This window comes from Pseudarthrobacter sp. NPDC059871 (genome assembly GCF_042731175.1).
Lineage (GTDB): Bacteria > Actinomycetota > Actinomycetes > Actinomycetales > Micrococcaceae > Arthrobacter.
In genome coordinates this window covers 56441-248421 of record NZ_JBHWJV010000007.1, presented here as the reverse complement: position 1 = coordinate 248421, position 191981 = coordinate 56441, and the positions used below count along the sequence as shown (strand labels likewise).

Annotated in this window: 182 protein-coding genes, 1 pseudogene and 1 riboswitch (1 of these 184 cut by a window edge); of the genes and pseudogenes, 118 read left to right on the top strand and 65 right to left on the bottom strand. The window is 65.9% G+C overall.

Going from position 1 to position 191981, the window contains the following annotated elements:
- From ACFV4R_RS11865 to ACFV4R_RS11840, 6 genes are all read left to right on the top strand, one after another.
- Positions 1 to 685, top strand: a 685-nt coding sequence (locus ACFV4R_RS11865) for a DUF4209 domain-containing protein (RefSeq protein WP_377204160.1), incomplete at its 5' end; no start/stop codon positions are given.
- Positions 686 to 1224: 539 nt separating this feature from the next.
- Positions 1225 to 1620: a HEPN/Toprim-associated domain-containing protein gene (locus ACFV4R_RS11860; protein ID WP_377204161.1), complete on the top strand. Its 396-nt coding sequence runs from the start codon at positions 1225 to 1227 to the stop codon at positions 1618 to 1620.
- Between the two features lie 48 nt (positions 1621 to 1668).
- On the top strand, positions 1669 to 2100 hold the full coding sequence (locus tag ACFV4R_RS11855) for a hypothetical protein (RefSeq protein WP_377204162.1): 432 nt from the start codon (positions 1669 to 1671) through the stop codon (positions 2098 to 2100).
- A gap of 41 nt (positions 2101 to 2141) precedes the next feature.
- Positions 2142 to 2927, top strand: a complete 786-nt coding sequence (locus ACFV4R_RS11850; RefSeq protein WP_377204163.1) for a hypothetical protein — start codon at positions 2142 to 2144, stop codon at positions 2925 to 2927.
- 367 nt (positions 2928 to 3294) lie between these two features.
- The gene (locus ACFV4R_RS11845) at positions 3295 to 4356 is read left to right on the top strand and encodes an MsnO8 family LLM class oxidoreductase (RefSeq protein WP_377204164.1); all 1062 of its coding nucleotides are present in this window, start codon (positions 3295 to 3297) and stop codon (positions 4354 to 4356) included.
- Positions 4357 to 4583: 227 nt separating this feature from the next.
- On the top strand, positions 4584 to 5417 hold the full coding sequence (locus tag ACFV4R_RS11840) for an aldo/keto reductase (RefSeq protein WP_377204165.1): 834 nt from the start codon (positions 4584 to 4586) through the stop codon (positions 5415 to 5417).
- Between the two features lie 79 nt (positions 5418 to 5496).
- On the opposite strand, the gene ACFV4R_RS11835 is transcribed toward ACFV4R_RS11840, so the two are convergent.
- The 6 genes from ACFV4R_RS11835 to ACFV4R_RS11810 form a co-directional block, all read right to left on the bottom strand.
- Complete coding sequence (locus ACFV4R_RS11835) at positions 5497 to 6033, bottom strand: SDR family NAD(P)-dependent oxidoreductase (protein ID WP_377204166.1); 537 nt, start codon at positions 6031 to 6033, stop codon at positions 5497 to 5499.
- A gap of 96 nt (positions 6034 to 6129) precedes the next feature.
- Positions 6130 to 6894 carry an SCO1664 family protein gene (locus ACFV4R_RS11830; RefSeq protein WP_377204167.1) on the bottom strand — a complete coding sequence of 255 codons (765 nt, stop codon included), beginning with the start codon at positions 6892 to 6894 and terminating at the stop codon, positions 6130 to 6132.
- Complete coding sequence (locus ACFV4R_RS11825) at positions 6894 to 7445, bottom strand: DUF3090 domain-containing protein (protein ID WP_377204168.1); 552 nt, start codon at positions 7443 to 7445, stop codon at positions 6894 to 6896. Before ACFV4R_RS11825 ends, ACFV4R_RS11830 begins: the two co-directional genes overlap by 1 nt.
- 23 nt (positions 7446 to 7468) lie before the next feature.
- The gene (locus ACFV4R_RS11820) at positions 7469 to 8161 is read right to left on the bottom strand and encodes a histidine phosphatase family protein (protein ID WP_377204169.1); all 693 of its coding nucleotides are present in this window, start codon (positions 8159 to 8161) and stop codon (positions 7469 to 7471) included.
- A 47-nt stretch (positions 8162 to 8208) separates the two neighbouring features.
- Positions 8209 to 9978 (bottom strand): peptidoglycan D,D-transpeptidase FtsI family protein, encoded by a 1770-nt coding sequence (locus ACFV4R_RS11815; RefSeq protein ID WP_377204170.1) that lies wholly within the window; start codon positions 9976 to 9978, stop codon positions 8209 to 8211.
- 101 nt (positions 9979 to 10079) lie between these two features.
- Complete coding sequence (locus tag ACFV4R_RS11810; RefSeq protein ID WP_377204171.1) at positions 10080 to 11111, bottom strand: NADPH:quinone reductase; 1032 nt, start codon at positions 11109 to 11111, stop codon at positions 10080 to 10082.
- 263 nt (positions 11112 to 11374) lie between these two features.
- Here ACFV4R_RS11810 and ACFV4R_RS11805 point away from each other — a divergent pair, with 263 nt between their 5' ends.
- Entirely contained in the window at positions 11375 to 12934 is a 1560-nt protein-coding gene (locus tag ACFV4R_RS11805; RefSeq protein WP_377204172.1) for a flotillin family protein, read from the top strand.
- A gap of 73 nt (positions 12935 to 13007) precedes the next feature.
- Here the strand turns inward: ACFV4R_RS11805 and ACFV4R_RS11800 are convergent, their stop codons facing one another.
- Positions 13008 to 14063 (bottom strand): zinc-dependent alcohol dehydrogenase family protein, encoded by a 1056-nt coding sequence (locus ACFV4R_RS11800; RefSeq protein WP_377204173.1) that lies wholly within the window; start codon positions 14061 to 14063, stop codon positions 13008 to 13010.
- Between the two features lie 372 nt (positions 14064 to 14435).
- Between ACFV4R_RS11800 and ACFV4R_RS11795 the strand changes: the two genes are divergently transcribed.
- Both ACFV4R_RS11795 and ACFV4R_RS11790 read left to right on the top strand, forming a co-directional pair.
- The gene (locus ACFV4R_RS11795; RefSeq protein ID WP_377204213.1) at positions 14436 to 15887 is read left to right on the top strand and encodes a DUF5129 domain-containing protein; all 1452 of its coding nucleotides are present in this window, start codon (positions 14436 to 14438) and stop codon (positions 15885 to 15887) included.
- Positions 15888 to 15984: 97 nt separating this feature from the next.
- Positions 15985 to 16422, top strand: coding sequence for a DUF1003 domain-containing protein (locus ACFV4R_RS11790; protein WP_377204174.1), 438 nt, complete (start codon positions 15985 to 15987; stop codon positions 16420 to 16422).
- Here the strand turns inward: ACFV4R_RS11790 and ACFV4R_RS11785 are convergent.
- From ACFV4R_RS11785 to ACFV4R_RS11775, 3 genes are all read right to left on the bottom strand, one after another.
- Positions 16419 to 17174 carry a DUF4386 family protein gene (locus ACFV4R_RS11785; RefSeq protein ID WP_377204175.1) on the bottom strand — a complete coding sequence of 252 codons (756 nt, stop codon included), beginning with the start codon at positions 17172 to 17174 and terminating at the stop codon, positions 16419 to 16421. The two genes, ACFV4R_RS11790 and ACFV4R_RS11785, sit on opposite strands and share 4 nt — an antisense overlap.
- Before the next feature lie 5 nt (positions 17175 to 17179).
- Positions 17180 to 17680, bottom strand: coding sequence for a GyrI-like domain-containing protein (locus ACFV4R_RS11780; protein WP_377204176.1), 501 nt, complete (start codon positions 17678 to 17680; stop codon positions 17180 to 17182).
- Between the two features lie 89 nt (positions 17681 to 17769).
- Positions 17770 to 18240: a pyridoxamine 5'-phosphate oxidase family protein gene (locus ACFV4R_RS11775; RefSeq protein WP_377204177.1), complete on the bottom strand. Its 471-nt coding sequence runs from the start codon at positions 18238 to 18240 to the stop codon at positions 17770 to 17772.
- A gap of 135 nt (positions 18241 to 18375) precedes the next feature.
- Here ACFV4R_RS11775 and ACFV4R_RS11770 point away from each other — a divergent pair, with 135 nt between their 5' ends.
- The 7 genes and pseudogenes from ACFV4R_RS11770 to ACFV4R_RS11740 all read left to right on the top strand — a co-directional run bounded on the left by ACFV4R_RS11770 (position 18376) and on the right by ACFV4R_RS11740 (position 26250).
- Entirely contained in the window at positions 18376 to 18846 is a 471-nt protein-coding gene (locus tag ACFV4R_RS11770; RefSeq protein ID WP_377204178.1) for a pyridoxamine 5'-phosphate oxidase family protein, read from the top strand.
- 85 nt (positions 18847 to 18931) lie between these two features.
- Positions 18932 to 20794 carry a heavy metal translocating P-type ATPase gene (locus ACFV4R_RS11765; RefSeq protein ID WP_377204214.1) on the top strand — a complete coding sequence of 621 codons (1863 nt, stop codon included), beginning with the start codon at positions 18932 to 18934 and terminating at the stop codon, positions 20792 to 20794.
- 47 nt (positions 20795 to 20841) lie between these two features.
- Positions 20842 to 21303: a universal stress protein gene (locus ACFV4R_RS11760; protein WP_377204179.1), complete on the top strand. Its 462-nt coding sequence runs from the start codon at positions 20842 to 20844 to the stop codon at positions 21301 to 21303.
- Complete coding sequence (locus ACFV4R_RS11755; protein ID WP_377204215.1) at positions 21303 to 21524, top strand: cation-transporting P-type ATPase; 222 nt, start codon at positions 21303 to 21305, stop codon at positions 21522 to 21524. The genes ACFV4R_RS11760 and ACFV4R_RS11755 overlap by 1 nt, the downstream gene beginning before the upstream one ends.
- Positions 21488 to 21991 (top strand): annotated as a pseudogene (locus tag ACFV4R_RS11750) (putative PEP-binding protein); the annotation flags it as partial. The gene ACFV4R_RS11755 and the pseudogene ACFV4R_RS11750, both read left to right, overlap by 37 nt.
- A gap of 42 nt (positions 21992 to 22033) precedes the next feature.
- Positions 22034 to 25228, top strand: coding sequence for a beta-phosphoglucomutase family hydrolase (locus tag ACFV4R_RS11745; RefSeq protein WP_377204180.1), 3195 nt, complete (start codon positions 22034 to 22036; stop codon positions 25226 to 25228).
- Positions 25225 to 26250: an ATP-dependent 6-phosphofructokinase gene (locus tag ACFV4R_RS11740; protein WP_377204181.1), complete on the top strand. Its 1026-nt coding sequence runs from the start codon at positions 25225 to 25227 to the stop codon at positions 26248 to 26250. Before ACFV4R_RS11745 ends, ACFV4R_RS11740 begins: the two co-directional genes overlap by 4 nt.
- 113 nt (positions 26251 to 26363) lie before the next feature.
- Here ACFV4R_RS11740 and ACFV4R_RS11735 read toward each other — a convergent pair whose 3' ends face one another.
- The 4 genes from ACFV4R_RS11735 to ACFV4R_RS11720 form a co-directional block, all read right to left on the bottom strand.
- A complete protein-coding gene (locus ACFV4R_RS11735) occupies positions 26364 to 27368 on the bottom strand; it encodes a zinc-dependent alcohol dehydrogenase family protein (RefSeq protein ID WP_377204182.1) in 1005 nt (334 codons plus the stop codon).
- Between the two features lie 66 nt (positions 27369 to 27434).
- On the bottom strand, positions 27435 to 29864 hold the full coding sequence (locus tag ACFV4R_RS11730) for an HAD-IC family P-type ATPase (RefSeq protein WP_377204183.1): 2430 nt from the start codon (positions 29862 to 29864) through the stop codon (positions 27435 to 27437).
- The gene (locus tag ACFV4R_RS11725) at positions 29825 to 30691 is read right to left on the bottom strand and encodes a universal stress protein (protein WP_377204184.1); all 867 of its coding nucleotides are present in this window, start codon (positions 30689 to 30691) and stop codon (positions 29825 to 29827) included. Before ACFV4R_RS11725 ends, ACFV4R_RS11730 begins: the two co-directional genes overlap by 40 nt.
- Before the next feature lie 72 nt (positions 30692 to 30763).
- A complete protein-coding gene (locus ACFV4R_RS11720) occupies positions 30764 to 31222 on the bottom strand; it encodes a pyridoxamine 5'-phosphate oxidase family protein (RefSeq protein WP_377204185.1) in 459 nt (152 codons plus the stop codon).
- Between the two features lie 255 nt (positions 31223 to 31477).
- Here ACFV4R_RS11720 and ACFV4R_RS11715 point away from each other — a divergent pair, with 255 nt between their 5' ends.
- Complete coding sequence (locus ACFV4R_RS11715; RefSeq protein ID WP_377204216.1) at positions 31478 to 33130, top strand: GAF domain-containing sensor histidine kinase; 1653 nt, start codon at positions 31478 to 31480, stop codon at positions 33128 to 33130.
- 16 nt (positions 33131 to 33146) lie between these two features.
- Here ACFV4R_RS11715 and ACFV4R_RS11710 read toward each other — a convergent pair whose 3' ends face one another.
- Positions 33147 to 33827: a response regulator gene (locus ACFV4R_RS11710; RefSeq protein ID WP_377204186.1), complete on the bottom strand. Its 681-nt coding sequence runs from the start codon at positions 33825 to 33827 to the stop codon at positions 33147 to 33149.
- Between the two features lie 231 nt (positions 33828 to 34058).
- Here ACFV4R_RS11710 and ACFV4R_RS11705 point away from each other — a divergent pair, with 231 nt between their 5' ends.
- Positions 34059 to 34508 (top strand): universal stress protein, encoded by a 450-nt coding sequence (locus tag ACFV4R_RS11705; RefSeq protein ID WP_377204187.1) that lies wholly within the window; start codon positions 34059 to 34061, stop codon positions 34506 to 34508.
- Between the two features lie 60 nt (positions 34509 to 34568).
- On the opposite strand, the gene ACFV4R_RS11700 is transcribed toward ACFV4R_RS11705, so the two are convergent.
- The 3 genes from ACFV4R_RS11700 to ACFV4R_RS11690 all read right to left on the bottom strand — a co-directional run bounded on the left by ACFV4R_RS11700 (position 34569) and on the right by ACFV4R_RS11690 (position 37510).
- Positions 34569 to 35021: a universal stress protein gene (locus ACFV4R_RS11700; RefSeq protein ID WP_377204188.1), complete on the bottom strand. Its 453-nt coding sequence runs from the start codon at positions 35019 to 35021 to the stop codon at positions 34569 to 34571.
- Positions 35022 to 35075: 54 nt separating this feature from the next.
- Complete coding sequence (locus ACFV4R_RS11695; protein WP_377204189.1) at positions 35076 to 36563, bottom strand: DUF4389 domain-containing protein; 1488 nt, start codon at positions 36561 to 36563, stop codon at positions 35076 to 35078.
- A gap of 80 nt (positions 36564 to 36643) precedes the next feature.
- The gene (locus tag ACFV4R_RS11690) at positions 36644 to 37510 is read right to left on the bottom strand and encodes a universal stress protein (protein ID WP_377204190.1); all 867 of its coding nucleotides are present in this window, start codon (positions 37508 to 37510) and stop codon (positions 36644 to 36646) included.
- A gap of 255 nt (positions 37511 to 37765) precedes the next feature.
- Between ACFV4R_RS11690 and ACFV4R_RS11685 the strand changes: the two genes are divergently transcribed.
- From ACFV4R_RS11685 to ACFV4R_RS11675, 3 genes are all read left to right on the top strand, one after another.
- Positions 37766 to 37966: a hypothetical protein gene (locus ACFV4R_RS11685; RefSeq protein WP_377204191.1), complete on the top strand. Its 201-nt coding sequence runs from the start codon at positions 37766 to 37768 to the stop codon at positions 37964 to 37966.
- 191 nt (positions 37967 to 38157) lie between these two features.
- Positions 38158 to 39069 carry a ribonuclease Z gene (locus ACFV4R_RS11680; RefSeq protein WP_377204192.1) on the top strand — a complete coding sequence of 304 codons (912 nt, stop codon included), beginning with the start codon at positions 38158 to 38160 and terminating at the stop codon, positions 39067 to 39069.
- A 10-nt stretch (positions 39070 to 39079) separates the two neighbouring features.
- Positions 39080 to 40555, top strand: coding sequence for a YdiU family protein (locus ACFV4R_RS11675; RefSeq protein ID WP_377204193.1), 1476 nt, complete (start codon positions 39080 to 39082; stop codon positions 40553 to 40555).
- A gap of 93 nt (positions 40556 to 40648) precedes the next feature.
- Here ACFV4R_RS11675 and ACFV4R_RS11670 read toward each other — a convergent pair whose 3' ends face one another.
- Together ACFV4R_RS11670 and ACFV4R_RS11665 are read right to left on the bottom strand one after the other, a co-directional pair.
- Positions 40649 to 41494, bottom strand: a complete 846-nt coding sequence (locus tag ACFV4R_RS11670; RefSeq protein WP_377204194.1) for a LysM peptidoglycan-binding domain-containing protein — start codon at positions 41492 to 41494, stop codon at positions 40649 to 40651.
- A 3-nt stretch (positions 41495 to 41497) separates the two neighbouring features.
- Positions 41498 to 41670, bottom strand: a riboswitch (cyclic di-AMP (ydaO/yuaA leader).
- Between the two features lie 185 nt (positions 41671 to 41855).
- A complete protein-coding gene (locus ACFV4R_RS11665) occupies positions 41856 to 42824 on the bottom strand; it encodes a hypothetical protein (protein ID WP_377204195.1) in 969 nt (322 codons plus the stop codon).
- Positions 42825 to 42924: 100 nt separating this feature from the next.
- Between ACFV4R_RS11665 and ACFV4R_RS11660 the strand changes: the two genes are divergently transcribed.
- From ACFV4R_RS11660 to ACFV4R_RS11645, 4 genes are read left to right on the top strand one after another with little or no spacing between them, the layout of a single operon-like run.
- The gene (locus ACFV4R_RS11660; RefSeq protein ID WP_377204196.1) at positions 42925 to 44259 is read left to right on the top strand and encodes a lytic transglycosylase domain-containing protein; all 1335 of its coding nucleotides are present in this window, start codon (positions 42925 to 42927) and stop codon (positions 44257 to 44259) included.
- 20 nt (positions 44260 to 44279) lie between these two features.
- Complete coding sequence (locus ACFV4R_RS11655; RefSeq protein ID WP_377204197.1) at positions 44280 to 44636, top strand: TraR/DksA family transcriptional regulator; 357 nt, start codon at positions 44280 to 44282, stop codon at positions 44634 to 44636.
- Positions 44633 to 45163, top strand: a complete 531-nt coding sequence (locus ACFV4R_RS11650) for a DNA alkylation repair protein (protein ID WP_377204198.1) — start codon at positions 44633 to 44635, stop codon at positions 45161 to 45163. The genes ACFV4R_RS11655 and ACFV4R_RS11650 overlap by 4 nt, the downstream gene beginning before the upstream one ends.
- 2 nt (positions 45164 to 45165) lie before the next feature.
- A complete protein-coding gene (locus tag ACFV4R_RS11645; protein WP_377204199.1) occupies positions 45166 to 45606 on the top strand; it encodes a DUF1810 domain-containing protein in 441 nt (146 codons plus the stop codon).
- 3 nt (positions 45607 to 45609) lie between these two features.
- On the opposite strand, the gene ACFV4R_RS11640 is transcribed toward ACFV4R_RS11645, so the two are convergent.
- Together ACFV4R_RS11640 and ACFV4R_RS11635 are read right to left on the bottom strand one after the other, a co-directional pair.
- Positions 45610 to 46503: a glucose 1-dehydrogenase gene (locus ACFV4R_RS11640; RefSeq protein WP_377204200.1), complete on the bottom strand. Its 894-nt coding sequence runs from the start codon at positions 46501 to 46503 to the stop codon at positions 45610 to 45612.
- A 90-nt stretch (positions 46504 to 46593) separates the two neighbouring features.
- Positions 46594 to 47100 carry a metallophosphoesterase family protein gene (locus ACFV4R_RS11635; protein ID WP_377204217.1) on the bottom strand — a complete coding sequence of 169 codons (507 nt, stop codon included), beginning with the start codon at positions 47098 to 47100 and terminating at the stop codon, positions 46594 to 46596.
- A 73-nt stretch (positions 47101 to 47173) separates the two neighbouring features.
- Here ACFV4R_RS11635 and ACFV4R_RS11630 point away from each other — a divergent pair, with 73 nt between their 5' ends.
- Both ACFV4R_RS11630 and ACFV4R_RS11625 read left to right on the top strand, forming a co-directional pair.
- A complete protein-coding gene (locus ACFV4R_RS11630; protein ID WP_015937249.1) occupies positions 47174 to 47365 on the top strand; it encodes a DUF1918 domain-containing protein in 192 nt (63 codons plus the stop codon).
- Positions 47366 to 47409: 44 nt separating this feature from the next.
- Positions 47410 to 47907, top strand: a complete 498-nt coding sequence (locus ACFV4R_RS11625) for an NUDIX domain-containing protein (protein ID WP_091720563.1) — start codon at positions 47410 to 47412, stop codon at positions 47905 to 47907.
- Here ACFV4R_RS11625 and ACFV4R_RS11620 read toward each other — a convergent pair.
- Complete coding sequence (locus ACFV4R_RS11620; protein ID WP_091720561.1) at positions 47904 to 48581, bottom strand: endonuclease/exonuclease/phosphatase family protein; 678 nt, start codon at positions 48579 to 48581, stop codon at positions 47904 to 47906. The genes ACFV4R_RS11625 and ACFV4R_RS11620 overlap by 4 nt on opposite strands.
- A gap of 159 nt (positions 48582 to 48740) precedes the next feature.
- Between ACFV4R_RS11620 and ACFV4R_RS11615 the strand changes: the two genes are divergently transcribed.
- From ACFV4R_RS11615 to ACFV4R_RS11600, 4 genes are all read left to right on the top strand, one after another.
- Complete coding sequence (locus ACFV4R_RS11615) at positions 48741 to 49544, top strand: thioesterase family protein (RefSeq protein ID WP_377204201.1); 804 nt, start codon at positions 48741 to 48743, stop codon at positions 49542 to 49544.
- 87 nt (positions 49545 to 49631) lie between these two features.
- Positions 49632 to 50174 carry a PadR family transcriptional regulator gene (locus ACFV4R_RS11610; protein ID WP_377204202.1) on the top strand — a complete coding sequence of 181 codons (543 nt, stop codon included), beginning with the start codon at positions 49632 to 49634 and terminating at the stop codon, positions 50172 to 50174.
- A 5-nt stretch (positions 50175 to 50179) separates the two neighbouring features.
- Positions 50180 to 51892 (top strand): ABC1 kinase family protein, encoded by a 1713-nt coding sequence (locus ACFV4R_RS11605; protein ID WP_377204203.1) that lies wholly within the window; start codon positions 50180 to 50182, stop codon positions 51890 to 51892.
- Between the two features lie 128 nt (positions 51893 to 52020).
- A complete protein-coding gene (locus ACFV4R_RS11600; protein ID WP_377204204.1) occupies positions 52021 to 52764 on the top strand; it encodes a biotin/lipoate A/B protein ligase family protein in 744 nt (247 codons plus the stop codon).
- 76 nt (positions 52765 to 52840) lie between these two features.
- Here ACFV4R_RS11600 and ACFV4R_RS11595 read toward each other — a convergent pair whose 3' ends face one another.
- Positions 52841 to 53098: a mycoredoxin gene (locus ACFV4R_RS11595; RefSeq protein ID WP_015937242.1), complete on the bottom strand. Its 258-nt coding sequence runs from the start codon at positions 53096 to 53098 to the stop codon at positions 52841 to 52843.
- 131 nt (positions 53099 to 53229) lie between these two features.
- Between ACFV4R_RS11595 and ACFV4R_RS11590 the strand changes: the two genes are divergently transcribed.
- Entirely contained in the window at positions 53230 to 53991 is a 762-nt protein-coding gene (locus tag ACFV4R_RS11590; protein WP_377204205.1) for an SOS response-associated peptidase, read from the top strand.
- Positions 53992 to 54016: 25 nt separating this feature from the next.
- Here ACFV4R_RS11590 and ACFV4R_RS11585 read toward each other — a convergent pair whose 3' ends face one another.
- Positions 54017 to 54439, bottom strand: a complete 423-nt coding sequence (locus ACFV4R_RS11585) for a VOC family protein (protein ID WP_377204206.1) — start codon at positions 54437 to 54439, stop codon at positions 54017 to 54019.
- A gap of 19 nt (positions 54440 to 54458) precedes the next feature.
- Between ACFV4R_RS11585 and ACFV4R_RS11580 the strand changes: the two genes are divergently transcribed.
- A complete protein-coding gene (locus tag ACFV4R_RS11580; RefSeq protein WP_015937239.1) occupies positions 54459 to 54782 on the top strand; it encodes a chorismate mutase in 324 nt (107 codons plus the stop codon).
- A 51-nt stretch (positions 54783 to 54833) separates the two neighbouring features.
- Here the strand turns inward: ACFV4R_RS11580 and ACFV4R_RS11575 are convergent, their stop codons facing one another.
- The gene (locus ACFV4R_RS11575) at positions 54834 to 55223 is read right to left on the bottom strand and encodes a hypothetical protein (RefSeq protein ID WP_377204207.1); all 390 of its coding nucleotides are present in this window, start codon (positions 55221 to 55223) and stop codon (positions 54834 to 54836) included.
- Between the two features lie 149 nt (positions 55224 to 55372).
- Between ACFV4R_RS11575 and ACFV4R_RS11570 the strand changes: the two genes are divergently transcribed.
- The 6 genes from ACFV4R_RS11570 (at position 55373) to pdxS (ending at position 63629) form a co-directional block, all read left to right on the top strand.
- On the top strand, positions 55373 to 55720 hold the full coding sequence (locus ACFV4R_RS11570) for a DUF6504 family protein (protein WP_377204208.1): 348 nt from the start codon (positions 55373 to 55375) through the stop codon (positions 55718 to 55720).
- Positions 55717 to 59202 (top strand): DNA polymerase III subunit alpha, encoded by a 3486-nt coding sequence (locus tag ACFV4R_RS11565; protein WP_377204209.1) that lies wholly within the window; start codon positions 55717 to 55719, stop codon positions 59200 to 59202. The genes ACFV4R_RS11570 and ACFV4R_RS11565 overlap by 4 nt, the downstream gene beginning before the upstream one ends.
- A 128-nt stretch (positions 59203 to 59330) precedes the next feature.
- A complete protein-coding gene (gene thrS / locus ACFV4R_RS11560) occupies positions 59331 to 61340 on the top strand; it encodes a threonine--tRNA ligase (RefSeq protein ID WP_377204210.1) in 2010 nt (669 codons plus the stop codon).
- Positions 61341 to 61356: 16 nt separating this feature from the next.
- Positions 61357 to 61944, top strand: coding sequence for an HIT family protein (locus ACFV4R_RS11555; RefSeq protein WP_377204211.1), 588 nt, complete (start codon positions 61357 to 61359; stop codon positions 61942 to 61944).
- The gene (gene pgsA / locus ACFV4R_RS11550; RefSeq protein ID WP_377204212.1) at positions 61934 to 62563 is read left to right on the top strand and encodes a phosphatidylinositol phosphate synthase; all 630 of its coding nucleotides are present in this window, start codon (positions 61934 to 61936) and stop codon (positions 62561 to 62563) included. The genes ACFV4R_RS11555 and pgsA overlap by 11 nt, the downstream gene beginning before the upstream one ends.
- Positions 62564 to 62702: 139 nt before the next feature.
- Positions 62703 to 63629, top strand: a complete 927-nt coding sequence (gene pdxS, locus ACFV4R_RS11545) for a pyridoxal 5'-phosphate synthase lyase subunit PdxS (RefSeq protein ID WP_091720513.1) — start codon at positions 62703 to 62705, stop codon at positions 63627 to 63629.
- 77 nt (positions 63630 to 63706) lie between these two features.
- On the opposite strand, the gene ACFV4R_RS11540 is transcribed toward pdxS, so the two are convergent.
- Positions 63707 to 65719 (bottom strand): M3 family metallopeptidase, encoded by a 2013-nt coding sequence (locus ACFV4R_RS11540; RefSeq protein WP_377203515.1) that lies wholly within the window; start codon positions 65717 to 65719, stop codon positions 63707 to 63709.
- Positions 65720 to 65803: 84 nt separating this feature from the next.
- On the opposite strand from ACFV4R_RS11540, the gene ACFV4R_RS11535 reads away from it, so the two are divergent.
- Positions 65804 to 67117, top strand: coding sequence for a CapA family protein (locus ACFV4R_RS11535; protein ID WP_377203516.1), 1314 nt, complete (start codon positions 65804 to 65806; stop codon positions 67115 to 67117).
- 59 nt (positions 67118 to 67176) lie between these two features.
- Here the strand turns inward: ACFV4R_RS11535 and ACFV4R_RS11530 are convergent, their stop codons facing one another.
- Positions 67177 to 67941, bottom strand: coding sequence for a type 1 glutamine amidotransferase (locus ACFV4R_RS11530; RefSeq protein ID WP_377203517.1), 765 nt, complete (start codon positions 67939 to 67941; stop codon positions 67177 to 67179).
- Positions 67938 to 69230 (bottom strand): MurT ligase domain-containing protein, encoded by a 1293-nt coding sequence (locus ACFV4R_RS11525; RefSeq protein ID WP_377203518.1) that lies wholly within the window; start codon positions 69228 to 69230, stop codon positions 67938 to 67940. Before ACFV4R_RS11525 ends, ACFV4R_RS11530 begins: the two co-directional genes overlap by 4 nt.
- A gap of 90 nt (positions 69231 to 69320) precedes the next feature.
- Here ACFV4R_RS11525 and pdxT point away from each other — a divergent pair, with 90 nt between their 5' ends.
- From pdxT to ACFV4R_RS11480, 9 genes are all read left to right on the top strand, one after another.
- Entirely contained in the window at positions 69321 to 70031 is a 711-nt protein-coding gene (gene pdxT, locus ACFV4R_RS11520) for a pyridoxal 5'-phosphate synthase glutaminase subunit PdxT (protein ID WP_377203519.1), read from the top strand.
- A gap of 3 nt (positions 70032 to 70034) precedes the next feature.
- Entirely contained in the window at positions 70035 to 70790 is a 756-nt protein-coding gene (locus tag ACFV4R_RS11515; protein WP_091720500.1) for a YebC/PmpR family DNA-binding transcriptional regulator, read from the top strand.
- A gap of 65 nt (positions 70791 to 70855) precedes the next feature.
- On the top strand, positions 70856 to 71434 hold the full coding sequence (ruvC, locus tag ACFV4R_RS11510) for a crossover junction endodeoxyribonuclease RuvC (RefSeq protein ID WP_091720497.1): 579 nt from the start codon (positions 70856 to 70858) through the stop codon (positions 71432 to 71434).
- Between the two features lie 100 nt (positions 71435 to 71534).
- A complete protein-coding gene (gene ruvA, locus ACFV4R_RS11505) occupies positions 71535 to 72176 on the top strand; it encodes a Holliday junction branch migration protein RuvA (protein ID WP_377203520.1) in 642 nt (213 codons plus the stop codon).
- Positions 72169 to 73254: a Holliday junction branch migration DNA helicase RuvB gene (gene ruvB, locus ACFV4R_RS11500; RefSeq protein ID WP_045732529.1), complete on the top strand. Its 1086-nt coding sequence runs from the start codon at positions 72169 to 72171 to the stop codon at positions 73252 to 73254. The genes ruvA and ruvB overlap by 8 nt, the downstream gene beginning before the upstream one ends.
- Before the next feature lie 208 nt (positions 73255 to 73462).
- On the top strand, positions 73463 to 73903 hold the full coding sequence (gene yajC / locus ACFV4R_RS11495) for a preprotein translocase subunit YajC (RefSeq protein ID WP_377203521.1): 441 nt from the start codon (positions 73463 to 73465) through the stop codon (positions 73901 to 73903).
- Positions 73904 to 73996: 93 nt separating this feature from the next.
- Positions 73997 to 75754 carry a protein translocase subunit SecD gene (gene secD, locus ACFV4R_RS11490; protein WP_377203522.1) on the top strand — a complete coding sequence of 586 codons (1758 nt, stop codon included), beginning with the start codon at positions 73997 to 73999 and terminating at the stop codon, positions 75752 to 75754.
- Entirely contained in the window at positions 75754 to 76770 is a 1017-nt protein-coding gene (secF, locus tag ACFV4R_RS11485; RefSeq protein WP_377203523.1) for a protein translocase subunit SecF, read from the top strand. Before secD ends, secF begins: the two co-directional genes overlap by 1 nt.
- A 160-nt stretch (positions 76771 to 76930) precedes the next feature.
- On the top strand, positions 76931 to 79321 hold the full coding sequence (locus tag ACFV4R_RS11480) for a bifunctional (p)ppGpp synthetase/guanosine-3',5'-bis(diphosphate) 3'-pyrophosphohydrolase (protein WP_091720481.1): 2391 nt from the start codon (positions 76931 to 76933) through the stop codon (positions 79319 to 79321).
- Here ACFV4R_RS11480 and ACFV4R_RS11475 read toward each other — a convergent pair.
- The 3 genes from ACFV4R_RS11475 to ACFV4R_RS11465 all read right to left on the bottom strand — a co-directional run bounded on the left by ACFV4R_RS11475 (position 79202) and on the right by ACFV4R_RS11465 (position 82484).
- The gene (locus tag ACFV4R_RS11475; protein WP_377203524.1) at positions 79202 to 79942 is read right to left on the bottom strand and encodes a hypothetical protein; all 741 of its coding nucleotides are present in this window, start codon (positions 79940 to 79942) and stop codon (positions 79202 to 79204) included. The two genes, ACFV4R_RS11480 and ACFV4R_RS11475, sit on opposite strands and share 120 nt — an antisense overlap.
- A 102-nt stretch (positions 79943 to 80044) precedes the next feature.
- Positions 80045 to 81610: a DUF349 domain-containing protein gene (locus tag ACFV4R_RS11470; protein ID WP_377203525.1), complete on the bottom strand. Its 1566-nt coding sequence runs from the start codon at positions 81608 to 81610 to the stop codon at positions 80045 to 80047.
- Between the two features lie 67 nt (positions 81611 to 81677).
- Positions 81678 to 82484: a peptidylprolyl isomerase gene (locus ACFV4R_RS11465; RefSeq protein WP_377203526.1), complete on the bottom strand. Its 807-nt coding sequence runs from the start codon at positions 82482 to 82484 to the stop codon at positions 81678 to 81680.
- Between the two features lie 247 nt (positions 82485 to 82731).
- On the opposite strand from ACFV4R_RS11465, the gene hisS reads away from it, so the two are divergent.
- The 3 genes from hisS (at position 82732) to ACFV4R_RS11450 (ending at position 86956) form a co-directional block, all read left to right on the top strand.
- Positions 82732 to 84105, top strand: a complete 1374-nt coding sequence (gene hisS / locus ACFV4R_RS11460) for a histidine--tRNA ligase (protein ID WP_377203527.1) — start codon at positions 82732 to 82734, stop codon at positions 84103 to 84105.
- A 149-nt stretch (positions 84106 to 84254) separates the two neighbouring features.
- Positions 84255 to 86054, top strand: a complete 1800-nt coding sequence (gene aspS, locus ACFV4R_RS11455; RefSeq protein ID WP_377203528.1) for an aspartate--tRNA ligase — start codon at positions 84255 to 84257, stop codon at positions 86052 to 86054.
- An 83-nt stretch (positions 86055 to 86137) separates the two neighbouring features.
- Positions 86138 to 86956: a GNAT family N-acetyltransferase gene (locus ACFV4R_RS11450; protein WP_377203529.1), complete on the top strand. Its 819-nt coding sequence runs from the start codon at positions 86138 to 86140 to the stop codon at positions 86954 to 86956.
- Positions 86957 to 87000: 44 nt separating this feature from the next.
- Here ACFV4R_RS11450 and ACFV4R_RS11445 read toward each other — a convergent pair whose 3' ends face one another.
- Entirely contained in the window at positions 87001 to 87675 is a 675-nt protein-coding gene (locus ACFV4R_RS11445; protein ID WP_377203530.1) for an acVLRF1 family peptidyl-tRNA hydrolase, read from the bottom strand.
- A 68-nt stretch (positions 87676 to 87743) separates the two neighbouring features.
- Between ACFV4R_RS11445 and ACFV4R_RS11440 the strand changes: the two genes are divergently transcribed.
- From ACFV4R_RS11440 to nusB, 14 genes are all read left to right on the top strand, one after another.
- Entirely contained in the window at positions 87744 to 89144 is a 1401-nt protein-coding gene (locus tag ACFV4R_RS11440; RefSeq protein WP_377203531.1) for a replication-associated recombination protein A, read from the top strand.
- Between the two features lie 171 nt (positions 89145 to 89315).
- Complete coding sequence (gene rpsD / locus ACFV4R_RS11435) at positions 89316 to 89942, top strand: 30S ribosomal protein S4 (RefSeq protein ID WP_142037130.1); 627 nt, start codon at positions 89316 to 89318, stop codon at positions 89940 to 89942.
- Positions 89943 to 90086: 144 nt separating this feature from the next.
- Positions 90087 to 90461 carry a DUF948 domain-containing protein gene (locus ACFV4R_RS11430; protein WP_091720462.1) on the top strand — a complete coding sequence of 125 codons (375 nt, stop codon included), beginning with the start codon at positions 90087 to 90089 and terminating at the stop codon, positions 90459 to 90461.
- Between the two features lie 16 nt (positions 90462 to 90477).
- A complete protein-coding gene (locus tag ACFV4R_RS11425; protein WP_015937208.1) occupies positions 90478 to 90708 on the top strand; it encodes a DUF6167 family protein in 231 nt (76 codons plus the stop codon).
- A gap of 113 nt (positions 90709 to 90821) precedes the next feature.
- Positions 90822 to 93506, top strand: coding sequence for an alanine--tRNA ligase (gene alaS / locus ACFV4R_RS11420; protein ID WP_377203640.1), 2685 nt, complete (start codon positions 90822 to 90824; stop codon positions 93504 to 93506).
- A 1-nt stretch (position 93507) separates the two neighbouring features.
- On the top strand, positions 93508 to 94104 hold the full coding sequence (ruvX, locus tag ACFV4R_RS11415) for a Holliday junction resolvase RuvX (protein ID WP_377203532.1): 597 nt from the start codon (positions 93508 to 93510) through the stop codon (positions 94102 to 94104).
- On the top strand, positions 94101 to 95912 hold the full coding sequence (gene mltG, locus ACFV4R_RS11410) for an endolytic transglycosylase MltG (RefSeq protein ID WP_377203533.1): 1812 nt from the start codon (positions 94101 to 94103) through the stop codon (positions 95910 to 95912). Before ruvX ends, mltG begins: the two co-directional genes overlap by 4 nt.
- Complete coding sequence (locus ACFV4R_RS11405) at positions 95909 to 96769, top strand: shikimate dehydrogenase (protein WP_377203534.1); 861 nt, start codon at positions 95909 to 95911, stop codon at positions 96767 to 96769. The genes mltG and ACFV4R_RS11405 overlap by 4 nt, the downstream gene beginning before the upstream one ends.
- Positions 96770 to 96795: 26 nt before the next feature.
- Positions 96796 to 97995, top strand: a complete 1200-nt coding sequence (gene aroC, locus ACFV4R_RS11400; RefSeq protein WP_377203535.1) for a chorismate synthase — start codon at positions 96796 to 96798, stop codon at positions 97993 to 97995.
- Between the two features lie 59 nt (positions 97996 to 98054).
- Positions 98055 to 98564, top strand: a complete 510-nt coding sequence (locus ACFV4R_RS11395) for a shikimate kinase (RefSeq protein ID WP_377203641.1) — start codon at positions 98055 to 98057, stop codon at positions 98562 to 98564.
- Positions 98561 to 99652, top strand: a complete 1092-nt coding sequence (aroB, locus tag ACFV4R_RS11390; RefSeq protein ID WP_377203536.1) for a 3-dehydroquinate synthase — start codon at positions 98561 to 98563, stop codon at positions 99650 to 99652. Before ACFV4R_RS11395 ends, aroB begins: the two co-directional genes overlap by 4 nt.
- Positions 99652 to 100170 carry a tetratricopeptide repeat protein gene (locus tag ACFV4R_RS11385; protein WP_043793951.1) on the top strand — a complete coding sequence of 173 codons (519 nt, stop codon included), beginning with the start codon at positions 99652 to 99654 and terminating at the stop codon, positions 100168 to 100170. Before aroB ends, ACFV4R_RS11385 begins: the two co-directional genes overlap by 1 nt.
- Before the next feature lie 173 nt (positions 100171 to 100343).
- Positions 100344 to 100907: an elongation factor P gene (gene efp / locus ACFV4R_RS11380; RefSeq protein ID WP_377203537.1), complete on the top strand. Its 564-nt coding sequence runs from the start codon at positions 100344 to 100346 to the stop codon at positions 100905 to 100907.
- On the top strand, positions 100907 to 101317 hold the full coding sequence (gene nusB, locus ACFV4R_RS11375) for a transcription antitermination factor NusB (RefSeq protein WP_045732544.1): 411 nt from the start codon (positions 100907 to 100909) through the stop codon (positions 101315 to 101317). The genes efp and nusB overlap by 1 nt, the downstream gene beginning before the upstream one ends.
- A 169-nt stretch (positions 101318 to 101486) precedes the next feature.
- Here the strand turns inward: nusB and ACFV4R_RS11370 are convergent, their stop codons facing one another.
- Positions 101487 to 102764: a PrsW family glutamic-type intramembrane protease gene (locus ACFV4R_RS11370; protein WP_377203538.1), complete on the bottom strand. Its 1278-nt coding sequence runs from the start codon at positions 102762 to 102764 to the stop codon at positions 101487 to 101489.
- A 177-nt stretch (positions 102765 to 102941) separates the two neighbouring features.
- Here ACFV4R_RS11370 and pyrR point away from each other — a divergent pair, with 177 nt between their 5' ends.
- The 13 genes from pyrR (at position 102942) to ACFV4R_RS11305 (ending at position 118132) form a co-directional block, all read left to right on the top strand.
- Positions 102942 to 103529, top strand: coding sequence for a bifunctional pyr operon transcriptional regulator/uracil phosphoribosyltransferase PyrR (gene pyrR / locus ACFV4R_RS11365; RefSeq protein WP_377203539.1), 588 nt, complete (start codon positions 102942 to 102944; stop codon positions 103527 to 103529).
- Positions 103526 to 104554, top strand: coding sequence for an aspartate carbamoyltransferase catalytic subunit (locus tag ACFV4R_RS11360; protein WP_377203540.1), 1029 nt, complete (start codon positions 103526 to 103528; stop codon positions 104552 to 104554). The genes pyrR and ACFV4R_RS11360 overlap by 4 nt, the downstream gene beginning before the upstream one ends.
- Positions 104554 to 105903, top strand: a complete 1350-nt coding sequence (locus tag ACFV4R_RS11355) for a dihydroorotase (protein ID WP_377203541.1) — start codon at positions 104554 to 104556, stop codon at positions 105901 to 105903. Before ACFV4R_RS11360 ends, ACFV4R_RS11355 begins: the two co-directional genes overlap by 1 nt.
- Complete coding sequence (locus tag ACFV4R_RS11350) at positions 105903 to 106421, top strand: hypothetical protein (protein ID WP_377203542.1); 519 nt, start codon at positions 105903 to 105905, stop codon at positions 106419 to 106421. Before ACFV4R_RS11355 ends, ACFV4R_RS11350 begins: the two co-directional genes overlap by 1 nt.
- Before the next feature lie 19 nt (positions 106422 to 106440).
- Positions 106441 to 107736, top strand: a complete 1296-nt coding sequence (gene carA, locus ACFV4R_RS11345; protein WP_377203543.1) for a glutamine-hydrolyzing carbamoyl-phosphate synthase small subunit — start codon at positions 106441 to 106443, stop codon at positions 107734 to 107736.
- Positions 107736 to 111065 (top strand): carbamoyl-phosphate synthase large subunit, encoded by a 3330-nt coding sequence (carB, locus tag ACFV4R_RS11340; protein ID WP_377203544.1) that lies wholly within the window; start codon positions 107736 to 107738, stop codon positions 111063 to 111065. Before carA ends, carB begins: the two co-directional genes overlap by 1 nt.
- Positions 111058 to 111930, top strand: coding sequence for an orotidine-5'-phosphate decarboxylase (gene pyrF, locus ACFV4R_RS11335; RefSeq protein ID WP_377203545.1), 873 nt, complete (start codon positions 111058 to 111060; stop codon positions 111928 to 111930). Before carB ends, pyrF begins: the two co-directional genes overlap by 8 nt.
- Positions 111931 to 112052: 122 nt before the next feature.
- Positions 112053 to 112370 (top strand): integration host factor, actinobacterial type, encoded by a 318-nt coding sequence (gene mihF, locus ACFV4R_RS11330; RefSeq protein WP_015937189.1) that lies wholly within the window; start codon positions 112053 to 112055, stop codon positions 112368 to 112370.
- Between the two features lie 52 nt (positions 112371 to 112422).
- A complete protein-coding gene (gmk, locus tag ACFV4R_RS11325) occupies positions 112423 to 113016 on the top strand; it encodes a guanylate kinase (RefSeq protein ID WP_377203546.1) in 594 nt (197 codons plus the stop codon).
- A 15-nt stretch (positions 113017 to 113031) separates the two neighbouring features.
- On the top strand, positions 113032 to 113292 hold the full coding sequence (rpoZ, locus tag ACFV4R_RS11320; protein WP_003800778.1) for a DNA-directed RNA polymerase subunit omega: 261 nt from the start codon (positions 113032 to 113034) through the stop codon (positions 113290 to 113292).
- 36 nt (positions 113293 to 113328) lie between these two features.
- Complete coding sequence (gene coaBC, locus ACFV4R_RS11315) at positions 113329 to 114576, top strand: bifunctional phosphopantothenoylcysteine decarboxylase/phosphopantothenate--cysteine ligase CoaBC (protein ID WP_377203547.1); 1248 nt, start codon at positions 113329 to 113331, stop codon at positions 114574 to 114576.
- Between the two features lie 87 nt (positions 114577 to 114663).
- On the top strand, positions 114664 to 115899 hold the full coding sequence (gene metK, locus ACFV4R_RS11310) for a methionine adenosyltransferase (protein WP_377203548.1): 1236 nt from the start codon (positions 114664 to 114666) through the stop codon (positions 115897 to 115899).
- A gap of 106 nt (positions 115900 to 116005) precedes the next feature.
- Positions 116006 to 118132, top strand: coding sequence for a primosomal protein N' (locus ACFV4R_RS11305; protein ID WP_377203549.1), 2127 nt, complete (start codon positions 116006 to 116008; stop codon positions 118130 to 118132).
- Between the two features lie 28 nt (positions 118133 to 118160).
- On the opposite strand, the gene ACFV4R_RS11300 is transcribed toward ACFV4R_RS11305, so the two are convergent.
- Genes ACFV4R_RS11300 through ACFV4R_RS11285 form a run of 4 tightly spaced genes read right to left on the bottom strand, consistent with a single transcriptional unit; the run spans position 118161 to position 122032 of the window.
- A complete protein-coding gene (locus tag ACFV4R_RS11300) occupies positions 118161 to 119237 on the bottom strand; it encodes a glycosyltransferase family 4 protein (protein ID WP_377203550.1) in 1077 nt (358 codons plus the stop codon).
- Positions 119234 to 120163 (bottom strand): alpha/beta fold hydrolase, encoded by a 930-nt coding sequence (locus tag ACFV4R_RS11295; RefSeq protein ID WP_377203551.1) that lies wholly within the window; start codon positions 120161 to 120163, stop codon positions 119234 to 119236. The genes ACFV4R_RS11300 and ACFV4R_RS11295 overlap by 4 nt, the downstream gene beginning before the upstream one ends.
- 8 nt (positions 120164 to 120171) lie before the next feature.
- Entirely contained in the window at positions 120172 to 121047 is an 876-nt protein-coding gene (locus ACFV4R_RS11290) for an aldo/keto reductase (protein ID WP_377203552.1), read from the bottom strand.
- Positions 121048 to 121057: 10 nt separating this feature from the next.
- On the bottom strand, positions 121058 to 122032 hold the full coding sequence (locus tag ACFV4R_RS11285) for a sugar-binding transcriptional regulator (RefSeq protein ID WP_056079935.1): 975 nt from the start codon (positions 122030 to 122032) through the stop codon (positions 121058 to 121060).
- A gap of 100 nt (positions 122033 to 122132) precedes the next feature.
- On the opposite strand from ACFV4R_RS11285, the gene ACFV4R_RS11280 reads away from it, so the two are divergent.
- The 8 genes from ACFV4R_RS11280 to holA all read left to right on the top strand — a co-directional run bounded on the left by ACFV4R_RS11280 (position 122133) and on the right by holA (position 134335).
- Entirely contained in the window at positions 122133 to 123983 is a 1851-nt protein-coding gene (locus ACFV4R_RS11280) for a glycerol-3-phosphate dehydrogenase/oxidase (RefSeq protein WP_377203553.1), read from the top strand.
- A 90-nt stretch (positions 123984 to 124073) separates the two neighbouring features.
- Positions 124074 to 124823, top strand: a complete 750-nt coding sequence (locus ACFV4R_RS11275; protein WP_377203554.1) for an MIP/aquaporin family protein — start codon at positions 124074 to 124076, stop codon at positions 124821 to 124823.
- Between the two features lie 43 nt (positions 124824 to 124866).
- Complete coding sequence (gene glpK / locus ACFV4R_RS11270) at positions 124867 to 126381, top strand: glycerol kinase GlpK (RefSeq protein ID WP_377203555.1); 1515 nt, start codon at positions 124867 to 124869, stop codon at positions 126379 to 126381.
- A 288-nt stretch (positions 126382 to 126669) separates the two neighbouring features.
- Positions 126670 to 129195, top strand: a complete 2526-nt coding sequence (gene leuS / locus ACFV4R_RS11265) for a leucine--tRNA ligase (protein WP_377203556.1) — start codon at positions 126670 to 126672, stop codon at positions 129193 to 129195.
- A gap of 94 nt (positions 129196 to 129289) precedes the next feature.
- A complete protein-coding gene (locus ACFV4R_RS11260) occupies positions 129290 to 130285 on the top strand; it encodes a DegV family protein (RefSeq protein WP_377203557.1) in 996 nt (331 codons plus the stop codon).
- A 48-nt stretch (positions 130286 to 130333) separates the two neighbouring features.
- Positions 130334 to 131248: a ComEA family DNA-binding protein gene (locus ACFV4R_RS11255; RefSeq protein WP_377203558.1), complete on the top strand. Its 915-nt coding sequence runs from the start codon at positions 130334 to 130336 to the stop codon at positions 131246 to 131248.
- Between the two features lie 400 nt (positions 131249 to 131648).
- On the top strand, positions 131649 to 133385 hold the full coding sequence (locus ACFV4R_RS11250; RefSeq protein WP_377203559.1) for a ComEC/Rec2 family competence protein: 1737 nt from the start codon (positions 131649 to 131651) through the stop codon (positions 133383 to 133385).
- On the top strand, positions 133319 to 134335 hold the full coding sequence (gene holA / locus ACFV4R_RS11245) for a DNA polymerase III subunit delta (RefSeq protein ID WP_377203560.1): 1017 nt from the start codon (positions 133319 to 133321) through the stop codon (positions 134333 to 134335). Before ACFV4R_RS11250 ends, holA begins: the two co-directional genes overlap by 67 nt.
- Before the next feature lie 157 nt (positions 134336 to 134492).
- Here holA and rpsT read toward each other — a convergent pair whose 3' ends face one another.
- Positions 134493 to 134753, bottom strand: coding sequence for a 30S ribosomal protein S20 (gene rpsT, locus ACFV4R_RS11240; RefSeq protein WP_056079344.1), 261 nt, complete (start codon positions 134751 to 134753; stop codon positions 134493 to 134495).
- Between the two features lie 169 nt (positions 134754 to 134922).
- A complete protein-coding gene (locus ACFV4R_RS11235) occupies positions 134923 to 135471 on the bottom strand; it encodes a type II toxin-antitoxin system PemK/MazF family toxin (RefSeq protein WP_377203561.1) in 549 nt (182 codons plus the stop codon).
- Positions 135472 to 135641: 170 nt separating this feature from the next.
- On the opposite strand from ACFV4R_RS11235, the gene lepA reads away from it, so the two are divergent.
- Both lepA and hemW read left to right on the top strand, forming a co-directional pair.
- Positions 135642 to 137498, top strand: coding sequence for a translation elongation factor 4 (gene lepA / locus ACFV4R_RS11230; RefSeq protein WP_172829963.1), 1857 nt, complete (start codon positions 135642 to 135644; stop codon positions 137496 to 137498).
- 25 nt (positions 137499 to 137523) lie between these two features.
- Positions 137524 to 138753 carry a radical SAM family heme chaperone HemW gene (hemW, locus tag ACFV4R_RS11225; RefSeq protein WP_377203562.1) on the top strand — a complete coding sequence of 410 codons (1230 nt, stop codon included), beginning with the start codon at positions 137524 to 137526 and terminating at the stop codon, positions 138751 to 138753.
- Between the two features lie 12 nt (positions 138754 to 138765).
- On the opposite strand, the gene ACFV4R_RS11220 is transcribed toward hemW, so the two are convergent.
- Positions 138766 to 139185: a DUF4870 domain-containing protein gene (locus ACFV4R_RS11220; protein ID WP_045731418.1), complete on the bottom strand. Its 420-nt coding sequence runs from the start codon at positions 139183 to 139185 to the stop codon at positions 138766 to 138768.
- A gap of 119 nt (positions 139186 to 139304) precedes the next feature.
- Complete coding sequence (locus tag ACFV4R_RS11215) at positions 139305 to 140156, bottom strand: DUF3097 domain-containing protein (RefSeq protein ID WP_377203563.1); 852 nt, start codon at positions 140154 to 140156, stop codon at positions 139305 to 139307.
- Positions 140157 to 140354: 198 nt separating this feature from the next.
- On the opposite strand from ACFV4R_RS11215, the gene hrcA reads away from it, so the two are divergent.
- The 3 genes from hrcA to ACFV4R_RS11200 all read left to right on the top strand — a co-directional run bounded on the left by hrcA (position 140355) and on the right by ACFV4R_RS11200 (position 143353).
- On the top strand, positions 140355 to 141368 hold the full coding sequence (hrcA, locus tag ACFV4R_RS11210; RefSeq protein WP_377203564.1) for a heat-inducible transcriptional repressor HrcA: 1014 nt from the start codon (positions 140355 to 140357) through the stop codon (positions 141366 to 141368).
- An 81-nt stretch (positions 141369 to 141449) separates the two neighbouring features.
- Positions 141450 to 142577 carry a molecular chaperone DnaJ gene (dnaJ, locus tag ACFV4R_RS11205; protein WP_091720371.1) on the top strand — a complete coding sequence of 376 codons (1128 nt, stop codon included), beginning with the start codon at positions 141450 to 141452 and terminating at the stop codon, positions 142575 to 142577.
- A 2-nt stretch (positions 142578 to 142579) separates the two neighbouring features.
- Positions 142580 to 143353, top strand: coding sequence for a 16S rRNA (uracil(1498)-N(3))-methyltransferase (locus tag ACFV4R_RS11200; protein ID WP_377203565.1), 774 nt, complete (start codon positions 142580 to 142582; stop codon positions 143351 to 143353).
- On the opposite strand, the gene ACFV4R_RS11195 is transcribed toward ACFV4R_RS11200, so the two are convergent.
- Positions 143346 to 144299 carry a GerMN domain-containing protein gene (locus ACFV4R_RS11195; protein ID WP_377203566.1) on the bottom strand — a complete coding sequence of 318 codons (954 nt, stop codon included), beginning with the start codon at positions 144297 to 144299 and terminating at the stop codon, positions 143346 to 143348. The two genes, ACFV4R_RS11200 and ACFV4R_RS11195, sit on opposite strands and share 8 nt — an antisense overlap.
- A 376-nt stretch (positions 144300 to 144675) precedes the next feature.
- Between ACFV4R_RS11195 and ACFV4R_RS11190 the strand changes: the two genes are divergently transcribed.
- From ACFV4R_RS11190 to ACFV4R_RS11170, 5 genes are all read left to right on the top strand, one after another.
- Positions 144676 to 145764 carry a PhoH family protein gene (locus ACFV4R_RS11190; RefSeq protein ID WP_015937162.1) on the top strand — a complete coding sequence of 363 codons (1089 nt, stop codon included), beginning with the start codon at positions 144676 to 144678 and terminating at the stop codon, positions 145762 to 145764.
- Positions 145761 to 146234, top strand: a complete 474-nt coding sequence (gene ybeY, locus ACFV4R_RS11185; protein WP_045731413.1) for an rRNA maturation RNase YbeY — start codon at positions 145761 to 145763, stop codon at positions 146232 to 146234. Before ACFV4R_RS11190 ends, ybeY begins: the two co-directional genes overlap by 4 nt.
- Complete coding sequence (locus ACFV4R_RS11180; RefSeq protein WP_377203567.1) at positions 146231 to 147562, top strand: hemolysin family protein; 1332 nt, start codon at positions 146231 to 146233, stop codon at positions 147560 to 147562. Before ybeY ends, ACFV4R_RS11180 begins: the two co-directional genes overlap by 4 nt.
- Positions 147546 to 148505, top strand: a complete 960-nt coding sequence (gene era, locus ACFV4R_RS11175) for a GTPase Era (protein ID WP_314214555.1) — start codon at positions 147546 to 147548, stop codon at positions 148503 to 148505. Before ACFV4R_RS11180 ends, era begins: the two co-directional genes overlap by 17 nt.
- A 219-nt stretch (positions 148506 to 148724) precedes the next feature.
- Positions 148725 to 150188, top strand: a complete 1464-nt coding sequence (locus tag ACFV4R_RS11170; RefSeq protein ID WP_377203642.1) for an LCP family protein — start codon at positions 148725 to 148727, stop codon at positions 150186 to 150188.
- 96 nt (positions 150189 to 150284) lie between these two features.
- Here the strand turns inward: ACFV4R_RS11170 and ACFV4R_RS11165 are convergent, their stop codons facing one another.
- Positions 150285 to 152237: a M13 family metallopeptidase gene (locus ACFV4R_RS11165; protein WP_377203568.1), complete on the bottom strand. Its 1953-nt coding sequence runs from the start codon at positions 152235 to 152237 to the stop codon at positions 150285 to 150287.
- A 251-nt stretch (positions 152238 to 152488) separates the two neighbouring features.
- Between ACFV4R_RS11165 and leuA the strand changes: the two genes are divergently transcribed.
- From leuA to ACFV4R_RS11150, 3 genes are all read left to right on the top strand, one after another.
- Entirely contained in the window at positions 152489 to 154228 is a 1740-nt protein-coding gene (leuA, locus tag ACFV4R_RS11160) for a 2-isopropylmalate synthase (protein ID WP_377203569.1), read from the top strand.
- Between the two features lie 85 nt (positions 154229 to 154313).
- Entirely contained in the window at positions 154314 to 155066 is a 753-nt protein-coding gene (recO, locus tag ACFV4R_RS11155; RefSeq protein WP_377203570.1) for a DNA repair protein RecO, read from the top strand.
- 2 nt (positions 155067 to 155068) lie between these two features.
- Positions 155069 to 155908 (top strand): isoprenyl transferase, encoded by an 840-nt coding sequence (locus tag ACFV4R_RS11150; RefSeq protein ID WP_377203571.1) that lies wholly within the window; start codon positions 155069 to 155071, stop codon positions 155906 to 155908.
- Here ACFV4R_RS11150 and ACFV4R_RS11145 read toward each other — a convergent pair.
- Positions 155854 to 156861 (bottom strand): alpha/beta hydrolase, encoded by a 1008-nt coding sequence (locus ACFV4R_RS11145; protein ID WP_377203572.1) that lies wholly within the window; start codon positions 156859 to 156861, stop codon positions 155854 to 155856. The genes ACFV4R_RS11150 and ACFV4R_RS11145 overlap by 55 nt on opposite strands.
- Positions 156862 to 156968: 107 nt before the next feature.
- Here ACFV4R_RS11145 and ACFV4R_RS11140 point away from each other — a divergent pair, with 107 nt between their 5' ends.
- Positions 156969 to 158039 (top strand): quinone-dependent dihydroorotate dehydrogenase, encoded by a 1071-nt coding sequence (locus tag ACFV4R_RS11140; protein WP_377203573.1) that lies wholly within the window; start codon positions 156969 to 156971, stop codon positions 158037 to 158039.
- A gap of 81 nt (positions 158040 to 158120) precedes the next feature.
- On the opposite strand, the gene ACFV4R_RS11135 is transcribed toward ACFV4R_RS11140, so the two are convergent.
- Complete coding sequence (locus ACFV4R_RS11135) at positions 158121 to 158723, bottom strand: DUF3043 domain-containing protein (protein WP_377203574.1); 603 nt, start codon at positions 158721 to 158723, stop codon at positions 158121 to 158123.
- A gap of 88 nt (positions 158724 to 158811) precedes the next feature.
- On the opposite strand from ACFV4R_RS11135, the gene ACFV4R_RS11130 reads away from it, so the two are divergent.
- The 5 genes from ACFV4R_RS11130 to ACFV4R_RS11110 all read left to right on the top strand — a co-directional run bounded on the left by ACFV4R_RS11130 (position 158812) and on the right by ACFV4R_RS11110 (position 164041).
- Positions 158812 to 160266 (top strand): dipeptidase, encoded by a 1455-nt coding sequence (locus tag ACFV4R_RS11130; protein WP_377203575.1) that lies wholly within the window; start codon positions 158812 to 158814, stop codon positions 160264 to 160266.
- Between the two features lie 193 nt (positions 160267 to 160459).
- Entirely contained in the window at positions 160460 to 160846 is a 387-nt protein-coding gene (locus tag ACFV4R_RS11125; RefSeq protein WP_015937148.1) for an iron-sulfur cluster assembly accessory protein, read from the top strand.
- 186 nt (positions 160847 to 161032) lie between these two features.
- The gene (coxB, locus tag ACFV4R_RS11120; RefSeq protein WP_056079281.1) at positions 161033 to 161905 is read left to right on the top strand and encodes a cytochrome c oxidase subunit II; all 873 of its coding nucleotides are present in this window, start codon (positions 161033 to 161035) and stop codon (positions 161903 to 161905) included.
- Positions 161906 to 161915: 10 nt separating this feature from the next.
- Positions 161916 to 163643 (top strand): cytochrome c oxidase subunit I, encoded by a 1728-nt coding sequence (ctaD, locus tag ACFV4R_RS11115; protein ID WP_377203576.1) that lies wholly within the window; start codon positions 161916 to 161918, stop codon positions 163641 to 163643.
- Positions 163640 to 164041, top strand: coding sequence for a cytochrome c oxidase subunit 4 (locus ACFV4R_RS11110; protein ID WP_056079276.1), 402 nt, complete (start codon positions 163640 to 163642; stop codon positions 164039 to 164041). Before ctaD ends, ACFV4R_RS11110 begins: the two co-directional genes overlap by 4 nt.
- Before the next feature lie 112 nt (positions 164042 to 164153).
- Here the strand turns inward: ACFV4R_RS11110 and ACFV4R_RS11105 are convergent, their stop codons facing one another.
- Positions 164154 to 164465, bottom strand: coding sequence for an HPr family phosphocarrier protein (locus ACFV4R_RS11105; RefSeq protein ID WP_377203577.1), 312 nt, complete (start codon positions 164463 to 164465; stop codon positions 164154 to 164156).
- A 168-nt stretch (positions 164466 to 164633) separates the two neighbouring features.
- Between ACFV4R_RS11105 and ACFV4R_RS11100 the strand changes: the two genes are divergently transcribed.
- A complete protein-coding gene (locus ACFV4R_RS11100; RefSeq protein WP_377203578.1) occupies positions 164634 to 165404 on the top strand; it encodes a GntR family transcriptional regulator in 771 nt (256 codons plus the stop codon).
- A gap of 125 nt (positions 165405 to 165529) precedes the next feature.
- Here ACFV4R_RS11100 and ACFV4R_RS11095 read toward each other — a convergent pair whose 3' ends face one another.
- The 4 genes from ACFV4R_RS11095 to ACFV4R_RS11080 all read right to left on the bottom strand — a co-directional run bounded on the left by ACFV4R_RS11095 (position 165530) and on the right by ACFV4R_RS11080 (position 169897).
- On the bottom strand, positions 165530 to 167200 hold the full coding sequence (locus ACFV4R_RS11095) for a cytochrome bc complex cytochrome b subunit (RefSeq protein ID WP_377203579.1): 1671 nt from the start codon (positions 167198 to 167200) through the stop codon (positions 165530 to 165532).
- A complete protein-coding gene (locus tag ACFV4R_RS11090) occupies positions 167178 to 168248 on the bottom strand; it encodes a ubiquinol-cytochrome c reductase iron-sulfur subunit (protein ID WP_056079264.1) in 1071 nt (356 codons plus the stop codon). Before ACFV4R_RS11090 ends, ACFV4R_RS11095 begins: the two co-directional genes overlap by 23 nt.
- 99 nt (positions 168249 to 168347) lie before the next feature.
- On the bottom strand, positions 168348 to 169136 hold the full coding sequence (locus ACFV4R_RS11085) for a cytochrome c (protein WP_091720317.1): 789 nt from the start codon (positions 169134 to 169136) through the stop codon (positions 168348 to 168350).
- A gap of 86 nt (positions 169137 to 169222) precedes the next feature.
- Positions 169223 to 169897, bottom strand: coding sequence for a heme-copper oxidase subunit III (locus ACFV4R_RS11080; RefSeq protein WP_377203580.1), 675 nt, complete (start codon positions 169895 to 169897; stop codon positions 169223 to 169225).
- Positions 169898 to 170009: 112 nt separating this feature from the next.
- On the opposite strand from ACFV4R_RS11080, the gene trpD reads away from it, so the two are divergent.
- Positions 170010 to 171065, top strand: a complete 1056-nt coding sequence (gene trpD, locus ACFV4R_RS11075) for an anthranilate phosphoribosyltransferase (RefSeq protein WP_377203581.1) — start codon at positions 170010 to 170012, stop codon at positions 171063 to 171065.
- Positions 171066 to 171080: 15 nt separating this feature from the next.
- Here trpD and ACFV4R_RS11070 read toward each other — a convergent pair whose 3' ends face one another.
- The 3 genes from ACFV4R_RS11070 to ACFV4R_RS11060 all read right to left on the bottom strand — a co-directional run bounded on the left by ACFV4R_RS11070 (position 171081) and on the right by ACFV4R_RS11060 (position 172088).
- Positions 171081 to 171362, bottom strand: coding sequence for an Lrp/AsnC family transcriptional regulator (locus ACFV4R_RS11070; protein ID WP_045731394.1), 282 nt, complete (start codon positions 171360 to 171362; stop codon positions 171081 to 171083).
- A 124-nt stretch (positions 171363 to 171486) separates the two neighbouring features.
- Entirely contained in the window at positions 171487 to 171882 is a 396-nt protein-coding gene (locus ACFV4R_RS11065) for a DUF3054 domain-containing protein (protein ID WP_377203582.1), read from the bottom strand.
- 62 nt (positions 171883 to 171944) lie between these two features.
- Positions 171945 to 172088 carry a hypothetical protein gene (locus ACFV4R_RS11060; protein WP_377203583.1) on the bottom strand — a complete coding sequence of 48 codons (144 nt, stop codon included), beginning with the start codon at positions 172086 to 172088 and terminating at the stop codon, positions 171945 to 171947.
- Positions 172089 to 172495: 407 nt separating this feature from the next.
- Here ACFV4R_RS11060 and ACFV4R_RS11055 point away from each other — a divergent pair, with 407 nt between their 5' ends.
- The 5 genes from ACFV4R_RS11055 to ACFV4R_RS11035 all read left to right on the top strand — a co-directional run bounded on the left by ACFV4R_RS11055 (position 172496) and on the right by ACFV4R_RS11035 (position 176773).
- Complete coding sequence (locus ACFV4R_RS11055) at positions 172496 to 172645, top strand: hypothetical protein (protein WP_200937761.1); 150 nt, start codon at positions 172496 to 172498, stop codon at positions 172643 to 172645.
- 12 nt (positions 172646 to 172657) lie between these two features.
- Positions 172658 to 173479 carry a hypothetical protein gene (locus ACFV4R_RS11050; protein ID WP_377203584.1) on the top strand — a complete coding sequence of 274 codons (822 nt, stop codon included), beginning with the start codon at positions 172658 to 172660 and terminating at the stop codon, positions 173477 to 173479.
- A gap of 199 nt (positions 173480 to 173678) precedes the next feature.
- Positions 173679 to 174878 (top strand): type III polyketide synthase, encoded by a 1200-nt coding sequence (locus ACFV4R_RS11045; protein ID WP_377203585.1) that lies wholly within the window; start codon positions 173679 to 173681, stop codon positions 174876 to 174878.
- Between the two features lie 4 nt (positions 174879 to 174882).
- Entirely contained in the window at positions 174883 to 175581 is a 699-nt protein-coding gene (locus ACFV4R_RS11040; protein WP_377203586.1) for a class I SAM-dependent methyltransferase, read from the top strand.
- Positions 175571 to 176773 (top strand): FAD-dependent oxidoreductase, encoded by a 1203-nt coding sequence (locus ACFV4R_RS11035; RefSeq protein ID WP_377203587.1) that lies wholly within the window; start codon positions 175571 to 175573, stop codon positions 176771 to 176773. Before ACFV4R_RS11040 ends, ACFV4R_RS11035 begins: the two co-directional genes overlap by 11 nt.
- Here the strand turns inward: ACFV4R_RS11035 and ACFV4R_RS11030 are convergent.
- A complete protein-coding gene (locus tag ACFV4R_RS11030; protein ID WP_377203588.1) occupies positions 176739 to 177206 on the bottom strand; it encodes a nuclear transport factor 2 family protein in 468 nt (155 codons plus the stop codon). The two genes, ACFV4R_RS11035 and ACFV4R_RS11030, sit on opposite strands and share 35 nt — an antisense overlap.
- Positions 177207 to 177262: 56 nt before the next feature.
- Here ACFV4R_RS11030 and ACFV4R_RS11025 point away from each other — a divergent pair, with 56 nt between their 5' ends.
- The 5 genes from ACFV4R_RS11025 (at position 177263) to ACFV4R_RS11005 (ending at position 181012) form a co-directional block, all read left to right on the top strand.
- Positions 177263 to 177943 carry a peptide deformylase gene (locus tag ACFV4R_RS11025; RefSeq protein WP_377203589.1) on the top strand — a complete coding sequence of 227 codons (681 nt, stop codon included), beginning with the start codon at positions 177263 to 177265 and terminating at the stop codon, positions 177941 to 177943.
- Positions 177944 to 177961: 18 nt separating this feature from the next.
- Positions 177962 to 178840 (top strand): methyltransferase domain-containing protein, encoded by an 879-nt coding sequence (locus ACFV4R_RS11020; protein WP_377203590.1) that lies wholly within the window; start codon positions 177962 to 177964, stop codon positions 178838 to 178840.
- 124 nt (positions 178841 to 178964) lie between these two features.
- Positions 178965 to 179429, top strand: coding sequence for an NfeD family protein (locus tag ACFV4R_RS11015; protein WP_091720288.1), 465 nt, complete (start codon positions 178965 to 178967; stop codon positions 179427 to 179429).
- A gap of 33 nt (positions 179430 to 179462) precedes the next feature.
- Entirely contained in the window at positions 179463 to 180410 is a 948-nt protein-coding gene (locus ACFV4R_RS11010) for an SPFH domain-containing protein (protein ID WP_377203591.1), read from the top strand.
- A gap of 254 nt (positions 180411 to 180664) precedes the next feature.
- Entirely contained in the window at positions 180665 to 181012 is a 348-nt protein-coding gene (locus ACFV4R_RS11005) for an RNA polymerase-binding protein RbpA (protein ID WP_013600997.1), read from the top strand.
- A gap of 81 nt (positions 181013 to 181093) precedes the next feature.
- Here ACFV4R_RS11005 and ACFV4R_RS11000 read toward each other — a convergent pair whose 3' ends face one another.
- From ACFV4R_RS11000 to pafA, 10 genes are all read right to left on the bottom strand, one after another.
- Positions 181094 to 181834: a polyprenol monophosphomannose synthase gene (locus ACFV4R_RS11000; protein WP_377203592.1), complete on the bottom strand. Its 741-nt coding sequence runs from the start codon at positions 181832 to 181834 to the stop codon at positions 181094 to 181096.
- Positions 181835 to 181926: 92 nt separating this feature from the next.
- The gene (locus ACFV4R_RS10995; RefSeq protein WP_377203593.1) at positions 181927 to 183582 is read right to left on the bottom strand and encodes an amidohydrolase; all 1656 of its coding nucleotides are present in this window, start codon (positions 183580 to 183582) and stop codon (positions 181927 to 181929) included.
- A 66-nt stretch (positions 183583 to 183648) separates the two neighbouring features.
- On the bottom strand, positions 183649 to 186603 hold the full coding sequence (locus ACFV4R_RS10990; protein ID WP_377203594.1) for a DEAD/DEAH box helicase: 2955 nt from the start codon (positions 186601 to 186603) through the stop codon (positions 183649 to 183651).
- Between the two features lie 20 nt (positions 186604 to 186623).
- Entirely contained in the window at positions 186624 to 187418 is a 795-nt protein-coding gene (tatC, locus tag ACFV4R_RS10985) for a twin-arginine translocase subunit TatC (protein ID WP_091720279.1), read from the bottom strand.
- A 48-nt stretch (positions 187419 to 187466) separates the two neighbouring features.
- Positions 187467 to 187739, bottom strand: coding sequence for a Sec-independent protein translocase subunit TatA (gene tatA / locus ACFV4R_RS10980; RefSeq protein WP_045731378.1), 273 nt, complete (start codon positions 187737 to 187739; stop codon positions 187467 to 187469).
- A gap of 32 nt (positions 187740 to 187771) precedes the next feature.
- On the bottom strand, positions 187772 to 188128 hold the full coding sequence (locus tag ACFV4R_RS10975; protein ID WP_377203595.1) for a hypothetical protein: 357 nt from the start codon (positions 188126 to 188128) through the stop codon (positions 187772 to 187774).
- A gap of 10 nt (positions 188129 to 188138) precedes the next feature.
- Positions 188139 to 190130 carry a helix-turn-helix transcriptional regulator gene (locus ACFV4R_RS10970; RefSeq protein WP_377203596.1) on the bottom strand — a complete coding sequence of 664 codons (1992 nt, stop codon included), beginning with the start codon at positions 190128 to 190130 and terminating at the stop codon, positions 188139 to 188141.
- 120 nt (positions 190131 to 190250) lie between these two features.
- Complete coding sequence (locus ACFV4R_RS10965) at positions 190251 to 190646, bottom strand: FKBP-type peptidyl-prolyl cis-trans isomerase (protein ID WP_056079214.1); 396 nt, start codon at positions 190644 to 190646, stop codon at positions 190251 to 190253.
- A gap of 77 nt (positions 190647 to 190723) precedes the next feature.
- Positions 190724 to 191692, bottom strand: a complete 969-nt coding sequence (locus ACFV4R_RS10960) for an FKBP-type peptidyl-prolyl cis-trans isomerase (protein ID WP_377203597.1) — start codon at positions 191690 to 191692, stop codon at positions 190724 to 190726.
- Between the two features lie 112 nt (positions 191693 to 191804).
- A protein-coding gene (pafA, locus tag ACFV4R_RS10955; protein WP_056079210.1) for a Pup--protein ligase crosses the window boundary here: on the bottom strand, positions 191805 to 191981 show its 3' end. It continues 1188 nt past the right edge of the window; only the last 177 of its 1365 coding nucleotides appear in the window; the start codon falls outside the window, past its right edge; the stop codon is at positions 191805 to 191807.

The window sequence follows — 191981 nt, the reverse complement described above, 5'->3', positions numbered from 1 at the left end:
CTGCGCCCAAACATCCAATGTGATCACCTTCCATAATGGTCAGTGGCCTCATTTTCAGTTGGCGTTTTTGGCCCTATTTTCGGTTGGCGTCAACAACGTAGTCACCAGCCACCAAATGTTCATTGGAAGCCTCGTCCAGGGAGCCATAGCCCCGGCTCTCAGGTCTATTTCCGAGGAACACTGGATCCGCAAAGAGCTGTTGGATGAGCTTGCTAGGCGATCACCTGCTGTTCCCCCGGGGCGCGAAGCGATCTTTGCCCTGGGGCTTGCCGCGGGGTTTGACTGGGATTTCGTTACGAGTAGCCACCTGCTGATTCCCCAAATTGAAAACCTCATCCGCTTCCACCTCAAGTCTCGTGAAGTAGTCACGACATCGATAGACCCGGATGGGACCGAAGCGGAGAAGACTTTCGGCCCATTGCTGGACTTGGCGAGGGAGCATGGCGTGTTTGATGAGGACATTGAATTTGCGTTCCGAGCAACGCTCGTAGACCCCAGGGGCTCAAACCTGCGCAACGACCTACTGCATGGCCTCTGTGATCCCGGTACCGCCAACGGTGCCGCTGGAGTCTACATTTGGTGGTTGACCCTTTACCTCGTGCTGGTTCCGTTTTGGACGCGTTCAAGAAGACCGTCAGATGATGCCGGCGCAACGGGTAGTGAGGCTGCAGCGAAGGCTTCCTGAACGGCTCACGCTGAAGGCAAACCGTGTCGGCCCGCAATGGGAATGCCTGCGGGCTTTGGCCGCATCCTTAGGCCTTTTCTTGAGCCGATTGTTCAATCAACAGTTGATGCAGTCCTATGCTCGTCGTTGGGCACATCAGAATGCGAGGGAGGGAGCATCACATCGTTCGTGCGGGTCAACAGGGTCCCGCACATAGGCGCGGCCTAGGTCTAGCGGGGGTCAGTTGAACTCCGGCTACACGGGCGCCCACTGCCGCACGCCGGTCGAGACCGGACTTCCCATTCCGGCGCTGAGCCGAGTGCTCGCTCGAAGGGCCATACGGGGAGTTGGAAGGACAACAGGATCCGTCTGGACATCAAGGTCGGTTCGAGGCTGATCAACGCCCACAGCGAGTCGATCCTAGACAAGCCGTAGCCAAGACCTCACTGGATCGGAGTGCTCGGAGAAAAAAGCTCCGTCCCGGCGCTTAACCGGACCGGCGAGAGCAACGAGCGAACTGGGGCCATGCCGGAATCTAGAGCCAATGTCAGAATTTAGCCATGGGCACCGGAATCACGCTGGCACTGAACGGCATCGAAATCGACTGGGGAAAAAACCGGTACTGGAATCGTCACCACTGGCTCTTCCCGCCAGGGAGCCTCAGTGACGTCGAGTATCAGTACGCAGACGGTGCCGTCGAGACGAAGCCCGGGTTCCAGACAACCTTGAACGAAGCCTACTTCCGACTTTGTCATCTCGGATTCTCGCGGCAGGAGACGAAGATGAAGTTCGAAACCTCTGTGATGCGCTGGAACCGGACCGCTGAATTGAGCCTCTCCTTTGCGGACTTCCGCAGTGTTCTTACCAACGTCGACTTCGCCTCGCTCACGCCGGCGAACTTGGAACCATACGACTGTGACTTCAGAGCATTCGTAGTGAACCTGCTCGCTGCATAGGACACGGAGGGGGCACTACTTGAAGACTTTATTGCAGGCCTTGACTTCGTGCTTATCCTCCGGGTTCTTGCCGATCGCGTCGAGAGCCGTTCACTGCCTCTCCGGTGGCACCATCAAGACCTGATTGACAGCGGTTGGGCATCGCTTGACGACCTGACCGACATCGACCGGGAGACCTTCATCATCAACCACACCATCCTGATGGGACGACTGCAGGACTTCGCGGGCGCGGCCAGAGTGGGCGCGTTTGACAACTGGCTTGTAAACCAAGGACTGGCGCGGGCGACGCCTTACTCGGAATTGCACCCGGACGGTAAGGTGACCCTCAAGAGGACAACCTTGCCCACCGCCGTTCGCAACATGATCCATCATCCGGAAAACCCCCACAACGTTCTGTCCGACGACAGCCTTCGTGAGAGCATTGAGCTTCTTCTGGGCATCGCCAAGCGTCTTAGAAACCCTCTGCCCGGCCTCTCTTAGCTTTGGAACCATTCAAGGCAAGTCCGCGTAAACTTCAACGGGTGAATGATGCAATGCCTCCTCCGCCCCCTCTCCGTAAAGGCTTCTTGTCATACGTCTCGACGGGTCTGATAGCTCTACTGAGCCTGGTGGTGACGCCCTTTGTCGCTTTGATGCTTGAGTACTTCGTATTCAATCCCGGATCCCAGGAGTCCCAAGAAGCGCTCTGGGGTCGGCTTCAGCCGTTCTTCCCCTTGGGCTGGGCAGTAGCGGGCATAATCCTGCTTTTGAGCCTCCTAAGTCGCGAACAAAGCCGAACGGTGATAGTTCGTTTCGGGCGCTGGGTTACGGGGCTGAAATTTCGATTGCCCCTGACTACGGAAAAGCAGCGAACCGACAACTTGGAAGCCCGACGGAATTCGGAGTCTAGGAAGTTTGATCTGGGATATGAAAAACGGAGCGCCGAGGTAACTGCTGAACGTGATGACGCAAGACTGAAGCCACCTTCGTTTTCAGTCGAGCGGCGGGACGATTGGCATGTGGGCGAGTTCAGGCTCTACAACCGGGGGTGGATGGTAGGCAATGTCTGGTTGACGGCACCGGAGGATGAGTTCACTTTCGAGGGAGATCCTCCTGTTTGGGCGGGAGACTTTGGAGACGACTTGCCGGGCGGTTCAGTGGGCAAGGCTTTCTACGGCCTTCCCACAGAGAAGGGCCTGGCCAACGGCGTTAACTTCACGGTTGGATGGAGTTGGCGAAATCTGGACCGAGACAGTAAGTCGCTGCGGACTGAGCCGAGTCGTCTCGTGCCACCTCGCGACAGTGCCACGCGGGGTGGCGTCGACTAGTTTTCACGACCCGGGAGGCCGGTTGCTGGCTAAGCCGTTCTCAAACTTGTGACTGGTTCCTCTTAGGATGCTGTATCCGGAATTGCTCGGTTAGCTCGTCCTACCCCAGCGAGGCGCAAGGCCAGACGTCCCTGAGATTCTGCGGGTATGGTCATGAGCAATTGCTCAGTTAGATGGGAACCTCACATCACTTGTGAGACTCCGACTAAGCGGGCCCTGCGCGGTAAAGTGCGGGGCCCGCTTTGTTGGCGTTCCGGGATGCAACGGCCTCTCGTGCTCGACGTGGCAGGCTTGCGGGCCCCAGGACCCGGATCCCGAACCTTCGTTCGGAGCGGAATTCTTCCCCGCCCCGAGTGGTTCCAGCAGTATGGCCTTTCCCCCTCCACGGATTTCCATTCTCGACCGTGCCAACGCCCGGAACGGGTTTCCTGCTGCCGACGCCCTGAATCTGGTGATGGAACGGGCCCGGCGGGCCGAGGAATGGGGTTACCACCGCTTCTGGGTCGCAGAGCACCACGCGGTGCCAGGCATCGCGGGTTCCGTTCCGGCCGTGCTGATGGCAGCCGTTGCGGCCCGGACGCACTCCATCCGGGTCGGTTCAGGAGGCATCATGCTTCCCAACCATCAACCACTCGTGGTGGCCGAACAGGCGGCCACGCTGGAGGCCCTGCATCCGGGGCGGATCGATTTGGGCGTGGGCCGGTCTGTCGGTTTCACCCCGGCAATCCGAAATGCGCTGCGCGCCGGGAAACAGGACGCGGAGCAGTTCGAAGACCAGGTGGCCCAACTGCTTGCTTACCTGTCCGGAACCGCGTCGATCACTGCCCGGCCGGGGAACGATTCGGCTACCCCGGTATTCGTGCTGGCCACCCGCTCGGGAGCCGATATTGCAGCCCGTGCCGGCCTCGCTTTGGTAATGGGCGGGCCGGCTGTTTTCCGGCCTGATCAGAACGGCACACTCCCGGCGCTGGAAAGGTATCGCTCACAGTTCCGTCCATCACGCTGGTTCGACCGGCCCTATATCCTGGTTTCCGCCAACGTAGCAGTCGCCGGCACCCGCCAGGCGGCGAGGGAATTGCTTCTGCCTGAAGCCGTCGCGCTGGCCCGCTCCAGGACCACCGGCGAATTCGCTGCCCTCGCGCCCGTGGGTCCAACCGAGTGGGCGGGGCTGACTCCCCGCGAAAAGGAAGCGGTCGAAAGCAGCCTGTCCACATCGCTGTACGGGACGGCCTCCGAGGTTCGGACTCAAGTCCAGCACCTGCTCGCGACCTCCGGAGCTGACGAGTTGCTGGTCACCGGCGGAGCCTTTGACGTCGCTGCACAGGAGGACTCTGACCGGATTCTTGCGCGACTCTTCCCCCAGGACGAGCGCCGCAGCATGGATGGCGGCCCGGGATTCGCGGCACCCATGGACGCCCACCTGACTTGAGGCCATCTGCGCCCTTCCGCGCGGCAGGCAGGACGCCGGCATGTTCCAGTTCCCCGGACTCCGTGGAACTGGAAAGGTTTCGAGCCGCGCAGCCCGGACATGCGTGCAGACGCTGCGGTGAGCGGGGGCGCGCACCTGTAGACCTATCCTGTCCTGCTCCGAGGGAGTAAATTGAACGAACGCGGCGAATCCCAGGCCGGGAACGGGCACTTCTGACGGGAGCTACGATGCGCGAGATACTTCTTCCGTCCGGTGAAGCGGTCCCGGTGCTCGGAATCGGAACCTGGGGAATGGGTGAGCACAGCGGCAACGCCGCGCGCGAGACCGCCGCGATACAGATGGCCCTGGACCATGGGATGTCCGTGGTCGATACCGCTGAGATGTATGGCGACGGCGCCGCCGAGGAACTGGTTGGCAGGGCGCTGGCAACACGTCGCGACGAAGCGTTCCTGGTCACCAAGGTCCTGCCGCATCATGCCACGCTGCACGGAACCGTCGCCGCTTGCGAGGACAGTCTGCGTCGCCTCGGAACGGACAGGATCGACCTGTATCTACTGCATTGGCAGGGCGCAGTTCCGGTGGCAGAAACGATCGAAGCCTTCGAAAACCTGCAGCGCGCCGGAAAAATCCGTCATTGGGGAGTCAGCAACCTCGACGTCACGGATCTGGAGGACCTCATGCGTTTGCCCGGCGGACAGAAGCTCACAACTGACCAGGTGGTGTACAATCTCACCCGCCGGGGTATCGAGTTCGATCTGTTGCCCTGGTGCAGTCAGCGGGGCATCCCTGTGATGGCCTACTCGCCGCTGGAGCAGGGCGGAGTGTTGGACGATCCCGTGGTGGCCCGCATCGCAACCGAACACGGTGCCAGCCCCGCACAGATCGCCCTCGCATGGGTGCTCAGGCAGCCGCACGTCCTGGCAATTCCAAAAGCCTCAATCCGGCAACATGTCCAGGAATGCCGGGACGCACTCGACATCCGGCTCACGCCCGGCGACCTGGCCGACTTGGATCGTGCCCATCCACCGCCCACCCGCAAACGCGTGCTCGAAGTGATCTAGCGACGCCTTGAGGAACACTGTTCCGGCGCAGGCGCCGACTTCCATCAATACGACGTCAGTCAGGGCACCTGTGACTCCGTTAGTGCGGAGCCTGGTTGGCCCAGCCAGCGTGTTCGATGGCGGCTGCGGCCGCCCGTTCCGGCGTAAGTGTCTCGTCCCACCGCGTTGCATCCAGGCGGGTGCACGTGATCTCCGCGGAGTCCTCCGAGGCCAGCCAAAGCAGCGGCTCGACCATCACTTCGGGCCGCAGCAGTTGGCGGCGCACAGCCGCGGAGACGCCGTCGGGGATCATGCCTGTGTCCGTCGCGCCGCCGAGCAGCAGGCCGTTGACTGTGACGCCCGAACCGGCCAGGTCCCGTGCCCAGATCACAGTTTCGGATCCGAGGGCGGCCTTGGTTGGGCCGTATGGCGAAAAGCCGGCACGGCGCATTGTGTTGTGGTTCATCGTAATATTGATGATGCGGCCCCAGCGCTGGCGCAACATGTGCGGCACTGCGGCCTTGGCCATGAGGAACGGACCGTTGACGTTGGTGTCGACGATAGTCCGCCACGTGTCACTGTCGACTTCCCAGAAGCGCGTAGGTTCAGTCAGGAAAGTCGGGCTCACGTATTTCATGCCGCGGCGACCTTGCCCTCCAACGATGCCGACTTCATTTCTGCCTCCGTGGTCTTACTGTCGCGCGTTGCAAGTTGGGCCTACATCCCAACTGCCTCAGAACAGCGGCCACGGGACGGCAGGCATCCCGCCGGCCGGAGCCGGGAACCGGGCCGCCGAGCGCAGCCGTGCACAGCGCACGGCAAGCGATGCGATCTCATCGACGCTGAGCAGGTCAGCGAGGTCCCGGCCCAGCTGCCCGTCAAGGCCCTCGCTCACACGCTCAACGCCCTGCAGCTCCTCGCTGCCCAGGTCTTCGCCCAGCCACCCCCACAGCACCGTGCGCAATTTGTGGTCAGTGTGGAAGGTCAGCCCGTGGTCCACGCCGTGCCGGTGCCCGCCGGCCATGGCAAGGATGTGGCCGCCCTTGCGGTCGGCGTTATTCACCACGACGTCGAACACGGCCATGCGCCTCAGCGCCACAGAGTCCTCGTGAAGGAGGGCAACAGTCCGCCCGGTCTCGTCCTCGCCTTCGAGGACGTGGCGCCAACCGGACTCGGGCGCGTCTTCCGGCGAGAAAATTTCCACTGCCTTCTGGCCGGGATCCGGCTCCTGCCACAGCTGCACCATGCCTTCGCCCAGTGGACCGTCCCGCAGCCAGGTCCGTGGCACGATGTTCCAGCCGAGTGCCTCCGAGACCAGGTAGGCGGCCACCTCCCGGTGGGCGAGGAAACCGTCGGGAAAATCCCACAACGGTTTCTCCCCGGCGATCGGCTTGTAGACAACGGTCGTCTCGCCGACGCTCCCCACGAAGGTGGCGTTTGACGCCGTCGTGATCCGCCCGGTGAGGGTCAGGCCGCCGGCCGGCAGGTCCGCGGGCATCAGGCCTCGGGCAGGGTGCAGACGTGCCCTTCGGGGTCTACGGGATAGCCGCACAGCGGGCAAGCGGGACGCCCGGCGCCAACAATCTCGCGCGTGCGCTTGGCGAAGGCGCGCGCGGTACCCACGGGCATCTTGACCAGCAGCATTTCGGGGACTTCGGCGTCGTCGACATCGGGTATCTCGCCGGCATCAGCATCGATTTCGATGATGGGGTAGGCCTCAATGACGAGCTGCGCCGTTGCCGGGTCCCAGCCCAGGCTCATGGCCCCCGTCCGGAACTGCTCCTCGACTGTCTCAAGCTGGTCATTGTCCACCAGTTCGACGGGCGTACCTGCGGGAACGCTGAACGGATTTCCCTCGATGGTGCCGAGCTGATCGAGGATGTCGTCGATCTTTTCAGCCAGCTCGGCTGACTGCTGCTTCTCCAACGCGATACTGACAATCTGCTTGCCCGTGCGGACCTGCAGGTAGAACGTGCGTGCCCCCGGAACGCCGATGGTGCCGATGACGACCCGGTCAGGCCAGGCAAATTCGTGAACAAGTGTGGGCATACCAGTATTTTAGGCACATGGGCCTAGGTGGCAGGCTGTCCCGCGCCGCCGCCCACCGGCGCATCGCCGGATGAGATGCCGTGTGCGAGCCACGCAAGATCCCCTGCATCTGTGTTGGTGGCGTAGACGCTTGGCCTCGCCGGACCATAATGCACTATCGAGATGGAGGCTGGACCCACGTTGATGCGCTGGAAGAGGTCCAGATGCATGCCGAGCGCGTCGGCCAGGATCGATTTGATGACGTCGCCGTGGCTTACTGCCACCCATACGGCTCCCGGCCCGTGACCGGCTTCGAAGGCAGCGTCATGGCGCCGGATTGCCGCCACTGACCGCGCCTGCATTCCGGCCATTGATTCACCGCCCGGGAAGACGACGGTGGACGGCTGTGACTGCACCGCACCCCACAGGTCTTCGGTGGCGAGGTCACTGAGCTTGCGGCCTTGCCACTGCCCGTAATCACATTCCGTGAGGTCGGCTTCCACGGGCACGGCAGGACTTCCTGCCTGCCGGTCGAGGATGAGCCGGGCGGTTTCCCGGCAACGCTCCAGGGGACTGGACACCACGCCCGCCAGGGGCAGCACGGCAAGGCGGTCTCCGGCGAAAGCCGCCTGCTCAAGTCCGGTCTGGTCCAGGCCCACGCCGGCGGCCCGGCCAGCCAGGATTCCGGACGCATTGGCGGTGGTGCGGCCGTGCCGCACGAGGATTACTGTTGCCATTCACCCAGCCTAACCAGAGAGGCGCGCCCAACCCGGCGGCGCGTGCCTCAGAACTTCTGGGGCAGGCTGACTGACGGCGTCCGGGATGGGGCGACGTCGAACTTGCTGAGGACCCTGGTCATGATGTTGTTGAAGACCGGCGCGGTGGAAATACCGTAGATGTTCCCGGCCGGCCGCTGGACGTTGACCATAACGACGTACTGCGGGTCATCCATCGGTGCCATGCCCACGAACGAAGCAGTGTAGCCGTCCAGGCCCTTGCCTGAATCGGCCACCGCTTCGGCGGTGCCGGTCTTGCCGCCAACCCGGTAGCCGGGAACCTTAATGTCTTTGGCACCGCCGGCGGTGACGACACTCTCGAGGATGTCGCGTGTTTGCCTAGCCGTGGATTCGCTGACCGCCCTGCTGCCGGGTTCCGCTTCCACCGGGTGTTCGGTGCCGTCCGGGTCGAGGTAGGACTCGATCAGCTGCGGTTTGAGCAGGACGCCGTCGTTGGCGATGGCCTGGAACGCCATAGTGGTCTGCAGCGGAGTCTGCGATACGCCCTGGCCGAAGAGTACGGCGAATTCCTGCCGGCCGTCCCACTGGTCCGGCTGGGCCAGGAGACCCGCGGATTCGCCGGGGAGGGGAATTCCGGTGCTGGAGCCGACGCCGAACTTTCGGAGGTAGTCATAACGCTGTTCCCGGCTCAGGTCCTGGCCGACCATGACGGTGCCCGTATTCATGGAGGAACCGATGACGCCCGCGAAGGTCCGCTGCTCGGTGCCGTGCTCGAACGAGTCCTTGAAGAACTGCCCGTTCACCGTGTAACCGGACGGAATGACGAGGCGCGAGCCGGGACTGACGAGCCCTTCCTCGATGGCGGCCGCTGCGGTGATGGCCTTCTCCGTTGACCCCGGCTCAATGGCAGCCTGCACGGACCGCGCCCCGCGGTCCTCCGGTGCCGTGGCGCCGGGGTCGTTCGGGTCCACGGAATTGGTTTCCGCCATGGCCCGGATCTTGCCGGTCTTGGCTTCGACGACGATCAGGTTTGCCCAGTCGGCGCTGAGTTTGCCGGCCTGGGCTTCCAGTGCTTCCTGCGCCGCGTACTGCAGATCGGTGTCGATGGTGAGCTTGACCGACTGGCCGTTGGTGGCCGGGACCACCTCCAGCGGAGCGGTGGGGATGATGATCCCGTCCGCGCCGGTCTGGTAGGTCCGTTCCCCGTCACGGCCGGTCAGTTGTTCGTCCAGGGTCAGTTCGAGGCCCGCGGCACCGCCCTGGTCGTTGGTGAATCCAACAATGCTGCCGGCCACCGCACCTTGTGGATACGCGCGCTTCTTTACCGGCCTTGACTCCACTCCCGGAACGCCCAGGTCCATGACTGCACGTTCGACGCCGGGGTCCACGGCTTTGGCCAGATAGGTGAACAGGGCATCGCCGGCCATGAGCTCACGGACTTCGGGCTCGGGCATCTCCAGGAGGTTGGCGAGTTCCTTGAGGCCCTGGTCGCGGCTCACCGTCCGGACGGTGCCGGAATCGTCTACCTGGCGGAAAGTCTCAGTAGTGCTGTTCACCTTCGGTGTGCCCACGATGTCGTAGCGGACGGTGCTCTGGGCCAGGACGCTTCCGTTCATGTCCAGGATGGCTCCGCGTTCGGAGGCGAGCGCGGATACCTGGGTCCGCCGGTCTGCGGCCTTGGACGCATAACTCTCTGGATCGAATCCCTGGACCACGAACACCCGGCCGGCAACCACCAGGAGCAGCGCCACCATGAAGCAGAATCCCAGGCGGACCCGGGCGGTGGATCGCGGGCTGGACACGTCATGGATTCGCACCCGTCCACGTTAGCCGCGGCCCCTGCACGGGGGTGCCCGGCGGCCCGGCGTGGCCGTGAATGTGACATTTGGCACGCCCGGGCCTGCGCGGAACCGTCCCTTTAGGGGAGCGGAGCGACGTCGATGAGCACCTTTCCGATGGTCCCTTGTTCGACGGCGTCGTGCGCCGCTGCGGTTTCCGCAAGCGGGAAACGGGTCAGCGGCAGCCCATGGTCCTCACCGACGCGAAGCGCACCAGCCGCGAGGGCCTCGGCCACCGACTCCACCGCGTGCTCCTTCTGCCCGTCAGTGACGGTGTAGGTCAGGATGAACTGGTACCGGATGTTTTTGCCCATGCTTTCCCGGACGGGAACGGTTACCGATTCCCCGGGGTTCGCCGCATAGATGGCGATGGTTCCGCCGGGCTTGAGGATCTGGACGTCGGACTCCAGGTTGGCGGGTGCGTTGACGTCCACGATGGTGTCCACGCCCTCCGGGACTGCGGCGTTGACGGCGGCAACAACATCTTCGGTGCGGTAGTTGAGGACGTGATGCGCCCCTGCCAGGCGGGCGAGGCCGGCCTTCCGGTCGTCGCTGACGGTGGTGATGACGGTAGCTCCCGCCCAACGGGCCAGCTGGATCGCGGCGTGGCTTACGGCTCCTGCGCCGCCGGTGACGAGAACGGTCTGCCCGGTCAACGATCCGGGGGAGAGCCGGTCAGGCCCGTGTTCACTGGAAGTCAAGGCCCTGTGTGCGGTCAGGGCCGGTATGCCCAGGGAGGCCCCGGTATCAAAGGACTCATCATCGGGAAGGGCAACTACCTTCACCGACGGGACAATGGCATACTCCTGGGCTGTACCCTCGTCGCCGCCCCAGGCCACGTCCCAGAGCCAGACGCGGTCACCGGCGCTGAAACCCGACACCCCAGGGCCCACGGCATCGACAATGCCCGCGCCGTCCTGGTTCGGAACCTTTGGCGCCGTCAGCTTCGTGCCGCCCTGCCCGCTGCCGGCACGGGACTTCCAGTCCGTGGGATTGACCCCGGAAACAGCCAGCCGGACGCGGACCTCGCCGGAACCCGGATCGCTCTTTGCTTTGTCCCGCAGTTGCAGAACCGACGACGCACCGGTCTCTTCGTACACGATCGCTTTCACTTGTTCTCCCATGCCTCGACGAAAACTGGCCCTGACGTACGGCACCAACCTACCGAACGAGGACCCACGCTGGTCCCTTGTTCATCCGCAGGCTTCCCCTCCCGAGGCCCACTTCGTTGCTCACCCAGCCAGACGCCGTCGTACGTCCTGGCCGGCAGCTCTGAAGCGTCGGTCCTGGACAGCCGCCACTCCGGCAGGATTCACTCCGCAGGTTTTGGCACGTAAAGTGACTGGAGAAATTCAACATGTGAATAAGGGGAGAAATGATTATTGGGGGAACCATGGTGATCGTTTTGATCGCCGGAGCAGCAGTGGTGCTGCTGCTCATCGCGGGATTCATTTTCTACACCAAGAGCATCCGGTTCGCGAAGCCCAACGAGGCGATGCTGATTACCGGCAAGAGCGATCCGAACACGACGAACGAAACCTCCGATGACCAGTCGCGGGTCATCATCAATAACAGGGCGTTCGTTAATCCCATCACCGAGCGCGTCAGCCACATCTCGCTGTCCTCACGCCAGGTTGAGGTGACCATCGAGGCGATTTCCAACAACGGCATCCAGCTCAAGCTGACAGGTGTTGCCCAGGTCAAGGTAGGGGGCGACAAGGTCTCCGTCCGCAAAGCCGCCCAGCGGTTCCTGGACCAGCAGGACGCCATCGACCACTACACGCAGGAGACACTGTCCGGCTCACTGCGCTCGATCGTTGGCATGCTGAGCGTTGACGCGATCATCAAGGACCGCGCGCAGTTCGCGGCCTCGGTCAAGGAGGAAGCTGAACACTCCATGACCAACCAGGGCCTGGTGATCGACACGTTCCAGATCAAGTCCGTGGATGATACCGGCGGCTACCTCAAGAACCTGGGGCGTCCCGAAGCCGCGCTGGTGGCCCGTAACGCGAGCATCGCCGAGGCCAATTCGCAGCGCGAGGCCGCTGAGGCGAAAGCCCTTGCGGACCAGAAGACGGCTGAGGCTGAGCAGAAGCTGGCGCTCCGCCGCGCTGAACTCAAGCAGGAAACCGATGCCCGCCAGGCTGAGGCCGACGCTGCCGGCCCGCTGGCCCAGGCTGACCAGCAGGAAGCCATCATCCTGAAGAACCAGCAGGTGGTGGCACGCCAGGCGGAACTCCGCGAGAAGGAACTCGACATCGAGGTCCGCAAGCCCGCCGACGCCGCCAAGTACAAGGTGGAAACGGAAGCGGCAGCGGATCTTTCCCGCCGTACCCGCATCTCCGAGGCAACCAAGGTGGAAGCAGCCGCCGAGCTGGAGACCCGGAAACTGCGGGCCGCCGGCAACGAGGTGGAAGCCCAGGCGCTGGCTGCCGCCAACACCGCCAAGGGCAACGCCGAAACCGAGATCAACAAGATCCGCGGCCTGGCCGAGGCGGAAGTCACCAAGTCGCAGGGTATCGCCGAAGCAGACGTCATCGGGCTGCGGGGCAAGGCCGAGGCAGAGGCCATCGAAGCCCAGGCCAAGGCGTACAGCGAGTTCAACGAGGCAGCCATCCTGAACAAGCTGCTGGAAGTACTGCCGTCCATCGCCAAGGAAATCGCGGCCCCGATGGGTGCCATCAGCAACATGACCATCATTTCGAACGACGGCGCCGGGCAGGTGAGCAGGAACGTTTCCGCTGGTGTCCACGAAACCGCCCAGCTGCTCAAGGACACCACTGGATTTGACGTTATCCAGATGCTGAAGGGCTTCGGCCAGCCGGCGGCAGCGCCAACCGCCGGTGCGCCAGCGGCGGCCACAACGTCCGTTCGTTCAGCCGGCAACGGAAAGTCCCCGGACCCGGCCACACCGCAGGGACCCGGGCAGGACTAGTCACCGCCATCCCTGAAACGCCGCGGTCCGTTCCCACGGGCCGCGGCGTTTTTTCGTATCCTGCCCGGCGGGCTTAACGCGTAATGACCACCTTCAGGGCCTGGGTCTCGGCCGCCCGGCCGAACGTGTCGTACGCGTCCATGAACTGCTCGAAGCTGAAGTGATGGGTGGCGAACTTCTCCGCGGGCAGCTTCTTTTGGGCCACCAGGCGCAGCAGCATGGGGGTGGTGTTGGCATTGACGAGGCCCATGCTGACATTGATGTTCTGGATCCACAGCCGTTCCAGGTGCAGCTCCACCGGCTTGCCGTGCACGCCCACGTTGGCCACATTGCCTCCCGGGCGAACAATCTCGGTGCACATATCGAACGTTGCGGGAATGCCCACTGCTTCGATGGCCACGTCAACGCCCAACCCGTCCGTGTGTGAGAGCACCTGACTCTTCCAGTCGGCGTCTGAAGACACCACCACCTGGGTCGCGCCAAAGCTGCGGGATTGCTCCAGCCGGTTCCGGTCCAGGTCCACAGCGATGATGCCGGCGGCCCCGTAGAGCCCGGCGGTGGCAATCGCCGCCAGACCCACCGGCCCTGCCCCCACCACTGCCACGGTATCGCCAGGCTTCACCCGGCCATACTGGACGCCAATCTCGAAACCCGTGGGAAAAATATCCGAGAGCATGACGGCCTGCTCATCGCTGACGCCGCCAGGTAGCAGGTGCAGCGAATTCTCCGCATACGGCACCCGGACATACTCCGCCTGCGTCCCGTCAATCAGGTGGCCGAAGATCCAGCCAATGCCCGGGGCGCCCTCGTCACCGAGGCAGTGCGAATACAGGCCGGTCCTGCAGTTGGCGCAGTGGCCGCAGGATTTGATGCAGGAGATGATCACCCGGTCCCCGGGCTTGAGGCTGGTGACCGAGGAGCCTACCTCCATGATGGTGCCGACGCCTTCGTGCCCGAGGATCCGGCCCTCCTGCACAGCGGGCACATCACCCTTGAGGATGTGGAGGTCCGTCCCGCAGATGGTGGTGGTGTCCACCCTGACAATTGCGTCGCCGGGGTTCCGGATGGCCGGATCCGGTACATCTGTCCAGGACTTCTTCCCGGGCCCGCCGTAGACAAGCGCTTTCATCTCTGGTCCTTGCTGTTGGGGATGTGTCACCGAATCGCGTGCTGGTGGGCCGATGCACGGCCTGCCTGCGCCGCGCCCCTCCCTGCCCGCGGAACAGGACGCGTCACGGGCCTTAAGCATGGAAGACCGGTTCTTCCGCGGAAAGGGTCTTAGGACCCGGGCTCTGGGTCCCTGTCCTGCGCCCCGGCCGATGCTGCGGGACCAAGGACCCTGGCATTGAGGGATGATCCGGGCGACGCTTGAACCTGCGCCCGGAAGTTCTGTTCCCGCTGGCCAGGAGTGTTGCCCGCTGATACGAATGGACCAGGACAACTTCGATGGGGGTCACGGATGCCGCTGACAATAAACGACACTTCCCGGCGCCGGGAAACCATGCCAAGGATGGCGGGCTTGTGGCTGCTCCTGGCCGCGCTGATGCTTGGCACCGCAGCCCCGGCGCTCGCGGTTCCGCCGTCATCCGTGGTGGTTGAGGACACCGCCGGAGTGCTTGACCGGAACACCCTGGTCCCGGCTGTGGAAGCGTTGGACTTCCACGAGCCCACCACCGTGGCGGTGTATACGTACAACGGGCGGGCCGAAGACAACCTCAACGAGGAAGTGCTGCGCTTCGCCCGTGCCGAGCATCCTGAATGGATCAGCGCAGACGGGCAGAAGTGGGCGGACGGGCTGTTCATCTTTGCCCTTGACCCCGTGGGCCGCCACGTGGGTACCTACATGGGTGAAGACCGCAAGGTTTCCCTTGAGCAGCGCAGCAACATTCAGGATGCCACCAAGGAACTGTTCCGGGACGCCCAGTGGACGGACGGCACCGTCGCGGGGGTCCGGCGCGCCGCGCAGCTGATCAACCAGCCGTGGTACCAGTCGGCTGCCTTTCTGGTCACGGCCTGGGTCAGCGGCGGGATCGCCGCCCTCGGCGCCGGCGCCTGGCTGATCGTCCGCACCGTCACCAGGTCCGCCAGCCGGAAGGAAATTGAACGCGGCGACCGAAGCTACGCCAGCGTCAGCATGGACCTGGACGTCACGGAGCTCAACGCCGGCACCATTCCGGAGTCCTCCCGCTACGGCAGCCAGGTCCTGGAGAAGCACCGCACGTTCCTGAACCGGTACACCGCCGCCACCGATCTTTCCAACAGGGTGCACGCGCTCAGCCAACGCTCGCTGGGCCGACGCGGGAACCTCAAAATCACCCGCGAATACGCCGATGCCGCCACCGAACTTGATGCCCTCGATGACGTCATCGCGGACACAAACGCCTTCCTCAACCGGGCCGCCACCTGGCCCGCCGCCTGGGACCGGCAACTCGCGCCCTTCCGCAGCGACCTCTCCGGGCTGGAGCAGCTGCTGACCAAACACCACGGCCAGGGGGACTCGGCCACCGCGGCGGCACTGCGGTCCTTCCGGGACCACAGCCTGCGGGACATCGAGGGTTGGACGGCGGAACTGGCCGAGGAACGGATCACCCCCGAAACGGCGCTGGACCGCCTCAACGAGGCACGCAGCAGGCTGGCCGGGCTCCTGGAGAACCACGCCGCAACGGTGATAGCCGGGTTCGCGAAGAACGAACGCGAAGCGAAACTGATGCGCCAGCAGATGGAGGCCGCCCAGGACGGCCTGGGGCGGAGCCAGCGCCGGACCTATGAGCCCAGCATCCTGGGAACCGTCTACCCGTCCTACCACTTCTTCAACGTCGCGGCCTTCAGCTCGGGGCTCAACACCGGCCTCAACAGTGTCAGCTCCGCGCGGGGCGGCGGTGGAAGCACCACCACCGGTTACGGAAGCAGCGGCGGCAGTTTCTCGGGTTCCGGAAGTTCGTCCAGTTTCTGAGGCCGGGGAGGCGCCGCCAGCGGGGTGGCCTTCCGCACGCGATCTGTCGCCGCCAGCCGCAGGCTATGTGTTGCCCGTGGCCGCATACCCTTGGCTCATGAGCGAGCGCAGAACAACGTGGCACGCCCGGCACAAGGAAGGCCTTAGCCGGGGCGAGCGGGCGGCAGACGTCCTCCGGAACGGGATGGGCAGCTGGACATTTGTGGGTCTCTTCATGGCCTTCATGGCGGCATGGGCTGCCGTGAATACCTACCTGCTGACGGCCACTGCCTGGGATCCGTACCCCTATATCCTCCTGAACCTCTTCCTCTCCATGCTGGCGGGCCTGCAGGGCGCCATCCTCCTCATTGCCGCCAAACGGCAGGATGCGATTGCAGCTGCCATGGCACGGCACGACCTGGAGACGGACATGCAGTCCAAAGGGGAAATCGACCGGCTGATGGCCATCAACAGCCAGCAGCTTGAGTTGCTGGAGGAGATGCGGACGCTCCTGAAGCAGCGGAGTACGACGCCGGAGGGCGGGGGCCGCTCCTAAGCCTCCGCGGGTGCGCGGTGCTGTGCGGCAGGGACCGGAATCCGGATCAGCGCAATGCCGGTGGCAACGAACCACGCCCACAGCAGGACGCCGTAACCCCAATAGAATTCCGGCACGGCGTAGCGCAGGATTTCACTGGCGATGCCCAGCGCCCCGGTGGCCATACCCAGCCACGCAACCCAGCGGGGGAACTGCCCGGACGGCGTGCGGACCATCGCGATGGCCATGAGGAGGATGCCCGCGGCCGACAGTGCACCGACGAGTGCGGGGGTGTTGTTTTCGGCAATGATGGCTTCAGCGGCGGTGGCGAAGATCCTCCGGCCCTCAGCTGTGGACGCGGCCATGTAGCGGTCACTGAGGTAGACCAGGTTGAGTGAGCCGCGGCTGCTGACCGGAACGGCCAGGAACAGCGCCCACGGAAGGGCGCCGGCCACCAGTGCCACCACGCTGAGGCTCTTCTGAGTGGGAAGTACGGCCACGAAGAGCGCGGCGAAGACCAATACGGCGAGGATGTTCGGCAGGATCCACAGGATCTGCTCGGCAACATAGGCCGCCTTGTGCCCGGCAATGAACTCCAGCGTTTGAGCGCCGCCATCCACAGGGGGCGGCGCGGCGAAATCCAGGGCCAGGGCTGTGATAAGCAGGACCACGAAGAGGATTGCCGCCGCCCCAGCGCAGACGAACAGGGGCCTCCACTCCCGGCCGGTGCGTGCGGCGCGCTGGTTCACGGCAGCTGACGGGATGCGGGCCATGGCAGCTAGCCGGACCGCTCGGCAACAGGCCAAATAACCCTGGTCTGCCACGTGGCGGGGTCCGGTTCCTTCTCCGGGTCGCTGAGGTAGTACTCCCACATGCTGTCGGCCGGCGTGAGCCCGTCTGCCTGCATCTGCTGCTGGATGGCTCCGTAGGTTTGCTGGAGGGCGTCGTAGGGGCCGGTGTGGATCGCTTCCAGGGCATCGGTCTCCGGCAATGTTCCAGCCAGGACGCCATCGGCGGTGGTGAACGTGCCGGTGATGGGGAAACCGGCCTCCACGTCCACGGTTTCGCCGGGCATGCCGTAGTAGCGCGCGAAGGGCGGCCCGGCAGGGGTGGCACCCTGGCGCTGCGCTGCCGCCATGACGCTGCCGAAGGCCCGGCCGAAGAAGGCCGGGAGCTCTTCCATGCGGACCCGTTCACGGACGACGGCGACCGGCTGCTCTGCGAGGTGCACTTGCCGGGGCGGGAGGCCGGCGTCGCCGTTGGTGCTGGAGCTGTTCATGGCACCATGGTGCCGCTTACGCTGCCGGGCCCGTCAGGGCCTTAGGCCCCTAAAGCAGTGCGCACGCAAGGCCTCGCAGGCTGATGCGGTTATTCGAGCCCTGCCCGGGTGGCGTCGTCAAGGGTGGTCCGCCAGGTCCCTGTTGCGGACAGGGTGAACTTCCTGCCGGTCACCGACTGGGGAACGATCCGGATCAGGTGCTCCTGGCCCACACCCTGCCAGGGAAACAGCCCGCGGCGGGTGTCGTTGAGCGAAGTCTCCGAGGCATCGTCCTGGACTGCGTTGCCCTTGACCACAACACTCCATGCAAGCCCGAACTCGCCGCTCACGCTGTCGGCTTCGAGGGCAACCAGCGAGTTCGCTTCCATGGCATCGAGCTTGGTTCCACTGCCGGTGCGGAACAGCAGGCCGCCGCCGTCGGGCTTGAAGCTCACCGGGAAGACGTCCGGCTGGCCATCAACCACCACGGCGAGGCGTCCAACACTCGTGTTTGCCAGCAACCGCCAGCACTCGTCGGTATCGAGGACTTCAGCTTCGGGCACCATGTTCTTATCGGTCATGTGCAGATCCTAGAAGCCCTGCCGGGGTACCAACAGGGCCCAAAGACCGTAAGGCGCCGGTGCACCCCGGCAGCACACCGCGCCCGGGCCGTAATGCCCTAGTGCAGCTGCGCCGCGGCCACTACGTTCGGCTGTATGCACAACATTTCAGCGGCTCCGGAGATGGAGGTGCTCAGCGCCGATACCTGCTGGGACCTCCTGCGCGAAGTGTCAGTGGGACACCTGGCGGTCCTGGTGGACGGGCATCCGGAAATCTTCCCGGTCAACTACAAAGTGGACAACGGGTCCCTGGTGTTCCGCACCGGCGAGGGAACAAAACTGGCCGCCCTGGCCGGGGACGCCGCCGTCGCCCTCGAAGCCGACGGCACCGGAGGCGAACCGCGGCGGGCGTGGAGCGTGGAGGTCAAGGGCCGCGCCGTGGTCCTGGAACCGTCCCCGGACCTGATGAAGGGCGTGGGGCTTGTCCTTTTTCCGTGGCAGGCGGGACCCAAAGACCACTTTGTGCGGATCGTTCCCAGGTCCGTGACCGGCAGGCGGTTCGTGGTGGCCTCCCCGCTGACGTGGTGGAACCACCTGGATGATGCCCCGCGGGCGGACCTTGCCTAAGGGACAGCCGTCCCCGTCGGGCATGATCGCAGGGCCCGGGACGGCCGGCACCAGCCCGGCACCGGGCCATCCGCTGCTGTCCAGGATGCGGGCCCAGGTCCGCCTTTACCCCCTGGTGTTCCTGACCTGCCTGGTGCTCGCCGCCACCCTGGGGCTGCTGCTCTCCGGGCGGGAAGAGCCGGCGCGGCTGGGTGCATCCGCCTACGCAGCCCTCGTGGCCGTGTTCCGCGCGGTGGCGATGGTCCGGTCCCTCCGGGAGGGGCGCTGGGGGATCGACGTGCTGGCGCTCATGGCCATCGCGAGCACGGTGGCCGTGGGCGAGTACCTGGCAGCGCTGGTGGTCATCCTCATGCTTGCCGGCGGCGAGGCGCTGGAGACCTTCGCCCAGGGCCGCGCCGTCCGCGAACTGAGGTCCCTGCTGGACAGGGCTCCCCGCTACGCCCACCGGGAGACCGACGGGTCGGTACTGGAGGACACCCCCATCGGTGACGTACTTCCGGGCGACATCCTGGTGGTGCGGCCCTCCGAACTGGTCCCGGTGGACGGCGAGCTCCTGTCCGGGGCGGCCAGCATGGACGAATCGTCCCTGACCGGCGAGAGCCTGCCCGTGGAGAGGGTGCGCGGCGATCTCCTGCTCAGTGGCTCCGTCAACGGCGAGGCGGCCATCAGGGTTCGGGCGGCGGCCACTGCCGCCGATTCGCAGTACAGCCGCATCATTGCCCTGGTGGAGGAGGCTTCCTCCAGCCGGGCACCGGTGGTGCGGCTCGCGGACCGGTACGCCGTTCCTTTCACCGCGCTCGCGGTGGCCATGGCCGCCGCCGCCTGGTTCCTCTCGGCAGACCCCGTCCGGTTTGCCCAGGTCCTGGTGGTGGCCACACCGTGCCCGCTCCTGATCGCCGCACCCGTGGCATTCCTCGCCGGCACCAGCCAGGCGGCCCACAAAGGCATCATCATCAAGAACACCGGCACACTGGAACAGCTGGCCCGCGCCCGGACGGCGGTCTTCGACAAGACCGGAACCCTGACCTCGGGACGTCCCGTCCTGGATACGGTACAGGCGGCACCGGCCGCGGGGTCCGGCGCCAGGCCGGCCTTCGATCCCGCGCGCATCCTGCAGCTGGCTGCCTCCGCCGAACAGTATTCCTCCCACGTCCTGGCGGCCTCCGTCATCGAGGCGGCCTCCCAGCGCAACCTGGAGCTCCTGCCGGTGACGGAAGCCACCGAGCAGGCCACCCACGGAGTGCAGGCCGTCTGCGGGGACGACACCGTGGTGGTGGGCAAAGCCGGCCTGGTGAAATCAGCGGCCGGGTTCCGCGAAGCGTCGCTCCGAAGCGGCCAGTTGGCGGTGTATGTGGCCATCAATGGGACGTACGCCGGAGCGCTGATCATGAAAGACCCGCTGCGGGCCAATGCGGTGGGAACCCTTGACCAGCTGCAGCGGCTGGGGGTCCAGCACACCGTACTGCTGACCGGCGACGCCGGCGCCACCGCCGCACACATCGCCAGGGAAGCCGGCATCACCAGGGTGCAGGCGGACTGTTTACCGGAGGACAAGGTCCAGGCCGTGGCGGCCGTCCGCGAGCGGCCCGTGCTGATGGTGGGCGACGGCGTCAACGACGCGCCGGTGCTCGCGGCAGCGGACGTGGGCATCGCCATGGGCGCCAAGGGCGCTACGGCTGCCAGCGAATCCGCGGACGTGGTGGTGATGCTGGATGACCTGTCCCGGGTTGCCCTGGCGGTGGCAATCGGGCAACGCACCATGTCAGTGGCCCTCGTCAGCATCTGGACAGGCATCGGACTAAGCGTCGGGCTGATGGCCGTGGCCATGACCGGCTACATTCCCGCCGTCACAGGCGCCCTCCTCCAGGAGCTCGTGGACCTGGCCACCATCCTGAACGGGCTGCGGGCCCTGCACGGAGCCACCGTCCGGCCGGCCACACCGGTATGACCTTTGGCACTTCCCGGCCGCCCGCCGTCGTGTCGAAGGTAGTGGATATGAATGAAGAATCAGCTTCCCGGCCTGTCATCGTGGGTGTTGACGGGTCCGAATTTTCCTCGGCTGCCCTCCGGTACGCCGGAACCCTTGCCGCCCGGTTGGGCGCCAGGCTGGAGGTCATCACCTGCATCGGGATGCCCGATTACCTGGTGGTATCCAGCCTTGAGAGCAGCGAGCACCCGTTGACGGCCGGGCTGGAGGACACCGCCAGGCGCCTGGTGGAGGATGCCCTGGGCCGGGCTTTCACGAGCGGCCGGCCTACGGCCACCGACGTGACGGTCAGGTTCGGAGCGCCGGGCAAAGTCCTGGTGGAAGAGAGCAAGCGGGCCCAGCTGCTGGTGGTGGGCAGGCATGGTGAAGGAGGCTTCACCGGCACGTCCATGGGCTCAGTCAGCAAGGCCTGCGCCGCGCGGTCCGCGTGCCCGGTGGTCCTGGTGGGGCAGGAGCCGGACAGCGTGTGATGGCCGCTGCAGGCCTCACCACCGAGCGGGCAGCGGAACTGCTCAAACGTGCCGGGCCCAACGTCCTGCCGGGTGAGAAGACCGTCCCGCAGTGGCGCAAGCTCTGGGCGGAGCTGACCCACTTCTTCGCCCTCATGCTGTGGGTGGCCGCCGCCCTGGCCTTCGTTGCCGAAATGCCGCAGCTGGGCGGGAACAGATCGGCTTCGCCAACGTCGTCGTAATGGTCCCCTTCTGCCGCACCGTCCACGAAGCCGACCAGGTGATCGAGGCCATGGCCAGCCACGGCCTGGTCCGCGGGGAAGCGGGCCTGCAGCTGTACATGATGTGCGAAATCCCCTCGAACGTCATCCTGGCAGACCAGTTCGCCCAGCGGTTCGACGGTTTTTCCATTGGCTCCAACGACCTCACCCAGCTGGTCCTGGGGGTGGGCCGGGATTCCGAACAGCTGGCTGGACTCTTTGACGAACGGGATCCTGCCGTCAGCGCCATGATCGCCGAGGCCATCGCCAAAGCCCACGCGGCCGGCATCAGGATCGGCATCTGCGGCCAGGGCCCAAGCAACCACCCTGAGCTCGCTGAATTCCTGGTGGGCCAACGCATCGATTCGTTGTCCCTTAACCCGGACACCTATCTCCGGACCCTGCCCGTCATTGCCGCGGCCGAGCACCGGCTGGGCCGGCGGGCCTAAAGGCACTGTCTGCCCCGGACCCACTGCTGATAGCACAGTCCTATGACCGGCTCTCCCACCGCAGCTGCCGCCAGGCCGCCGTTTGACGCGGTCATCTTCGACCTTGACGGAGTCATCACCAACACCGCACTGCTCCACCAGGCCGCCTGGAAAGAAGCGTTTGACCGCATCTTCCAGGACCCGCGGATCCCGGCAACGGCAGACCGCGCGCCGATGTCCAAAGCCGATTACCGGACGTACATCGACGGACTGCCCCGGGAAGAGGGCGTCATGAAGTTCCTCGCCGCCAGGGGAGTAGCGGTGGACCGGGGAACGGACCACGACCAGTCCGGTGCCTGGACGGCCTACGGACTGGGGGCCCTGAAGAACCGGCTGTTCCTCGAACACCTGCGCAGGGACGGTGTCCAAAGCTACCCGGGCACCATGCAGCTGCTGCGCCGGCTGGCCGACGCCGGGGTGCCCACAGGCGTGGTGACGTCCAGCCGCAACGCGTCCTTCGTGCTGGATGCAGCCGGCATCACGGACCTCTTCAGCGTCATCCTCGACGGAACAGCAGCGGCGAAGCTTGGGCTGCGGGGCAAACCCGCGCCCGACGTCTTCCTGGCCGCCGCATTCCGGCTGGGCGTTCCACCGTCCCACGCCGTGGTCATCGAGGACTCGGTGGCCGGCGTCCAGGCCGCGCGGCGGGGCGGATTCGGCCTGGTGGTGGGCATTGACCGCAGCGGCACTCGGCGGGGCCTTGAAGCGGCCGGTGCCGGTGAGGTCCTGAACGACGTAGGGGAACTGGATCTGGGACTGGTGCTCGGCGATCCCTGGCACCTGGTCTTCGAAGGATTCGACGCCGACCACGAAGGGCACCGGGAAGCGCTCACCACCCTGGGCAACGGCTACTTGGCAGTCCGGGGTGCCGCCGCGGAAGGCGGCCCGGCCAGCTACGCCGGCATGTACCTTGCCGGCGTGTACAACAGGGCCGAAGCCGAAGCAGGCGGAGAGTCAGTAGTTGAGGAGCACCTGGTAAACGCCCCGGACTGCCTTCCCCTCGACCTGAGGCTGGAAGGCGGCCGGTGGTGGTCCGCCGGGGGAATGACCCTCCTGCATGAGCGGCGCTCGCTGGATCTGCGCAGGGCGGTGCTGGAGCGGCGCCTGCTGCTCGAAACTGCCGACGGTAAGCGGTTGGAGGTGGTCCAGACCCGCTTCGCGTCAATGGCCGAGCCGCATCTGCTGGTGCTGGACATGCAGGTGACGCCGTTGGGCTGGAGCGGTGCGGTGGAGGTACGCAGCGGAGTGAACGCCGGGGTCCGGAATGCCAACGTTCCCGGCCCGGCGGCCGGTCCCGGGGTCCACCTTGCAGATCGCACCGGCGAGCGCACCGCCCCCGAGGACGTACCCGGTGACATCCCGGACGACGGCATCTCCGTCGTCGAGGCCGAAACGACCCAAAGCCTGGTGCGGATTGCCGTGGCCTTCCGCACCCGGGGAACGGGCATCACGGATGTGGCAGCCGAAGGCAGGGACGGGGCGTTCCACTACCGGTCCTTCCGGATGGCGCTCGCGGACGGGAATCCGTCAACAGTCACCAAGGTTGTGGCCGTGGTGACCTCCAGGGACCGCGCCATATCGTCCCCGGCATCCGCAGCGCGGTGGGTGCTGCGCCGCGCTGGCGATGACCCCGGTGCGCTGCTGGCTGCCCACCTCGACGCCTGGCGCCGGGAGTTGGCGCCCTACCTTGTGGAGATGGACGCGCCGGGGCAGGTGCGGCTGGTCCTGAACCTCCATATCTTCCATGTCCTGCAAACCCTGACCCGCCACACGGCTGAACTGGATGCCGGCGTCACTGCCCGCGGGCTCCACGGCGAGGGGTACCGCGGCCACGTTTTCTGGGATGAGCTGTTCGTGCTGCCACTGGTAACGCTGCGCACGCCGGACGTGGCACGCGCCCTGATCGACTACCGGTGGCGCCGGCTGCCGGCCGCACGGCACGCCGCCGCACTGGCGGGTTGCTCCGGGGCGATGTTCCCCTGGCAGAGCGGAAGCGACGGGACCGAGGAGACACCTACCTGGCTCTACAACGACCGCTCGGGCCGGTGGGTCCGGGACTACTCGCACCTGCAGCTGCACGCCGGCCTGGCGGTGGCCTTCAACGCCTGGCAGTACTACCAGGCCACCAACGACAAGCCGTGGCTGCTCAGGCGGGGCGCCGAACTGGTCATCGACATTGCCCGGTTCTTCGCCTCCCGGGCCGAGTTCAGCCAGGACACCTCCCGCTACCACCTCAGGGGCGTGGTAGGGCCCGACGAGTACCACACCCGGTACCCCGGAAACCCTGAGCCGGGCCTGGACGACAACGCGTATACCAACCTGATGGCTGCCTGGGCCTGCCTGCGGGCGGCAGACATCGTTGCCATCTTCCAGGGTGACGAGCGGGCTGAGCTGGCGGCGCGGCTGGGCATCAGCGCCGACGAGGCCGCCGGCTGGGAACAGGTAGGCCGGGCGTTCTTCGTGCCGTTCCATCCCGACGGCGTCATCAGCCAGTTCGCCGGCTACGGGCAGCTCAGCGAACTGGACTGGGACCGCTACCGGGAAACCTATGACAGCATCGAGCGGCTGGACCTCATCCTGGAAGCCGAGGGCGATGACACCAACCGGTACAAGCTCGCCAAGCAGGCCGATGTCCTGATGCTTCCCTACCTCCTGGGCCAGGAGGGCCTCACCCAACTCCTGGCCGAGCTGGGCTACACGTTCACCGCGGAGCAGCTGAACCTGACCATCGAGTACTACCTTGGCCGCACCGCCCACGGCTCCACCCTAAGCCGCGTTGCCCACGCCTCCGTCCTCGCAGCACTCGACGCGGACCGGGCGTGGGACAGCTTCCGCGAAGCGCTCGACGCCGACCTGGACGACACCCAGCACGGCACCACCCGGGCTGGAATCCACCTGGGCGCCATGGCCGGGACAGTGGACGTCATCCAGCGCAGCTTCGCCGGGCTGAGGCTGAGCGGGGAGACCATTATTTTCGCACCCTGCATGCCCACGGGACTGCGGAGCGTCGCCTTCCACATCCGGTACCGGGGCCACCACCTGAACATCAGGCTCAAGGGCGGGCACCTTCATGTCGTGTCGGCACCTGGGGATGCCGCGCCCATCAGCGTGCGGGTCAACGGCAGGGATACAACCCTGATGCCGGGGCAGTCCGGCAACTTCCGGCTGGCGGCCGCCGCGGATCCGGCCCTGCCATGAGGCGCCTCGGCATCCTGACCAGTGGAGGCGACTGTCCCGGCGTGAATGCCGTGATCCGCGGGGCCGTCCTCGCCGGAGACATCGTCCACGGTTGCGGGTTCGTCGGGTTCAGGGACGGGTGGCGGGGACTCCTGGAACAGGACGTGGTTCCCCTGCCCCGGCACAGCGTCCGCGGCATCTCACGACTGGGTGGCACAATCCTCGGGACGTCCCGGACCAACCCGCTGCGCGACGGCGGCGTGCAGGCTGTCCGGGCAGGGCTCCTGCGCAACGAACTGGACGGGCTCATTGCCATCGGCGGCGAGGGAACCCTGGCCGCTGCCAGGGAACTGTGCAGCCAGGGACTGCAAATCATTGGCGTCCCCAAAACCATCGACAACGATCTCGGTGCGACCGATTACACCTTCGGCTTCGACTCGGCGGTCCAAACGGCAACGGAAGCCATCGACAGGCTGCGGACCACCGGGGAATCGCACCACCGGTGCATGGTGGCGGAGGTCATGGGACGGAATGCGGGATGGATTGCGTTGCACGCGGGCATGGCCTCCGGCGCCCATGCCATCCTCATCCCCGAGCACCCGGTGACCTTTGACCAGGTGGCAGTCTGGGTGGTGTCAGCCCGGGACCGGGGACGGGCACCGCTGGTGGTGGTGGCTGAGGCTTTCGCCGCCGTGGGCCAGGAGGCACCCTATTCTCCCCGGGGACTCGATACTTTCGGCCGGCCGCGGCTGGGCGGCATCGGCCTGCTGCTGGAAGCGAAGCTCCAGGCCATGACAGGCATCGAGACGCGCGCAACGATCCTCGGGCACATCCAGCGCGGAGGAGAGCCGACGGCATACGACCGGGTGCTGGCCACCCGGCTGGGCATAGCCGCCGTCGGCGCTGCCGCGGAGGGCAACTGGGGCACCATGGTGGCCCTCAGGGGAACGGACATCGTCCCTGTGGCCCTGGAGGAGGCCCTGGGCACCCTGAAAGTGGTCCCGGAGCAAAGGTACCGGGAAGCGGCGGCCCTTTTCGGATAAAGCCGAATATGACGCCCGGCAGTTCGCCGGCGTCAACTCCATCCGCTTCCCGCGGCACCGGCTCCAGAGTCCAAGGTCCCAGCCCGGCGTGGAAAGTCCCTCAGGCGCGGAGGTCAGCGGCGGACGCGGAGCACTGCAGATCCGGTGATCCTGTCCGCGGCAAGGTCTGCAAGTGCCCTGTCCGCAGCGTCGAACGGATAGACGGTGACGGTGGGGGACAGGGGAATCCTTTCAGCGAGGGAGAAGAACTCTTCGCCATCAGTGCGGGTGTTCGCAGTGACGCTGCGCAGCTGCCGTTCGTGGAACAGGTGGCTCTGGTAGTTCAGGGCGGGAATGTCGCTGAGGTGAATGCCCGCAATGGCCAGCGTCCCGCCGCGGTCCAGAGCCGCCAGGGCAACGGGAACCAGGCTGCCGGCAGGGGCGAACAGGATGGCCGAATCGAGGGGCTCGGGCGGCGCATCGCCTTCCCCGCCCACAAACGCGGCCCCCATGCTGCGGGCCAGGTCCCGGGCTTCCGCAGAGCGGGTCATCACGTACACGGAGGCACCCAGGTGCATTGCCATCCGGGCCGTCAGGTGGGCGGAACTGCCGAACCCGTAGATCCCCAGCCGGCCACCCTCGGGCAGGGCCGCCCGCTTCAGGGCGCGGTAGCCGATGATGCCGGAGCACAGGAGCGGTGCCGCCTGCTCGTCCGTAAACACATCCGGGATTGCATAGGCAAAGTCTTCCAGGACGGTCAGCTTCCCGGCGTAGCCGCCATCCTTGTCCCAGCCGGTGAAGACGGGCGCCGTGCAAAGGTTCTCGTCGCCGCGCAGGCAGTAGGGGCAGGTCCCGCACGTGCCGCCGAGCCACGCCACCCCCACCCGGTCACCCGGCGCGAACCGCCTGGCCTCGGTGCCGCAGGCCGCCACCACGCCCACGGCTTCGTGTCCGGGCACGACGGCGGGACGCCGGGGTGCGAGGTCGCCTTCGGCCAGATGCAGGTCGGTACGGCATATGCCGCACACACTGACGTCCACCAGGACCTCGTGCGGACCGGGCCGGGGATCGTCCCTGCTGCCCAGGACCAGGGGGCCGCCCGCGGCCGGACCCGGTTGACCAACCCACCATGCGCGCACCACAGCCTCCTTCGCCGGATGGATCAACACTTGCACCGGCCTCCGCAGCGCAGCCAGAGCCAAAGGTCACCGGCGCCCGGGGCTTCCTGACCGGTCTTTTTCCGGCTGGCGGGTCCGCTGCAGTGCGGCAAATGCCTGGACCGCCGCGCTGCCTGCCATGCCAGTGGCGGCCGATACTGCCAGGAGGTCCGGCGGCGGCCATTCAAGCCGGAGGAATTCGGTGGCCGGAGGTACGGTGAACAGCAGGAAAAGGCCGGCGTACATACCCGCAAGGATCAATCCTTTCGTCCAGGTGAGCGGGCGCGACGCCGTGACCAGGATCCACGATGCCAGCAGGGCAAGCGTGATGATGGCGGCAGACTGGCCGGCAGCTGTTCCCGCAAGGCCCATGGTGCCCGCGTACCCGCTGACTCCGGCCACGCACAGGGCTGCGCACAGTCCGGCAGGCAGCGAAAAGGACAGGGACCGTCTCAGGAAGCCAGGCGTGTACCGCTCTCCGCCGGGCTGCAACGCGAGGAAGAATCCGGGGAGCCCGATGGTCAGGCCGTCGAGGATGGACAGCTGCCGCGGCAGGAACGGGAACGGCCACAGGAGCAGCGCGAAGACGAGGGAGATTGCGGTGATGTAGACCGCCTTGCTGAGGAAGACCACGGAGACTCGCCCCACGTTGCTGATGGCCCGCCGTCCCTCCGCAACAACCGCCGGCAATCTGTCGAAGCGGCCGTCCAGGAGCACCAGCCGGGCTACTGCCTTCGTCGCCGAAGATGCCGTGTCCATGGCGATCCCCAGATCGGCCTCCTTCAGCGCAAGGACGTCGTTGACGCCGTCCCCGGTCATCGCCACAGTGTGGCCACGCCGCTGCAGTGCCTGCACCATGTCGCGTTTCTGCGCCGGGGTAACGCTGCCAAAGACGTCGTTGTCCTCCATGGCCTGCTCCAGGAGGGCGGGGTCTGTGGGAAGGGTGCGGGCATCGAAGGCACCGGGACCACCCATTCCCACGGTGCGGGCCAGGGCGCCCACAGTACGTGGGTCGTCGCCGGAGATGATCTTGAGGGTGACTCCCTGGCCCCGGAAGTAGTCGAGGGTATCCGCCGCATCCTTCCGGATGTCTTCGCGGAAAGTCAGCAGCAATGCCGGTTCAAGGTTGTCAGGGAGGCCGCCACCCACTGCCGCGCCCGGCGGCAGGGAACCGGGCACGTGCGCCAGTGCGAGCGTCCGCAGCCCCGTGGCGGCCAGGGCAGCAGCCTTCCGGTGCGCCTCACCCAGCCGGGTTGATGCTCCGAGGACGGCACTGGGAGCCCCCAGCACCCAACTGCCTCCGGCACCGCCCGCCGAGGGAAAGGAGACCGAACTCCATTTCCTGGTTGAGTCGAATGGCACGGACGAGGTTTCGGCCAGCAGTCCGTCCCCGTGGAAGGCGGCCCCGATGGCCGCTGCCGTGGTGCTGGCTTCAGGCCTGGCTCCAAACCACGCCAGGGCATCCTTCCATCCTTCGGCAGGCGGCATCCCGGCATCGTGCAGCGCGTCAAAAGTGATGGCACCTGTGGACAAAGTTCCGGTCTTGTCCAGGCACAGGACATCAACCCTGGCCAGTACCTCCACGGCTGCCAGTTCCTGGACCAGGACCATCTGCCGGGAGAGCCGCAATCCGCCCACTGCGAAGGCGACGCTGGTCAGCAGGACCAGGCCGAGGGGAATCATGGCAATCAGGCTCGCCACCACGCCCACCGCAGCCGTTACCCAGCGGCCGGAACTGAAGGCCCCGGCCCAGCCGCCCGCATCCTGGACCTGCGCGTTCGCGACGAGTACCGCCGTCGGGAGCAGCAGCCAGGTGATGACCTTGAGGACCCTGTCCAGGCCGGCGCGGATCTCCGAAGTGACGAGGGAGAAGCGTTTCGCTTCGGCGGCGAGCCGCGCGGCGAACGTTCCTGCCCCGACCCTGGTTACCACTGCCCGCGCGCTGCCGGCGAGGATCAGCGACCCGGACAGCAGGTCCGCTCCGGCGGATTTGGGTACTGGCTCCGATTCGCCGGTCAGGAGCGACTCGTCTGCCTCGATGAAACCGTTGTCGAGGAGCCGCAGGTCCGCCGAAACCTGGTCTCCGGCGCTGAGCAGGACGACGTCGTCGGGGACCAGGTCCTCTGCCGGGATCCACTGCGGGACCCCATCCCGGATGACCCTGCTGCGGGCGGCCTGGAGGATGGCCAGGCGGTCAAGGGATTTCTTGGCCCGGTACTCCTGGACGATGCCGATGAGGGCGTTGCCCAGGGCGGAGAAGCCAAAGAGCGCGTCCCGCCACTGGCCAAGCACGAACAGCAGAATGAAGCTGCCTGCCACGATGCCGTTGAACAGGGTGAGCACATTGGCCCGGACAATCTCCCACAGGCTGCGGCTGGTGGCGGCAGGTACGTTATTCGTTTCGCCCCTGGCAGTCCGTTCCGCGACCCCGGCCGAGCTCAGGCCAGCTTCTTCAGCCTTGTGATGACGGTGGGGCATGGCGGCTGGGCCAGGACGGCGTGGGCGGTGGACCCCAACAGGAGCCTGCTGAAGCTGCCGCGGCCACGGCTGCCCAGTACCAGCAGCCTTGCCGTGGCAGCGGCACGGACCAGCGCGTCGGCGGGTTCCATGACGGTCTCGAGGACATCGTGCACGGCCAGGCCGGGATAGTCCTGGCGCAGCCCGGCAACGGTCTCGGAGAGGACCACCTGTTCCTGCTCTATTACGTGCCGGGCAAAACTGCCGGAAGGAAGCCCCGCCCTGATCCACCGGTTGGGCCCCGTGAAGGCGTACAGGACCGTCAGCTCCTCGCCCAGCGCATCGGCCTCGGAGGCTGCGAAAGCCACGGCCTGCGTGGCCTGTTCGGACCCGTCGACTCCAACCACGATGCCCCGGCCATCAGCTTTCCCCGGGCCGATGACGGCCACAGGGCAGTCGGCGACAGCTGCCGCCTGCAGCGCGCGGTCCGTCATGGCACCGCGGGATTGCCCGCTGCTGCCCAAAACCAGCATGGCCGCTTTCCCCGAATAGCGGCCCAGGGAGGCGCCTATGCTGCCCTCCAGCATTTCGTGCGAGACCTCCAGGCCTGGTTCCTGGCTGCGGATCCGGTCGGCGGAGTTCTTCAGAAGGTCCTCCCCGGAGGTGCGCAGCACATCGATGTAGGGGAGCGCCTCGAGCGCTTCGCCCGCCATCCAGTGGTCATCCAGGACGGAAAGAAGCACCAGCGGCAGCCGGAGCCGGGCGGCGCGGGCAGCAGCCCATGCCAGGGCTGCCCGGGATGCTTCGGACTCGGAGACGCCGACGGCGATGGGCTTGGTGGTATCCATGGCTGACCTTCCTTGGGGGTGCCTGGGTGGGTATGCCGGGGTGGGTATGCCTGCGTATGGTGGCCGGAAAAGTCAGCGTTCGCCGTCGGGTTCCTGCGGAGCCCAGCGGGACGGGGGAGCGATGACGAATCGCCTCCCGGTGACTTCGGCGGGGGTGACGCGGACCAGCCGGTCCTTGGTCCCGGCCTGCCAGGGAGACAGCCGGCCGTCGCTGGCCTCCCGCTGCGATGCGGCGTCGTCCGCCGCCCCGGTGCGGCCCTTGACCACCACGCTCCAGGCGATGGTGCCGTACTGGTTGAATCCGTCGGCCTCCAGGGATACGGGCTGGCCGTCCGCCAGCGAATCCAGCGTGGTTCCCTCTCCGGTGCGGATGAGCACCGTGCCGTTGCTCGGAACAAAGTTGACCGGAAGGATTTCGACCGTGTTCCCGTGCGGGAAGGCGATCCTGCACACCGGCGTCGACTGCAGGTATTTCCAGCAGTCATGAACGCCCAGAATTTCCGCTTCCGCTTCCACAGCACCTGTATCCATGGCCGTAGCTTAGGTCCGGGAATTCGGCGGGGGTAGGGAAGAAGGTCCCGGTGTGTGAATTGTGCGGGCTCCGGGCATTCCCCGGCCCTTGATCCTCTCCTAGGATGGGGCTAAGCCCTCTGTTGCGTGCCCAGGCGCAGCCGGGTCCTCCGGGGATGCATCACCCTGGACGCTGCACAGCTGCTGGAAGCCCGCAATGGCGCGGGCCGCTTCAACAGGAGGTGGAACGTGAGTACTGAACCGTGGCGTTCTCCAATGCGGGAGCGCGCCGAAGACCTCCTTCGCGACTTTGTCTCCCGCGCCGACGAGCTGCTGCAGACCCAGGACAGGATGAACGGCCTGCTGTCCGCCGTCGTGGGCCTGGCCGAAGACCTCAGCCTCGAAACCGTGCTCGACAGGCTGGTGCGCTCGGCCTGCGAACTGGTGGGTGCGCGCTACGGCGCCCTGGGCGTCATTGGTGAGGACCGCAGCCTCAGCCACTTCATCACCGTGGGGATCGACGAGCAGGGCATCCGGTCCATCGGGGACCTGCCCACCGGCCACGGCGTGCTGGGACTGCTGATCCGGGAGCCGCGGCCGCTGCGCCTCCACGACCTCGGCCAGCACCCCATCGCTTCCGGCTTTCCCCAGAACCATCCCCCCATGAAGACTTTCCTCGGCGTCCCCGTGCGGGTTCGCGACGTCGTATTCGGCAACCTCTACCTCACGGAGAAGACCGGCGGGCTGGATTTCACTCCCGAGGATGAGGACCTGGCCGTGGCCTTGGCTGCCGCCGCCGGCGTGGCCATCCAGAATGCCCGCCATTTCGATGACAGCAAGCGCCGGCAGAAGTGGCTGGAAGCCGGGATGGAGCTGAGCAGCCGGCTGATTGTCACACCCAGGCCCGGGGACGCGGAGAACCTGGACCTGGTGTCGGAGACCGCAATGCGGGTTTCGGATTCAGCCCTCGCCGTGATTGCCGCCCCCGCCGGGGATGGCGCCCTGCGCTGCCGTTCGTCGCTGGGTGTCCAGAGCCTGCAGGCGGGCCGGGAGATCAAGGCTTCCGGCGTCGTCGACGACGTCATCAGCACGGGGAAGTCCATGATGGTGCGGGATCCCCAACAGGTCTTCGACGACGGGGTAGTGGAAAAGCTCGGCCCGGTACTGGTCTGCGCGCTGGGCCACAGCGGAAGTGACAACGGCGTGCTGATCCTTGCCCGGCCATCGGGTTCGGGCCCGTTCACCCAGGCAGAGGTGGAGTCCAGCGCGTTGTTCGGCAGCCGGATCGGGTTGGCGCTCGACCTCGCCCGGGTCCACGCCCTCCGTGAACAGAACCTGCTGTTTACGGACAGGGAACGGATTGCCCGCGACCTGCACGACCTGGTGATCCAGCGCCTGTTCGCCGCAGGCCTGAGCATCCAGAGCCTCCGCCGCTACACACCGGACCCGGTGGCCCACGAACGGATCGCCGCCGTCACCGCCGAACTGGATGACACCATTCGGAAACTCCGCGACACCATCTATTCGTTGCGGACCGGCGGCAACCACGAACCGCTGACCGGCCGCATCCTCAAGGTGGCCGAAGAAACATCCCGGGGGTACGCCGTCGTGCCCAACGTCGCCTTCAGCGGACCTGTGGACGACGCCGTCCACGAGGACGTGGCCGGCCACCTGCTCTCCGTCCTGTCCGAAGGGCTGAGCAACGCCGCGCGCCACTCCGGGGCTGCGGACATCCGTGTGGCGGTGACTGCCTCGCCGGATGACGTGGAGCTGGTCATTTCGGACAACGGCCGCGGCTTCGAGGAGCCGGCGCTGACCAGCGGCCTTGCCAACATGCGGCACCGGGCGGAGATGCTGGGCGGCAGCTGCAGCATTGACAGCGAACCGGGCAAGGGGACCCGGGTCCGGTGGTGCGTCGGACTTGCATGACGGGGCCCCGGCCGCGTCAGTGCGCTTCCTGGCTGTTCCTGGTGACGAACACGGCCGCCTGTGTCCGGCGTTCGAAGCCGAGTTTGGCCAGGATGGATGACACGTAGTTCTTGACGGTCTTCTCGGCCAGGAACAGCTCTTCACCGATCTGGCGGTTCGTCAGGCCCTGCCCCACCAGCGACAGCACCTTCTTCTCCTGCGCGCTGAGACCTTCCATCCTCGGGTCCGTCGGGGTCCGGGCCAGTCCGGAGACAATCCGTTCCCGCACCCCGGGTTCGAACAGGGAGGCGCCGGTGGACGCCTTGCGGATACCGGCCAGGAGGTCATCGCTCCTGATCTGTTTGAGGATGTAGCCCGCCGCTCCGGCCAGGACGGCACCCCGGATGGCCTGTTCGTCGTCGTAGCTGGTCAGGATCAGGCAGTTCAGCCGCGGATCGAGGGAGCGGACGTCGCGGCAGACCTCGATGCCGGTGCCGTCAGGCAGGCGCCCGTCCAGGATGGAGATGTCCGGCCGAAGCGCCGGGATCCGGCGGGTGGCCTCGGCGGCCGATCCGCTTTCGCCCACCACCACGAATCCTTCACCTTCCAGCAGGTCTTTCAATCCCTGCCGGACAAGTTCGTGGTCGTCGAGGATGAAGACGCGAAGCGGTTCCTGCGGATTTGCAGCTTCCCCCGAGCCAGTCTCAAGCCTTTGCACGTTACGCTCCCATTTTCATAAGGACCACACCTGCACCCGCTGCGCTGTGCGGGCAGCCCCCGGGAGGGGCAAGTACCATTCTTGCGCCCGCGGTGCGTGGATGTAAGGGACCAAAGTCGGAAACTGCCTGATCTTGCTGCCGCGGCCCGGTGACCAAAGGCCCTACAAAGCCGGCTGCTCCTTCAGCAGGGTTGGAGCAGACGTGCATCGGCGAAGGGAACGGAGCCCACCATGGAAGCCGGCGGAGGGCAGCCCAGGATCATCGTGGGCGTGGACGGATCGGGTGCCTCGCTCCAGGCCCTGCGGACTGCGCGCGCCCTTGCCGGGCCGCTGGGTGCAGCAGTGGAGGCGTGGGCGTGCTGGGATGTTCCCGCCGGTTTTGGGATTTACCTGGCCGTTGGCATCGAGGGATTCGAGTTCGCGGCGAAGCAGGCACTCCAGCAAGCGCTCACTGATGCCTTCGGGGCAACGGTGCCGCCGGAAATCCGTGGGCGGCTCCTGCGGGGCAGCGCAGCGCACCTCCTGATTGAGGGCAGCAGGGAAGCTGCGCTGCTGATTGTTGGCCGGCACGGGCATGCCGGCTTCGTCCCGGGCCCGGTGAGTTCCGCCTGCGTAAGCCATGCCCACTGCCCGGTCTTGGTGGTTCCGGCCCGGGCAGCAGCGTCCGACGGCGGGCGCTGACCTGCGTCACGTTCCGCACCGTCCTGTTCCGCATCGTCCTGTTCCGAACCGCCGTCGCGCCTATTTCGCGGGCTGCTCCGGCGTGTGCACCACCAGCACCGGGCAGTGGGCGTGGGCCACCAGCGCCGAACTGACCGAGCCCAGCAGCAGCCCGCCAAAGCCGCCGTGCCCACGGCGGCCCACCACCAGCAGGTCAGCGTCGCGGCTGGCTTCGATCAGTGAATCGCGGGGGTGTCCGCGGACAAGGCTGGCCACGACGTTCGACGGCGTTTCGTCACCATAGGCGGTACTGACCGCCTCATCGAGGATCTGGCCGGCCCGCTCCTCGAATCCTTCGATGCCCATCAGCATGTAGCCGGAGTAGGCCTGCGGGTAATCCCAATAGGCGTGCGCCTCGACTTTGGCGCCGAGCGGCACCGCCAGGCGCTGCGCCTGCCGCAGCGCCTCGATGGAGGCCTCCGAGCCGTCGACTCCCACGACGATCCGGCCGAACGGTGCTCCGGCAGAACCCATCTCAACTCCTTCTGGTGCGGTCATGTCCATCTGCTGCACTGGCCGGGCCGGCGGCTAGGCCTGGGGCGTTGTACCCGTTCCGGGTACAGGGATTTCCTGCCTCACCGGTTGGACTGCCGGCGGCGGCGCTTCCCCGGGTCCCTGGTCGAGCCGGAAGGGCGGATATTCGTCCCGCATCAGTGCCGTGTAGGCCATGACGCGGTAAATCCAGCGGTTGATGCCCAGGATCAGGTCGAACAGCGGACGCAGGTAGCGGCCTGTGAAGAGGAGCGCCACTACGGCCACCAGGACCAGGATCCCCAGCAAGGAAATCCCGGTGCTGCGCTCATACGTGGTTCCCAGATCCGTGGTTTCCGCCCGCCACGTCCAGGCGGTGCCGGCCAGGGCGGCCACGATCAGCAGGTGCGGAATGGCCAGCAGCCACCACTTGACCAGCACCAGGCCCCGGGAAAGCCGCTCCGGATAGTCCACATCGAAGTCCGCCGGGTAGTCGGTGTGCGCCAGGGTGAACGGCGGATAAAGGTCCGTCCCGGCGGCGGCATAGGCGTAGAAGGCCACCCTCCAGTTCCAGCGCATCACCCCGACATTGAAGTTGAAGAGTGCCCTCGGGTAGCGGCCGGTGAAGAGGATCGCGAACCCTGCCACTATGGTGGTCACTGCGAAGGCAAACCATAGGAAGACCAGCACAACGAAGTGGGGAATGGCCAGGAACCACTTGACCAGCCACAAGCCCCTCGACAGCCCTGGGTCCAGCTCACCGAAGAGCCGCGCCGGGTAGGGGGCCCGGTCCGCCAGTTCTGCCAGGTGCTGCGTGGACTGCTGCGGCTGCGCCGGAAGCCCCGGCGCACCCGGCCCCCGGGCCGGCGGGCCGGTATGGCGGCCCAGGCCCATGGCCCCGAAGACCAGCAGCGGAACACCGATCACCAAGGCAATGGCGCCGCCCACCAGCAGGCCCGTGGCGGCCGGCCTGATCAGGTCAGACCGGGCCCCGGCCTGCAGCGTTGCAGCCACGCCCTGGCTGGCATCGGCATTCATCAGGACAATCGACCAGTTGCCGGCGGCAAGGTCCCACGTTAACTCCTGTTCGCCGGGGCCGGTTGCGGACGCGGCCCAGAACGTCTGCTGGGCGGGTACGGCAGGAACGGCGGTTCCCGGTATGTCACGGTACTCGGCCCGGAACGGCTGCATCTCGACGTCGAGCAGTTCCGAATGGTAGACGCCGGACAGATACTTCTCGACGTCGGACTGGGACGCGATCCCGATGAAGACGTCCTTGGCCGGGTCCACGGGGGCAGCCCGCAGCCGCAGGGTCCCCAGGTCGAAGGGGAGGCGGGGCGGAACGCCCTCGCCGATGGCATCGAGCCGGGGCGAGGTCAGCGCGTGGGATGCGACTGACAGCCGGGCCGTGCCGGAGGTAAGGAAACCGTCACCCTGCGCGGACCCCACCGCCATGGCTACGGCGCCGCCGGCGAGCGCTGTGAGGCCCACCAGCGAAAGGAGGATCCCCAGGATGAGCATGATGATTGCTGCGGTTTTTCTCATGGTGTCGCCCCCGGAACTGATGGTGCGGACAATGTGGTTGGCGGAATCCGGCCCCCTGCCTGGCCGGTTTCCGTTGCCGGTCAGGCCTTGTTCTTGCCGGCCTGGATCCGGGTGATGACAGTGGGGCAGGGAAGGTGCTTGAGCACCCCGTGGGCAGTGGAACCCAGCAGCAGCCGCTTGATGCCGCCGCGGCCGCGGCTTCCCACCACCAGCATCCTTGCTCCACTTGCCGCGTGGACCAGCGCGTCAACGGGGTCCCGTTCGGTGTCCAGCACCCGGTGTACCTTCAGGTCGGGGTAGTCCTCCTCGAGGCCCGCCACGGTTTCAGAGAGGACCACGCGTTCTTCTTCGGAAACCATCTCGGCAAGGCTCGCCGGGGCCAGCCCCGCATCCGTCACGGGGTCGGGCATCCTGACAGCATAGACAACGGTGAGCTCATCGCCCTCCCGGTCGGCCTCTGCAGCCGCGAAAGCGACAGCCTGCGTAGCCTCCCGGGAGCCGTCGATTCCCACCACCACGCCGGACCGTCCGGCAAGGTCCTGCGTTCCGACGACGGCCACCGGCACCTTGGCGGAGGCCGCAACCTGCAGGGCCCGGTCTGCCAGTGTCCCGCCCAGGTGCCCGGAGCCGGAACCGATCACCAGCATTGACGCCTTGCCCGAGTACTTGGCCAGCGAACCGCCCACGCTCCCGGTCAGGAGCCGTGTGGTGACAGTGGCCGGTGTTGCTCCCCGGACGCGCCCTGCCGCAGTTTTCAGCAGTTGGTCGCCCGCCTCCTCCAGTACGCCGAACCAGGGATAGGGCTCGGCCACCCAGCGGTCGTCCACCACGTGGAGGACCGCCAGCGGTACCCCGGCCTTTTCGGCCCGGTGCGCGGCCCACAGCACCGCCGCCTGGCTCTGCGCAGAGTCGTTGGTGGCAACGGCAATCGGTTTACGTGATGTCATGGCCGGTTTCCTGGTCTTTCGTGCGGAGTTGTGGGCTGACTCAGGAGGCGGTGGCAGCCCCCAGCGTTGCGCGGCGACAGCACGTCTCCTTCCGTATAAGAGTGGCCGCCGGACTCCCGCCATCTGTAGGGCCGAAAGTCACGGCTATCGGGGGACGGTTCCCACCCGCAGGGGTGCTCAGTATGCTTACTATTGTCTGGCGGTACCGTTCTGCGCTGCATCAGACCGGGTGCAGCCCCAAGGAAAGGCGTGACCATGAGTGAACAGAACCTTCCGGAGGATGGCCTGGAAGTCGTTGACGAAAATGACGTGCTGCTTGATGAAACCCCGGGAAGCGCGGCGTCACAGGAGCTTGACCCCGTACACGGCGAACCGGACAGCTATCCGGGTGCGGCCGAGAACAATCCGGACCGCTGGCAGGAGGACCCGCTGCTCCAGGGAGAAGCCGGCCAGTGAAATCCACTGAACTCCTGCAGGACGCCTGCGTGCGTATCAGCGATGCAGTGGTTGAGACGCTCAAGAGCCCGGATGGGACCCTCCGGTGACCCTCGGCGTCCGGCTTGTCAGTACCCTCGCCGACTGCCTGCAGCACGTGGGCCAGGCAACCTACGCAAAAGGCCTGGCGGCCGCAGGTCACGGCAGCGGCCGTGCGTGAACTGGTGGTCCTGGGCACCGCATCGCAGGTGCCCACCCGTACCCGGAACCACAACGGGTACCTGCTGCGCTGGGACGGGGAGGGGCTGCTCTTCGATCCCGGCGAAGGAACACAGCGCCAGATGATCCACGCCGGAGTTTCGGCAACGCAAGTCACCAGGATCTGCCTCACCCACGTCCACGGCGACCACTGCTTCGGACTCCCGGGCGTGCTGTCCCGGATGGTGCTGGACGGCGTCAACCACCCGGTCCACCTGCACTACCCGGCCTCCGGGGATGCTGTGGTGCAGGCGCTGGTCTCCGTCAGCACGCCCGGCCTGGACCTGAGGCTCCATCCCCACGGCGCCGCCGGCGAGGTGGCGGACGGCCTCCATATCCGGCCGCTCAAGCACCGGATCGAAACATACGGCTACCGCCTCACCGAGCCGGAGGGTCACACGTTCCTGCCCCACCGCCTCGCGGCAGCGGGCATCGCCGGGCCGGACGTCGGCCGCCTTTGGCGCGAAGGTACCCTTGACGGCGTCGGACTCGCCGATGTCAGCGTTCCGCGCCCCGGGCAGCGCTTCGCGTTCGTCATGGACACCGCCCCCTGCGACGGTGCCGAAGACCTTGCCGACGGCGCCGACCTCCTGGTCGCCGAGTCCACGTTCAGCGACCACGACGGCGGTCTGGCGGAGGAATACCGCCACCTCACCGCCGGGCAAGCAGGCGATTTGGCGCGGCACGGGAGCGCACGGACGCTGGTGCTCACGCACTTCTCGTCCCGGTACGGCAACGACGTCACCCTCCTGGCCCGGCAGGCGTCCGCCCGCGCCGGGGGCGCCACCGTGATCGCCGCCGATGACCTCCAGCGCATCCGCCTTCCGAACCGCCGCGAGGGCCTGCAACGGCCGCCGCGGGGATAGGGTTTAAACCATGACCGCTGCTGCAGAATCGATTGTCGCCCTGGGCGGCCGCTTCGCCCGCGAACTCAACGAGCTGGCGGTGCCCTGGGAGGCGGAGGAAGCCCCGGACCCCAGACTCCTGGTACTCAACGAACCGCTCGCCGCGGAACTGGGGCTCGACCCCGCTTATCTGGGTTCGGAGGAGGGGGTGCGGTTCCTGCTGGGCAACCACGTCCCGGAGGGTGCCACGCCCGTGGCCCAGGCCTACGCCGGGCACCAGTTCGGTGGCTACTCGCCCCTCCTCGGTGACGGCCGCGCGCTGCTGCTGGGTGAGCTGGAGGATGCCCGCGGACGGCTGAAGGACCTGCACCTGAAAGGCTCCGGCCGCACGCCGTTCGCCCGCGCCGGGGACGGCCGTGCCGTCGTCGGGCCCATGCTCCGCGAATACGTGGTCAGCGAGGCCATGCACGCCCTCGGCATCCCCACCACCCGTTCCCTCGCCGTCGTGGCGACAGGACGGCAGGTGCGCCGGGATGACATGCTGCCCGGCGCCGTGCTTGCCCGGGTGGCCGGCAGCCACCTGCGGGTGGGCAGTTTCCAGTATGCGCGGGCCACGGAAAACACGGAACTCCTGCGCCGGCTGGCGGACCATGCCATCAGCCGCCACTATCCGGATGCCGCCGCGGAGGAGAACCCCTACCTCGCCCTGTACCGGGCCGTGGTGGCGGCGCAGGCCTCGCTCGTGGCGCAGTGGATGCTGGTGGGGTTCGTCCACGGTGTGATGAATACAGACAACATGACCATCTCCGGTGAAACGATAGATTACGGCCCCTGTGCCTTCATCGACGGATTCAACCCGGCCGCCGTGTACAGCTCCATCGACGTCGGTGGCCGGTATGCGTACGCCAACCAGCCGGTCATGGCCGAATGGAACCTGGCCCGCCTCGCCGAAGCCATGCTGCCGCTCATCGACGAAGACCAGGAGGCGGCGGTTCCGGTGGCCGTGGAGGCGCTGGGCGGGTTCCGGCGGCACTACAGTGCGGAGTGGTTTGGCGGCATGGCCACCAAGCTGGGCCTTGTTGCGGGGAAACCGGAAACGGCGGCAGCCCAGGAGGTCTCTGACCTGGTGGACGGCGTCACCGGCATCCTCAAGGACGACCCGGTGGACTACACGCTCTTCTTCAGGAACCTGGCCAAGGCTGCCCGGGGTGACAGCCGTCCTGTCCGTGGGATGGTCATGGACCTGGCTGTGTACGATGCCTGGGCCGAACGCTGGCAGAAGCTGGGGCCGGATGCCGGGCTGATGGACAGCACCAATCCCGCGTACATTCCGCGGAACCACCTGGTCGAAGAGGCGCTGGCAGCGGCTACCGGCGGGGACCTGGATCCACTGCACGGCCTGCTGGAAGCGGTGACTGCGCCGTACAGCGAACGCCCCGGCCTGGAGCGGTACGCCGAGGGCGCCCCGGAGGACTTCGGGACGTACATGACCTTCTGCGGCACCTGAACCTGGCAACCAAGCAAAAGGGCGGTAACCGGGATATCCCGGCTACCGCCCTTTTTGCAGCTCTATGAGCTGGACGCTACCTGCTCAGCAGGGCTAGGCGACCCGTACGTAGGAGGCTGCACCAACCCAGCTGACGGAGTGCACCTGGGTCTGGCTGCCGTTGACGCCGCCGCTGACCATCTGGCCGTCACCGGCGTACACGCCGACGTGGCCGGCAGAGATGACCAGGTCACCCGGGGCGGGAGCGCCCACCACGGTGCCGTACTGGAAGAACTGGCCGGGAGCCAGGTCGCCTACTGACTTGCCGACGGCTCGCAGGGCCTTCTCCACCATGGCGGTGCAATCCTGGGTGACGCCAACCTGGCCGTAAGCGTTGGCGAGGATGGCGGCGCCGGTGCCCGAGCCGGTAGCCGCAGGCGTTGCGGAGGCGTAGCCGAGGTTCATGCCGGTGTTGGCGGGAGCCGCGCTTGCGGTCTGCACCGGTGCTGCTGCCGGAGCGACAGCCGGAGCGGCCGGGGCTGCGTATCCGGCGCCGGGGATGGCAATCTGGTCGCCCGGGTAGATGATCGAGGAAACGTCGAGGCCGTTGGCTGCCAGGACATCGTTCAGGCCAACCCCGTTGGCGGACGCAATGGCGCCCAGGGTGTCGCCGGAAACAACCGTGTGGACGTTGCCGGCAGCGGCGGCGGGTGCAGCGGCTACGGGCGCGGCAGGAGCCGAGTATGCCTGGACGTTAGTGGTTTCGGTGCTGTCCGGGCCGGTCACGCCTGCATGTGCCGGAGCTCCGACGCCGAACGCAATGCCGGATGCTGCGGCTACCGCCAGTGCCGGGCGTCCGAAGGTCCGGGCCTGGGCCTTGGCCGTCACGGCCAGGCCCTGCAGTGCGATGGAGCCGGCCGGAGTAGCACGGTGACGGGCGGTGGTGAAATTTTTGGACACGGTTGATCGCCTCTCCCATGCCTGCGGGGTGAGCTGTCGGGTTCGGGCTGGAGATGCCCGGCCGGTAGCGCACTTCGTCAGGGACGGAAGGCGATATCGACTTAACCCCAAGGCTTCAATGAAGCCGCGGAAACTTGGTTCCCCCGTCCCTGCCAGCTGGAAAGCGATTGAATCCCGGTTCAGCGGCAGGGCTCGGCAAGCTGAGGGGAATGTCCCGCTTGGGAGGGACACGTGTACGACCATAACCCGACGTTCACCCGATTGTCACATTTGGATAACATACGAGGCGGTCCTCTCGGATGGGGCCACCGTCCGGAGGGCAGCCCGGCACGCCGCCGTGACCTCGGATGATGCCCGGTGCCTAGCCGGTCTGGCAGGCCTCCGTAACAAAGTCATAAAGTTGCGCACGCAACGGACCGTCCGCAGCCACTTTCAGGACACCTTCCCGGCTCCCGACGGCAACGGTGAGGGGCAGCAGGGTACCCACTTTGTCTTCCGCCACAGCGTGCGGATCGCACCGGGCGGGACGCACCCGCAGGGCCAGGACCGTGCCGGGTTCCCCCGACCGGACCGTCACGTTCCGAGGCCACGGCTCAGCCCCAGGCCCGGGCCCGGCCTCCGCCAGCAGGGGAGTGCCGCCCACGCTGTGCAGCGTGAGGGACGGAGTCTCTCCGGGAACCGTCTGACGTGGGCTGACGCGAAGGCGGACGACGGCGGTGCGGCCGTCCGCCGCTACCTCGAGTTGCGGGTCCAGGCTTAGCCCGGCCACCTTCGCGGCGTCGGCGGCCAGGCAGAGCTCGGTATTGTTGCGCGGCAGCACGCCGAAGGGATCCGGAGCCTGGAGGGTCAGCGTGGCCGGTTGCTGTCCCGCCGCAGAAACGGAAACCCTGGCGCTGGCCTGCGAGGATGCCGATGCCGGGGCGGCGCAGGCCGGGGGTGGAAGCTGTGCGGGCACGCTCTTGGGCTGGTGCGGCGGAAGCTCCAGGCCGCCCGCTTGTGGCGTCCACTCGATGTCCCCGTCGAACAGCGCGGAACTGACCCGCGCCAGGTCCACCGTCAGGGGACCGTCAGTGGTGTTGGTGAGCTGGAGCAGGATGGCGTGCTGCCCGTACTGGTCGCGGGACTGGTTTACCTCGATGGTGACCGGTCCGGGGGCGGCGGCAGCGGGGGACGCTGCCGGGGTGGGCTGCTGCGGGGTGCAGGCCGATACCGCCAGTACTGCTGCGGTCAGGAACGGCAACCGCAGGCGGGCGGGTGCCCGTCCTGCTGTCCGTGCGGAGGCAGGGCCGCGGCGGATTGCTGTGGTGCTTGGTGTGCTGGCGCCGGCCATGGGCACAGTCTAGGGCTGTGGCGCGGCTTCCGTCTCTGCTGGATAACAATCCACAGCAGTAAAGGTTCAACCTGTGGTTGAGGCCGTAGGCTACGGGACTATGTCCCTGTTTGTTACCAAACTGAAGTCCCCGGTGCTCGGAGGACTTCTGGCGTGTGCCCTGCTGGGCGCGGCCCTGGTTCCGGCGTCGGCCGCCGACCTCCCGCCGGAGGGGTACCCCTCCTGGGAGGACGTCCGGGAGGCCAGGGAGTCTGAAGCGGGCACAGCGGCCGAGATCACCCGGATCGGCAGCCTCCTCGCCGGTTTGCAGGCGGATGCAGAAACACTTGGCGGCGTGGCCGTGACCGCTGCGGCGGACTACGCCGCTACCGAGGCGGCACTCGCTGCAGCCAACAGCAGGGTCGAAGCCCTGGCGGCGCAGTCGGCAACTGCCAGCGGGGAACTCCAGGCGCACCGCAGGGAGATCGGCGCCCTTGCCGTGCAGTCCTACAAGACGGGTGCAACCACGGCTGGATTCTTCATGGCCCTGGACGCCCTTGAGGCCGGCAGCGTCCACGGACTCAACATGGTGGAGCTGGTGGGCGCGAAGACAGCCGGCCTGGTGGACCGGGCGGCGTCCGCCGCGAAGGTGGCATGGTCCCTGGGTGAGCAGGAGAAAGCCGCACGGTCCGAGCGGGAAAACCTGGCCAGGGAGGCCGGAGCCAGGCTTGCCGGGGCCAGGTCGGCGCAGGACGCGGTAGCCCGCCACATCAGTGAAGAGAAGCAGCACGGCGGGGAACTCACGGCACAGCTGGCCTCACTCAAGGGAACAACCGCGGCCGTTGAGGGGGAGTTCCGGCAGGGCCAGGCCGCCCTCGCCGCCTATGAAGCATCGCAGGCGGCGAAGCGTGCCGCCGCCCGGGAACAGGCCCAACGGGACTCGGATCGGGCAGCGAAAGCCGCAGCGGACGCCCGCGTGGAGGTACCACCGCCCGCGCCCGGTGCGCCGCCAGGAGCTGCCGGTCCCGCTCCGGCGAACCCGGATCCTGTGAAGCCCGCCCCGGTGAACCCGGCCCCGCCGCCCGCACCGCCGGCCCAGCCGGTGCCGCCGCCCGTCGTCGTACCGTCGGTTCCCGGTGGTGCCGTCAACGATCCTGCCGGAGCGAAGAGCTATGCTGCCGGACGCCTGGGCGCCTACGGCTGGGGCCAGGACCAGTTCCTGTGCCTGGCGCAGCTGTGGACCAAGGAGTCCAACTGGCAGACCACGGCCACCAACCCCTACTCGGGTGCCTACGGGATCCCCCAGGCCTTGCCGCCGGGGAAGTACGCGAGCGCCGGCAGTGACTGGCTGACAAGCTACCGGACCCAGGTCGACTGGGGGCTGGGATACATCCGCGACAGGTACGGTTCGCCCTGCGGAGCCTGGAGCCACTCGATGGCGAACAACTGGTACTGACGCAGGACTAGGCTTTTCCCATGGCTGACTACGAACGCTTCCGGCTGCTGCTCGAAGAGGAGCGGCAGCTGAAACTGGCCCTGCTGCCGGCGTTGCGGGCGGACATCGCCGCAGCCAACTCCGCCCGCCAGGGAGCCAACGTGGACGACGAACACGATCCCGAGGGTGCCACCATCGCCTTCGAGCTGTCCCAGGCCTCAGCGCTGCTGAACCAGAGCTCAGCCAGCCTGGACCAAGTGGAAGCGGCCCTGGCCCGGATCGCCGCCGGAACGTTTGGCAGCTGCGCCGTCTGCGGCCTGCCCATCGCCGAAGGCAGGCTTGAGGCCCGGCCCTGGACGCCGTACTGCATCGAGCACGCAGCCGCGGGGCGCTCGTGACCACCGGTCCGGACGCCGTCGCCGAGGCGGCAGGTTTCATCGACCGCACGCTGCAGAACGAGGGCGCGTGGTACCGCGCGGACGACGTCGGCAGCAGGTTTGGCGGCGTCCTCGGCTCTTACGGTTCCTCAGTGGGCGCGGTGCGCGGGACCATCCGCGACGCCCTCCGGAAGTTCAAGGACCTGGACCACGACGCCGTGGTCCAGCTTGCCTCGGAACTGTGGGGCCAGCCGAAACCGGGCGCCCGGCCGGTCTTCGAACGCCGCCAGGCCGCGGTGGTGCTGCTCCAGTCGCGGGTGGACCTGCTGCGGCACTCGGATCTGACCCGCGTCGAGGGATTCATCCGGTCCGCGCATGCACCTGAACTTGCCGGTCCGCTCGTCACCGACGTTCTGCGGCCGCTCCTGGGCAGGCTGGAGCACCGCAACCGGCAACGCGCGGAAACCGTACTGGCCCGCTGGGGTGCCGACCCGGACGCCCACCTGCGGGCGGCAGCAGCAACACTGTCCCACCACAAAGGAGAATGACGATGGACGAGCCCTTTAATCTCGAGCGTTTCGTTGCTGCCCAGGACGGCGGAACCTATGACCAGGCGGTGGCGGAGCTCCAGCTCGGGAACAAGACGGGCCACTGGATGTGGTTCATTTTTCCCCAGATCGCAGGCCTGGGGCAGAGCGCAACGTCCCGCAAATACGCCATTGCCTCCCTGGCGGAAGCACGGGCCTACCTGGAACATGACGTGCTGGGCCCGCGGCTGCTTGAGTCTGCGCAGGCCCTGACCCACCACGCCGGGCGCTCCGCAGAGGACATCCTGGGTGGCATCGACGCCCGCAAGTTGCGGTCGTCCATGACCCTGTTCCTCCGCGCCGCGCCCGGCGAGACGGTGTTCAAGACGGTCCTCGCCCAGTTCTTCGACGGCCAGCCGGACGGGTCCACCGACTCGCTGCTCGCCGACCAGGACGCGGAATAGCCGCTACGGTGTGGGGCTGCCGCCGTTGACGTTCAGGGTCTCGCCCACCACGTAGCTGGATTCCGGCGATGCGAGGAACACGTACGCCGGCGCCAGTTCGGCCGGCTGCCCGGCGCGGCCCAGGGGAGTGGACTGGCCGAACTCCGGCAGTTCCTCCTTGGGCTGTCCGCTGCTCACCTGCAGCGGCGTCCAGATGGGTCCCGGCGCTACGGCGTTGACCCTGATGCCCTTGGGCGCCAGCTGCTGGGCCAGGCCCTTGGTGAAGTTGTTGATGCTGGCCTTGGTGGTGGCGTAGTCCACCAGCGTGGGCGAGGGGTTGTACGCCTGGATCGAGGTGGTGTTGATAATGGTTGAACCGGCCGGCATGTGCGAAAGGGCCGCTTTGGTCAGCCAGAACATGGCGTAGACGTTGGTCTTAACCGTGTGGTCGAACTGTTCGTCGGTGATGTCCGCCAGGTCCTTCTGGGCCACCTGCTTGCCGGCGTTGTTCACCAGGATGTCCACACTGCCCAGGACGGCCACGGCGGTGTCCACCACTTCGCGGCAGACTGCAGGATCCTTGAGGTCGCCGGGCACCTTGATGGCCTTGCGTCCGGCTGCTTCGATGATCCCCGCGATCCTGGCCGCGTCCTCTTCCTCCTGCGGCAGGTAGGACAAAACGACGTCGGCACCTTCCCGGGCGAAGGCGATGGCTGTTGCCGCCCCGATACCGGAGTCGGCGCCGGTCACGATCGCCTTGCGGCCTTCCAGCCGCCCCGTGCCGCGGTAGGTTTCCTCGCCGAGGTCGGCCTTGGGAGTCAGTTCGGCGTCCAGGCCGGGTTCAGGCTGGTGCTGCTTGGGAGGGGAGATGTGCTCGTAGGCGGTGACCGGATCGCGGAATGTGTACTGGTCTGTCATGGTTTCCTCCTGCTGGTACGGCTGGATTCCTGAAGCTAAGCATGCTTAGGTTTCCAGCCTAGGCACCCGGGGGCCGGCTGCCAAGCCGGGCTAACCCCGCTGTACCTCCACCAGGCGCAGCCCGGTGAGCCGGCCGCCGTCAACCACGGCCGTCATGTAGGTACACGCGGGCTGCCGCCGGCGGTCCGTGGGGGATCCCGGGTTCAGCAGCCGCAGGCCCCGCGGCGACGTGGTGTCCCACGGGATGTGGCTGTGCCCGAACACCAGGACATCCGCGTCCGGATAGAGCGCCTCGCAGCGCAGTTCACGGCCTTTCGCCTGGCCGGTCTCGTGCACCATCGCAAAACGGACGCCGTCCAGGGTGACGGCTGCCGTTTCGGGCAGCCGGGCACGGAGGTCCGCGCCGTCGTTGTTGCCGTAGACGCCCACCAGTTGCCGCGCGCGCTGCTCGAATTCATCAAGCAGGGCGGCGTCTACCCAGTCTCCTGCGTGGAAAACCACATCAGCGCGTTCGACGGCGGACCACACCTGGGCGGGCAGTTCCCGGGCGCGCTTGGGGACATGGGTATCGGCGATCAGGAGGATGTTCAGCGGCATGGGGAAATCCTGCCACGGGGACCTGTCCGGCCCCGCCCCGGAGTCGTAATCTGGGGGCTTGGAGGTGAGTGCCATGGAGGCTGCACAGGGCGACCGCATCATTGTGCACGGAAGGACTGTGGGTGCAACGGACCGTCACGGAGTGATCCTGGAAGTCCGGGGCGAAGGCGGCGCGCCGCCGTATGTGGTCCGCTTCGACGACGGCCACGAAACCGTCATGTACCCCGGCGGTGATTTCGCCGTCGACCACGGACACGCCAACTGACTTTCCGCCGCCCTCCGGCGCAGCGGACCTGTCAGACTGGGACGATGGACCACGCATCCGTCGCCGCATCGTCGATTCCGCCTGTCCGCACCGGCCCCCGCAACCCGGGCGATGCCTGGGTGGAAGGGGACCGCGGCCGTTTCTGGGGCCGGTTCGGTGCCGCCGGCGTCCTGGCCTGGGACCCGGCCAGGGGTGTACTGCTCCAGCACCGCGCTGTGTGGAGCCACAACGGGGGAACCTGGGGTTTGCCCGGCGGCGCCCTGCACGAGGGCGAGGACGCGGTGTCCGGGGCGCTTCGCGAAGCCCATGAGGAGGCTGCCGTCCCGGCCGGGCACGTGGATGTGCTGTTCACGTCAGTCCTGGACCTGGGCTACTGGTCCTACACCACGGTGGTGGTCAAGGTCCGCGAGCCTTTCGAGCCTGTGATCAGCGACCCCGAAAGCATCGAACTGCTGTGGGTGCCGCTGCCAGAGGTTGCGGACAAGGAGCTGCATCCCGGCTTCGGCGCGGCGTGGCCCGGCCTCCGGGAGCGGTTGGCCTAGTAGTCCTTGCCGTATTCGGCGTGGACCAGGATGGGCAGGTGGTCCGACTTGCCCCGGGGCAGTGTTTCGACGCTGGTGATGTCCAGTCCCAGGGATGTGGCGAAGTCGAAGTGGCCCTTGAAGACCTTGTAGCGGGTGTAGGTGCGCCGGTTGCTGAGGGACAGGGCGTAGCCGGAATTCTTCATGTGCAGATGCAGGTTCTTGGTGAAGAACGGGTAGTTGAAGTCGCCCACCATCAGCGTCATCAGGCCCTTGCCCATGCTCAGCAATTCGGCGTGGGCGGCGTGGATCTGCTTGCGCCGCAATGAATTCGACGCGGTGAGCGGGGCGGCGTGGAAGGATCCGATGACCAGTTCGTGCTGCGTTTCGTTGTCCATCACACGCGTTCCGATCAGCCGCTCATGGGCCGGCGCCAATACCCGGTCATGCATCGATTTCTGCAGCGCAAAGGACTGGGTGTCCAGGGCCGTGAAGCGGCTGGTCCGGTAATAGATCGCCAGGCCCAGCCGGTTCCCCTTGGTGGCGTCCGCCAGATGGAGCGGGCCCAGGGTTTCCGGCAGGTCCGCCGCATCAACTTCCTGCAGGCACAGCGCATCGATGTCATGATTCCGGGCGAGGGCAAGCAGTTCGCCGCTCGCTGCGTGCTTGCGGAGGTTGTAGCTGATGACGCGCATGAAACACCTCTTCCGAGGGTTGCTGACAGGACCAGTTCCTGAGTCTAGTCCGCGGCCGGACCCTGCGCTCAAACATTTCGCCGCGACCCGCTGGCCGCGATTCTGCGGGCTCCGGATAGAGTTAGTGGCAATTCACTGGGACTTCCTGAAAGGCCACTGTTGACTGACGAGCTCCCCGAACTGGCCGAAGGCAACGCCTACTACCAGGCCCTTGGCGGCGGTCATTTCCGCTCCACCATCCACGCCCAAGGCGCCTGGAACACGCACGAGCAGCACATGGCTCCGGCCTCCGGCCTGCTGGCGGACGCCCTGGAGCGGCTCCAGCCGCGGCCCGGGATGCGGATGGCGCGGCTGAGCTACGAGATCCTGGGCCTGATCCCCGGCGGGGACTTCCACATCGAGGCCACGGTGCTGCGGCCCGGCAAGACCATCGAGATGCTCCAGGCCGAACTCGTGGCCCAGGGCAGGACTGCCATCAGGGCCACCGCCTGGCGGATGGTCACCAGCGACACCTCAGCGGTTGCCGCCGTTGAAGACACCGCCATCCCCGGCCCGGACGACTGCAAGCCCTACGACGGGTCCGCCATCTGGCCCGGCGGCTACATCCGGTCCCTGGAAATGCGGGTGGCGGAAGGACACCGTCCCGGCGCAGGGAAGGTCTGGCTTCGCACGGCGCATCCGCTGACCGATCGCGAAGACAGCGGAGACCTTGCCCGCCTCATGGGGCTGGTGGACACCGCCAACGGCATTGCCGCGCGCGTTCCGCCGGGACCGGACAGCTACGCCTTCCCCAACCTGGACCTGCAGATCCACATGTACCGCCGGCCCGAGGGGGAGTGGCTGGGCCTGGACAACGCCGTATCGTTCGGCCGCGACGGCATCGGCCTGACATCAACGGTCCTGCACGACCTGCAGGGCCCGTTTGGCAGGGCTGAACAGATCCTCACCCTGCGCCAAACCTAGGCGCCGGCCCCATGGCCGCCACGCCCTTCGAGACGTATCGTTAACTGTGTCGTTGTATATCGTTCACGATCTCCAGAGGAGACCCCCATGCGTGGCTCAAACCCGGGATATGGATTCGGCAGCAACAACATCGATGGCCTCTGGCACGCCATCGAGGACTTCCGTTCCCGCTTCGAAAAGCCGGAAGGCACCAGGGCCGGAAAAGGTGAGGTGCGGGCGGCGGTCCTTGCCCTGCTGGCGGAGCGGCCCATGCACGGCTATCAGATCATCCGCGAGATCGAGGAGCGCAGCGGGGGCAGCTGGAAGCCCAGCGCCGGTTCTGTCTACCCCACCCTGCAGTTGCTCGCTGATGAGGGTGTGATCCGGGCCGAGGAATCCAACGGCCGGAAGATCTACTCCCTGACCGAAGCCGGCCGGGACGAGGCTGCCGGGAGCGCCGCATCAAACCCCTGGGCCGGGGCGGGCCCGCAATCCACCACCGGATTCGCTGCCCTTCCCAAGGCAGGCGTCGAGCTGGCCCAGGCCGCCGCGCAGGTGGGGCGGACCGGCACCCCGGAGCAGGTGAAGCAGGCCGTGGCAGTGCTGGACGAGGCACGCCGGCGGCTGTACTCAATCCTCGCCCAGGACTGACGGGGGTGGCTTCCGGCCCTCGCCGGCAGGTGGGCCCGGCTGCAATCCCGGGCCACGTCCGTTCCCGTTACCGCCGCATCCTGCGTTTTGCCGCACGGCACCTGGCGGCGGTGTGGTGGTACGAGCTGCTGCTGCCCCGGATAGGGCTGGCCCGCGTTGCCGAGCGTACCCGTCCGGCCAGGATGCAGCGGTTCGCCCGCCGTTTCCATGCACTGGCCGTGGAGCTTGGCGGCCTCATGATCAAGGTGGGCCAGTTCCTGTCGTCCCGGCTGGATGTGCTGCCGCCGGAGATCACCGAGGAACTCCAGGGCCTGCAGGATGAGGTGCCGCCTGTCGCATTCCCGGCCATCCGCGCCCTTGCCTCCTCCGAGCTGGGCTTCCCCCTTGACGAGGTGTTTGCCAAATTCGAGGAGGAGCCCCTGGCCGCAGCCTCCCTCGGCCAGGCGCACCGGGCGCGGCTGCTGCCCGCCGACGCAGAGGTGGCCGGGGTCAAGGACGTGGTAGTCAAGGTGCAGCGTCCGGGCATCGAGGCGATTGTCGCCGTCGACCTCGCAGCGCTGCGGAAGGTGGGTGGCTGGCTCAGCCACTTCCGGATCGTGGCCGACCGCGCCGACATGCCGTCCCTGGTGGAGGAATTTGCGCAGACCAGCCTGGAGGAGATCGACTACCTTCACGAGGCCGCCAGTGCCGAGCGGTTCGCAGCGGACTTCGCCGGCGATGTTCGGGTCCACGTGCCACGGCCCGCCTGGGAGCGGTGCACCCGCCGCGTGCTCACCCTGGAGGATGTCACTGCCATCAAGATCACAGACACGGATACGCTCCGTGCGGCAGGCATCGACCCCACCGAAGTGGCGCCGGTGTTCGCCTCGGTCATGTTTGACCAGCTGTTCACCAACGGCTTCTTCCACGCCGACCCGCACCCGGGCAACATTTTCGTCACGCCCACCCAGCCCGGCTCCGGCGCCCATCCCTGGAAGCTGACCTTCATTGACTTCGGCATGATGGGCGAGGTAACCCCCTCCACCCGCAGCGGCTTGCGCAAGCTCCTGATCGCCGCTGCAGCCCGAGACGGCAAAGGACTGGTCGCCGCCATCCGCGACGTCGGCGTGCTGGTGCCATCGGCAGACACTGTTGAGCTGGAACGGGCCATGACGCACCTGTTCGCCCGGTTTGGCGGGATGGGCTTTGCCGAGCTCCGCGAGGTGGATCCGCGCGAATTCCGCGACTTTGCGGAGGAATTCGGCGAAGTGGTCCGGTCCCTGCCGTTCCAGCTTCCGGAGAACTTCCTGCTGATCATCCGGGCGATGTCCCTCACCTCGGGGGTGTGCAGCTCGCTGGATGAGCGCTTCAACCTGTGGGACTCGGTAGAGCCCTATGCTGCCCGGCTGCTGCGGGAAGAGGGCGGGAACATCGTTCAGGACGCCGCCCGGCAGGTGGCCGGGGCGGCTGGACTTGCGCTGCGGCTGCCACAGAGGGTGGATGACCTGATTACCCGGATCGGGGAAGGAAGCGTGTCTGTTGCCAACCCCCGGCTGGAGCGGCAGGTGGCAAGGCTGGACCGCACGGCCCGCCGGACGGCGTCGGCCGTGGTCTTCGCCGCGCTGCTCATCGCCGGGGCCGTGGTCCGGGCCGACGATTCCGTACTCGGCACCGTCCTGATGGCAGCGTCAGCGGTTCCGCTGCTCCACGGCGCCTGGGTGGGGCGGAGGGGGCTGTAGCCAGGCGCCCGGCCGGTGGGTCGGGCACCTGTCAGGGCGCACGACGGCGTACCCTAGGTTGGGCCCGTCCGGCACCGCCGCGGCAGGGTCAAAGAACAGCATCATGACGACCAAGGGAGCCCAGTGCCATGGCCCACCACCCTGACTCCGGAACCCTGACCGTGGTCCGGCAGGACGTCTCGCTCGGCGCCGCCCGGGACCTTGAGTTCGGCCTTGAGCTGCTCGCCAGGGCGCGCACCGGAAGCATGGGCCCCACCCTTCGGCTGTACCGCCCCGCGCCCACGGTGGCCTTCGGCCAGCGTGACACCCGGCTGCCCGGGTTTGACGCCGCAGCCCAGGCATGCCGCGACAACGGCTTCGAACCCTTGGTCCGCCGGGCCGGCGGCCGCGCGGCCGCCTACCACCAGGGCACCCTGGTGGTGGACCACATCGAGCCCGACGACGACGCAATCGCCGGTTCCAAAAGCCGCTTCGGCTATTTCGGGGAGCTCTTCGCCGACGCCCTGCGCAGGGTGGGTGTGCACGCAGCCGTGGGGGAAATCCCTGGGGAATACTGTCCCGGCGAATTCAGTGTGCACGGCACGGCCGCGGCTGACGGGTCCCGCATCAAACTGGTTGGCACTGCGCAGCGGGTGGTGGCCGGAGGCTGGCTGTTCAGCTCGGTCATCGTGGTGGAGGACCCCGCACCGATCCGGAAGGTCCTGACCGACAGCTACGCCGCGCTCGGCCTCGACTGGGACCCCGCCACGGCAGGCGCCGCAGACGATCTTGTCCCCGGGCTGACGGTGGAAGCAGTCACGGATGCCCTGCTCGAAACGTACGCGGGCCATGCCACCCTGGCTTCGGCGCCGTTCGGCAGCCTGGGGGCATGACCCGCGTCTACTGGATCTCCAGTGTCTGGGCGCGGCATCGGGCAAGTAATGCCCTAGGCGCCCGCATTGTCCCGGGCTAGGCCGCCAGGCGGTTCTTGACCTCTGCAGCGGACGGATTGGTGGCCGCCGTGCCGTCCGGGAACAGGACAGTGGGAACGGTGCGGTTGCCGCCGTTGATCTGCTCCACGAGCTCGGCGGTGCCTTCCACTTCCTCGATGTTGATTTCGGTGTAACCGATGCCCTGCGCGTCAAGCTGCTTCTTCAGCCGGTTGCAGTAGCCGCACCAGGTGGTGGAAAACATGGTGATGGTGCCGGTTTCGGGAGTGAAATCCACAGGGTTCTCCTCTGGGTTGGGTGAAGGTTTCGTCCGGGACAACGGTAGCGTGCCCGCCGGTATTCCCCGGCGTCCGGACGCCGGGACGCTGCCCGGATGACAGTATGTGGCGCCGATGGCATGCTGGACCCATGTGTGGACGCTACGTAATGGCACGCGCCGTGGGGGACCTCCTGGCAGAATTCGACGCCGAACTGGAGGACGAGGTGAGCATTCCGCCATCGTGGAATGTAGCCCCCACCGATGCTGTCCCCATCGTCCTGGAGCGGTTGGTTGAGGACGGCCCGGGCCCCCGCCAGGTCCGGCAGTTGCACGTCGCCCGCTGGGGCCTGGTTCCTTCCTGGGCCAAAGACCCCGGCATCGGGTCCAAAATGATCAATGCCCGCAGCGAGTCAGTGCTGGAGAAGCCGGCCTTCCGGAAGGCAATCAAGTCACGGCGCTGCGCCGTCCCCGCCGATGGCTACTACGAGTGGAAGCAAGGCCCCGGGAAGTCCAAGCAGCCGTACTATGTGCACCCCGGCGCAGGCAGGGGGCTGGCGTTCGCGGGCCTCTACGAATGGTGGCGCGATCCGTCGGTGCCGGCGGGGGAGCCCGGCCAGTGGCTGCTTTCCACGTCCATCCTGACGGCGGACACCCCGCCGCCGGGCTCCGAATCGACCGTGTTCGGGAAACTGACCGCACTCCATGACCGGGTGCCGCTGCCCATGGACAGGGACACCATGCAGGCCTGGCTTGATCCGCAGGCTGATGACGCCGCCGCCCTGGTGGATATGGTGCGGTCCGGGGTCAAGGATGTGGCCGCCGACTGGCACGTGGAGTCCGTGGGCAAAGAGGTGGGCAACGTCCGCAACAACGGTCCGGAGCTCATCCGGCCCGTGGAGGCTCTCTTCTAGCAGCCCGGACCGCCGGAACCGGAACTCAGACGGTGACCGTCCCGTCGTCGTCCACTGCCCAGGTGGGGTTGTACGCAACTTCCCAGCGGAAACCGTCCGGATCGGAAAAGTACCCCGTGTAGCCGCCCCACGGCTGGGTGACCGGTTCGCCGGTAACTGCAGCCCCGGCGGCCTTCGCCTCGTCCAGGACCCGGTCCACCTCATCGGCGGCATGGACGTTATGGCTCAAGGTGATGCAGGGGACCGGCCCGGGAGCGTCAACCCCGGCCTCGGCGTGCATCTGGCCCGCATCCCACAGGGAAAGCACCAGCCCGTGGTTGGCCTGGATGAAAACGACTTCGCCGGGGACCTCCCGGTGCACGGGCCACCCGAGACCGTCCACATAGAAGGCCCGGGAGGCCGGAACACTGCGGACACCTAGCGAGATGAAGTCGACTCTGGGTTGCATGCTTCGATACTGTCAGAAGATGGCAACAATTCAAGGAAACGACCGGGATGCACTGGCCGACAAGGAACAGCTCGCCGCAGTCCGAATTGCCGTGGATGAGGTGGACGACCAAATCGTCACCCTCATAGCGCGCCGCGAACGCCTGATCAGGATCGCCGGCACCCTCAAGGGTGACGACGCCGAAGTCCGTGCCCCTGACCGCGTGGAGAAAATCATCCAGCATGTCCGCTCGGCAGCCGAGAAGAAGGACATCGACCCGGACATCGTGGAAGCGACGTACCGGGCCATGATCTCCGGATTCATCGAACTGGAGCTCCGGGTCCACCACGAAGACAACGGCTGACCCGCCAGGGCCACCCCTCATTGCCCTGCAGCTGCAACGCTGCGGGGAGCCCTAGAGGTTTTCGTCCACCTTCACGCCGGACTGGAACTGCCGCCCGTCAGCCTCGCTGAAGCCTGTCATCACATGGCCCTTGCCGAGGCCATTGATTGCTGCCATGGGGAAGTTCCCTGTAATGGTGCTGCCTGAATGGCTCACGCCGCCCAGGTCATAGTTCTCCTCACAGTTCTGTTCGTGGTTAAACGAAAAGAAGGCTATGGCCTCCCCGTTCATGAATTCAATGCCCAGCCGCCGCTGGGATGAGTAGTCCGGACTCGCCGCCACAAGACCCACCACATAGGCGCCGGAACCGGGGATGTTGCCGTCTATATCGAACGTGGCCACCAGTGTGGAGTCCTGTGCCTTGATGCTGACTTGTTTGAGGAGTGCGTCAGAGGTGCTCATGCACCCATCCTGCTCCCTGCAGAACTGTCAGTCCACCCCCTGAACCACGATTCTATGCATTGGGTGGAGCCGGGCGTAGACTGGAGTTATTCGAACACATATTCGAATCTTTTCCCCAGTTTGCAGTACCAGCCAGTCCCGGAGGCGCCATGGGCATGTTCAGCGAATCAGTTGATGTTGCCTGCACTCCGGACGGCCTTCCCCAGAGCCTTGTATGGGCGGGGCGTACCTATGACATCTGCGCCGAGCCCCTCCGATGGTTCGAACGCAGGCAATGGTGGGCTGAGGAAAGCAGGGTACCGCTGGGAAGCGGACCCGGGATGGTGGACCACGAAATCTGGCGGATCCAGGTCCTGCCCCAGGCTTTGCCGGGTCACCGGCCCGGCAGCGAAAGCCAACCCATGGAACCACTCACTCTCGACCTCACCCGGCACATCGGCAGCGGCAGGTGGCGGCTGCTGCGCATCCACGACGCCCTTCGACCCAGAACAGCATGAGTTTCACGCACCTGCATGTCTCCACCGCCTTCAGCGCACACTATGGAGTCTCCTGGCCGGAGGAATTGGCCCAGGCCGCCGCTGACGACGGCGCCTCCGCGCTGGCCTGCACGGACCGCGACGGGCTATACGGCACCATTAAGCACCTCAAGGCCTGCATGGCCGCGGGGATAGACCCCATCGTAGGGGTGGACCTTGCAGTGCTGGACGACGACGGCGATCGCCGCACCGAGATCGCTGGACGGGTTGTGGTGCTAGCCAAGGGGCACAACAACGGTGCCGGCTACCGGGCGCTGTGCCGGCTCATCTCAGATGCCCACGCCAGGACGTCAGGCAAGGCGGGGGGTACGGTGCCCGTCGCCGTTACCCGGGCAGAGCTGGCCTCAAGGACCCTCGACCCCCAAACACTCAAACCAGTCCTGGTGGTCCTCATTGGGCCGGACTCCGACGTTGGGCGTGCCATGGGCGGTAGGCGGTACCTGCGTCCGCGCACCCTGTTCAAGCAATGGCTCGATGCCATGCCCACAGGGACAGTGGTGGCAGAGATTGTTTCCCAGCTCAGCGCTCCCGGGTCACCCCTGAGCACCGCCCACGCAGTAAGGATGCTCCGGCTCGCCGAAGAACACCGTGTTCCTGCGGTCCTCACCAATGCGGTCAGGTACTGCGGAGCGGACGGAGCGCCCACAGCTGACGTCCTCGACTCCGCACGCACGCTCAAATCCCTCCCCGAACTGGCCGGCGAACCCCTCCTGCAGCCCACCGGCCAGGGATGGCTGAAAACCTCAGGCCACATGCGCCGGCTTGCCCAGGAAGTCATTTCCGCGGCAGGCTACGGCGCCGCAGACCTCACTCAGCTCCTTGCGCAGACTGAGGCGCTCGCCGATGCCTGCCGGATCGATCCTGCCAGTGACATGGGGTGGAAGCAGCCGGTAGTTCCGGAAGCGTCCATCATCGGGATCGACCAGGACCCCGCCCAGGAACTGGTCCAGCGGTGCCATGCCGGAATCTCCAAGCGCTTCCCGGGGATTTCCGGTACAGCTGAGCAAACCATGCTCACCAGGCTTGAGCACGAGCTGAGGATCATCCGCAACCTCAACTTCTCCTCCTACTTCCTGACGGTGGCTGAAGTCTCCCGGATGATCCAGGACATGGGAGTCCGCGCCGCAGCCAGGGGCTCGGGGGCATCCAGCCTGGTCAACTACCTGATTGACGTCAGCCAGGTAAATCCGCTGCAGCATGACCTGATCTTTGAGCGCTTCCTGTCCCAGGACAGGGCCACCCTGCCGGACATCGACATCGACGTTGAAAGCGCCGAACGCCACAACGTCTACCGCAAAATCTTTGAACGGTTCGGAGCTGAGCGGGTCACGCTGATGAGCATGCAGAACGGATACCGGGCCAGGGGAGCAGTACGCGACGCCGGCCTGGCCCTGGGCATGGACGGCGACGAGGTGGGGGAGATCGCCAAGCAGCTGTGGCGCTTCTCCGCAGGGAAATTCCGGGAAGCGCTCCAGGAAAAACCTGAACTGCGCGAATTCGCCGGCCGTGTGGAACAACGGGACACAGACGGCAACCAGCAACTGGATCTCCTGGTGGACCTGACCGAGCGCCTTGACCGGCTGCCCCGCCATATCTCCATGCACCCCTGCGGAGTGATCCTGGGTGACGCCACCCTGCTGGACCGCACCCCAATCCAGCCCAGCGGGTTGGGGCTGCCCATGAGCCAGTTCGACAAACATGACATGGATCCCATGGGAATGCTGAAACTCGATGTCCTCGGCGTCAGGATGCAGAGCGCCATGGCGTTTGCCGTCCGTGAAATCATCCGGATCCATCCCTCCAAGAGCGACGTTGTGGCAGCCGGGCACCATGCTCCCGGTCCGGAAGGGGCCGGCCCTGACTACATTGCCGCCAACGGTCGGATCGATCTCAACGCTGTTCCGCTGGACGACGAAGCCACGTTCGAACTCATCAGGAGTACCCATACCCTCGGATGTTTCCAGATCGAATCTCCCGGCCAGCGGGAACTGATCGGGAAAATGGCACCCCGGGAATTTAACGACCTCATCATCGATATCTCCCTGTTCCGGCCGGGGCCCATGAAATCAGACATGGTCCGTCCCTTCCTGGAGCACCGGCACGGCTTCGCTCCCGAGGTATATCCCCACCCGGACCTCAAGCCGGTACTCGCCGAGACCCACGGGGTCACGGTGTTCCATGAGCAGATCCTCAAGACCTTCGACGTCATGACCCACTGCGGGCTTGCCCGTGCCGACGAGTTCCGCCGTGCCCTGGGCAATGAAAACCGCGAACCCGCTGTGGAGGAGTTCTTCCGCAAGGCGGCACGCGCCGAAGGGTATGCCCCTGAGGTGGTGGACAAAGTATGGGGAACCCTGAAGGCCTTTGGAAGCTTCGGGTTCTGCAAGGCCCACGGCGCTGCCTTTGCCGTCCCCACGTACCAGTCGGCCTGGCTCAAAACGCACCACCCGGAGGCTTTCCTGGCGGGGCTGTGGGAACACGACCCCGGCATGTACCCCAAACGGTTGCTGGTCGCTGAAGCACGGCGTTTGGGTATCCCCATCCTTCCGCTGGACATCAACCGGAGCAAGGACGAATACCGGGTGGAACGGATCCTCTCCGGAGCCGATTCCGGAAAGCTGGGGATACGGCTCAGCCTGAAAGGTATTTACGGGCTTTCGGGAACGGAACTGAAAAGGATCGTCGCCGGTCAGCCTTTTGACTCGCTCGCGGATCTTCGGTCGCGTTCCAGGATCAGCAAGCCCAGCATCAAGCGGCTTGCCCAGCTTGGCGCGTTCGACTCCCTCCACCGGGAGGCGGGAGGAACTGCCAACCGGGCTGACCTCGTACAGCACCTGCAACAACTCCAGGTCGCAGGAAGCCGGAAGGGCACTGACGTGGTGGAAGGGCAGCTGTCCTTCCCGCTGGGCGATATCGAGTTGCGCAACGTCAAACCCGGGCTGCCCCAACCGACCCTGGTGGAAACCGTCCGGGCTGAACTTGACCTGATGGCTGTGGATGTCAGCACCCACCTGATGGACAGCCACCGCCCAATCCTGGAAAGGCTGGGCGTCACCACGGCCGACAAGTTGCTGGGACTGCGGAACGGAACCGAAGTGCTGGTGGCCGGCGTCCGGGTAGCCACCCAGACGCCACCGATGCGTGGGGGCCGGCGGGTGGTGTTCATCAGCATCGACGACGGTACCGGCTGCATCGATTCAGTGTTCTTCCATGAAGCCCAGGAAAGTGCCGGTCCGCTCCTGTTCGGAACCCGGATGCTGCTGATCCGGGGCACCACCCGCAGGACCGGTCCGAGGGGAATCAGCCTGAGCGCCAGCATGGCCTGGGACCTCGGCAGGCCCGAAACGCTGCCGTTCCCGCAGTCGGAAACTTCCTTTCAGGACGTGGCGCACCCGCTGGACGGCATTGCCAGGAGCCTTGCCATCACCGGTTTCAACGGCTGACCCCGGCTGTCCCGCTGCCGTGTGCCGCGTTGGTCGGCCCTCCGCCGAACCGATAGCATTGACGGTGGCTGGCTGTGGTCCCCGTACGCCGCAAGCTATGAAGCCTCAACTTTGAATAGGAGACACCCGTGTCAGATGCCCAGCAGATCACCCTTCTCGTCGATGGCGAAGAGACCAAGGTGACTACCGGGACAACCGGTGCGGAACTCTTCTTTGAGCGCCGCGATGTTGTCGTGGCCCGCGTTAATGGCGAACTCAAGGACCTGGACCAGGAACTGCCCGAAGGTGCCGAGGTTGAAGGCGTCACCATCGAATCCCCGGACGGACTGAACGTCCTGCGCCACTCCACCGCCCACGTCATGGCCCAGGCCGTCCAGCAGCTGCGCCCCGACGCCAAGCTCGGCATCGGCCCGTACATCACCGATGGCTTCTACTTCGACTTCGACGTCGCTGAACCGTTCACCCCCGAGGACCTCAAAACCCTCGAGAAGATGATGCAGAAGATCATCAACCAGAACCAGAAGTTTGTCCGCCGCGTTGTCAGCGAGGACCAAGCCCGCGAAGCCATGAAGAACGAGCCCTACAAGCTTGAGCTGCTGGGCAAGAAGAACGAAGCCGCCGAGGCAGGCGAAGGCATAAATGTCGAGGTCGGCGCCGGCGACATCACCATCTACGACAACGTTGAGCGCAAGGAAGGCACCACGGTCTGGTGCGACCTCTGCCGTGGCCCGCACCTGCCCAACACCAAGCTCATTTCCAACGCCTTCGCCCTGACCCGTTCATCTTCCGCCTACTGGCTGGGCAACCAGAAGAACCAGCAGCTGCAGCGTATCTACGGCACCGCCTGGCCCACCAAGGACGCCCTCAAGGCCTACCAGGAACGCATCGCCGAGGCTGAACGCCGCGACCACCGCAAGCTCGGTTCCGAGCTGGACCTTTTCTCCTTCCCGGATGAGCTGGGCTCGGGCCTTCCCGTGTTCCACCCCAAGGGCGGCATCATCCGGAAGGAGATGGAGGACTACTCCCGCCAGCGGCATGTGGAGGCCGGCTACGAGTTCGTCTACACCCCGCACATCACCAAGGGCCACCTGTACGAAGTTTCCGGTCACCTGGACTGGTACAAGGAGGGCATGTTCCCGGCGATGCACGTCGACGCCGAGCTCAATGAGGACGGCACCGTCCGCAAGCCCGGCCAGGACTACTACCTGAAGCCGATGAACTGTCCCATGCACAACCTGATCTTCCGGTCGCGGGGCCGCTCCTACCGCGAACTTCCGCTTCGCCTCTTTGAGTTCGGGTCTGTCTACCGGTACGAGAAGTCCGGCGTGGTCCACGGCCTGACCCGCGTCCGTGGCATGACACAGGACGACGCCCACATCTACTGCACCCGCGAGCAGATGAAGGACGAGCTCACCAAGACGCTTACCTTCGTCCTGGACCTCCTCAAGGACTACGGCCTCAACGACTTCTACCTGGAACTGTCCACCAAGGACCCGGAGAAGTATGTCGGCGAGGACGCTGCGTGGGAGGAAGCCACCCGCACCCTGGCCGAAGTGGCCCAGGAATCCGGACTGGATCTCGTGCCGGATCCGGGTGGAGCCGCGTTCTACGGCCCCAAGATCTCCGTTCAGGCCAAGGACGCCCTGGGCCGCACCTGGCAGATGTCCACTATCCAGCTGGACTTCAACCTGCCCGAACGCTTCGAACTCGAGTTCCAGGCCGCAGACGGCAGCCGTCAGCGTCCCGTGATGATCCACCGTGCACTTTTCGGCTCGGTGGAGCGGTTCATGGGCGTCCTCACCGAACACTACGCCGGTGCCTTCCCGGCATGGCTGGCACCCGTCCAGGTGGTGGGCATCCCGGTGGCCGAAACCTTCAACGAGTACATGTTCGACGTCGTCGACCAGCTCAAGGCGGCCGGTATCCGTGCCGAGGTGGACACCTCTTCGGACCGTTTCCCTAAGAAGATCCGCACGGCCAGCAAGGATAAGATCCCGTTCGTGCTGATCGCCGGCGGAGACGACGCCGAAGCCGGCGCGGTTTCCTTCCGGTTCCGTGACGGCAGCCAGGACAACGGCGTGCCGGTGGCAGAGGCAGTCAAGCGGATCACCGAAGCCGTCCGTAACCGGACCAGCTAGCGAACGGAACAGCACCGTGGAGGAGAACACAGGCGCCGGGTATCCAGGGGATGCCGGTGTAACCGACGACTTTGCCCTGGCCGGTGTCCCGGACGCTTTCCAGCGCCTGTGGACTCCGCACCGGATGGCCTATATCAAGGGCGGGCAGCACCAGTTCAAGAACGAGAATGACTGCCCGTTCTGCGTGGGCCCGGGCCGAACCGATGAGGACGCCCTCATCGTGTACCGGGGGAAAACCTGCTACGTCGTGCTGAATCTCTTTCCGTACAACCCCGGGCACCTGCTGGTCTGCCCGTACCGGCATGTCCCGGACTACACGGACCTGACGCTGGAGGAAACTGCCGAATTCGCCGACCTGACCCAGACGGCGATGCGCGTCCTGCGCAAGGTGTCCAACCCGGGCGGATTCAACCTGGGCATGAACCAGGGTGTGGTGGGCGGCGCCGGTATCGCCGCCCACCTGCACCAGCACATCGTTCCGCGCTGGGGCGGCGACGGGAACTTCTTCCCCATCATTGCCCAGACCAAGGCCATCACGCAGACCCTCGATGAGGTCCGGCAGATGGTGGCCGACGCCTGGCCCGGGGAGACTGATGCTGAATAGGCACGCCCGTGGCTTCTTCACTGCGCTTTTCACCCCGCTGGCCCGCTGGCTGCTTCGCCTGGGTGTCTCGCCCGACGCCGTAACAATCATCGGAACCGCTGGCGTCGCGTTGGGCGCCCTGGTGTTCTATCCCCTCGGGCAACTGTTCTGGGGCACGGTCTTCATTACGGCCTTCATCTTTTCCGATGTCCTGGACGGCATCATGGCCCGCATGCAGGACGTCAAGAGCCGCTGGGGCAACTTCCTGGACTCCACCCTGGACCGCGTCGCGGACGGTGCGCTGTTCGCCGGGCTGGCGGTGTGGTTCTTCACGGAAGGGCAAAATACTGCCATCGCCGTGGCGGCCATGGTCTGCCTGGTCCTGGGCATGGTGGTCTCATATGCCCGGGCCAAAGCCGAATCCCTTGGATACACGGCAAATGTCGGCATCGCGGAGCGGGCCGAGCGGCTCGTCTCCGTCTTGGTGGTCACTGGGCTCACCGGGCTGGGCCTGCCGCCGGTGGTGCTCCTCGTGACGCTGGTGCTGCTGGCGCTGGCGAGCTTCACGACGATCGTCCAGCGTGTTTCTTCGGTCCGCCGGCAGGCCCTGGCACAACCGCTTCCCGCGGACGAAACGTAATTGCCGCGGCTGGGCGCCGGGGGACTACTATAAGGATTGCCCGGTCAATGGACCCGGCAATCCGTGTGTGTACAGTCCGGCATCAGCATGCCCGCCTGCACACCCGGCGAAGATCGTCTATCTACCCATAGGGGTTTTTGTGTCTACACCAGATGTAAGCAACGAGGCCGGTTCGTCCGCGAACAGCGTCACGGGCAGCAACCGCGTGAAGCGCGGCATGGCTGAGATGCTCAAGGGCGGCGTCATCATGGACGTCGTCAACGTTGAACAGGCCCGCATCGCCGAAGACGCCGGTGCTGTTGCCGTCATGGCCCTGGAACGCGTTCCGGCCGATATCCGCGCCCAGGGCGGCGTGTCGCGCATGTCCGATCCGGACATGATCGACGCCATCATCGATGCCGTGTCCATTCCGGTCATGGCTAAGGCCCGCATCGGCCACTTCGTCGAGGCCCAGGTTCTGCAGTCCCTCGGCGTGGACTACATTGACGAGTCCGAGGTCCTCACCCCGGCCGACTACGTCAACCACATCGACAAGTGGAACTTCAAGGTTCCCTTCGTTTGCGGCGCCACCAACCTTGGTGAGGCCCTGCGCCGCATCAACGAAGGCGCGGCAATGATCCGGTCCAAAGGTGAAGCAGGCACCGGCGACGTTTCCAACGCCACCGGCCACATGCGTCAGATCCGCGCCGAGATCGCCAAGCTCGCTGCCCTGCCCGAGGACGAACTGTACGTCGCGGCCAAGGAACTGCAGGCCCCGTACGAACTGGTCAAGGAAGTTGCCGCTGCTGGCAAGCTCCCCGTGGTGCTGTTCACCGCCGGCGGCATCGCCACCCCGGCCGACGCCGCCATGATGATGCAGCTCGGCGCCGACGGCGTCTTCGTTGGCTCCGGTATCTTCAAGTCCGGCAACCCCGCCCAGCGCGCGGCAGCCGTCGTGAAGGCCACCACCTTCTTCGATGACCCCGATGTCATCGCCAAGGCCTCCCGCGGCCTCGGCGAAGCCATGGTGGGCATCAACGTCGACGAGATCCCCCAGCCGCACCGCCTCGCAGAGCGCGGCTGGTAAGCAAAACTTCCGGCAACGGACGACGGCGGCGGGTCACCTTCGTGGGTGACCCGCCGCCGTCGCCCGTTAAGAGGTTCCTACTCCAGGCCGCGGCGCTTCAGCAGAGGCTCCAGTTTGGCGTCGCGGCCCCTGAGGATCCGGAAGGACTCCAGTGGGTCGCGGCTGTTGCCCCGAGAGAGCAGTTCCCGCCGAAACCGGTCGCCATTGGCCCTGGTGAGGCCGCCGTTCTCCGAGAACCAGTCCACCGTCTCGGCATCCAGGACCTCACTCCAGATGTAGGAGTAATAGCCGGCGGCGTAGCCCGCGCCGGCAAAAATATGCTGGAAGTAGCCGGTCCGGTACCGCGGCGGAATGAGCGCGTGCGTGATGCCCGCCGCCGCTAGGGACTTCGCCTCAAACGCGAGCGCGTCATCCGGGACGGCATCCTGCTCCAGCACGTGCCACGCCAAGTCCAGCAAGGCCGCGCCCAGATACTCGGTGGTCGCAAACCCCTCGCCCCAAAGCCTGGACGCCTCCAGCCGGTCCACAACATGCTGCGGCAGCGGTTCGCCGGTGGCGTGGTGGCGGGCGTAGTTCGCGAGGACCTCCGGCCACATGATCCACATTTCATTGACCTGCGAAGGGAACTCCACGAAGTCTCGGGGGACAGCAGTCCCGGAGAACCGCGGGTAGGTGACATCGGAAAAGAGCCCGTGCAGCGCGTGGCCGAACTCGTGGAAGACCGTCCGCACCTCGTCCAGTGTCAGGAGGGTTGGTTCACCGGGTGCGGGTTTGGTGATGTTGAGCGTGTTCATCACCACGGGCCTGGTGCCCAGCAAGGCGTTCTGGTCCACCAGCGAGTTCATCCATGCGCCGCCCCGTTTGGAGTCGCGGGAATAGTAGTCACCGAGGAACAGCCCCAGCCCGCCGCCGTCGGAATCCTTGACCTCCCAGACCCGCACGTCGGGGTGGTAGCCGGCCAGGTCTTCCCGCTCATGGAAGCTGATTCCGTAGAGGGATCCGGCCGCGAAGAAGACACCGTCCCGCAGCACACGCTCCAGCTCAAAGTAGGGGCGGAGGGCCTGCTCGTCCACGCTGTACTTCTCCCGGCGGACTTTCGCCGAGTAGTAGGCCCAGTCCCACGGTTCCAGGGCGTGTCCGGCGGACTCGGCAAGGGCGGACGCTTCACGGTCTGCGTTTCGGACGGCGGCGGGGGCCATGCGGTTCAGCATGGACTGTACCGCCCCGAAGTCGGGCGCCGTCTGGCGGTCTGCCACCAGTTCCGCGTAATTCGCAAAGCCCAGCAGCGTGGCCTTCTCTGCACGAAGCCGGGCCATGGACCTGGCCAGGTCCAGGACATCCAGGGGGCCGCCGCTGCTGCCCCGTGCGACGGACGCTTCGAACAGCCGACGGCGGACGGCCCGGTCCGTGAGTGAGGCAAGGGCAGGCTGGTTGCTTGGCTGGATAAGCCCCAGCAGGAACTTTCCCTCATGTCCTGCTGCCCGGGCCGCTTCAGCTGCGGCGGCGACGTCGTCGGCGGGCAAACCGTCAAGTTCTTCCACATCATCGACAAGGAGCGCCGCGGACTTCATCCCCTCTTTAACCCGCTGGCCGAACTCCGTGCCCAGCCGGGAGAGCTCTGCGTTCACTGCCCTGAGCCGGTCCTGTCCGGCGGGATCGAGTTGGATACCTGTTTGCCGGAACTCCTTCAGGTACTCATCCACCAGCCTGACCGACTCGGGATCGCATGCAGAGGTGTCGATGCTCCGGAAACGCTCATACAGGTCAAGGTTCAGGAAGAGCTCATCCTGGTGGGCCGAAAACCGGGGCGAGAACTTCGTTTCCAATTCCCTGATCTCCGGGGAAGCATCCGCCGAGACCAGGGTAAAGAAGGAGGCGGCTGCACGGTCCAGCAACCGCCCTGACTGTTCCATCGCCACTGCGGTGTTCTCGAAGGTGGGTACCTCCGGATTCTGCACAATGCGGTCAATTTCAGCGAGGTGCTCAGACAGGCCCGCTTCGATGGCCTCGGCGTAATGGGCGGCCTCGATGCGGGCGAAGGGCGGGAGCCCGTACGGCAGGGAGCTGGGAGCCAGCAGGGGGTTAGTCATGATGAAAACCTTTCACATGAGGGCACGCTTCTCAATGCGGCCAAATGCCCGTGCCGACGGCTGGCCATTCCTAGACTTGGCGGTATGGGGAAAAGTGCCGGGAGGGCTTCTGCGCGCGCCCGCGCGGGTGCCGGGCTGCAGCGGTGGATGCGCGCTGTGTCGGTGGCAGGCATGCTGCTCGTTGCTGGTCCGCTCGCCGGGTGCGGTCTTGTGGCGCAAGGGGCCGGCGCCGGTGAGTCAGCCGCCGGGTCCACCAAGAGCCCACACCCCGGAATGCCGTCCGCTATAGCCGCGGCTTCCGGTGCCCCGCCAACCCCCGCACCTTCGCCCACGCCGGGCAAGGGCCCGCGGTGCCCGGTGCTGCGCTGCGCGTCGGTGGTGGTCACCGGCGGCATGCTGGTCCACACCGGCATCTGGCAGGAAGCACAGCAGGATGCCGCTGCGGCCGGGAAGCCGGGCGTGGATTTCCTGCCGATGCTGGAGGGGCAACGGCGCTACCTGGAAAGGGCTGACCTGGCCATCTGCCACCAGGGGACCCCTGTGGCAAAACCGGACGGGCCGTTTGCTGGCCACCCCTCGTTCAACGTCCCGCCACAGATCGTCACCGCTGCAAAGGCCGCGGGCTACCAGGCCTGCACCACCGCAGGCCACCACATTTTTGACCGCAGTACCGACGGACTCCTGCGGACCGTGGATGCCCTGGATGCGGCCGGCCTTAAACACACCGGTTCCTACCGCACCGCCACAGAGTCCCAACAGATCCTCATCCTGCCGGCTCCTGCTGCAAAGGTGGCTGTCATCGAGGCAACTTTCGGCCTTAACGGGAAGACCCCGGAATACCCGTGGCAGGTGGACGTGGTGGACTCCAGCACCATGATTGCCAAGGCCAGGAAGGCGCGGATGCTCGGCGCCGACGTCGTGATTGGTGCCGTGCACGCAGGGGACGGCAACGGCGGGCACCCCGGTGCCCCGGGCGCCCAACAAACGGAGGCAGCCCGGGCGCTGGCGGACAGCGGGCAGTTCAATCTGGTCTACGGCCATTCCGCGTCGGTGCTGCCCATCGAAAACTACAAGGGCACCTGGATCGCCTACGGACTGGGCAGCGGGATCACGGAACTTTCTCCTACGCATCCAGCCAAAAGCGAGGGCCTGCTGGTCCGGGCGCAGTTCGGCCAGGACGCCGCCGGAACCTGGAGCGTTACGGACCTGGCGTGGGCGCCGACCCTCATGCTCGGGAATCCCTACCGGTGGTGTTCGGTGGCCGCAGATGCGCCGCAGGGCCCCTGCGCCGGGGCACCGGCCGACGACGCCACCCGGCAGCGGACCGTTGAAGTGGTGAACTCCATGGGCGCCGCAACTGCCGGCGCCCACGAACTCCTCATCACCCTCGAACCCTGACGGCCGTTATGAAGCGGCGGCCACCACGACGCTAGGGGAAAAGCCCCTAACCCGGGGGATCAGCGCGGCCGGCGTGCCGCGTGGTCCCGCGCGAGTTCCGCGTACCGGTCATCCGGGAGGCCCGGTTCGAAGGCTCCAAACTTGCGTTCAGCAGCTGTGCGGATCAGGAAATCCGCGATGGCCGGGTTCTTCGGAAGCAGCGAGCCATGCAGGTAACTGGCCACAATGTTGCGGTAGCGGGCGCCTTCGTGGCCGTCGCTGCTGTTGTTGCCGGTTCCCTTCGCCACGGTGCCAAGCGGGCGGACCCCGCCCCCCAGGGTGGTCTGGCCGCTGTGGTTCTCGTAGCCCAGCACCTCACCGAATTCGGACGTGGATACCTTGACGTTGCCGATCAGGCGCTCATCCGTGCCATGAGTTTCGACGTCAAGGATGCCGATTCCCGGAATCACCGAGCCCGTCCTGGTCTTGAAGAACCGGCCAAAGAGCTGGTACAGGCCGCAGATCACCAGCATTGGCGTGCCGTCCTCGGCAAGCTCTTTGAGGGAATCCGCCCGGGCCTGCAGGTCGTCCTGGATGACCAGCTGCCCGCTGTCCTGGCCGCCGCCACCCACAATGATGTCCACATCGTCAGGGAAGGGGTCGCCCACGTTGTACTCCAGCAGTTCGGGCGTGTACCCGTGCCACCGGATCCGCTGCTGCAGCACCAGGGCGTTGCCCCAGTCGCCGTAGATGTTCATGTCGCGCGGGTAGAGCTGGACCACCCTGAGGATGCCCTTGCCGCCGGCGGCTGAAGGACCGGACGTGCCCGGAGTTTCCTGGCTCAAGAGACAACCTCCACAGTGGTGATCTTCGACAGTTCCCGGCGGATGGCGAGCATGGCCGTATAGGTACAGAAAATGCGCTTGGGCTGACCCTTCGCCCCCCGGATAAATGCGGCGAGGGCCGGCGCGATATCAGGTTCCACGGCACCGATGCGGACGTCGTCATACTGCAGGCGCAACGCCATGTCGTAGGCACGGGAACCCGTCAGCTGGTCTACGCCTCCGGCCCGCAGGGAATCGAACTCCACGTCCCACAGCCAGGACATATCCCGGCCGTCGGCATAGTTGTCGTTGATGGCGATCATGGTGGCGTACCCGCCTGCAGGGAAGGACTTCAGGCCCAGGCGGAATCCGCTGGGGTTCTTCACCAGCACCAGGTCAAGGGGCTGGCCTTCCACGGTGAGGCTCTCGCCGCGGCCAAAGGCTGGCGCTACCTGGGACAGCGCCTCCAGCAGGGTTTCGTGGTTGGTATCCGCCGCGGCTCCGCCGCAAATGGCCCGCGCAAGGGTCAGCGCAGCGGCCGCGTTGAAGATGTTGTACACCCCGCGGAGCTTCATCGCGGTACTGACGGTCCCGCCGTCGTACTCGAACTCGGCGGTGTCCGCGCCCACTTTGCGGAGCACGACGTCGGCCGCGGGCTTTTCCGGGAGGCCCGCCGGTGCGGGGCTGCCGGGAGCGGCGCGCATATCGTCGTCGTTGGGGAACGTACCCAGCAGCGAGTCGTCCAGGCCGAAATACCGGACCTCCTGGCCCGTGAGGGTTTCCGCGATCCTGGCCACCCTCGGGTCTTCGCGGTTCAGCACCACGGTCCCGGTGGTTTTGGCGGCGATGTGCCGCAGGAGCTGGGCTGTCTTGTCGATCTCGCCGAACCGGTCCAGCTGGTCGCGGAGGACGTTCAGGAGCAGGCAGTACTTCGGCGGCACGCTGTTCACGAAGTGCACGGCGTGTGCCTCGTCGAGTTCCAGGACCGCGACGTCGGCGTCCAGCCGCCCGCGCCAGTCAACCTCGCCGAGCAGGGCAGCGGCTACGCCGCGGGTGAAGTTGCTGCCAGTGCGGTTCGTAAAGACCTTGAGGCCCTGGCTTTCCAGCAGCTCCACCACCATCTTGGTGGTGGTGGTCTTCCCGTTCGTGCCGCTGACCACTGCCACGCCGTGGGGCAACGTGGTGAGTGTCCGCCGCATGAAACCGGGGTCGATTTTTTCGACGACGAGCCCTGGAAGCGCGGACCCGCCTCCTCGAAGCCGGGATACCCGGCGCACCAGTTTGCCAAGCGGAACAGTGTAAAAGGGCATTGTTCGAATATATCCCAGCCACGGCATGGAACTGCCGGAGTATGACCCGCCCGGCCGGGTGGGCAGCAGCGGTGCCCGTATGCTGGGACGATGACAAATTCCCTTTCCGCCGATCCCGCACGCGTGGGCTCGGGCCTTCGGATCGGCGTCCTGGCGCTCCAGGGCGACTTCCGCGAGCACCTCCGTGCCGCCGTGGATTCCGGCGCCGAGGGGGTCAGCGTCCGGCGTCCCCAGGAACTCGAGGGCCTGGATGGGCTCATCATCCCCGGCGGCGAGTCGACGGCCATTGACAAGCTCGCTCGGGCCTTCGGGCTCGCCGAGCCGCTGCGTGAACGCATCGCCGGCGGGCTTCCGGTCTACGGTTCCTGCGCTGGCATGATCCTGCTGGCCTCGGACATTGCGGACCCCGCAACGGACCTTTCAGGTGCCCCCCAGCAGACATTCGGCGGGCTGGACATGACCGTCCGCCGCAACGCCTTCGGACGCCAGCGCGAGTCGTTCGAAACGGACCTGGATTTCAAGGGCCTGGAGTTCAGCGCCGCCGACTCCGGTGTGGCTCCGGTCCACGCCGTCTTCATCCGCGGACCGTGGGTGGAGCGTGTAGGGCCCGGCGTGGAAATCCTGGCGCAGGTTGAACCGGCCGATCCGGAACATGCGTCCCACACCGCCGGGCTGCCCGGGGCCGCTAGAATTGTCGCAGTGCGTTCCGGCCGGCTGCTGGCCACCTCCTTCCATCCGGAAGTGACCGGGGAGAAACGCATACACGAACTTTTTATCCGCATGATCAGAGGAGAAGCGTAAAGCATGTCAGGCCACTCCAAATGGGCGACGACCAAGCACAAAAAGGCGATCATTGACAGCCGCCGCGCAAAGTCCTTCGCCAAGCTGATCAAGAACATCGAAGTTGCTGCCCGCATGGGCGGACCGGACCTGGCCGGCAACCCCGGCCTTGAACTGGCGGTCACCAAGGCGAAGAAGACTTCGGTCCCCAACGACAACATCGACCGCGCCATCAAGCGCGGCGCCGGACTCACCGGCGAAGTGGTGGACTACACCGAAATCATGTACGAAGCCCGCGGCCCGCAGGGTTCGGCCCTGCTGATCGAGTGCCTCACCGACAACAAGAACCGCGCGGCATCCGAGGTACGCCTCGCCATCTCCCGCAACGGCGGCACCATCGCCGATCCCGGTTCCGTCAGCTACCTGTTCAACCGCAAGGGTGTGGTGAACCTGCCCAAGAACGGCCTGGCCGAAGACGACGTCCTCATGGCAGTCCTGGACGCCGGCGCCGAAGAGGTCAAGGACAACGGCGAATCCTTCGAGATCCACTCCGAGCCGGGCGACCTTCCGGCCATCCGCGAAGCCCTCAAGGACGCCGGCATCGAGTACGACACCGATGAAGTGGAGTTCGTTCCTTCCATGCAGGTGGGGCTGGACGTCGACGGAGCGCGGAAGTTCATGAAGCTGGCCGACGCCCTCGAGGAGCTCGACGACGTACAGAACGTCTACAGCAACGCCGATTTCAGCGACGAGGTCCAGGCCGCCCTGGAATCAGAGTGACCGGCGGCTTTGCCAGCTGACCTGCGCCCGCCGCAGCACATCCCCTCGCGCCACAGTCCATCCCCATGACGCTCCGTGTCCTGGGCGTGGACCCCGGCCTGACCCGCTGCGGCATCGGGGTGGTGGACGTCGAGCGGAACCGGCGGGCCACCATGGTGGCCGTCGGCGTCGTCGGAACCTCGCCCGACGAATCCCTGGACCAGCGGCTGCTCGTAATCGCCCTTGCCATCGACGAATGGCTGGACCGCTACGAGCCCCAGGTGCTCGCCGTCGAACGCGTCTTTTCGCAGCTGAACGTCAGCACCGTGATGGGTGTGGCGCAGGCGTCCGGCGTGGTGATTGCAGCGGCAGCGCGGCGGGGGATCCCGGTGGCGCTCCATACGCCGTCGGAGGTCAAGGCCGCCGTCACGGGCAGCGGCACGTCGAACAAGGACGCTGTGACCAAGCTGGTCACCAAGATCCTCCGCCTCGACGCGCCGCCCCGCCCGGCCGATGCCGCGGACGCCCTGGCACTGGCCATCACGCACGCCTGGCGGGCCGGAAGCGGGGCCTCGGTTGCCACTACCGGTCCGGGCAGTTCGGCCCTGACACCGGCCCAGCGGGCGTGGGCCGAGGCCGAAGCGAAGGCGCGCCGCGCACGCTGAATGTCCCTGCAGCTTGCTAGGGTATTCGTAAATATGTTCGGATAACCGGGCTCCGCCTCTTGCCAGGCGGCACGCCCGCAGCACAAGCAGGAGCCAGGCCTTGATCAGTTTCCTCCGCGGAACCGTAGCGCACGTAGGCCTGTCCACGGCCGTCATCGACTTGAACGGTGCGGGCATGAGCGTCTACGCCACCCCCCAGACCCTCAGCAGGCTCCACGTGGGCGAAGAGGGAAAGGTCTTCACGTCCCTGATCGTCCGCGAAGACTCGATGACGCTGTTTGGTTTTGCGGACGACGACGAACGTGAGGTTTTCGAGGTCCTGCTGAGTGTGAGCGGCGTGGGTCCGCGCCTCGCACTGGCCGTTTTGGCGGTCCATGATCCTGAGGCAATCCGTGTTGCAGCGCATACCGGCGACAACAAGACCTTCACCAAGGTTCCCGGGATCGGTCCGAAGGTGGCGGGGCGGATTGTCCTTGAGCTGGCCGGCAAGCTCGTGCCGCACGGCACGGCTCCAGCTGCCGCCACCACCGCGGCGGAGGCCAGCTGGAAGCCGCAGGTGGTCGCCGCCATGACCAGCCTGGGCTGGTCCGAAAAGGACGCGTCGTCGAGCATCGACAAGGCACTGGCGGACGAGCCCGAAGTTTCCTTCCGCGGCAACGTCCCGGAGATCCTCCGGACCACCCTCCGCTGGCTCGGCCAGGACGGCGCGCGGGCGGGCAACCGGGTAGGCAGCCGTGGCTGAACCGTCACTGGTGGCAGCGGGGGAGGAGCCTGAGGAACGCGCCATCGAAGCAGCCCTCCGCCCCAAGAACCTGGACGACTTCGTAGGCCAGCACCGCGTGCGGAAGCAGTTGTCGCTGGTCCTGAAGGCGTCCCGCATGCGCGGCCGCAGCGCCGACCACGTGCTCTTTTCGGGTCCGCCGGGTCTCGGTAAGACCACCCTTGCCATGATTGTGGCGGCGGAGATGAACGCCCCGTTGCGCATCAGCAGCGGCCCTGCCATCCAGCACGCCGGAGACCTCGCCGCCATCCTGTCCTCGCTGTCCGAGGGTGAAGTTCTCTTCCTCGACGAAATCCACCGCATGTCCAGGCCGGCCGAAGAAATGCTCTACATGGCCATGGAGGATTTCCGTGTGGACATTGTGGTGGGCAAGGGCGCGGGCGCAACTGCCATACCGCTGGAACTTCCCCCCTTTACGCTGGTGGGTGCCACCACCCGGGCCGGGCTGCTGCCCGGCCCGCTGCGGGACCGCTTCGGTTTCACGGGCCACCTGGAGTTCTACTCGGTTCCGGAGCTCGAACTTGTGCTGCGGCGCTCCGCCGGCCTGCTGGACCTGAAGGTCAATTCAGCCGGCTTCAGCGAGATCGCCGGCCGGTCCCGTGGAACGCCCCGCATCGCCAACCGGCTGCTGCGCCGGGTGCGCGACTGGGCCCTGGTCCACGGCGTGGACCAGATCGATGCCCGGTCCGCGTCGGCCGCGCTGGATATGTATGAAGTGGACAAGAAGGGGCTCGACCGGCTGGACCGTTCCGTCCTCGAGGCGCTTATCACCAAGTTCGGCGGAGGGCCCGTGGGGCTTTCCACGCTTGCCATTGCCGTCGGCGAAGAAACCGAAACTGTGGAGACGGTCGCGGAGCCTTTCCTCGTCCGCGAAGGGCTCCTGGGCCGCACCCCGCGGGGGCGCATTGCCATGGCCCCGGCCTGGACACACCTGGGCTATGCCATCCCTGCAGGCGTGTTCGGCCAGGAGCAGCTGGATCTTTTTGACCGCGAAACGGGTGCCGAGGTCACGGGGGACTGGGCCCCGGAGAGCCAATAACAGGCTCCCTCCAGCTTTTCCGCTTAGACTGGTATGACGCTCGGCACGTTCGGGTCTTTGTTGTGCGCATGGCCTGTCGGCCGCGCCGCCGGTGCAGGAGGTCCGTCACGGATCGGCTTCCATGACTGTTCCGCCCGGCACAGACAAAGTCCGGCGCTGCCGGTAAACCAGCCAGGTACCACAAAGGACGGAATTCCCCTTGGATCCAATGTCAATTCTCCTGTTCGTCATGCTCGGCGTATTCATCTTCATGATGTTCCGCCGGAACAAGAAGACGCAGCAGCAGCAGGCGGAGCTCCAGTCGAAGTTCGGCCCGGGCGTCGATGTCATGACCAGCTTCGGCCTCTTCGGCCGGATCGTGGACATCGATGAGGCCGAAAACAAGGTCACCCTGGAACTCTCCCCGGGCAACCTGGCCACCGTGCACCGGCAGTCCGTCACCAAGGTGATGGAGCCGGCCGTTGCGCCGGAAGCCGCTGCTCCCGCTGTACCGGATGATGCTTCGTCCCTGACCGCTCCGGAGGCGGCGGGCACAACAGCTGGCACCACGGCTGCGCCGGCGACTGCCGCTGAGACCACCGCGTTCCCGGCTGAGACCCCGGACGAAACCCTGAAGCGCCTCAACGATGAGGGCAAGAAGGACAGCTAGTCCTTCCGGCACCTTAACCCCTCTACCGCTGCGGACAACCGCCGGTGCACATGCGCACCGGCGGTTCCTCCGTGAATAAGAGAAAGATCGACAATGGCACGAACTGGCCCCAAGAAGCCCGGCCTCAGGGTCCTGGTCTGGCTGGGCGTAATCATCGCCGCGTTGACCGCCGTCCTGGCCGCCGGCACCGTCGCCGGGCAGGCAAGCTGGTCGCCCAAGCTGGCACTTGACCTCGAAGGCGGTACCCAGATGATCCTGGCGCCGAAGGTTGAGGGCGGTTCTGACATCAACGAAGAACAGCTGAACCAGGCCGTGGCGATTATCCGCCAGCGCGTTGACGGCTCCGGCGTGGCCGAAGCGGAAATCAGCACGCAGTCGGGCCGCAACGTGGTGGTGAGCCTCCCGGGCACGCCGTCCACTGCCACCCGCGACCTCATCCAGGCGTCCGCGGACATGAACTTCCGCCCCGTACTCCTGAACGGAGCCGGCGCTGTTGTTCCGGAGGAGTCCCGGGCACCTGAGGATCAGCTGCCCAAGCCAACGGCGGCGCCCGCCAACAGCAGCGACATCAACTGGATCACGCCGGAAATCTACCGCGAGTTCGAGGCCCTGGACTGTGACAACGCCTCGGCCGAGAAGGCCGAGCGTTCTGATCCGACCAAGCCGCTGGTCACGTGTGAGCCGGCAACGGACACCAGCCCGGCCATCAAGTACATCCTCGGGCCGGTCGAGGTGAAGGGCAGCAACATCGTCACTTCCTCGTTCCAGCTGCAGCAGGGCGCCCAGGGCGCCGTCACCAACGACTGGGCAGTCAACATCCAGTTCAACGAGGAAGGCACAGCGAAGTTCAAGGAGGTCACCGAGCGCCTTAACCAGTTCTACGTGGCCGCCGGCGGCGAATCGGGCAACGACCCCAAGGCACAGTTCGCCATCGTCCTGGACGATCAGGTCATTTCCGCTCCGCGTTCACTGGCTGTCATCACGGATGGCCGTCCGCAGATTACGGGCGGCTTCACCGAGCAGACAGCCAAGGCACTGTCGGACCAGCTGCGCTTCGGCGCCCTGCCCATCAGCTTCGAGATCCAGAGCGAACAGCAGATCTCGGCGACCCTGGGTGGCGAGCAGCTGCGCATGGGCCTGTTGGCAGGCCTCATCGGGCTGCTCCTGGTGGTGGTCTACTCGCTCTTCCAGTACCGGGCCCTTGGCTTCGTGACCATCGCCTCGCTGGTGGTGGCAGGCGTCCTGACGTACCTGGCTATCGCGATCCTGGGGTGGACGGAAAACTACCGTTTGTCCCTGGCCGGTGTTGCGGGCATCATCGTGGCCATCGGCCAGACGGCTGACTCGTTCATCGTCTACTTCGAACGTATCCGCGATGAGCTGCGCGAAGGACGCGGCCTGGTTTCCGCTGTCGAGAACGGCTGGAAACGGGCCAAGCGCACCGTGCTGGCCTCCAAGGCCGTCAACCTGCTGGCTGCGCTTGTCCTCTACTTCGTCGCAGTGGGCAACGTACGGGGCTTCGCCTTCACGCTTGGCCTGACCGCCATCGCCGACCTCATCGTGGTCTTCATGTTCACCCACCCGACGCTGCAGCTGCTGGCGCGGACGCGCTTCTTCGGCGAAGGCCACCGGTTCTCCGGGCTTGACCCCAAGCGCCTCGGCGCCGTACCGCTGTATCGCGGTGCCGGCCGTATCCGGACCCCCGAAGACCGTCCGGCCAACGTCCGTGCCAAGAACGCGGGAGCCGCCGCGGAGGCGGAACGCAGGATGACCATTGCCGAACGGCGGCTGGCGGAGAAGCAGGAACAGCTCGCCGGTTCCTCGAAGACCGCCGCGAAGGAGAACAAGTAATGTCAGGCTTCGCCAATTTCGGCAATGAGCTCTACACCGGGAAGCGCTCCTACGAATTCGTGGGATCCAAGAAAATCTGGTTCCTCATCGCGCTGGTGGGTGTGGCGCTGTCCATCATCATCCCGGTGGCCAAGGGCGGGTTTAACCTGGGCATCGAGTTCCGGGGCGGCTCGGAATTCACCGTCTCCAACGTCAAGACCACTGACTCCACCGTGGGGGAGAAGGCGGTCACGGACGTTGTGGCCGGCAGCATTCCGCGTGTGGCCAATGTGGCCGGAACCACCATGCGCATCCAGACGGACAAGCTCACGGACGACGAGACGCTCCGCATCAAGGAGGGCCTGCACACCGCCTACGGTGTCACCGAGAACGAAGTTACCTCCACGTTCGTGGGACCCACCTGGGGTGCCGATGTCACCAAGCAGGCCCTGATCGGCCTGGTGGTGTTCGTCCTCCTGGCGGCCGTGCTGATGGCACTGTACTTCCGAACATGGAAGATGTCCGTTTCGGCCCTCGCCGGCATGCTGGTCACCATGTTCATCACCGCCGGGGTCTATGCCCTCAGCGACTTTGAAGTGACACCGTCCGCCATCATCGGGTTCCTGACGGTGCTCAGCTACTCCCTGTACGACACCGTGGTGGTCTTCGACAAGATCCGTGAGAATACGGCGGAGATTGACTCCTCAACCCGCCGCACGTTCGCTGAAGAAGTCAACCTTGCCGTGAACCAGACGCTGGTGCGTTCCATCAACACCATGATGGTGGCGATCCTCCCGGTGGGCGCCATCCTGTTCATCGGTGCCGGCCTGCTGGGCGCGGGAACATTGCGTGACCTGTCCCTGGCACTGTTCGTAGGAATCCTGATCGGTACGGCGGCCACCATCTTCGTGGCGGCGCCGATGTACGCCTGGCTGCGCCAAAATGAACCGGACCTGGTCAAGCAGGCCCGGCGCGTGGAGCAGCGGCGCAGCAGCACCGCCGAGCGCAATGCTCCAGCGGAGCCTGCGCAGGCCTGATTGTCGTAATGGGCGCCGGTCCGCCGGTGTTCCCGGCCACGGGCCGGACAGTGTGGAAATCACGCTGTCCGGCCCGTGGTCGTTTAAGCGTCCCGGTTATAAATCTCTGCTACCTGAGGAATAGACTGAGGTAATTAAGACGGTGGTGAGGGGTGCTTCATTGGAAGAACGTTCGGCGTCGGCGCCAACGGCTCAGGGAGAAAACAATTCCACCGGTGGCCATACCGGGGTGGCTGCATCGGCGCGCCCCGGATCCCTGGTGCCGGTAGACAACTCCGGCACCCGCGCCACGTTCCCCGGCCGCAGGGAGCGCACCCGTTCGAGGCTGGCCCGCCTCACCGGCCGCGGCGCCGCAACCTACTCACCCATCCTTGAGCCGCTGCTGCGCACTGTCCGGGCCAACAACCCCAAAGAGGACTTCGACCTCATCCAGCGCGCATTCGACGTCGCTGAACGCAGCCACCGGGGACAGAAACGCAAGAGCGGCGACCCCTACATCACCCACCCGGTGGCGGTGGCCACCATCCTTGCTGAACTCGGTTTGAGCGGGACCACCCTCGCCGCAGCCCTCCTGCACGACACTGTCGAGGACACCCCATACACTCTGGCGGACCTGAAACGTGATTTCGGTCCCGAAGTGGCCATGCTGGTGGACGGCGTAACCAAGCTGGACAAGGTCAGCTTCGGCGAAGCGGCGCAGTCCGAGACCGTCCGCAAAATGGTTGTCGCCATGGCCAAAGACATCCGGGTGCTCATGATCAAGCTCGCGGACCGGCTGCACAACGCCAGGACGTGGCGGTTCGTCTCCGCCGAATCGTCCGCCCGCAAGGCCCGTGAGACACTCGAAATCTTCGCGCCTCTGGCACACCGCCTCGGCATGAACACCATCAAGTGGGAACTCGAAGACCTCTCCTTCGCAGCGCTGTATCCGAAGGTCTACGAAGAGATTGTCCGGATGGTGGGGGACAGGACCCCGGAGCGTGAGAAGAGCCTCGGCGTCATCCGCGACCAGATCACCGACGACCTCCGTACAGCGAAGATCAAAGCGACCATTACGGGCCGTCCGAAGCACTATTATTCGATCTACCAGAAGATGATCGTCAGGGACAAGGACTTCGACGACATCAACGACCTCATGGGCGTCCGGGTCCTCGTTGACTCCGTCCGTGACTGTTACGCCGCACTTGGCACCATGCACTCGCGCTGGAACCCGCTGCCCGGCAGGTTCAAGGACTACATAGCGATGCCCAAGTTCAACATGTACCAGTCCCTGCACACCACTGTCATCGGCCCCGGCGGCAAGCCCGTGGAAATCCAGATCCGCACCCATGAAATGCACCGCCGCGCAGAGTACGGCGTGGCGGCACACTGGAAGTACAAGGACCAGCCCAACCGCACGGCGGTGGGCCCCGGGAGCCCCCGCGACGGCGACATGGGGTGGCTGCGTTCCCTGGTTGACTGGCAGCAGGAGACCTCCGATCCGGGCGAATTCCTCGATTCGCTCCGATTCGAAATCAACGCCCGCGAAGTTTTCGTCTTCACACCCAAGGGTGAGGTCATGGCGCTGCCTGCCGGGTCCACACCGGTGGACTTCGCCTACGCAGTCCATACCGAGGTAGGGCACCGCACCATCGGTGCCCGCGTCAACGGGAAACTGGTTCCCCTCAACAGTGAACTCAACCACGGCGACTGGGTGGAAATCTTCACCTCCAAGGCCGAAGGCGCGGGGCCCAGCCAGGACTGGCAACACTTCGTCAAGAGCGCACGGGCCCGGAACAAGATCCGCCAGTGGTTCAGCAAGGAACGCCGCGAAGAAGCGATTGACCGCGGCAAGGAACTGCTGACCCGCGCCATGCGGAAGCAGAACCTGCCGCTGCAGCGGCTGATGACGCACGAGGCCCTGGCCGCCGTTGCCGAAGAATTCAAATACGTGGACATTTCCGGCCTGTACGCCGGTGTCGGAGACGGTCACACGTCCGCGCAGTCCGTCATGGAGAAGCTCGTCGAAAGCCTCGGCGGCACCGAAAACGCCGACGACGACATCAGCGAAGTCAGCATTCCCACCCAGGTCACCAAAGCCCGTTTCTCCGATTCCGGTGTTGTGGTCCGCGGTGTGGGAGACGTGTGGGTCAAGCTGGCGCGCTGCTGTACGCCCGTGCCGCCGGACCCCATCCTCGGCTTCGTCACACGTGGATCGGGGGTGTCTGTGCACCGCACGGACTGCACCAACATCTCGGACCTCAAGGACCAGCCCGACAGGATTGTGGACGTGGATTGGGCACCCACCCAGTCCAGCGTGTTCCTGGTGGAGATCCAGGTTGAGGCGCTAGACCGCAAGTCGCTGCTCTCGGACGTGACGCGGATCCTGTCGGAAAACCATGTGAACATCCTGGCTGCCAGCGTTCACACCTCCACCGACAGGGTGGCGATCTCAAAGTTTGCTTTCGAGATGGGGGACCCCAAATACCTCAGCCACGTCCTCAGCGCCGTCCGCCGGATCGACGGGGTCTTTGACGTCTACCGCACCACCGGGAACAAGCGCCGGAGCTAGCCGGGAAAGCTTTTCCAGTGCCGCCTTTTTATGCGGGACCCGCGGGGTCGCCTCGATAGCGAGCACCAGCAGCCGCAACCGCACGTCCTTTTCAGGGCGGGCCAGGAGGTTTGCGAGCGTGGGAACGGCGCGTTCTGCGTCAACGTGCAAAGCGATATCCAGGGCGGTCCGCAGCGGGCTGGACACCATGAGGCCGCCCAGGCTGACCACATCGAAGGGACCCAGCTTCACCTCGTGCAGCGTACAGCCCCGGGTGTTCCGCAGGCTTGAAACGCGGCGCTTGGCGTCCACCAGGAGGGCAAGGCGGTCCGGCTCGTCAGCACAGCCGTAGATCCAGGCTGCAGTCATCCGTCCCGCCACGACACGCTGCCGCACTTGGGATGGCACGGAGCCGGCGGCAGCACGGGCGCGCAACTGAGCAGAGGCGGCAGACCCCGGGAGGGTGTAGCCATGCTGGTGGAAGCGGGCCAGGATCCCGTCGGCAGCCAGGGACTGGAGTTCCGGCCAGGCGAAAGGCCGCCCGGGTGCATATAGTTCCGGGAACCGCGCCGGAGCCGTGGGGTGCGGCGGCAGATGGTCCATTCCCGCTCCGGCCGGCGTGGAATCAGATGGTGAGGCCATTCCTCCATCCTGCCAAGGAGGTCCGGATACACGCAGGCCCGGTTCGGGTTATGTGGATAACCGGAACCGGGCCTGCAGCGTCGTCAAACAGGGAAAGAGGCGTCAGCTCAGTTCGCTGGCCGAACGCTGGATCTGGTCGAGCCAGGCCTGGCGTGCCTCGAGGGCTTCCCTTGCTGCCTTGATCTTGCGCTCGTCGCCGCTCTGTTCCGCCTTGGCAAGGTCATCCTGCAGGCCGGCGATGGCACTCTCGAGCTGTGACAGGGCACTGTTGGTGCGCGCCTTGCGTTCGGGGTTGGAACGCTGCCACTGCTCTTCTTCGGCCTGCCGGATGGCGTCTTCGACCTTGCGGAGGCCGGCTTCGATCCTGCCCATGTCGGCGCGCGGGACCTTGCCGGCCTCTTCCCAGCGGTCCCGCACGGACTGCAGCGACTTCTTGGCAGCCGCCAGGTCCTTGATCGGGAGAATCGTGGTGGCCTCGGCGAGGAGGGCCTCCTTGACCGTCAGGTTTGCGGCGTACTCCTGGTCGATCTCGTCGTTGGCAGCCTGCCGGGATGTGAAGAAGACATCCTGCGCGGCACGGAAACGTGCCCACAGCGCGTCATCGTCCTTGCGGCTGGCGCGCGGAGATGCCTTCCACTGGTCCATGAGGCGGCGGTATTCGCCCGCGGCGTAGCCCCAGTCGGTGGAGCTGGAGAGTGCCTCTGCCTCGGCAATCAGCTTTTCCTTGGCGGTCTTTGCAGCGGAATTGTTGCTGTCCAGCTGGGAGAAGTAGGCCCGGCGGTGCCGGTCAAAAACGGTACGGGCGGCCCTGAAGCGCTTCCAGAGAGCGTCCTCGTTGCTGCGGCCCAGCCGGACGCCGCTCTTCTGGGCGGCCTTCCAGTTTTCGAACAGCTCGTTCATCCGGGCGCTGGAGGTCTTCCACTGGGTCTGAGCGGGGTCCTGCCCGGAGATTTCCTCTGCCTCGGCCACGATCGCTTCACGGGCTGCAAGTTCTGCGGCCCGGACGGCGTCGTGCTCCGCCTTTTCCGTCTTTTCAAGCTCGGCGATGTGCGCTGCCAGGGTGTCCAACCGGGCTTCTGCCGCCCGGAGGTCGCCCACCATGTTGCGTTCGGCAAGCTGCTCGTGCAGGTGGGTGACGGTCTTCTGCATGTCCGTGCTGGGGGCCTTGGAGTTTACGCGCTGTTCAAGGAGCACGATCTGGGCCACGACGTCGTCGTACTTCCGCGCGAAGTAGGCCAGCGCTTCGTCGTCGCTGACGCCCGGGTACTGCCCGACGGCGTGTTCTCCGCCGTCGATCGTCAGGAAGACGTGGCCATCGCCTTCCACGCGTCCCCATTTGGCTGCCTCAGCGGGTGAGGTGGCGGGGGCGGCGGGGGCCACGGCAGCGGTCGGAGCGGCTGCCGCCGGCTTGGGGCGTGACGCGAAAGCTGCGGGGGACGGGGCCGAAGGCCGGGGTCCGGGCGCCGGAGACGGGGCAGGGGCTGCAGGTTCTGTGTCCGGGGCAGGAGCCTCAGCGTGCTGTTCTGGCTCTGCGCCGGCCTCCTCCACGCCTTCGGTGGCGGCCTCCGGGGCCGTTGCGCTGGTTGCTGCAGGTTCTGCGTCCTTGGCGGGAGCCGCCGCGTCGGTCACGTCTGCTGCTGTTTCGTCGGATTTCTGACTGTCTGTCACCGCTAAAAGTCTTTCGCTTGGAGGGAACTGCTCACGTCCTGCACCGCGGCCGCCATGGCCGGGCTTCCTACTTCAGAGAAAACGAGTCTATCGTGACTGCTTGAACGGGCGCGCCGTCCGTGTCGCTGCTGCCCGGGGTGATCCCTGCGGCAGCGATGCCGGTTACCACGTCCAGGCCCGAGGTCACCTTGCCCACCACTGTGTAGCCGCCGGCGGTATCGGCCGGAATGTTCGTGTCCTTGTAGACGATGAAGAACTGCGTTCCGTTGCCGTAGGCGTTGTTGCCGCTCCGTGCCACGGCAATGGTTCCGGCCGGGTAGGTGTTGTCCGCCGGGGTGTTTTCCAGGGGACCCCACGTGTAGTTGGGATCGCCCTGCCCGTCGCCGTTCGCGGAGCCGCACTGCAGTACCCCGAAGGCGTCCGATGTAGTGAGGCGGTGGCAGCTCTTGCCGTTGTAGAAGCCTTCGTCGCTGAGGGACTTGAAGACCGCCGCGGCCTGCGGCGCCGTGGTTCCGTTGAGTTCAACGCCCAGCGGCTTGCCGTTCAGCACGAGGTCCCCGGTGAACGTCTTTCCTGCCGCGGTGTCGGCGGCCGGAATGTTGGGCCCGTTCGTTGCCGGGGCTGACGGAGTGGCTGACGCCGACGGGTTGGTGAGGCCGGCCTCGGTGGCAGCAAACTCATCTTCGGTGGGGTTGCCGGCGAAGGCCGTCAGCTGAAGCACGACGGCGAGCACCACGGCGGCGGTTCCGGCGCCGGCGGCGATCAGGTTGTCGCGTTTGCGACGCTGTTCCTGGTCCCGCCTCAGCTCGCGTTTGGCCTCCATCTGGTGGATACGCCGTTTTGCTTCGCGGGCACTGCGTGAACTGGCCGCCAAGGCTCCTCCTTATGTGTAGCTGTGTTGTCTCTGTACTGCCTGGCTGCGCCAAGGGCCTGGGTGGCACCGGGCGCAGTCCTCTGACTGCCAGGCCCTGCAGGTCCGGCGTATTAGAGATGCACACCGATGACGCATAAACTGACTGCCGCACATAGTTTATGCATGACTGGCTGGACAGCCGCCGCAGGGCGCCCGCGACGGGCGGGACGCGGCCGGCGTCAGGCACCCTTATGAGGAGAGAACTTCCATGGCACGCACCGCCTCCCTGTCCGGATTCCCCGAGTGGCTTCCCGAGGAGCGGCTTGTGGAGCAACATGTCCTGGATACCCTGCGCCGCGTCTTTGAGCTGCACGGCTTCGCCTCGATAGAGACGCGTTCGGTGGAAACCGTGGGACAGCTGCTGCGCAAGGGCGAGATCGACAAGGAAGTCTATGGGCTCAGCCGGCTCCAGGACGATGAGGGCGGGACCCCGGACCGGGGCGGCAAAGCCGACCAGCACGCGCTGGCGCTGCACTTCGACCTGACCGTGCCCTTCGCCCGCTACGTCGTCGAAAACGCCGGCTACCTGGCCTTCCCCTTCCGGCGGTACCAAATCCAGAAGGTCTGGCGCGGCGAACGCCCCCAGGAAGGCCGGGCCCGGGAGTTCACCCAGGCGGACATCGACGTCGTGGGCGATGGCGAGTTGCCGTTCCGCTATGACGTTGAAATCGCCCTGGTGATCGCCGAGGCACTCAGCGCACTTCCCATCCCGGATTTCCAGCTCCGGGTCAACAACCGCAAACTGGCAGAGGGCTTCTACCGCGGCATCGGCCTGACGGACACCGCCGGGGTCCTGCGCAGCATCGACAAGCTAGAGAAAATAGGCCCGGCCAAGGTTGCCGAACTCCTGAAGTCCGAACTCGGCGCCACCGACGAGCAGGCACAGAAGGCCCTGCAGCTTGCCGGTATCCGCACCGGGGACCTGTCCTTCGTGGCCCAGGTCCGTGCCCTCGGCGTCAGCAACGACCTGCTCGAAGAGGGCCTTAACGAGCTGGAGCAGGTCATTGACGCCGCCGTCCAGCGCGCACCCGGCAAGGTGCTGGCGGACCTCAGTATTGCCCGCGGCCTCGACTACTACACGGGCACAGTGGTGGAGACCGTCCTGGTGGGACACGAACAGCTGGGTTCCATCTGCTCCGGCGGCAGGTACGACGCCCTGGCCTCCAAGGGCAACCGGAAGTTCCCCGGCGTCGGCCTGTCCATCGGCGTGACCCGGCTCGTTTCGCGCATCCTCAGCCAGGACCTGGCCAAGGCTTCCCGTTCCGTTCCCACGGCGGTGCTGGTGGCCCTCGCGCACGACGACAGCTGGGGCGCTGCGCAGGACGTCGCCGCCCAGCTGCGCAGCAGGGGGATTCCTACCGAGGTTGCCGCCAAGGCGGAAAAGTTCGGCAAGCAGATCAAGTTCGCCGACCGCCGGGGCATCCCGTTCGTCTGGTTCACGGACGACGACGGCACTCACCAGGTCAAGGACATCCGGTCCGGTGAGCAGGTAGTCGCCGCCCCCGAGACGTGGATGCCCCCGGCCGCCGACCTCGTGGTGCAGGTAGCCAACACCGACGCCGTTCCTGCCCAGGTCTCCTGAGCAGGACTCCCCGCTGCCTCCGTTCCGTCGGAGCTTTGCCCGTGGACGTCGGCTTCCGTCCTACGGGTAAACTCGGACGGGACCGGTCCCGGAACCATCGAGACCTATTCCCCTAAGTTTTCCCGCTGTTTCCTCTAGAAAGGTGTGCTGTGCTCCGCACACATGACCTCGGATCCCTTCGTTCCGAGCACATTGGACAAACCGTAACCCTGGCCGGCTGGGTAGGCCGCCGCCGTGACCACGGTGGTGTGGCCTTCGTGGACCTGCGTGATGCGTCCGGCGTGGCTCAGATCGTGGTCCGCGAGGAGGAAGTGTTCCACGGGCTGCGCAACGAGTACGTCCTGCAAGTTACGGGGACCGTCTCCAAGCGCCCCGAAGGCAACGAAAACCCAGCGCTTGGCACGGGTGAGATCGAAGTCATCGCCGAGGACGTGACGGTGCTCAACACCTCCGATCCGCTGCCGTTCCAGATTGACGAGCACGTGGAAGTTGGCGAGGAAGCGCGCCTCAAGCACCGCTACCTTGACCTCCGCCGCCCCGGCCCCAGCCGCAACATCCGGCTGCGCTCCGAAGCCAACCGGGTGGCCCGCGACCTGCTGCATGACGAAGGTTACGTGGAGATCGAGACGCCCACGCTGACCCGTTCCACGCCCGAAGGCGCCCGCGACTTCCTGGTTCCGGCCCGCCTGGCACCTGGCTCCTGGTACGCCCTGCCGCAGTCCCCGCAGCTGTTCAAGCAGTTGCTGCAGGTGGGCGGTTTCGAGAAGTACTACCAGATCGCCCGCTGCTACCGCGACGAGGACTTCCGCGCCGACCGCCAGCCGGAATTCACGCAGCTGGACATTGAGGCCAGCTTCGTGGACCAGGACGACGTCATCCGCCTCGGCGAGAACATCGTCAAGGCTGTCTGGAAGCTCATCGACGTGGAGATCCCCACGCCCATCCAGCGCATCACCTACGCGGACGCCATGGCCCGCTACGGTTCGGACAAGCCCGATCTTCGCTTCGGCCAGGAACTGACGGAGCTCACGGAGTTCTTCAAGGACACCAATTTCGGTGTCTTCAAAGCGCCCTACGTTGGCGCCGTGGTCATGCCCGGCGGGGCGTCGCAGGCGCGCCGTGCCCTGGATGCCTGGCAGGAATGGGCCAAGCAGCGCGGCGCCAAGGGCCTGGCGTACGTCCTCTACAAGGAAGACGGCGAGCTTGCCGGTCCGGTCGCCAAGAACCTGACAGACACTGAACGCGCCGGCCTGGCCGACGCCGTCGGCGCCAAGCCCGGTGACTGCATCTTCTTCGCCGCCGGCGAAAAGACCCCGTCCCGTGCCCTGCTGGGTGCTGCCCGCGTAGAAATCGGCCACCGCACCGGCCTGATCGATCCCACGGACTGGGCTTTCTGCTGGGTTGTCGACGCACCGATGTTCGAACCGGCCGCCGCTGCTGTGGCTTCCGGCGACGTCGCAGTGGGCGCTGGCCAGTGGACCGCCGTACACCACGCCTTCACCTCGCCCAAGCCGGAGTTCCTCGACACGTTCGACAAGGACCCCGAGTCCGCGCTGTCCTACGCCTACGACATCGTCTGCAACGGCAACGAGATCGGCGGCGGTTCCATCCGTATCCACCAGCGTGACGTGCAGGAACGCGTCTTCGAACTGATGGGGCTGAACAAGGAAGACGCCCAGACCAAGTTCGGCTTCCTCCTCGAAGGTTTCAAGTACGGAGCGCCCCCGCACGGCGGCATCGCGTTCGGCTGGGACCGGGTGGTTTCGCTGCTGGCCGGTGTCGAGTCCATCCGCGACGTCATCGCCTTCCCGAAGTCAGGCGGCGGGTTCGATCCGCTGACCGCTGCCCCGGCACCCATCACTGCGCAGCAGCGCAAGGAAGCCGGTGTCGATTTCAAGCCTGAGGCTGCCAAGCCCGTCGAGGCCAGGAAGGCCGAAGCGGTCAAGTAACACACCTTACTGAGCGGCAGGAGGCTCCCCGGATTCGTCGGGGCGCCTCCTGTCCCTGCTTAACCCACTTGGAGGAAAACGCCGTGTCCAGCACCGCCGTTGACGACCACCTTGCCGGATTCCCTGGCCTCGAAGCCGCCATGGATGCGGCGTGGCCCGCGCCGGAGCGCCATGACCTGGGTCCGTGGGTTCTTCGTGCCGCCGGGGGAGTGACCCAGCGGGCTAATTCGATCTGGCCGAGGCCAGCCAGCGGTGCGGGAGAGCCGGAGCTTGCCGGCCTGCTTCGGGACGCCCGGTCCTGGTACCGCAGCCGCCGGCTGCCCCTGATCTTCCAGGTCACCGCCACCGCCGAAGCGGCTGCCCTTAATTCCTTCCTGGACGCGGAGGGCTTCACCACGCAGTCCGAAACCCTGATCATGACCCGGGGCCCAGCGCGCCACGCCCGGGTTACGGGGCCGTGCCCCGCCGTCGAGCTCGCATCTGCTCCCTCTGCTGAATGGCTTGCCGTGTGGTGGGCAGTGGACGGACGGGGCGGCGACGACGCCCTGGCCATCGCCCGCACCATCCTCGAGGGCTGCCCCGCCGTGTACGCCTTGGCCCGGGACGGCGCAGGCCGGCCAGCCGCCGTCGGACGCCTTGCCCTTCCGGACACCGGGCCCGAGGCAAGGGGCGGGCTGTACTCCATGGCGACGAGCCCCGAGTCACGCCGACGCGGTCACGGGACCGCCGTCCTGGAATCCCTGCTCACGACGGGGGCGGAGCGGGACCTTGCAGGCTACTGGCTGCTGGTCACCGCAGCGAACCATGGAGCCCAGGCGCTGTACGCCAACGCAGGGTTCCGGGAAACCGGCCGCTACGTCTACCGCCAGGAACGGCCCAAGCGGCACCTGACAGGCTGCTGAGCAGGTGCCCGCCGCCTGCCCGGCGGGCGGCCGGAGCGCCGGGTCTACTTCCCCGGCGCGTCGCTGACGGTGATCCTGATGGAGCAGGCATCGGAAGCGGCTTTCTTCACGACGGCGGCCCGGGGCTCCGGCACATCCAGGTATGCCAGGAGGTGCAGGCCGGCCCACCTGGCCAATGCCGGGTGCCCCAGGACCGCTTCGGCGAGGGCCCTGTCCCCGCCCGGGACAACGTATTCGAAGGGTTCGGCCGCAAACACCTGGGCGGCCTGCACCGCCACGGCATCCACCAGGGCGTCGGCCTGGTTGGAGCGGCGCCGGGCAAACCGCTGCTGTGACTGGCCGCCGGCCGCGGTGCGGGACTGGACGTACCGGGTGCCCGCTTTGGACGCCAGCAAGAGGCCCTCGGCAGCAATACCGACACCATAGCCGCCGCGCCTCACCAGGAGCAGGCCGCACCGGCGTGGCTGGGCGGCCAGCGACGCGAGGCGTTCCAACGGGCCGGCTCCCCGTCCGGGCCGCCCATGGGCGGGCCAGGGACCTTCGAGGAGCGCTACGGCGCCGTCACCTGCCAATAGCCGCACGCCGTCGTCGTCTTCCCGTATTTCGAAACCGTTGTGGCTGCCGGCGAACCGCCCGGTCCAGCCGGCCAGCCGGGATCCGGAAACAAACGCCGTCCGGACCGAGGGGGAGCGGCCGCTGCCGGCATCATGGGGGGTCATGGCGGGTTCGGGTTTCCTTCCGGATAGCTGTGGCGGGATCGCCGGGTGACTGGAAGTAGCCTATCTATGTGGATGATCTCTTTGGGCCGGGGCAGGGCAATGACGACGACGGCGATTCGGCCGCCTCGGGCAGCGCGCCCGCCAGCTCCTCACCACGCAGTCCGCTGGCCGTCCGCATGCGGCCCCGAACCCTCGACGACGTTGTGGGCCAGCAGCACCTGCTGGGCCAGGGATCGCCGCTGCGCCAGCTGGCGGCAGGAGCCGACGCCGCCGGGCCGGCCGGGCCAAGTTCGCTGATCCTGTGGGGCCCGCCAGGGACCGGCAAAACCACACTGGCGCATGTGATCGCCCGCGGGCCGGGCCGAAAGTTCGTGGAACTGTCCGCCATCACCGCCGGCGTTAAGGACGTCCGCCGCGTCATGGACGACGCCCTGACTGCACGCGACCTCTACAAGACCACCACGGTGCTATTTCTTGACGAGATCCACCGCTTCAACAAGGCGCAGCAGGACGCACTCCTGCCCGGCGTGGAAAACCGCTGGGTGGTCCTGGTGGCCGCCACCACCGAAAACCCGTCCTTCTCGGTGGTGTCACCGCTCCTGTCCCGGTCCCTGCTTCTGACCCTGAAGCCGCTCACGGACGCCGACATCGAAGGCCTGCTCAGCCGCGCCGTAGCGGACCCCCGGGGACTCGACGGCAAAGCGGAACTGGATCCCGAAGCCCTGGCCCACCTGGTCCGGCTGTCCGGCGGCGACGCCCGCCGTGCCCTCACCGCCCTGGAAGCTGCGGCCGGCGTGGCGTTCGGTGATGCCGACGACGCCGGACCCGGGCCGGTAACCGTGGAACTCAAGCACACCGAACGGGCCCTCGACGTCGCAGCAGTCCGCTACGACCGGGCGGGAGACCAGCACTACGACGTCGCCAGCGCGTTCATCAAATCCATCCGCGGCTCCGACGTTGACGCCGCCCTCCACTACCTGGCGCGCATGCTCGAGGCCGGCGAAGACCCGAGGTTCGTGGCCCGCCGCATCGTCATCTCAGCCGCCGAGGACGTGGGCATGGCCGACCCCACGGCATTGCAGACAGCCGTGGCCGCCGCCCAGGCAGTGCAGCTGATCGGCATGCCCGAGGGCCGGATCATCCTGGCCGAAGCGGTGGTGCACCTGGCCACGGCGCCGAAATCGAACGCCGCCTACATGGGCATCAACAAGGCCATCGCTGACGTACGCGCCGGTATGGGCAACGGCATCCCGCCCCACCTGAGGGACTCGCACTACCCGGGCTCCAAGCAACTGGGGCACGGAAAAGGCTACAAATACGCCCACGACGCCCCGCACGCCGTGGCCGCACAACAATATCCGCCGGACGACCTGGTGGGCCGGGACTACTACCAGCCCACCGGCAACGGCGCTGAACGCGACATCGCCGCCAGGCTTGAGCGGCTGCGGAAAATTGTCAGGGGCAAGTAGCCGCCGTGCTAAGGTAGATGTTTGTCTGGCAAGGCACAGGCGCACAATCCACCGAATTTTCGTTTGATGGAGCTGCGCCCTGCGCCCAGTAGCAAAAGGCAGCGGTTGGCCGATGCTCTCCATCAAGGAGGCCAGTAACACTGACACACCGCAGATATTGGAAGGACACAAGTGGCTAACAACACTCGTGCTCGCCGTCAGGCCCGCCTCTCGCGGTCCCTCGGCATTGCTCTGACCCCCAAGGCCGCCAAGTACATGGAGCGCCGCCCGTACGGCCCCGGTGAGCATGGCCGTGCCCGCAAGAAGCAGGACTCCGACTACGCCGTGCGCCTGCGCGAAAAGCAGCGCCTGCGCGCCCAGTACGGCATCCGCGAAGCACAGATGACCCGTGCCTTCGAGGAAGCCCGCCGCACCAAGGGCCTGACCGGTGAGAACCTCATCGAACTGCTCGAAATGCGCCTTGACGCCCTGGTCCTGCGTGCCGGCTTCGCCCGCACCATCGCCCAGGCCCGCCAGCTGGTTGTGCACCGCCACATCCTGGTTGACGGCATCCGCGTTGACCGTCCGTCGTTCCGCGTCGGCGAGGGCCAGCTGGTCCACGTCCACAGCCGCAGCGAGACCATGGTTCCGCTCCAGGTTGCAGCAGCCGGCGCGCACCGCGATGTCCTGCCTGCCGTCCCGGCCTACCTGGACGTCAAGCTTGAGGCACTGCAGGCCCGCCTGGTCCGCCGCCCCAAGCGCTCCGAGGTACCGGTGACCTGCGAAGAGCAGCTCGTCGTCGAATTCTACGCACGCTAAATCCCAGCAGCGTATACAAAGAAGCCCGTGGCAAGCGCCACGGGCTTCTTTGTATGTAAGGTACTTGGGGGACATCTGCCCAACGCGGTTCGCGGGGTGCGCAGGATGGTTCCGGACCACAGAATTTCAAGGAGATGAACGTCTATGACTGGTGGCGATATCGCCGGCCTGGTCGCTGCCGGAGTGTTTGCACTCCTGGTACTGCTGCTCGCCGTGCCCATCCTCAAGCTGGGCAAGGTGCTGGACGAGGTGCGGACATCCATCCGGTCACTGAGCGACGGCGCAACGCCCCTGATGGATGAGGTCACGGCCACCGTGACCACCACCAACCAGCAGCTGAAGAAGGTGGACGGCATTTCGTCAAACGTCTCTGACGCTTCGGCCAACCTTTCGGCGCTGTCGTCCCTGGTGGCCGCCACCGTCGGTTCGCCGCTCATCAAGGTGGCCGCGTTCAGCTACGGCGTCCGCAGTGCGCTCTCCAACCGCAAGAAGCCCGCCACCGGCCGCCGCAGCCGCTAAGCCCCGAAAGTACACCATGAAACGACTTGTCTGGATGGGAATCGGCGTGGCCATCGGCGTTATCGCCTTCCGCAAGGTCACGGAAGCCCAGTCCGCCCTGGGCCCGGAAGGCCTCAACAGGGCTGTAGGCAGGCTGGCTGACGGGGTCTACGACTTCGCCGACGCCGTCCGAGCCGGAATGCAGGAACGCGAAACCGACCTGCGCAGTGCGCTCGGCGTCGAAACCGCGGACCTGGTCCGCAGCTGACGCCCCCGGGCCATCAGCCCGCAACAACCCGGCAGGGAACCCGACCAGGCCCTGCCGCCTGAACGAACTTTCCGCGTGGTCAACCGCGGACCAAGAAGGGTATGAAACAGCTCATGAAATCGCAGGAGATCACCAAGCGCTGGGTGGACTTTTTTGTCAGCAAGGGCCACACGGCGGTTCCCTCCGCATCGCTGGTGTCCAGCGACCCGTCGCTGCTGTTCACTGTGGCCGGCATGGTGCCTTTCATCCCCTACCTCACAGCCCGCGAAGAGGCGCCCTACACCCGCGCCACGAGCGTCCAGAAGTGCATCCGCACCGGCGACATCGAGGAAGTGGGCAAGACCGCCCGGCACGGCACCTTCTTCCAGATGTGCGGCAACTTTTCCTTTGGCGACTACTTCAAGGAAGACGCCATCAAGTACGCCTGGGAGCTGCTCACCACCAGCGTTAACGACGGCGGGTACGGCCTGCCGCCCGAGCTCCTGTGGGTGACGGTCTACGAGGAAGACGATGAAGCCAAGGAACTGTGGCTGAAGAACACCGGCGTTCCCGCGGAGCGGATCCAGAAGATGGGCAAAGCCGACAACTACTGGAACACCGGCCAGCCCGGCCCGGCCGGCCCCTGCTCCGAGATCTATTACGACCGCGGTCCCGCTTACGGCATCGAAGGCGGTCCGCTGGCTGACGAGACCCGGTACATCGAAATCTGGAACCTCGTCTTCATGCAGTACCAGATCGACAACGTCCGCTCCAAGGACGACTTTGACATCGTGGGTGAGCTGCCCAAGAAGAACATCGACACCGGACTGGGCATGGAGCGCCTGGCCATGATCCTCCAGGGTGTCGAGAACATGTACGAGACGGACCAGGTCCGTCCCGTCATCGACAAGGCCGCCGAACTCTCCGGCAAGGAATACACCTCCGCCGAAACCCCGGATGACCCCCACCACACGGACGATGTCCGGATGCGCGTTGTGGGTGACCACATCCGGTCCGCCCTGATGCTGATTTCCGACGGCGTGACCCCCTCGAACGAGGGACGTGGCTACGTCCTGCGCCGCCTCATCCGCCGTGCCGTGCGCTCCATGCGCCTCCTCGGCGTCGAGCAGGCCTGCCTCCCGGACCTGCTGCCGGCTTCGCGCGACGCCATGAAGGGCGTCTACCCCGTAGTCGACACGGACTTCGCCAGGATCAGCCGGATTGCCTACGCCGAAGAAAAGGCCTTCCTGCGGACCATTGCGTCCGGCACGGCGAGGCTCGAGGACGCGGTCAAGGAGTCCAAGGCCGCCAACAAGCAGCTTTCCGGTGAAGACGCCTTCGCCCTTCACGACACCTACGGTTTCCCCATTGACCTCACCCTGGAAATGGCCGAGGAAGCCGGGCTGAAGGTTGACGAGGCCGCCTTCCGCAGCCTGATGCAGGAACAGCGCCAGCGTGCCCAGGCCGACGCCAAGGGCAAGAAGGGCGGCCACGCCGACCTCAGCGCCTTCCAGGAGATCCTGGCCCAGGGCGAGACGGTCTTCACCGGGTACACCGAGCTCGACGGCGAATCCCGCGTCCGTGGGCTGCTCACCGGCGGCCGTCCGGTCCAGCAGGCAGCCACCGGCGACGAGATCGAACTTGTCCTGTCGGAAACACCGTTCTACGCCGAGGCCGGCGGCCAGGCCGCCGATACGGGCCTCATCACCGGTGACGGCTTCGTGGTCGAGGTCCTGGACGTCCAGCGCCCCGTCAAGGGCCTGAGCGTCCACAAGGCGATTGTCCGCGAAGGTGAAATCGGCGCCGACTCGCTGGTGCGCGCCGCCGTCGACCGCGAACGCCGCCATGCCGCCGAGCAGGCGCACACGGGCACGCACATCGTGCACGCCGCCCTGCACCAGATCCTCGGCCCGGAAGCCACCCAGCGCGGATCCTTCAACAAAGCCGGCTACCTGCGGTTCGACTTCGCCTGGGGCGAGGGCCTGAGCACCGCCACCCGGTCAGAAATCGAAGAGGTTTCGAACCTGGCCATCCGCAACAACTACGCGGTGGAAACCAAGGTTATGGGCCTTGCGGAGGCGAAGGCCCTGGGTGCCATGGCCCTGTTCGGCGAGAACTATGGCAGCGAAGTCCGTGTCGTCGAGATCGACGGCGCCTGGTCCCGTGAGCTGTGCGGTGGTACGCACGTAGCCAACACCTCGCTGATCGGCAGCCTTTCCCTGTTGGGCGAACAGTCCGTAGGGTCCGGAAACCGCCGCGTGGAAGCTTTCGTGGGCATGGAGGCCTTCCGGCACCTGGCGGCCGAACGTGCGCTCGTCAACGAGCTGACCGACCTCCTGAAGGTGCCGTCCGGGCAGCTGGCCGACCGGATCTCCGCAACGCTTGCCAAGCTTAAGGCCACGGAAAAGGAACTTGACCGGCTCCGCAAGGAGCAGCTGGCAGCCTCAGCAGCCCAGCTGGTCAACAGCGCCAGGGACGCGGCGGGTGTCAGCCTCATCGCCCATGATGCCGGTTCCGTCAGCGGGGCCGACGACATCCGCGGCCTGGCACTGGACCTCCGCAACCGGCTGGGCTCGGCACCTGCCGCGGTGGCTGTTGCAGGCGTGGCCAACGACCGTCCGCTCGTCCTGGTAGCCACCAACGAAGCCGCCCGGAACGCCGGAGTGAAGGCCGGAGCCCTGGTTCGCCTGGCTGCCGGAGTCCTCGGCGGCGGCGGCGGCGGCAAGGACGATGTGGCCCAGGGCGGCGGCACCGATGCAGGCAAGGTGGGTGCCGCGCTGGCAGCCATCCTGGACGCCGTCGAACGGCGCCACTCCTGACATGGCCGATCCCGCAACCGCCGGCGGCTACCCCCAGGGCGTCAAACTGGGGGTAGACGTTGGCACGGTCCGGGTGGGGGTGGCCATCTGCGACCGTGACTCCATCCTGGCCACGCCGTACAAAACGCTGGACCGGAACACCAAAAAGAACTCCGACGTTCGCCTGATCGCGAAGCTGGCGGAGGAGCTGGGAGCTGTGCAGGTCATCGTGGGCATGCCCCGCACCATGAAGGGCGAGGAACACGCGTCAGCCAGGATGGCTTCCGACTATGCCGGCCTGCTCGCGGCCGAGCTCACAGCCCGCGGCCTGGACGTGCCGGTCAACATGGTTGACGAGCGGCTCAGCAGCGTCACGGCGCACCGCAACCTGCACGAAGCTGGCATGAGCAGCAGGAACCACCGTAAAGTAGTTGATCAGGTCGCGGCCGCAGGCATCCTGCAGCACGCCATCGACATGCAGAAAGCCCGGGGAGCGGATGTCGGCTCACGCGTGACAGCGCCATCCCCGTCCGTGGACCTGGGGGTCAGCGGGGCGGATGAGTCCGTCCGCGCCACCCCGGATACGGCCAGATTTTCAGATAATGGAAGGCAACAGTGAGCCCTGCCAACATTGACGACGCCTCAGGGCCCCTGAACGACGGGGGAGGGAGGCCACTGACGCGCAAGGAGATCCGGGCACGGGAAAAGAGCCTCGACACCGGCGGCCAGGGCGCTGTCCCTGAGCAGGCCTACGAGACCGGTGCCGACGTGCCCCCGCAGCCCGCAGATCCCCCCGCCGTCCCTGCGCAGCCAGCCACCGGCCCCACTGCTGCAGCGCCGTTGCCGGCTGCACCGGCTGCGCCTCCTTCCATCCAGGAGGCGGCCCCTGACAACAGGGAGCCGGACAACAGGATGCCTGACAACAGGGAGCGGGACAACGGAACGCACGACGACGGAGGTCACCATGGTGCCGCACGGCAGGACCCGGCCGCGCACGGTGCGCCTGCGCAACCTGAACCCGTCGCCGACAACGTGAGTGCCCCCCACGAACCCGACCACCGGCACGGCGAAGTGTTCGCCGCCGACGACCACCAGGACCTGCAGGAGGCCGGGGAACACCCGGCCACGGACGTTCATGAGTACGCGGGCGACCCCCACTATGCGGACCCGGCCCAGTACCCGGACGGCCACGAGTACCACGGCAACGCCCATTACGGTCAGGCCCACGACGATGCCGACTACCACCACGACCTGCAAGGCGATGAGGCCGGCCATCACGCCGGCCACCCGGAGGACGCTCACCATGCTGACACTGCAGCGCACAGCCTCATCGCCGGTGCAGCGGCAACCCAGGTAGTGGGCAGGCCCTCAAAGAAGGTGCGCCGCCGCCGCAGGCTGCTTGCCCTCTTCCTCACCCTCGCCGTTTTCGTTACTGCCGTGGCAGTTGGCGCGCAGTTCCTCAAGCCCCTCCTCGGCAGCACCAAAGCCAGCGACTTCCCGGGCCCCGGCTCGGGCCAGGTCCAGGTAACGGTGGATAACGGGGAAGGCACCCGTTCCGTGGCCATGGACCTCGAAAACAAGGGCGTCGTGGCCAATGCTGACACGTTCCTGCAGGCGTTCAGCGCTTCAGGCGGCACGCTGGCCCCGGGTGACTACACCTTCAAGTCTGAAATGAAGAACAAGGACGCAGTCGACGTCCTCCTGGGCCAGGACAAGGGCAAGGTGATCTACTTCGCCCTCAGCGCGGGCCTGCGGGTCAACGAGTCCCTCCAGGCCATCTCCGAAGGTTCCGGCGTATCGATCCAGCAACTCCAGACGCTCAGTAACGATCCGGCGCAGTTCGGCTTGCCGGCAACCGCCAAGAACCTGGAGGGCTACCTCGCACCGGGCGAGCACCGCTTCCCGCTGGGAACGCCCGCCAAGGACATCCTGCAAGCCCTGGTCAAGGTGACCGTGGACGAGCTGGTGTCCCAGGGCATCACCGATCCCGCCAAGCAGTACCAGTCCGTGATCGTGGCCAGCATCGTCCAGGCCGAAGGCGGCCAGGCCGAATACGGCGACGTCGCCGGAGCCATCTACAACCGGCTCAAGCCCAACGACCAGACCGGCGGCTTCCTGCAGGTGGACTCGGCCGTGACGTACGGGCTCGGGACGAAGAGCTACAACTTCACGGACGAGCAGCGCCAGGACAAGTCCAACCCGTACAACACGTACGCGAACCCGGGGCTGCCTCCGGGACCCATTGGCTCGCCGGGCAAGACTGCCATCGACGCGGCCGCCAGGCCCAAGACCAACGACTACCTCTTCTGGGTAACAGTCAACCTGGACACCAAGGAGACCAAGTTCGCCAAAACCCTGGCCGAACACAACGTCTACGTTGAGCAGTACAACTCCTGGTGCCGGGCGAACGTGGGCCGCTGCACATGACCCTGCGGGCAGCAGTGCTGGGGCACCCGATCAGCCATTCAAAGTCCCCGGCCCTGCATCTTGCGGCCTACGGGCAGCTGGGTGCAGACATCAGCTACACGGCAATCGACGTCACCGAGCAACTCCTGCCGGGCCTGATGGGCCAGGTCCGCAACCAGCCGGGATGGTGCGGACTTTCGGTCACCATGCCGTTGAAGACCGCCATGCTGGGCCACGTGGACGAGGTCCGCGGCATCGCCCGGACCCTCGGAGTGGTCAATACCGTCTCCTTTGAGGACGACGGACACGGAGCGCGGGCCATCGGCACCAACACCGACGTGGCTGGAATCGTCAACGCCCTCCGGCACGCGGGAGCGGATACCGCACCCTCCGCGGTCATCCTCGGTGGCGGCGGCACCGCGGCTTCCGCTGTCGCCGCACTGCGGGAACTCGGAACCCGCCGAGCTCAGATTTTCGTACGGGACCCTGCCCGAACCGCAGACGTCCGTGCCGCGGCCTCAAGCGCCGGCGTCGACCTTGACGTGCTGACGCTGGCCGAAGCCGTGCTGCCCACGGCTGCTGCCGACGTCGTCATTTCCACGTTGCCGCCCCGGGCGGCGGACGGCCTGGCCGCGGAGATAGCCGCCCTGAAGACGGAAACCCCGGGCGTCCTGCTGGATGTCGCCTACGACCCCTGGCCCAGCCTGATCGCGTCGGTGTGGCAGGCGGGTGGCGGTGCCGTGGTCCCCGGACTGGAGATGCTGCTGTACCAGGCAGTGGAACAGGTGCGCCTTTTCACGGGCCGCGGGGATGACGTTAATGCAGCTGTCATAGATGTGATGTGCGCCTCAGTCGGCCTTCCCCGACGGGCTTTGTAACCGCCCTACGTGGCAGGATGGAAGATATGTTGCGTTGGTTGACTGCCGGTGAATCCCATGGTCCGGCTCTGATGGGAATTATTGAAGGCGTCCCCGCCGGTGTTGAAATCACCAGCGGGCACATCGCAGACTCCCTGGCCCGCCGCCGGCTCGGATACGGCCGCGGCGCCCGGATGAAGTTCGAACAGGACGTTGTCACTATCCTGGGCGGCGTCCGGCACGGGGTGACCCAGGGCGGTCCTGTGGCTGTCCAGGTGGGAAACACCGAATGGCCCAAGTGGGAACAGATCATGGCGCCGGATCCGGTGGATCCGGAACTCCTCGCCGACCAGGCGCGCAACGCGCCCCTGACCCGCCCCCGTCCCGGCCACGCGGACTTCACCGGCATGCAGAAGTACGGCTTCGATGAAGCCCGTCCCGTGCTGGAACGTGCCAGCGCCCGCGAGACCGCCACCCGGGTGGCCATGGGCACCGTCGCCGCCCAGTTCCTCAAGCACCTCGGCATCGAGCTCGTCAGCCACACGGTGTCCATCGCCAGCGTTTCCGTACCCGACGGCCGGCCGCTCCCTGAGCCGGCAGATGTCATCGCTTTGGACGCCGATCCGCTGCGCTGCTTTGACCGGGAAACCTCGGACGCCATGGTTGCCGAGGTTGACGCCGCCCACAAGGAAGGCGAAACCCTTGGCGGCGTGGTGGAGGTCCTGGCTTACGGACTGCCGCCCGGACTGGGCAGCTACGTCCATTGGGACCGCCGGCTGGATTCGCGCCTGGCTGCTGCCCTCATGGGAATCCAGGCCATCAAGGGCGTCGAAGTGGGCGACGGATTCCGGACCGCTGCGCGCCGCGGCTCCGGGGCCCACGATGAAATCGTGCGCGATGAAGACGGCCGGATCGTGCGCGCCAGCAACCGGGCAGGCGGCATCGAAGGCGGCATGAGCATCGGAGACGTCCTGCGTGTCCGCGCCGCGATGAAGCCGATCGCCACGGTGCCCCGCGCCCTGAAAACGATCGACGTCAGCACCGGCGAACCGGCCAAGGCCCATCACCAGCGCTCCGACGTCTGTGCCGTTCCGGCGGCAGGCGTGGTGGCCGAGGCCATGGTGGCCTTGGTCCTGGCTGAAGCCGTTACCGAGAAATTCGGCGGGGACTCCGTGGCTGAGACCGCCCGCAACATCAAGGGTTACCTGGACAACATTCCGGCGTCCCTGGACTCGATCGGCCAGTAGTGCCCGCCCAAAGCAGCACCGGGCCCGTCGGTATCCGGCCGATCGTCCTGATCGGCCCCATGGCAGTGGGTAAATCCGCCATCGGACAGCAACTGGCCCAGCAACTCGGTGCACCGTTCGTTGACACGGATGCCGTGATCGTGGCGGGCCACGGCTCCATCGCCGACATCTTCGCCGGCCGGGGCGAACGGGCCTTCCGCGAGATCGAAGCCCGTGCTGTTGCCTCCGCCGTTGAAGCGGCCGAAGGCACGGCCACGGTGATCTCGCTCGGCGGTGGTGCTGTTCTGGACTCTGGAACGCAGCAGCTGATGGGCCGCTGCACAGTGGTCTACCTCGAATGCGATGCGAACACCGTTGCTGCCCGCATTGCCCGTAACTCCGGGCGACCCCTGCTGGCAGGGGACGCCATGGGACGCTGGACAGAAATGTTCGCCACCCGCAAGCCGGTCTACGAGAGGCTTGCAGACATCACCCTGGACGTGCGCCAGGGCTCGATATCCGAGCTCGGCAACCGGCTGGAAGCAGCGCTGCAGAACTACGCAGCTGCCAAACAGGAAGTTGAAACGTGAACACCTCATCAACAGTCATCAAGGTCACCGGTGAAACCGCCGCCAACAACTACGACGTTGTGGTGGGGCGGGGCCTGCTGGGAACCCTTTCGGAAATCCTGGGAGAGCGGGTGCGGCGCGTGCTGGTCATCCACCCCCGGGCCCTCCGCCTCACCGGGGACACCGTCCGTGATGACCTTGAATCCGCGGGCTTCACTGCACTGACCGCGGAAATCCCCGACGCCGAAGAAGGCAAGCACATCCAGGTTGCAGCCTTCTGCTGGCAGGTCCTGGGCCAGAACGACTTCACCCGGTCAGACGCCATTGTCGCCGTTGGCGGGGGAGCGGTCACCGACCTTGCCGGCTTTGTTGCCGCCACCTGGCTCCGCGGCGTCAAAGTCATCCACATGCCCACCAGCCTGCTGGGGATGGTGGACGCCTCCGTGGGCGGCAAGACCGGCATCAACACTGCGGAAGGCAAGAACCTGGTGGGCGCGTTCCACCCGCCTGCAGCCGTGCTGGCGGACCTGGACACGCTGGACACCCTGCCCCGGAACGAACTAATTTCCGGCATGGCCGAAGTGGTCAAGTGCGGCTTCATCGCGGACCCCGCCATCCTCGAACTGGTGGAGAAGGACTTTGCCGCGGTCACTGATCCGCGGTCTGAGACGCTCCGCGAGCTCATTGAACGTGCCATCGCCGTCAAAGCCAAAGTGGTCTCCGAAGACCTCAAGGAATCCGGGCTTCGCGAAATCCTCAACTACGGCCACACCCTGGGCCACGCCATCGAACTGGTGGAACGCTACTCGTGGCGGCACGGCGCCGCCGTCTCCGTCGGCATGATGTTCGCCGCGGAACTCGCCCGCAGCGTGGGCCGCCTGAGCGATGCCGACGCCGACAGGCACCGAAGCATCCTCGAAGGACTTGGGCTCCCGGTCACCTACCGGCGGGACCGGTGGCAGGGCCTGCTGGACGGTATGCGGCGGGACAAGAAGTCCCGCGGCGACCTGCTGCGGTTCGTGGTGCTGGACGGTGTGGCCAAGCCGGGCATCCTGGATGTCCCCGACACGTCCCTCCTGTTCGCCGCCTACCAGGAAGTCGCTTCCTGATGCAGGGCGACATGGAAGGCACCGCCGAATGGCCAGAGGCAGGTTTCCCGGGAATCCGGATCAACCCTGAAACCCTGCTGCCGCAAATCGTCAACGACGATGCGTGCAGGGAAGCATTGGCAGCCTCCACCGATCCTGCCGACCACGTCTTCGTGCTGCTGGTCGAGGGCCACGGGGCAGAGGCTGCCGAACTGCTGGCCGAAGCCCGGTTCAATGATCCTGAATCCTTCCGACTGCGTGCGTTCGAAGCAGAGGTCCTGCGGGTCTCGAACCGGTTGGACAGGGCTGTGGAGCTCTTCCGCCAGCTCCTGCACGAGGTCCAGGGCACTCCCAAGGAAGCCCTGGCACTGCAGTTCCTGGGCAAGACCCAGTACACGGCCGGGCAGACCTCAGCTGCTGTTGAATCCTTTGCCCGCGCCTTGGACCTGCGCGTGGCACAGTCGGCCGATGCGGCGCTGATCTACTCGTCAACAGTGGCCCTTCAGCGCGCGCGGGACGTACTGGACCTGGCCTGCTGAGTCCCCGCTTTGGGCCGCCGGGGAAGTCCGCGCCCAATTGCCGGTAGAATAGTTTTTGAATTTTTTCCCAGCTCCCCGGATCTTTGACAAAAACGTGCAGGCACGCCATGCGGCGGACTGCCCGGCATAGAACGTCTGACTACGCGCCAGACTGAGAAACCTAAGGAAACCCAGTGGCAACCACGAACGACATTAAGAACGGAACGGTCCTGAAGCTCGAGGGCCAGCTCTGGAACATCATCGAGTTCCAGCACGTCAAGCCCGGCAAGGGTGGCGCTTTCGTGCGTACGAAAATGCGCAACGTGATGTCCGGCAAGGTTGTGGACAAGACGTTCAACGCCGGCCTCAAGATCGAAACCGCCACGGTTGACCGCCGGGACTACCAGTACCTGTACCAGGACGGCGCCGACTTCGTGTTCATGGACACCACGGATTACGACCAGATCACCGTCTCCGGCGCCACCGTGGGCGACGCCACCAACTTCATGCTCGAGAACCAGATGGTCAACATCGCCATCCACGAGGGCAACCCGCTCTACATCGAACTGCCGCCGAGCGTTGTCCTGGAAATCACCTACACCGAGCCCGGCCTGCAGGGCGACCGCTCCTCCGCAGGCACCAAGCCGGCCACGCTGGAAACCGGCTACGAGATCCAGGTTCCGCTGTTCGTCGAAAACAACACCAAGGTCAAGGTGGACACCCGTGACGGCAGCTACCTCGGCCGGGTCTCTGAGTAGTGAGCGCACGCGGTAAAGCCCGCAGCAGGGCACTGGATGTTCTTTTCGAAGCGGAGCAGCGCTCCGTGTCTGCCTTTGACGTCCTGCGTGCACGGCGCGAAAAGACCGACCAGATCGTCAACCCCTACACCCTGGAAATCGTCGAAGGCGTAGTATCCCGCCAGTCAGCCATCGACGAGTTCCTGGAAACCTATTCGCAGGGCTGGAGCCTGGAGCGCATGCCTTCGGTGGACCGGATCATCCTGCGTATCGGCACCTGGGAACTGCTTTACAACGACGACGTCCCCGATGGCGTCGCCGTCAGCGAGGCCGTGGCCCTGGCCAAGACCTTGTCCACGGACGAGTCGCCCCAGTTCATCAATGGGCTCCTGGGACGCCTGCAGCAGCTGAAGCCGTCGCTGCTGGCCTGACCCACGAACCAGCCATGAAGGCCGCACCCCCCCGGGGGTGCGGCCTTCGGGCGTTAACGTGGCCAGCCGCCGTCGAACCCTGTCCTGTTCGCAGGTCAGGACCTGCAAGGTCCGGTTCCGCGACCAAGCCCGGGATGTGACGAAGGAACCCAAAGCACCCGACGCGCGGCTAGGCGACGATTGCCGCCCGGAGTGCCAATACCCGTTGCAGCTGCTTACGTTCCTCCGCCTGGTGCAGCTGCACATCGCGGCCGCTGAGGATCCGCTGCCGGATATTGGCCAGCAGCGTGGCCGCCCTGAGGAAATCCTTCATCTGCTGTTTCTTGCCGTAGCCGGCAGCCCAGTTCAGCACGGTCCGCCGGCCGCCAATGGTGCCCAGCAATTCGACCTCCGCCGGGGTAAACCAGCCCGCGGCGGAGTACTCCAGCAGCCGCTGCCTTGTCAGCCGTTTTTCGGCCACCCGCAGCACCACAATCCCGGCAACTGCAAGGCAGAAAATCGGCACCTGGACCACGATGTAGTCCACCAGGAAGCCGCTGCCCATGCTGTTCCACCGGTTATGCAGGAACATCGCCGGCAGCAGCCCCACGAAGAAGGCCAGGATGGAAGCTCCGGTGTGCCATCGCCGGGCCGCGAAGCCCATGATCAGCCCGGTGGTCCCGGTAAAGATGGCGTGGGCGAACGGGGACATCACGCCGCGGAGGAAGAACACCTGGGCAAAATCGCCACCCGGACCCGGCGCCTCGGCGATGGCGCGGCCGAAATAGAGGATGTTTTCGGTGAACGCGAAGCCGCCGGCAATCGTGAAGGCAAAAACCACGCCGTCCACCGGACCGTCGAAATGTTTCCTGGCCAGCAGCAGGAGGACCAGCAGGCCAAGGGACTTCGCGAACTCCTCGACGATGGGTGCCTGCACTGTGGCCATGTAGGTCCGCAAGTCCGGTTCATCCGAGAACTGGAACGTCAGCACAAACAGTGGCTGCACCAGCAAAGTGACGGCAATCGACACGGCCGCGCCCCAGGTGAAGGCGAAGAACAGCAGCCGCTTAGGCTCCGGCTCCCACTTATCGATGATGACAACAGCCAGCAGTACCAGGGACAGCGGTATCAGCGACGCGACGAAGCCACCCACGAAGCCGGCAGTCCCCGTGTTGGCCAGCAGGAACGGCACCACCAGGAACAGGCTGAGGAACGCGAGGATTCCACCCGCCACCGTGAGGCCGACCAGTCCGCCGTTCAGCCTGCCCGGCCTGCGTGCCGCTCCCTGGTCCGGTGGAGGCAGGACGCTGCTGACGGGACGGCCGCGGTGGTCCGGGGCGGCCAGGTAATGCTGCGGCGCCACCTGGCCCATCCAGCTGGGATTCGCTGGGCCGGGCAGGGGACTGGAGGCGCCCGGGTGGGGACCGTAGGGCGGGCCCGACGGCGGCTGGTGGGGATGCATCGACATATCCGCAAGCCTAGGTGGCGCGTTGGCCCGGTCCAAGGACCGTCCGCAGGCCGCGTTTCAATGTGACGATCAACGCGTTGATCCGGCGCCGCCGGGCCGCGGGCCTATGGTAATTTTGAAACGCACATGATCCTTTTTTAATTCCGTCCTGTGAGGCGGGGAAAGGGGAGACGAGCGTTGACATCTGTCACCAGCGCACCGGTTCCAGCCAGGGTAGTACTCAGCCAGGCTGACATAGACCGTGCCCTCACTCGTATCGCCCATGAGATCCTCGAAGCCAACAAGGGATCCCGGGACCTGGTCCTGTTGGGCATTCCCCGCCGCGGATATCCGCTGGCAGTCCGGCTGGCCGGGAAGATCGCCGCCGCGGACAACACCGTTGATGCCGCCGCCATTGTCGGCCAACTGGACGTCACCATGTTCCGGGATGACCTTTCGCACCAGGGAACCCGCCCGCCGTACCCCACCAAACTGCCCCGTACAGGCATCGACAACAAAGTCGTGGTCCTGATCGACGACGTCCTGTACTCCGGCCGGACCATCCGGGCAGCGCTCGACGCCCTCGTGGACCTCGGCCGCCCGCGCATCGTCCGGCTCGCCGTCCTGATCGACCGCGGCCACCGCGAGCTGCCCATCCGCGCCGACCATGTGGGCAAGAACCTGCCCACCTCCTCCGTGGAAAAGGTCCGGGTCCGGCTCGAAGAGACCGACACCCCCGCCGGCGGAGCCCCCGTCAACGAAGTCGTGATTGAGGGTGGACTGTGAAGCACCTGCTCTCCACCCAGGACCTCAGCCTGCACAACGCCATCCGAATCCTCGATACCGCCGAGGAGATGTCGGCCGTAGGCGACCGCGAAGTCAAGAAGCTTCCCGCCCTGCGCGGCCGCACCGTGGTCAACCTCTTCTTCGAAGATTCCACCCGCACCAGGATTTCCTTCGAAGCGGCGGCCAAGCGGTTGTCCGCGGACGTCATCAATTTCGCCGCCAAGGGATCATCGGTCTCCAAGGGTGAATCCCTCAAGGACACCGCCCAGACGCTCTCCGCGATGGGGGCTGACGCCGTCGTCATCCGCCACTGGGCCTCCGGTGCACCGCACCGGCTCGCCGCGACGGACTGGATCGATGCCGGGGTGATCAACGCAGGCGACGGCACCCACGAACACCCCACCCAGGCACTGCTGGACGCCTTCACCATGCGCCGGCACTGGGCGAAACTGTCGGGTACTCCTTCCGAAGGCGCGGACCTGTTGGGCATGCGCGTGGCGATTGCCGGGGACGTCCTGCACTCACGCGTGGCCCGTTCCAATGTCTGGCTCCTGCGCACGCTGGGTGCGGAAGTCACCCTGGTGGCTCCTCCCACCCTGCTGCCCATCGGCGCCGAAAAGTGGCCCTGCAGCGTCAGCTACAACCTCGACGAAACAATCGCCCAGGGCGTTGACGCCGTGATGATGCTCCGTGTCCAGGGCGAACGCATGAACGCTTCGTTCTTCCCCAGCACCCGCGAATACTCACGCCGGTGGGGCTTCGATGACAACCGCCTGCGTGCCCTCGACAGCCTGGGCATGAAGGACACCATCATCATGCACCCGGGCCCCATGAACCGGGGGCTCGAAATCAGCGCAGCCGCAGCAGACTCACCGCGTTCCACCGTCCTCGCGCAGGTCCGCAACGGCGTGTCCGTGCGGATGGCTGCGCTGTACCTGCTGCTCTCCGGGGACACCCGGGAAACAGCCGCAACCCCGGTCCTGGCCGCTGCCGGAACCGCCCATTCCACCAAGGAGAGCATCTGATGGCCGGCAACACCGGAACGTACTTGATCCAAGGCGCCTCCATCCTCGGCGGCGAGCCGGCAGACCTGCTGATCCGCGACGGCATCATCGCCGAAGTCGGCACGGGACTCTCGCCGGAAGGACAGGACGGGGACGTCACGGTCATCGACGCCGCGGGCCTGGTGGCGCTTCCCGGCATGGTGGATGTGCACACCCACCTCCGCGAACCCGGCAGGGAAGACGCGGAAACCGTGGAGACCGGAACCCGTGCAGCTGCCCTCGGCGGGTACACGGCCGTCCACGCCATGGCCAACAGCACTCCCGTGGCCGATACCGCCGGTGTAGTGGAGCAGGTATACACCCTGGGACGCGCCGCAGGCTGGGTTGACGTCCGCCCGGTTGGCGCCGTCACGGTGGGCCTGGCGGGGGAGCAGCTGGCTGAACTGGGTGCCATGGCCGATTCCCGGGCCAGGGTCAGGATGTTCTCCGACGACGGCATCTGCGTCCACGACCCCGTCCTGATGCGCCGGGCGCTGGAGTACGTCAAGGCGTTCGACGGCGTGGTGGCCCAGCACGCGCAGGAACCGCGCCTCACCGCCGGGGCACAGATGAACGAAGGCGAGGTGTCCGCCGTCCTCGGCCTGACCGGCTGGCCCGCCGTTGCCGAGGAAAGCATCATTGCCCGCGACGTGCTGCTCGCCCAGCACGTCGGCTCCCGGCTGCACGTCTGCCATGTGTCCACCGCCGGTTCGGTGGAAATCATCCGCTGGGCCAAGGAACGCGGAATCAACGTCACCGCCGAGGTCACTCCGCACCACCTGCTACTCACCGACGACCTGGTCCGCAGCTACGATCCTGTCTTCAAGGTTAATCCGCCGCTGCGCACCGACTCCGACGTCCAGGCATTGCGCGCCGGGCTGGCAGACGGCACCATCGACGTTGTGGGAACCGACCATGCGCCGCACCCCAGCGAGCACAAGGAATGCGAATGGGCACAGGCGGCCATGGGCATGACCGGCCTGGAAACCGCGCTGTCCGTGGTCCAGCACACGATGATCGAGACAGGCCTGATGACCTGGGCCGACTTCGCCCGCGTCACATCCGCGGCGGCTGCGCAGATCGGCCGGCTGGAAGACCAGGGCCGTCCGCTCGAAGCCGGCGAACCCGCCAACGTCATCCTGGTGGACCCCGCCGCCCGCTGGACCGTGGACCCGTTCAAGATGGCCACCATGGGCCGCAACTCGCCCTTCAAGGGACGCGAGCTCCCGGGCAAGGTGGTGGCCACGTTCTTCAAGGGCCACCCCACAGTCTTGGACGGCGAACTCAACACGCCCTACCCGCACGCCGCAGTCGAGGCAGGCGCCGCCTGATGGAAAAGATCCTTCCGGGACTGGCGATGCTGGCGATTATCGCCGTCGTCTTTGTCCTCCTCGGCATTGGCTGGCGCAACCGCCTGAAGCGCCAGTCCGACGTCGGGCCCCTGCCCCAGGCGCCCGCAGAACCGGGGGAGCCGTCCGCCGAAGCGGAGGGACAGTACGTTGCCACCACCACCGGCGGCGACTGGCTTGACCGCGTGGCGGTCCACAGCCTCGGCATCCGCACCAACGCAACCCTGGCCGTATACACGGACGGTGTGCTGTTCGACCGTGCCGGCGCCCCCGCCCTCTACATCCCCGCCGCATCGCTCACCGGCGTACGGCAGGAAAGCGGGATGGCCGGCAAGTTCGTGGAGAAGGACGGCCTGCTCGTCCTCACCTGGCTGCACGGCTCCCACGAACTGGACACCGGATTCCGGACCCGCCGCGCGGCGGACAAGGACACCCTGTACACAGCACTCCAGGAATTGATCACTTCAGCCCCGGCGGCTGACGCCACCAGTGGAAAGTAAGACAGTGAAAGCGAATACAGTGACTTCAACCACCGCCACCCCGGCAGCCCCCGCTGCGCTCGTCCTCGAAGACGGACGCATCTTCCGCGGCACCAGCTACGGTGCCACCGGAACCGCCCTGGGCGAAGCCGTCTTCGCCACGGGCATGACCGGATACCAGGAGACCATCACGGATCCTTCCTACGCCCGGCAGCTGGTGGTCCAGACCGCACCGCACATCGGCAACACCGGCGTCAACAGCGAAGACGCCGAATCGCGCCGCATCTGGGTGGCCGGCTACATCGTCCGCGATGCCGCCCGCCGTCCCTCCAACTGGCGCTCCGAACGGTCCCTGGACGAAGAACTCGTCGAGCAGGGCATCGTGGGTATCCAGGGCGTGGACACCCGGGCCATCACCCGCCACCTCCGCGAACACAAGACCATGCGCGCCGGCATCTTCTCCGGCGACGCCGCCCGGGCAACGGACAAGGAACTGGTGGACGCCGTCCTCGCCAGCGCCCCCATGGAAGGCGCCCGCCTGGCCGAGGAAGTCAGCGTTGACGAAGCCTACGTGGTGGAACCCAAGGACCACGGCTGGGACGCCGAACCCCGGTTCAGCATCGCCGCCATCGACCTCGGCATCAAGGCCATGACCCCTGTCCGGTTCGCCGAGCGCGGCGTTCGTGTCCACGTCCTGCCCGCCACCGCCACACTGGAGGACGTCAAGGCGGTCAACCCGGACGGCTTCTTCATGTCCAACGGACCCGGCGACCCCGCCACCGCCGACGCCCAGGTCAAGCTGCTCCGCTCCGTCCTCGACGAGAAGCTGCCGTACTTCGGCATCTGCTTCGGCAACCAGATCCTGGGCCGTGCCCTCGGGTTCGGCACCTACAAGCTCCGCTACGGCCACCGCGGGATCAACCAGCCCGTCATGGACCGCCGCACCGGCAAGGTGGAAATCACCTCCCAGAACCATGGTTTTGCCGTGGACGCACCGCTCGACGGCGCCACCCAGGCCCCGGAGGAGCGCTACGGCCGGGTGGAGGTCAGCCACGTCAGCCTGAACGACGACGTCGTGGAAGGCCTCGCCTGCCTCGACATCCCGGCTTTCTCGGTGCAGTACCACCCCGAGGCCGCGGCCGGCCCGCACGACGCCGCGTACCTGTTCGACCGCTTCATTGACCTGATGGACGGCACCCGGGACGGCAAGACCGCCAACGAGTCCAAGGATCCCGTGGACTCCGCCCACCCCGCGAACGCGGACAACGCAGCAGCAGGCAGCACAAAATCCGCCGCGCCGAAAAACTCCGACACCAAGACTGAGGACAAGAAGTAATGCCCAAGAGAACTGACCTTAAGAGCGTCCTGGTCATCGGTTCCGGCCCGATCGTCATCGGCCAGGCCGCCGAATTCGACTACTCCGGTACCCAGGCACTGCGTGTCCTCAAGGAGGAAGGCCTCCGCGTCATCCTCGTGAACTCCAACCCGGCCACCATCATGACCGACCCCGAGTTCGCCGACGCCACCTACATCGAGCCCATCACCCCCGAGGTGGTGGAGAAGATCATCGCCAAGGAACGCCCGGATGCCGTGCTGCCCACCCTGGGTGGCCAGACGGCGCTCAACACGGCCATCGCGCTGGACAAGAACGGTGTGCTCGAGAAGTACAACGTGGAACTCATCGGTGCGAACATCGCCGCCATTGAGCTCGGCGAAGACCGCGAAAAGTTCAAGGGCGTGGTTGAGCGCTGCGGTGCCGAATCCGCCCGCAGCCACATCATCCACTCCATGGACGAAGCCCTCGAGGCAGCCAAGGACCTTGGCTACCCGATGGTGGTCCGCCCCTCCTTCACCATGGGCGGCCTGGGCTCCGGCCTTGCCTACAACGAGGACGACCTCCGCCGCATTGTCGGCCAGGGCCTCCAGTACAGCCCCACCAGCGAGGTCCTGCTCGAAGAGAGCATCCTCGGCTGGAAGGAATACGAGCTCGAGATGATGCGGGACAAGAACGACAACGTGGTTGTCGTCTGCTCCATCGAGAACTTCGACCCCGTGGGCGTGCACACCGGCGACTCCATCACCGTGGCGCCGGCCCTCACCCTGACCGACCGTGAGTACCAGAAGCTCCGTGACGTCTCCATCGCCGTGATCCGTGAAGTGGGCGTGGACACCGGCGGCTGCAACATCCAGTTCGCCATCGACCCCGCCACCGGCCGCGTGGTGGTCATCGAAATGAACCCCCGCGTCTCCCGTTCTTCGGCCCTGGCGTCAAAGGCCACCGGGTTCGCGATCGCCAAGATCGCCACCAAGCTGTCTCTGGGCTACACACTGGATGAGATCCCCAACGACATCACCCAGAAGACCCCGGCGTCCTTCGAACCGACGCTCGACTATGTTGTGGTCAAGGTTCCCCGCTTCGCGTTCGAGAAGTTCCCGGCTGCCGACAACACCCTCACCACCACCATGAAGTCGGTGGGCGAAGCCATGGCCATGGGCCGCAACTTCACCGAAGCCCTGCAGAAGGCCCTCCGCTCCCTGGAGCAGAAGGGCTCGCAGCTGGACTTCAGCTCCGTGCCGGAGTACGAGGTCGCCGAGCTCATCGAAAAGGCCAAGCGCCCCACCACGGACCGCCTGTACCAGGTTCAGCGCGCCCTGCTGGGCGGCGCCACCGTGGAACAGCTCTTCGAGGCCACCAAGATCGATCCGTGGTTCCTGGACCAGCTCGAACTCCTCAACGAGGTTTCCCGTGAGATCCGCCAGGCCGGCGCCCTCACCACGGACATGCTGCAGCGCGCCAAACGCCAAGGCTTCTCCGACGAGCAGATCGGCGCCTTGACGCACAACTCCGAGGCAGTGGTCCGCGGAGTCCGCCAGGCCCTGGGCATCCGCCCCGTCTACAAGACCGTTGACACCTGCGCCGCCGAGTTCGCTGCTTACACGCCGTACCACTACTCGGCCTACGACGAGGAGGATGAGGTTGCGCTGCACTCCAAGCCGTCCATCCTGATCCTCGGCTCAGGCCCCAACCGCATCGGCCAGGGCATCGAGTTCGACTACTCCTGCGTCCACGCCTCCATGGCGCTGCGCAAGGCCGGCTACGAGACCGTGATGGTCAACTGCAACCCCGAAACCGTCTCCACGGACTACGACGTCTCCACCCGCCTGTACTTCGAGCCGCTGACGCTTGAAGACGTGCTGGAAGTCATCGCGGCTGAGGAGCGCACCGGCGGCGTCATGGGCGTCTTCGTCCAGCTCGGCGGCCAGACCCCGCTGAAGCTGGCCCAGCAGCTGGCCGACGCCGGCGTGCCCATCCTCGGCACCTCCCCGGAGGCCATCGACCTTGCCGAACACCGTGGCGCCTTCTCCCGCGTGCTGGACAAGGCCGGCCTGGTTTCCCCGAAGAACGGCACCGCCGTGTCCTTCGAGGACGCCAAGAAGATCGCCGACGAAATCGGCTACCCGGTGCTGGTCCGCCCGTCCTACGTCCTCGGCGGCCGCGGCATGGAGATCGTCTACGACGAGCCCAACCTCTCCCGATACATCGCCAACGCCACCGAGATCACCCCGGACCACCCCGTCCTGATTGACCGCTTCCTGGAAGACGCCGTCGAAATCGACGTCGACGCGCTCTTTGACGGCACCGACATGTACCTGGGCGGCATCATGGAGCACATCGAGGAGGCCGGCATCCACTCCGGCGACTCCGCCTGTGTCCTGCCGCCGATCACGCTGGGAAACAACGTGATCGAACGCGTCCGCACGGCCACCCGCGCCATCGCCGAGGGCGTTGGCGTCCGCGGCCTGATCAACATCCAGTTCGCGCTGGCCTCCGACGTCCTGTACGTCCTCGAAGCCAACCCGCGGGCCTCTCGCACCGTGCCGTTCGTCTCCAAGGCCACCGGCGTCCAGATGGCAAAGGCGGCCGCCCTGATCGGGACCGGAGTGACCATCAACCAGCTCCGCACCGCCTACAAGATGCTGCCCGAAACCGGCGACGGATCCACCCTGCCCCTGGACGCGCCCGTGGCCGTCAAGGAAGCGGTGCTGCCGTTCAGCCGGTTCCGCACTCCTGAAGGAAAAGTCGTGGACTCGCTGCTTGGCCCGGAAATGCGCTCCACCGGCGAGGTCATGGGCATCGATAAGCACTTCGACACCGCCTTCGCCAAGAGCCAGGCGGGCGCCAACAACGCCCTGCCCACCGAGGGTAAGGTCTTCGTTTCCGTGGCCAACCGGGACAAGCGCTCCGTGATCATGGGCGTCAAGCGGCTCTCCGACCTCGGCTTCGAGATCGTTTCCACCGGCGGCACCGCCGATGTGCTGCGCCGCAACGGCATCGCGGCCACCCCGGTGCGCAAGGTTGCCGAAGGCAGCAGCGCCGAGGGCGAGGGCACCATTGCCGACCTCGTCGTCGCCGGCGAGATCGACATGGTGTTCAACACGCCCTCAGGCGGAGAGGCCCGCAGCGACGGCTACGAACTCCGCGCAGCCGCAACGTCCATCGGCATCCCCTGCATCACCACGGTGGCCGAGTTCAACGCGGCCGTGCAGGCGATCGAGGCCATGCGCACGTACGAATGGTCCGTCACCAGCCTCCAGGAACACGCCGCAGCGCTGGGCGAATCCCAGAAAGCCGCAGCCGCGAAGGCAGACCTGCAGCATGCCTGAGCAGGTACCAGCGCACGCTGAAGCACGGGGCCGGGAGTCGTTCGGCTCCCGGCTCGGCGCCGCCATGGCCTCCCGCGGCCCGCTGTGCGTGGGCATCGACCCTCACCCGGCACTGCTGAAGAGCTGGGGATTGGCCGACGACGTTGCGGGCCTGCGCCGCTTCTCGCTCACCGTGGTGGAGGCGGTGGCGTCGCTCGCTGCCGCGGTCAAGCCGCAGGTAGCGCTCTTCGAGCGCCACGGCTCCGCCGGCATGGCGGTGCTGGAGGAAGTCCTGGCTGAGGCGCGGGACCAGTCCGTCCTGACCATCGCAGACGCCAAGCGAGGCGACATCGGCTCCACCATGGCGGCCTACGCTGACGCCTGGCTCCGCGACGAATCCCCGCTGGCGGCAGACTCTGTCACCCTCAGCCCCTACCTCGGCTTCGAGTCCCTGCGCCCGGCGTTGGACCTCGCGGCCCAGACCGGGCGCGGCGTCTTCGTCCTGGCGCTGACCTCCAACCCGGAGGGCGCGTCCGTGCAGCACGTCGGGGGAGCGGACTCCGTGGCGCGCCGGATCACGTCCGCAGCAGCCCGTGAGAACGAGCGGTACGAAGGAAGCCTTGGCTCGGTGGGCCTGGTGGTGGGGGCCACGGTCGGCACTGCCCTGGCGGACCTTGACCTCGACCTTGCAGCCGTCCGGGGTCCCATCCTGGCTCCCGGGCTGGGCGCCCAGGGGGCAACGCCGGCGGACCTACGGGCCACCTTCGGGGATGCCTATCCGCTGGTTTTGGGCACCTCCAGCCGGGACATCCTGGCTGCGGGCCCGGAACACCGCGGATTGCGGGAAGCCGCTCAGCGCACCCTGGCAGGCCTGCGCCGGGGCTGAGCGGGGAATAGTTCCCGGTTTGCGCCCATCCATTGATTCATCCAGCACCAGAGGGTAGTTTCAGGACAGGTCCAAGGGCGGCCGCCCTTGGATAAATTCCGCCGATTCCGGGGGTATGCGCCATGGTACTGCGACCGTTATCCGCGTCGGAACGGGCCGAGGCCCTGGGCAAGGCGGCAGCCGCACGGGCAGCCCGGGCTGCCGCCAAAGAAAGCCTCAAGAACGGCAAACGGTCCGCAGCCGACATCATCGACTCGGCCGCAGCCGACGACGCCCTGGCGAGGATGCGGGTGTCCGAACTCCTCGAAGCGCTGCCGGGCATCGGCAAGGTGCGGGCGGCAGCCATCATGGAACAACTGGGCATTGCCGCGTCCCGCCGCGTCCGGGGCCTCGGCGTCCACCAGCGGCGGGCGCTGGTAGATTTTATAGACGAACATTAGGGCAGGCCGGCGCCGGCCCACCCCACACCCCCAAACCTCGGCAAAGGAATACGTGAGCAAGAAACCCGGACTGACAGTCCTCGCAGGTCCGACAGCTGTAGGCAAAGGCACCGTATCCACCTATATCCGCGACAACTACCCCGAGGTCTGGCTCTCCGTCTCAGCCACCACCCGTGCTCCCCGCCCGGGTGAAGTGGACGGCGTGCACTACTTCTTCAAGTCCACCGAGGAGTTTGAACGGCTCATCGCGGCGGGTGAACTCCTGGAGTGGGCAGTAGTGCATGGCCAAAACACTTACGGAACTTTGAAGAGCACCGTCAACGATGCCATTGAGGAAGGGCGTTCCGTCCTTCTGGAAATCGACCTCCAGGGTGCGCGCCAGGTCAAGGAAGCCGTCCCGGACGCCAAGTTCGTGTTCCTCGCCCCGCCCACCTGGGACGAAATGGTGCGCCGGCTCGTGGGCCGCGGCACAGAAACCCCCGAAGAACAGCAGCGCCGGCTGGAAACCGCTAAACTGGAACTTGCTGCTGAACCGGAGTTCGATCACACCGTCATCAATGACGATGTCCGCCGGGCAGCGGACGAGCTTGTTTCACTCATGGGGCTGACCCCTCACGCACACCTGCAGGAACCGTCAGCCCGCTAGAATTTTGGAGAATTCGTGTCCACGAACCTTGAAGGCATCATCAACCCGCCGATCGACTCGCTGCTCGAAGCAGCCGACTCCAAGTACGGCCTGGTCATCTTCGGTGCCAAGCGCGCTCGTCAGATCAACGCCTACTACGCCCAGCTGCACGAGGGACTCTTCGAGTACGTCGGCCCCCTGGTAGACACCAAGCTGAACGAGAAGTCCCTCTCGATCGCCCTGCGCGAGATCAACGAGGGCAAGCTGGTATCCACACCGATCGAAGCCGCAGAGTAACAATCTGCCGCATGACGTGCTGCTGACGGAGGTCACGTGCGCATAGTCCTCGGAGTCGGGGGAGGGATAGCCGCCTACAAGGTGGCATCGCTCCTCCGGCTTTTTACTGAAGCCGGCCACCATGTCACGGTCATCCCCACGGAGGCGGCAACCCGCTTCGTCGGGACTGCCACCTGGGAGGCCCTCTCCGGCAACCCCGTCAGCAACAGCGTCTTCGACGACGTCCACCAGGTCAACCACGTCCGGCTGGGCCACGAGGCAGACCTCGTGGTCATCGCGCCGGCTACGGCCGACCTCCTGGCCAAAGCGGCCACGGGCCAGGCAGGCGACCTCCTCACCAACACGCTGCTGATGGCCCACGGCCCTGTCCTTTTCGCGCCCGCCATGCACACCGAGATGTGGCAGCACCCCGCAACCCGGGCCAACGTGGAAACACTTCGCGGCCGCGGTGCGGCGGTACTGGAGCCGGCTTCCGGCAGGCTTACAGGCTCGGATTCCGGGCCGGGACGGCTGCCTGAACCTGACGCCATCTTTGACGCCGCCATGGCATTGGTCCACGGACGAACCGATTTCCAGCTTCCGCTGGCCGGCAAGACCGTCACCATCAGCGCCGGCGGAACACGCGAACCACTGGATCCCGTCCGCTTCCTGGGCAACAGGTCCTCCGGCAAGCAGGGCGTCGCCCTGGCCGTCGCTGCGAGGAACGCCGGGGCCACCGTCCGGCTGCTCGCAGCCCACATGGAAGTCCCGCCGCCCTCCGGCGTCGAGGTGGTCAACGTCGAAACTGCCCTGCAATTGCGCGAGGCCGCGCTGGCAGCCGCGGCTGATTCGGACGTCGTCATCATGTCCGCTGCCGTGGCAGACTTCCGCCCTGCCGCAATCTCGGACACAAAAATCAAGAAACGCGACGACACTGCAGATCCCGTCATCACCCTGGTCCGCAACCCGGACATCCTGCAGGAACTCGTCGAGCGCCGCAACCAGGGGGCCACTGGTCCTGCAGCTGATGGCCAGCTCATAGTGGGCTTCGCTGCCGAAACAGGCGACCAGCATGGCGATGTCCGTGCGTACGCGGAGGCGAAACTCCAGCGCAAGGGCTGCGACCTGCTGGTGGTCAACCATGTCGGCTCGGACAAGGTCTTCGGCAAGGACACCAATTCGGTGGTCATCCTGGCCCGTTCCGGCTCCGAACCCCAAGAGGCGTCCGGCACCAAGGCAGACGTTTCCGCGGCCATCATCAGCCGCATCGGCTTCGAACTGAACCAGGTGTCACCCCGGGCGTGACGTGTTTAGTACCACGTTTGCTTAGTACCGTGACATCCCGCGACGTCTCCTGACGGCCGCGCGTGATCCAACCAGTAAGGTAGTTGAGTGACTTTACCGCTGCACCTTCACCAGACCTCCGGGGCTACGCCCTCGTCCCTTCGGCTCTTCACCTCGGAGTCCGTCACCGAAGGCCACCCGGACAAGATCTGCGACCAGATCAGTGACGCCATCCTGGACGCCCTGCTGTCCAAGGACCCGGAGTCCCGCGTAGCCGTGGAAACCATGGCCACCACCGGGCTGGTGCACGTCGCCGGCGAAGTCACCACCGACGCCTACGTGGAGATCCCGCAGATTGTCCGGGAGACCATCCTCGGCATCGGCTACGACTCGTCCGCCAACGGCTTCGACGGCGCACGCTGTGGAGTGTCGGTGTCCATCGGGCAGCAGTCCAATGACATCGCCGGGGGAGTCTTCAATTCCCTCGAGGCCCGTGAAGGACGCCAGGAGGACGACTACGACCTCCAGGGCGCCGGCGACCAGGGCCTGATGTTCGGATATGCGAGCGATGAAACGCCGTCCTACATGCCCACCCCCATCTGGCTGGCGCACCGCCTGTCCGAACGCCTCACGGAAGTCCGCAAATCCGGCGAACTTGCCTACCTGCGCCCCGATGGCAAGACCCAGGTCACGGTAGGTTACGACCACGACAGGCCTGTCTCCGTTGAAACCGTGGTGATCTCGAGCCAGCACGCTGAGGGCGCCAGCCTGGAACAGCTCCGGTCCGACCTCGCCTCGATCGTCATCAAACCAGTCCTCGCCGCCGCGAACCTTGATGTTTCCCGGGCGGCCAACATCCTCAACCCCGCCGGCGAATTCGTCATCGGCGGTCCCGTGGGTGACGCCGGGCTGACCGGCCGCAAGATCATCGTCGACACCTACGGCGGCATGGCCCGCCACGGCGGCGGCGCATTCTCCGGCAAGGACCCGTCAAAGGTGGACCGTTCCGCCGCGTACGCCATGCGGTGGGTTGCCAAGAACGTCGTGGCCGCCGGACTGGCCAAGCGCGCCGAGATCCAGATCGCGTACGCGATCGGCCAGGCCCGCCCCGTAGGCACCTACGTTGAAACGTTCGGCACCGAGACTGTTGACCCTGCACAGATCAGTGCCGCCATCGCCGAGATCTTCGATCTTCGCCCGCGGGCCATCATCGACGCCCTGGACCTGAAGCGCCCCATCTACGCCAAGACGGCAGCGCACGGACACTTTGGCCGGGACGATCCCGACTTCACCTGGGAACGCCTTGACCGCGTTGACGACCTGAAGGCCTACTTCAACGCCTAGCCTCCAGGCTGCGGGGGACCGAGCCGCCGCGCACGGGCCGCGCGGATGTCGGTGCCCCGTGGTTGGCTGGCCTTTTCCGCCCGGGAGCTGAACGGAGGTAGCCGCCATGGCCAAAGACTCCGCACAGCCCTCCCTGGACCCTTCAGTCCCCGGCGGCGGGCCCGTCCAGCCAACGCTGCTGCAGGGCTTCCCTGCCAGCACCCAGCCGGTCGGCATACCCCTCGCAGAACACCTGCCGGTGGCGCGGGTCATGGTGGAATCCTCCCTGCCGCACCTCGACCGCCCCTTCGACTACGCCGTACCCGCGGTCATGGACGCCGACGCCAAGCCCGGGGTCCGCGTCAAAGTGCCCTTCAACGGCCAACAGCTCAAGGGCTTCCTGATGGACAGGCTTTCCGTGTCCGACGCCGGCCACACGCTTGTGCCGCTGGCGAAGGTGGTCTCCCCGGTGCCTGTCCTCAGCCCGGCCGTGGCAGAGCTCGCCACCTCCGTTGCAGCCCGGTATGCGGGAACCGTCAGCGACGTCCTTCGGCTCGCAGTGCCCCCGCGCATGGCCAGGCTGGAAAAGGAATACCTTTCCGGTCCCGAAGAAGCAGTTCCCGTGCCGGCTGGCAGTGAAGGCGAGGGCAGCCCGTCCTTCGGCGCATGGGCCGGCTACCGTAACGGCCTCGCTTTCCTCCGCCACCTCTCAGCCGGCGGATCCCCCCGCGCCGTCATCAATCCCCTGCAAGGCTATGGCCCGTCCGGCTGGCCCCAACTGCTGGCTGAGGCCGTCGCCGCAACCTACGCCTCCGGGCGCGGAGCCGTGGTGGTGGTCCCGGACTACCGCGACCTTGACCGGCTGGAGCAGGCTCTCACGGCAATGATTCCGGCGGAGGCGGTGGCCAGGCTCACGGCCGACGACGGGCCCACACCGCGGTACCGCAGCTTCCTGCGGCTCCTGGCCGGCACTGCCCGGGTTGCCATCGGCACCAGGTCGGCAGCGTTCGCGCCAGTGGCCAACCTGGGCCTGGTGGCTTGCTGGGACGACGGTGACGATCTCCACATTGACCAGCGTGCCCCCTATGCCCACACCCGCGAGGTCCTGCTCCTGCGCGCCGGACAGGAAGGTACGGCCTGCCTCCTTGCCGGCCATGCCCGGAGTACCGAGGTGCAGAGGCTTGTTGACGCCGGCTGGGCCCTTCCCGTCGAACCTGACCGGCAGACCATCAGGCGCACGGTACCGCGGGTCCTCAACACCGCGGACAGCTTCGAACAGGAACGGGACCCCCTCGCCCGGATCGCACGCCTGCCCGGTGCCGCGTGGCGGGCCGCCAAGGAGGGGCTCGAACGCGGGCCGGTACTGATCCAGGTGGCACGGGCAGGCTACGCGCCGTCGCTGGTGTGCGACTCCTGCCGCGAACCTGCCCGGTGCGGCAACTGCCAGGGGCCGCTGGCCCTGGGCGGAAGCTCAGCCATACCGCAGTGCCGCTGGTGTTCGACGCCGGCACCGGACTGGCAGTGCGTGCACTGCACCGGCCGGCGGCTTCGCAAGGGCGCCACGGGCGTGCTACGGACGGCGGAGGAGCTGGGCCGCGCTTTCCCGGGCACCACGGTGGTCACATCGTCCGGTGATCAGGTGAAGGCCGTGGTAGGCCATGGCAAGGCGCTGGTGGTGGCCACGGTGGGGGCTGAGCCGGTGGCTGAGGGAGGCTACGCCGCAGCGCTGCTGCTGGACGGCGATTCATTGCTGCGCCGCGAAACCCTCCGCGCCGGCGAGGACACCGTCCGGCGGTGGTTCAATGCCGCAGCCCTGGTGCGTCCTGCTTCCGAGGGCGGACTGGCCGTCATCACCGCCGGGGACACAGCTGCGGTGGGTGCGCTGCTGCGCTGGGATCCGGCGGGCTACGCCCAGCGGGAGTTGTCGCTGCGGGTAGAACTTCAGCTGCCTCCCGCCGTCCGCATTGCGTCCGTTACAGGCCCTCGGGCCGCCGTCGAACACTTCACCGGGGCAGTCTCGGCAGACCTGGCCGGCGCCGGCATCCACCTGCGCCTGGCAGGCCCTGCCCCCGTGCTGCTGGCGGGGCCGCCGGCAGCCGGCCGCTCCGGCGAGGACGTCCGGACCCTGCTGTTCTTCCCCTACGGCCAGGCCGCCGTCGTGGTCCGCGTCCTGCGGGCTACCCGTTCTGCGGTGGCTGCAAAACGGGCCTTCGACCCCTTTCAACTCCGCCTGGACGGCGTGGACGTCCTCTAGTGGATGGGGGCTCCGCGGCGGGAAGCTGCTACCGGCGCCGTTTTGCCACGATTTCCCGGGCCGTGTCCATCAGCTGGCGTGCTGATTCATCCCAGGTGAATTCGTTGGCGCGGATCACGGACAGCCGGGAGGTCTCCTGCCAGTGTTCGTCATCCTGCAACCGGGCCACGGCTTCCGAGAACTGGGAGGGCGAGGCGGGGTCGACGTAGGTGGCGGCGTCACCGCCCACTTCCCGGAAGATCGGGATGTCGCTGGCGATCACGGGTGTCCCCACGGCCATGGCTTCCACGAGCGGAAGGCCATAGCCCTCGGCGCGGGACAGGCTCACCAGGGCAGTGGCCGTCCTCAGGTAGGAGTCGTACTCCGCATCCGTCACCCCGTTGTGGAAGACCACGGAGGCTCCGGCAGGGACCAGCAGCTCCAGTTCCGCGCGCCGCTCGGGCGTGATCCGGCTCAGCAGGTGAAGGGTGTAGCCGGGCAGGCCGGCCATCCCGGCCAGCATTGTTTCCACGTTCTTGTAGGGCATGAACGAGCCCATGTAGACGATGGTCTTGTCGGCGCCGTCCCCGGGGCGGCGCGGTTCCTGCGCAGGCTGGGGCGCGTTGCTGATGATCCGCACCGGACGCCGGGTCAGGCGGTACTTGGCGATCAGCGCCTCAGTGGTCCGGCTGATGGTGGCCACGGTGTCGGCCCGGTTGAGGAGCAGGCGCTGGGGCCAGTACGCCTTGTGGTACAGCCGCCACAGCAGCCGCACCGGCGCGGGGAGGAACCCGGGCGGGGCGGGGTGTTCGTAGTAGATCAGGTCGTGCAGCGTCAGCACCAGCCCGTACTTGCGGCCCCAGGTTCCCATTGTCTGCATGGGACAGACCACCACATCGGCGTTCAGCGGGTTCACCTTGCGCGCAACGAACAGCTCCAGCGGTGAGAGCGGACTGTTGATGAGGGTGTAGGGAACGTCAGGCAGCAGGACCAGTTGCCGCTTGTCCGAGATCAGCATGCTGACGTCCGCGATCTTCGCCGTGGCCGCGATCAGGCTGGCACCGTAGCGGCTGATGCCGTCGTGGTGGTCGGTCCGGGTAAAACGGGCGTCGATGACGATCTTCACGCGGGGTGGTCCTTCAGGAAGGTTCGGATATGGCGGGCGGCCGGTTCCGGCGTCTCGTAGTGGATCAGGTGCCCGACGCCGGGGATCACCTTGAGTTCGGCGTCGGGCAGGAGCGCCAGGAGTTTGTGCTGGTCCGGCAGGGTGGCGATCTCGTCTTTCTCCCCGGCGATCAGCAGCACGGGAAGTGTGAGGCCGGCGGCCACCTCGCTGACGTGGTGGCTGACCGAGGCAGTGAAGGACTCCAGCAGGCTGTCCCTGTCCGCGAAGGAACTGAAGTAGGCATGATGCTGGCCGTGGATGAAGGTGCGGAGCTCCCTGTCTCCGGTCTTGGCCATGGTTTCACTCATGATCCGGACAATCAGCGGGTTGCGGAGCAGCGCCTGGCCGGCCCTGTTGGGGAGTCGTGCGGCGAGGCGGTAGTAGAGGACCGCCAGCCTGGTCATGATTCCCTTGGGACCCTCAAGGGCCGGGGCAGCGATGGGATTGACCAGGATGAGCGGGTTCACGGCCCCCGGGTGGCGGGCCGCAAAGTGCGAGGCGACTATGGACCCGAACGAATGCCCCAGCAGAACCGTGTCCGGTCCGAGGGACAAGGACTCCATGAACGCCGTGATGAACCGGCCGTACTGTTCCACCGAGTGGGCACCGGACGGGAAAGCCGCGGAACTCCCGAAGCCGGGCAGGTCCGGCATGATGATCCTCATGTCGGGGAGCTCATCGGCAACCCGCAGGAGCCCATGGTGGTCACCGCGGAATCCGTGTATGACCAGTATTGTCCGCGTTCCGGGCTGCTCCTGCACCGGCTCGTAGGTCCAGTAGGCAACGGACGCGCCGTCGAGGTCCAGCGTTGAAGCGGTGGTGCGGGCCGCCAGATCCGTGCTGAAGAAGCTGGGCGTGCCGGAGCCGCCCTGGTGTGTTGTGTTCATGCGTGGTCCTAGTTGACGTTGTCCGGGTGGGAGCCGGTGCGGTGACCGCGGTCCAGGCCTGCGAGCGCCGCCATGTCCCGGGATGACAGCTCGAACCCGAAGACATCAAGGTTCTCCCGGATGCGTGCCTCTGAGCTGGCCTTCGGGATGGCGACGTGGCCCAGCTGCATGTGCCAGCGGAGAATGACCTGCGCGGGCGTCCGCCGGTGCTCGGCAGCGCACGCCTGGATGACGGGGTCGGCCAGGACCTGGCCGCGCCCCAGGGGGCTCCACGCCTCGGTCAGGATGCCGAGTTCCTGATGCTTGTGGCGGAGCTCCTCCTGCTGGAGCCAGGGGTGGAGTTCGATCTGGTTGACGGCCGGCACCACTTCGGCCGTCTGCAGGAGCCGGTCCAGGTGGGCCGGCTGGAAGTTGCTGACGCCGATGGCCCGCACCCTGCCCTCCCGGTACAGCGTTTCGAGGGCACGGTAGGTTTCCGGGAACAGACCCTTGCGCGGGCAGGGCCAGTGGATGAGGTACAGGTCCACGTAGTCCAGCCCCAGGTTGACCATGGAGTCATCGAAGGCCCGCAGCGCTGCGTCGTAGCCGTGGTGGTCGTTCCAGAGTTTCGTGGTGACGAAGATATCCTCCCGGGAGATTCCCGGAAACAGCTCCCCGGATCCTCCGCCGATTCCCGCGGATGGTGAGCCGAGCTGGGCGCTGATGCCCCGGGCAGCACCTGTTTCGTTGCCGTACATGGCAGCTGTGTCAAAGTGGCGGTAGCCGGCGGCGAGCGCTGTCTGCACCAGACCTGCGGCGTCGGCAGGTGGCACCTTGTAAAGCCCGAACCCGAGCTGGTTGATCAGCACGCCGTTGTTCAGGCTCAGCCGCGGTGAGGTTTTCATGGTTCCGACTCTACCCATTGCGTGGGGCCAGGCTTTCGAAATCCACCAGGCGGCGCGCGGTGGCCTCGTCCAGGATCAGGTCGGTGGCCAGGTTGGCCGCCAGGGCGCCGCGCAGGCCGTTGATCTTGGACACGCCTGACACCACGCAGATCCTTCTGCGGACCTGCCTGAGCTCGGCCAGGGCAGGCCCGGTGGAGCGTTCGTTCAGGATGATCCCGTCGGAGGAACCGTCGCTGCGGAAGAACACGGTGGCAACGTCACCCACCACATCGGAGGTGGCCAGGATGTTGAGGTCGGTTTCATCCAGGTAGCCGCCTGCATAGACGTGGCTGGGGTAGTCCGCGTTGACGGAGCCAACACCGAAGATGGCGATGCTCATCTTGGCCTGCAGCTCAAGGATGCGCTGCACGCTGCGTTCATTCCACATGGCGGTCTTGGTGGCGGCATGGTCGAAAAAGGCGGGTACCGGGAACTGTTCGACGCGGGCACCGTATGCGCTGCCGAACCTGCGCATGATGTCGCTGGCGTAGGTGATGCCTGTGGTGTGCATGTTGCCCGCGCCGTTCAGTTGCACGATGACGCTGTCGTGGGTGATCTTTCTGGTCAGGTGCCGGCTGACGGCGCTCAGGGTGGAGCCCCAGGCCACTCCGATGATGGCGTTGGAGTCCACCAGCGGCCCGATGGTGCGGGCAGCCTGCATGGCCACCCGGTCAAGGGTTTCCGCTTCGTTCAGGGTCTCCAGGACAGGGACCACGTGGACGTCGACGTTGAAACGCCTGCGGATCATGCCCTCAAGCTCAGGTCCGGTATCGAGCGGGTTCCGGATCTGCACCTGCACCAGGCCGGAGTCGCGGGCAGCCGAGAGCAGCCGCGACACCGTGGAACGGGACGTCCGGAGTTCGCGCGCAATCGCATCCATGGTGAGGTCCTGCAAGTAATACATTTGTGCAGCGCGGAGCGCGTCTGCGTGCCGGGAGGCGGCCATTTCCGGTCCGATCTGCACATTTGTGCATAGTGCTTGACTCCATTTTCCATTACTCCAAAGAATGGTGCATACAGCGCCGCATCCACGGCGCGGACGCACCATGCACGCAACGCCCAAGGGAGTCGTTTTGGGACCCAAGGATCCAACTGTCCAACCATCCGCAGCACCCGCGCCAAAGCCGGCAGCGGAGCGCCATTCCGTCCATAACCTCAGGCTCAGGCCGCACGCGAAGGTGCTGGTGGTCGGCGGAGGCATCAACGGCGTCGGAACCTTCCGGGACCTTGCACTGCAGGGCGTTGATGTTGCCCTCGTGGAACGCGGCGACTACTGCCAGGGCGCCAGCGGAGCGTCGTCCCACATGATCCACGGCGGCATCCGGTACCTGGAAAACGGCGAGTTCCGGCTGGTCCGCGAATCAGTGGTGGAACGCAACAGGCTGCTGCGGATCGCACCCCACTACGTCAAGCCGCTGCAGACCACCATTCCCATCTTCAGCACGTTCTCCGGCATCCTTTCGGCGCCGTTGCGGTTCCTGACGCACAAGCAGCAGGGCCGGCCGAAGGAGCGCGGCGCCTTCCTCATCAAGCTTGGACTCAGCCTCTACGATTCCTTCTCCAGGGACGGCGGCAGTGTTCCGCGGCACCAGTTCCGGGGACACAAGCGTGCCCTCGCGGAACTGCCGGACCTTCGGCCCGACATCAAATACGCGGCCACCTACTTTGACGCTTCGGTGCACAACCCCGAGCGCCTCACGCTGGATGTCCTGCAGGACGGCGAGAAGGCCGGCCAGGCGAAGCCGGGGGAAGCTGCCGGCCAGGGAAGCACCGCACGCGCCAGCAACTACCTTTCCCTGCAGTCCATGACTCCCCGCCCCAATCCCGGCACCGGCAAGGGGGGCACGGTCCGGCTGCGCGACGAACTGACGGGGGAGGAGTTCGACTTCACCGCCGACGTCATCGTGAACACCACCGGCGCCTGGGTGGACCTGACCAACGGGGCCATGGGGACCACGTCGTCGTTCATGGGCGGCACCAAGGGCTCCCACATTGTGCTCGACTCTCCCGAGCTGCTCGCTGCATGCCGGGGCCGGGAGATCTTCTTCGAACACACTGACGGCCGGATCGTCCTCATCTACCCGATGGGGGACCGGGTCCTGGTCGGCACCACCGACGTCGACGCCGACATGTCACAGGACGCCGTCTGCACCGACGAGGAAATCGACTACTTCTTCGACCTGGTGGGGCATGTGTTCCCGAACATCCCGGTCACGCGCAACCAGATTGTCTACACCTTCTCGGGAGTCCGTCCGCTGCCCAGGCATGATGCCACCCAGCCGGGCTTCGTCTCCCGTGACTACCGCATCGAAACCCGCCGCCCGGCACCCACGGGGACCGGCGCCGTCGTACTCAGTCTGGTAGGCGGCAAATGGACCACGTTCCGGGCCCTTGCCGAACACCTCACCAACGATGTCCTGGCAGAGCTCGGCATGCACCGCAAAATCTCGACAGCGCAGCTGCCCATTGGCGGCGGCGCAGGGTTCCCGGCGGACGACGCCGGTGTGCAGCGGTGGCTGAAGGCCCACATGGGCCATGGCCGGGACGCGGACCGCACCGCAGGGCTCCTGACCCGCTACGGCACCCGCGCAGAAGCGGTGATCGAATACCTCGACGCCGGTCCGGACCGGCTCCTGCACTCGACCCGCGAACTGAGCGTCCGCGAACTGGAGTTCATGGCCGCCCACGAACAGGTGGGGCACCTGGTGGATGTGCTGATCCGGCGCACCTCCCTGGCATTCCGGGGACTGGTGACCGGCGAACTCCTGAACGAGGTGGCCGACATCCTGTCCGTTCCGCTGGAGTGGGACGCTGCCGCCCGGAGGGCTGAGATCAGCCACGCCCAGGAAGTCCTGCAACGGCTGCACAGAGTGGAAACACACAGCCTGCTCGCTTAGGCCGGGCTGCCAGCCGGGACGAAACACCGTCCCGGCCCGACGGCCCTTCAACCCGCGAAGGGCCAACAACAAAATAAAGAGGAGTCAAAGATGTCTCTTGGAATTGTTTTCTTATCCGAGGTGTTCGGAACGGCGATGCTCACCCTGCTGGGCTGCGGCGTTGTTGCCAACGTCGCCCTGCGGGGAACGAAAGGCAACAGCGGCGGGTTCCTGATGGTCACCTGGGGATGGGGTATCGCCGTGTTCTGCGGCGTATTCGTCGCCGCAAAGTCGGGGGCGCACCTGAACCCGGCCGTGACCGTGGGCCTGCTCATCAACGGGAAGGCCGAGTACGCTCCCGGCGTCGCCGTGGACGTAGCGTCGACACTGACCTACTTTGCCGGTGAAATGCTGGGCGCCTTCCTTGGCGCTGTGGTCTGCTGGCTCGCCTACAAGCAGCACTTCGACACGGAAGAGGCTGCTGCCAGCAAGCTGGGCGTCTTCTCCACCGGCCCCGCGATCCGCTCCACGCCGTGGAACCTGGTCACCGAAATCATCGGCACGTTCGTACTGGTGTTCGTCATCCTCACCCTGGGTGGCACCCCCTCGGGCCTCGGGCCGCTGGCTGTCGCACTGCTCGTGGTAGGCATCGGCGTCTCGCTGGGCGGCCCCACCGGCTACGCCATCAACCCCGCCCGTGACCTTGGTCCCCGCATCGCCCACGCCCTGCTTCCTATCCGAGGCAAGGGTTCCAGCGACTGGGGCTACTCCTGGATTCCGGTGGTCGGTCCCCTGGTAGGCGGTGCCCTCGGCGGCATCGTCGCACGGATTGCCCCCATCATCATCACTGCCGCTTCCTGAACAGCTGATTCACCCCATCCACCAAACAGACAAGGACGTCACCATGAACCAGTACGTAATCGCCATTGACCAGGGCACCACCAGTACGCGCGCCATCATTTTTGACCACAGCGGCGCCATTGTCTCCTCGGGCCAGATGGAACACGAGCAGATCTTCCCCAAAGCAGGATGGGTGGAACACAATGCCGCGGAAATCTGGAACAACACCCGCGAGGTCATCGCCTCAGCCCTGTCCAAGGCGAACCTGACACGGCACGATATCGCCGCCGTCGGCATCACCAACCAGCGCGAAACCGCTGTGGTGTGGGACAAGACCACCGGCGAGCCCGTGTACAACGCCATCGTGTGGCAGGACACCCGGACGCAGGACATCGTGGACGAGCTGGCCAAGGACGGCGGCGGTGACCGGTTCAAACAGAAGGTGGGCCTGCCGCTGGCCACCTACTTCTCCGGCACCAAGATCAAGTGGATCCTGGACAATGTGGACGGCGCCCGGGAAAAAGCGGAGGCCGGCAACCTGGTCTTCGGCAACACCGACTGCTGGGTCTTGTGGAACCTGACCGGCGGCGTGGACGGCGGAGTGCACGTCACCGACGTCACCAACGCATCCCGGACCCTGTTCATGGACCTGGAAACCCTGCAGTGGGATGACGAGATCCTTGGCATCTTCGGTGTTCCGCGCACCATGATGCCCGAGATCAAATCGTCCTCGGAGGTGTACGGGACCGTCCACACCTCGCAGCTGCTGCGTGAAACCCCGGTGGCGGGTATCCTGGGCGACCAGCAGGCGGCAACCTTCGGCCAGGCGGCCTTCGAAACCGGGGAAGCCAAGAACACCTACGGCACCGGCTGCTTCCTGATCTTCAACACCGGTGAGGAAATCGTCCACTCCAAGAACGGTCTGCTCACCACGGTGGGCTACAAGCTGGGCGACGCCAAGCCCCACTACGCCTTGGAAGGCTCCATCGCTGTCACCGGCTCACTCATTCAGTGGCTGCGGGACAACCTGGGGATGATCAGCAGCGCTCCCGAGGTCGAAACACTGGCGGCAACAGTCAAGGACAACGGCGGTGTGTACATTGTTCCGGCGTTCTCGGGCCTGTTCGCTCCGTATTGGCGCCCGGACGCACGCGGTGCGATCGTTGGCCTCACCAGGTTCGTCAACAAGAACCACATTGCCCGTGCGGCGTTGGAGGCAACAGCATTCCAGACCCGCGAGGTGCTGGACGCGGTCAACGCGGACTCCGGTGTTCCGCTGACCGAGCTGAAGGTCGACGGCGGCATGGTTGCCAATGACGCTCTGATGCAGTTCCAGGCGGACATCCTTGGCGTGCCGGTGATCCGCCCGAAGGTCATCGAGACCACGGCGCTGGGTGCAGCGTACGCGGCGGGACTGGCCGTCGGGTTCTGGAAGGACCTCGGAGAGCTCTCGTCCAACTGGTCCGAGGACAAGCGCTGGGAACCCCAGCTGGACCAGGCCGAGCAGGAACGCCAGATGCGGCTCTGGCGCAAGGCGGTCACCAAGTCCATGGACTGGGTGGACGAAGACGTGCAGTAGGACCGTTGTCCACCGGGGGCCACCTTGCCATCCAGGTAGGGTGGCCCCTGGCGTTTCACGGCGCCGGCGCCGGTGCAGGCAGGGGACAGGCCCGGTGCGCTAAAGTAGGTCTATGCGTGCGATCCTCCTGCTTAGCCGGCCGCCAGGTGTCCGAAACAACGGATAGCTGAGCGGCAGCCCCTCCTTTGTCGAGGGGCTTTTGTATGTCCGGGTCAGACCGGGCCGGCAGCAGGGGAATCAGGCCGTTATGGCAGCACACGTGCCGTAACAGAACAGAAGAGGGCAGCAGTGGGCGTTCAGCCGGAGACAGACACCGGAACAGCAACAGTGGCAGCAGAGGGGCCCGAAGAGGGCACCTATAGTTTTGCCGCAATGGAGGCCAGATGGCCGCAGGTGTGGGAGGACCTCAAGGTCTTTACCACGGCCGATGACGGCTCACGGGAACGGCGCTACGTGCTGGACATGTTCCCTTACCCTTCCGGCGATCTGCACATGGGCCACGCGGAAGCCTTCGCCATGGGCGACGTGGTTGCCCGCTACCTGCGCCAGCAGGGGTTCGATGTGCTGCACCCGATCGGCTGGGACTCCTTCGGCCTCCCGGCCGAAAACGCCGCCATCAAGCGCAACGCCCACCCCAGTGAGTGGACCTACACCAACATCGACACCCAGGCGGCGTCCTTCAAGCGGTACGCCATCTCCGCCGACTGGTCCCGCCGGCTGCACACGTCCGATCCTGAGTACTACCGCTGGACCCAGTGGCTGTTCAAGCGCTTCTACGAGCGCGGCCTGGCCTACCGGAAGAACTCCCCGGTTAACTGGTGCCCCAAGGACCAGACTGTCCTGGCCAACGAACAGGTGGTCAACGGCGCCTGCGAGCGCTGCGGCACCGTCGTCACCAAAAAGTCCCTGAACCAGTGGTACTTCAAGATCACTGACTACGCCGACCGCCTGCTCGACGACATGGAACAGCTCCGCGGACACTGGCCCGAACGGGTCCTGGCGATGCAGAAGAACTGGATCGGCCGCTCCGAAGGTGCGCACGTCAACTTCGTCATTGAGGCCGACGGCGGCAAGCCCGCCAAGGACGTCACGGTCTTCACCACGCGCCCGGACACCCTGTACGGCGCCACGTTCTTCGTCGTCGCCGCAGACGCGCCGATCGCCGTAGAGCTCGTCACGGATGAGCACGCCGCAGCGCTGGACGAGTACCGGGAAACGGTCAAGGCACTCTCCGAGATTGAGCGGCAGTCCACCGAGCGGGAGAAGACCGGTGTGTTCACCGGCAGGTACGCCGTCAACCCGTTGAACGGCGAGAAGCTGCCCGTGTGGGCTGCAGACTACGTCCTCGCGGATTACGGCACCGGAGCCATCATGGCCGTGCCGGCCCACGACCAGCGCGACCTGGATTTCGCCAAAACGTTCGACCTGCCCGTCCGTGCTGTCCTGGACACCGGCGAGGAAGATCCTGCCGCCACGGGCACCGCCACCGCGGGCGAGGGCACCCTGATCAATTCGGGCGAACTCGACGGACTCCCCAAGGCAGAAGCCATTCCGGCAGCCATTGCCATCCTGGAACGCCAGGGCACCGGCGAGAAGTTCGTGAACTTCCGGCTCCGTGACTGGCTCCTTAGCCGCCAGCGGTTCTGGGGCACTCCCATCCCCATCATCCACTGCCCCTCCTGTGGAGAGGTTCCGGTGCCGGACGATCAGCTGCCCGTCACCCTCCCGTCGGACCTCCGCGGCGAGGACCTGGCGCCCAAGGGTACCTCCCCGCTGGCCGCGGCCGAGGAATGGGTCAACGTGGAATGCCCCAACTGCCACGGTGCCGCCAAACGCGACACGGACACCATGGACACGTTCGTGGATTCGTCCTGGTACTTCCTGCGCTTCGTCTCACCGGACTACACCGAGGGGCCGTTCGATCCGGCCAAGATCAACGACTGGATGCCGGTGGGACAGTACGTGGGCGGCGTCGAGCACGCCATCCTCCACCTGCTGTACGCCCGCTTCTTCACTAAGGTCATCAATGATCTTGGCCTGATTGAAGCCAATGAGCCCTTCAGCGCCCTCCTCAACCAGGGGCAGGTCCTCAATGGCGGCAAAGCCATGAGCAAGTCCCTGGGCAACGGTGTGGACCTCGGCGAGCAGCTGGACAAGTATGGCGTCGATGCCGTCCGCCTGACCATGGTCTTCGCGTCCCCGCCGGAGGACGATGTGGACTGGGCAGATGTCTCCCCGTCCGGATCCGCGAAGTTCCTGGCCCGGGCATGGCGCTTGGCCCAGGACGTTACCAGTGTCCCCGGTACCGAGGCCGGCACGGGGGACCGTGGACTGCGCTCCGTCACGCACCGCACCATTGCCGACGCTGCCGAACTGCTTGACGCCAACAAGTTCAATGTCGTTGTGGCCAAACTGATGGAACTCGTCAATGCCACCCGCAAGGCCATCGACTCCGGAGCCGGCGGGGCCGACCCCGCAGTCCGCGAAGCGGCCGAAGCGGTGGCCGTGATCCTCAGCCTGTTCGCCCCGTACACGGCGGAGGATATGTGGAGCGTGCTGGGCCACCCGGCGTCCGTGGCCAACGCCGGTTGGCCGGCGCACGATCCGTCCCTGCTGGTCCAGGACACCGTCACGGCTGTGGTCCAGGTCCAGGGCAAGGTCCGGGACCGGCTGGAAATCTCTCCGGACATTTCCGAGGACAGCCTGCGCGAACTGGCGCTGGCCTCGGAGAACGTGCAGCGTGCACTGGACGGCCGCGGCATCCGCACGGTCATTGTCCGGGCACCTAAACTGGTCAACATCGTTCCGGCCTAGCCGTTGCTGCACCCTCGCCGGAACCGGCCGCCCATCATACCGGGCGGCCGGTTCCGGCTTTTCCGGACTCTGCACCAGGACACCAGGAGGCAATGTGCCCGACAGTAAAGCCGCCCCCTGGCCATGGGTCCGGGCCCGTCTTTCTGCGCTGCGTCCGGCGGCCAGGCCCGGAGCAGCCGTTTCCGGTGCGGGCGTGCCAGTGGCGCGGACCGCCGTCGTCACCGATTCCGCCGCAGCGCTGCCGGTTGGCTATCTCCGCAGCTTGCCGGTGCACAGCCTCCTCACCATCACTCCGATGCCCGTCATGGTGGGTTCGGAGATTTACGGGGAGGGCGAGGACGACATCCTGGAAATCATTGCCCTGGCGTTGGCTGCGGGCACCCAGGTCAAAACATCGCGCCCTTCGCCCGGGCAGTTTGAACAGGCTTACCGGTCGCTGCAGCAGCAGGGGTACGAGTCGGTGGTTTCCGTGCACATCTCAGGGGACCTCTCCGGAACGGCAGACTCGGCCCGGCTGGCCGCCCAACGCGTGGGCATCCCCGTGCAGGTCATCGACTCACGGACCGTGGGCATGGCACAGGGCATGGCCGTGCAGGCCGCTGTGAAGGCTGCCGCCGGGGGAGCCGGGCAGGCGGCCGTTGCCGCGGCGGCCGAGGCCCAGGCGGAGCGCACCAAGGTTTACTTCTATGTTCCCAGCCTGGAACAACTGCGCCGCGGCGGCCGCATCGGCGCCGCCGCTTCACTGTGGGGAACCATGCTGGCCATCAAGCCCCTCCTCGCGGTGGACGATGGCAAGATCATCCCGCTGGAAAAGGTGCGGTCGGCGGCAAAGGCGGTGGCGCGGTTGGAGGAAATTGTGGCTGCCGATGCCCAGGCCCGTCCCGCCGGCAGCGTCCGTTTGGCGGTCCACCACTTCGGCAATCCGGAGGAGGCTGAAAGCCTCGCCGTTCGGCTTTCTGCCGCATTGCCGCACTGCCCGCCGCCGCAGATCAGCTCGCTGCCTGCCGTCCTGGCTGCCCATGCCGGTCTGGGCGTCCTTGCGGTGATCGTCGGCCAGGAGGACACCGCTCCGGCAGGCCTTTCCACATAGGCCCGCACCTGGCTATTGTCGGACCGGCACCCCTCATAGCGTTGAGTTATGTCACGCCGGGATGCTCCAGCAGCAGGCCAGCGGGCTCGTCATGCCCGGGCCCGGCTGCAGGCAACCCTCGGTGGCGGGGCCGGCGGGATGCTGGCTGTTCACCAGGGCCAGGGCGACGACGACGGCGGGGGCTTCGAGTACCGCGACGCCGCGGCCGGTGGTCGTGTCGCCGGAGACCCGCAACTGTCCGAACGCGAAGGGAACACGCAGTCTCCGGCCGGCACGGTACCTTCGCTGCGCTGGCGGCTGGGCCTGCGGGTCGCCATAGCTGTCGGCCTGCTGGCCGTCGCAGCCGGTGTCCTGTTCTGGTGGCAGACCGCCGGTGGGCGGCCGGAGGTCCTGCCGTTGAACACCGTCAGCCGCGAAAGCACCCCGGCACCGGACCCAGCAACGGACAGTCACGCCACCCCGGACGCGGGGGAAGGTTCCGGGCCGGGTGGGCCCTCCGCGGCACCAGGGGATGTCATGGTGGTCCACGTATCAGGAGCCGTCCTGGCCCCGGGCGTGGTGACCCTGCCGGCCGGAAGCCGTGTCCATCAGGCCATTTCGGCTGCCGGCGGTGCGGCTGCGGACGCTGACCTGGACGTCCTCAACCTCGCCGCCGTGGCGGAAGACGGGCAGAAAATCCACCTTCCCCGGCAGGGGGAACTGCCAGGCGGGGACGGCGCAGGATCCCAGGGGCAGGGAAGTACCGCACCGCCCGCGGCCGCCGGAGCGGGTGCCAAGATCAACATTAATACTGCCGGCGTCGACGAGCTGGATGCCTTGCCGAAAGTCGGACCCGTCCTGGCCCAGCGGATCGTCGACTGGCGAAAAGAGCACGGGCCCTTCAGCGCGATCGAGGATCTGGACGCTGTGGACGGGGTTGGCCCCAAGATGCTTGAAACGCTGCTGCCCCTGGTGACGGTCTGATATGCCGGTTGCGGATAACGGGAAAGGCCGGGCTCCGAGTCCCGGGAAAGGGCCCCCGAGCCCCTGGAACCGATTTGTCGAGTCCGCGGTCCGGGGTGCAAAGGAAGGGCCATCTCCAAGTGACGCACGCCGGACCGCGGTTGCCGGCCAAGTCGATTCCGGTGGCGGGAGCAGCCCCGCACCGGCAGACGGGAAGAATTCCACGCAGGCAGCTAAGAGCAAGGGCGCTTTCCAAGCTGCCCGGGTAAGAGCTGTCGGTGATGCCCGGCGCCGACTGGGAATTCGTGACCGGAACGGAGCTCCAACGGGGGAGAGCGGGCTATCAGGTGCAGGCAGCGGCCCCCGAAAGCGTACCGATGTCCGGCTCGCCTTACCTGCCATCCTGGTCTGGGGCGCCGCCGTGGCCGGTCTCTGGCTGGCGCCGGCCGCGCTGCTGGGACTGTGCGTCGCCCTGTTGGTCCTGGCCGCTGCATTGCTGGTCCTGCTGAGGAGTGACGGGAGGCGCCGTAAGAGGGCTGGCGGCGGCGGTTCCCGGACGGGGCGCCGTCCGGAAAGGAAGAGTTTCCTGGCGACTGCTGCGGTTGGCCTGCTGCTCGCGGTGGCCGCGGCGGCGCACGCCTCGCTGGCTTCCAGCCAGCGGTTTGAGGGTCCCCTTGCCGAGGCGGTCGCGGCGGGAAAATCCGTGGTGGCGGTGCTGGAAGTCGCAGGCGCGCCGCGGCCGCTTCCCACGCCAGGCCAGTCCGGGGAATCCGCCCGGTGGTCCGTCGCCGTGTGGACGCGGGAAGTCAGCACCGGCGGCGTGGTGCTGCGGACCCGGGCGCAGCTCGTGGTGACCGGTGGCAGGGACTGGGAACGGCTGGTCCCGGGGCAGACGGTGCGTGCTGCCGGCAAGCTTCGGCCGCCGGATCCGGGCAGGCCGGAGGCGGGCGGCATGTCTGCGGCCACCGCCCCCGACCTGCGGGGCAGCGGGCGGGGGCTGGAAGCAGCCGCCAAGGACCTGCGGGCGCGGTTTGTAGCTGCTTCCGCATTCTTGCCGTCCGATGCTGCGGGGCTGTTGCCCGGCATGGTCACGGGAGACACCAGCGCCCTGGATGAGGGCCTTACCAACGCAATGAAAACCGTTGGCATGACGCACCTGACAGCTGTCAGCGGGGCCAATTGCAGCCTGGTCCTCGGCGCATTGTTGGCCGGTTGCCGCAGGCTCCGGCTCCCGCGGGTTCCGGCCGCCGGGACTGCGCTGGCCGGACTGGGGCTGTTTGTGGTTCTGGTAGGACCTGACGCCAGCGTTCTGCGCGCGGCCTTGATGGGGGCTGTTGGAATTGCTGCCCTCGCCGGTGGCCGGACCGGCCGCGGGCTCAGCTTTCTTTGCCTGGCGGTCATTGGCCTGCTGCTGTTGGACCCGGCGCTGGGCGGCAGTTTCGGCTTCCTGCTGTCCGTCCTGGCCACCCTGGGCATCATCCTGCTGGGCCGGCGAATCATGGACTGGACTCCTGCGGCCGTGCCCCGCTGGGCAGCCGCCGCTGTTGCGGTGCCGTTGTCGGCCCAGATGCTGTGCGGCCCCGTCATCGTGCTGCTGCAGCCGCAGTTCTCAACCTATGCGCTGCTGGCCAATGTGGCCGCGGCCCCGATGGTGGCTCCCGTGACCCTGCTGGGAACGGCCGCCGTTCCGCTGCTGGTGGCTGCCCCGTGGCTGGCTGTGGCGATGATCGCCGTGGCAGGCACCTTCAGCGCCGGTGTTGCCGCGACGGCCTGGTTCTTTGCCAGGCTTCCCGGTTCCACGTTGCCGTGGCCCGAGGGGATTCCGGGACTGCTGACAATGGCGGTCCTGTCAGCCCTCACCCTCGCCGCAGTCTGGGCAGCCGCACGGCCCCGCAGTGTCATTGCCTTCGTTCTCCGGTGCCATCGCCAGGTGGTCAGGCTTTTGTGGTTGATGGAAGGACGCCCCGGTGCCGCACGGCGCCCGCACTGCCCGGCCTCGTCAGCCAACGGCCCCTTCGCCCACAGCTTTGCGGTTCGGCGCAGACGTGGCAGGCTTAAATTCCCCACACATCTTTCCGGAAGGAACCCACCATGGCTGCTGCGCAAAAGCGCGGAACCCGCCCGCCGGCGTCGAATCCGGCGGCCTGGCGGGACGTGACTCCTGCGGCCATCGTCCTGGTGAGCGGGCCGGAGGATTACCTGGGCATCAGGGCCATGGACAGCGTCCGCTCCCAGGTCCGCCACGCTGCACCTGACGTTGAGGTAAGCCGGATCAACGCTGCCGCCTACGAACCCGGAACCCTCCTGATGCAGGTCAGCCCGTCGCTGTTCGGTGAGAGCAAGCTCATCGAGGTCGAAGCAGTGGAAGCCATGAATGAGGCCTTCCTCACCGACGCCCTGTCCTATCTCGGCCAGCCAGCCGATGATGCCGTCCTGGTCCTCCGTCATGGCGGGGGTGCGCGTGGCAAGAAACTCCTGGACGCTGTCCGTAAGGGCGGCTGGCCTGTAGTGGACTGCCAGCCGTTGAAAAAAGACACGGACAAGATGGCGTTCGTGTCCGCAGAATTCAAGGAGGCCGGGCGCCGCATCGACCAGGAGGCCGTGCTGGCCCTCGTGAATGCGGTGGGCGCCAACCTCTCCGAGCTTGCAGCAGCGTGCAGCCAGCTCATCGCAGACTCAACGGGGACCGTCACTCCGGACGTCGTGGACCGCTATTACGGCGGGCGTGTGGAAGCCACGGCGTTCAAGGTGGCCGATGCCGCCATGGCCGGAAACGGTCCGCTTGCCCTCTCCACCCTGCGCCATGCCCTGGCCACCGGGGCGGACCCCGTACCGCTGGTTGCCGCGCTGGCTGCGAAGCTCAGGACCGTGGCCCGGGTTGCCGGGGCGTCCGGATCCGCGGCCCAGATTGCAGCCGAACTGGGAATGCAGCCCTGGCTGGTGGAACAGGCCCAGCGGGACGTCCGCCGGTGGACCCCTGACGGACTGGTGCGGTCCATCCAGGCCACGGCTGAGGCCGACGCACAAGTGAAGGGGCTCTCACGCGACCCCGTTTACGCCGTGGAACATGCGGTGACCGTGATTTCGATGTCCGTCCAGGGCAGGTAGCGGCAAGGGCAGGAGCAACAGCACCGGACAGGCGCCAGCGCGGCGCTTGCGGGTCCAGCACTCCACGGTGTCCCGAACACCCAATCCGGGAGCTTAAAGGCGTGTGGCCGGTACCCGAGGGTACCGGCCACAACATCAGTTCAGGGAACTGGAAACCTTACAGTGCGTTGACCTTCTTCGAGATCGCCGACTTGCGGTTTGCTGCGTTGTTCTTGTGCAGAACACCCTTGCTGACAGCCTTGTCCAGCTTACGGCTGGCAGAAACGAGCGCAGTAGCAGCAGCGTCCTTGTCGGAGGACTCAACGGCCGTGTTGACGGCGCGGATGGCCGTCCGCAGCTCAGACTTGACTGCGTTGTTACGCAGGCGGGCCTTTTCGTTGGTCAGGATGCGCTTCTTCTGGGACTTGATATTCGCCACGTGTGAACTCTCTATTGTAATGCGGAAATGGTCTAGAGGGCTTTCAAGCTGGCCTTGACTGAGCGGCGTGGGGATACCTATGGCGGCCAGCCATCAGTGACCGTCGACCTGCACGGACACACAGCTATAAAGAATAGCAGGCCAGCGGCATGACTGGCCATTTTCCGTACTACCTCCAGCCGTGTCGCGCCCTGAGTCCGGCGGCAACCGCGTCGAACCGGGCCCGGTCCAGCACGGCACCCTCCCTGCGGATGCTGTCCGGCCGGATCTGCAGCACCCGGTCCAGCTTGGCTTCGCTGGGCCGGCCCTGGCGATCCCAGCCGCCGGCCCCCACGTCTACGTAGTCCCGGGAAGCGGACGCTGCCGGTACCCGGTCCTTGCTGGTGAGCATCAGTCCCAGCAGGTACTTTCCATTGCGGCCCACGATGAGGACGGGCCGGTCCTTGCCCCGGGAATGGTCTTCCTCATAGGGGACCCACGTCCACACGACCTCGCCCGGATCGGGCTCGCCGTCAGGCTGCGGCGAATAGCGGATTTCAGCCCCGCCGGTGAAATCGCCGGGATAGCCTGCAGCAGGGATGCCGTCCATGGTGGTTTTGGGGTTCGATCGGGAGGGCCGCGGGGCGGGACGCTGATGTGCCGTCGGTTTGTCCACGTTCCGGAGGAGCCTAAGGCCGGCCCGGACAGCATTACCCAGCATGCGGAGGTTGATCGCCATGCCGCCACCCTATAGCCCGGGCCCGCAGACGGCGTGGGTCCCGTGCGGGTAATGCGGTGCGAGCGGCCAGGACGTGGGACACTGGAGGCTGAAGAAGTGCGGCTAATCCGCGGGCAGCATATGGTGTGCCTGCCGGGCGGCCGCGGAAAAGCCAACAGTAAGGACCCTGCGTGTCTCCCATGGCCCGCACCGCACCGGTGCCCGCCGCGACAGATCCGGCTATTATTCGGAACTTTTGCATCATCGCGCATATTGACCACGGCAAGTCCACCCTCGCTGACCGGATGCTGCAGTCCACCGGAGTAGTCCAGGCGCGGGACATGAAGGCCCAGTACCTGGACCGGATGGACATTGAGCGCGAACGCGGCATCACCATCAAGTCACAGGCTGTGCGCATGCCGTGGGAAGTTGAAGGCGTCAGCTACGCGCTGAACATGATCGACACCCCGGGCCACGTGGACTTCACCTATGAGGTGTCACGGTCCCTTGCCGCCTGCGAGGGCGCAGTCCTGCTGGTGGATGCGGCCCAGGGCATTGAGGCCCAAACACTTGCCAACCTTTACCTGGCGATGGAAAACAACCTCGCCATCATCCCGGTGCTGAACAAGATCGACCTTCCGGCAGCACAGCCGGAAAAATACGCGGCGGAGCTTGCAAGCCTTATCGGCGGCGATCCCGAGGACGTGCTGCGCGTGTCCGGCAAAACCGGCGTCGGCGTGGAAGCCCTTCTGGACAAGATCGTCCGCGACCTGCCGGCACCGGAGGGCAATCCCGACGCCCCGGCCCGTGCCATGATCTTCGACTCCGTTTATGACACCTACCGCGGCGTAGTGACCTACGTGCGCGTGGTGGACGGCATGCTCCACCCGCGTGAACGCATCCAGATGATGTCCACCAGGGCCTCCCACGAGCTCCTGGAAATCGGCGTCAGCTCCCCGGAACCCACACCCTCCAAGGGGCTGGGCGTCGGCGAAGTGGGCTACCTGATCACCGGTGTGAAGGACGTACGCCAGTCCAAGGTTGGCGACACGGTCACCAACCTGGCCAAGCCGGCCGCCCAATCGCTCCCCGGCTACGCTGACGCAAAGCCGATGGTGTTCTCCGGCCTGTACCCGCTCGACGGCGCCGACTACCCGGTGCTGCGTGACGCCCTTGAGAAGCTCATGCTGAACGACGCTGCGCTGGTGTACGAACCCGAAACCTCTGCAGCGCTGGGCTTCGGCTTCCGCGTGGGCTTCCTGGGCCTCCTCCACCTCGAGATCACCCGCGAACGCCTGGAGCGCGAATACAACCTCGACCTCATTTCCACCGCTCCGAACGTGGAGTACGAGGTGACCCTGGAGGACAAAAAGGTGGTCCGCGTGACCAACCCCAGCGAGTACCCCACCGGCAAGATCGCCGAGGTCCGCGAACCCATGGTCTCCGCCACCATCCTGGCTCCCAACGAGTTCGTCGGCGCCATCATGGAACTGTGCCAGTCACGCCGCGGCGTCATGGGCGGCATGGACTACCTTTCCGAGGACCGGGTGGAAATCCGTTACCGCCTGCCGCTGGCGGAAATCGTGTTCGATTTCTTCGACATCCTCAAGTCCAAGACCCGTGGCTACGGTTCCCTGGACTGGAAAGCCGACGGCGAGCAGGTTGCCGACCTCGTGAAGGTGGACATCATGCTCCAGGGCGAGCAGGTGGATGCCTTCAGTGCCATCACGCACCGGGAAAAGGCGTATGCCTACGGCGTGATGATGACCGGGAAGCTCCGCGAACTGATCCCGCGGCAGCAGTTCGAGGTGCCCATCCAGGCGGCCATCGGTTCGAGGATCATCGCGCGCGAAAGCATCCGGGCCATCCGAAAGGACGTCCTGGCGAAGTGCTACGGCGGTGACATCTCACGTAAGCGCAAACTGCTGGAGAAGCAAAAAGAAGGCAAGAAGCGCATGAAGATGGTGGGCACCGTGGAGGTGCCGCAGGAAGCGTTCATCGCCGCCCTCACCACCGACGAATCGAAGGACAAGGCCAAGAAGAAGTGACCACCGCGCAGCGGGGTACCCGCTGATGCCCAGCGTACTTCCCCTTGGTGACCCGGCGCCGTCGGACGGCATCCTGCCTCCGCAGGCGGCCGCCGGCGCGGAAGATCGCGCGTTCGGGCTGTATGTCCACATTCCCTTCTGCGCTGTGCGCTGCGGGTACTGCGACTTCAACACTTACACTGCCACCGAGCTTGGCGGCGGCGCCTCCCAGGATGCCTATGCCGGTACGGCAGCATCAGAGGTGGCGTTTGCTGCCACGGTACTCAAGGCGTCCGGTGTACCGGGCCGGAAGCTCAGCACTGTCTTCTTCGGCGGCGGCACACCCACGCTGCTGCCCGCCGAGGACCTTGCTGTGATTCTCCGGACGGCCATCGGCCAATGGGGGATCGAGGAAGGCGCCGAGGTGACCACTGAGGCGAACCCCGATTCCGTGACACCGGAGTCCCTGGCTGTGCTGAGGGACGCCGGCTTCACGCGGGTCTCGTTCGGGATGCAGTCCGCCGTTCCGCACGTCCTGAAGGTCCTGGACCGCACTCACACCCCGAGCAGGGTTCCCCAAGTAGTGCAGTGGGCCCGTGACGCCGGCCTGGCAGTGAGCCTCGACCTGATCTATGGGACGCCGGGGGAGTCGTTGGCCGATTGGCAGTACTCCCTGGAAACCGCGTTGTCGTACGAGCCGGACCACATCAGCGCCTACGCGCTGATCGTTGAGGACGGCACAAAGTTGGCGGCGCAGATCCGGCGCGGCGAGGTCCCGGGCATTGACGACGACGATCACGCCGACAAATACGAGCTCGCCGACCGCCTGATCACCTCTGCAGGCCTGGAGTGGTACGAGGTCAGCAACTGGGCGCGCACGCCCGAACAGGCTTGCCGGCACAACCTTGCCTACTGGCGCGGCGATGACTGGTGGGGGATCGGGCCGGGCGCGCACTCGCACGTGGGCGGTGTGCGCTGGTGGAACGTCAAACACCCAACCGCGTACGCCGGCCGGCTGGCGCAGGGAAACTCACCGGCCGCCGGACGTGAAACCCTGGACGCAGAGACCCGGAATGTTGAACGGGTCATGCTTGAGGCCCGCCTCCAGTCCGGGCTGGAAGTGGCAAGCCTGGACACCGTAGGACGGCACCAGATCGCCGGGCTGATTGCCGAAGGGCTGGTGGAGCCGGGCGCAGCATTCCGGGGGAAGCTGGTCCTGACGTTGAAGGGCCGGCTCCTGGCCGATGCGGTGGTCCGCCGGATCCTGCCCGACTAGCGCGGATGGGGACTACTTGATCCAGCGCAGGTTGAACTGGTAGCGGTGCGGTTGGCCGCGGTTGACGTGGATGCCTGCCGCCACAGAAAAGCACGTCAGCGCAATCCAGATCAACGTGGCGATCACGGCAAAAATGTTTCCGACTACGGGAATGAACACCAGGATGTTCGCCACTACCGCCGCGATGGTGGGCGGCAGGCTGAAGTTCAGGGCCTCCTTGGACTCCTGGGCCGTGAAGGGCCCGCGGTCGCGGAAGATGAGGAAGATCAGCAGGGCGGGGACGCATCCCAGGATCCCGCCGAAGTGTGCCAGGGTGGCCCATTGCCGGTCTTCGCTGGCCGTGAGCGGCAGCGCATTCGCGGGGACGCCGTGGTATTCGGAACGGCCGGTGCTGCTTTGGCCGTCCCTGTGCTCGCGTGCGTTTTCTGCCACAGTCTGTTCCTTCGAAAAGTGCAATTGATGCTGGGGATGCAGTTGATGCTTCGGGGCCCGCTGCGGATCGCGGGGCACCGCAGTATCAAGAATACTGGTGTTTGCCGGTCCGGTGTCCGTCAGGGTGCTGTGAGGAAGTCGATGACTTCCTCGACCCGGCCCAGCAGCGACGCTTCCAGGTCTGCGTAGGTGTGGACCGCGCCGAGCAGTTTCTGCCATCCGAGCCCGATGTCCTCCTTAGTGGAGTGCGGCCAGCCGAACGCCTTGAGGATCCCGGTTTTCCAGTCCTGGCCCCGCGGTACGGACGGCCACTGCGGAATGCCCAGCACGGAGGGCCGGATGGCCTGCCACACGTCTACGTAGGGGTGGCCGACAATCAGGACGTTGCCTGCAGCGCCGGGGCCGGCCATGACTGCGTCAGCAATACGGGATTCCTTGGAGTCCGGGACCAGATGGTCCACCAGCACGCCCAGCCGGCGGCCCGGGCCTGGCCCGAATTCCTTCACCGCACCGGCGAGGTCGTCGATGCCATGCAGGGGTTCGACGACGATGCCCTCCACCCGGAGGTCGTCTCCCCAGACCTTCTCGACGAGTTCGGCGTCGTGCTTTCCTTCCACCCAGATGCGGCTCGCCTTGGCCACCTGCGCGCGCTGGCCTGAGACACGTACCGAGCCTGAGGCGGTGCGCCCTGCTGACGGACCGCCCGCTGCGGGCCGGGGTGCCGGTGGCATCAGCCTGATGGCACGGCCCTCAAGGAGGAACCCGAATCCCAGCCGGAAGGTCCGCGACTTTCCGCGCCGGTCCTCAAGGGCCACCACATGCATGCCACCGGACTTTTCCACCCTGGTGACGGCCCCCACCCATCCGGACTGTACGTCTTCGAGCACCATGCCCCGTTCCACGGGCACTTCAGGCAGTTGCGTACGCGCGGGAGCGGACATGTCCCGCGGGCCCCAGTTCTGGTAATCCAATGGTCACTCCGCCTCGCCGTAGGTCCTGTCCCGGAATTTCGCCCGGAGCGGTACCAATGCTAACAACGGGCCAAGGCATAATAGACTGTTAGCACTTAGGCATGTCGAGTGCTAACAGTTCGAGTGCATGTTCGAGTGCGTGCAGACTGGCAGGAAGGAACGGGTGGCTTATCCACCCCGACTGGATGGAGGTGGAGTGTGAGTGAGCCGCGCAAGCTTGAAGTACTGCGGGCCATCGTGGAGGACTACGTCCACTCCCGCGAACCGGTAGGCTCCAAGGCCCTGGTGGAACGGCATCACCTGGGGGTTTCCAGCGCCACTATCCGGAACGACATGGCGGCGCTTGAGGACGAGGGCCTCATCACGGCGCCGCATACCAGTGCCGGCCGGATACCCACGGACAAGGGCTACCGGCTGTTCGTGGACCAGATTTCGGCCGTGAAGCCGCTCTCGCAAGCCGAGCGGCGCGCCATCCAGTCCCTCCTGGAGGGATCAGACGACCTCGACGACGTCCTCGACCGGACGGTGCGGCTGCTGTCCCAGCTGACCAACCAGGTGGCGGTGGTCCAGTATCCCCACCTTAGCCGGGCACTGATCCGGCACATCGAGTTCGTCCTGCTTGCCCCGCGCAAGGTCCTGGTGGTCCTGATCGCGAACAGCGGCAACGTGGAGCAGCGCGTCATCGACGTCGGGCAGGACCTCGCGGACGAAGCGCTGTCAGCGCTGCGTACCCGTTTCCTGGGAACCCTGGCAGGAACACCGCTGGCCCGGCTGGCGCAAGCACTTCCCGCCGTCGTCTCCTCTGTCAGCCCGGGGGAGCGGCAGGCGGCGCAGTCGCTGGCGCATGCCCTGGAGATCCTTGCGCACAGCAGCCGCGAGGACCGCATGGTCATGGCCGGCACGGCCAACCTGGCCCGGTCCAATGTCGACTTTCCATTGAGCATCGGCCCCGTGCTGGAAGCTTTGGAAGAGCAGGTGGTGATGCTGCGGCTGCTGAGCGACATGGCGCAGGACCACCGTGGCGTGGCCGTCAGCATCGGCCGCGAAAACCCTTATGACGGCCTGGCTGAGGCGTCCGTCGTGGCCACCGGCTACGGTCCGGACAGCGTGGCCAAGATCGGCATCCTGGGTCCCACCCGGATGGACTATCCCAACACCATGGCGGCCGTCAGGGCAGTTGCCCGTTACCTTTCCCGCATCCTGGGTCCCTGACCGGCGCGCCCCGGCAACACAGCCGCCGGGCCCGTACGGCAGCCCCACCGCAGGCAGTACAACAAGGAAGAGATACGAACTTTGAGCAGCCACTATGACGTCCTTGGAGTCTCACCGGAAGCCACCGGAGAAGAAATCAAAAAGGCCTACCGCAAGCTGGCCCGGACACTCCACCCCGACGTCAACCCGGGTGAAGATGCGCAGGACCGCTTCAAGGCGGTGACCCACGCCTATGAAGTCCTCTCCGACCCGCAGAAGCGCCGGGTCTACGACACCACCGGCAACGAAAATGGCACTGACAACGGATTTGGCGGCGGAAGCTACGCCGGCCAGGGCTTTGCCTTCCAGGACATCTTCGACACGTTCTTCGGCGCCGGCGGATCGTCCGGACCCGCCTCACGGGTCCGCCGCGGCCAGGATGCACTCATCAGCGTCCGCATCGAACTTCGCGACGCCGTCTTTGGCGTCAACAAAAAACTTGAGGTGGACACGGCAGTCACCTGCCCCACCTGTGAGGGGTCTTGCTGCCGTCCGGGGACGCACCCGGAACGATGCGACATCTGCGGAGGCAGCGGGCAGGTCCAGCGCGCTGTCCGTTCGATCCTCGGTCAGGTCATGACCGCTGCACCGTGCGGCACCTGCGAGGGCTTCGGCACGGTCATCAAAGATCCCTGCAATGAATGCAGCGGCCAGGGCCGCATCCGGAGCCGCCGCTCCCTGACCATCAAGGTTCCCGCCGGCGTCGCAACCGGAACACGCATCCAGCTGACCGGGCAGGGCGAAGCCGGCCCCGCGGGCGGCCCCTCCGGCGACCTCTACGTGGAGGTCCGCGTCAACAACGACGCCACCTATGTGCGCGACGGCGACGACCTGCACGCAACCCTGAACATCCCCATGACGGCCGCGGCGCTGGGCACCGACGTCAGCCTGGAGACCTTCGACGGAACCCAGGACATCGACGTGAAGCCGGGCACCCAGTCCGGTGAAATCATCACCCTCCGCGGCCTGGGCGTTACCCACCTGCGCGGCTACGGCCGCGGTGACCTGAAGGTGCACCTGCAGGTGGAAACGCCGGCCAAGCTCGACGCAGCCCAGGAGGAGCTCCTCCGGCAGCTTGCCAAGCTCCGCGGAGAACAGATCACCGAAGGCAAGCTCGCCGCCAGTGGCGGGATGTTCGCGAAGCTGCGGGACCGGCTGGGTAACCTGTAGCGGTGAGCAACCCCGTCTTTTTTGCCTCCGCCGGGTCCCTCGACGGGCTGGAGGAGGGCATGGAGTTTGTCCTGGAAGGGCCGGAGGCACGCCACGCGGTTGCCGTTAAGCGCCTCGCGGCGGGTGAAGCCGTGGACATTGTCGATGGCGCCGGTACCCGTATGAGCGGGACGGTGTCCGAGGCCGCCGGCACCCGCCTCACCGTGCGGTGCGGTTCCCTGGTGGAGGAGGCCCGCCCCAGTGTCCGGCTGGTGCTGGTGCAGGCCCTCGCCAAGGGTGACCGTGATGAGCTTGCCATCGAGACCGCCACTGAACTGGGCATCGATGCCGTCATCCCCTGGCAGTCCGAACGTTCCATCGTCCGGTGGAAAGGTGACCGGGCGGCCAAGGCGCACGCCAAATGGCAATCCGTGGTGGGCGCCGCGGCCAAGCAGGCGCGGCGGGCCTGGATCCCTGAGGTGCGTCCCGCCGTCGACACCGCTGCCCTTGCTGCCGCAGTGGAAGCCGCGGACCTGGCGGTCATCCTCCACGAAGACGCAGTGCGGCCGCTCCGTTCTGTCCTGGAAGGCTGGGACGGTGCCAGCGGCACCGGAACCCTTGAAGTGCTCCTCATCGTGGGCCCGGAGGGTGGAATCAGCCCCCGGGAGGTGACGCGACTTTGCGACCGCGGAGCCGTCACGGCCCTCCTGGGCCACCACGTGCTGCGCTCGTCCACGGCCGGTCCTGCCGCCGTTGTGCTCTCCAGCGACATCCTGGGGCGCTGGGACGCTACCTGACCTTGAAGGACCGGTTGTCTTCGAACTGGTCCGGCCCGCCGTCGGACCCGGCCTGGGCCACCCTCAGTTCGTAGTCTCCGGCGGGCAGGGTCAAGGCCAACGTGAAGACTCCAGCTTGCCCCTGCTCGGACGACGCCGTGGTTTCGCCGGTGAGGAAGGGCGCCTTGGCCCCGTTGTCCCCGGTCCGGAGGATCTGCCAACGAAGCTTGCCGCCCGCCGACGTGCTGCGTCCGGTGATCTTGACGCTGCCGTCCGCCACCTCGGAGCCTTCCTGGGGATCGATGATCCAGACAGGAGCAACCAGGCCCGCCGTCCTGGTCATCAGGGCGCCAAGCTGAACCTGCCCGAATGCCATGTAGTCGGTGTGGCCGTCCACCAGGATCCGTACCCGGATCTGCTGGCCGGAGTCGATCAACCCGGAACTGGCTGCGGCAGCAGTTGCCGTGTAGACGAGCTGCTGGACGGCCCGGGCTGCCATGTCCGCATCGAGGTTGCTGTTGAAAGCGTCCTCGGAGACATCGACGGTGATGACGTCCTTGCCGGAAATCGAGGTGGCGAGCTTGCCGGGATTCTGCCACGGGGTGAAGAAGTCAGGGTCAAGGGGTTTATCGGACATCATGGCACGCAGTGCGCGCGTTACCGGGTTCTCCTGTTCGGGTACGTCCCGGAACTCCCGGTACAGGAAGACATTGCTGCTGCTGCGGCCGATCCAGTAGACGGGCGCCTTGTTGGAGGACTGCGTGGTTTCAAGCGGGGCGCTGGTGGAGGGCGGCTCAGGGCTTCCCGTGGTGGCAGGCCCGGTCAGGAGGGTGCCCGTGGGGGAGGGGCCAGGTTCTGCAACGCATCCGGCAAGGATCGGCACCACCGTCAGGACGCCGGCCAGCATGATCGCGCGGGCACGGCCCACGTTTCGACCTGCCCGGCGGGGCGCAACGGTATCCGGCACTTGTGCCTTTCCTCTCGTGTCGTGAGGGCCGTTCCCCGGTCGGCCCGATGTCACAGCCGTGGCTGGATTTCCAGCATTGCACAGCCCGGCGAAGCGATTTGCCCGGTTCCGGCCATGGGGCACAACTGCAACGGGAACGATATGAGGACGATATGAAGTTGATACATAATGACCGATCCTGCCGGGGTGCCTTTGCTAAGTGGTCCCCGCTTCACGTGGATGCCCATGGCCCGTGGATGTCCGGCTTTACCGGCAGGCGGGATGCGCTGGCGTAAGATAAAAGGATCACGGAACGCAGAAACCAGGCACTGGTTTCCCGGACCGGGACGACAGCAGAAACTACCTCGAGGGGACCACAGGCCTGCGGGCCAGCACCATGACTGAATCAGCCAACGGAAAGCGCCGGCTCAACACGGGAGAGGGCACTGCCGGGGAATTTCCCCACACCCTTCCCGGTGTCCGGACCGAAGTAGTCCTTTTCGACAATTCCGATCAGATGGTCCAGTCACTCGGCAGCCACGACGAGGCTCTGCGGTACATCGAGGAGCAGTTTCCGGACGTCAACTTCCACGTCCGCGGCAACGAACTTTCCCTCAGCGGCCCGGCCGGCGACGTTCCCCGGATCATGCGGCTCCTCCAGGAAGTCCGTGGCCTGGTGGCACGCGGCACCGTTATCACCCCCGCGGTCCTGCAGCAGCTGGTGGCACTGCTCCGAAGCCAGTCGCTTCAGAACCCCGTGGATGTGCTGACGCACGACATCCTCTCCAGCAGGGGCAGGACCATCCGGCCCAAGACGCTGAACCAGAAGAACTACGTCGACGCCATCGATGACAACACCGTCATCTTCGGCATCGGTCCCGCCGGAACCGGCAAGACGTACCTGGCCATGGCCAAGGCTGTGCAGGCCCTTCAGCAGAAGGAAGTCAGCCGCATCATCCTTACCCGCCCGGCCGTCGAAGCAGGCGAGCGCCTCGGGTTCCTGCCCGGAACCCTGAGTGACAAGATCGACCCTTACCTGAGGCCGCTCTACGATGCCCTCCACGACATGATGGACCCCGAATCGATTCCTCGGCTCATGGCAGCCGGCACCATTGAGGTAGCTCCGCTGGCCTACATGCGTGGCCGGACGCTCAATGACGCGTTCATCATCCTGGATGAGGCCCAGAACACCACACCGGAACAGATGAAGATGTTCCTCACCCGCCTGGGCTTCGGGTCCAAGATGGTGGTCACCGGTGACGTCACCCAGGTGGACCTGCCCTTCGGGACCAGGTCCGGGCTGCGGATCGTGGAGGAGATCCTGCACGGCATCGAAGGCGTGAACTTCTCCGTCCTTGATGCAGCGGACGTGGTGCGGCACCGCCTCGTGGGAGACATTGTCAATGCCTACAGCATCTGGGACGACAGGCAAAGGAACCGTGCCCGGCAAACGGCCGGCCGGGAGAAGCGGGGGGAGCACGCATGAGCATCGAGGTGAACAACGAATCCGGCGTCCAGGTGGACGAGGCGGGGCTGGTGGCCCTGTCCCGGTACATTTTTGAACAGCTTTACATTCATCCGCAGGCAGAACTTTCCATTCTCCTGGTGGATGAACCTGCCATGGAGAAGCTCCACATCGAACTGATGGACGAGCCCGGGGCTACCGACGTTTTGTCGGTGCCCATGGATGAACTAACGCCCGGAACTCCGGACCGCCCCACCCCGCAGGGGATGCTCGGTGACATCGCCATCTGCCCCCAGGTGGCGCAGGTCCAGGCCAAGAACGCCGGCCACGCCCTCCAGGATGAGATGCTTCTGCTGACCACGCACGGCATCCTGCACCTTTTGGGCTATGACCATGCCGAGCCCGAAGAGAAGGAAGAGATGTTCGGGCTCCAGCGCGAACTCCTGACCGGCTTCACCGGCAAGGAAGCGCCCGCCGAGACCACCCAGTGACGCCCCTTCTCCTGGTGGCGATGGCCCTCGTCTTCCTGGCCATCGCCGCCGTACTGACCGCGGCCGAGGCCGCCTTCAATTTCCTCCCGCGCCACGATGCGGAAGAAGCATTGCTCCGAAGCCGCGGAACGGCAATGCGCAGCATCCTGCGCGAGCCCGTTGCGCATATCCGGGCCCTGAGGTTCTGGCGGGTCTGGTTCGAGATGGCCTCCGCTGTCGCCGTCTCGGTGCTGCTTTACAGCCTCCTGGACAACATTTGGTTGGCCGGCCTTGCAGCGACCGGCATTATGGCGCTGCTGGGGTTCGTGATCGTGGGTGTCTCACCCCGCCAGCTGGGCAGGCTCCACTCGGCCGCGGTGGTACGTTTCACGGCGCCGATGATCCGCTTCCTGACATGGGTCCTGGGGCCCATCCCGGGATGGCTCGTCGCGGTGGGAAGCGCTGCCGCCCCGGGCGCACCCGGAGGGGACGAAGCCTTCTTCAGCGAACAGGAGTTCCGGGAACTGGTGGACCGGGCCAGCGAATCCGACATGATCGAGGACACCGAAGCCGAGATGATCCAGTCGGTGTTCGACTTCGGGGACACGTTGGTCCGTGCCGTCATGGTGCCAAGGACGGACATTGTCGGCATCGACTCCGGTGCAAGCCTGCACGAGGCCATGTCCCTGTTCCTCCGGTCCGGCTACTCCCGGGTCCCGGTCATCGGTGAGGACACCGACCACATCCTGGGGATCGTCTACCTCAAGGACGTGGCCGCCGTCGTGCATGAATTGGACGCAGGCGTCGAACCGCCCACGGTTGACTCCATGGCCCGTGAAGTCCGCTATGTGCCGGAATCAAAACCGGTGAGCGACCTGCTGCGGGAACTGCAGAAGGAGTCCACGCATGTGGCCATCGTCATCGACGAGTACGGCGGCACGGCCGGCCTGGTCACGCTTGAGGACCTGATCGAGGAAATCGTTGGCGAGATCGTTGACGAATACGACACCGAAAGCGCCGAGGCAGTAGAGCTCGGCGACGGTTCCTACCGGGTCAGCTCCAGGATGAGCATCGATGACCTCGGAGAACTCTTTGACATGGAACTTGACGACGACGAGGTGGACACCGTGGGCGGACTACTCGCCAAAGCGCTGGGACGCGTTCCCATTGTTGGCAGCAGGGTGGAAGTCCAGGGCGTATCGCTGCGGGCAGACCGGCTTGAGGGCCGCCGCAACCGCGTCAGCCATATCATTGCGGCACCCGTGCCAACAGTAGACACTGACCTTGAAGACCTCTTCCATGAGGCGGAAGCAACCCAGCAGGGAGTTCCACGTGAGCAAGAAAAGTAAGGCCCAGGCAGAGGACGATTTCGGCGGATTCCGGGCGGGGTTCTCGGTCCTCGTCGGGCGTCCCAACGCGGGCAAGTCCACTTTGACCAACGCCCTGGTGGGCAAGAAGATTGCCATCACCTCCGCCAAACCACAGACCACCCGGCACACCATCCGTGGGATCGTCCACCGCGAGGACGCCCAGCTGATCCTGGTGGACACGCCAGGGCTGCACCGGCCGCGGACACTGCTCGGCAAGCGCCTGAACGACCTTGTGGCCGACACCCTCGCCGAGGTGGATGCCATCGGCTTCTGCCTGCCCGCCAACGAAAAGATCGGCCCCGGCGACAAGTTCATCGCGGCCCAGCTTGCCGCCATTGGCGGGAAGCCTGTCATCGCCATCGTGACGAAGGCCGACCTTGTGGACAAGCAGGCGCTCACTGAACAGCTGCTGGCCGTCGATGCCCTCGGCCGTGAAGTGCTGGGCGAAGACGGGTGGCGGGACATCGTCCCCGTCTCCGCGAGCGACGGATTCCAGGTGGACACTGTGGCCGATGTCCTGATCAGCCACATGCCGCCGTCGCCCCCTCTATACCCGGACGGCGAACTGACCGACGAGCCCGAAGCCGTCATGGTGGCCGAACTGATCCGCGAGGCGGCGCTGGAAGGCGTCCGGGATGAACTCCCGCACTCACTTGCCGTGGTGGTGGAAGAGATCGTTCCCCGTGAGGACCGGCCGGAAGACAATCCGCTCCTCGACGTGCGGGTAAACCTCTACGTGGAACGTCCGTCCCAGAAAGCCATCATCATCGGCAAGGGCGGGAGCAGGCTGCGGGAGGTGGGGACCAACGCGCGCAAGGGCATCGAGGCGCTGCTCGGCACACGCATCTACCTGGATCTCCATGTGAAGGTGGCAAAAGACTGGCAGCGGGATCCAAAACAGCTGGTCAAGCTCGGTTTCTGACGTTCCCGGCGGGGTGTCGCAGGTCACCGCCCGGCGTTTTCCCAGACTCGGCCACTAAAATGGACCGGATTTTGTAATTAGAGGAAGGTTCAACACGTGGCGCGAGGCCGTGGCAAAAACGAGTTCGGTGCTGAGTCGCCACCCGGCTCTGGCCCCGTTTCCAGGCACGCCGACCAGGCCGGCCTGGGCGCTGCCAGGCATCTTGGACCCATCCGGGGGATGCCCGTCTGGCTGAAGATCATCACCGCCATCGTCGCTGTGGCGCTGGTGGGTGGCCTGGCTTTTGCCGGATTCTGGTTCATCCGGCTCCAGAACAACATCTCCAAGGCGCCACTGAACGCCGGCGGAACGGGCACCGAGGGGCCTGTGAATAATGCCACCGGGCGGATGCAGATCCTAATCCTCGGGTCCGACACCCGCGACGGCAAGAACTCGGAATACGGCACCTCCGATGACTCGACGGGCTACGGCAAGTCCGACGTCATGATGCTGATGGACATCTCCGAGGACAACAAGCGCGTCAGCGTCATCAGCTTCCCGCGTGACCTGCTGGTCAACATCCCCGCATGCAAGGACTCCAAGACCGGCCGTGAATATCCCGCGCGCAGTGGAGTGATGATCAACGAAGCCATGGGCGAGGCCGGAATCGGCTGTGCCGTGGATACCGTCAATAAGCTGACCGGACTGGAAGTGGACCATTTCATGATGGCCGACTTCAACGCCGTCAAGGAGCTGTCCAACGCCGTGGGCGGCGTGGACGTGTGCGTCAGCGATGCCATCTATGATCCGGATTCCCGGCTCCGGCTGCCGGCAGGAACCTCCGCCGTGCAGGGTGAGCAGGCACTCGCCTTCCTTCGGACGCGGCACGCTTTCGCCGACGGCGGAGACCTGGGGCGAATCCAGGCGCAGCAGGGTTTCCTTTCCTCGCTGACCCGGAAGATCAAGGATGAGGGAACGTTATCGGATCCGGCACGGATGCTGAAGATCGCCGACGTCGTCACCCAGAACCTCACGGTGGACGACGGGCTGGCCTCGGTGCCGACCCTGCTGACCATCGGTAACCGGCTCAAGGACATCGACCTCGGGAAAGTGGCGTTTGTCTCCGTGCCCACCACGCCCGCCGTGTCCGATCCCAACCGCCTCGAAATTGCCGAGCCCGCAGGTTCCCAGCTTTTCACAGCGCTGCAGAAGGACGTCGACCTGACGGACCCTACGGCGCCCACCACGCCGTCACCCACTGGAAGCCCGTCCCCGTCAGCGACTCCGACGGAAACCGAAGCGCCGCTCCCGCCGTACAACAAGGCCCTCCAGCCGGTTTCGGTGGCAAACGGCTCGGGTGTTCCCGGCCGTTCCCAGGAAATCGTCCAGGCACTGGTCTCCGGCGGCTTTACCCAGGCAGCCCAGTTCGAAGCGCAGGCCATCGCCAAGTCAGGTGTCTACTACGGCGCCAACTACGCTGACGTCGCAGCGGACGTGGCCGCGCTCCTCGGGATTCCCGCGTCACAGATGATCCCGGCGCCGGGGGTAACCGGCGTGCAGGTTTACCTCGGCAGCGATTTCACGTCCGGGGCCACCTACGGGAGTGGATCTGGATCCGGCGCGGCCCTCCCTAACGATATTGTGAACCAGACTGCCGGGGATGCCCGCTGCCAGCAGGCCAACCCCGAACTGATCGTTCGGTAGCGCCCCACTGCGCCCCGGTGCGGAGCCCCTACAGCAAACGGCCGCGGTGCCAGCCCATCAGGCTGGCTCCGCGGCCGTTGCCGTTCTCCGGATTGGCTACCAGATGCTGACCCGCTCGGCCGGCGGCATCCACATCTCGTCCTGTTCGGTCACCTCGAAGGCGTCGTGGAAAGCGTCGAGGTTGCGGGCAATGGCGTTGGTCCTGAACTCGTTGGGGGAGTGCGGGTCAGTGGCCAGGCGGCGGATGGCCTCCTCCTGCCGGATGACCTGGCGCCAGCCGGCCGCCCACGAAGCGAAGAAGCGCTGGTGGCCGGTCAGTCCGTCCAGGACCTCCGGTTCCCGGCCTTCCAGGCTGATCCGGTAGGCCTTGTGGGCGATGGCCAACCCTGCGAGGTCGCCGATGTTCTCGCCCAGCGTCAGCCGGCCGTTTACATGGTGTCCCGGGGCGGCCGCGGGGGAGAGGGCGTCGTACTGAGCCACCAGGCGGGCAGTGAGCCTCTCGAACGCCTGCCGGTCCTCATCCGTCCACCAGTTACGGAGGGCACCGCCGCCGTCGAACTGGGATCCCTGGTCGTCAAAGCCGTGGCCGATTTCATGACCGATCACAGCCCCGATACCGCCGTAGTTGACGGCGTCGTCGGCGTCTGCCGTGAAGAACGGCGGCTGCAGGATGGCGGCCGGGAAGACAATTTCGTTCATCATGGGGTGGTAGTAGGCGTTGACCGTCTGCGGTGTCATGAGCCACTTGTTGCGGTCCACGGGCTTGCCCACCTCATCGAGGTGCCTGTCGACGTCGGCGTTATGGGCGCGCTCTACGTTCCCGAGGAGGTCGTTGGGGTCGATCTCCACGGCGGAGTAGTCGATCCACTCATCGGGGAAGCCGATTTTGGCACGGAACCCGTCCAGTTTGCGCAGGGCTTCGGCTTTGGTGTCCGACCCCATCCAGCCCACCTCGTTAATGCTGCTCCGGTACGCCTCGATGAGGTTGCCCACGAGGGTCTGCATCCTGGCTTTGTGGGATTCCGGGAAGTGCCGTGCCACGTAGATCTGCCCGACTGCCTCGCCGAGGGCCGCCTCCACTACGGCGACGCCGCGCTTCCAGCGGTCCTTGTTCCGCGGGGTGCCACTGATCGTGGTGCCGTAGAAGGCAAAATTCGCGTCGACGAGGGCCTGGGACAAGTATGGAGCCGCGGCGCTGATAACGCGCATCGCCAGCCAGTCCCGCCACGCATCCAGCGGTTCGGTATCCAGGAGGGCCGCCGCGCCCAAGAAGAAGTCGGGGGTACTCACCACGATTTCCTGCCGCTTGTCTCCGGCGATGTCCGCGGCCTCGAACCAGGTGGCAAGAAGTGGAAACAGTTCCGCGGCTTGCTCTGCTGTTTTGAGGTTGTAGGTTTTCTGCGGATCCCGCAGCGTGACGTTGTCCCAGTGGTGGGAGGCAAGCTTGGTTTCCAGGTCCACCACACGTTCCGCCGCAGCCTCTGCGTCCTTGCGCCCAGCCAGGGCCAGCATCGTGGCTACGTGGGTCCGGTACGCGGCGACCGTCGGTGCGAATTTTTCGTCGCGGTAGTAGGACTCATCGGGAAGGCCAAGGCCTCCCTGTCCGGTGTACAGCAGTACACGGTCCGGGTTTCCGGCATCGGGGGCCGGGTAGATGTAGAAGAGTCCGCCCACGTCCGAGCGGAAGAGCCGTCCGGCCAAGGCAACGAGGTCAGAGGCCGAGCCCGAGGCGTAGACGTCGTCGAGCCGTTGGCGGATCGGATCGATGCCCTTCGCTTCGGCGGCAGCCTCATCCATGAAGCTGTTGTACAGCCCGCCGATCTTGCGTTCAATACCGCTCGCCTCGTCACCCTTGGCGGCGGCTTCCTCGATGATGTCCCGAACGGCGAGTTCCGAGCCGTCCCGCAACGCGGTGAAGGTCCCTTCCAGCGGTCGGTCGTCCGGGATCTCGGTGGCCTTCAGCCAGGCACCGTTGACGTGCTGGTAAAGGTCGTCCTGCGGCCGGACCGTGTGATCAATGGTGGAAAGGTCGATCCCCGAAATGGGCACTGAAACTCCTTTTACTGCGACGCCGCTGCGGGCACAAATACCCGGTGCGTCTGCATGATGGACTTTACGGACGGTAGTGCCCTTTCATCTTACGCACCCGTGTTACCCTCAAAAGGTGCGTGCAGAGTTCCTCCTCCTTAGCTGCCGCGGCGAGGCTACAGACGCTATCTAGCGCAAGGCCCACCCTCGCTGCGGAGTTTGTGTTGCCCGGCCACCCTTTCACTGAAGATCCATAGAAAAGGCCCCAAGTAATGCGAAACGCACAGAAGTCCTCAGGAATGCCCTTCCACCGCTACACGCCGTTCCAGGACCAGATCACCGTCGAGATGCCGGACCGTACCTGGCCGGACAAGGTAATCACCAAGGCCCCGCGCTGGTGTGCAGTGGACCTGCGGGACGGCAACCAGGCACTGATCGATCCCATGAGCCCGGCACGGAAAATGAAGATGTTCGACCTGCTGGTCCGCATGGGTTACAAAGAGATCGAGGTCGGCTTTCCGTCAGCATCGCAGACTGACTTCGACTTCGTCCGCCAGCTGATCGAGGGCAACCACATCCCGGATGATGTCACCATCCAGGTCCTCACCCAGGCCCGTGAGCACCTGATTGAGCGGACCTACGAATCCCTCGTTGGTGCGAAACAGGCCATCGTCCACCTGTACAACTCCACGTCCGTGCTGCAGCGGCGGGTCGTCTTCAACCAGGACGAGGACGGCATCCTGGACATCGCACTCCAGGGTGCGCGGCTGTGCAGGAAGTACGAGGAAACGCTGGCCGATACCCACATCACCTACGAGTACTCACCGGAATCCTTCACCGGAACGGAACTGGAATACGCCGTCCGCGTCTGCAACGCCGTCGCCGACGTCTTTGAGGCCTCGGCAGACCGGCAGGTCATCATCAACCTGCCGGCAACTGTGGAAATGGCCACCCCCAACGTGTACGCCGATTCGATTGAATGGATGAGCCGGCACCTGCACCCCCGCGAAGGCATCATCCTCTCGCTGCACCCACACAACGACCGAGGCACCGGTGTAGCCGCCGCCGAGCTCGGTTACATGGCCGGCGCTGACAGGATCGAAGGCTGCCTGTTCGGCAACGGGGAGCGTACCGGCAACGTTGACCTGGTAACCCTGGGACTGAACCTGTTCGTGCAGGGCATCGACCCGATGATTGACTTCTCCGACATCGACGACGTCCGCCGGACCGTTGAGTACTGCAACCAGCTGCCCGTCCCCGAGCGGTCCCCGTACGGCGGCGACCTGGTGTTTACTGCCTTCTCCGGCTCGCACCAGGACGCCATCAAGAAGGGCTTCGAAGCCCTGGAACGCGACGCTGCCGCCGCCGGCAAGGACGTTGCCGACGTCACCTGGCAGGTGCCCTACCTGCCGGTGGACCCGAAAGACTTGGGCCGCAGCTACGAGGCCGTCATTCGCGTCAACTCCCAGTCCGGCAAGGGCGGTGTGGCCTACCTGCTCAAGAACGAGCACAGCCTGGACCTGCCCCGCCGGGCCCAGATTGAGTTCTCGGGCGTCATCCAGCGGCGCACGGACACCGTGGGCGGCGAAGTCAGCGGCGCCCAGCTCTGGCAGATCTTCCAGGACGAGTACCTGCCCTCCGGCAAGACGGATGGCCAGTGGGGCCGCTACTCCCTGGGCTCGGTCAAGACCGAGACCGACGACGACGGCGGCATGACGCTGCACGCGGCCCTCACCGTCGATGGCGCCCAAGTCAGCCGCACCGGTACCGGAAACGGTCCCATCGCCGCGCTGCTGAACATCCTCACCCAGGACGGTGTTGACGTCCGCGTGCTGGATTACAGCGAGCATGCCCTGTCCGAAGGCGGCAACGCGATGGCCGCGGCGTATGTTGAATGCGCAGTGGGCGAGCGGGTCCTGTGGGGCGTGGGCATCGATGCCAACACCAGCATGTCCTCGCTGAAGGCCGTCATCTCCGCCGTCAACCGGGCCATCCGCGACGCGCAGTCCTGATCCGCAGGCCGCCGCGTTGCCCCTGTTTCGGGGCCGCGCGGCGGCGCAGGGGCTGCCGAACCCCTCGGGGATGGGAAGATAGAGCGTGGCTCAACAATCCTTCGCCTCCCGGGCATACCGCGATGACGCCGTGGTCCTCCGTACCCACAAGCTGGGCGAAGCCGACAGGATCATCACGCTCCTCACGAAGCACCACGGGCAGGTCCGGGCAGTCGCCAAAGGCGTTCGCCGTACCAGCAGCCGTTTTGGAGCGCGGCTCGAGCCGTTCATGGTGGCTGACCTCCAGCTGATCTCAGGCCGGACACTGGACATCGTGACCCAGGCTGTGGCAAAAGGCGCCTACGGCGGCAGCATCGCTGCCGACTACGGCCGCTACACTGTCGCCGCCGCCATGACCGAAACAGCCGAGAAGCTCACCGACGTGGACGGCGAGGCGGCCACAGCCCAATACAACCTCCTGGTGGGTGCACTCGCAGCCCTAAGCCGGAACGAGCACGCCGCCGGCCTGATCCTCGACTCCTACCTCCTGCGGGCACTGGCCACCGGAGGCTGGGCGCCGAGCTTCACGGACTGCGCCCGGTGCGGGATGCCCGGTCCGCATAAGGCCTTCGCTACTGCGCTGGGCGGCATGGTGTGCCCGGACTGCAGGCCGCCGGGCTCGCCCGCTCCTGCTGCCGAAACTGTCATCCTGCTGGCGGCCCTGCTCACCGGAGACTGGCCAACGGCTGACGCTTCCTTGCCGCTGCATCGGAAGGAAGCCGCCGGCCTGGTGGCCGCATACCTGCAATGGCATCTCGAACGGGTGCTGAAATCACTCAAACATGTGGAGCGTAGCTGACAGTGGCTTTGGGAAAAAAGACGACCTCCGCCCGCCGACGCACCGAACCGGTGGTCGCGCCCTACCCGCACCCCTCGGGGGCAGTTCCGCCGTCCATCCCGGCTGAGTTCATTCCCCGCCACGTGGCCATCGTCATGGACGGCAACGGCCGCTGGGCAAACCAGCGGGGACTTCCCCGGGTCGAAGGGCATAAGGCCGGCGAACCCGCACTGCTCGATGTCATGGCCGGCGCCATCCAGCTCGGCATCGAGTATGTCAGTGTCTACGCCTTCTCCACGGAGAACTGGCGAAGGTCCCCCGAAGAGGTCCGCTTCCTTATGGGTTTTAACAAGGATGTGCTGCGTCGCCAGCGCAACCAGCTGGACGAATGGGGCGTCCGGGTACGCTGGTCGGGCCGCCGGCCAAAGCTCTGGGGCTCGGTAATCCGGGAGCTGGAGGAAGCAGAGGCCTACACAGCCGGCAACAGCACCTGCACGTTGACCATGTGTGTTAATTACGGCGGACGGGCGGAGATCACCGATGCTGTGGCCGCCATCGCTGCGGAGGTTGCTGCAGGACGGCTGAAGCCCGGTGCCATTACGGAGCGCACCATCCAGAAGTACCTCGATGAACCGGACCTTCCCGATGTGGACCTCTTCCTTCGCAGCTCGGGGGAACAGCGGTTATCAAACTTCCTGCTCTGGCAATCGGCGTATGCCGAGTTCGTGTTCATGGACACGTTGTGGCCGGACGTGGACCGGCGGACGCTGTGGGCAGCCGTAGAGGAATACGCGCGGCGCGACCGGCGCTACGGCGGCGCAGTGGATGCAGCGGCCCAGCCCGGCGGCTCCCCGGCCCCGTAGGCACGCAACCAGCGCGCCATGCGGGCATAGGCGTCGGCGCGCACCTCGGCAGGGGAGAGGAAGACATCGTGCAGGGCACCTTCAATCCGCTCCACCGTGACGCTCCGGCCCAAGGCAAGGGCCCTGGCGCCGATGACATTCACATCCAGCACCGCGTCAGTGCGGCGCATGGCTTCGGACCACAGCAGTCCAGTTGCACTCCCGGCGGACAACAACACCAGGATGGGCACCTGGATGTTCAGCCCCCGGGCAACGCGCGCATGGCCAGCCAGCACCGCGCTCAACCAGCCGGCCCGTACCGGGAAGGCCATCGGCGGCCGGTACCGGTCGTCGATGCTCCACTCTCCCTCGGCCGTGCTGCTGATGGTCCGCCAGTAGTAACCCCGTTCAGGCAGCCGGAGGACAGCCGTGGGCCGCAGCCTCGCCATCGGCGCCATAAGACCTGAGGCAGCCCGCCGGACCAATGAGCTGCCGTGCATTTCCAGCCAGGGGCTGTTGAGCACCAGCCGCGACACGGAACCGGGGTTATCCGCGGCCCACAGTGCTGCCACCAGGCCGCCGGTCGAATGCCCCATCAGGGTGATGGGCCCGGGCGGGTCCCCGCCGCCGATAATGAGCAGTGCCGCCTCAATCTCGGCATCGTAGTCAGCCAGATGCGAGACAAACCCTCCGGGTGCACCCGGGCGCAGGCTCCTGCCGTGGTTGTGCATGTCTAGGGCGTAGAAGTCATAGCCTGCCGAGTTCCAGAACCTGGCCAGGTCCACGTTGAAGAAGTAGTCACTCCAGCCGTGCAGGAAGAGGACAGGTTGGCGCGTTCGTTGTGGCACGGCGGCGCGTCCCGGCGCCGGCCGGAAGCGCACCAGCGTAGCGGTCCGTTCCACGCCGTCGGGTCCCTTGGCCTCGAACGTCAGGGACTGGAATTCGGCGCCCAGGATGTCCTCTTCCCATGCCATGGACCCATGCTAAACCGGCACCAGGAGGGAACCGCTCCCGCCAGGTCACGCCGGTTTAAGGGCGTCTCCGTTTTGGTCCACAGCCCGCGAGGCGGAAAACTGGTTGCATGCGCGTTTACCCCACATTCTTCAAGCTGGCTTTTTCCTGGATGGACGCCGAGCGCGCCCACACCCTCGGATTCAAGGGAATCCGGCTGGCGCACTCGTCCGGGGCGGGGAAGGTCCTCCGCAAGCTGACTGCACCGGCGCCTTCCCTTCAGACCACTGCCTTCGGCATCACCTTCCCCTCACCGTTCGGACTTGCAGCGGGTTTTGACAAGGAGGGGCACGGCATCGAAGCCCTCACCGAGCTTGGCTTCGGCCACATTGAAGTGGGCACCATTACCGGTCAGGCGCAGCCGGGCAACGAGCAGCCGCGGCTGTTCCGCCTGATCCAGGACCGTGCGGTCATCAACAGGATGGGATTTAACAACGACGGCGCCGCCGCCGTGGCTCCCCGCCTTAAGTCCGCCAGGGCTGCCCTGCAGCGGATGTACCCAGCGGTGCGGCCGGTCATCGGGGTCAACATCGGCAAGACCAAAGTTGTTGAGCTTGCTGACGCGGTGGCTGACTACCGCGTCAGCGCACGCACCCTTGCACCTGCCGCTGACTACCTCGTGGTCAACGTCAGTTCCCCCAACACTCCGGGACTGCGGCTGCTGCAGGACGTCGAAACGCTGCGCCCCCTTCTTACCGCTGTTGGGGAGGAAGCCGACCGTGCAGCGGGAAGGCATGTGCCGCTGCTGGTGAAGATTGCTCCGGACCTCAGCGACGAAGACATCGACGACGTGGCACGGCTCGCCCTGGACCTGAAGCTGGACGGCATTATCGCCACCAACACCACCATCGCCAGGACGGGGCTGGCGTCCCCGGCTGAAACAGTCGAACAGTGCGGGGCGGGCGGGCTGTCCGGAGCGCCGCTGAAGCAGCGTTCCCTGGAGGTGCTCCGCCGCCTCAAGCAGGCAACCGGCGATGCCTTGACCCTCGTCGCCGTCGGTGGCGTGGAAACAGCCCAGGACGTGCAGGACCGGCTCGACGCAGGGGCAACACTGGTCCAGGGTTACACGGCCTTCCTGTACGAGGGCCCCTTCTGGGCGGCCCGCATCAACCGGCAGCTGGCCCGCAAGCGGCGGTCCTGAAACACTTCGGGTCCAGACCCGTTAAACAGCAGTCCCCGGCAGGTGACCTGCCGGGGACTGCTGTTTAACGGAAACTCTGAATCAGGAGGGGAACTGGCCGCGGCTGACCTGGGGCTTGGGCAGCCGCAGCTTGCGGAACTGGAGGGAGCGCATCGAGCCGTACCAAACGGTGCCGCGCTCAACCTCACCGAACTTCTCCACCAGCCGCTTGCGCAGTTTGCGGGACAGCAGGAACACGTCCACGAACACAGCCAGGAACATGACCCAGAAACCGCCCAGGACATAAATCATGTAATCGCTGGATGCCGGCACCACCAGGGAGACCAGAACGAAAACAAGTGCGCCGAACATGAGGAACTCGCCCAGGCTGAACCGGGCATCGACGAAGTCGCGGGCAAACCGCTTCTGCGGTCCCTTGTCCCGCAAGGGCAGGAACTTTTCGTCTCCGGTATCAAGGGCCTGGCGCATCTTCTGCCGCTGGTCCTGGATGACCTGGCGCTCGGCAGCCTTGGAGGCCTTGCGGTCCTCCGGCACCAGCGGACGCTTGCGGGCGGCTTCCTGGGCCCTCCGTGTTGGAGTCGGGGCACCCTTGCCGATGACACCCGCCTGGCGTGCCGCCGCTTCCGCCGCCTGCTGGTCTACTGTCTCCTGCGCCGAGGGCGCTTCTTTTTTACGTCCGAACACCTGAACAGAATACCTTGCGGAGGTGCCGGGATTCCTTGCCTGCGGGTGTTGCCGAAGCAACAGATGTGACGGGAGTAATGTTTTGGCCATGACTTCCTCGCCAATGGCAACCCCGCACGATCCGCATGGCCCCTCATCCACGGGCCCTGAGACAACCGGCCAGACGGACCAACTCCGGGCCGCCGTCGACCGTTCCTTCGACCAAACCCTGCGCCGCCTCAAAGACCTTGTGGCGATTCCCGGGATCGCCTGGCCCAGCTTTGACCGGGCACCGCTGGAACGCAGTGCCGAAGCGGTAGCGGAACTGCTTCGCGAGGCCGGACTGGACGAAGTGCAAACCCTCACCTGCCCCAAGCCTAACGGCACGCCAGGGGGTCCCGCCGTCGTCGCACGCCGCTCCGCGGCGCCCGGCAAGCCCACCATCCTGCTGTACGCACACCATGACGTCCAGCCTCCCGGCGACGAAGCCCTGTGGGAAACACAACCGTTCACCGCGGTGGAAAAGGATGGCCGGCTCTATGGCAGGGGCGCCGCTGACGACAAGGCCGGCATCATGGCCCATATTGCCGCCTACGCTGCCGTCTCGGAAGTTGTCGGCGAGCTGGGACTCGGCGTGACGTTCTTCTTCGAAGGCGAAGAGGAAGCCGGATCGCCTACCTTCAGGCCCTTCCTGGAGGCCAACCGCGAACTGTTGCGGGCCGACGTGATCGTCGTTGCCGACTCCAGCAACTGGAAAGTTGGCGTTCCTGCCCTGACCACCAGCCTTCGTGGCCTCGTTGACGGCACCATTGAAGTGCAGGTCCTCGACCACGCTGTCCACTCCGGCATGTACGGCGGCCCGGTGCTGGATGCCCCCACGCTCCTGTCGCGGCTGATCGCCACACTCCATGACGACGACGGCAACGTGGCGATCGAAGGCCTGGTGGCCACGGACAACGCTGCCGTGGACCTTCCGGAAGCCGACTACCGTGCCGACGCTTCAGTGCTCGACGGCGTCCGTCTCGCCGGAACGGGCAGCATTGCCTCCCGCCTGTGGACCAAGCCTGCGCTGTCCATCATCGGCTTTGACGCGCCGGCGGTGGACGTCGCCTCGAACACGCTGCTGCCGCGGGCCCGTGCCAAGTTCAGCCTCCGCCTCGCACCGGGCCAGGATCCCGCCGCGGCCATGGAGGCTGTGGGCCGCCATGTTGAGGCCAACGCGCCGTTCGGCGCGAAGGTCACCTTCACACCGGGGGAGAGCGGCAATCCTTTCCAGACGGACACGGCATCAGCGGCGGCCCGCCTGGCAATGTGGGCGCTGGGGGAGGCTTGGGGCGTCCCGGCCGTCGAAACAGGGATCGGCGGTTCCATCCCCTTTATTGCAGACCTGCTGGAGCTCTACCCTGCAGTGCAGATCCTGGTCACGGGTGTTGAGGACCCGGACTCGAGGGCGCACAGCGCCAACGAATCCCTGCACCTGGGCGACTTCCGGCATGCAATCCTGGCCGAGGCCCTCATGCTTGCCCGGCTCAACAGCGCGGGCCTGGACGTGCAGCCGGGCTGACAGCGCCCACGTGGGCGCAGGGCCTCACCTTGGCCAGCCGTCCAGGGAACAACGGGGGACCTTTCATGGTTACGTCAGGAGTTAGAGCTACAAGGCTGTCCGACGTAGCATGTAGCTATAGCCCATACCCAATCCGTAGGGGCAGGCACCGCAGATGCGGAGCCGCCAGGACCCGTCCCAAGAAGGTAGGCCAATGAGCACCGCAACCAATGAGAACAGCACCGCAACCACCAGCGAATCCGGCGAACTGCCGGTCCACGAGGTCAACCTGACCGATGTCGCCGCAGGCAAGGTACGCAGCCTTCTCGAACAGGAAGGCCGCACGGACCTGCGCCTTCGGGTTGCCGTGCAGCCCGGCGGCTGCTCCGGCCTGATCTACCAGCTGTACTTCGATGAGCGGATCCTCGACGGCGACGCCGTCCGTGATTACGACGGTGTCGAGGTCGTCGTGGACAAGATGAGCGTTCCGTACCTCAGCGGCGCCAGCATCGACTTCGAAGACACCATTTCCAAGCAGGGCTTCACCATCGACAACCCCAATGCCGGTGGCTCCTGCGCCTGTGGAGATTCCTTCCACTAAGCCGGTCATTTTGCCGTATGCCTGCGCCGTGTCTCCTGCCAACCAGATTGGCCGGGAGGCACGGCGCCGACATGTGGGCGAAACGTCCGGGGGAGCGGTAAGCTCTACACCGAGTAGTAAAACTTTTCGTGTGCCCGGGCGGCCGATGGCTGCCCGGGCAACAGCAACAAGTAGGAAGGGCCGTCTGTGAGTTCGCAGAACCGAACCGGCAGCCGACGCAAAACGATCACAACGATCACTGGCTTGGCAATTGCCGGCGCGTTGGTTTTGACCGGATGTTCGCCAGAGGTAGAGAAGGGGTGGCTGCCCACTGAACGCGGCACCACCAGCAACACCGACCGCATCATGGACCTCTGGGTCAACTCATGGATTGCCGCGCTGGTGGTGGGCATCATTACCTGGGGCCTCATCATCTGGTGCCTGGTGGCGTACCGCCGCCGCAAGGGGACTGTCGGGTTCCCGCGGCAGACCAGCTTCAACCTTCCGCTTGAGGTCTTCTACCTGACCATTCCGATTTTCATGGTCCTGGTGTTCTTCTACTTCACCGACCGTGACCAGCAGGCCATTGATGACCGCTCCCAGCCGGCCGACGTCGTAGTTGACGTCCGCGGCAAGCAGTGGGCCTGGGACTTCAACTACAAGTCCGGCGACGTCATCCAGGAAGACCTCCACGAAGCCGGTGTCCAGGCCCACCTGACCGGCAACACCATCGATAAGGAACAGCTCCCCACGCTGTACTTGCCGGTGAACAAGTCTGTTGACCTCGAGCTCAACGCCCGCGACGTCATCCACTCGTTCTGGGTTCCCGCCTTCCTGCAGAAGCGCGACATGATCCCCGGAAAGACCAACTACATCAGGTTCACCCCCACTAAAGAGGGCACCTACGACGGCAAGTGTGCCGAACTCTGCGGCGAGTACCACTCCGAAATGCTGTTCCGCGTCAAGGTGGTGTCGGAATCTGAATTCCAGGCCCACATGGACGGGCTGAAGGCAGCCGGCAACACCGGGCTGCTGGGCGTGGAGTACGACCGCAACCCTAACCTGAACGAAATTAAGTAAGGGGAGCGACGTGGCTACGTACACTCAATCCGCACCCACAGGAGCCCTGCAGGCTCCCGTGGTACCCAAATCCAAGGGGCGCATCGTCGTCAACTGGATCACCTCCACTGACCACAAGACCATCGGGTACATGTACCTGATCGCCTCGTTCGTCTTCTTCTGCCTCGGCGGCGTCATGGCGCTGCTCATCCGTGCCGAACTCTTCGAGCCCGGCATGCAGATCCTGCAGACGAAGGAACAGTACAACCAGCTGTTCACCATGCACGGCACGGTTATGCTCCTGATGTTCGCCACCCCGCTGTTCGCGGGCTTCGCGAACGTCATCATGCCGCTCCAGATCGGTGCCCCCGACGTCGCATTCCCGCGTCTGAACGCCCTGGCTTTCTGGTTCTTCCTCTTCGGTTCCACCATTGCGGTGTCCGGCTTCATCACCCCGCAGGGTGCAGCTTCCTTCGGCTGGTTTGCCTACGCACCACTGTCGAACACCACGTTCAGCCCCGGCATCGGTGGTGACCTGTGGGTCTTCGGCCTGGCGCTCTCCGGCTTCGGCACCATCCTTGGTGCGGTCAACTTCATCACCACCATCATCTGCATGCGCGCCCCGGGCATGACCATGTGGCGCATGCCGATCTTCACCTGGAACACCCTCATCACGGCCATCCTGGTCCTGATGGCGTTCCCCCCGCTTGCCGCCGCACTGTTCGCCCTGGGCGCCGACCGCCGGTTTGGTGCACACATCTTCGATCCCGAAAACGGCGGTGCCGTCCTCTGGCAGCACCTGTTCTGGTTCTTCGGCCACCCCGAGGTGTACATCATCGCGCTGCCGTTCTTCGGCATTGTGTCTGAGATCTTCCCGGTGTTCAGCCGCAAGCCGATCTTCGGTTACAAGGGACTTGTTTACGCCACGATCGCCATTGCTGCGCTGTCCGTGACGGTGTGGGCCCACCACATGTACGTCACCGGCTCGGTGCTCCTGCCGTTCTTCGCCTTCATGACGATGCTCATCGCCGTTCCGACCGGCGTGAAGTTCTTCAACTGGATCGGCACCATGTGGCGCGGTTCCATCACGTTTGAAACCCCCATGCTCTGGAGCATCGGGTTCCTCGTGACGTTCCTCTTCGGTGGCCTCACCGGCATCATCCTTGCTTCGCCTCCGCTCGACTTCCACGTCTCGGACTCCTACTTCGTGGTAGCGCACTTCCACTACGTGGTCTTCGGAACCGTGGTGTTCGCCATGTTCGCCGGCTTCTACTTCTGGTGGCCCAAGTGGACCGGAAAGATGCTCAACGAACGCCTTGGCAAGATCCACTTCTGGCTCCTGTTCCTGGGCTTCCACGGCACATTCCTCATCCAGCACTGGCTCGGTGTGGAGGGCATGCCCCGCCGCTACGCCGATTACCTGGTGGAAGATAACTTCACCTGGATGAACCAGTTCTCGACTGTGGCTTCCTTCGTCCTCGGCGCCTCGCTGATTCCGTTCTTCTGGAACGTCTACATCACGTGGCGGAAGGCCGAAAAGGTCCAGGTTGATGACCCTTGGGGCTTCGGTGCCTCCCTCGAATGGGCCACGTCCTGCCCGCCGCCGCGCCACAACTTCACCTCGTTGCCCCGGATCCGTTCGGAGCGCCCCGCCCTGGACCTGCACCACCCTGAACTGCGCCAGGTCCACACCGTCGACTCGCCGGCACCTGCGGCCAGCGTTCTCGGCAACGCCGACCAGAAGGACACCGCACAGTGAAAATCGAATCTTGGATCTTTGGATCGGGAGTCTTCTTCTTCATCCCTGTCTCCATCGTGTACGGGTTCCTGACGCACTGGAACGAGTGGGTCGGCACCCTGGGTGTCCTGCTTGTAGGCGGACTGGCCGGCATGATCGGCGCGTACCTTGGCTTCACCGCCAAGCGCGTGGGCATGCGCCCCGAGGACCGCAGCGACGCTGAGATCCACGAAGGCGCCGGCGAGCAGGGGCACTTCAGCCCCTGGAGCTGGTGGCCCCTGGTCCTCGGCCTGGCTTGCGCCACCGGGTTCCTCGGCCTGGCCGTTGGGTTCTGGATTGTCTTCATTGCCGCCGGCCTTGCGGTCGTAGCGCTTGTTGGCTGGGTTTACGAATACAGCCGCGGGGACCACGCCCACTAGGCACCACACTTAATGACGACGCCGGCCTCCACCATTTGGTGGGGGCCGGCGTCGTTGTGTCTGGGCCAGTTTGTTCCGGGTGGTTCTGGCTGGTGCCCGGGCAATTGCCGGGCTAGTGCCGGGCCGCGGGCTGCAGGGCTCCCTGCGCCGTGAGGAGGTCTCCGAGGACCTGGAGGAGCCTCTCGGCGTCTTCCACGCTCCCAGGCCCATCCAAGGCTGTCTCGCTGACCGTGAGCTCCACTGTGCAGCCGTGCTGGAAGTCGGCGGCCATCACCTGAAGCAGCGACCGCGCATCGACGCCCGGGCTGCCTTCCCTGGCTATGACCACGGGAAGGCCCGTGTCCATGACGGCCCGGACAAAGTCGGCCGCTGGCCTTGCATGAAGCCCTACGGAAGCCGTGACCACGGCCTTGTGTGATGGCAAAGGGGACTCCTTCGTCTCGACGGACCCGTCCGTCTGTCGCGTAAATCTTCCTGCCCAAATATATATCCGGCTGCCCGGCCCTGCCGCCACGAAGTCGTCTGCAGGAACGCAGCTGGTCTAGACCTGACCTACGATTAGAAGTGGCATCAAGCAGGAAAAGGCGGACTCATGGCGGCTGCAGCCAAGACCATCAAGGGCGACATAGACCGCACCAGCGGTGTCGCCATCTACATTCAATTGCGGGAGATCCTGCGCGCCTACATCGCGGAGGCATGCCCACCGGGCTCGGCACTGCCTTCAGAACGTGATTTGGCCGAACGCTTCGGCCTTGCCCGGATGACAGTCCGCCAGGCCATCGATGCACTGGTAGGCGAGGAAGTCATCGAACGCGTTGTTGGCCTTGGTACCTTTGTCCGCCGGCCAAAGCTCGACCTCCAGGTAAAGCTCACCTCCTACAGCGAGGAAATGCAGCGCCGTGGCATGGTCCCGGCGGCCAAGGTCCTCAGCTTCGAGCAGATCGGGGCCAGCGCCTTCCTTGCCCGCGAACTGCAGCTCGACGAAGGCACTCCGCTGGTGCGTTTCCGCAGGCTCCTGCTGGCGGACGGGGAGCCCATGAGCGTGGATGAGAATTTCATCCCCGCCCACCGTGTCCCGGGCCTCCTGGACGGCGAGCCGCCCACCTCCTTGTACAACGTCCTGAGCGAACAGTTCGGCCTGGTCATGGAGTGGGGTGAGGACATGATTGAAGCAACCGCAGCGTCCCCGTCCACGGCGCGCCTGCTCAACGTGGAAGTGGGCTCACCGCTGTTGAAGATCCAACGGCATGCCTTCGTGGCCCGCTCCATGGTGGACTACTCCGTTTCGTACTACCGTGCTGACCGCTACAAGCTCTGGGTGCCCCTGCAGCGCCCCGGGGCACGCCGGGCGCGGAACCTCTAAGCGGACCGCGAAAGGGACTGGCCCCGCCGAGTCCTGGTGCTGCGGCCACATTGACGCCAGATAGAAACAGAGCAGGGCCCGGTCCATGCGGACCGGGCCCTGCTCTGTCTGGTGCCTGGGCGAACCTAGTGGGACAGGCTCTTGGCTTCCTCAGATGCTTCCACTGCCGCGTGGCCGTGGCCATGGGCTGCTTCAAGCTCTGCGGGTGTAGCCGGAGCGACGCGGTCCTCAAAGAACCACTTCGAAAGGAAGGCGCGGCGCTTCTCGTTGCCGGTCACCACACCATGCTCGTTGGGCACCGCGGGGAGAACCTCAGGAGACTCGAAGCCGACGAGCTTGTAGCGCTTGTACTCATCGAGCGGGGCGTGAACCTCGATGAACTCACCGTGGGGCAGGCGCACGATGCGTCCGGTTTCCCGGCCGTGCAGTGCAATCTCGCGGTCCTTGCGCTGGAGCGCAAGGGCGACGCGCTTGGCAACGATGAATCCGATGATCGGGCCGATGAAGAACAGGGCCCGGAGCCAGTAGGTGACGTCGTTGAGGGATACGTGGAAGTGCGTGGCGATGAGGTCAGAGCCGGCAGCGGCCCACATGACGCAGTACCAGATGAAACCTGCAACACCAATGCCCGTACGGGTGGGGGCGTTGCGGGGACGGTCCAGGACGTGGTGTTCGCGGTTGTCCTTGGTGATCCAGCGTTCGATCCACGGGTAGGCGAACATCACCGTGAACAGAATGCCGGCGGGTACCAGGGCGGGGAGCAGCACGTTGAACGTGAAGACGAAGCCCAGCCAGGTCTGCTCCACGTGCCAGTCACCAAAGGTGCCGGGCATCAGGCGCAGCGCACCGTCCACGAAGCCGATGTACCAGTCAGGCTGGGTACCGGCAGAAACGGGGGACGGATCGTAGGGACCGTAGTTCCAGATCGGGTTGATGGTGAAGAACGCTGCCATCAGTGCCAGGACACCGAAGACGATGAAGAAGAAGCCGCCGGCCTTGGCTGCGTACACGGGGCCGAGGGGGTAGCCGACAACGTTGTTGTCGTTGCGGCCCGGGCCGGGGTACTGGGTGTGCTTGTGAACCACAACCATGAACAGGTGGAGCACGATCATCAGGAGGATCAGCGCCGGCACGAGCAGGATGTGCAGCATGTAGAGGCGGCTGATGATGGCCGTTCCCGGGAACTCTCCACCGAACAGGAAGAAGGAGATGTAGGTACCAACTACCGGGATGGACTTGATGACGCCGTCAATGATGCGCAAGCCGTTGCCCGAGAGCAGGTCATCAGGAAGTGAGTAGCCGGTGAAGCCGGCAGCCATGGCCAGGATGAGCAGGACGCAGCCCACAACCCAGTTCATTTCACGCGGACGGCGGAATGCACCGGTGAAGAACACACGGAGCATGTGCACGGCGATGGATGCCACGAACAGCAGGGCTGCCCAGTGGTGGACCTGGCGCATGAACAGGCCGCCACGGATATCGAAGGAGATGTTCAGCGACGAGCTGTAGGCCACTGACATTTCGACGCCCTTGAGGGGCACGTACGATCCGTCATAGTGAGTCTCTGCCATGGACGGGTCGAAGAAGAACGTCAGGAACGTACCCGAAAGCAGCAGGATCACGAACGAGTAAAGAGCAACCTCGCCGAACATGAAGGACCAGTGGTCGGGAAAGACTTTCCGGCCGAACTCCCGAAGGATTCCGGAACCGCCAACTCGGGAATCGACGAAGTCGGTAACCCGGCCTGCCTTGGTTTTGGCGACGAAAGCGGGCTCAGCTGTTGATGCTGCGCTCATGCATATCACGCTCCCAGTAACTCGGTCCTACAGGTTCATGGAAGTCGCTGGTGGCGACGAGGTAGCCTTCGTCATCAACTGCGATGGGCAGCTGGGGGAGAGGGCGGCTGGCCGGTCCGAAGATCACCTTGCACTCTTGAGTGAGGTCAAAGGTGGACTGGTGGCACGGGCACAGCAGGTGGTGCGTCTGCTGCTCGTAAAGAGCAACGGGGCAGCCAACGTGGGTGCAGATCTTGGAGTACGCAACAATGCCGTTGTATCCCCAGTCCTCGCGGCCTTCAGAGGGATGCAGTGATGCCGGGTCCAGGCGCATGAGGAGCACAACGGCCTTGGCCTTCTCGTTGAGCTTGCCCTCGTGGAGTTCGTTCAGGCCTTCCGGAATGACGTGGAAGGCCGAACCGATGGTGACATCCGCGGCCTTGATCGGAGTACCGTCGGGGTCGCGGGCCAGGCGCTTGAGCTTGCCGTCCTGCGGTGCCCACATGGTGTGGGCCAGCTTGTTGTCGGGGCGGGGACCCAGATCGCCGAAGATGGCTACTGCGGGCAGGGGAGCGAGGGCCACGGCGCCGAGGAGCGTGTTGCGGATCAGGGGGCGGCGCTTGATGCCGGTCTCTTCCACAATGTCGTCAACGATGCGGACTGCAGCCTGGCGGTCCTCTTCGTAGCGGATGGCGTGGCGCTCTTCCGATACTTCGTGGTCCGGCATCAGGGCCTTGGCCCAGTGGACGATGCCGGTACCGATACCGAGCATGGCGAATGCCGTGCCGACACCAAGGAGGGCATTCTGCAACCGGATGGTTGCGATGTTGGAATCCTCGCCAAGGTCGATGGCGAAGTACGCCACCAGGAAGATCAGGGTTCCAACGACAGAGATGCCAAATAGTAAGGCGACCTGCCGTTCTGCCCGCTTTGCGGCCTTCGGATCCGTGTCAGCCAGGCGCAAACGATGCGGGGGAATTCCAGGATCCTGGAACTTCTCCACCTCATTCTGACCAGCCGTAGCTACGGTGCCCGAGTGGTTCGGACTGCCGTCACTATGGTTGCCCATAATTCGCCTCATCCTTCTCTCGTCCCGGCGGCTGCCGGGTTAGTTTCTAATATCAACCTGCTGGACTTTGCAGCAGAAAGTTTTGGTGCGGGGACCGCGTCAGGATGTGCGGGACGTCAGCCAGATGGTGAAGGCAATGATGACGCCCAAGCCTGCAACCCATACGAAGAGGCCCTCAGCAACAGGACCCAGCGAGCCGAGGTCGGCTCCGCCCGGGGAACCGGTGCTTTCGATCTGCTTCAGGAACGTGATGATGTCCTTCTTGCCTTCGGGGGTGATGTTCGAGTCACTGAAGACCGGCATGTTCTGCGGACCGGTCGCCATTGCTTCGTAGATGTGCTTACCCGAAACATCGGCGAGGGCCGGTGCGAACTTGCCACGGGTCAGGGCACCACCGGCAGCGGCGGCGTTGTGGCACATGGCGCAGTTGGTGCGGAACAGCTCACCGCCGGCGGCAGCGTCACCGCCACCATTCACCAGGTCCTCTTCAGGAACTGCCGGGCCGGCGCCCAGGGAAGCGACATAGGCTGAAAGCTGGTGGGTCTGCTCGTCGTTGAACTGGGCGGGCTTCTTGAGGGCCTGCGGTCCGTTCATCTGCATCGGCATGCGGCCGGTGCCCACCTGGAAGTCAACAGCAGCGGCGCCGACGCCCACCAGCGACGGGCCGTCAGCGGTACCGCTGGCACCCATGCCGTGGCAGGTGGCGCAGTTCGCTGCGAAGAGCTTGCCGCCTTCTTCAGTGTCGTTGGCACTGTAGGTGGTGGTGGAAGCCTTGGCCTCGTTGACGGTGGTGGCCACAGCGTACAGCCCACCCGTAAGGAGTAGTCCCATCAGGAGCAGCGCTATTGCTGCCAGTGGGTGACGCCGCTTTTGTGAGAGTGCCTTCACGTGGTGGTTCCTTTATTCGTTCCTGCGACGGCTTGTGGAGCCGCGACCTGAAATTCTGCCTCGTGTAGAAAAAGTTTCAAAACTGGTTACTTGAGTACGTAGATGACCAGGAAGAGGCCGATCCACACGACGTCAACGAAGTGCCAGTAGTAAGAGGTGACAATCGCGGAGGTGGCTTCGAAGTGACCGAATTTCTTCGCGGCGAACGACCGGCCCATGATGAGCAGGAAGGCAATGAGGCCGCCGATGACGTGCAGGCCGTGGAAGCCGGTGGTCATGTAGAAAGCAGAGCCGTAGGCGTTGGAGGACAGCGAGACGTGCTCGGAAACCAGCATCGCGTACTCGGTGGTCTGGCCCGCGACGAAGATCGCACCCATGATGAATGTCAGGGTGAACCATTCGTTCATGCCCCAACGGGAGAACGAGAACACCCCTCCGGTGCGGCGCGGCTGGAGCCGCTCGGCGGCAAAGACGCCCATCTGGCAAGTGAAGGAACTTGCCACGAGGACGATGGTGTTAGCGAGCGCAAAGGGGAAGTTGAGCTTGGCTGTCTCGTCCGCCCACATCTGAGCACTCGTGGAGCGCAGTGTGAAGTACATGGCGAAGAGACCGGCGAAGAACATCAACTCGCTGGACAGCCACACAACGGTTCCAACGGAAACCATATTGGGGCGGTTCAGCGTGGGGTGCGCCGGGGTACTGGGGGCATGGGTCGCAGATGTCACATAGACATTATGTCTGTAAAAGTCCGTGCTGCCCAACGCAAACCGCCTTTTCGGAGGACTTTTTCTACAAAGACGCGAAATCGCGCGGAAAAGTTCCCGCACCGGTTCATATTGGTCAGCCGCCGCCATCCCTCGATAGCATCAGCAGGTGACTTCACAGGCTTCCCCAGCGTCCGGCAACACCTGGCCCCGACTGATCTCAGCACTGATCGGCGGGCGTGATCTCACCGCGGATAACACGTCCTGGGCCATGGACACCATCATGTCGGGGGAAGCCACCCCTGCGCAGATCGCCGGCTTCCTCGTTGCCCTCAGTGGCAAGGGGGAGACGGTCGAGGAGCTGTCTGGACTGGTGGACGCCATGCTGGCACACGCCAAACCCATCACCATCTCCGGTGAGAAACTCGACATCGTCGGGACAGGCGGTGACCAGCTGAACACCGTCAACATCTCCACGATGGCGGCGCTGGTGGCGGCCGGCGCCGGCGCGCGGGTGGTGAAGCACGGCAACCGGGCCGCGTCGTCGTCGTCCGGCTCTGCCGACGTACTGGAGGCCCTCGGCGTGCGGCTGGACCTGTCCATCGACCGCGTGGCCAGGAACGCAGAAGAGGCGGGAATCACCTTTTGCTTCGCGCAGGTATTCCATCCTTCGTTCCGCCATACCGCCGTGCCGAGGAAGGAACTCGCGATCCCCACTGCCTTCAACTTCCTCGGCCCGCTGACCAACCCGGCAAAAGTCCAGGCATCAGCCGTCGGCGTCGCAAACGCCAGGATGGCACCCCTGGTGGCAGGTGTCCTGGCACGGCGGTGGAGCAGGGGCCTGGTGTTCCGCGGTAACGACGGCCTTGATGAGCTGACCACCACAGGCCCTTCCACGGTGTGGGAGATCCGTAACGGCAGCGTCGAGGCATTGGAGTTCTCGCCCCGGGACCTCGGCATCAGCCCGGCTACCGTCGAAGAGCTCCGTGGCGGCGATGCGAAGGCAAACGCGGTGGTTGTACGCGACGTCCTGGCGGGCAAAGAGGGCCCTGCCCGGGACGCAGTCCTGCTTAACGCTGCCGCCGGCCTGGTGGCCTTCGATCTTTCAGCCGAGGGAACGTTCCTGGACAGGATGCACAGTGCCTACGCCCGGGCGGCTGCGTCCATCGAAAGCGGAGCGGCGGCGGCAGTGCTTGATAAGTGGGTCCTGCTCACTGCCCCGTAGAGGACGTCTTCTCGCCTACTGTTCGAACCCCAACGAAAAAGCCGCGTCAAGATCGTGCTGGGAGTAGGCCCGGAAGGCTATGTGGGTAGTGGTGTGGACCACCGCCGGAACTTTCGAAAGCCGGTCGGCAATGACGTCCGCAAGATCCTCGTGCCGGGAAACCCTGGCCACGGCGATCAGGTCCCACTCGCCGGTGACGGAGTACACCTCGCTGATGCCTTCGATCGCTGAGATCTCCTCAGCCGTCTCAGGAATGCGGGAAGCGTCCGTTTTGATCAGGACGAATGCGGTGATCACGTTGAAACCCTCCGGATCTGTTGCGCCACGGCGTTGACCGGCGCGTTTCTTGGTCCTGCCAGCCTATTACATCAGTGCCCGCTCAGACCGGACCCAACACGTTGGGCCGGGGGAGCGCCGGTGTTTAGCCGCGGCGACGCCGGATGATGCGGTACAACGCCCGGTACCCCATGAGCAGCACGCCCAGGCTGAGGAGGGCGACGACGACGAAAGGCACCACGACGGTCTGCCCGGTGAGGGCCCTGAGCAGCATGCCGCCGATGAGGCTGCCCAGCCAGGCTCCGATGCCGGCCCGGCTCAGTGACATCGGGGCGCGCCATGCACGGGTTGCGAGCCAGCCTGCGGCCGCCCCGGCCAGGAAAGGCCAGGCCGTAAGGAGGACGCCGGAGATGATCCCGTCCCGGGCGTGTGCGTCGCGGCCTATCGCCGCGAACACCAGGATCAGGACGACGTCCGCCGCGGCAGCGGCGACGGCCAAGCCGCGGGGGCCGGGGGCAGGCCCGGATTGCGAAAAACTCATGGTTCCGAGCCTATCTGTCCGCCGCGGAGCTACCGGCATCGGCAACTGCCGCGGAAGCAGTCTCAGAGGCGGTGCACCAGCCAGCCAGGTTCCCACCGGACTGAGTACGGGCCGTTGCCGTCCTGCTCAACCAGGATGTGCGTCACCGTGTACGCGATGGCAGAGCCAAACGCGGCGCGCACTTTCACCGGGGCCGGCCGGAGCATCAGCACAGGCTTTCCCGGCGCGTGCGTCAGCGCCTCTTCCCGCAGTGCACTCCGAGTCCGGCGGCCAGGGGACTGGGGGAGTACAAACGGTGGTGTGCTCTGGTCTTCGAGATACGGGGACTGCGGCATCGGACGTCCTGGCGCTAATGAGGTGCACCGGCGCCATTTTCATAGGCGAAGGCGGCTTCTGGTGACGCCACCAACCGGCTTTGCCAGCAGGCTGGTCCGGAGTGGGGGCGCCTAGGGAACGACGATATTCGCTTCGCAGGCCGTTTGGCATCCGTAGGCTGTACCCGACTTGCCGGCCGCGGGCTACCTGTCCGAAGGCGTCGCGGGGAGGTTTGGCTGGATGAAGTAGATTCTGTTCTACGCCTGCCCGCTGGATGATCGACTGCGTTGGAGGAACCGTGAACAAGCCGCTCTGGATTTGCTGCCTGCTCGGCGCTGCATTGGGCATCGCCATCGGGTTGGCGTTCTTTGACAGCCCTTTCCTGGGCTTCGCGCTTGGACTCGGCCTGGGTGCCGTGGTCGGGGCCGGCATGGGCGTCCGGCGCTAGACTGGAACGGTCATGAACGGCGCGCGCCCCCGTCACACCGTCTGGCTGGCAGCGTTGGCCAGCCTGCTTGTTGCGTGCACGCCGGTCAACGGCACTGATGCAGCTTCCGGCGGCGCTTCGCCCACGGCGACCGTACAACCATCGGCCGGGACTGCTGAGCATTCCCCACAGCCCCTTGCTTCCACCACAGTGCCGGCGCCCCTTCCCGCTGCCAGTCAGCTGCCGGTGCCCGGCCCCTATGCCATCAATCTGTACCGCGAGGGCGACTTCGTCCCGCAGTACACGTTCGACTGGTGCGTTGCGGCGAGCATCCAGATGGCCCACAACCTGATTGACGACACAGGTGGGGGCACATGGTCGGACAGGACGCAGCAGGGGGAGTTGTGGGAACTGGCCCGCGCACGGTCGTCCGATTCCTTCAACGGTGCCAACCCTTACGGCTGGGCGCAGGTGCTCACCGCGTCCGGGATGGGTCCTTACAGCGTGGTCAGCGTCGCCGACTATGGGGCTGCCCTGCAGACGGCGGCGCGTGCGATCGCTGGGACGGGCCGGCCGGTTGGCCTGGTGATGTGGAGCGGCCGGCATGCATGGGTGATGAGCGGCTTTGAGTCGATGGGTGATCCGGCGGAATTCCAGGACTTCCGTGTCAAGGGAGTCAATGTCCTGGACCCGCTCTATCCCTACGGCAGCCAGCAATGGGGGCCGTCACCGGCACCCAACAGCCTGCTGACGCCTGAGGAACTCGCCACCCAGTTTGTTGTCAGGGAACCCCGGCGATGGAGTTCGCAGCTGCCTGCCGGATACCTTCTGGTGCTTCCACAGGCAACTCCCTGATGGGCCAAACCAATGGCCTCTCGCACAGGTCAAGGGGAGCGGGCCACCGCCCCTTCCAGCGCTGCAGATTCCAGTTACTTTACATAATGTAGATTATCGGCGTTTCACCAGCATGCCCGGAGAGGGGCAGGAGCGGCGATTCCGCAGGTCAGGCCGCTGAGCCATTGTCTTTGCGGATGCCCTCGTTAAGAATGGGTCAATGACGGTCTACGTGCGTTCACTTGAAACTGCAGTTCCGGCAACAAAGCTGATCCAGGCGGAGGCGCGTGACGTTTTCGCAGCGCAACCGGGACTCAGCAGGCTCGGTTCCCGGCTGGTGAGCACATGTTTCGATTCCGCTGCTATTGAGACCAGATTCACGGCCGTCGACGAGCTCACCAACGCATTCCGCCCTGAAAATCCCCAGTTCTATGACCCGGACTCGGGGCTTCTCCTGAATCCCAGCACCAAGGTCCGCAACGACATCTTCGCCCGTGAGGCCACCAAGCTGTTTGTGGAGGCCTCTGCTGCCGCCGTTAAAGCCTGCCCGGATCTCAATTTACTTGACATAACTCACCTTGTGACAGTCTCCTGTACCGGCTTTTTCAACCCCGGGCCTGACTACAAGATCGTCCGTGAGCTGGGCCTGGACCCGTCGGTGCAGCGCTACCACCTTGGCTTCATGGGCTGTTACGCGGCCTTCCCGGCCCTCCGCGCGGCCAAACTGTTCTGCGAGGCGGACCCGAAAGCGGTCGTCCTTGTGGTCTGCGCTGAACTGTGTTCACTGCACGTCCGAACGTCCAATGACCCGGACACCATTATGGGATCGGCGCTGTTTGCCGATGGCGCAGCGGCAGCGATCGTCACGGCCAACCCGGCCGCGGAAGAAACCGCTTTGCTGCAGCTCGACCACTTCGAAACGGTGCTGACGCCGGTTGGCGAGGACTCCATGGCCTGGAACATCGGCGACCATGGCTTCGAAATGGTGCTGGGAAACTACGTACCACACATCATCGACGATCACATCGTGGGCGCGCTGCAGCCGCTGCTGGCCCGCGAGCCCCTCCTCGAAGCACTCCCCTACACCGGCATCAGGCACTGGGCCATCCACCCGGGCGGCCGCAGCATCCTGGACAAGGTCCAGACCCGGTTGGGCCTCACCGACGGGCAGTTGGTCCCGGCCCGTGAAGTCCTGCGCAACTACGGGAACATGAGCAGCGCCACGGTGCTGTTTGTCCTCCGGCACATCCTCGAACAGGACAGCGAACCGGGAGGCGAGCGGATCTGTTCGATGGCGTTCGGCCCCGGCCTGACGGTGGAAACAGCGCTCCTGACCAAGTTGCGGCAGGCGCCGGCGGTGGCCAAAACCCCGGCTGACACGCGGCAGGATCAGCTGCTGCAGGAAATCCCGGTGGCCTGATCCGGTGCGCATCTGGCCCGAGCGTGCGGCAGGCGAGCTGGAACAGATGGACCTGCCGGACTGTAATGCGCGGAAGCTGGAGAACACCTACCGCCAGTTCGGCCTGGTCAACAGGATCGTGTCCGGGTGGAGGCGGCTGTACGTCAACGAACTTCGTCCGGTCCTGTCAGCAGGACCGGCCAGCATCCTTGACATCGGCTCCGGCGGCGGCGACCTCGCCGTCATGCTTGCCCGCTGGGCCGCCAAGGACGGGCTGGCTGTCCGGATCACCGGCGTAGACCCGGACCCGCGCGCGGCTGCCTTCTCCCTCAACCGGCTCCCGACCCGTGGCGTGGACTTCCGGCAGGCGCACAGTGCCGAGCTGGTCGGCGAAGGTGCCGCGTTCGACGTCGTTATTTCCAACCATGTCCTGCACCACCTGGGAACGGATGAATTTCAAGACCTGCTGGCACACTCGGACGTGCTCGCCCGGAAAAAGGCCCTGCACAACGACCTGCGCCGCAGCCCGCTGGCCTTCGCCCTTTTCGGCGTCGCAACCCTCCCGCTTCAGAACTCTTTCATCCGGGAGGACGGGCTGACCTCGATCCGGCGCAGCTATACGGCTGCGGAGCTGTCCGTGCTCACTCCCCCGGGCTGGACCGTGGAACCCGGGGCAGCCTTCCATCAGGTACTGGCACTGCGCAGGGACGGCCATGAACGCTGATGTGGTCATCGTCGGGGGCGGACCGGTGGGTCTGTACCTCGCCGCCGTCCTCCTCCGGCACGGCGTTTCGGTCCGCGTCCTGGAACGGAGGACCGCCAGGAACCATCACTCCCGGGCTATTGGCATCCACCCGCCGGCCCTCGCCGCCCTGGACCAGCTGGGCATCGCGCGCCAGATGGTGGCGGAGGGTGTCCCCATCCGTTCCGGGCTGGCAGTCAGCCGTGGCCGGACCGTGGGCCGCATGCTGTTTGCCGGAGTATCGGAAGCATTCCCGTTCGTCCTTTCGCTGCCGCAGTACCGGACCGAGCAGCTGCTGGAAGAGCAGGTGCATGCCCTGGACAGCGGCGCGCTCGTCAGGGGGATGGAGGTACTGGACGTAGCGTACGACGGCGGCAGCGCCAGTGTGTCGGCAAGGCCCGCCGGGCGTGCCGCGCAAGGGAGCAGTACGTTCCGGGCGCAGATAGTGATCGGCGCTGACGGTCCACGGTCCCGGATCAGGGACCTGATCGGCGTCCCGGTCCGGCGGAAAACCTACCCCGACCACTATGTGATGGGTGACTTCGCGGACCACCCGAAATTTGGTGAGCGGGCCGTGCTCTTCCTTGAGAGCGGCGGCATCGTCGAGTCGTTTCCGCTGCCGGGCGCCGTCCGCCGCTGGGTGGTCCGGCTGGGAAGACCCGCCGGAAGCGCTACCCCGGAGGCACTGGCCCGGCTCGTGGCGGACCGGACCGGAATCCACCCGGAAGCCGCCACCAACACCATGCTCAGCGCCTTCAGCGTCAGATCAACAGTGGCCCGCAGGACGGTGGCCGGACGCGTGATCCTGGTGGGCGACGCCGCCCACGAAATCAGCCCCATCGGCGGACAGGGCATGAATCTGGGCTGGCTCGACGCCCAGGCACTGGCCCCTCTGATCGTCCAGGCAGTCACCGGCAGTCATACTCCGGAGGACTTCCGCGGTTACGAGCGCGGCCGCTATCACGCGGCAGTGCGGGCGCAGCGGCAAGCAGAAATCAATATGCTGCTGGGCCGGCCGCTGCCAGCCCCGGTCCTTGCTTTGCGGAACACCGTGATCAGCGCGGCCGCGGCGTTCCCTGTTATCAACCAATGGGTTGCCGGGCGGTTCACCATGCAGCAGGAGTTCGACGCAACCGTTGTCAGCGGAAGTAGCAGTCGTAGCTGTCCTGGCTGACGATCAGCCCGTCGCGGACTTCGAAGACCGACGAGGTCCGCGCCCGGATAGTCTCACCGCGGTCCCAGTAGCGGATATCCATCAGCACGGTTGCGGACCAGTCAGCCTCGACAGCCACGCGTCCGCCTTCACAGGTTGTCCTCCTGATGGTGAACTCCTGGTTGGCCACCACCTCCGAACTTTGGTCGGCGCCCGCCAACACGTCCGCGAGGGTGCGGGTGGAGCCCTCGGGCGCCAGCAGATGGGGTGCCTCCACGAGCGTGAACGAATCAGCCAGGTAGGGCCTGATCTCGGCCGCTCCCCCGCCGGCTTCAAGGATGCGGATGAACTGGAGGACGCGGTCCACCGGGCTGGGGCACGCCGTGGTCCCGTCCGGTCTGGTGGGTTCAACAGGCACAGCAGGTGCGGCAGGCACAATGGTTTCGTCAGCCATGGAATAGACCTTAGCGGAGGACCGGAGTCGCCCGGACCGGCCGTTAGGCTTTCACCATGACCCTCTCGGCACCACCCACGGCCCTCACCGCAGAGCAGATCCGCGAGACCGTGCAGCGCATCCTGTCCGCCGGAACCCTCCCGCCGATCGTGCAGGCAGGCCACCCGGCGCTGCGCCAGAAGGCGGCTCCCTTTGACGGCCAAATATCTCCGGACCAGCTGGCGCGGCTTATAGAGCTCATGCGGCAGGTCATGCATGAGGCTCCCGGTGTGGGACTGGCAGCGCCGCAGCTCGGCATTCCCCTGCAACTGGCCGTCCTGGAGGACCAGTACGACGTGGACCATGAGGCCGCGGCTATCCGCAAACGCGCGCCGCTCGAATTCCTGGCCATCCTGAACCCCGCCTACACCCCGGCGGGCCCGGACCGTGCCGCCTTCTACGAAGGCTGCCTTTCCCTCAACGGCCTGCAAGCGGTGGTTTCACGCCCACAGGCCGTTTTGCTGGACTTCGTCAGGCCCGACGGCGGCGCGGAGCAGCGTGAGTTCTCCGGCTGGCAGGCACGCATTGTCCAGCATGAGACGGATCACCTGAACGGCATCCTCTACGTGGACCGGGCGCAGCTCCGATCGCTGAGCAGCAACGCGGAGTACGCTGCCCACTGGGCTGAGCCGGGGATTGGCAAGGCACGCGAGGGCCTGGGCTTCAATGACGGCCCTGCCGGAATCAGTGTGCCCTAGCCGCTTAAGATAGAGGCCATGCCCCTTCCCAGTGACCTGCCGCTGTTGTGCCCCCTCTGTTTGAAGCCGTTGGCGGCAGCCGATACCCGACCCTCCGGACCGGCCCGGATGGCATGCGGTTCCGGGCACAGCTTCGACGCGGCACGGCAGGGCTACTTCAACATGCTGGTTGGAAAGGGCACATCCTTCGAAGCCGACACGGCTGCGATGGCTGACGCCCGTTCCACCTTCCTTGGAGCGGGACACTACGCACCGCTGGCACGCGAGGTGGCGGCCGTCGTCGTACCTTGCCTTTCCCGCGACCATGCGGCCGTCCTGGATTCCGGGACCGGCACCGGCCACTATTTGAGGGCCGTGCTGGACGCTGCCGCGGAGCAGGGCCGGACAGTGAACGCCGTGGGGCTCGATATCTCGAAGTTTGCCCTGCGGCGGGCGGCGCGGCTCAACCCGGAAGCGGTCAACCTCGTCTGGGACGTGTGGAAGCGCATCCCCCTGGCCGATGGGTCGGTGGACGCGGTGACGGTCATTTTCGCCCCGCGGAACCCCGCGGAGTTCGCCCGCGTCCTCCGGCCGCACGGCCGCCTTGTCGTTGTCACGCCACGGCCCGGGCATCTGGCCACCCTTGCCGCGCTGACCGGCATGCTGGGGATCGAGGAGGGCAAGGACTCCCGCCTGGCCGCGGCCATGGCGGAGCACTTTGACGCAGAATCCGGTACCGACGTCGATATCCCGCTGTCCCTCACCCGCCGGGAAGCCGCCGACCTGGCCTTCATGGGACCCGCGGGGCACCACCAGGGCCGGGACGCCATCGCAGACCGCCTGGACGGCAGCCCCGAACCCCTGGCAGCCGAAGCGAAGTTCAGGGTGCTGGTGTACCGGCCAAAAAGCCGCCTGTAACGACTTGGCCACTATCCCCGGTCTTCCGCTCCACGCCCTCACCCCGCCTGGGGTGCCCGACTAGGATGGAAGTCACAGTTACTCAAAGGTCCGCGTCAGGACCTTGTAACAAAGGGGGAACACAGTGTTCGAGTGGTTGGGTGAAAACTGGTGGGCCGTGTGGCTGACCGCATTCCTGGCGTTCGCGGTGGTCGAAATGATCACCCTCGACCTGTTCTTCATCATGCTGGGCGGCGGTGCGCTGGCCGCCCTGGTGTCCGATTTTGCCGGTGCGGACCCCTGGCTGCAGATCGTCATCTTTTGCGTTGTCTCCCTGCTCATGGTCGCCTTCGTCCGGCCTGTGGCCCTGTCCCATCTGAAGAAGGGCCCCGCCGAGCAGCGGACAAATGTGGACCGCCTCATCGGCGAGCATGCCGTAGTCATGGAGGCAGTGACCTCAGATGGCGGCCTGGTGAAGATCGGCGGCGACATCTGGAGCGCACGCTCCGCGGCCGGCATCCTCTCGGCCGGCCAGATGGTGGTCGTCGCAGCCATTGATGGCGCCACCGCCGTCGTTTCGGCGCAGCCTCCTGCCGAGGACCGTACCTGACACAGCTTTATCAATTGGGGAAGAAGGAAATGTATGGATAACGCAGGCAGTGCCGCCTTGGCCGTCGTGCTGGTAGTACTGATTATCTTTGTGATCATCGTCCTGGTGCGGTCGGTCCGCATCGTGCCGCAGGCCCGGGCGGGTGTCGTAGAGCGCCTGGGCAAGTACCAGCGGACGCTCAACCCGGGTCTCACCATCCTGATTCCGTTCGTGGACCGCCTCCTCCCCCTGCTGGACCTCCGCGAACAGGTGGTCTCGTTCCCTCCCCAGCCGGTCATCACCGAGGACAACCTCGTGGTCAGCATCGACACCGTGGTCTACTTCCAGGTCACTGATGCGCGGGCCGCCACGTACGAGATCGCCAACTACATCCAGGCCGTGGAACAGCTCACCACCACCACCCTGCGTAACGTCGTGGGTGGACTCAACCTGGAGGAGGCGCTGACCTCCCGCGACCAGATCAACGGACAGCTCCGCGGCGTGCTGGACGAAGCCACCGGCCGTTGGGGCATCAGGGTTTCCCGGGTGGAGCTCAAGGCCATTGACCCGCCGCACTCCATCCAGGACTCCATGGAAAAGCAGATGCGCGCCGAGCGTGACCGCCGGGCCGCCATCCTCACGGCTGAAGGCACCAAGCAGTCAGCCATCCTGACCGCTGAAGGACAGCGGCAGGCCGCCATCCTGAAGGCGGAAGGTGAGGCCAAGGCAGCCATCCTCAGGGCGGATGGCGAGTCCCAGGCCATCCAGAAGGTCTTCGACGCAATCCATAAAGGCAACCCGGACCAGAAACTTCTGGCCTACCAGTACCTTCAGACTTTGCCGAAGCTGGCAGAAGGTACGTCCAATAAGCTGTGGATCATTCCCAGCGAAGTTGGCGAGGCGCTCAAGGGCATCGGCAGCGCTTTGGGCGGAACCAACCCGGACCCCGCAGCAGCAGGCGGCCTGTTCGACCAAACAGCGGCCAAGGCGCCTGAATCCTGACCAGATCAGGAGCGTCACAGCCTGATCAACAAGGGGAGGAACCTTCACGGGTTCCTCCCCTTGTTTTGGCCCCACGTGTCTGAAACCCGTATAATGGGGTATTTGTCCGGCAGGTATTGTTCCGCTGGAACAACAAAGCTTCGGAATGCGTTGAATCTTATGATGCAGCACAGAGCAAACAGTAGTCCGGCAGCGTTTCGACGCTGCCGGCTAGCGCGGGTTTCCATTCCGCGAACCGACCAGAGGGAGAAATCATGAGCGATCGCAGCCTGCGGGGTATGCGCCTTGGCGCGCAGAGCATGGAGACAGAGTCAGGCGTCGAGCCGGCTCCGCGCCAGCGTGTCGAATACCGTTGCGAGGACGGCGAGCAGGTCTTCGTCACTTTCTCCTCCGAAGCAGAGATCCCGCCGGTGTGGGTTTCCAAGACCGGCAAGGAAGCGCTGCTGGTCGACGGCGAACGCCCGGATACCAGCAATGACAAAGCAGTGCGCACGCACTGGGACATGCTCCTGGAACGCCGCTCCCTCCCGGAGCTGGAACAGATCCTGGAAGACCGGCTGACCATCCTGCGCGAACGCCGCGGAGAGCGCCGCTCGGCCTAGGCTCCACAAGCCACAACGTAAAGGAACTGCCCCGGCATCTGTGCCGGGGCAGTTCCTTTTCCTGCTTCAGGGGGCCGAAAGCTACCGCTTCGCCGCGGCCTTGCGGGTGAGGGTGTTCCAGCGGGCTGCCAGGCCCCATTTGGTGACGTTGATCATGGCCTCGACAACGATGTTGCCACTCATCTTCGAAGCACCCAGTTCACGTTCCACGAACGTGATGGGACGTTCCTCGATACGCAGGCCCATCCGCGCCACGCGCCAGGCAAGGTCCACCTGGAAGCCGTAGCCCACGGAATCCACCTGGTCCAGGTTGAGCTTCTCGAGCGTGGACCTGCGGAACGCGCGGTAGCCGCCGGTGACGTCCTTGATCTTCAGGCCCAGCATCAGGCGGGCGTAGGTGCTGCCCACCCGGGAAATGGCCTGGCGGTACAGCGGCCAGTTGACCACGCTTCCACCGGGGACCCAGCGCGACCCCATGGCCAGGTCTGCACCCTGCTCCACGGCCTCAAGCAGTTGGGGAAGCTGTTCGGGCTGGTGGGAGCCGTCGGCGTCCATTTCCACGAGCACGTCGTAGCCGGCGTCGAGTCCCCACTTGAACCCGGCTATGTAAGCGGCGCCGAGTCCTTCCTTGCCCTTGCGGTGCAGGACGTGGACCTGGGAATCTTCGGCCGCTTTGGCATCGGCCAACCGGCCGGTGCCGTCGGGGCTGTTGTCATCCACTACCAGCACATCCGACGCCGGCACGGCGGTCCGAAGGCGCTGGAGCGTCTTGGGCAGCGATTCCAGTTCGTTGTAGGTGGGGATGATCGTAAGGACGCGCACAGAGGGCCTTTCCTGGTGGGAGCGGTCGGTGCGCCGGCCGGCATGCTAGCTGCCTGTTGGCGCAACTCCCCATTATAGGACGGGTGGGTGGGTCAGGATCGCAGGGCGGGGCCTGCGAACAGTTCGACGCCGTTCCGCACCGTCTGCAGGCAGGCGGGGTCGGACCCGGTGTCCAGTGCGGGCAGCAGCGGTGTCCGCGCCCGGGGATCGGTACTCCAGGACTGGACACGTCCGTCGGCCACCTGGACCATCAGCTCTTCGACCTCCCACACGGCAAAGCTTGCCGGTGCTCCCGGTACGAGCTGTCCGGCCATGGGGTCGGAGTACTTGGCGGCCCGCCAGCCGGCACGGGTGTGTCCCAGGAACGCGGCGCGGGCGGAGATGCGCTGCCCGTCGTGATGGTGTTCCAGGCAGGCACGCACGCTCGACCAGGGGCGGAGCGGAGTCACCGGGCTGTCACTGCCGAAGCACACGGGCACACCTGCGGAGTACAGGGCCGCGAACTGGTTCATGGACCCGCTCCGCTCCCCCAGCCGCTGGCCATACAGCCCACCGGGTCCGCCCCACGCGGCATCGAATGCCGGCTGGGCGCTGACGGTCACCGAATATTTGGCCAGCCGGGCTATCGCATCGGCGTCCGTCATTTCCACATGTTCAAAGCGGTGGCCCGCCGCGCGCACGCGCTGCTCTCCAACCTGTTCCGCAGCCAGGTCCAGCGCCGCGAGTGCCGTGTCCAGGCCGGCGTCCCCGATGATATGGAACCCGCCCTGGATGCCGGCCAGCGAGCAGGCTGCCAGGTGCGCCGCAGCTTCCTCGACGCCCAGGTACAGGCTGCCCCGCTCTTCGGGGGCGTCACTGTAGCCGGAGCGCAGGGCTGCCGTGCGTGAACCGATCGAACCATCAATGTTCAGGTCACCAGCCAGGCCGCGGATATCGAAGCCAAACTGCGAAACGAGGCTGCGTGCCTGTTCCTCGGTTGCTGCCAGCTCTCCCCAGTAGGGCAGGATTTCCGGTTGTGCGGGCATCCCGGGATCGGCGGTGTTCCACGCCGCCGCAAGACGCAGGTCATCCGCGCCGCCAATGTGCGGGGCACCCATTTCGGCGAGGGCCACGTAGCCATTCGCTGCCGCCTCTGCCAGCGCCTTTGCCTGGTATCCCCGAAGGACGTCGGCGGGCAGGCGGCGCGCGGACCGCCTGGCAGCCGCGTGGGCCGCGCGCGAGACTCGCGCACCGCCGTCGTACCCCTCGGCGTCCTGCAGGCCGGGCTCCCGCGCCAGGGCACCCGAAACCAGCGCAGAGTGGACATCCACGCGCGACAGGTAAACGGACCGGCCGCCGGCCGCCCGGTCGAGTTCTTCAGCCGTGGGCAACGTAGCCTCGGTCCATTGCGTCTCATCCCAACCGTGGCCCAGCACGGGTCCGGTACCGCCAGCCCCAGCAACGGCGTCCAGCAGTTCACGGGCAGATTTTACGGACGCAAGCTTCAGGGAATCCAGGGCAATGCCGGTTTCCGTCAGGTGCGCATGGGAATCCACAAACCCCGGCGTGACAAGGGCGCCCCGCAGGTCGATAATGTCCATCTTTGAATCAGCGATGGAGGACGCCGCCTGCTCGGAACCCACCCAGGCCACGGTGTCGCCGTCCACCAACATGGCCGTGGCAAACGGATCGGCCGCCGTGTAGACGGATCCGTTGCGGTAGAGCACTGCCTTGGAACGGGAATTGGACTCTGGACCGGACGTGGTCATTGGCGAAAGGCTCCTCGCATAGGGGCGTGCCGGAACAGCCCCGGCACGATGGGGCGGACGGTGCGTCTACTGGACAGATGAATAGGCCACGACGCCGCGGCGGATCAGGTTGATGGCCTCCCCGCACAGCCGGGCGAGCCGTGGTTCGAGGCCGGGTATCTTGGCGATCTGGTCCAACAAATCCACAACCTGTTTGACCCAGCGGACGAAGTCTCCGGCGGCGAGGTCGGTGCCGCTGAGGACATCCTGCAGGTGGCGCCCGCGGGCCCACTTGTAGATGGGCCACACCAGGCCGAGCTCGGGCTCACCGGTGAGCGGCAGCTTGTTCGCTTCTTCGACGTCCTCGAGCGCGGACCATTCCCGGACCACGATGTCCACTGACGTTTCCAGGGAGACGCTGGGCATCCGCGGGCGCAACCCGCGGTCCTCACGCTTTGCCTGGTACACGAGCACGCTGGCCAGGGCGGCGACCTCGACGGCGTCGAGGTCGCCGAAGGCGCCAAGGCGAACCGACTGGGAAATCAGGAGGTCCTTCTCCCCATAGATCCGCCGGAGCCGCTGCCCGTCCGGGCTGATGGCCAGCCGCCCGTCAGTTGAGGCGTCCAGATATCCGTAAACGGAGAGGACGTCGCACACCCTGTCAAAAGTCTTGGCAATGGTGTTGGTCCGCCCCTGGATCTGGCGTACCAGGTTGTCTGTTTCGCGCCGCAGCTTCCACCAGCGCTCGGACCAGCGTGCGTGGTCTTCCCGTTCGCTGCACCCGTGGCACGGGTGGGCGCGGAGGGCACGCCGGAGATCGGCAATGCGCTTCTCCTGGTCCGGCAGCGAGGTGGCAAGGCCAAAATCGTTGTTGCGGTTGTGACCCGGCGCGGGCGGCCGGTTCTCGCGCAAGGCGTTCCTGGCCGAGGACGCAAGATCGCGGCGCGACTTGGGGACCTTGGCGTTGAAGGACTTGGGAATGCGGATCCGGGTAACGGGGGCGATGGGGCCCTCGAGGTCGTCCGTGCCGATCCTGCGCAACTGGTTATCGAGGGTCAGGACAGCGGGCCTCGGTTCCCTGCTGCTGTGGTCCGAACTGAGGACGATGGCCGGGCCGGGTGCCCGGCCGCCGGGAACTTCCACCACGTCGCCGGGCATGAGCCGGGCCAGGGAGTCGTCGCTCATGGACTTGCGTGCGCGGTTTGTGGTGCGCGACGCAGCGTTCTCCACGTCAGAGAGTTCGCGGCGCAGCCGTGCGTATTCCGTGAAGTCACCGAGGTGGCAGGTCATGGACTTAGCGAAGCCGGCAAGGGACTCCTCACGGCTGCGCACCTGCCTTGCCAGGCCCACCACGGACCGGTCTGCCTGGAACTGTGCGAAGGAGGACTCGAGGATTTCCCGGGCCCGGGCGCGGCCGAACTGGGCCAGCAGGTTGATGCTCATGTTGTAGGTGGGACGGAAACTGGAGTTGAGCGGGTATGTGCGCCTGGAGGCCAGGCCGGCCACCGCTGTCGGGTCCCCTCCCGGCTGCCACAGGACCACGGCGTGGCCCTCGACGTCGATGCCGCGGCGCCCCGCGCGTCCGGTGAGCTGCGTGTACTCGCCGGCTGTGATGTCCACGTGGGCTTCACCGTTGAACTTATCGAGCTTTTCCAGCACCACCGACCGTGCCGGCATGTTCACGCCCAAAGCCAGGGTTTCCGTGGCGAAGACGGCCTTGACCATGCCGTCGGCGAAGAGCTTCTCCACCACTTCCTTGAAGGTGGGCAGCATCCCGGCGTGATGGGCGGCGAAACCGCGGAGCAGGCCGTCGCGCCAGCTCCAGAAGCCGAGGACATCGAGGTCATCCGGCGGAATGTCACGGCCGGCCTCATCGACGCGTTCGGCGATGATCCGTTGTTCCTTTTCCGTGGTCAGCCACAAACCGGAAGCAACACACTGGGCCACGGCGGCGTCGCAACCGGCCCTGGAAAAGATGAACGTGATGGCGGGCAGCAAGTCCATCCGGTCCAGGCTGGCAATGACCTGGGGGCGGCTGGCCCGCCGCACGCCCGTTTGTTCGGCAGGACGTGCCGGCCGGTCGTTGCCGCGCCGGCCGCGCTGCACGCGGCCGGGCCGGCTCCGGAAACCCTGCTGGCCTTCGTTGCGGGCAACGGTCAGGAGTTCCGGGTTGACGTCGAAGCCGCGGTTGGTTTCTTTGCTCGGGCTTTTGCCGCTGACGGTTTGGGGCTGGTCATCCTCGGCAGAATCGACTGCAGGGGCGATCTCGTCGAAGGTGGTTTCGCCGGCGAACAGGTCCATGATCCGCCGGCCCACCATGACGTGTTGCCAGAGGGGAACCGGCCGGTGTTCGGAGACGACGATGTCCGTGTCGCCGCGGACGGTGTCCAGCCAGGCACCGAACTCCTCCGCGTTGGACACCGTGGCGCTGAGGGATACCACCTGCACCTCACTTGGCAGGTGGATGATGACTTCTTCCCACACGGCGCCGCGGAACCTGTCGGCCAGGTAGTGCACTTCATCCATGACCACGTACCCCAGGTCGTCCAGGGTGGCCGAATCGGCGTAAAGCATGTTGCGGAGGACTTCGGTGGTCATGACCACCACGGGTGCCTCGCCGTTGATGCTGGTGTCGCCCGTCAGCAGGCCGACATTCTCGGCCCCGTACTTCTCACCCAGTTCGCTGAATTTCTGGTTGCTGAGCGCCTTGATGGGGGTGGTGTAAAAGGCTTTGAGTCCGCGCTTGAGGGCCAGGTAGATGGCGAATTCACCCACGATGGTCTTACCGGCACCCGTCGGTGCGGCCACCAGGACGCCCTTGCCCCCTTCAAGGGACCGGCACGCCTGCCGCTGGAAGTCGTCGAGTTCGAAGTCGAGGGTCTGGACGAAGGCACCGAGGTCCGTGGCGGCCTCCGCGCGCCGCTCCGCGCTGGCCCGGTACCTCTCGGAGGGTGAGAGTTCTTCGACGTCGTCACCCGGCCCCGGCGAGAACGGTCCGCTGGTGGTTGGGCCTGTGGAGAACGGCCCGGTATTGGAGGACATACACCAAGCCTAATGGGAGCTTAGAGGTTCCCCAGTTCACTGCTGGGGGTTGCGACATCTGCGGTGGCTTCGGTTTCGGCAGCCACCTTGGACTCGCGGCGCGCACGGCGTTTGTCATTCATGAGGCAAACACCGATCGCTGCAAAGAACAGCACCAGCAGCGGACCCGCAAGCATGAACATGGAGATGGCATCGGCGCCGGGTGCGGCGATGGCCGCCAGTACAAACACCAGGAAGACCGTGATGCGCCAGGCTTTGAGGATGGTACGTCCGGACAGGATGCCGGCCATGTTGATTCCCACCAGTACCACCGGCACGAGGAAAGCTATCCCAAGGACCAGGACCATGCGCGTGACGAACTCGATGTAGGTTCGCGCATCGATAACGCTGGATGAGCCTTCGGGCGTGAACTGTGTCAGCGCGTGGACCACCTGGGGTACCACCAGCCAGCCGGCCCAGATTCCGGCCAGAAACAGCGGAACCGCCGCAGCCATGTAACCCAGCGTGTAGTGGCGCTCCTTCGACGTCAGGCCCGGGGTGATGAAGGCCCACAGCTGGTAGATCCAGATGGGGCTGGAGATGACCACGCCGATGAGGAGCGACATCTGGAGCTTGAAGTCGAACGGTGATGCGATGCTGCCGAAGTTGATGGCGGCAAGGCCGCCGGTCTGATCCGAAATACGGTTGACGGGCTCTGCCAGGGCCTTCAGCAGCGGATCGTAAAGTATCCAGCCGCCGATGCCGCCGATGACGACGCCGATCGCCGACTTAATCAGCCGGTTTTTCAGCTCCTTGAGGTGGTCCCAGAGGGACATCCGCCCCTCTGGGTTGGCTTTACGGGCCCGCTTCAGTGCCACTGGGGTTTAGGCGCGGTTCGACGGCGGAACGTCAGTGCCGTCGGTCGGCTCTCCCGGCTTCGCCTTGGGGTGGTTCACGATGGTGCCTTCCACCGGGCCGGAGGCATCGGTGGATTCGGTTTTGCCGTCGTTCTTCATTTCCTTGACCTCGGACTTGATGATCCGCATGGACTGGCCAAGGCTGCGCGCCATGGCAGGGAGCTTGGGGGCGGCAAAGAGAAGCAATGCGACAACGATGATGATAACGATGGGCCAGGGGCCATCAAAGAGTCTTCCCATGGGAAATCCTTTCCTCTAAAAACATCCTACTTCTATGTGAAGTCGAGATCTGTGAGAGCCTGCGGCTGGCCCCGGTCCTTCTTGCGCTGCACTCGCCGAAGGCGGCGGTCTTCCCGGCGGGAGGACTTGGATGCCTCGTAATCATGTCGCATGTCGGCTGGCGAGGCAAAAACGGCAGAGCCCGCGGCCTGAGGCCCGATGCCGGCCTGGTGATCATGGGGATCAGCCCCGGGGAGCGGGCCAATGTGGCCCAACTTGTCCCCGGCGGCACCAAGCTCCTTGACTGTGGCCATGAAGTTACGGAACAGGCGAACGCCCAGCACGAAATAGAAGAGGAGTGACACGGCAACCAACGCCACCCATAACAGGATCCAGAACCACCAAGGCATGCTGAGAAGTCTAGCCGCCGTACCGTGCCAGGGCGGCTTCCAGCCAGTCCCGGGCCGTGTCAGCGAGCCCGGCAGGTTCGAGGATCCGGACCGCTCCACCGTGCTGGGCCACGAACATGGGCAGCCAGCCGGTGTTTCCGAAGCGTATCTCCGCCACGAGTCCGCCGTCGGGAAGGTCCGCCGTGCGGTCCGCGTAGTAATCCTCTGCCAGGCCCCGGCCCTGCCTGGTGAGCTGCACGGTGACCGTGGTGTCGTCGTCGTTCGGCGTGAAGAGCTTGGCTGGAACACCCTCCGCAGGCGCCCTGTCCCCTGCCACAGGGTTCCCGTTCGGGCGGACATCCTGCACCCGGTCCAGCCGGAAGTTCCGCAGCCCGTTGACCCGGTGGCAGAACGCCTCGAAGTACCAGGTGTTATCCAGCGAATAGAGCCGGAGCGGATCCACGTCGCGCTCGGACACAGCGTCCCGCTGCGGCGACAGGTAGGTGAGGTGGAGCTGTGCACCGGAAACGATGGCTTCCCGTACCGTTGCGTGGGTTGTTGCGTCGCCGGGTGCAACTTCCGGACCGGACAGGGAAGCGGCGCGCAGGCCCTCCTCCCCTGCCGCTGCCAGCAACTTCAGCGTCACCGACTCCAAGGCACCGCCTTCGGCGACGTCCGGCAGTCCATTAAGCGTTTCGAGGCCGGTGAGGAGCGCGCAGGCTTCCTCCACGGTAAAGCGAACCGGCTTCTTCAAGTCCAGGTCCTGGGTGATGAAGACGTGGTCGTCCTCCCACTGGATGTCCAGCAGGTCATCCGGGTAGCCCTCGGGCAGCCCCGAGCAGATGAGGATCCGCAAATCTTCCTCGAGTTCCCCCCGGGTCACCCCGAAGTGCTCCGCAACATCGTGGATGTGCAGGCCCTGGTTGTGGACCAGGAACGGGACCAGTTGGAGCATGCGTTTGAGTTGGTCCTCCGATGTCCCCTTACGCACCTTACGTGGCTGCGCAGCCGGGAAGGCATACTCAGGGACTGGTGCTGCACTGAACGCGGCTGCGGCACGCAGCCTGCGTTCCACCGCCCGGACCAGTTCAGCGGGGGCTACCGGCAGCGCGTCGGGACCGTAGGACGCGAGCTCCTCGGCCAGGACTTCGGGGTCGCGGAAGTCAAAGCTAAGGCGCTCATGGCCCTCTGCAGGCGCGGGGGCGGCGGTATCCTGGTCGGCTCTGGCGTCTTTTGCCCGGCCCCTCAGCGCCAGCAGGCGTCCTTCCCGGACATCCACGACGGCGGTGCGGAGCGGCAGTTCCGGGAGGCGGGCAAGTTCCAGCCGGATGTTGAAGTCGGCGGGCGGTTTGAAGGAGTCTTTCGGCAGCGTCGTAACGGGGCCCGTGAAACGAGACAGGCGGAAGTGCCGGGGTTCCTGCCGCGCCCGGTCGTACCCCATCAGGTACCACTGCCCGAAGCGGCTGCCCAGGCCCCATGGTTCAACGGTGCGGACTTCTTCCTTGCCGGTGGTGCCGGCCAGGTAGGGGAAGGTCACGGCGTGCCGGGAGTGCATGGCGGCAACGAGGTCATCGAATGCCTGGCCTGCCGGCCTGATGCGGGGCTGGACGCCCGAGGGAAGTTCGACGTCGGCCATCCGCCCTGACGCCTGGAGTTTGCGGAGCGCGCTCTGGGCAGCGGTGCCGAGGGCTGCGCGTTCCCACAGTTGGGAGGCCAGCAGCAGGACTGTCCACTCTTCCGGACCGAGTTCGACGTCGGGAAGCCGGTTGGATTCCTTGCCGATCCGGTAGCGGGTGGTGGCGGGGTCATCCTCGCTCCAGCCGAGGTCCGTCAGGGTTTCGACGTCGAAGCCGAACTGGCGCAAATCATTCTTGTCCCGTTCGAACATCCGGCCAAAGGCGACGTCGTTTCCGGATTCGTCGTGGTAGACCTTTTGCCTCAGTTCGCTGCGGCGAAGCCCGTAACGGGTGTTCAGCAGCGCGATCAGGAGGTTCAGGAGGCGCTCAGTTCGGGATAGGGACACCCTGTGTACGTTACTAAAGTCCTTGCCGGAACGCAGAAAGCGCGGCAGCCCGCGGGACTGATGTCCTGCGTGCTGCCGCGCTTCCGACGGCGAAACTGTGCCGTGCGTCGGCGGGCCGGCCTAGCGGACTCCGACCAGGTCCACGACGAAGATCAGGGCCTCGTTGGGGGCAATCGCCCCACCGGCGCCACGGGAACCGTAGGCCAGTTCCGAGGGGATTTCGAGGCGGCGGCGGCCGCCCACCTTCATGCCGAGCAGGCCCTGGTCCCATCCCTGGATGACCTGGCCGACGCCGACCCGGAAGTCCAGCGGCGCACCCCGGCCCCAGGAGGCGTCAAACTCTTCGCCGGTGGACCAGGCAACGCCCACGTAGTGGGTGGAGACCGTGTCGCCGGCCTTGGCTTCGCGGCCGTCGCCCTCGATGAGGTCGGTGATCACGAGTTCGGTGGGGACATCACCCTGGGGGAAGTCGATTTCAGGCTTAGTGCGGTCGAACTCCCGCTGTCCAAATGACATGCTTGCTCCTTTGATCTGTGCTGTGGGGGTGCTGGTGCTAATTCCGCGGACTGGCCGCGGCCCGTCTGTAAGTTTGGCTACTTGGCGCCGAGGATGTCCACTACGAAGACAAGATCGCCCTTGGCTTCGCCCTGACCGGCGTCACCGTAGGCCAGGTCCTTGGGGATCACCAGGAGGACACGGGAGCCCACCGTCTTGCCGGCGAGGCCCTGGGTCCAGCCCTTGATGACCTGGTTCAGCCCAAAGCTCGCCGGTTCGCCGCGGTCGAAGCTGGAGTCGAACTTGGTACCGCCCACCAGGTTGACGCCCACGTAGTTGACCGTCAGGGTGTCAGTCTCCTTGACGGTCGCCCCGGTGCCCTTGATGAGGTCCTGGGAGACCAGTGCGGTGGGGGCTGCTGCGCCTTCAACGTTGATTTCCGGTTTGCCGTCTTTTTCCGTCACCGTGGGCAGGCCGGCCGGCGGGGTTACGGTTTCGCCCTGGGGCTTGTCCAGTGCGGGAGTCGCATCAGCGGCGGAAAGCACCTTGATGATCAACAGCTGGGTGGGGCTGGCCGGGGTGCTCGGCGTCGGGGTGGCTCCGGCTGACGGGCTGGGGCTGGCCGCGGGGGCACTCTTCTGTCCCGGCACGGCCAGTGCAATGCTGGAGCCGACCTTCGCACCCACGAAAGCGTTGTAAATGACGGCGCTGTTGGTCTTGAGGTCGTCGTTGAGTTCGAGGGGTTCGGGCTCGCTGGGGAAGGTGTCTTCCAGCGTGGAGCCGTCTGCACCGTTGAGGGCGAGGACCGAGATGTTGGCGATCTGGTTTGCCTTCACGGTGTCACCGGTACCCTCAGCGACAACTTTGACCGTGGGTTCAGCCACTTCGAACGGCTTGGGGAAGTCCACGCCCGGGGCTTTCTTGTCCCCGTTGTCGGTCAGCTTGAGGGTGTCGAACTTGGCAGTGTCGCCAGCGGACTGGCTGGTGGGTTCCGGCTCTGCGGTGGAACCTCCGCAGGCGGTGAGCAGCAGCAGGCCGGGCAGGAGGATTGCTAGTAGTCGGCGCACGTAAAGAACTTTCGTCGGGGCAGGGTGGACGCGATGGTCCGCATGGCAGCGGACAGCATCGCTGCGGGCACCTTAAAAGGGCCTTATCCAGAATAGCCCGTGAAGCTGGGTGTCAGCCCATAGAGTCCAGGAGGGCATCAACCCGGTCGTCAACGCTCCTGAACGGGTCCTTGCAGAGGATGGTCTGGTGGGCACGGTCGTTCAGTTTCAGGTGCACCCAGTCCACCGTGTAGTCACGCCCCAGCTCCTGCGCCCGGCGGACGAAGTCGCCACGGAGTTTGGCCCGGGT

Excerpts from the sequence above, each read along its gene's own strand:
- ACFV4R_RS11830 (WP_377204167.1), bottom strand. The coding sequence starts at position 6,894 with ATGCCCGCGGACCTGCCGGCCGGCGGCCTGACCCTCACCGGGCGGATC.
- ACFV4R_RS11535 (WP_377203516.1), top strand. The coding sequence starts at position 65,804 with ATGGGGAAAAGTGCCGGGAGGGCTTCTGCGCGCGCCCGCGCGGGTGCC.
- ACFV4R_RS11800 (WP_377204173.1), bottom strand. The coding sequence starts at position 14,063 with ATGAAAGCGCTTGTCTACGGCGGGCCCGGGAAGAAGTCCTGGACAGAT.
- ACFV4R_RS11145 (WP_377203572.1), bottom strand. The coding sequence starts at position 156,861 with ATGGCATGGGAAGAGGACATCCTGGGCGCCGAATTCCAGTCCCTGACG.
- ACFV4R_RS10975 (WP_377203595.1), bottom strand. The coding sequence starts at position 188,128 with ATGCCTTGGTGGTTCTGGATCCTGTTATGGGTGGCGTTGGTTGCCGTG.
- ACFV4R_RS11685 (WP_377204191.1), top strand. The coding sequence starts at position 37,766 with ATGAGTGAACAGAACCTTCCGGAGGATGGCCTGGAAGTCGTTGACGAA.
- ACFV4R_RS11575 (WP_377204207.1), bottom strand. The coding sequence starts at position 55,223 with ATGAGCACCTCTGACGCACTCCTCAAACAAGTCAGCATCAAGGCACAG.
- ACFV4R_RS11305 (WP_377203549.1), top strand. The coding sequence starts at position 116,006 with ATGGCCAAAGACTCCGCACAGCCCTCCCTGGACCCTTCAGTCCCCGGC.
- pgsA (WP_377204212.1), top strand. The coding sequence starts at position 61,934 with ATGCTGAATAGGCACGCCCGTGGCTTCTTCACTGCGCTTTTCACCCCG.
- ACFV4R_RS11255 (WP_377203558.1), top strand. The coding sequence starts at position 130,334 with ATGTCACGCCGGGATGCTCCAGCAGCAGGCCAGCGGGCTCGTCATGCC.
- ACFV4R_RS11095 (WP_377203579.1), bottom strand. The coding sequence starts at position 167,200 with ATGAGCGCAGCATCAACAGCTGAGCCCGCTTTCGTCGCCAAAACCAAG.
- mihF (WP_015937189.1), top strand. The coding sequence starts at position 112,053 with ATGGTACTGCGACCGTTATCCGCGTCGGAACGGGCCGAGGCCCTGGGC.
- tatC (WP_091720279.1), bottom strand. The coding sequence starts at position 187,418 with ATGTCCCTCTGGGACCACCTCAAGGAGCTGAAAAACCGGCTGATTAAG.
- ACFV4R_RS11740 (WP_377204181.1), top strand. The coding sequence starts at position 25,225 with ATGAGGCGCCTCGGCATCCTGACCAGTGGAGGCGACTGTCCCGGCGTG.
- ACFV4R_RS11280 (WP_377203553.1), top strand. The coding sequence starts at position 122,133 with ATGCACGCAACGCCCAAGGGAGTCGTTTTGGGACCCAAGGATCCAACT.
- ACFV4R_RS11035 (WP_377203587.1), top strand. The coding sequence starts at position 175,571 with ATGAACGCTGATGTGGTCATCGTCGGGGGCGGACCGGTGGGTCTGTAC.
- tatA (WP_045731378.1), bottom strand. The coding sequence starts at position 187,739 with ATGGGAAGACTCTTTGATGGCCCCTGGCCCATCGTTATCATCATCGTT.
- ACFV4R_RS11690 (WP_377204190.1), bottom strand. The coding sequence starts at position 37,510 with ATGACATCACGTAAACCGATTGCCGTTGCCACCAACGACTCTGCGCAG.
- ACFV4R_RS11745 (WP_377204180.1), top strand. The coding sequence starts at position 22,034 with ATGACCGGCTCTCCCACCGCAGCTGCCGCCAGGCCGCCGTTTGACGCG.
- ACFV4R_RS11590 (WP_377204205.1), top strand. The coding sequence starts at position 53,230 with ATGTGTGGACGCTACGTAATGGCACGCGCCGTGGGGGACCTCCTGGCA.
- ACFV4R_RS11290 (WP_377203552.1), bottom strand. The coding sequence starts at position 121,047 with ATGAAAACCTCACCGCGGCTGAGCCTGAACAACGGCGTGCTGATCAAC.
- ACFV4R_RS11630 (WP_015937249.1), top strand. The coding sequence starts at position 47,174 with ATGGAGGCTGCACAGGGCGACCGCATCATTGTGCACGGAAGGACTGTG.
- ACFV4R_RS11635 (WP_377204217.1), bottom strand. The coding sequence starts at position 47,100 with ATGCCGCTGAACATCCTCCTGATCGCCGATACCCATGTCCCCAAGCGC.
- ACFV4R_RS11600 (WP_377204204.1), top strand. The coding sequence starts at position 52,021 with ATGGCCCACCACCCTGACTCCGGAACCCTGACCGTGGTCCGGCAGGAC.
- ACFV4R_RS11090 (WP_056079264.1), bottom strand. The coding sequence starts at position 168,248 with ATGGGCAACCATAGTGACGGCAGTCCGAACCACTCGGGCACCGTAGCT.
- secD (WP_377203522.1), top strand. The coding sequence starts at position 73,997 with ATGGCACGAACTGGCCCCAAGAAGCCCGGCCTCAGGGTCCTGGTCTGG.
- ACFV4R_RS11475 (WP_377203524.1), bottom strand. The coding sequence starts at position 79,942 with ATGGCCTCACCATCTGATTCCACGCCGGCCGGAGCGGGAATGGACCAT.
- ACFV4R_RS11695 (WP_377204189.1), bottom strand. The coding sequence starts at position 36,563 with ATGAGAAAAACCGCAGCAATCATCATGCTCATCCTGGGGATCCTCCTT.
- ACFV4R_RS11295 (WP_377203551.1), bottom strand. The coding sequence starts at position 120,163 with ATGAACACAACACACCAGGGCGGCTCCGGCACGCCCAGCTTCTTCAGC.
- ACFV4R_RS11660 (WP_377204196.1), top strand. The coding sequence starts at position 42,925 with ATGTCCCTGTTTGTTACCAAACTGAAGTCCCCGGTGCTCGGAGGACTT.
- ACFV4R_RS11775 (WP_377204177.1), bottom strand. The coding sequence starts at position 18,240 with ATGACCGATAAGAACATGGTGCCCGAAGCTGAAGTCCTCGATACCGAC.
- ACFV4R_RS11725 (WP_377204184.1), bottom strand. The coding sequence starts at position 30,691 with ATGGATACCACCAAGCCCATCGCCGTCGGCGTCTCCGAGTCCGAAGCA.
- ACFV4R_RS11405 (WP_377203534.1), top strand. The coding sequence starts at position 95,909 with ATGACCCTGCGGGCAGCAGTGCTGGGGCACCCGATCAGCCATTCAAAG.
- ACFV4R_RS11065 (WP_377203582.1), bottom strand. The coding sequence starts at position 171,882 with ATGAGTTTTTCGCAATCCGGGCCTGCCCCCGGCCCCCGCGGCTTGGCC.
- ACFV4R_RS11585 (WP_377204206.1), bottom strand. The coding sequence starts at position 54,439 with ATGCAACCCAGAGTCGACTTCATCTCGCTAGGTGTCCGCAGTGTTCCG.
- pdxT (WP_377203519.1), top strand. The coding sequence starts at position 69,321 with ATGACAAATTCCCTTTCCGCCGATCCCGCACGCGTGGGCTCGGGCCTT.
- ACFV4R_RS11125 (WP_015937148.1), top strand. The coding sequence starts at position 160,460 with ATGAGCACCGCAACCAATGAGAACAGCACCGCAACCACCAGCGAATCC.
- leuA (WP_377203569.1), top strand. The coding sequence starts at position 152,489 with ATGCGAAACGCACAGAAGTCCTCAGGAATGCCCTTCCACCGCTACACG.
- ACFV4R_RS11760 (WP_377204179.1), top strand. The coding sequence starts at position 20,842 with ATGAATGAAGAATCAGCTTCCCGGCCTGTCATCGTGGGTGTTGACGGG.
- ACFV4R_RS11700 (WP_377204188.1), bottom strand. The coding sequence starts at position 35,021 with ATGGGTTCTGCCGGAGCACCGTTCGGCCGGATCGTCGTGGGAGTCGAC.
- hemW (WP_377203562.1), top strand. The coding sequence starts at position 137,524 with ATGCCCAGCGTACTTCCCCTTGGTGACCCGGCGCCGTCGGACGGCATC.
- aroC (WP_377203535.1), top strand. The coding sequence starts at position 96,796 with ATGTTGCGTTGGTTGACTGCCGGTGAATCCCATGGTCCGGCTCTGATG.
- ACFV4R_RS11640 (WP_377204200.1), bottom strand. The coding sequence starts at position 46,503 with ATGACAGACCAGTACACATTCCGCGATCCGGTCACCGCCTACGAGCAC.
- hisS (WP_377203527.1), top strand. The coding sequence starts at position 82,732 with ATGGCACGCACCGCCTCCCTGTCCGGATTCCCCGAGTGGCTTCCCGAG.
- ACFV4R_RS11430 (WP_091720462.1), top strand. The coding sequence starts at position 90,087 with ATGACTGGTGGCGATATCGCCGGCCTGGTCGCTGCCGGAGTGTTTGCA.
- ACFV4R_RS11285 (WP_056079935.1), bottom strand. The coding sequence starts at position 122,032 with ATGGCCGCCTCCCGGCACGCAGACGCGCTCCGCGCTGCACAAATGTAT.
- ACFV4R_RS10995 (WP_377203593.1), bottom strand. The coding sequence starts at position 183,582 with ATGACCACGTCCGGTCCAGAGTCCAATTCCCGTTCCAAGGCAGTGCTC.
- ACFV4R_RS11515 (WP_091720500.1), top strand. The coding sequence starts at position 70,035 with ATGTCAGGCCACTCCAAATGGGCGACGACCAAGCACAAAAAGGCGATC.
- ACFV4R_RS11140 (WP_377203573.1), top strand. The coding sequence starts at position 156,969 with ATGCGCGTTTACCCCACATTCTTCAAGCTGGCTTTTTCCTGGATGGAC.
- ACFV4R_RS11765 (WP_377204214.1), top strand. The coding sequence starts at position 18,932 with ATGCGGGCCCAGGTCCGCCTTTACCCCCTGGTGTTCCTGACCTGCCTG.
- ACFV4R_RS11565 (WP_377204209.1), top strand. The coding sequence starts at position 55,717 with ATGAGTTTCACGCACCTGCATGTCTCCACCGCCTTCAGCGCACACTAT.
- pyrF (WP_377203545.1), top strand. The coding sequence starts at position 111,058 with ATGCCTGAGCAGGTACCAGCGCACGCTGAAGCACGGGGCCGGGAGTCG.
- ACFV4R_RS11705 (WP_377204187.1), top strand. The coding sequence starts at position 34,059 with ATGGAAGCCGGCGGAGGGCAGCCCAGGATCATCGTGGGCGTGGACGGA.
- ACFV4R_RS11350 (WP_377203542.1), top strand. The coding sequence starts at position 105,903 with ATGGAAAAGATCCTTCCGGGACTGGCGATGCTGGCGATTATCGCCGTC.
- ACFV4R_RS11860 (WP_377204161.1), top strand. The coding sequence starts at position 1,225 with ATGGGCACCGGAATCACGCTGGCACTGAACGGCATCGAAATCGACTGG.
- ACFV4R_RS11170 (WP_377203642.1), top strand. The coding sequence starts at position 148,725 with ATGCCCGTCTGGCTGAAGATCATCACCGCCATCGTCGCTGTGGCGCTG.
- ACFV4R_RS11525 (WP_377203518.1), bottom strand. The coding sequence starts at position 69,230 with ATGCCCTTTTACACTGTTCCGCTTGGCAAACTGGTGCGCCGGGTATCC.
- ACFV4R_RS11275 (WP_377203554.1), top strand. The coding sequence starts at position 124,074 with ATGTCTCTTGGAATTGTTTTCTTATCCGAGGTGTTCGGAACGGCGATG.
- ACFV4R_RS11445 (WP_377203530.1), bottom strand. The coding sequence starts at position 87,675 with ATGACCCCCCATGATGCCGGCAGCGGCCGCTCCCCCTCGGTCCGGACG.
- ACFV4R_RS11780 (WP_377204176.1), bottom strand. The coding sequence starts at position 17,680 with ATGAACAGCTCCAGCACCAACGGCGACGCCGGCCTCCCGCCCCGGCAA.
- ACFV4R_RS11025 (WP_377203589.1), top strand. The coding sequence starts at position 177,263 with ATGACCCTCTCGGCACCACCCACGGCCCTCACCGCAGAGCAGATCCGC.
- ACFV4R_RS10965 (WP_056079214.1), bottom strand. The coding sequence starts at position 190,646 with ATGTCATTTGGACAGCGGGAGTTCGACCGCACTAAGCCTGAAATCGAC.
- alaS (WP_377203640.1), top strand. The coding sequence starts at position 90,822 with ATGAAATCGCAGGAGATCACCAAGCGCTGGGTGGACTTTTTTGTCAGC.
- ACFV4R_RS11795 (WP_377204213.1), top strand. The coding sequence starts at position 14,436 with ATGCCAAGGATGGCGGGCTTGTGGCTGCTCCTGGCCGCGCTGATGCTT.
- ACFV4R_RS11020 (WP_377203590.1), top strand. The coding sequence starts at position 177,962 with ATGCCCCTTCCCAGTGACCTGCCGCTGTTGTGCCCCCTCTGTTTGAAG.
- ACFV4R_RS11785 (WP_377204175.1), bottom strand. The coding sequence starts at position 17,174 with ATGGCCCGCATCCCGTCAGCTGCCGTGAACCAGCGCGCCGCACGCACC.
- ACFV4R_RS11010 (WP_377203591.1), top strand. The coding sequence starts at position 179,463 with ATGGATAACGCAGGCAGTGCCGCCTTGGCCGTCGTGCTGGTAGTACTG.
- ACFV4R_RS11100 (WP_377203578.1), top strand. The coding sequence starts at position 164,634 with ATGGCGGCTGCAGCCAAGACCATCAAGGGCGACATAGACCGCACCAGC.
- ACFV4R_RS11130 (WP_377203575.1), top strand. The coding sequence starts at position 158,812 with ATGACTTCCTCGCCAATGGCAACCCCGCACGATCCGCATGGCCCCTCA.
- ACFV4R_RS11050 (WP_377203584.1), top strand. The coding sequence starts at position 172,658 with ATGAACGGCGCGCGCCCCCGTCACACCGTCTGGCTGGCAGCGTTGGCC.
- ACFV4R_RS11395 (WP_377203641.1), top strand. The coding sequence starts at position 98,055 with ATGGCAGTGGGTAAATCCGCCATCGGACAGCAACTGGCCCAGCAACTC.
- ACFV4R_RS10990 (WP_377203594.1), bottom strand. The coding sequence starts at position 186,603 with ATGTCCTCCAATACCGGGCCGTTCTCCACAGGCCCAACCACCAGCGGA.
- ACFV4R_RS11790 (WP_377204174.1), top strand. The coding sequence starts at position 15,985 with ATGAGCGAGCGCAGAACAACGTGGCACGCCCGGCACAAGGAAGGCCTT.
- ACFV4R_RS11720 (WP_377204185.1), bottom strand. The coding sequence starts at position 31,222 with ATGGATACAGGTGCTGTGGAAGCGGAAGCGGAAATTCTGGGCGTTCAT.
- ACFV4R_RS11060 (WP_377203583.1), bottom strand. The coding sequence starts at position 172,088 with ATGCTCCGGCCGGCCCCGGTGAAAGTGCGCGCCGCGTTTGGCTCTGCC.
- ACFV4R_RS11655 (WP_377204197.1), top strand. The coding sequence starts at position 44,280 with ATGGCTGACTACGAACGCTTCCGGCTGCTGCTCGAAGAGGAGCGGCAG.
- holA (WP_377203560.1), top strand. The coding sequence starts at position 133,319 with ATGGCTGCTGCGCAAAAGCGCGGAACCCGCCCGCCGGCGTCGAATCCG.
- ACFV4R_RS11825 (WP_377204168.1), bottom strand. The coding sequence starts at position 7,445 with ATGCCCACACTTGTTCACGAATTTGCCTGGCCTGACCGGGTCGTCATC.
- ACFV4R_RS11385 (WP_043793951.1), top strand. The coding sequence starts at position 99,652 with ATGCAGGGCGACATGGAAGGCACCGCCGAATGGCCAGAGGCAGGTTTC.
- ACFV4R_RS11625 (WP_091720563.1), top strand. The coding sequence starts at position 47,410 with ATGGACCACGCATCCGTCGCCGCATCGTCGATTCCGCCTGTCCGCACC.
- ACFV4R_RS11675 (WP_377204193.1), top strand. The coding sequence starts at position 39,080 with ATGACCGCTGCTGCAGAATCGATTGTCGCCCTGGGCGGCCGCTTCGCC.
- ACFV4R_RS11805 (WP_377204172.1), top strand. The coding sequence starts at position 11,375 with ATGATTATTGGGGGAACCATGGTGATCGTTTTGATCGCCGGAGCAGCA.
- ACFV4R_RS11730 (WP_377204183.1), bottom strand. The coding sequence starts at position 29,864 with ATGCCCCACCGTCATCACAAGGCTGAAGAAGCTGGCCTGAGCTCGGCC.
- ACFV4R_RS11570 (WP_377204208.1), top strand. The coding sequence starts at position 55,373 with ATGGGCATGTTCAGCGAATCAGTTGATGTTGCCTGCACTCCGGACGGC.
- ACFV4R_RS11620 (WP_091720561.1), bottom strand. The coding sequence starts at position 48,581 with ATGCGCGTCATCAGCTACAACCTCCGCAAGCACGCAGCGAGCGGCGAA.
- ACFV4R_RS11190 (WP_015937162.1), top strand. The coding sequence starts at position 144,676 with ATGACTGAATCAGCCAACGGAAAGCGCCGGCTCAACACGGGAGAGGGC.
- ACFV4R_RS11235 (WP_377203561.1), bottom strand. The coding sequence starts at position 135,471 with ATGGCGATCAACCTCCGCATGCTGGGTAATGCTGTCCGGGCCGGCCTT.
- ACFV4R_RS11770 (WP_377204178.1), top strand. The coding sequence starts at position 18,376 with ATGCACAACATTTCAGCGGCTCCGGAGATGGAGGTGCTCAGCGCCGAT.
- ACFV4R_RS11845 (WP_377204164.1), top strand. The coding sequence starts at position 3,295 with ATGGCCTTTCCCCCTCCACGGATTTCCATTCTCGACCGTGCCAACGCC.
- ACFV4R_RS11715 (WP_377204216.1), top strand. The coding sequence starts at position 31,478 with ATGCGGGAGCGCGCCGAAGACCTCCTTCGCGACTTTGTCTCCCGCGCC.
- ACFV4R_RS11425 (WP_015937208.1), top strand. The coding sequence starts at position 90,478 with ATGAAACGACTTGTCTGGATGGGAATCGGCGTGGCCATCGGCGTTATC.
- ACFV4R_RS11840 (WP_377204165.1), top strand. The coding sequence starts at position 4,584 with ATGCGCGAGATACTTCTTCCGTCCGGTGAAGCGGTCCCGGTGCTCGGA.
- ybeY (WP_045731413.1), top strand. The coding sequence starts at position 145,761 with ATGAGCATCGAGGTGAACAACGAATCCGGCGTCCAGGTGGACGAGGCG.
- ruvX (WP_377203532.1), top strand. The coding sequence starts at position 93,508 with ATGGCCGATCCCGCAACCGCCGGCGGCTACCCCCAGGGCGTCAAACTG.
- ACFV4R_RS11820 (WP_377204169.1), bottom strand. The coding sequence starts at position 8,161 with ATGGCAACAGTAATCCTCGTGCGGCACGGCCGCACCACCGCCAATGCG.
- yajC (WP_377203521.1), top strand. The coding sequence starts at position 73,463 with ATGTCAATTCTCCTGTTCGTCATGCTCGGCGTATTCATCTTCATGATG.
- glpK (WP_377203555.1), top strand. The coding sequence starts at position 124,867 with ATGAACCAGTACGTAATCGCCATTGACCAGGGCACCACCAGTACGCGC.
- ACFV4R_RS11045 (WP_377203585.1), top strand. The coding sequence starts at position 173,679 with ATGACGGTCTACGTGCGTTCACTTGAAACTGCAGTTCCGGCAACAAAG.
- ACFV4R_RS11580 (WP_015937239.1), top strand. The coding sequence starts at position 54,459 with ATGGCAACAATTCAAGGAAACGACCGGGATGCACTGGCCGACAAGGAA.
- ACFV4R_RS11755 (WP_377204215.1), top strand. The coding sequence starts at position 21,303 with ATGGCCGCTGCAGGCCTCACCACCGAGCGGGCAGCGGAACTGCTCAAA.
- carB (WP_377203544.1), top strand. The coding sequence starts at position 107,736 with ATGCCCAAGAGAACTGACCTTAAGAGCGTCCTGGTCATCGGTTCCGGC.
- ACFV4R_RS11370 (WP_377203538.1), bottom strand. The coding sequence starts at position 102,764 with ATGTCGATGCATCCCCACCAGCCGCCGTCGGGCCCGCCCTACGGTCCC.
- ACFV4R_RS11005 (WP_013600997.1), top strand. The coding sequence starts at position 180,665 with ATGAGCGATCGCAGCCTGCGGGGTATGCGCCTTGGCGCGCAGAGCATG.
- ACFV4R_RS11355 (WP_377203541.1), top strand. The coding sequence starts at position 104,554 with ATGGCCGGCAACACCGGAACGTACTTGATCCAAGGCGCCTCCATCCTC.
- ACFV4R_RS11645 (WP_377204199.1), top strand. The coding sequence starts at position 45,166 with ATGGACGAGCCCTTTAATCTCGAGCGTTTCGTTGCTGCCCAGGACGGC.
- ruvC (WP_091720497.1), top strand. The coding sequence starts at position 70,856 with ATGACGCTCCGTGTCCTGGGCGTGGACCCCGGCCTGACCCGCTGCGGC.
- ACFV4R_RS11835 (WP_377204166.1), bottom strand. The coding sequence starts at position 6,033 with ATGAAATACGTGAGCCCGACTTTCCTGACTGAACCTACGCGCTTCTGG.
- ACFV4R_RS11610 (WP_377204202.1), top strand. The coding sequence starts at position 49,632 with ATGCGTGGCTCAAACCCGGGATATGGATTCGGCAGCAACAACATCGAT.
- secF (WP_377203523.1), top strand. The coding sequence starts at position 75,754 with ATGTCAGGCTTCGCCAATTTCGGCAATGAGCTCTACACCGGGAAGCGC.
- ACFV4R_RS11665 (WP_377204195.1), bottom strand. The coding sequence starts at position 42,824 with ATGGCCGGCGCCAGCACACCAAGCACCACAGCAATCCGCCGCGGCCCT.
- ACFV4R_RS11030 (WP_377203588.1), bottom strand. The coding sequence starts at position 177,206 with ATGGCTGACGAAACCATTGTGCCTGCCGCACCTGCTGTGCCTGTTGAA.
- ACFV4R_RS11540 (WP_377203515.1), bottom strand. The coding sequence starts at position 65,719 with ATGACTAACCCCCTGCTGGCTCCCAGCTCCCTGCCGTACGGGCTCCCG.